Raw genomic sequence first — 228,877 nt, 5'->3', positions numbered from 1 at the left:
GGGTTCAGCCGTGGCCGCCCGCCCGGACCAGACCGGTCTCATAGGCGAGGACGACGACCTGGACCCGGTCGCGCAGCCCGAGCTTGGTGAGGATGCGGCCCACGTGCGTCTTGACGGTCGCCTCGGACAGCACCAGCCGGGCCGCGATCTCACCGTTGGACAGACCCTGCGCGACGAGCACCATGACCTCGCGCTCACGGTCGGTGAGCCGCTCCAGCTCCTTGTGCTGGGGCCCCTTGCCGGCCGAGGGCAGCATGGGAGCGAACCGGTCGAGCAGCCGCCGGGTCGTCGACGGCGCCACGACGGCGTCGCCGCTGTGCACGGACCGGATCGCGGCCAGGAGCTCCCCGGGCGGCACGTCCTTCAGCATGAAGCCGGAGGCGCCCGCCTTCAGCCCCGAGAAGGCGTACTCGTCGAGGTCGAAGGTGGTCAGGATCAGCACCTTCGGCGGGTCGTCCTCCGAGCAGATGCGGCGGGTGGTCTCCACGCCGTCGAGCTTCGGCATGCGTACGTCCATCAGCACCACGTCGACATCGGTCGAGCGCAGCACCTCAAGCGCCTCAACGCCGTCCCCCGCCTCCGCGACGACCTCCATGTCCGGCTGGGCCGCCAGCACCATCCGGAACCCGGTGCGCAGCAGCACCTGGTCGTCGACGAGCATCACGCGGATCGTCATCGGGGCCTCTTCCGTTTCTCAGGTGTCGTGACAGGTGTCAACAGGGGGCGTGTGTCGACGTCAGTGTGCGGGTTTGAGTGGGAGCAGGACGCTGATCCGGAATCCCCCGCCGGGGCGCGGGCCCGCGTCCAGGGTGCCGCCGACCATGCCGACCCGCTCCCGCATACCGATCAGGCCGTGCCCCTGGCCGTCGGCGCCGCCCTCCTCGTACAGCTCGTGCGGGGCGCCCTTGCCGTCGTCCTCGACGAGCAGGCCGAGACCGTCGTCGAAGTAGACCAGGCGCACGCTGGCACCCGTGTTCGGCCCGCCGTGCTTGCGGGTGTTGGTGAGCGCCTCCTGCACGATCCGGTACGCGGTGAGCTCGACGCCGCTGGGCAGCGGGCGCGGGGTGCCCTCGACCTTGAAGTCGACGGGCAGCCCTGAGGTGCGGCACTGCTCGATCAGCTCGTCGATCTGCTCGACGTCGGGCTGCGGAACGTACTCCCCGACCTCCTTGTGCTCGCCGGTGCGCAGTACGCCCAGCAGGCGGCGCATCTCGGCGAGGGCCTGGCGGCCGGTGGAGGAGATGGTCTCCAGGGCCTTCTTGGCCTGGTCGGGCGCGGAGTCGAGGACGTAGGCGGCGCCGTCGGCCTGCACCACCATCACCGACACGTTGTGCGCGACCACGTCGTGCAGTTCGCGGGCGATCCGGGCGCGCTCGGCGGCGACCGCGACCTTGGACTGCGCCTCGCGCTCCTTCTCCAGCCGGGCGGCGCGCTCCTCCAGCTGCGCGAAGTAGGCGCGCCGGGTGCGGATCGAGTCGCCGAGCACCCAGGCGAGCGCGAACGGCACCGTCTGGAAGATCGCCAGCGCGATCAGCCCGAGGGAACTGGTGTGCTCCTGGGGCCAGCGGATCTGCGCCAGGGTCGCCGCGCACAGGCCGGCGGCCAGGGCGAAGCGGGAGGCCCAGCGGGCGCCGACTGCGGCGACCGTGTAGACGATCACCAGCATGGCGAAGTCGGCCACCACGGGCTCGATGTCGAGGACCAGCTGTGCGAGGCCCGTCGCCCCGGCCAGGACGAGCATCTTCTCCGGCCAGCGGCGGCGCAGCGCGATCGCCACACACATCACGACGGACACCGCGAACCCCGCCGCGGACGATGGGCGCTGGCCCGACGCCCCGTCGGCGCTCAGGATGCCCACGCCGCTCAGCCCGAGCAGGACGACGGCCCAGAAGCTGTCGACCCATGTCGGGTGTCTGCGGAGAAAGTCATAGAGGCGCTGCACGTAACCCAGAGTAGGGAAGCGGGATGCGTGCAGGGGTCAACCGGAGGACCGATCCCGAGCCGACGCGCGTACTCCCCAAGGTGGAGGCCCTGTTCACCTGTGCGCCTAGTCTGGCGAAGTGACGGACGCGACAGTGGGCGGGGCGGCAGGCGGGTGGCGGGGGTGGCGGGCGGCGACCCGGGCCGCCCTCTACGGGCCCGGCGGCTTCTATCGCAGGCCCGAGGGCCCGGCCGGGCACTTCCGTACATCCGTGCACGCCTCGCCGCTCTTCGCGCACGCCGTGGCCCGGCTGCTGTGCGGGGTCGACGAGGCACTGGGCCGACCCGAGTCGCTCGACTTCGTCGACATGGCGGCCGGGCGCGGCGAGCTCGTCACCGGGGTGCTCGGGGCGCTGCCCGCCGACGTGGCCGCCCGCGCGCGCGGGTACGCCGTCGAGCTCGCCGACCGCCCCGCGGGCCTCGACGACCGGATCGAGTGGCTGACCGAGCCCCCGAAGGGCGTCACCGGGCTGCTGTTCGCCAACGAGTGGCTGGACAACGTGCCGGTGGAGGTCGCGGAGGTGGACTCCGCGGGCGTACCCCGGCGGGTGCTCGTCCGGGAGGACGGGACAGAGCGGCTCGGGGAACCGGTGGCCGGCGCGGAGGCGGAGTGGCTGGCGCGGTGGTGGCCGCTCGCGCCGGAGGAGGGGCTGCGCGCCGAGATCGGTCTGCCCAGGGATGAAGCCTGGGCTTCCGCCGTCTCCACGCTCGACAGGGGGCTCGCGGTGGCCGCGGACTACGCGCACGCGGCGGGCGCGCGCCCCCCGTTCGGCACGCTCATCGGCTTCCGGGAGGGGCGCGAGACGACGCCCGTGCCCGACGGGGCGTGCGACATCACGGCGCACGTCGCACTGGACGCGTGCGCGCTCCCCGGCGCACGCCTGCTCCCCCAACGCGCCGCGCTGCGCGCCCTGGGCATCGCGGGCGCACGCCCCCCGCTCGCGCTCGCGTCGACGAACCCCTCGGCCTACGTGCGGGCCCTCGCGAGCGCCGGCGAGGCCGCCGAGCTCATCGCGCCGGGCGGACTGGGCGACTTCGGCTGGCTCCTGCAGCCGGTCGGAATTCTGGACGCACCTCTGGCCGGCCCGCTCGCCGCCCTACTTGTCGATGTCCCCGACCACGAAGAACAGTGACCCCAGGATCGCCACCATGTCCGCGACCAGCGTCCCCGGCAGCAGCACGGCCAGCGCCTGGATGTTGTTGAACGAGGCCGAGCGCAGCTTCAGCCGGTACGGCGTCTTCTCGCCCTTGCTGACGAGGTAGTAGCCGTTGATTCCGAGCGGGTTCTCGGTCCACGCGTAGGTGTGGCCCTCGGGCGCCTTGAGGACCTTCGGGAGCCGTTGGTTGATCGGCCCGGGCGGCAGTTCGGCGAGCCGGTCGAGACAGGCGTCGGCGAGGTCGAGGGAGTTGTGGGTCTGCTCCAGGAGGCACTCGAAGCGGGCGAGGCAGTCGCCCTCCCGCCGGGTGACGACCTTGAGGGTGTCCTGGAGTTCCCCGTAGGCGAGGTACGGCTCGTCGCGGCGCAGGTCGAAGTCGACACCCGAGGCGCGCGCGATCGGCCCGCTCACTCCGTAGGCGTGCACGGCCTCCGGCGCGAGGGCGCCCACGCCCCGCGTGCGCCCCCGGAAGATCTCGTTGCCGAGCACCAGGTCGTCGAAGCGGTCCATGCGGGAGCGCAGGCTCGCGACGGAGGCACGCGCGCGCGTGGTCCATCCGGCCGGGAGGTCCTCCTTGAGGCCGCCGACGCGGTTGAACATGTAGTGCATGCGCCCGCCGGAGACCTCCTCCATGACGTGCTGGAGTTCCTCGCGCTCGGTGAAGGCGTAGAAGATCGGGGTGATGCCACCGAGCTCCAGCGGGTACGAACCCAGGAACATCAGGTGGTTGAGGACCCGGTTCAGCTCGGCGAGCAGCGTGCGCGTCCACACCGCGCGCTGAGGGACCTCCATGCCGAGCATGCGCTCCACGGCGAGGACCACGCCCAGCTCGTTGGAGAACGCCGACAGCCAGTCGTGGCGGTTGGCGAGCATGATGATCTGGCGGTAGTCGCGCGCCTCGAAGAGCTTCTCCGCGCCGCGGTGCATATAGCCGATCACCGGCTCCGCGCGCGTGATGCGCTCGCCGTCCAGCACCAGCCGCAGCCGCAGCACACCGTGCGTGGAGGGGTGCTGGGGGCCGATGTTGAGCACCATGTCGGTGCTCTCCGCGGCGCCGCCGATCCCGACCATGGTCTCCGTCGTAGGAGTCATGGACACAGTCTGTCCTACGTACGCTGGCCGTATGGAGACGGGGAGCCAGGAGAACGCGGGAACCGTGGGGGCCGAGCCGGTGTGGACCGGGCTGCCGCCGGGGCTGCTGCGCATGCGTCGGCTGTTGCTCGTGGTGTGGCTGGGGCTGCTCACCCTCGGCACGACCCTGCTGCTGGACCTGCTGGCCGGTCCGGCCTGGGCCGCACTCGCGCTGCTGCCGCTGGCGCTGATGCTCTGGGGCTGGGTGATGCTGGGCCGCAACTGGCGCTCCTGGCGGTACGCCGAGCGCGCCGACGACCTGCTGATCAGCCGGGGTGTGCTGTGGCGCGAGGAGACCGTCGTGCCGTACGGGCGGATGCAGCTCGTCGAGGTCACCTCCGGGCCCGTGGAGCGGCACTTCGGGCTGGCGAGCGTGCAGCTGCACACGGCGGCCGCGGCGACCGACGCGACGATTCCGGGGCTCGACCCGGCTGAGGCGGAACGGCTGCGCGACCGGCTCACGGAGCTCGGCGAGGCCCGATCGGCGGGACTGTGACGACGCCGGGCGCCGACAAGGCCATACCGGAAGCCGACAAGGACGTACGGGGCGATGAGCCGGCCCGGGAACAGCGGCCGGTCGTCGAGCGGCGGCTGCACCCCGTGACGCCCTTGCGGCGGGCGTGGGCGCCGGTCGCCGTGCTCATCGGGTGGGCGCTGCACGACCCCGACCAGGCGCAGCGGCAGCTGACGCGGCTGACCGCGACCACGTTGCTGGCGGGGCTCGCCGTGTGCGTCCTGGGTGGCGCTCTCTACGGCTTTCTGACCTGGTGGTTCACGCACTTCGCGGTGACCGACACCGAACTGCGCATCCGTACCGGCCTGTTGTTCCGGCGCGCCGCGCACATCCGGCTGGAACGGATCCAGGCGATCGACGTGACGCAGCCGCTCCTCGCACGCGTGGCGGGCGTCGCCAAGCTGAAGCTCGACGTCATAGGCACGGACAAGAAGGACGAACTCGCCTTCCTCGGGGAGCGCGAGGCACGTGCGCTCCGCGCGGAACTCCTCGCGCGCGCCGCCGGGTTCGCGCCCGAGACGGCGCACGAGGTCGGCGAGGCTCCGGCGCGCGAGCTGCTGCGCGTACCCCCCGGCGGCCTCGCGCTCTCCCTGGTGCTGACGGGCGCCACCTGGGGCTCCCTGGCCGCCGCACTCGTCGTACCGCCGCTGCTGTGGTTCGCCACCCACAGCGTGTGGACGGTCCTGGCGACCGGCGTGCCGCTGCTCGGTGCGGCGGGCGCGAGCAGCGTGGGGCGGTTCGTGGCCGAGTACGACTGGACGGTGGGCGAGTCCCCGGACGGGCTGCGGATCGACCACGGACTCCTGGACCGCACCCACGAGACGGTGCCGCCGGGGCGGGTGCAGACCGTGCGGATCGTGGAGCCGCTGCTGTGGCGGCGGCGCGGCTGGGTGCGGGTGGAGCTGGACGTGGCCGGGTCGTCGAACTCCGTGCTCGTGCCGGTCGCTCCGCGCGCGGTCGCCGAATCCGTCATCGCGCGCGTGCTGCCCGGGGTGACGGTCCCGCCGTCGCTGTCCCGCCCGCCGCGCCGGGCCGGGTGGTGCATGCCGCTGTGGTGGCGGGGCTACGGCATCGCCGTCACCGACACCGTGTTCGCGGCGCGGCACGGGCTGCTGCGCCGGAGCCTGTCGCTGGTGCCGCACGCGAAGGTGCAGAGCGTGCGGTTGACGCAGGGGCCGTGGGAGCGGGCCAGGCGGGTCGCGGACGTCCATGTGGACACCGGGGCGAACAAGACGGTCACCGCGCGCCTGCGGGACGCCGAGGAGGCCGCGGAACTGCTGCGGTCGCAGGCGGAAAGGTCACGGACGGGCCGCAGGGACGCGCGACCGGACAGGTGGATGTCCTGAGCGCCTCTCACCCGGCAAGGGCGTCTGAGCGCCCCTCAGACGCCCACGCGCCCCTTCAGGACGCCGCGCTCCGCAGGCCCTGCATGTCGATCTGCTCGGTCTCGTCGTGCGCCGTCAGGTCGATCACCTGACCGACGGCGCGCGCCGCCTCGTCCGCCTGCTTGAACTGCGCCTCGGCCTCGGCCTTGTGCAGCGCGAGCGCCTCCTGGCCGACGACATCGGCGAGGTCCTCGTTCTGCACGGCGTCCATCGCCTCGGACGACGACTCCTTCTGCGTACCGAAGAAGTCGAACCCGCCCTCGACCGACGGGCGCCGCGCGGGAGCGGCCGGTACGACGGCCACGGCGGTCGGCACGGCGAAGTGCCCGGAGGGCTGCCGCACGGGCTGTGCGGACTGCGTGTGCTTCGCCGGGGCCTGGGCGGACGCGTCGGTCTCGGCGACCGTGGTGACGGCGGCCGCGCGCGAATGCCCGTCGACCGCCTCGGGCTTCCCCTGTGCTTCGTCCTCCTGCGCGGCCTCCGCCTCGGTGCCGCCGGTGTCCTCGGCTGCCGGGGAGCCGGACTCCACGGGCTCGTCCAGGGGCTCGTCCGTCACGGAAGCGTCGTTCTTCGCGGGACCGTCACTGTCCTCGTCGAACCGATTCAGCGCCGCCTTCGCCCGCAGGAACAGCTGGGAACCCTCGGGCGAGAAGATCGCCGGAGTCTCCGGCTCCTCCTCGACGCCCTCGGTGTCCGCGTCCGCGTCGGCATCAGCGTCGACGTCCGTATCGGCTTCCGCGTCGGTCCCGGCCGGGGCAGCCACAGCCTCGTCCGTCACGTCGGCGTCGGTCACGTCGGCATCCACCGCGTCCTGGGGCTCGGCCTCGGCGAGGTCGGTCCCGGCCGCCGGCACGGGCGGCAGCGCCCGCGTCGGAGACGCCTCGAGTTCCAGCAGCCGACGGCCCTCCAAGGCGGTCGCGCGCTCGGTCTCCGCCGTGGCGTACCGCCGCAGCAGCGCGGCGTGCTCGTTGCGCAGGCCCGCCAGCTCCGTACGCTTCGCCCGGAGTTTGTGCTCCAGCTTGACGCGCAGTTCGCGCGACTCGTCGAGGTCGGTCTCCAGCTCGGCGACCCGCTCCTCGTAGCGCCACTCGTCGCTCGCACGCGCGCGCGTGAGGTCCGCGACCTGTTTGCCCGCCTGGGTGTCCCAGCGGCGCATGACGGCGGCCCCGACGAGCGCGGTCGCGGCGGCGACCGCGGCGACGACTCGGAGCACGGCCGTATCCGCGAAGATCCAGGGGCCGAAGGCGCAGACGAGCGACACGCCTGCTATCGCCGAAGGCGGCAACAGCCGATGCAACGGCGGGGAATGGCGGTGACGTCCACGTGGCATGGCCAGAAACTTACCGCGCGTAGGCGAATCTTGGAGCCCCGCCCCGTAAAAACACAGCTATACCGCAGCCTTCCTACAGCCCGAGGAGTTTCGGGACTGTTTCTCGGACCAGTTTCCGGGCTAGGGCCTGTCCGGCGGATCCTGTCGCAGACGCGGATCCGCCGGACAGGCCCTAGCGGTCGTCGAGCCGCCCGCTCACCCACTGCAGCGTCGCCGGGATCTCGCGGCGCCAGGTGTTGAAGTTGTGCCCGCCGCTGTCGAGGATGATCGACGAGATCCGGGTCAGGTTCGTGGCCTTCACGCGCGCGATGAACCTCAGTGTGTCCCGGTAGTTGGATTCGCCGATCTTGCTGCTGCTGACGAGCAGTGAGGTGTCGGCGGCGGGCCGGTGCTTGAGACACCACCACAGATCGGCACGATGACGCAGTTCCCGGTCGCCGTGGAAGAGATCGCCCGTCGTCGGGTCGGTGGGCGCCGCGTAGTACGCCGAGAGGCCGGCCCCCGCCGCGTACACCTCGGGGTGGTGCAGGGCGAGCTTCAGCGCACAGTAGCCGCCCGTCGAGTCGCCGATGACGCCCCAGCTGCCGGGCTTCTCGCCGACCCTGTAGTGGTCCGTCACGGCCTCGGGCAGGTCCTTCGCGAAGAACGACTCGGTCTGCGGGCCGCCCGGGACGTCCACGCACTCCGTGTCGCGCGGCGGCGCCACCGTCGGCCGCAGCATCACCAGGATCATCGGCTGCATAAGGCCGTCCTTGGCGAGCTGTTGGGCGGTGCGCGGGTAGTGCAGCTTGTCGATGAGCGCCTTGGCGGTGCCGGGGTAGCCGGTGAGGACGACGGCCGCGGGGAAGGTACGCGCGCGGTAGCGGGACTGGAAGTACTCCGGCGGCAGGTAGACGTACGCGGGCGTGGCGATGTGCGTCGTACGGCCGACGATGTCGACCTTCTGGATCTGTCCGGCCGTCATCGGCCGCGCGGACCCCGACTCGTTCACCCGGCTCGTGTCGACCACCTGGAGCGGTCCGCCGGAGCCGGCGCTCGCCGTGTGGTCCACGACGACGCCCTGGTCGGTCTCCTGGCCGAACAGGTCCGCCCAGCTGGCGTAGAACCCGAAGGCCTGGTTGGCGGCGAGGCCCAGGGAGACGAAGAGCGCCAACTGGGTTGCGAGGAGCAGGCCTACGCGCCCGCTGACGGCCCGCCAGGTGCGCCGGGCCAGCCGGGGCCACAGCCAGACCGTGCCGACGAACAGCAGCACGGCGGACGAGATTGCCAGCAGCAGAGCGTTGTTGCTCGTGAGACCCATGGGCTGATCCGCCTGCGCTTTCCGCCCGGGCCCGCCGCACCTTCGCGAGGGCTTGTCCCGGACTTTCCTTGGCCTTTGAAGGGGCTTTGGGGAGGTGAGTGAACCTCACTCCCCGAGACACCGTCCTAGAGGGCGCAATGTCGCCGGATGCCCGAATCGGCACCGGATTCAAGGTCTCTCGCAGAACTACGGGATGCGATGTCTGTCAGGACAGATGTGGAAATGTCGGTCGGGGTTCCGAGCCGATCAAGTCGTGCACGGCGCGTACTCCGCGGTCCGCGCCCCGAGGCCGTCCCCACGCTGGTCGCCAGAGCATGTGCCCTCGTGGGCCTGGTGGACATCGCCGCGGGTGTCTTCCCGCGCTTCCGTCACAGCCGTATGCACACCATCGCGGAGGTGCTGCCCGGCGCGCTCGGACCGTTCGCGGCGGCGCTCGCGCTCAGCACCGGCGTGCTGTTGCTGCTGCTCGCGCACGGGCTCAGGCGGCGCAAGCGCCGGGCGTGGCGTGCCGCGGTCGCGCTGCTGCCTGCGGGCGCGGTGGCGCAGTTCGCGTACCGGCACTCCCTCATCGGGGTGGTCCTCTCGCTCGCGCTGCTCGCGCCCCTGGTGCGCCACCGCGCCGAGTTCACGGCCCTGCCCGACCCGCGCAGCCGCTGGCGCGCGCTCGCCAACTTCGTCCTCATGGGCGCCGGTTCCCTCGTCCTCGGACTGGTCATCGTCAGCGTCCACCCGAAACGCATGGTCGGCGACCCGAGCCTGGCCGATCGCATTACGCACGTCCTGTACGGCCTGTTCGGCTTCGAGGGCCCGGTCGACTACCAGGGCACCACGTCGTGGACGGTCGCCTTCTCGCTGGGCGCCCTCGGCCTGCTCACCGCGGTGACCACGATCTACCTCGCCCTGCGCCCCGAACACCCCGCCGCGCACCTCACCCACGAGGACGAGGAACACCTGCGGGCCCTGCTGGACAAGCACGGGCGCCGCGACTCGCTCGGCCACTTCGCGCTGCGCCGCGACAAGGCGGTCGTCTTCTCGCCCAGCGGCAAGGCGGCGGTGACGTACCGCGTGGTCTCCGGCGTGATGCTCGCCAGTGGTGACCCGATCGGTGACGTCGAGGCCTGGCCGGGCGCCATCGAGCGCTTCATGGACGAGGCCAAGGCCCACTCCTGGACCCCGGCCGTCATGGGCTGCTCCGAGACGGGCGGCGAGGTGTGGACCCGCGAGACCGGTCTGGACGCCCTCGAACTGGGTGACGAGGCGGTGGTGGACGTCGCGGATTTCTCCCTCGCCGGCCGCGCGATGCGCAACGTGCGGCAAATGGTGAAACGCATCGAGCGCGCCGGTTACGAGACCCGGGTCCGGCGCATCCGTGACCTCGGCGAGGGCGAACTGGAGCGGATCCGGCGGGCCGCGGAGGACTGGCGCGGCACCGACACCGAGCGCGGCTTCTCCATGGCGCTGGGCCGCATCGGCGACCCTTCCGACGGCGACTGCCTCATCGCCACCGCGCACAGAATTGAAGGGGCGGCGCCAAGCGCCTCAGGTAGGGCGGTGGTGGGAGACGGGCGGGCGGACGCCGAGCCGGGCCCGTACGGCGACCTGAAGGCGGTCCTCCACTTCGTGCCGTGGGGCACCGACGGGGTCTCCCTGGACCTGATGCGGCGCGACCGCTCGGCCGACCCCGGCATGAACGAACTGCTCATCGTCGCGGCGCTGGAAGCGGCCCCCCGGCTCGGCATCGCGCGCGTGTCGCTGAACTTCGCCATGTTCCGCTCGGCGCTGGCGCGCGGCGAGAAGATCGGCGCGGGCCCGGTGCTGCGCGCCTGGCGCGGGCTGCTGGTGTTCCTGTCCCGCTGGTTCCAGATCGAGTCCCTGTACAAGTTCAACGCGAAGTTCCGCCCCCGCTGGGAGCCGCGCTTCGTCGTCTACCGGGCCTCCGGCGACCTGCCCCGCATCGGCATCGCCGCCATGCAGGCCGAGGGCTTCGTCAACCTCGCCCTCCCCCTCCCGCGCTTCCTGCGCCGCCGCCCAGCCGCTCCCCGCCCGTGCGCCCACGCCATGGCGGAACGGGACGTCCGCGCGGCGTGACCGGAGCAGGCCCGGGCGGAAGCCCCGCCCCAGCCCTGGGGCTTCCGCCCGGGCCGCACACCTACCGCTCGGACCACCGGGTCTGCGGGCCTGCTCCTAGGCCTAGGCTGAACGTATGAGCAAGCAGAGCGGACGCGGTCAGGTGGCCGGGCTTCCGGCATGGGACCGCTGCGCGGTCATGGGAGTCGTGAACGTGACCCCCGATTCCTTCTCCGACGGCGGCCGCTGGTTCGACACGACGGCCGCGGTCAAACACGGCCTCGAACTCGTCGCCGAAGGCGCCGACCTGGTCGACGTCGGCGGCGAGTCCACCCGCCCCGGCGCCACCCGCGTCGACGAGGCCGAGGAACTCAAGCGCGTCATCCCCGTCGTCCGCGGCCTGGCCTCCGAGGGCGTCACGGTCTCCGTCGACACCATGCGCGCCTCCGTCGCCGAGCAGGCCCTCGCGGCCGGCGCCGCCCTCGTCAACGACGTCAGCGGCGGCCTCGCCGACCCCGCGATGATCCCGGTCGTCGCGGCCTCCGGCGCACCCTTCGTCGTCATGCACTGGCGCGGCTTCCTGGAGGGCGGCAACGTCAAGGGCGTGTACGCCGACGTCGTCACCGAAGTCGTCGACGAACTGCACGCACGCGTGGAGGCCGTCCTGGCCGGCGGCATCGCCCCCGAACGCATCGTCGTCGACCCCGGCCTCGGCTTCTCCAAGGAGGCCGAGCACGACCTCGTCCTCCTCGCCCACCTCGACCGCCTGCACGCCCTCGGCCACCCGCTGCTCGTCGCCGCCTCCCGCAAGCGGTTCCTGGGGCGCGTCCTGGCCGGCCCGCAGGGCGCGCCGCCACCCGCACGCGAGCGCGACGCCGCCACGGCCGCCGTCTCCGCGCTCGCGGCGCACGCCGGCGCGTGGGCGGTGCGCGTGCACGAGGTGCGCGCCACCGCGGACGCGGTGCGGGTCGCGCGCGCGGTAGAGGGGGCGCGCGAATCAGAGCGCACGCCAGGCGCGAGCGCCGACGACACCCGCCCGGCGCGGACAGAGGGAGCCAGCGGCGCAGAAGGAGCCCGGTGAGCGCCCCCCACACCGACGTCGAGCAGGTCGAACTCGCCAACACCGCGTTCTACGAGACGCTGGAGCGGGGCGACTTCGAAGAGCTGTCCTCGCTCTGGCTGACCCCGGCCGACCTGGGCGTCGACGAGCAGTTCCACGACCCGGCGGACGTCGGCGTGATCTCCTGCGTGCACCCCGGCTGGCCCGTGCTCACCGGCCGCGGCGAGGTCCTCAGGTCGTACGCGCTGATCATGGCGAACACCGACTACATCCAGTTCTTCCTCACCGACGTGCACGTCTCGGTCACCGGCGACACCGCCCTGGTGACCTGCACCGAGAACATCCTCAGCGGCGGCCCCGCCCCCGCGGACAGCGACGAACTCGGACCGCTCGTCGGCCAGCTCGTCGTCGCCACGAACGTGTTCCGGCGCACCTCCGAGGGCTGGAAGCTCTGGTCGCACCACGCCTCCCCCGTTCTGGCCGAAACCGAAGAGGACGAAAGCGACGACACACCCTCCTGAGTGGGTAGGCGCACTCCTGCGGGGCCAGCGGGACCAAGAAGTGGTTGGAATCACGGACTCGCGGGTAGGGACGGCTACCAGCCCGTGAGCCGCCGGGTTCCCCAGGGGAAACACGCGATGAAACCTCCTGGCCCCGGCCCGCCCAGCGCCTGTGCGGCCCGGCTCTGTCAGTGCTCGCAGGTAGATTCGTTCGAGGCCGGTGTGCCGCCCGCACACGGCAGTAACCGGCCGCTACCGACGATTGCAGGAGTGATTCGCGTGGATCGTGTCGCGCTGAGCGGCCTGAGGGCTCGCGGGCATCACGGTGTGTTCCCCAAGGAGCGCGAGGAGGGCCAGACCTTCATCGTGGACCTCGTCCTTGGCCTGGACACCCGGCCGGCCGCCGCCGACGACGACCTGGCGAAGACCGTGCACTACGGCATCGTGGCGGAGGAAGTCGTGGCCGTCGTCGAGGGCGAGCCCGTCAACCTCATCGAGACGCTCGCCGAGCGCATCGCACAGGCCTGTCTGAAGCACGAAGGGGTAGAGGAGGTCGAGGTCCGCGTCCACAAACCCGACGCACCGATCACGGTCCCCTTCGACGACGTCACCGTCACCATCACCCGGAGCCGAGTATGACTGCCTCGTTCACCGACGGTCACAGCGACCCGACCGTACAGCCGGTGCCCGCCTCCGTCGTCGAGCGGGTCGACGCCGCCGACACGACGCTGCAGAACCCGAAGCGGGCCGTGCTCTCCCTCGGCTCGAACCTCGGCAACCGCCTGGAGACCATCCAGGGCGCCATCGACGCGCTGGAGGACACGCCCGGCGTGCGCGTCAAGCTGGTCTCCCCGGTCTACGAGACGGAGCCGTGGGGCGTGGCGCCCGGCAGCCAGCCGTCGTACTTCAACGCGGTCGTCGTCCTCAGGACCACCCTGCCGCCGTCCTCCCTGCTTGAGCGGGCGCACGCGGTCGAGGAGGCCTTCAACCGGGTACGGGACGAGCGCTGGGGCCCGCGCACGATCGACGTCGACATCGTCGCGTACGCCGATGTGGTCTCCGACGACCCGGTCCTCACCCTCCCTCACCCGCGCGCCCACGAGCGGGCCTTCGTCCTGGCCCCGTGGCACGACGTGGAGCCCGACGCCCAGCTCCCCGGCCGCGGTCCGGTCGCCGGTCTCCTGGACTCCCTCACCCGGGAGGGTGTCGCGCCGCGCAAGGACCTGGAACTCCGGCTGCCCGAGTAGTCGTTAAGGTGCTGGACAGGTCAACACGACCACCGTCCGTCCGGGGGAGCTGAAGGGGCACCGTGAGAGAGCTGCGCATCAGGATGCTGGTCGGCGTGTTCGTCGTCGCCGGAGTGCTGTCCTGGGCGGGCGCCCGCTTGTGGAACGCGGTGGGGACACTCCCCCGCGTCCCCCTGGCCGCCCCCATCGTCCTGGCCCTGATCGCCGTCGTCCTGCTGGCCACGGCGCTCTCGCTGCGCGCCCGCCTCAAGGCCCAGCGCGAGCGCCGCCCCGGCGCCAAGGGCGTCGACCCCCTGATGGCGGCCCGCGCGGTCGTCTTCGGCCAGGCCAGCGCCCTGGTGGCCGCCCTCGTCGCCGGTATGTACGGCGGCACGGGCGCCTTCCTCCTGGAGTCCCTGGACAACCCGGCCCGCCGGGACCAGGCCTGGTACGCGGGCTTCTCCGTCCTGGCCGGCATCGCCGTCATAGCGGCGGCGTTCTTCCTGGAGCGCGTCTGCAAGCTCCCGGAGGACGACGACGACCACAACACCGGGGCCGCATCGGCGGCGTGACGCCGGTCAGCGCGCCATGATCAGGCTCATCGCCTCATTGCGGGTGGCGGAGTCACGCAGTTGGCCGCGCACCGCAGAGGTGATGGTCTTGGCCCCGGGCTTGCGCACTCCGCGCATCGACATGCACATGTGCTCGCACTCGACCACGACGATCACACCGCGCGGCTCCAGGATCTCCATCAGGGAGTCGGCGATCTGCGTGGTGAGTCGTTCCTGCACCTGAGGCCGGCGGGCATACACGTCGACGAGCCTGGCCAGCTTCGACAGGCCGGTGATCTTGCCGTCTACGGACGGGATGTAGCCGACATGGGCGACTCCGACGAACGGCACCAAGTGGTGTTCGCAGGAGCTCAGGACCTCGATGTCCTTCACCAGCACCATCTCGTCGTGCCCCAGGTCGAACGTCGTCGTCAGCACGTCCTCGGGCTTCTGCCACAGCCCCGCGAATATCTCCCGGTACGCCCGCGCCACCCGCGCCGGCGTCTCCCTCAGCCCCTCACGGTCCGGGTCCTCGCCAACGGCGATCAGCAGCTCACGTACGGCGTTCTCGGCGCGCTTCTCGTCGAAATCGCCGATCGATCCCTCGCCGTCAAGCGTCACGGGGTCGGTCATCTGGCTGCCTCGTTCCTGTGCGGGTCGCGCGTGTGGGCCACGCGTGTCATCTGCGGGCATAACAACGCGCCGCGCCCCCCAGGCTAAAACCAGGGGGGCGCGGCATTCATTCCAGGCCCGGTGAGGTCACCGGGGCTCAGGAGCGGTTCAGCTCTCCGGGCGGTCCTCCGGCACCGCTTCCGTCGCCGGGGATGACTCCACGGCGGCGTTGGCGGTGATCGCCGGGGCGGCGCCGTTCGCACCGTTCGTCAGCTGCAGCTCCTTGGGGGAGAGCACCGGCGGACGGGTGGACGGCGTACGCCGGGAGGATCCGGTCCACGCGGGGCGGGCCGGGCGCTTGACGATGGGAGCGAAGACCTCGGCGATCTGCTCCTTGTTCAGCGTCTCCTTCTCCAGCAGCTGGAGCACCAGCGCGTCGAGCACGTCGCGGTTCTCGACCAGGATCTCCCAGGCCTCGTTGTGCGCGTTCTCGATGAGCTTCTTGACCTCTTCGTCGACGAGCGCGGCGACCTCTTCCGAGTAGTCACGCGGGTGCGACATCTCCCGGCCCAGGAAGGGCTCGGTGTTGTCGCCGCCGAACTTGATCGCGCCGAGACGCTCGGTCATGCCGTACTGCGTGACCATCGCGCGGGCCGTTGCGGTGGCCTTCTCGATGTCGTTCGCAGCGCCCGTGGTCGGGTCGTGGAAGACGAGCTCCTCGGCCGCGCGGCCGCCCAGCATGTAGGCCAGCTGGTCCAGCATCTCGTTGCGCGTCGTGGAGTACTTGTCCTCGTCCGGCAGGACCATCGTGTAGCCGAGGGCACGGCCACGCGACAGGATCGTGATCTTGTGGACCGGGTCGGAGTTGGGGGAAGCCGCCGCGACCAGGGCGTGGCCGCCCTCGTGGTACGCGGTGATCTTCTTCTCCTTGTCCGACATGATCCGGGTCCGCTTCTGCGGGCCCGCGACCACGCGGTCGATCGCCTCGTCCAGCATGGAGTTGTCGATCAGCTTCTTGTCGCTGCGGGCGGTGAGCAGTGCGGCCTCGTTGAGGACGTTGCTCAGGTCCGCGCCGGTGAAGCCCGGCGTGCGGCGGGCGACGGCCGACAGGTCGACGTCCGGAGCGACCGGCTTGCCCTTCTGGTGAACCTTGAGGATCTCCAGACGGCCCTGCATGTCCGGGCGGTCGACCGCGATCTGGCGGTCGAAGCGGCCGGGGCGCAGAAGGGCCGGGTCGAGGATGTCGGGCCGGTTCGTGGCGGCGATCAGGATGACGCCGCCCTTCACGTCGAAGCCGTCCATCTCGACGAGCAGCTGGTTGAGGGTCTGCTCGCGCTCGTCGTGACCACCGCCGAGGCCGGCGCCGCGATGGCGGCCGACCGCGTCGATCTCGTCGACGAAGACGATCGCCGGGGCGTTCGCCTTGGCCTGCTCGAAGAGGTCACGGACTCGGGAGGCACCGACACCGACGAACATCTCGACGAAGTCGGAACCGGAGATCGAGTAGAACGGCACGCCCGCCTCGCCCGCGACAGCTCGCGCGAGCAGGGTCTTGCCGGTGCCGGGAGGGCCGTACAGCAGTACGCCCTTGGGGATCTTCGCCCCGACGGCCTGGAACTTCGCCGGTTCCTGGAGGAACTCCTTGATCTCCTGGAGCTCCTCGACGGCCTCGTCCGAGCCGGCGACGTCCGAGAACGTCGTCTTCGGGGTGTCCTTGGTGATGAGCTTCGCCTTGGACTTCCCGAAGTTCATGACCCGGGAGCCGCCGCCCTGCATCTGATTCATCAGGAACAGGAAGACGACCACGATGAGGACGAAGGGGAGCAGGGAGAGCAGGATGCTCAGGAAGGGGTTCTGCTTGGACGGCGCGACGGTATAGCCGTCCGGGATCTGCTTGTCCTGGAATTTCGTCTGCAGCGTGCCGGCGATGGTCACGCCCTGGTCGCCGATGTAGCTCGCCTGGATCTTCGAGCTGCCCTCGACCTTTTCGCCGTCCTTGAGCTGGACCTTGATGATCTGCTCGTCGCCGGTGGTCAGCTTGGCCGACTCGACCTTGTTCTCATTGATCGCCTGGACGACCTGGCCGGTGTCCACCGTCTTGTAGCCGCCGGACGAGCCGACGACCTGCATCAACACGACCACGGCAAGGACGGCCAGCACGATCCACATGACCGGCCCACGGAAGTATCGCTTCACGTCCATCCATACGGAGCGGAACCCGCTCCGTCCCTCCTGCCATAGTGAGTTTGATAAAGACAGTTCTTCTGACGGTACCCCAGCATTGTCGCCCGAAGTCGCACGGGACTGCTGGCGTTCCCGTCTCTGCATGCTCCAACGGCGCGAAACCCGCTGGGGTTCCCGATCGTCTTACGAGCCTTGGGCCCTTTGGGGTTCAGTCCCCGCGGGGCAGGGGTTCAGCCGCCGTAGACGTGAGGCGCGAGCGTACCGACGAACGGGAGGTTGCGGTACTTCTCGGCGTAATCGAGGCCGTAGCCCACGACGAACTCGTTGGGAATGTCGAAGCCGACCCACTCCACGTCGATCGCGACCTTGGCCGCCTCCGGCTTGCGCAGCAGGGTGCAGATCTTCAGCGTCTCGGGCTCGCGGGAGCCGAGGTTGGAGATCAGCCAGGACAGGGTCAGCCCGGAGTCGATGATGTCCTCGACGATGAGGACGTGCTTGCCCTTGATGTCGGTGTCGAGGTCCTTGAGGATCCGCACGACGCCGGACGACTGGGTGCCCGCGCCGTACGAGGACACCGCCATCCAGTCCATCGTGACGGGGGTGGACAGCGCACGCGCCAGGTCCGCCATGACCATCACCGCGCCCTTGAGGACGCCGACGATCAGCAGGTCCTTGCCCGCGTACTCCGCGTCGATCTTCGCGGCCAGCTCAGCCAGCTTCGCGTCGATCTCTTCCTTGGTGATGAGTACCGACTTGAGGTCGGCACCCATGTCTTTCGCGTCCACCCGCATCACTTTCGGTCGTCCACCGGCTACCTGGTCCCACCCCCGGAGGTCCGGAGGGGGGTATCGATTCAGCCTTGCCGAATCACCAGTCTGCCACCCTGCCGCTGGGCGACGACCTTGCCCGGGAGATTGATGGCTCCCTGGCCGCGCCAGCCGGTGATCAGCCGGTCGACTTCCTCGATGTGGCGGGCGAACAGCGAACCGGCCGGGGCGCCCGCCTCGATGGCGGCGCGGCGCAGGATACGGCGGCGTACGGCGGGCGGCAGGGCGTAGAGCTTGGCGCACTCCAGAAGGCCGGCCGCGTCGCGTACGGAGGCCTCGGCCTGGCCGGCCCAGGCGTCGAGGGCGTCGGCGTCGTCGCGCGAGAGCTGGGCCGTACGGGCGAGCGCCTCGACGACGCCTTTGCCGAGCGCCTTCTCCAGGGCGGGCAGGCCTTCGTGCCGGAGGCGGGAGCGGGTGTAGGCCGGGTCGGCGTTGTGCGGGTCGTCCCAGACAGGCAGGGACTGGACCATGCAGGCCTTGCGGGCGGTCTGGCGGTCGACCTGGAGGAAGGGGCGGCGGTAGCGGCCGGGGGCCCCAGGTCCTCCGGAGACAGCCGCCATGCCGGACAGGGAGCGGATGCCGGAGCCGCGGGCGAGGCCGAGCAGGACGGTTTCGGCCTGGTCGTCGCGGGTGTGGCCGAGCAGGATCGCGGTGGCGCCGTGGCGGGCCGCGGCGGCGTCGAGGGCGGCGTAGCGGGCGTCCCGGGCGGCGGCCTCGGGGCCGCCGTCGCGGCCGACGGTCACGGCGATGGACTCGACCGGATCCAGGCCGAGTTCGGTGAGGCGCAGGACGACCTCGTCGGCGCGCAGGTCGGAGCCGGGCTGGAGTCCGTGGTCGACGGTGACGCCGCCCGCGCGGATGCCGAGCTTGGGGGCCTCGAAGGCGAGGGCCGAGGCGAGGGCCATGGAGTCGGCGCCGCCGGAGCACGCCACGAGCACGAGCGGCGAGGCCGGGCGCTCGTGCGGGGTGTCATGTGCGGTGTCAGCGGAGCCGGTGATGCGGGTGTGCTCGCTGAGAATGTCGTGGAGGGCGCGGCGAACCGCCAGGCGTATCGCCGCGACCGCAGGATGGGGACCCATGTCCGGTTCCCTTCATGAAGTTTTCGGGGGTGAGCCCGAGGTTCGGTCACTCAGAGTGTGTAGATGGTGACAGAACCGGGCCGTTCCCCGAGCATTGCACGCCTACCCATGGCTCACGGTCCCTCGGACGGGTGATTGAAGGGGCGTTCGCCTGCCGTCGGCCGGATTCGTTTCACGACGCGCTCAGGGCTTTCACGACTCGGTCTTGCGGTGCACCCGCGCGACCCAGTCCGCCGGTTTGGCGATCTCCGCCTTGGTCGGGAGGGTGTTCGGGGACGTCCACACACGGTTGAAGCCGTCCATGCCCACCTCGCCGACGACGGCCCGCACGAACCGCTCGCCGTCCCGGTACTGCCTGAGTTTGGCGTCCAGACCGAGCAGCTTGCGCAGCGCCGTGTCCAGCCGGGAGGCGCCCTTGGCGCGACGCTGCTGGAACTTCTCGCGGATCTCCGCGACGGACGGCACCACGGCCGGGCCGACGCCGTCCATCACGAAGTCGGCGTGTCCCTCCAGGAGGGACATCACGGCGGTGAGACGGCCGAGGATCTCCCGCTGGGCGGGCGTCTGCACGATCTCCACGAGGGAGCGGCCGCCGTCGTCCTCCTCGCCCTCGGGACGCCCGCCCGCGAGGGACTGGGCGGCCTCCCTGATGCGCTCCAGGACGGTCATGGGGTCGACCTCGGTCTCCCCCAGGAACGACTGGATTTCGCCCTCCAGGTGGTCCCGCAGCCAGGGCACCGCCGTGAACTGCGTGCGGTGCGTCTCCTCGTGCAGGCACACCCACAGGCGGAAGTCGTGGGGCTGTACGTCGAGTTCGCGCTCCACGTGGACGATGTTCGGCGCGACGAGCAGCAGCCGCCCGCCGCCGTTGGCTCCGGCCGGGAGCTCCCGGGTCGCCGGGGCGAACGTCTCGTACTGGCCGAGGACGCGCGAGGCCAGGAACGACAGCAGCATCCCCAGTTCGACGCCGGTGACCTTGCCGCCGACGGCGCCCAGGACCGCCCCGCCGGGTGTGCTGCCGCGCCGCTCCTGCATCTTGTCGAGCAGCGGCTTGAGGACCTCGCGGAACCCGGCGACGTTCGCCCGGACCCAGCCCGCGCGGTCGACCACCAGGACGGGGGTGTCGTGGGTGTCCTCGGTGCCCATACGGGTGAAGCCCCGGACGTGTTCCTCCGAGGCCTTGGCATGCCGGCGCAGCTCGGCGACGACGGCCCTGGCCTCGTCGCGGCTCACCTCGGGGCCCGGCCGCACGAGCCGGGTCGCGGTCGCCACCGCGAGATTCCAGTCGACCATCTCTGCACCACCGATGCTCGTCATGCGTCAACGGTACGTGAGCGTTCCCACTTGGGGCAGGCCGCGGAGCTCCGCGGAGGCGGCGGCCGTCAGCGGCAGCCGCAGGCCGCCAGTGCCGTCGCCGTCCGGTCCAGCGCCGACTGCGCCGTCAGCGCGTTCGTCGTGTTCGACGCCAGGAACGCGAACGCCAGCAGCCGCCCGTCCTGGTCGACCACTGTTCCCGCCAACGTGTTCACGCCCGTCAGGGTTCCCGTCTTCGCCCGTACGACCCCTGCCGCGCCGTCCGTGTAACGGCTGGTCAGGGTGCCGGTGAAGCCGGCCACCGGGAGGCCCGTGAGGACCGGACGGAGTTCGGGGTGGGCGGGGTCGCCGGCCTTGACCAGCAGGGCCGTGAGGAGGTCGGCGGTGAGTCTGTCGTCGCGGTTCAGGCCGCTGCCGTCGTGGAAGTCGGCCCCGCCGAGCGGGAGTTCGAGCTTCTTCAGCTGGGCGGCGATCGCGGCCGCGCCGCCGTCGAAGCTCGCCTGCTTGCCCATCGCGACGGCGGTCTGGCGGGCCAGGGCCTCCGCGATGTCGTTGTCGCTGTTGGTCAACATACGTTCGACCAGGGCCGACATGGGGGGCGACTGCACGCTCGCCAGCGTGTCGGCGCGGCTCGTCGCCTTGGAGGGGCCGGGGACCGTGGTCTTGATGCCGTCCTCCTGGAGGAACCCGGCGAACTTGCGGGCCGCGTCCCCCGCCGGATCCGCCACGCGCGTGACGGGACCGCTGGCCGAGTCGTCCGTACGGGCCTCGTCGACCATCAGGGCACTGACGGGGGCGAGGTTGCCGTTGACCCCGATGGGGTGGACCTCGGAACCGGCGTACAGCGTGGTGTCGTACGAGAGCGTCACCGCGCGCGTGCCGGCCTTCTTCAGGGCGGTGGCCGTCTCCTCGGCCAGCTCCCGCAGGCTCGCCCACCCTCCCCCACTCTCGGCTTCGCTCGAGCGGGAGGTGCCCCCACCGTCCTTGTGTGCCGTCAGGGTCGGGTCGCCGCCGCCGACGAGGACCAGTTCCTTCGTGTCGGGCTCCAGGGCCGCGCTGGTGGTGAGGCGGTGGTCGGCGCCCATCGCGGACAGGACGGCGACCCCGGTGGCGATCTTGGTGGTGGAGGCGGGGGTCAGGGAGTCGTCGGCGCCGGAGCCGTAGAGGCGCTTGCCGGTGGCCACGTCGACGACGGCGGCCGCGTGCTCGGTGCCGAGGGCCGCCAGGAGGGGGTTGAGGACGTCCGCGAGGGCCGGGCCGACCGGGGCCGACTTCACGGTGTTCGCGGCGCCTGAGAGGCCGGTCAGGACGGATGCGGCGCTCGGCGCAGGAGCGGGCGCGTTCGCCGACGTACCGGAGGTATCGGACGTACCGGAATTACGCCCGTGATCTGTGCCACCCGCGAGCTCCTGGGCGGCGGCGCGGTCCCGCTCGGCCGTACGCTGACCGGAGGAGTCCCAGGGACCGGCGGCGGTCGCCACACCGGCGGCCAGTGCCAGCCCGGCCGTGGCGGCGCCCGCGGTGTACTGCCAGGTCTTGACGGTCTTGGGACGCACGATCCGCGCGACCTGCGGTGCCATGGCCTGCCCGACCCGCACGACCTGCGGTTTCACGGCGTCCCTGGCACGCTCGAGACGCGGTCGTACGGCCTTGACGACCCGCACCACGTGCGGTCTCGCGGCCCGCCAAGCCTTCAGCTCTGGCACGACCACCAGCCCCTTTCGCGATCACACACCTGCGTGAGGGACACTTAACCACCAGAACTATGTGCTGATCATGGAGGAGCCACCGGTGGAGTTCGACGTCACGATCGAGATCCCGAAGGGTTCGCGGAACAAGTACGAGGTGGACCACGAGACCGGCCGGATCCGCCTGGACCGTCGACTCTTCACCTCGACCAGTTACCCGGCCGACTACGGCTTTGTCGAGAACACCCTCGGCGAGGACGGCGACCCGCTGGACGCGCTGGTCATCCTGGAGGAGCCGACCTTCCCCGGCTGCCTCATCAAGTGCCGCGCGATCGGCATGTTCCGGATGACCGACGAGGCCGGTGGCGACGACAAGCTGCTGTGCGTCCCGGCGTCCGACCCGCGCGTGGAGCACCTGCGCGACATCCACCACGTGTCGGAGTTCGACCGCCTGGAGATCCAGCACTTCTTCGAGGTCTACAAGGACCTGGAGCCCGGCAAGTCCGTCGAGGGCGCCAACTGGGTGGGCCGCGTCGAGGCCGAGGCCGAGATCGAGCGGTCGTACAAGCGCCTCAAGGAGCAGGGCGGCCACTGAGCTCTCCCCCGCGCAATCGGGCCGCACGCGTGCGCGTGCGGCCCGTTCGTGTGCCTGTGCTCATACTGAGGCGTACTGAAGACGCGTACGTTCAGGGAGCGATACGACAGTGACGGACGCGGAGGACCGCAAGCCGCAGTCGGACGAGGCGAGGAGCGCGTTCACTCAGCCCGTGGGGGTCACCGCCGGCGAGGACGAGTCGTCCACGACGTCCGAGTTCGCCGTTCCCAAGGGGCTCGACGTCGGGCAGTCGGCCGACGACGAAGGGTCGGCGTTCACTCCGCCGCGCACCTACAGCGCCAGGAACGCCCCTCCCGCGTTCACCCCGGCGACCGGGATTCCCATGGTCAGTCTGACCAAGGACGTCCCCTGGCAGGACCGGATGCGCACGATGCTGCGTATGCCGGTGGCCGAGCGGCCCGCGCCGGAGCCCCCGCAGAAGGCCGTCGACGAGTCGGGGCCGGCCGTCCCGCGCGTGCTGGACCTGACGCTGCGTATCGGCGAGTTGCTGCTGGCGGGCGGGGAGGGCGCCGAGGACGTCGAGGCCGCGATGTTCGCGGTCTGCCGCTCCTACGGCCTCGACCGCTGCGAGCCGAACGTCACCTTCACCCTGCTGTCGATCTCGTACCAGCCGTCCCTGGTGGACGATCCGGTGACCGCGTCACGGACCGTACGCCGCCGGGGAACGGACTACACGCGCCTCGCGGCCGTCTTCCGGCTCGTCGACGACCTCAGCGACCCGGAGACCACGATCTCCCTGGAGGAGGCCTACGGGCGCCTCGCCGAGATGCGCCGCAACCGGCACCCGTACCCCACCTGGGTGCTGACCTCCGCGAGCGGGCTGCTGGCGGGCGCGGCCTCCGTGCTCGTCGGCGGTGACGTGATCGTGTTCTTCGCCGCCGCGCTCGGCGCGATGCTCGGTGACCGGCTGGCGTGGCTGTGTGCCGGGCGCGGGCTGCCGGAGTTCTACCAGTTCCTGATTGCCGCGATGCCGCCGGCCGCGATAGGGGTCGCGCTCAACGTCGCCGACGTCGACGTGAAGGCGTCCGCCGTCATCACCGGTGGGCTGTTCGCGCTGTTGCCCGGGCGGGCGCTGGTGGCGGGCGTGCAGGACGGGCTGACCGGGTTCTACATCACCGCTGCCGCGCGGCTGTTGGAGGTCATGTACTTCTTCGTCGGCATCGTCGTCGGGGTGCTCGTCGTCCTGTACTTCGGCGTGAAGCTGGGTGCCGAGCTCAACCCCGACGCCGCCCTCAGCATCGCCGAACGGCCCCTGTGGCAGATCGGCGCCTCGATGCTGGTGTCCCTGACCTTCGCCGTGCTGCTCCAGCAGGAACGGTCCACCGTGTTCGCCGTGACCCTCAACGGGGGTGTCGCATGGTCGGTGTACGGCGCGATGCACTATGCCGGCGGCCTCTCGCCGGTTGCTTCTACGGCCGTGGCGGCGGGCTTGGTTGGACTGTTCGGGCAGTTGCTGTCCCGGTACCGGTTCGCGTCTGCGCTGCCGTACACGACCGCGGCGATCGGGCCCCTGTTGCCGGGGTCGGCCACGTATTTCGGGCTGTTGTCGATTGCCCAGAACGACATCGACGGGGGGCTTGTGTCGTTGGCCAAGGCTGCGTCGCTGGCCATGGCCATTGCTATTGGGGTCAATCTGGGGTCGGAGATCTCTCGGCTGTTTCTGCGTGTGCCGGGTGGCTCCGCCGGGGGGCGCCGGGCGGCTAAGCGGACTCGGGGGTTCTGAGTCAGTTCTGCGGATACCCCTGGTTGTGGGGGTACTGGCCGTTCTGCTCGTAGCCCTGCTGACCGCCTGCGTACGGCTGCTGCTGGTAGGTCTGCTGGGGGTACTGCTGCTGGCCGTAGTACTCGTTCTGGCCCGGGTGGTTGTTGCCGTACGGCTGCTCCGGCGGGATGCGGCGGAGTTGGGTCGTCGCGTCGTCCATTGCCTGGGGGGCCGCCGGGGGCTGGGGCGGGGTCTTCTTGGACTTGGAGCGGGCCCTGAGGAACTCGATGAGGATCGGGATCACCGAGATGAAGACGATCAGGATGAGGATCGCTTCGATGTTCTTGTGGACGAACTCGATGTTGCCGAGCCAGGAGCCCAGCAGGGTGACGCCCGCGCCCCAGAGCACGCCGCCGATGATGTTGTACGTGATGAACGAGCGGTACCGCATGCCGCTGACGCCCGCGATGATCGGCGTGAACGTGCGCACGATGGGCACGAAGCGGGCAAGCACCAGGGACTTGGGGCCGTACTTCTCGAAGAACTCGTGCGCCTTGACCACGTTCTCCTGCTTGAAGAGGCGGGAGTCGGGGCGCGTGAAGAGGGACGGGCCGACCTTCTTGCCGAACAGGTAGCCCGCCTGGTCGCCGGCGATCGCGGCGACGCAGATCAGGGCGATGGCCGCCCACAGCGGGAAGTCCAGGGTGCCCGCGGTGATCAGCAGGCCGGCCGTGAACAGCAGGGAGTCACCCGGCAGGAAGAAACCGATCAGCAGGCCCGACTCCGCGAACACGATGAGGAGCAGGCCCCAGATGCTGTAGGTGTCGAGCAGGTAGTTCGGATCCAGCCAGCTCGGTCCGAGGGCAAGCGTCATCACGGTTCCGGGCTCCTGAGGGTGTGGGAGGTACGGCGTCCAGCTCGGCCGGACAAAGCTATCAACGCAATGTGTCCGCCCCAGGTTCCACCGGTGTCTCCAGGATGCACTGTGGACCGACTGGGACAAAGCTGTGAGCCATGGGAATCGAGGAGTACGGCGGAGGCCAGTGGCCTCAGGCGGATGTGTTGGTCGTCACCACGAACGACGTACCCGGGTACCGCGTCGAGCAGGTCATCGGCGAGGTGTTCGGGCTGACCGTGCGGTCCCGGCATCTCGGCAGTCAGATCGGCGCGGGGCTCAAGTCGATGATCGGCGGTGAGCTCAAGGGGCTCACCAAGACGCTGGTGGAGACCCGTAACCAGGCCATGGAGCGGCTGATCGAGCAGGCACGCGCGCGTGGGGCGAACGCGGTGCTGGCGTTCCGCTTCGACGTGACGGAGGCGGCGGACGTGGGCACCGAGGTGTGCGCGTACGGGACGGCCGTCGTGCTGGTCAAGGAGTAGCGCACGTCGGTAAGGGGCGCCTGCCCTTGCGCGGCGCCCCTTACCGTCAAACTCCCGGGGAGTGCCGGGCGGCGTTCGCTCCGATCGCGTCCCTCAAGTGCTCGGCGAGCCCTGGGCGCATGGAGTCGTAGAACTCCTTGAAGCGCTCGTCGGTGACGTACATCTCGGCCAGGCCCTGGTGGATCTCGTACGTGCACTCGTAGAACCACTTGGTGATGTGCCGCCGGTGTTCCTCGGCCAGGTCCATGGCCGCCTCGCCGGCCGGTGGCTCACCGGCGGCCATGAGGGCGTCGTAGCGCTCGCTCCAGGAGGCCACCTCGGCCTGCATGCGTTTCCAGTCGTCCTTGGTGTAGCGGGCGGCGCGGCGCTGTGACTCGGCGTATGTCTCGGTGCCGCCCCAGCGCTGTTCCGCCTCCTCGGCGTACTGCTCGGGGTCCTTGTCGCCGAAGACCTCGAACTTCTCCTCGGGCGTGAGGTTGATGCCCATTCTGCGTGCCTCCATGGCGTGTTCCACGGCCTCTGCCATCTTCTGCAGCTTCTCGATCCGGGCGGTCAGCAGGTCGTGCTGCCGGCGCAGGTGTGCGCGCGGGTCCGTGTCCGGGTCGTCGAGCAGGGCCGCGACCTCGTCGAGGGGGAAGCCGAGTTCCCGGTAGAACAGGATCCGCTGCAGCCGGTCGAGGTCGGCGTCGCTGTAGCGCCGGTGGCCCGCGTGGCTGCGCTCGCTCGGGACGAGCAGGCCGATGTCGTCGTAGTGGTGCAGGGTGCGCACCGTGACCGACGCGAAGCCGGCGACCTGTCCTACGGAGTAGCTCACTTCTCCCGCTCCCTTCTCGGTACGTCCTCCACGCTGAGGCCTCACGCGACGTGAGGTGCAAGCCCGCATCCGACCTGATCCTCGGGATGTCCTGTCCGTTTCGCCCCCTTATCGTGAGCACGTGGCCCAGGACACCGCGCAACCGGCACCCGCCGCTCCGGCGACTCCCGCGCGCGCGTTGCTGCCGCTGATCCTCCCCGCTCTCGTCGTAGGCGTGGGCGCGAGCCTGCTCTTCCTCGCGGTGAGCGGGCTGGCCGAGAGACTCCAGGACGTGTTGTGGCAGGACCTGCCGGATGCCTTGGGGGTCGGGCGGTATTCCGTGCTGTGGATGCTCGTCATGCTCACCGGTACGGGCGTTCTGGTGGGGCTCGTGGTGTGGAAGGTGCCTGGGCATGCCGGGCCCGACCCGGCCACCACCGGCCTTGACGCCCCCGTGCTGCCGCCCGCCGTGCTGCCGGGGCTGCTGCTGGCTACCGCGCTGATGCTCGCGGGCGGGCCGAGTCTGGGGCCGGAGAACCCGATCATCGCCGTGAACGTCGGGCTGGCCTTCTGGCTGGGGCGCCGGCTGCTCCCCCGTATGCCGGGCGGACTGTGGGCGGTGCTGGCGGAAGCCGCGACGATCGGGGCGCTGTTCGGTACGCCGGTGGCGGCGGCGCTGCTCATCTCCGAGGCGCTGGCCGGGCGGCAGCTCAAGGGGGCCCTGTGGGACAACGTCTTCGCGCCGCTCGTCGCGGCCGCGGTCGGCGCCCTGACGGCCACTCTGGTGGCCCATCCGACGTTCGACCTGGATCTGCCCCCGTTCGGCCGACCCGGCTGGGGCGATCTGTTGGCCGCGCTGGTGGTCGCTTCCGTGGCCGCGCTGCTCGGCATGTGCGCCGTTTACGTCTTCCCGTACGTCCATGGCGCCTTCGCCCGCCTCAAGCACCCGATGGTGGCGCTTCCGGTCGGTGGGCTCGTCCTGGGGCTCCTGGGGGCCCTGGGCGGCCATCTGACGCTCTTCAAGGGGCTGGACGAGGCCGAGGAGCTGGCGGGCGATCCCGACGGCTGGACGGCGGGCGAGTTCGCGACGATGACGGTGGTGAAACTGGCCGCGCTGCTCGTCGCCACCTCCTGCGGCTTCCGGGGCGGGCGGATCTTCCCGGCCGTCTTCGTCGGTACGGCGCTCGGTCTGTGCGCCCACGCGCTCGTGCCGGACGTCCATCCGGCGGTCGGTGTCGCCACGGGAGTGCTGGGCATGCTCCTCGCCATCACCCGGCACGGCTGGGTGAGCCTGTTCACCGCGGCCGTGCTGGTGGCCTCCCCCTCGATACTCGCCCTGCTCTGCATCGCGTCGCTGCCCGCCTGGCTGCTGGTGACGGGACGGCCGCAGATGCAGTTGCGCGCGGACGGAACCCCGGTCCGCTGAACTTCCCGATCAGGTAGGAGACTTCGATGCCGCTCCACAAAGGTCCCGACAAGCGCGACGAGCGCCCCGTGTCCGTCAACCCGTTCTTCGGGGAGGCCAATCCGGTCGGCGGGATGACCGAGGCCCCGCCCAAACACCGGCTGCCGGACGCGCCGCTCCCGCCGATGACGGCGTACCAGGTCGTCCACGACGAACTGATGCTGGACGGGAACTCGCGGCTGAACCTGGCCACGTTCGTCACCACGTGGATGGAGCCGCAGGCCGGCGTCCTGATGGCGGAGTGCCGGGACAAGAACATGATCGACAAGGACGAGTACCCGCGCACCGCCGAGCTGGAGCGGCGCTGTGTGGCGATGCTCGCCGATCTGTGGAACGCGCCCGATCCGGCGGCGGCCGTGGGCTGTTCGACGACCGGGTCGAGCGAGGCCTGCATGCTCGCCGGGATGGCGCTGAAACGCCGCTGGAGCAAGCGGAACACCACTCCCGGCGCCCGCCCGAACCTCGTCATGGGCGTCAACGTCCAGGTCTGCTGGGACAAGTTCTGCAACTTCTGGGAGGTGGAGGCCCGCCAAGTGCCCATGGAGGGCGACCGGTTCCACCTCGATCCGCAGGCCGCCGCCGAGCTGTGCGACGAGAACACCATCGGGGTCGTCGGCATCCTCGGCTCCACCTTCGACGGCTCCTACGAGCCCATCGCCGACCTGTGCGCGGCCCTGGACGCCCTCCAGGAGCGGACCGGCCTCGACATCCCGGTGCACGTGGACGGCGCGTCCGGCGCCATGGTCGCGCCCTTCCTCGACGAGGACCTGGTGTGGGACTTCCGCCTCGCGCGCGTGGCCTCGATCAACACCTCGGGGCACAAGTACGGGCTGGTCTACCCGGGCGTCGGCTGGGCGTTGTGGCGCGACAAGGAGGCGCTGCCCGAGGAGCTCGTCTTCCGCGTCAACTACCTGGGCGGCGACATGCCGACCTTCGCCCTCAACTTCTCGCGCCCCGGCGCCCAGGTCGTCGCGCAGTACTACACGTTCCTGCGGCTGGGCCGCGAGGGCTACCGGGCCGTGCAGCAGACCACCCGGGACGTGGCCGGCCGGCTCGCCAAGGGCGTGGAGGCGCTCGGCGACTTCCGGCTGCTGACCCGGGGCGACGAGCTGCCCGTCTTCGCCTTCACGACCGGGCCGGACGTGAGCGCGTACGACGTGTTCGACGTCTCCCGGCGGATGCGCGAGCGGGGCTGGCTGCTGCCCGCGTACACCTTCCCGCCGAACCGCGAGGACCTGTCCGTCCTGCGCGTCGTCTGCCGCAACGGCTTCTCGACCGACCTCGCCGAACTCTTCGTGGAGGACCTGGGCCGCCTGCTGCCCGAGCTGCGCAGGCAGCCGCATCCGATGACCCGGGACAAGGGGGCGGCCACGGGGTTCCATCACTAGGTCCGCCGCCCAGACGTCTCCCGGTTCGCCGCCCGGTTACGTCGTGGCCGGTGCGCTGGGGCAGGGGTCGAGCTATTCAAACTTGACTACTGCTCCAAAGCGACGCCCCTCGATGATTGGCCAAACTTGATTAGTCCGCGTCTCCCGGATGCCGCTCCCCCGTCGCGTACGGGTTCTCCTCGCCCTCGGCCAGGACGCCGACGAACGGCTCGCCCTCGCCGGCGAAGGTGTAGGCGCCGCCCTCGACCCGGCTGATCAGGCCCCGGGTCCACTCGGCCTCGGCGTCGGCGGTGTGGATCCAGAGGTTCATGATCTCGCCGATGTGGCCGAGCTGTTCGGGGCCGTCCTCGGGCACGTAGTGCTCGGTGACGGCCCCGCGCCACTCCTCGATCCGCCGGGTGCGCTCCTTGAGGAGGGCCACCGCCTCGGCCCTCGGCAGGTCCACGATGAAGCCGATGGCCGCCGACTTCACGTCCATCTTCTGGTCGTAGGAGGTCAGCGCCTCGCGCAGCAGCCGGAGGAACTCCTCGGTGCCCCAGTCGGTGATCTCGTACTCCGTGCGCGGCGGGCCGCCGGCCGTGGACGGGGCGATCTCGTGCGCGTGCAGCAGGCCCTGCTTCGCCATCTGCTTGAGCGCGTGATAGATCGAGCCGGGCTTGGCGTTGGACCACTCGTGCGCGCCCCAGTACTCCAGGTCGTTGCGCACCTGGTAGCCATGGGCCCGCCCGTGCTGGCGGACCGCGCCGAGCACGAGGAGACGGATCGCTGACATGGGGCCAGCGTAGGACCCTTGACGTCACCCCCAGCTCGTGCCCTGCTCCTTGGCGACCAGCTCGAAGGCGGTGGCGCCGTCCAGGGACTCCCGGATGATGTCGGCGTGACCGGCGTGCCGGGCGGTCTCGCGGATCAGGTGCAGACAGACCCAGCGCACGGACACGCGGCCCTCCGGCGGGAACCAGGGCTGGTCCGGGAGCGGGAAGGTGTCGTCCAGGCTCGGCACCGAGCGGACGTACGCCTCCGTCTCGGCGGCGACCTTCTCCCAGTACGCGAGCTGGGACTCGACACTCTCGCCCTCGACGAGCTGGAACGTCTCGTGCCAGTTGGTCTGGTCCCGCTGGATCGCCGGCGGCTCCTGCTTGGCCCGCGCGATCCAGCCCTGCTCGACCTCGGCGACATGCTTGAGCAGCCCCGACAGGGACAACTCGCTGGCGCTCGGCTTGCTCGCGGCCTGCTCGTCCGTGAGCCCGAGCAGGGCCCGGCGGATGCCGCCGCGCTGCTCCTCGATGAAGGAGAGCAGTGCTCCGCGCTCGTCGCCCTGGGCCTCTGCGGGAACGTGAGTGACCATGACCGGCCGCCTTTCGTCGGGTTCTTGCGGGGGTTTCCCCCTGACACCGACGAAGCTACGGGCCATTGAGGTCAGGTTCTGTCCTCAATGGCCCGCAGGAAAAACGTAGGGAAAAACTCCGTCCGGACCGTCTAGAACGGGAAGCCGCTGCGGCCGTGCTGCACCGAGATCCACTTCATCGTGGTGAAGGCGTCCAGCATCGTGTCGCCGTTCAGGCGGCCGATCCCCGAGCTCTTCTCGCCGCCGAAGGGGACGATCGGCTCGTCGTGGACGGTGCCGTCGTTGACGTGGAACATGCCGGTGTCGGCCTTCTTGGCGAAGTTCACGCCGCGCTCGATGTCACCGGTGTGGACGGCGCCGCTCAGGCCGTACGAGGTGTCGTTGACGATGCGGACCGCCTCCTCCTCGCCGTCGAAGGGGATGAGGAAGGCGACCGGGCCGAAGACCTCCTGCCGGAGCAGGGCCGAGCCGGCGGGGACGTCCGTGAGGACCGAGGGTGCCACCAGGTTGTCCGTCGTCGTGCCGTGCACCAGGGCCGTCGCGCCCTCGGCGATCGCCTGCTCGACGACGCCCGAAATGGCGTCCGCCTGCGAGGAGTTGATCACCGGGCCGATGACGGTCTGCGGGTCGCGCGGGTCGCCCACCTTGAGGGTCTTGACCTTGGCGACGAACTTCTCGGTGAACTCGTCCGCGATCGAGCGGTCCACCAGGACGCGGTTGGCGGCCATGCAGACCTGGCCCTGATGGACGTACCGGCTGAAGACCGCCGCGTCGACCGCGTAGTCGATGTCGGCGTCGTCGAGGACCACCAGGGCGCTGTTGCCGCCCAGTTCGAGGATCGAGCGCTTGAAGTTGGAGGCGCAGACGGTGGCGACGTGGCGGCCGACCTTGTCGGAGCCGGTGAAGGAGATGACCTTCGGGATCGGGTGCTCGATGAAGGCGTCGCCGATCTCCGCGATGTCGGTGATGACGACGTTGAGGAGACCGGCGGGCAGGCCCGCGTCCTCGAAGATCTTCGCGACCAGGGAACCGCCGACGATCGGGGTGTTCTGGTGCGGCTTCAGTACGACGGCGTTGCCGAGCGCCAGCGCCGGGGCGACCGACTTGATCGACAGGAGGAGGGGGAAGTTGAAGGGGCTGATCACGCCGACGACGCCGACCGGGACGCGGTAGACGCGGTTCTCCTTGCCGTCGATCGGCGAGGGGATGATCTTGCCCTCGGGGCGCAGCGCCAGGTTGATCGCCTCGCGCAGGAACTCCTTGACGAGGTGGAGTTCGAAGCCCGCCTTGAGGCGCGTGCCGCCGAGCTCGGCGATGATCACCTCGGAGATCTCCTGCTCGCGGTCCTCTATGAGGCGCAGGGCCCTCTCGAAGACGCCGCGGCGGGCGTACGGGTTGGTCGCGGCCCATTCCTTCTGGGCGCGGGCGGCGGCCTTGTAGGCGTCGTCCACCTCGTCGATCGTGGCGATGGTGATCGACGCGAGCTTCTCACCGTCGTACGGGTTGAAGTCGATGATGTCCCAGGAGCCTGTGCCCGGGCGCCACTCACCGTCGATGTACTGCTGGGCAAGGTCGGTGAAGTAGGACGTCATGTGATCCCTCAATCCCTTACTGCCGAAACAGACGAAGCAGACACCTGATCGACTTCACGGTCTGATCACAAGTCATCGTACTTGTGTTTCAAGGGAGTTGAAGGCGCACCCCGGTCACGCGAGGGATTTCCCTAAGGCAGTTGGATCTAGGAGAGCTGGAGCAGTCCGCGGAGCAGGTCACGGCTCTCGGCCGGCCCGGGGCTGTCCTGTTGCAGCTCCTTCAGCGCCTTCTCGTACTGGGCCACGTCCTCGGCCTTGTCCAGATACAGCGCACTGGTCAGCTGCTCCAGGTAGACCACGTCCGAAAGATCGGACTCGGGGAAGCTGAGGATGGTGAAGGCGCCGCTCTCGCCGGAGTGGCCGCCGAAGCTGAACGGCATGATCTGCAGCCGTACGTTGGGCCGCTCGGAGATCTCGATCAGGTGCTGGAGCTGACCGCGCATCACCTCGCGGTCGCCGTAGGGGCGGCGCAGGGACGCCTCGTCGAGGACGATGTGGAAGTCGGGGGCGTTCGCGGCCAGGAGGTACTTCTGCCGCTCCAGGCGCAGCGCGATCCGCCGTTCGATGTCGGCCGGGCTCGCGCCCTTCATGCCACGGCGTACGACCGCGCGCGCGTACGCCTCGGTCTGCAACAGGCCGTGCACGAACTGCACTTCGTACGCGCGGATCAGGGCGGCCGCGCCCTCCAGGCCCACATAGGTGGGGAACCAGCTGGGCAGAACATCCGAGTAACTGTGCCACCAGCCCGCGACGTTGGCTTCCTTAGCGAGGGAGAGGAGTGAGGTGCGCTCCGCCTCGTCCGTGATGCCGTACAACGTCAGCAGATCCTCGACATCCCTCGTCTTGAAGCTCACCCGTCCCAGCTCCATACGGCTGATCTTCGACTCCGAGGCGCGGATGGAGTACCCCGCCGCCTCTCGTGTGACCCCGCGTGCTTCACGCAGTCGCCTGAGTTGCGAGCCGAGCAGCATGCGCCGCACCACCGATCCTGGCTCTCCCGCGCTCACGTTCGCCAGCCTCCCCAACGTCTTCAGGGGCCGAAGTCTGCCACTAAAACACTCCGAGCAGTACTCGTCCGATTACAGAGATGGAAAGACGCCAAAGTTTTCTCACAGGACCGGGTGCCAGAAGGCAAGTACTGGGCGAGAAGATGGCGGAAAAAATGACCAAGAAGCGGTACGGGAGGGTCCAATTCGGTCGCGTGCACGTGCATCTGCCCTTGCATCTGCCGTGGTCATCGGAAACCATGGTCTCGCGCCACCGCTGCATCGCAACCTCTGCTGCATCGCATCGACCGCGAATTCCCGGGAGTGCCTCGCATGGGGACGAATGGATCGACCATGCTCGAGCCGTTACGGCAGGGCCTTCCGCCGCTGGATCCCGCGGCCGTGTCCAACGCCGCCTCCTGCGCTCTGCCCGCCCGCCTCGAAGCGGTGCGCGAGGCACGGCAGTTCACCCGTAGAACGCTCGACCAGTGGGACATAGGCGACCGCTTCGACGACGTCGGTCTGGTCGTCTCCGAACTGGTCACCAACGCTCTGCGGCACGCCCTGCCGGGCAACGCGCCATGCAACGGCCAGCAGAACCCGCCCGTGCGGCTGCATCTGATGCGGTGGACCGAGCGGCTGGTGTGCGCGGTGCGCGACCCCAGTCACGACAGTCCCGTCGCGCGCGAATCGGACGAGGACTTCTCGGCGGAGTCGGGCCGCGGCCTGTTCCTCGTCGACTCCTTCAGCGACGGCTGGGGCTGGCACCCGCTGGCCGGCACGCTCAACGGCAAGGTGGTCTGGGCGCTGTTCAGGCTCCAGCCCGGCGAATGAGGAACCGCGGCGTCCTTTGGCGCCGCGGTTCTACGCGCGTTACGGCGAGTTAGGTGCCGATTGCCCCGAGTTGCCCCGGGCTCAGGTGGGCGTCAACCCACTATCAGGTGATCGAACTCGCCGTCCTTGATGCCCAGCAGCATCGCCTCGATCTCCGCGCGCGTGTAGACGAGCGCGGGACCGTCGGGGAAGCGGGAGTTGCGCACCGCCACCTCCCCGCCCGGCAGCCGGGCGAACTCCACGCAGGATCCCTGCGAGTTACTGTGCCTGCTCTTCTGCCACGCCACTCCGTTCAGCCGCGTGGCAGTCATGCCGTTATGCACGTCGGCGTGCCCCACGTACACGCCGTCAACGTCGTGGTCCACAGGTCGCTCCCCGGTGGTGCACTGGCTGGTGTGGCCATTGGTGCATTGGTCAACTGATCCGGATCATAACCCTGTTCATGTGCAGATGCATGGGCAGATGCACGTGCACGCGGGGTGGTCCTGCGGTTACAGCTTTGACGACCGATTCACCGAAGTCGTTCCAGCGTGTGCCCCAGAGCTCGCAGAACATGCGACCTCCAGCCCCCGTCCATGATCTTCCGCGCCATCAGCTGCGCCGGGTCGTCCGGATCGAATCCCTCATGCACTAGGAAGAGACGCGTTCCACGGCCCTCATGTTCCAACGTCCACGTGATGGTCCAGTCCGTGGGATTGGCCGGATCCTTGTCGGTCCACTGGACACGCAGCATCCGCTCGACGTCATAGGCGAGAACCCGCACGTCAACGGTGCCGGAGAAGTTCGCGTTGGGGCGCGGTACGGCGGTCACGGTATAGCGGTACCCCACTTCGAGCCGGAAGTGCTCGGACCCCTGCATCTGCCACTGCACGAGCAGATTGGGGTCGGTGAGGGCGCGCCAGACCTTCGCGGGCGGGTGCGGGAAGAACTGGTCGACGCGGATGGTGGTGAGGTCGTCGTCGGGCTCGGGTGCGGGTGCGGTGCTCATGTCTCTTCATCGCGCGGGGCGCGGTCTTCGTCACGGTCGGGCATGCGGTCGAGGAGTTCACCGAGGCCCTTGAGCCGCTCGCGCCAGAACCGCTCGTAGGGATGCAGCCAGTCCTGTACGTCGGCGAGCGGTGCCGCTTCGAGGCGGTAGATGCGCTGCCGGCCCGACCGCTGCTCGGAGACCAGGCCGGCGTCACGGAGCACCTTGAGGTGCTCGGAGAGACTGGGGCGGCGCATGTCGAAGTGGTCGGCCAGGACCTGGACCGGCTGGGGCCCCTCGTCGCGCAGCAGCCGGAGCACCTCACGCCGGGTGGCGTTGGCGAGCGCGGCGAAGAGGCGGTCCTCCCGAGCCCCGTCAGCTTCGGCCCGGGTCGCGCCCGTCTCGGTCGTGGCCATACCCGCCCTTCCCAGTGCCCTAGTGCTGAGCCTCCGTGAGCAGCATCAGACCGTTGCCGTCGGGGTCCCGGAATGCGGCCATCCGGCCCCAGGGGAGGTCGTCGGGACCGTCGACGGGAACTCCCGCCTCGGCCAGCCGCGCACAGTCGGCGTCGACATCGGTCGTGAGCAACATGATCCCCCGGGTCGAGCCGGGCACGAAATCTCCCATCCCCGGCCCGGAGAGCGTGAAGACGGTCTGCGCCCCCTTGGGTGCGACCTGGAGCCAGCGCCCCGGCGGCATGTCCAGGTGGGCGGTGACCTCGAAGCCCAGCACCTCCGTGTAGAAGCGCAGGGCCCGGTCCTGGTCGGTGACGGGGAGGGTGACGAAGGAGGCGTGAGTGATGTCCATGGAGGCGATGATAGGTAGGGGATTTCCTACGCGTCAACCGTAGGGAATCCCCTACCCATCAAGCCCTGTCAAGCGGGCGCGCTCAGCGGCTGGAGTACGGCAGCAGCGCCATCTCCCGCGCGTTCTTGATCGCGCGGGCCAGCTGCCGCTGCTGCTGGGCCGTCACGCGAGTGACCCGGCGGCTGCGGATCTTGCCGCGGTCGGAGATGAATTTCCGCAGCAGGTCGGTGTCCTTGTAGTCGACGTACGTGATCTTGGCCTGGTCCAGCGGGTTGGGGCGGGACTTGGCAGGCTTGCGTTCGGGCTTGCGGGCCATGCGGGTCAGACCTCCAGGAGGGTGTCGAAGGCGGGCGGCAGCCGCTTCCAGGCGGCGCGGCCGGCGGCGTACTCGGCGTCGGTCAACAGGCAGGACTCCAGGAGCCGTTCGAGCCCGTCGCGGTCGAGGCCGGGGGAAGTGAAGACGAGGTGCTGGCAGCAGTCGCCGTGCTCCGGGTGCCAGTCGAGGGCGGCGGCGGCCCGGCGTATCGGCGGAACCATCTCCCAGGCCGCGTCCGGCAACGAGGCCATCCACGGACCCGCGCTCTCCACGCACAACGCCCCACCCGCCGCGTCCCAGTGGAGCAACGTGTCCGGCTTGTCGGCGAGCCAGAAACGGCCCCGGCTACGAGCGGCGGCGCAGGTGAGGTCTTCGAGAGCCTCGTAGAGCCGCTCCGGATGGAAGGGCCGGCACCGGTGCCAGACGAACGTGGCCACCCCGTGCGCGTCCGCCTCGGCGGGCAGCAACGCGCACGCCGGGTGCTGGGCAGCGGCGGCCGCCTCGACGTCGAAACCGGCGAGGGCGGCCTCGGCGAGGGCGGAGGGCCTCCGGCCGGGACGCGGGTGACCGGGCCGGCCTCCCGCCCACTGCCACGGGTCGAAGCCGTCGGGCGCCTGCCCCGGGCGGGCACCGTCGGCCCCCAACTCCGGGCCGGGGCTGCCGGTCGCCCGCCAGGGGCCGAAGGCATCGGGCACCTGCCCCAAGCCAGCACCGCCGCCTGCCGACTCCGGGTTTGGGCTGTCGGTCGCCCGCCAGGGCTCGAAGGCCTGGGGCGCCTGCCCCAAGCCAGCACCGCCGCCCGCCAACTCCCGGTCGGGGCTGCCGGTCGCCCGCCAGGGGCCGAAGGCATCGGGCACCTGCCCCGAGCCAGCACCGCCGCCTGCCGACTCCGGGACGAGGCCGTTGGACGCCCACTCTGATCCCACACCGTCGTCTGCCGACCCAGGGGCCGAGCCGCCAGTCGCCCGCCCCAAGTCAGCGCCCTCGCCCGACGCCCCCAGGTCGAGGCCATTGGGCGCCCGCTCTGATCCGGCGCCTTCACCGGCCGCCCCCGCGTCGGGGCCGCCGATCGTCCGCCGCGCGTCGAAGCCGTCCGCCGCCGGGCCAGGCATGCCGGATGCGCCCGCCAAGTCTCCCAGGTGGCCGTCCTCGATAGGGACTTGACGGGCCGTCGGATGCAGTTGGGCAAGCAGCTCGCGGTCCTCGTCATCGGCCTCCGGGGACGAAGCGACGGCCAGCACAGGGGCGTACTCCAGTTGGCGGGCGAACGTGTCCGCGACCGTGCGCTGGTCGGTGGCCGCGGCGGCGAGGCCGCGTTCCGCGAGGTCGTCGCCGTTGCCGAGGTAGGGCAGGAGGAGTGCCGGGTCTACGGCCGTGATCACGCCGGTGACCGTCAAGCCGCCGGCCGTGATCACCTCGGCCATCGCCTTTGGTTCGACAGAGTCCCATAGTTCGACGATCGCCAGCCGGGTCAGGGCCGCGTCCGCGAGGCGTCGTAGTTCCGGCACCAGGTCTTCACGCAGCGCGCAGCACGCGCAGTCGTTGACCAGGGGTGTTTCGCCGGCGGAAAGGATTCCCGTCGCGTCGCGGACCGTTCGTACGACCGTGCCCGCCGCGGCCGTCGACAGGTCGTGGTGGAGTACGACGCTGCCGGGCACGTCGGCGAGCAGGCGTGCGACGGTCGCCTTGCGGGCGTCGGCGTGCAGGCCGGCGACGATCACGACGGGGAGTCCAGAAGACTCAGCCACAGAACTAGGCCTTTCCGTACCGGCGTTCGAAGCGCTCGACGCGTCCGGCGGTGTCCAGGACTCGGGCGGTGCCCGTGTAGAAGGGGTGGCTGACGTCCGAGATCTCGACGTCCACGACCGGGTACGTGTTGCCGTCCTCCCACTCGATCGTCTTCGTGCTCGTCATCGTCGAGCGGGTGAGGAAGGCGTAGTCGGCGGCGCGGTCCCGGAAGACGACGGGGCCGTAGGACGGGTGGATTCCCTTGCGCATGGTGGTGGTCAGCGCTCCTCTCGGAAGTCGACGTGGCGGCCGGCGACCGGGTCGTACTTGCGGAGGGTCATACGGTCCGGGTCGTTGCGGCGGTTCTTGCGGGTGACGTAGGTGAAGCCGGTCCCCGCCGTGGACCGGAGCTTGATGACCGGGCGGAGTTCGTTGCGTGCCATGCTGGTATCTTACTGAAAATGACTTCCATTTGCATCACCCCATCGAGAGAGGTGCGTCACCCTTGTCCGCCCACTGCATGCTGACCGGGGCCCAACCCCGCTTCGGCAACAACATCTCCCACTCGCACCGGCGCACGTCCCGCCGTTTCGACCCCAACATCCAGTCCAAGCGCTTCTGGCTGCCGAGCGAGGGCCGGTACGTACGGCTGCGGCTGAGCGCCAGAGGGATCAAGACCGTCGACGTGATCGGCGTAGAAGCGGCTGTGGCGCGGATCCGCGCCCGGGTGGTGCGGGTCTGATGGCGAAGAAGAGCAAGATCGTGAAGAACGAGCAGCGGCAGGAGATCGTCGCCCGATACGCCGCACGGCGGGCCGAGCTGAAGGAGATCCTCCGGCGGCCCTCCTCGACGGAGGCCGAACGGCTCGCCGCCCAGCGGGAGTTGCGCAGTCAGCCGCGGGACGCGAGCGCCACGCGCGTGCGCAACCGCGACCAGGTGGACGGGCGGCCCCGTGGCTACTTCAGGGCGTTCGGGCTGTCCCGGGTGGGGCTGCGTGAGCAGGCGCATGCCGGGTACTTGCCGGGAGTTCGTAAGTCGTCCTGGTAGTCGTCTGGGAAGGCTCCTGGGAAGTGCTGGTAGCTTGCCGAGGTCCTTCACGACGGGGCCGACGACCGGCTACAGCTTGGGAGCTTGCAGTGACTACGGTGACGTACTCGCGTCCGTTGCGGATCGCGGCGGCGGCCGCGGGGCTCGTGGGCGCGCTCGTGCTGACCGCATGCAGCGGTGACGGCGATTCCAGCTCCGATTCCACGGGCAGTTCCTCGTCCGGTGGGAGTGCGTCGGCGAGCGCGAGCGCCTCCGCGAGCGCTTCCGCCGACACGGGCGGTGGCAGCGGTGGCGTGACCGCCGCGTCCGACGAGCTGGTGGGGAGCTGGCTCGCCACGACCGACGGCAAGGCCGTGGCGCTGGTGATCACCGGCAAGGACGCCGGGCTCTTCTCGACGGGCGGGACCGTGTGCAGCGGTACGGCGGGCAAGGAGGCGGGCATGCGGATGATCCACCTCACGTGCACGGACGGCAGCAAGGACCGCAAGACCGGGATGGTCTCCTCCGTCGACAAGACGTCGCTGAAGGTGAGTTGGTCGGGCGGCGACATCGGCGAGGAGACGTACACCAAGGCGGAGGGCGGGAAGCTGCCGTCCGGGCTGCCCACGGCGACTCTGGGTTCGTAACCGTCGTAGCCCTCGGAACCTCGGAGCTGTGGAGGGTCGGGCAACCGGGTCACAGTTCCGTGCGTGATGATCCATGAGCATCGTCACGATCCCAGGGGACCCACTCATGCGCGCCATTCCGATCACCGTCACCGCCCTCGCCGCGGCCCTCCTCCTGACCAGCTGCAGTGATGGCGGTGACGGTGGTGACCAGAGCAGCGACAGCACAGCCGGCTCGGGCGGCACCGTCTGCTCGATCGACCAGTTCGACACGCAGGTCGCCGCCGGCGCCGCCCCGGCCGCCGGAGACACGGGCAACGTCACCGTCACCCTCACCAACAGCGGCTCCGAGTGCACGATCGAGGGCTTCCCCGGCATCGATCTGAACGCCGCGGACACGTCGACCTCCGTCTCGCCGGAGGAGGGCGCCAAGTCCCGGAAGCTGACCCTGACCAAGGACGCCATCGCCACCTTCACCATCACGTACGTGCGGGGCGAGGCCGGTGGCGAGGCGAGCCTTGACGTGAAGTCGTTCAACGTCGCCCTGCCGGGTGGCGGTGAGGACAAGAATTTCAAGTGGTCCTACGGGCCGGTCCAGACGGAGGACGGCAACCAGGGTGCCGCGAACGCCTCGGTCAGCGCCTTCGCCCAGGCCGGGGACTGACGCCCCTGCGGCCGGCGACCTGCGCGCGTTCCGCGGCCTCCCATCCCTCCGTCCAGCCCGCCTCGTCGTTCACGCCGCGCAGGCGGGTCGTGGTGGTGTCCGGGAACATGGTGTCCAGGCGGTCGGTGACCGCGACGTCGCGGGTGGCGAGGACCGGGAGCAGGTCCGCGGTCACCTGGGTCTCGGCGGCCGTCGTGAGGCGGGTGCCGATGCGGTGGGCGTAGGCCGCGAGGAAGGACTGCCGGAACGACTTGGTCCGCTTGCGTCCGCCCGCGCGCTGGGCCGCCTCCGCCTTCGTCATCGCGGTCGTGGCCTGCACGAGGAGCGAGGTGTAGAGAAGTTCGACCGACTCCAGGTCGGGTTCGAAGCCGACGACGGTGGAGAAGGCGAGGGGTTCGTTCCACACGGCGCGGCAGTGGTTGGCGGTGGCGACGGCGTCCAGCAGCACCGCCTTGGCCTGCTCGTACGGCGGCTCGACCCCGATACGGCAGGCGCCGGGCGCGTCCTTCGACGGTGAACCGGCGGCCAGCAGCGCCTCGTCGACGCTGTGCCGTGCCATCAGCTCCTGCGCCTTGGCGCTCAGCGCCTCCGCCTCCTCCGGGAACCCGGTCGCCTCCGCCTTCGCGAGCAGCGCGCGGATCCGGGTGAGCATGCGGGACTCCGGCCGCCGGTCCTGCCGTACCGGCTCGTCCAGCGGCTCCAGCGCGGGCAGGCGCAGCAGCAGGCGGTACAGCTCCAGGACCGTGGTGGCGTGCGAGAAGCGGTCGGTGGCGGGCGGGGCCTCGGCGGGCAGTTCGTCGAGCTGGGCGCTCCAGCGGGGGCCGCGCGGGCGGTCCTGCGGCACCTGCGCGCGGATCAGGGCCGCTACGAGGCGTACGTGTACGTCGTCCAGGTCGCGCCGCACGATGCGTACGACGTCCGCCGGCTGCCAGCCACGGCGCCACGCGGCCGCCACGAACTCCTCGCCCCGCCGCGCGAGTTCGGCGTCGGCCGAGGGGTCGGCCGCGAGGAGGGAGGCTCCCGTGTCGAGGGCGTCGTGGGTGTCGTCGTAGAGGGTGGCCTGGAAGGCTCGTTCGACGGTGCTGGTCGTGCTGCTCACGCGTCGATCGTGTCATGGGGCGTCTCACTCCCCGAAAATCGGTCGCTCCCCGGCCGGGGTGGCTTCGAGCATGGCCCGCATGGTGGACATGTCTCTGTACGCGGCGTTCCTCGTCGCCGCCTTCGCGCTCTGTGTCACTCCCGGTCCCGACATGATGTTCATCGTGGCGATGGGCGGACGGGGCGGACCCGCCACGGGGGTGATGGCGGCGTTCGGGGTGGCCTGCGCGATGTTCGTGCACACGGTCGCCGCGGCGCTCGGGCTGTCGGCGCTGTTCCTGGCCCTGCCGACGCTGTATCACGTGCTGCGCTGGGTTGGCGCGGCGTATCTGCTGTACCTCGCGGTGAAGGCGTTCCGGGACCGTTCGCCGGTGGGCGAGGGGACGGTGTCGGGGTCGGGGATGCGGCGGGCCTTCTGGCAGGGGGCCGTGACCAATCTGCTCAATCCCAAGGTGATCCTCTTCAACGTCGCCTTCCTGCCGCAGTTCGTGGATCCCGGCCTTGGGCATGTGCCGGGGCAGTTCCTGGTGCTCGGGGTCACGATCGTGGTGATGGGCTTCGCAGTCGACGGTTCGATCGGGCTGCTGTCCGGGAAGCTCGCCGCCCTGCTGCGGCGCAGCCGGCGGGTGGCTCGGGGACTCAACATCTTCAGCGGGACGGTGTTCACGGGGCTGGCGGTGCGGCTGGCGGTGACGCCGAAGTAGGCACGTGCGCGTGGAGGGCTTTTGGTGTCAACCAAGGGTTGACGGCTAACGGGTGTCAACCTACGGTTGACGCATGACGACGAACCCCAACATCACGTCATCCGTACGCCTCGACGACCTCATCGCGGCCATCAAGACGGTTCACCCCGAGCCACTCGACCAGCTCCAGGACGCGGTGATCGCGGCGGACCACCTCGGCGAGGTGGCCGACCATCTGATCGGCCACTTCGTGGACCAGGCCCGCCGCTCGGGGGCCTCCTGGACCGACATCGGCAAGAGCATGGGCGTCACCCGGCAGGCCGCGCAGAAGCGCTTCGTGCCGAAGGAGTCCGCCGACCTCGACCCCAGCCAGGGCTTCGGCCGCTACACCACGCGCGCCCGCAACGTGGTGATGGCCGCCCACAACGAGGCCATCGCCGCCCGCAACACCGAGGGCCGCCCCGAGCACCTCGTCCTCGGCCTGCTCGCCGAACCGGAGGGCCTGGCCGCCAAGGCGATCACCGCGCAGGGCGTCCTCCTCGACACCGTGCGACAGGCCGCCACCGCCGCCCTGCCGCCGGCCGCCGAGGAGACACCGGAGCTCGTCCCCTACGGCTCCGACGCCAAGAAGGTCCTCGAACTCACCTTCCGCGAGGCCCTGCGCCTCGGCCACAACTACATCGGCACCGAGCACATCCTGCTGGCCCTGCTGGAGTTCGAGAACGGCGAGGGGGTGCTCTCGGGCCTGGGCGTCACCAAGCCGGCGGTGGAGGAGAACATCACGGCGGTGCTCGCCAAGATCTCGGTGAAGTTCGACGGGCAGAGCTGAGCCGAGGCCGTTGTCAGACCCTCCTGCCACACTCGCAGACATGGCCGACCGCTGGGCTCTCGCTCCGGCCGAGGACGGTGGCGTGGAGATCGCCCCCCTCGGTGCCGACGGGCTGCCCTCGGGGCCGGTGGTGCGGGAGGCGGACCTCGCGGAGGCGGTGCGCGGCCGGCCCGACGTCGCGCGGTGGGTCTGGCGGTCCACCCCCGAGGTCTATCCGCGGCTGCTCGCCACGGGGGTGCGAGTGGAGCGGTGCTACGACATCGAGGACGCGGAGACGCTCCTGCTCGGCCATGAGGGGCGGTCCGGCGAACCCCGCTCGGCGGCCGCCGCCCTGGCCCGGCTGCGGGGCGGCCCCGTACCACCCGACCCGCCCCAGCGGTCCGCCGAACCCGGCTCGCAGTCCTCGCTCTTCGAGCCCCAGGGCGTCCACCTGCCCCTCACCGACCTCGTCGCGGTCTACGCCGAGCAGCAGCGCCGGCACGAGGCGACCGCACACCCCGACCGAATGCGGCTGCTCACGGCGGTCGAGTCGGCGGGGATGCTGGTGGCCGCCGAGATGAACCGCTCTGGCCTGCCGTGGAGCGCTGACGTCCACCGCGAGGTGCTGCACGAACTGCTCGGCGACCGGTACGCGGGCGGTGGCGAGCCCCGCCGCCTGGCCGAGCTCGCCGACGAGGTGTCCGCCGCGTTCGGGCGCCGGGTGCGGCCCGATCTGCCCGCCGACGTCATCAAGGCCTTCGCCCAGGCCGGGATCAAGGTCACCTCGACCCGCCGCTGGGAGATCGAGTCCCTCGACCACCCGGCCGTGAAGCCGCTGGTCGAGTACAAGAAGCTGTACCGGATCTGGGTCGCGCACGGCTGGTCCTGGCTCCAGGACTGGGTGCGGGACGGGCGGTTCCGGCCGGAGTTCCAGGCGGGCGGGACGGTCACCGGCCGCTGGGTCACCAACGGCGGGGGCGCCCTGCAGATCCCCAAGGTGATCCGGCGTGCCGTGGTCGCCGACCCCGGCTGGCGACTCGTCGTCGCCGACGCCGACCAGATGGAGCCGCGCGTACTGGCGGCCATCTCACGCGACCCCGGGCTCATGGAGGTCGCCGGGCGGGAGAGCGACCTGTACCAGTCGGTCTCAGACCGCGCCTTCTCCGGCGACCGCGCCCAGGCCAAGCTCGCGGTGCTGGGCGCGGTCTACGGCCAGACGTCCGGCGACGGGCTCAAGAACCTCGCCGCGCTCAGACGCCGTTTCCCCAAGGCCGTCGCGTACGTCGACGACGCGGCCCGGGCCGGTGAGGAGGGGCGGCTCGTGCGGACATGGCTGGGGCGGACCTGCCCTCCGGCGGCGGGGCAGACCGGCGACGCGACCGAGGAGGCCGGCATTCCGCAGGACGACCCGGTGGAGGCGTCCGGCGGAGACGGGTGGGTGCCGGGGTACGCCTCCACCAACTCCCGGGCCCGCGGCCGCTTCGCCCGTAACTTCGTCGTCCAGGGCAGCGCCGCCGACTGGGCGCTGCTGCTGCTCGCGGCGCTGCGGCAGAGCTGTGCGGACCTGGCGGCCGAGCTGGTGTTCTTCCAGCACGACGAGGTGATCGTGCACTGTCCCGAGGAGGAGGCCGAGACGGTCGTGGCGGCGATCCGGGAGGCGTCGGAGCTGGCGGGGCGGCTGACGTTCGGTAAGACGCCGGTGCGGTTCCCGTTCAGTACGGCGGTGGTGGAGTGCTACGCGGACGCGAAGTGAGGGGGAGACATGGGGGCGGGGGTCAACGCGCGTCGACCTCGGCGAGCAGGGTGCGGAGCTCCTCGACGACCGCCTTCTCGTCCGTCCCGTCCAGTGCGGCGAGGGCCGAGCGCCATTCCGCGTACGCCGACTCCGGGCGCCCCTGCTCACGCAGCAGAAGTCCGTGCTGGTGGCGGGCGAGGCCGCCCATGTAGTGGTCAGCGCGGGCGTCCGCGCGGCGGAGCAGCTCCGCGCATTCGAGGCCGGCCCGTTCGGCGCGACCGAGGAGGCGCAGGGCCCGGACGAGGCCGAGGCGGGTCTGGGACTCGCCGTGCCAGTCGCCGAGGCTGCCGAGGATGCGCAGGCTCTCCTCGAAGTGCGGGAGCGCGGCGGCCGGTTCGCCGAGGGTGAGGTGGGCGTAGCCGATGTTGCAGTGCGCGGAGAGCTGCACGATGACGGCGCCGAGCGCGTCCCCGATCGCCAGCGAGCGCCGGTGCTGCTCGATGGCGGCGCGGGGGTCGGTGTGCTCGTAGAGGTTGCCGAGGTGGCTGTGGGTGACGGCCTCGCCGTGCGGGTCGTTCAACTCCCGTGAGTACTCCAGGCTCTGGCGCAGCGCCTGGCCCGACTCGGCGTAGCGGCCCAGGCCTTCGAGGAGCAGCCCGCGGTTGTTGAGGCAGCGGCGCGCCCAGGAGAGGGCGCCGAGGCGTCGCCAGATGGCCAGGGCCTGGTCGTTGAGGGTGAGGGCGTCGTTCTGCCGGCCGGTCAGGAAGTGCAGGGCGGCGAGGTCGCCCAGCGCGTACGCCTCCGCCGCCTCGTCGCCGAGCCGTCGCGCCACGCCGAGGCCGGCCCGGCCCAGGAGCTCCATCTCGGCGAAGCGGCCGCTGCGTTGGACATACGGGAAGAGGAGGCGGACGAGGGTGGAGACGTGGGCGGCCTTGCGGCGGTCGACGGCCGGGTCGGCGTAGCGGCCGACCAGCGCGACGACGTTCTCCAGCTCCAGATCGCCCCAGGCGAAGGCGTGTTCGGGGCTGTCAAAGGGGTCGGTGGCGTCGACGTGGGCCGCGTGCTCGGGGGGTTGCGCGGCCGTGGGGCGGCAGCGGTCGTCCTGGTCGTAACCCGGCTCGATGATCGCGGTGAGGGCGCGTTCGGCTACGGCCGCGTACCAGGTCAGGGCAGCTTCGGCAGGGTCGACGCCGTCCCTGTCCCCCTGCCCTCTCCCTTCTCCCCCTCCCCCTCCCCCGCCCGCGAGTTCGCGGGCGAAGTCGCGGACCAGATCGTGGGGAGCGTAGCGGCCGTACGCCGTCTCCTCCAGGAGGGCCACGTCGACGAGGCGGTCGAGGGCGGCCTCGGCGCGGCGTTCGTCGGTGCCGGTGAGGCGGGCGAGGAGGGGGGCGCCGTAGGCCGGGAGGTCGAGGGCGCCGATGCGGCGCAGGGCGAGGGCGGCGTTCCGGTCGGCCTCGCGGTCGGACGCGGCTAGGGCGTCATGGGCGACGGCGAGGGAGCGGCGGACGCTCAGGTCGTCGTATTCCAGATGGTGCAACCGGCCTTCGGTTGCGGCGAGTTGACCGGCGAGCGCGTCCGGGGTGAGTGCGCGGCGGGCGGCGAGGCGGGCCGCGACGACGCGCAGGGCGAGCGGGAGGCGGCCGGTGAGTTCGACGAGGGGGTGGGCGGCGTCGATGCCCTCACGGCCGTCGGAGCCGTCGCGGCCGGAGACGGTGCGCAGCAGCTCCGCGCTGTCCTCGTCGGTCAGCGGCGCGAGCGGGAAGCGGCTTGCCCCGTCGAGGGCGGTCAGCGGCGAACGGCTGGTGACGAGCACCGCGCAGCCGACGCCGGCCGGCAGCAACGGCCGTACCTGGGCGGCGCTTTCGGCGTCGTCCAGGAGCATCAGCGTGCGGGTCGGGGAAAGCAGGGAGCGGAGCAACGCGGCTGCCGCGTCCGGGTGTTCGGGGATGGCGCGGGGCTCGGCGCCCAGGTCCCGCAGGAGCGCGCGGAGTGCCTGGGCGGGCGTGAGCGGGGGCATGCCCGGGGTGGCGCTGCGCAGGTTGACGTACAGCTGGCCGTCGGGGAAGTGGTCCCGCAGGCCGTGGGCGACGTGCAGCGCGAGGGCGCTCTTGCCGACGCCGGCCATGCCGCTGATGACGGCGACGGCGGGGCCGGGGGCGGTCGAGGCGAGGGCCAGTGTGCGGTGGAGGGCGTGGAGTTCGGGTGAGCGGCCGGTGAAGTGGGCCGGGGGTGGGGGGAGTTGGGCGGGGCGGGGGGACTGGGGGGACCGGGGAGTGTCGGTCGGGGTGGCGTAGGAGGGAGGGGCTGCGTCCCGGGAGGACGGGGACTCGGTGGAGGACGCGGGCTCGGTGGTGCCACGGTCGTCCGGGGTCTCACCCCAGGGGTCGCTTGAGGCGTCGTATGCGGCGTCGTCCTCATGAGTGATCCCCCGCAGCACCTCCACATGCGCCTCCCGCACCGCCGGGCCCGGTTCCACGCCGAGTTCCTCGACAAGGCGGGTGCGCAGGTCGCGGTGGACGGCGAGGGCCTCGGCGCGACGGTCGGTGCGGTGGAGGGCGAGCATCAGCTGGCGGTGGTAGGCCTCGCGCAGCGGGTGCTCGGCGACCAGTTCCGCCAACTCCGGTACGAGAGCGGCGAGTCGGGCTCCCCCGACGGCGAGCTCGGCGTCGTAGCGCCACTCCAGGAGGAGCAGTCGGGCCTCCTCCAGGCGCTGGACGAAGGCGTACCCGCCGAGTTCGGACGGGAGCCCGCTCAGCGGTGTGCCGCGCCACAGGGCGAGGGCGGCCGTGCAGGCGTGTACAACCTGCACCCAGTCTCGGACGGCGTGCGCACCGCGGGCGGCGGCGACGTGGCCCTCGAACACGTGGACGTCCAACTCGCCCTCGTCGACCCGCAGTAGATACCCGGGCGGCACGGCCCGCAGCCGCTCGGGGTCGTCGAGGAGCCGACGCAGGCGGGTCACCTGGTTGTGCAGCGAGGCATGCGCGGAGGCGGGCGGCGCGCCGCCCCACAGCACGTCCTTGAGCGACTCGACCGGGACGACATGGCCGGCTTCGAGCAGCAGGGCGGCGAGCAGGGCCCGCACCTTGGGGCTGCCGATGGCGCGGACGCCGTACGCCTCCGGGACGCCTCGGCCCTGGACGTCGTACGCCTGCCCCTCGCAACCGTCGTAGCCCCCGGCCTCGTACAGGACCGTCGGCCCCAGCAGCCCGAACCGCAGCTCGTACCGCGTCACGCCGTCCCACCGCTCTTGGCGGATTTCCGCCCTCGTGAAGGCGGTTTCCCGCCACCTGTGTCTGCCCGGCTTCCGCCGGAATCCGCTACCGTTCCGGCCGTCCGCCATGATTCGCCCGCCGCTGACCGGCGACTTCACGCCAATCAGAGCCCATCAACGGATGGTCCAACGAAGAGCCGTTGGCGACATGTTAGCGATCCGTTGGTGCGACCTGATGTGATCACTTCATCGGATCTGGCCCGACGGTGCGCGCGTACGACGCGTAACTCGGGGGAGTGTCGCCGCCGCGGCTGGATCCGGGACGCGGGAGGGCCCTGGTCGGCGGAGGTGACCGACCGGGGCCCCCGTCCGTCCCGGCGGTCAGATGACGGGTGGCCGTCCCAGCCTGCTGAGTTGCCACACCGTCCGCCAGCGCATGGCCCGCCGCTCACCGCACGGCTCACGCAGCCCTTCCGCGAACCCGCCGAACCACGCCCGCAATCCGGCGGAGGACCGGGTGCGTACGAGGGTGAGCGCCACCCAGATCCCCAGGTGAACGGGGATGAGCGCGAGCGGCAGCCTGCGCCGGACGAGCCAGACCCGGTTGCGGGCGGTGACGCGGTAGTAGATGGCGTGCCGGGCGGGCGAGGTCTTCGGGTGCTGGAGGAGCAGTTCGGGCGCGTACAGGATCCGCCAGCCGGCGTCTACGGCCCGCCAAGCCAGGTCGATCTCCTCGTGTGCGAAGAAGAACTCGGCGGGCCAGTCTCCGGTCTCGTCGAGCATCGCCATGCGCAGGGCGTGCCCGCCGCCGAGGAACCCGGTGACATAGCCGCCCCGCAGCGGATCGGCCGCACCGACCCGGGGCACATGGCGCCGCTGGGTCTCGCCGTGCTCGTCGGCGATGCGGAAGCCGACGATGCCGAGGCGGGGGTCGGCGGCGTACAAGTCCCGTACGCGGCGCAGCATATCGGCGTCGACGAGCAGCCCGTCGTCGTCGAGCTCGACCACGACGTCCACGTCGCCGAAGCGGCGGAGCCGGTCGATGGCCACGTTCCGCCCGCCGGGGCAGCCGAGGTTCTCCTCGACTTCCACGACGGTGACCTCACCGGGGAGGGACAGCCGGTCCGTGAACCGAGGCAGCCGGCAGCCGTTGCCGACGATCACGATGCGGGCCGGGGCGAGGTCCTGCTTGGCCACGGACTCCAGCAGGGCGTCGATCCTGTCGGGCCGGTTGCCCATGGTCACCACGGCAACGGCGATCTTCGGCTCCACCACGTCCCTCACCCCATCCGGCCGACGACGGCACCCGCGACCCTGCCATGGCTACCTGTCGTTCACCAAGATGTTGCCCCGAGTGCGGTGGTTGGTCCTAAGTGGCCTTACTTTGCTGCTTTTTTGCCCCGGTTTTCCCTCCGCCGGACAAACTTCAGCCCCGACCAGTCATCCCCGAGCGCGGCGACCTTCACGTCGACGACACCGAGAGGGAGGAAGAGATCCCGCAGGTCGTTCTCGGTGATGTCACTGACATGTCCGGCGGCCTTGCGGGGCCAGGCGATCCAGAGCATGGCGTCGTCGGCGAGATCCGCGGTCAGGATGGGGGCTTCGGCGGCCAGATCGGCGTGGGCGCGGTAGAAGGCGACGGTGACGTCCGCTCCTCGGGGGCCGCCGGCGGTGACTTCGCAGCCTTCGGGGAGGTCGGGGATGGTCCAGGGGGTGGGGGCGTGGGTGAGGTGGAGTCGGTGGGTGGGTTTGATGCCGAGCTTTTTGGCGAGGGGGGTGGACGAATATCCCCCGGTGGCGGCAGTGGGTTCGTTCATGTTTGCCTCGTGCTTTCTGACTAGGTCATGAGCTGCCGTCGCCGTCGATCGGCCGCAGCAACCGCAGAACCATCTCCACCGTGCGCTCCATCGGCCGGGGGCGCGCTATGGCCGTTGAGAGGAGGGTGCGGGTCAGGACCGCGCCCAGGAGCATGTCGAAGACGTCGTCCGGGTCCACCGTGGGGTCGACGGTGCCGGGTGGGGCGGCGCGGAGGATGTCCTGGAACTGGGGGCGTGCCGACACCCGGAGGTACATCTCCGGGGGACGGGGGTGGGCCGACGACTGGCGGTGTGCGAGGAGACCCGCCGCGGCGGCGCGTGCCGCGGGGGCGGCGAAGGCCGCGAGGTAGGCGCGGACGAACCGACGGAGGTCGCGCCGGAGGTCTCCCGTCGGCCGGACGCCGAGGGGGCTGAGCCCGGCGAACGTGGCCTCCTCGATCAGCTCGATCCGTGACGGCCAGCGCCGGTAGATGGCGGACGCGTGTACGCCGGAGTGCTCGGCGACGGCCTGGATCGTCGTCGCGTCGAAGCCGCGCCGGACGAGCAGTTCGCGCGTCGCCGCGAGGGCCCGCTCGTCGATGCTCGTGTCGCGCGGGCGACCCGGGCGCCGGGCGGACTCGGTCATGCCGGCCATCGTAGGACCGTGGTGCCCGTAGTGACCGGGTACGCATAGCTCTTTTCAGGAGACGGTCTTCTATAACTCGTACGGCGTCACTACAGTCCCATGACAGGATGAGAACCATCTTCTCGGTGAGGAGAATCCGATGCGCGCTGCGGTGCTGCGAGGCGGGACGGTCGAGACGCGAGTCGTCGGCGATCCGGTTCCCGGACCGGGCCAGCTCCTCGTGCGGTCGCTCGCGTGTGGGATCTGCGCCTCGGACCTCCACTTCATGGACCATCCGGAGGCGGGCGCCGACGACGACAGCGGGATGTCGACGTACGACCAGGATGTCGACATCGTCATGGGGCACGAGTACTGCGCCGAGGTCGTGGACCACGGGCCTGGCACCGAGCGCCGGATACCGGTCGGCGCACGGGTGAGCTCGCTGCCCGTGCTGGCCACCGCCGCCGGGCGCAGGATCATCGGGCAGAACCCCGAGTCGCCCGGCGGATTCGGCGAGTATCTCCTGCTCACCGAGGCCATGACCCGGGTCGTGGCCTCCGACCTGCCAAGCGAGGTCGTCTGCGTCGCCGACGCGATCTCGGTGGGCTGGTCGACCGCGTCGCGGGCCCAACTTGCGGCCGGAGAGGTGCCGTTGGTCATCGGCTGCGGCGCGGTCGCCCTGTCGGTGATCGCCCGGCTCAGGCGCCTTGGGGTGGGACCGGTCGTGGCGGTCGACTTCGTGGCCTCGCGTCGCGAGACCGCGCTGGCGATGGGGGCCGACGTGATCGTCGACCCCGCCGCGATCTCGCCGTACCAGGCGTGGCGTGAGGTGGCGTACGGCCCTACCGAGTCGACGAAGGAGCTCATGGCGATGACCACGGCCGGCCTGCCGGGGTGCGTCGTGTTCGAGTGTGTCGGAGTCCCCGGCGTCCTCGACTCGATCATCAAGGGGTGCGAGCGCGGCACCCGGATCTTCTCCGTCGGTGGTCCCCCGGAGGGCGACCAGCTGCACACCCTGACCGCCAAGCGGAAGGGCCTCAACATCCAGTTCGGCGGCGGCCCTTCGATGGCCCACTGGGACGAGGCGTTCGAGGCGGTCTGCTCGGGGAGCCTCGATGTAGGCCCGATGCTCGGCGGAACGGTGGGCCTCCACGAGGTACCCGCCGCGTTGAACGCCGCCCGCGACGCGGACGGCCCGGCCCGCATTGTCGTAGTGCCCTGAAGGGACGCCTGGACGGACACCTGGACAGATCCTGAACAGCCCTCGGAAAGGGCCCACATGAGCCACATGAGCCACACGAGTACGAGCGAGATCGACGAACTGCGCGCCACCGTCGAGCAGTTGGCGGCACAGGTCCGCACCCTTCAGGACCAGGTCGACATCATGCAGCTCGTCGCACAGTACGGGCCCGACGTCGACAGCGGCTCCGGGGAGGCCACGGCGGAGCTCTGGACCGAGGACGGCCTCTTCGACGCGATCCCCCACCGGAGGATGCGCGGCCGGGACGAGATCCTCGGCATGGTCCACGGCACGGGCCACCAGAGCGTGATCCAGAACGGCTGCGGCCACGTCCTGACAACCCCTCACATCGTCGTCGACGGCGACCGGGCCACCGGCCGCAGCCACGCCCTCCACCTCCGCTGGGACGCCGACGCCGGCCGCTTCTGGGTCTTCCAGGTCTCCGCCAACACCTGGCGCTGGGTGCGCACCGCACAGGGCTGGCGCATCGCCGAACGCGTCAACGCCAACCTCGACGGCACGCCCGGCCCCCGCGCGATGCTCGTCCCGGAGGAGAAATGAAGCTCGGTTTCATCGGGGCGGGCCGCATGGGCCGCCCGATACTCGACCGTCTGACGGCCGCGGGTCACGAGGTCACTGTTCTCGTACGACGTCCAGCGGCCCGCGCGGCTGCCGAGGCGGACGGTCTGACCTGGGCCGGGACGGTGGCGGAGACGGTGCGGGGCGCCGACGCGGTGTTCGTCGTCGTACTGACGGACGAGCAGGTGCGGTCGGTGTGCCTGGGCCCGGACGGTGCCCTGGCCGCCATGAAACCGGGGGCGACACTCATCCAGCACACCACCTCCGACCCCACGACCGCCCAACTCCTCGTGGAGGCAGGGGCGGTGGGCGGCATCAGGGTCCTCGACGCCGCCCTCTCAGGCAGCCCGCACGACATCGCCGCCGGCGCGCTCACGCTGTGGGTCGGCGCGGACGAGGGCCATCTCGAAGAGGTACGTCCACTGCTGGCGACGTACGCCTCACCGATCATGTGGGTCGGCCCGCCCGGCAACGGCCAGCGCATCAAGCTCGTGAACAACGCCCTGTTCGTCGCGCAGGTGGGGCTCGCTATCGACGCGGTACGGCTGGCGGGCTCGCTGGGCATCGACGAGGAGACGATCCTCAGCGCCGTACAACAGGGCTCCGGCGCCAGCCGTGCCCTGGGCATCGTCGCCCGGGGCGGTTCGGTCGAGGCGGTGGCGGAACGGTTGGCGGACCTGATGCGCAAGGACGTCGCGGTGGTACGGGAGGTCGCCCGGGTCACTGGAGCGGACCTCGGGGTCATCGGGGCGGTTTTGTCGTCGGACGCGGTGGAGAGGAAGGTACTGGGGTCACTGTGAAGGCCGGGTTCGTCTTGGCGGAACCGCCTCTCGTGCACGGAGCGTCCCAACTCACTGGCGAGCAACTGAAAGCAACCGTCACACCACGGCAGCAGAGGGGCAGTGCGTGGGAGACAACGGGCGCTCACAGCACACACCCGGTCCGGGGATGTCCGGCCGGGTCCGATTACGCCTGCGCGTTCTGCCTCTGGTCATGGCCCCGCTGGTCGCCCTGGCCCTCACGGCGTCCACGGCGGACGCACGTCCCCCGGCCCACCAACTGCCCATCGACACACGGGAGTCCGCCGACACCGCGTCCACGGTCACGCGAGCAGAGGCCGAGGACTGTGACCCCCTGCGGTCCCTGAAGCCGCCGGAGCCGATGCCGGAGCCGGGCGGCCGGATGCCGAGCGGTACGGCGATGGAGCGGATCGTCGAACGCGGACGCCTGATCGTGGGCGTGGACCAGAACACGTACCTCTTCGGCTACCGCGACCCCACCACCGGGCAACTGGACGGCCTCGACATCGACTTGGTGCGGGAGATCTCCAAGGCGCTGTTCGGACGGCCGGACCGGGTGCAGTTCAAGACCGTGCCGTCCCGGCGGCGTATCGAGGTGCTGGAACGCGGTGAAGTCGACCTGGTCGCCCACTCGATGACCATCACCTGCGAGCGCATGGAGCGGGTGCTGTTCAGCAGCGACTACCTCGACTCCGGCCAACGCGTCCTCGTCCCCGACACGTCCCCGGCGGAGAGCCTGGCCGACCTCGCCGGACAGGACGTGTGCACGGCCCAGGGCACCACCTCACTGACCGAGCTGCGCCGGGCCCGTCCGACGGTTCGGCCGGTTGTCGTCGCCGACTGGACCGACTGCCTGGTCCTTCTCCAACTGGGCGACGTGGCCGCCGTGTCGACCACCGACAACGTCCTCGCCGGGCTCAGTGCCCAGGACCCCGCGACCCGCATCATCGGCCCCCGGTTCACCTACGAGCCACACGGCATCGCCGTCGCGAAGGACTCACCGGAACTCGTCCGCTTCGTCAACGGCGTCCTGGCCCGCCTGCACACCTCGGGTGGACTCCGCGCCCTGCACGAACGGTGGTTGGGCGAATACGGCGACTTCTACCCGCCCGCGCCTCGGTACGTGGACTGACAGCGGCTCGGCGGGTCAGGTCGCTGTCCCGTCGTAGCCCTCCCGGCGCAGGGGCCAGCGTTGATCTTGTGGCGGATCCATCAGCCGGATCCGCCAACCGGCCCCGTTGTCGGGAGCGTCGACCCTCACCAGCATTCCGGGGAGCAGATCCAGGCCGTTGTGCCTGAAGCGGGCGAGCGGACCACCCCGGGCGACGACCGAGCCCTTCCGCGAGAACTCGGCCGTGAGAGTGCCGAATTCGGCGTTGCCGACCCACCCTTGCCACGACCGGGTGCTGACCCGTGCGGCGGCGGGAGGCCCTGTGTAGCGGACCACCTCCCCGAGCGTGCCGCTGATCTCCCGGTCGAAGGTGCGCAGTTCGTCGAGCGGGGTGAGGCGCAGTTCCCAGCCGCCCCCGCCGGTGGTCTGGAGGAGCGTCGGCTCCGGGTCGATCCCGATGACACTCGCTCGGGACGGGCACAGGGGTGTGGTCGACAGGCTGATGCGGCCCTGGCCGGACTCGATGTCGTCGCCCATCACTTCGACGGGCGACCAGCTCTTCACCTGCCGCAGGGTGAGGACGGCCGGTGGCCCCGAGTAGACGAGGACATCCTCGCCGGTGCCGGTCGCGGTGGTCTCCAAGGGGCGGGCGGCGGACAGCGGCAGGACCCGCAGCCGCCATTCGCAGTTGTGGGCGCTGACGATCTCGACCCGGCCGGTGACCGGGCGGGCGGGCCCGACGGGGTGATCGATCAGGAACCTTGTGCGGTCGGTGCCGTCCGCGATCCTGTGGCTCAACAGGTCCAGCCGGTAACCGGAGTCCGTGATCCGGTACAGGGCCGGTTCCGTGAAGGGGTCGCCGACGACCTTGGTGAACTCTAGAATCGCCGCTCTCTCCGGGTCGGGCTTGACGATCTCGACCGTCTGGTTCCCGATCCCCGTGCGGGACCAGACCCCGCTGTCCTCGACCTCGTCCGCCTCCAGCGGGGTGACGGAGATCGACCACTGCTCGGCCGCCTCGACGCGCAGCCGCTGCGGCCCCGACAGACCCACCTTGTACTCCCGGGTGCGCGGCTCCCCGGTGCGCGGCTCCCCCGGATCGAACATCCTGACCAGCCAGGTGCCATCGCCTCCGGTCAGGGTGAAGGATCCCTGGTGGGCGCGGTGAACCACCGTGGCCCAGCCCTGCGGGCCCCGGTAGTCGAGTTCCGCCGGCCCTGTGCCCTCGGCGGCCTCGGTGAACGGGCGCGGGTCGGCTGTCATCGCGTCGTGATCCCCCCGGAGCTTCGGCACCTCGAAATTGACGGAAATTCAGACTCGTCATTGACGGAAATTCAGAAATTATCCGGCGGCGGATCGCCGAATCGGCCCATGCGGAAGTGTTACCCGGCCACAGTATGATCGGCCCCCTTCGACTGACAGGAACTCCTCAAAAAGCAGTGAATGAGGGGTAGTTGGGGACCGGAGGGGTCGGCCGGACGTGTTGCATGGCGCCGCCAGCCGGATCGGTCCTGCAACAGCTGAAAGGAAACCACGGTGTCCGACAAAGGACGGCTGATCGCCGGCCGTTACCGCATCCTCGACCGTCTCGGCCGAGGCGGTATGGCCACCGTATGGCGCGCTCACGACGATCTCCTCGGCCGCGAGGTCGCCGTCAAGAAGCTCCATCCCCAGCCGCATCTCGACGACACCGAACTCACCACCCTCTACGAGCGCACCCGCCGCGAGGCCCGCAGCACCGCCCGGATCAGGCACCCCAATGTCGTCGTCGTTCACGATGTCGTGGACGACGAGGGCGTGCCCGTCATCGTCATGGAGTACGTGCCCTCGATAAACCTCGCTGAACTGATCGCGGATCATGGCCCGGTCCCGCCCGCGGAGGCCGCCAGGATCGGCCGTGGCGTGATCGCCGCGTTGCGGGCGGCGCATCGGGCGGGGGTCCTGCACCGGGACGTGAAGCCGGCGAACGTACTCCTCGGCGAGGGCGGGCGGGTGGTCCTCACCGACTTCGGTATCGCCCAGGCCGCCGAGAGCTCGGCCCTCACCCGCACCGGCCAGTTGGTGGGATCGATCGACTTCATGGCCCCCGAGCGCCTCATGGGCGCCAAGCCGGGCCCGGAGGCCGACCTGTGGGCGCTGGGCGCGACGCTGTTCCAGGCGGTGGACGGGCGCTCACCGTTCCTCCGGGGCAGCGTGACGGAGACGATCTACGCCATCGCCATGGGCCCGGCCCCCGAGGTCCGGAGCGCCGGGCCGCTTGCCCCGCTGATCCAGGCTCTGCTCGCCTCCGACCCGGCCGAACGAATATCGGCCGAGGACGCCGAGCGCTTGCTGCGGACACCGGGCGCCGATCCGCGACAAATACGCAGGATGGGCTCCTCCTCCACCCCGGCCGCCATCGCCCCACCCCCCGCTACGGCGGCCATCGACGCTCCGGCTGCGGCGGCGAAGCCGGAGCCGGAACCCGAGCCGAACTCGGGGCGCGGGACAAACAAGACATCCGCCGCCGACCTGGCCTCAGAACCCCCGCAAAACGCAACGACCGACGTGCAGGCCCCGCGACCCCCGGGCTATTCGGACCACTCGGTTCGAAAGAGCCCTTCGAAGAAGCTGATCGCGCTTGCCGCAGCGTCCCTTTCGGCGGTACTGATCACAACCGCGTTACTGGTCAACATGACGGCGGACAAGAACACCGACAAAGCCACGGAGTCGACCGCCTCCCTCCCAGCCGGCGACCCCTCGATCTCGCGGTCCGCGAACACGCCGACGGCATCCTCCGCCTCCTCCTCACCGTCGAGCTCTCCGAGTGCCGGCGTCACGTCGCCGACGACGAACACCCCCTCGCGGAATTCGACGCCCCAGGCCGGACAAGGGGGTTCCGACACGGAACCCGAGGAAGAGACCCCGTCCACGAACAGCGGTGCCGACTCCTCGGTCGCCCCGGCCGGCTACACCCTGGTGGTCGCCGCCTCGGCGAAGTGCCTGAGCAGAGGCGCCGGCACCGAGGGGATCCAGCTGTTCCAGGCCACGTGCGACGGCTCCGCGGCACAGCAATGGCAGACCGGGTCGGGCGGGACCCTCCGATCGTCGGGGAAGTGCATGACCGTGGCCGGAGGATCGACCGAAGACCGAACCGAGATCCAGCTGAGCGGCTGCGACGGCGACTCCAGCCAGCTGTTCCACCTCTCCGGTACGCAATTGCTGGCCGACCAGTCACAGAAGTGCGTCGACATCTTCGGGGGCGCGAGCGGAACGGGCGCGGTCCTCTGGGAATGCAACGGCAGGGACAACCAGACCTGGACGAAGCACTGACCCACGCTCTCAGTAGCCGGGCGGCCTCGGAGTACGAAAGTCTTTCGTAACCGAGGAATTTCCCATGCTTGTCCTGGGTGTGAATTCCGTGTCAGTGTCCCCGCCAGCAGGCAGGCCACCCGCGGTGGGGCATCCGAAAGCCTTTCGGACCGGTTTCGTTTCCGAGCTGCCTCGCTCACCTACGGCATGCCGAAGAAGAGAGGCACACCATGCGCGGAAGCCCGAGAATTCGACGCGTCGTCGCGTCCGCCGTCACCCTGGCGGCGGCCACGAGCCTTACCGCCTGCGGGAGTTCGGGCCCGTCCGCGACCTCGTCGGAGAAGGGCCTGACGATGTGGGCGCTGAACGACCAGACGATCCTCAAGGAGTCCGTCGACGCCTACAACAAGGACCACCCGGACGCGAAGATAACCCTGCGCCTGTTCGCCAATGACGACTACAAGCAGAAGCTGCGCGTGGCCTTCGGCGCGGACCAGGCCCCGGACCTCTTCTTCAACTGGGGCGGCGGCGCCCTGAACGACTACGTCAAGGCGGGCAAGGTCGACGCGCTCACCGCGTCGGACGTGAACACGGACCGGTACACCCCGAGCGTGATGCAGAGCGCCACCTTCGACGGCAAGGTCTACGGCGTACCCGCCAACGGCCTCGCCCCGGTCGTCCTCTACTACAACAAGAAGGTGCTGGCCGACGCGGGCGTCGAGCCGCCGAAGACGTACGACGATCTGCTGGCGGCGGTGAAGAAGCTCAAGGCCAAGGACGTCGTGCCGCTGTCCCTCGCCGCCAACTCCAAGTGGCCGACGCTGATGTACCTGGAGTACCTGCTCGACCGTACGGGCGGCGCCGAGGTGTTCTCGAAGATCGCCGCCGGTGACTCCGCCGCCTGGAAGGACCCGTCGGTCACCGAGGCCAACCAGAAGCTCCAGGACCTGGCGAAGGCGGGCGCCTTCGGGGACAACGCCTCCTCCGTCAACTACGACCAGGGCTCCTCCACCGCCCTCCTCTACACGGGCAAGGCGGCGATGGAGGTGATGGGCACCTGGGAGTACGCCAACATCGCCAAGGCCGCGCCCGACTTCCTGAAGAGCGACCTGGGCTACACCGCGTTCCCGGCGCTCACCGGCGGCTCCGGCGACCCGAAGAGCATCGTCGGCAACCCGTCGAACTTCCTGTCGCTGAACTCGTCGACCAGCCACAAGGCGGAGGCGCTGAAGTACCTGAAGGACTACGTCCTCAACGACTCCCAGGTCGACGCCTACCTCGCGGCCGGCAGCGTGCCGCCGGTCAAGGGCCTGGAGTCGAAGCTGGCGGCGGTGCAGACCGACCAGGAGTGGCTCACGTTCGTCTACAACCTCGTGGACCAGGCACCGGGCTTCCAGCTCTCCTGGGACCAGGCCCTGCCGTCCGACCAGGCCGATCCGCTGCTGACGAACACCGACAAGTCGTTCCTGCGGCAGATCGCGCCCGCCGAGTTCGGTACGAACATGAGCAAGGCGGGCTCGTGACGGTCACCACCACACCCGTACGCCGAAGGGGAGGCAGCGGCCTCCTCATGGCCGCCCCCGCGCTGCTCCTCTTCGGCCTGTTCGGTCTCGTCCCCCTGGTGGGCGTGGCGGTGCTCAGCCTCGCCCGCTGGGACGGCCTGGGCTCCGTCGGCTGGGCCGGCGGCGGCAACTGGAGCGGTGTCCTGACCGACGGCGCCACCTGGCAGTCGCTGTGGCTCACCGTCAAGGTGATGCTGGTCAGCTGGCTGATCCAGACGCCCATCGCCCTGGCGCTCGGTGTCTTCCAGGCGCCCAGGGGACGGCTGCGCGCGCTGCTCGCCGTGCTGTTCTTCCTCCCGCTGCTGCTCTCGGCGGTGGCGATCGGCCTGACCTGGCAGGCGCTGCTCGACCCGTCCTTCGGCATCGGCGCGACTCCCGGCCTGCACTGGCTGGCGAAGCCGCTGCTCGGCTCGCCCGAACTGGCCCTGTACACAGTTATCTTCGTGATCGCGTGGCAGTTCGTGCCGTTCCACGCCCTGCTCTACCAAGCGGGCATACGACAGATCCCGACCGCCCTCTACGAGGCCGCCGCCCTCGACGGCGCCGGGCCCATGACCCGCTTCCTGCACATCACCCTGCCGCAGCTGAAGTACACGATGGTCACGTCCAGCACGCTGATGCTCGTCGGCTCGCTGACCTACTTCGACCTGATCTTCGTCCTGTCCGGCGGCACCGGCGGCCCCGGCACCGCCACCCGCGTCCTCCCCCTCTCCATGTACATCACCGGATTCCAGGCCCACGACATGGGCCGGGCCAGCGCCGTCGCCACCCTCCTGGTGGTCTTCGGCCTCGGCCTGTCGCTGCTGACCACCCGACTGTCCGGCTTCACCCGGATGGACAGCCGGCAGGAGGGCATGTGAGCACCACCGTGACCAAGACCCGCGTCGCCACCACCGGACGGGTGGAGGTCCCTGTCCCCAGACCGGTCACGCCAGGACGGAACCCCGTGCCAGGGTTCGTCCGCCGCGCCCTCACCGGCAGCGCCACCCTCCTCTGGACGGCGATCGTCGTCGTACCCGTCTACTGGCTGGTCGTCACCAGCCTGCGCACCCGAGCCGACTTCACGACCGACAGCCCGCTCGCCCTGCCCGGCCACCCCACCCTCGACAACTACCGAACCGTCCTGGACGGCGACTTCACGACCTACCTGCTCAACAGCGTGGTGGTCACCGCGGGGACGGTCGTCCTGGCCGTCGCCATCGCCCTCATGGCCGCTTTCGCGATCGTCCGCAACGCGGGCAGCCGCTTCTCCCGGCTGTCCTTCCGACTGTTCCTGCTGGGCCTGGCGATCCCGCTGCAGGCGGTGATCATCCCCGTGTACCTGCTGATCATCAGGATGCAGTTGTACGACAGCCTGCTCGCGATCGTCCTGCCCTCGGCGGCGTTCGCGCTGCCGATCACCGTGATGATCCTGGTGAGCTTCTTGCGGGATGTGCCCAGGTCGTTGTTCGAGGCGATGATCGTCGACGGCGCCGGAGACTGGCGGATGCTCTGGTCCCTGGCGGCACCGCTGGCCCGCCCGGCGCTGATGACGGTCGCCGTCTACGACGGACTGCAGGTCTGGAACGGCTTCCTCTTCCCGCTCATCCTCACCCAGAGCGGCGACAAGGCGGTGCTGCCACTGGCACTGACCCTCTACCGGGGCCAGTTCGGCATCGACGTACCGGCCACGATGGCCGCGGTGGTGCTCTCCACCCTTCCGATGCTGGCGCTGTTCATCCTCGCCCGCCGTCAGCTCGTCGCCGGCCTCACCGCCGGATTCTCCAAGTAGCCCCCACCACCGGGCAGTTCACCCCGTACGACGGCCGGGCCGACCGCCCGGTCTCGTCGGCGTGCCCGCGCACATCCCCGAGGAGTCGTGAATGACGACCACCATGCCCGACCACGGCGGCCTCCCCCAGAGGGGCCTTCCCCAGGAGGGCCTTCCCCAGAGGGAAGACGACCGCCCCTGGACCGACCCCGCCCTCTCCTCCGCCGAACGCGTCGAGGCGCTGCTCGCCCGGCTCACCCTGCCCGAGAAGGTCGCCCAACTCAGCAGCACCTGGGAGGACATCGAGGCCGACGGCCCTGAAGTGGCCCCTGGCAGCAACCACTTCGGCCGAGTCGGCGACCTCGACGAAACCGCCCGCCACGGCCTCGGCCAACTCACCCGCCCCTACGGCACCTTGCCCCGACCCGCGCTCGAACACGCCCGCCTCCTCGCCGACCACCAGCGGCAGGTCATGGCGCAGAGCAGATTCGCCATCCCGGCCATGGCCCACGACGAGTGCCTGACCGGCTTCACCGCCTACGGCGCCACCATCTATCCCACCTCACTGGGCATGGCGGCCACCTTCGACCCCGACCTGATCCGCAGAGTGGGCGAGGCCATCGGGTCCGACATGGCCGAGGCAGGGGTCCACCAGGGACTCTCCCCCGTCGTCGACGTCATCCGCGACTACCGCTGGGGCCGCTGCGAGGAAACCTTCGGCGAAGACCCGTACCTGGTCGGCGAGTTGGCGGAGGCGTACGTCACCGGACTGCAGAGCGCCGGGGTGTTCGCCACCCTCAAGCACTTCGCCGGGTACTCCGCCTCGATGGGCGGCCGCAACCACGCCCCGGCGCGACTCGGCCGTCGCGAACTCTTCGACGTCATCCTCCCGCCCTTCGAACGGCTCGTCGCCGCGGGCGTGCGGTCCGTCATGAACTCGTACGCCGATATCGACGGCGAGGCTCCCGCCGCGAGCCGGTGGCTGCTGACCGAAGTGCTGCGCGAGCAGTGGGGTTTCGAGGGCACCGTCGTCTCCGACTACTGGTCCCTGCCGTTCCTGGTGAACGCCCACCGGGTGGCCGCCGACCTGCCCGACGCGGGCGCGCTCGCGCTTCGGGCCGGGATGGACGTCGAACTGCCCGACCAGCGGGGCTTCGGCGACGCGCTCGTCCACGCTGTGGAGGAGGGGTTGGCGGAGGAGGAGTTGGTCGACCGGGCGGTGCGTCGGGTGCTGCGGCAGAAGGTCGAGCTCGGGCTGCTCGACGCCGACTGGGATCCGCGCCCGCCTGCCCTGCGTGCGGGCGAGCTGGACCTGGACAAGCCGGAGAGTCGTCAACTGGCCCACGCTGTGGCCCAGTCGAGCGTCGTCCTGCTGTCTAACGACGGGATCCTGCCCCTCCAGGCCGCCACCGGCCGGATCGCACTGATCGGCCCGTGCGCCGACGACGTACGCACCATGTTCGGCTGCTACAGCTTCCCCAACCACGTCCTCGCCGAACGCGACGATCTCGGCAACGGTGTCGAAGCGGTGTCCCTGCGTACCGCGCTGGCCGAGGAACTCCCAGCTGTGGATTGGGAGTTCGCAGAAGGCTGCCCGATCCGGGACGAGGACCGCTCCCGGATCCCGGCCGCGGTGGCAGCCTGTGTCGCGGCCGACCTCACCGTCCTTGTCGTCGGTGACAAGCCGGGCATGTTCGGCATCGGCACCTCGGGCGAGGGCTGTGACGTGGAGGATCTGCGGCTGCCGGGCAGGCAGGAGGAGCTGGTCGAGGCGGTGCTGGCGACGGGTCGGCCGGTCGTCCTGGTCGTCAGCAGCGGCCGGCCGTACGCGGTGGGCCGGTTCGCGTCCGCCGCCGCGGCCATGGTGCAGGTATTCCTGCCCGGCGAGGAGGGCGGCCGCGCGGTGGCCCAACTCCTTTCCGGGAAGGCGAACTTCAGCGGCAAGCTGCCCGTGCAGATCCCGACGACGCCCGGCGGACAGCCGTACACCTACCTCCACCCGCCGCTCGGCGACCGGCAGAGCTGGCTGTCCAACCTCGATCCGACGCCCGCGTTCCCCTTCGGCCACGGGCTGTCGTACACGACGTTCGAGATCGACCTGCTGGCCGTCGACCGCGAACTGGTGCCGACGGACGGGGAGTTCACGGTCTCGGCGCGCGTGCGGAACACCGGGGAGGTCGCGGGCGCCGAAACCGTCCAGCTGTACGCCGTCGATCCGGTCGCCCAGGTGACCCGGCCGGTGCGTTCCCTGTTGGGCTTCGCCAAGGTCAGCCTCGCCCCCGGCGAGCAGGCGATCGTCCGCTTCCACGTCCACACCGATCGCTTGGCCTTCACCGGTCTGAACGGCCGGCGCATCGTCGAGCCCGGCGAGATCCTGCTCCAGGCGGGTTCCTCCAGCGTGGACACACCGGTGCGGGAAGCCGTCCGGCTCGTCGGTGAGGAACGGGACGCGACGGTCGTACGGCATCACGCGGTGGCTGTGACGGTCGAGCGGGAGTGACTCACATCGGCGGGCGGCGCCACCGGTTGGTCCGGTGGCGCCGCCTACTGCCGTTCCCTGTCGCCTATGCGCGGCTCCACCGCTGGGTGGCGTTGCCGAGGGCCGTCCACAGTTGGACCGGCGATCCGTTGGCCGTGGCCCAGTTGTTGACGTCGATGGCGAGGCCGTTGGAGCGGTTGACGACGGATCCGTCCAGGCGGAACCACCACTTCTGGCTGGACTTGCCGTTGCAGGCCCAGAGGATGAGCTTGGTGCCCGCGGTGGTGCCGTCGGCGTTGGCGGCAAGGCAGTTGCCGGCGACGCGGAGTTCGCCCGCGGCGGTCTGCGTGATGAGCTGGTTTGTGTTCCCGGAGCAGTCCCAGATCTGTACCTGGACACCCGTCTGGGCGTTCGGCACGTCAAGGCAGCGACCGGAGTTGGCGCCCTTCAGTGTGAAGGACGCGTCGGTCGGCAGGGGGTCCTGGACGAGTTGCCAGTCCTGGGAGCCGTCGGTGGTCGACGCGGCCACGGTGACGGAGCCGCCCGCCGTCGCGCCCGTCATGAACAGGCTCGTGTTACGGACCGAGCGGAGCTTGTAGTAGCCGTCGGTCGAGGCGACGAGGGTCCACTGCTTGTCGGTGGCTCCGTCGTCGACCCACTGGGCCAGCTTCTGCCCGGCTGTCGCGCTGCCGGTCCAGATGGCGACCGAGCGGCCGCCGGTCTTGTTGAGCAGGGTGACGTCGGCGCCCTTGGCCGTCAGATGCCAGCGCTGCGAATCGTCCGTGGCGGCCCGGGACTTGAGGACGAGGTCGGGGACGTCGCCGGTGAGGTTCGCGTCCTGCGTCTTTCCGGCGTCGGGACTGAGGACCTGTCCGGTCAGGCGGTTGACGAGGGTGGTGTAGGCGCCGTCGGACCGGCCGAGGTCGACCTCGCCGTACTTCACGGGCCCGACGCTCCCGCCGCTCCACGCGGCCTGGAGGATGAGGACGCGTCCCGTGCCCTGGACGTACTGGAGATTGCGGCTGTAACCGCTCGGCATCGTCGTCTGGTACTCCTTCCAGGTCCCGGTGCTCAGACCGGACTCGTTCACCCAGACGTTGCCGCTGCCGGACGCGTTGTAGACGATCCGCCCGTCCGGCATCGGGAGGAGGACGGGGCTGCCGCCCGTGGACAGCGTGCGGCCACCCGAGGGCACGGGCAGTGCGGTGATCGCGGCGTCACCGGCCGCGTGGAACTTCAGCGGGTCGTCCGCGATGCGGTAGCGGACGTTCGTACCGCCGCCCCAGTACTCGTATGTGAGAAGCCACTTGCCGTCGGTGGTCGGGGCGATCGTCGTCATGCCCGGGCGGCCGCCGCCGATCTCCGACTTGCCGCCGTTGTTCACGGTGCTGCCCGGGATGTCGACGACGGGCTGGCTCCAGGACGTGCCGCTGCCGCCGTCCCAGGTCTTGTGCACGAGGATCTGGCCGCCCGAGTCCGGCGCCGTGTCGTTGGCCGGGTCGAGGGTGGGAACTCCGGTGGTGGCGTCGTAGCCGAGGTAGTCGTTCTCGTCGGAGTAGTAGGCGACGAGTTGGCCGCCCCGGGCGACCAGGTGCGGTTCCCAGAGGGGGTCGACCTGGGCGGAGGTGTTGGCGTTCGAGACGCGTCCGATGGCGCCCGCGCTGCCGCCCTGCCATCCGCCGGTGGCGATGATGTTCTGGATGCTCCAGGTCGCGCCCTGGTCGGTGCTGGAGTACAGCGCGAGCGCCACGTCCTTGCGGTCGCCGTCACCGGTCGGCGTCCAGCTGGAGTTGGCGGCTTTCTGCTCCTGGTAGTAGGCGTCGTCCCCGGAGACGATGCTCGCGAGGAGCAGCGTGCCGGCGCTCAGGTTCCCGACGTTCTGCGGGAGCACGTAGAGGTAGGGGTTCGTCCAATTGCTCGTGTACTTCGCGTACTTGGCGTCGCTGGACAGGTAGGCGGGGGCTTTGACATCGGCCAGCTTCTGCCACGTCGTACCGTCGTCGTCGCTCTTGTGGATGGGCATCGTCTGCCCCACCGGAGCGGTCTGACTGTTCTCGAAGGCCGCCACGAGCCGACCGCCCGGGAGTTGGGCCGACTTCGGGTAGAGAACGCAGGGATTCTTGTTGCACGCGGTGGGATTTTCCGCCACATACAAATTCGCCGGGCTCGGCTGATATGCCGCCGCACTCGTCGCGGAGGCGAGGGAAATGGCGACGGCGAATGCCAGGCTGACGCCGAAGGCTGACGCTGCCGCAACAGCCTTTCCTATGAAGGGTCTTACGAGCACGGCGTTCCTTTCACCCGGGGGAGCGCGCGCCTCGTTTCATAAGGGGGGTTGAGGGCGCGGGGTAGGACGCCCAGTATTCGGAGCCGACACCGCTATGTCATCGGCGCGTTTCGAAAGTGTTTCGCACAGTCGGGGGCTACGCGGTATTGACGCGTCGGCGAACAGAGGTCGAGGTCCGCAGCACGAGCTCCGTGGCCAGCTCGATACGAGGGGACGCGGGCGCTCGTCCCTGGGCGAGCTCCAGGAGCACCCTGGTCGCCTCGCGCCCCAGTTCCTCGAAGGGCTGGCGTACGGCGCTGAGCGGCGGGCAGGCCATGGCGGCGACCAGCGTGTCGTCGAAGGACATCACCGCGAGGTCGTCCGGCACGGCGAGCCCCTGCTGACGGGCCGCCTCCAGCACGCCGAGCGCCTGCGCGTCGCTGGCCGCGAAGACGGCCGTGGGCGGGTCGACCGCCCGCAGGATCTGGATGCTGGCGGCGAGCGCCTCGACGTAGTCGAAGTCGGTCGAGCGGACGATCGCCGGGTCGTAGGCCAGCCCGGCCTCCTCAAGCGCGGCCCGGTAACCGTGCACCCGCGCCGCCCCGGCCAGGGAGTGCGAGCGGCCCGCGACCATGCCGATACGGGTGTGCCCGAGGTCCAGCAGATGCTTCACGGCGTCCCGGGCACCGCTCCAGTTGGTCACCCCGATGCTGGGTATGTCCTCCGAGGGCGCGCTGAGCGGATCGATCAGGACCACCGGAAGCCGCTGCTCGACGATGCGGCGCTGGTCCTCCTCGGACAGCATCGAGATCACGATGACGATCCCCGCCGCACCGAGCGCCACACACTCCTGCAGCCACCCGGAGATCGACCGTCGACTGGTCGTCCCGGTGACCACGTCGATCCCGAGCCCGCCGGCCGCGTCCACGATCCCGCGGACCACCTCCAGCGTGTACGGGCCCGACAGATCCCGGAACACCGCGACGATCTGCCGGGGCGTCGCGGGATCCCGCTCCCACGGCCGCACGAACCCGTGCAGCGCCAACAGTTCCTCGACCCGCTCACGCGTAGCCGCGCCGACATCCCGACGCCGGTGCACCACCTTCGACACCGTACTGAGCGAGACCCCCGCCTCACCGGCGATGCTCGTCAGGAGACCGTACTGCGCCTCCAACTGCCCCTTGCCGCGACCTGTCACCCGATGCCCGTTCCACTCGCCGAACACCGATACGCCGGACCGCACCGCGTATCAGGCCACAACTTCGCCGCAAGGTAACGGGGCACGGCATACGGGGGCAAGACCAATGCACACGCCCAAAGCAAAAGCCCCAGGTCACGGCGAGTGAGTCCTGAGGCTTCCACAGAGCCGCCTTCGGGATTCGAACCCGAGACCTACGCATTACGAGAGCGACAGAGTTCATACCGCCCGGCGCCATCCCATGACGCTCAGTGCAGTTTCGCCTGATCAGAGCACGTGTGCAGTGTTGCCCTATCCAGCTCCGTCCACCCTGTTCAAAAGCGTCCGCGCTCCCCTTGCGCTCCCCTGGTCGCCTTCAGCTACGGCGTAAGGCCCGCATGCTACGCGTGGGCCCGCCACCCCAGGCCCTTGTGGGCTCACGACAGCCTCGGGCCCGGTTTCCTGGCCAGCAGAGCCTGCTGATCGTGTTGCCTTCCTTGTGCTCGGCGGCCGACGCACATGACCACACGGCGCTGCTCAACGCCATGATCGCGGGGTGGCCCCACACCTCTGCTCTCTCAATCCTGGATGTACCGGACGACGACGCGTATGTCGGTACCCCGCTCCGTCTGCCGGCTCACCTCGTCCCCGACCTCGCGCCACATCAGCGCCTTCCCCAGTGGGGTGTCGGGGCTCAACCGCTCCGCCTCGTCACCCGCGAGCATCGCGATCTCGTACGTCGTGATGCCGGGCTCGTCCGGGTCCTCAACTCCGACGAGGCATCCAGGGACGACCATCGCCCCGCCCTTCATGGAAGAGTCAGGGACCACCTGGTCGAGCACGGCACGCAGGTGGCTGCGCCGCTCCTGCAGTGCCCGGCGCCGCCGGTCGTGGTCGGCCAACTGGGCCTTCCTGGAGGACGAGTCCACGGCCACGATCTCCGGAAGCGGCTGGTCCAGCGCGTCCTGCACGCGCTGGAGCTCGCGCTGCACCCGTCGATGGGCGTTGACGCTGAGCCGGTCGACCGGGAGACGGAGAGAGGACCTGGCTCCGCCGGGCACCGCTGATCCCGTCACGGAGGCGGGTTCGTCGCCGCGGGCCGGCTGCCGCGGCACAGCCGGAAGACTCTTCGCCGGAGCCCGGTCAGCCGCCGGTCGTGCACGCAGCAGTTCCGTCGTACGGCCGTCGGAAGCGCCGGAGGATCCGGGGGCGTGGTGCCGTGCCAGCCCCACCTGACCGTCGTCTCCCAGTACGGGTACGTCGGCATGGGCGATCGCGGCGCGGATCATGCCATGTACCTCGGGGTGGGCGACCCGCACGACGGCGCGCCCCTCGCGCAGGATGTCCACGGCGTCGGCCCCCGGGAAGCCCGGCGCACCCGCTCCCCCGAGAAACCGTGCCGCCCCGGGCACGGTCGCCCGCAGGCTGAACGCGTGCTGGGCCGCATTGACCTCATCGCGGTGCAGCCGTGCCACGGTAACGAATCGGAGCTGTGCCTCGTCCGTGCCATGCGTGGGCTCGGGTCGGATGTCGTCTCGCCCGGTGGATGGGACACCAAAAGTGGCGGGCTCTACGTCGCCGGTGGGTACGACGTCGCCGTCGTCTGTCGGATCCGTGCCGCCGTCGCCGGCCGGGTCGATGCGGCTGTCCTCGGCGGCTCGGTGTGCGGGTGGTTGCGCTGCCGACTCGATGCCGAGTCGGTCGAGTTCCGCCCACAGCGGTTCGAGTGCCCGCTCCGGATCGAGGAAGAAGCGGCTGCCCCGGATGCGGACGAACGTCCATCCCACGCGCTCGAGTTCGCGCTGGCGTGCCGCGTCCGCGTCCGCGTTCTCCTCCGTGTGGAACGCGTCGCCGTCGCACTCCACGGCAAGGCGTCTGGTGCCGCCCTCGACGACGAGGTCGATGCGGTAGCGGCCGGCCGGATACTGCGGCCGCACCTGGTGGCCCCGGGCCCGCAGGGCCAGGTAGACACGCTGCTCGAAGAGGCTGTCGAAGGCCTCGTGCGGAACGTCCGGCCGGACCTCACCGAGTCCGAGGCCGTCCTGCTCCTCGGCCGGGCGGGAGAACCAGTCCAGATAGGCCCGCCGGAGATCGGTCTCGCCGAGTTCGGTGAGGGTGAAGCTGTGGAACAACCACACCTGGTCGCGGGCGCGGGATGCAGCGACGTTGAGGTGCTGCCGGTTCAGGGAACTGCTGAAGTGGCCGGTGCGGCGCGGCCCGTCGGGGCCGGTGAGCGACACGACCGTACTGATGAAGACGATGTCGCGCTCGTCGCCTTGGAACTCCTCGGCATTACCCACGCGCAGGCGTCGGCGCTGCCTCTGATCCAGCGGGATCCGGTCGGCCAGCAGGTCTTCTATGAGGTACTTCTGTCCCGCGCCGAGCAGGGTGATCACACCCATGGTGCGCCCCGCGTAGGCGGGGTCGGCGATGCACCGGGCGACCTCCTCCACCAGCCGCACTGCCTCGGACCGGTTGACCTGCTTCTGTCCGCTGCCTTCGACGTAGCCATCGGGTATGTGCACCGGGCGCAGGGGCGGCAGCCGGTCGGCGCCGTACTGTCGTAGCGGCTGGAGTCGGCCGCCGTAGCAGAGCTCGTTGGAGAATCCGATGATCTCCGGCATGCACCGGAAGTGTTCCTGGAGCATCAGCCTGCCGCGACCTCCAGCCAGACCGGACGCGATGTCGAAGAGGCTGGCGGTCGGTGTGAACAGGTTGCGACGGGCGGCGGGCACCTGGGCGAGGAGCCGTCGCTGGAGCGCGAACTGCTCGTCGTGGTCCACGCCCACCTGGGCGGGGCTGACCTGCTGGTCATCGCCGACGACGATCACCTTCGCGCCCAGCCAGGCAAGCAGCAGCGTCTCGGGGCCGGACTGGCTGGCCTCGTCGACGATCACGACGTCGAATCGCCCGGCTCGGTCCATCGGCACGGTTTCGGTCACCTGATGCAGCGGCATGATCCAGGCGGGCACGGCCGCCTGGCTGGCCTGCAGGCTCTCCCGGGCCTGTCTGCGGTACGTGGCCGCGTACTTGCCGGTGCCCTTGCCCAGCTTGCGGACGTTCTGCTGGTACGAGGTGAGGGCTACGGCCTGGTCGTCCGTGAGCCGGGACAGACAGCTGAACCAGGCCTTGTCGGCCGCCAGCCGTTCCAGGCCGATGCGGATCTCTACATCCGCCTCGGCGAGCAGCCGCAGCTGCCGGGCCTCGGCCTCCGGGTCCGTCAGCTCCGTCATGCGGTCGTACCAGACCGACCATGCCCACGCAGCGTCGAAGTCTGTGAGCCGGGTGTCCCAGTCGTCGTCCTCAGGTGTGGATTCCAGCCTGTCTGCGAGGTCCGGGAGTTCGGCCGCGACCAGCCGGTAGGCGTCGTCGCATGCCTTCTTGCGCGCCAGCGCCTCCCGCAGGTCGTCCACGTCGTTCACCGCCGCGCGGTAGGCCGCCAGGTCGCGGGACTCAACCGCGACGCAGGCCCGTTCGAGGGCCACCGAGGCTCCCCTGCGGTTCGCTGCGGCGCGCAGTACGCGCAAGGCGTCGTCGATCAGAGCGCGGGCGGGGTCTGCGGCCCGGCGTGCCGCTCCGGCCCGCAGGACGCTCCAGACGGTGTCGACCTGGCCCCGGTCGCCCCAGTTGATGCCTGCCAGCCCGGGCGCGGTCGTGGCCGCGTGGACCACGGCGTGGCGCAGGTCGGCGAGGGTGGTCAGGGTGGTGAGGGTGGCGAGGTCCTGGCGCAGGCGGGCGGCCCGTCGAGCGGTGGCCTGCCATGCGTCGGGGCCGTCGCCCCACTCCCGCTCGATGTCCTGGAGATGTCGTTCCAGCGTGACGCGGTGCAGCACGGCGGACGCGGCGGTCGCTGTTTCCACGGCGCGGCCGTCGACTCGCACGGTCTCAGGGAAGGTACCGACCGCTTTGCGCAGCCGGGTCTTCAGACCCATGGCCCCGCGCAGTTTCTCGCCGGACGCGAGCCCGTCCCGGAGGGCGGCGGCCAGCCCGAGCGCCGTCGGCACGTCGTAGGCCTCCAGCCCAGTGACCAGCGTGGAGCCGAGGGCACGCTCTGCCTCCTCGATCGCGGTCAGGGCCGCGGTGGTGCGCTCGTGGCGGCTGCGCGCGCCGAGGTCCTGCCCGGCGAGGATTCCGTCGCGCAGTTCGGCCCAGGCCGCCGGCATCGAGGTGGCCGCCTGGGCTGCGGCGGTGAAGTGGTCGAGCGCGGTGGCCAGTTGGTCCTGTTGGGCCGGGCTGAGGGCGGACACGGCGTCGTCGAGGCGAGAGACAGAGCCGTCCTGCCGGAGTGCGGCCAGGTCGGCATCCGCCGTCTTGACCGTCTCGACCGCCTCGGCGAAGGTGGGCGCCGTGGGCAGCTGCCCGGGCTCGGGCAGCGCGGCACTCACCGATGCGGCGAGAGCTCGGTGTCGGTCGGTGAAGGCGAGCGCCGCACGGCGCAAGCGCTTGAGAACCTCGCCGTCCAGCGTCGGGGCGGCGGCAGGGACGTCACCGATCCAGCCGAACCGCGGGTGTTCCTCGGCGAGCCGCTGAGCGATCCGGGCCAGGGTTCCCTCGTAGTCGCCGATCTCGGCCGGATGGTGATACGTCTCCTGCTCCCGCAGCGCACGCAATGCCTTCAGGGCGAGCGCCTGCGCGGACCGGGCGGATCTGAGGCGCTCCTCGTGCTCCTGGATGCGTCGCCGGTACGCCCGCGAGGAGAACTCTCCCTGCCGGTCGAGGATGGCCTTGACGGACTGCTCCAGTTCCAGTTGCCCGGCTCCGTCGTCGGTACGGCTCACGCACAGTTCGCGGATGCCGACGGGGAGTTTGTCCTTCAGGACCTTCAGGGCCCGTGCCGTATGGCTGGTGATCAGTACGCGGTTGCCATGCGCGAGAAGGTCGGTGACCAGGTTGGCGATGGTGTGAGTCTTGCCGGTGCCCGGCGGCCCCTGGACCACGACGAGATCCCGGTCCCGCAGCCGCTCGGCGATTGTGCGCTGTTCGTCGTTGGAGGGCAACGCGAAGTAGAGCTCCGGCCGCGGTCCCACGGCGTCACCGCTGTCTGGTTCCCCCAGCGGCCGGTCACCGCCCGCGCCGGCGATCGCCCGCAGCAGGGCGGTGGGCTCGGCGCCCTGCTCGATGGACAGGGCGACACCGCGCAGCGCTTCGAGCATGCTGCGCCGGGTGCGCTCTCTGAGCAGCAGCACCGGCGCGAGGCTGACGACCGGTACGGCAGGGTCTCCCGCTGCCCGGTGCCGATTCGGTGTGCGATCGTAACGTCCTGCTTCGTGGGCCGCGATGGTCCAGGTGGTGAGGGCCCGGTGCAGATGGTCGGCGAGCTGCGGATCCGTGGTGTCGCCGGCTGCTTCCAGCTCCAGCCGTACGAGGGCGCGGGTGTCCGCCCGCGCCTTCTGCCCGGCGTCGAGCATGGACTCCTCCAGCACCGGGCTGCCGTGCTCGGGGTCGGGTCCGACGGTGATGGCTCCGGTGTCGGTGTCAATGGTGATGACGGCCCGGCAGGTGACGAGATGGCGGCGGACCGGCTCGCTCTGCGCCGACCAGGTGAGGTAGCCGAATCCGACGACCAGTTCGAAGGTTTCGCCGAGTTCGGAGGCGTCCACGCACAAGCGGTAGAGGCGGTCGTAAGCACGAACGACGGGCTTCATGGCACGGTCGCGACGTGCCCACCCGTCCCATTCACGGGACCAGGCACGATACTGGGCGTACACGGTGTCCCGCTGAGGGGAGTTGGCCAGGGACACGGTGATGTGCCGGGTGCGTGCGCTTCCCTCGGCGGAGATCTCGTCCGCCGGTATGTCCGTCTCGGCCCGCGGCTCGGGAGGCGCTTCCCTCGCCGAATCGTGGATCTCCCGGTCGTCCAGCCAGTGGGCGAGGGGCAGCGGCGGAACCGGCGGTTCGTGCCGTACAGGGCGGTCGGCCCGCAGCCACAACGGCGTGTCGCCGGGGACAGCGTCGATGAGGAAGGAGCCGAACTGCCCGGGCAGGTCGGCGAACCACACCTGGTGCCTGGCGTCGTCGTACGTCCGCACCGGCTTGGCGCGACTCTCACCCACCTCCGCGAGGTAACGGAAGACGTGGCGGACCACATCGTCGGGCGTCACGGCGGATACGGGCACGAGTCACCTCGCTGAACTGATGGAACGAAAGCATGAAGAGTGTGCGCATCCTATGTGTGTGGCGCTTCTTGGAGGACGGGTATCGCCCTGATGAGCTGCTATGCGCATGATGGTCCGAATGTCGTCTTCGAGTAGATGCGCCTGCATGCCCACGGCTGGGGCGGCCCCGACGGTGACGGCGACAACATCGATGAAGAGACACCGGACGCACGTCCAAGCTTGCGCGTGCTGTTCGAGGGCTCGCACGTCAGGGTTGCTGATACCGGTCTCCTGCGAGTAGAGACACCCTGCTCGGATTCGCTGTCCGAGGATAGGACGTCCCCGGCCGCAGTCTCGCCGGACGGCCCCCACATCCCGGCCGCCTTTGCCGAGTGCAAGAATGCGGCGCTTGGGCGGAGTAGTGCATCAGCTCGGTGCGGGCACGAGCACTGTTGGAACGGGGGTAGCCATGGCGTTGGCCATGTGTCCACTGTGCAGCGACGACGAGGACATCGAGGTGATCCGCACGCTCGACAGCGGACGTCGGCTCGTGAAGCACCGTTGCGGTTATGAATGGGAGCACAAGGAGGAGCCCACCATCCCGCAGAGGAACCCGCTCCGCTCCTTCGACGACCTCAAGGCCCGTTTCCCGAAACCCGAGGACGTCGATCCCGAGCAGTTGGAGCGCATGACCCGGCTGAAGGAGCGGTACCTCGCCGTCAAACCGGACTTCGACCCCGACGTGGCGGCCTACTGGTCGAAGTACCAGCAGATCTTCTCCCCCGACGGGCTGTGGACGTGCGGCCCCAGAGTCCTCAAGGACTTCGCCAACTCCGAGGTTGGAGCCCGACCCGGCAACCAGGCCACCTTCAACTCCGCGTGGAACGACATGGGCGATGCCGCAGCCGGGGAGGCGACCCGCAAGACGATCGAGTACCTGCTGCACGGCCCTGAAGAGGTGCCGCTCGAAGACCGGCTCCAGCATCTGTTGGACGGCACCAAGCCGTTCGCCATGACGGGTTTCAAGGAGGCCCTCCTTACGAGGGTTCTCTGCGTGATGTACCCCGACCGGTTCCTGACGATCCTCAAGTACACGACGGAAGCCGGCGGTAAGCGCGAGATCGCGCGGATGGTCTACGGACTGGAGCTGCCGGCACCCGAGTCGGTGAACTGGACCCTCGGCCGGCTCATCCTCTGGGGCAACGACCTCCTGAATGACCTCGTCGGCCAGGGCTTCGCCAACCAGCAGCACGCCGCCGCGTTCCTGTGGTGGGCCAAGGGGCAGGTCGGGGGACTTCAGTAGGGTGCGGCCCCTCCGCGGGGAAGGTGCAGATCAGGCGGTGAGGCGCGGGGAGGGGCCGAGGACGGGAGTCCCACCGGCCGTCCGCGGACGGTGAGTACACGGTTCGCCCTCATCTGAGCAGCGGCAACACGATCATCGCTTGCATCGTCACGTTGCGTTTGGTGATCGCAGAGGACCTGCTACCCCGCGAGGCAATCGGCCACCGGCCTTGCCCAAGCCGCACATCCGCAGGATCGGCCCGCCGTGTGATGCCGGGTCAGCGGCGATCTCCGGCTCGCTGCCGCTCAGCACAGCCTTGTCCAACCAACCGGGCGCCCATTGTCAGTGCACCGAAGTACGCTGTCTTTCCGCACAGCCCGGACCGCCGGTAGCACCGGGGGCACCAGCGGCAACCTCCTCTCTCGCATGCGTATCCGCAAGGTTGCGCACCCAACGCGTCCCCGGAGTCTCCCGCATGGCCACCACCGAGCCCGAACTCACTCCAGTCGTCGACTTCCTGTGCGAACACAGCCTCAGCAAGAGCCGCGTCATGGCCCTGATCGGTCCACACAACGGCGCTCGTTCCCTCACCGGAGTGCTGACCTGCAAGAACAAGCAGCACGCATACCAAGCGGTCCAGTTGCTGCGCCGCGCGCTGGCCGCCCGCGACACCGCCGTCGTCACTGAAGACCTGTACGCCCTGGCAGCGGCGCTGCCCGACGCCCCCGCCAGTTCCTTGCGCACGGCTACGGCCCACGCAGCCTCAGGAACATGGCCCGCCCCCGCAGGCACGACGTTCTGCCCACCTGACGAAGACCTCAGGGAGGACGAGGACACGCAAGTCGACGAGGCCCCACCGCACCGGGGTCAGAAACGCCTGACGGCGTGCGTCTGAAAGACCTGCCGGGCAAGGTCGTACGCACCACTCATCTGCGCGAGTTCCACATCACCGATGAGGACGCACTCATACGCGCGGCGATCGACGACGGCTGGGAGCCGCTGCCCGCGTCCGAGTTGGGCGAGGGCGATCCTCGCGACCTGATCGGCGCCGTGATGACCCTGACCGAGAGCGGCAGTTGGATTACCGGTGCCGACACCCTGGAAGACCAGAGCGAGGCAGGACTGCTGCGCGCCGAATATGGCGACGAGCTCACCGACTGGAGCCCCGTCCCGGTAACAGCCCACTTCCACCACGGGTGGCGACTGCGCCAGGCAGTCCCCGATACACCGACCCGGAGCGGCCCAACCTGGGTCGCGCTCTTCCCGGTCGAGGAGTGTTCCTGCGAAGACGAGGACTGCGAGAACTGCGGCTGGCAACTCACCCCGCGCACCGCCGACCTGCTCCTGACCGCGCTGAGGGTTCTGGCCGACCAGGCCTATGACGACGCCGACGACCTGCGTGATCAGCCCGTGACCAAGCAACAGCCCGGCGACTGGGAGCTGTTCACCCGCCTCCCCTCTCTCACCTGGTCCGCCGACCGGAACTGGCGCCGACGCATGGCACGAGCCTTCGACGACCTGACCGGCGACCTGGAACACGGGCAATGGCCCCAACCCTCGTGCACAGCCGAGGAGATGGCCTTGCACCTGGCGATCGAGGACGCGCCCGGCTACCTGGACGACATCGACACCCGCGACACCGCACACGGCACCTTGCCCGAACACCGCGACGATTACGACTGGGACGCCTGCTCCGACCTGTTCTTCCAGGACCATGACGTACTCATGCTGTTCCACGCCCGCCTCGACGGCATCGAGGACCCGGACGGCGACGTGAACCAACACCTCGGCATGGGAGACCTGCGCGCTGCAGCCTGGTTCGAGCCATTCGGATACCCGGACGCCCGGGACCCCAAGCGCGGCTTTCGACGCTGACCACAGCTCTCGTGGCCGCTGCTTCGCAGCTCTTCGGCAGAGCAGCGGCCACCACACTTCTGCGGCGCGCGCTCGGCCCCTCGGCGGCATGGTAGGAGCATCCTCAACCAGGCGCTCAGAGGACCGCACGGGCTGGTGAACCGTCGGCGCACGGCGTCGGGCCACCCCGCCCCTCCTGGCCCGCGGTCGGGGCCGCCCCTATCCGTCGCCGCGGAACAGAAGCCTTGGACGACAGCCCTCTTCGGCCAGCCAGGCGCAGGCCCGGCCGAGCTGTCGCTCATCGCTGAGTCGGTGGAACCGGCGCCAGGCGCGCTCGTCACGGGCGAGGACATCCTTGAAGCGCCGGAAAGCGCCTCGGCCACGGATGGCGGTCCGCAGCCGATCGGCGAGGGCGGCGTCACCGAGCGTTTCGATGAACAGCTCCATGTCCTGGTAACCGTCCCGGGAACCCAGAGCCGGCACGGACAGCCATCGCTCGGGATCGTCCGCCTTCTCGAACCCGGTCTCCAGCTCATCGGCGATGGTCGGCCGGCACTCCCCGGTGGACAGATCGATCCGACCACCGGACCCGATCGGGTCGCCCTCCAGCAGCATGGCGAGCATCTCCAGATCGACTGCGAGCGGACGAAGGGCGAGGTTCACCGCGTGCCCCACGGACACGCGCAACACGTCCGCCAGTGCCTCATCGCCCCGGAAACCGCGCTCCCGCAATGCTCCGAGGAACGTGGCAGCCATCTGCGCGGCCCCGGGCAGCCCCAGAGCAGCGGCACCGGCCACACCGTCGCCGGCCAGCTGCAGCACCTCGCTCACGGGTCCGCGGCGCAGTGCGGCAAGCATAGCCGTCCCGTCCGACCCGTTCAGCGCGCCGCGCACGGCCCGCAGCCCGTCCTCGTCCCATCCCTCAGCCATGGCCTCGACGCTAACGCGCGTCACCGAGTGGTAGAGCCCCGAGCACCGCCGGGTTCCCGCTCCGTCCCCGCCTGCCTCGTCCCCGCGCCCGCAGAAGCGATCGGTCTCCCCCTGTCACCGGCGCCGCTTGCGCCCGCCCGTGGAACGCCCACGCCCGCGGACGCCGCCGTGACGAACGGCGGACGTACGCCAGGTCCTGGCCGCGAGGTGCCGGAGTTCCTCCAGCCCGGCCCGGTCCGGGTGCGCGGAGTCCAGAGCGCCGGCGACCGCGTCCCTGGTCTCGGCCCCCTGGGCGCGCAGTACCTCCTCGGCTCCGCCCGAGCCGCCCGCCAGCTCCACAAGCTGGAGCAGGCTCTCGGCGAGGACCAGCACATGCTCGGCGTCAGTCATGTCCTCGGGGGACAACAGTTCACGGTGCGCCAGAGCGCTCAGAACGAGCGGAGCCAGTACGGCGTCACCGCGCAGCGCATGCAGCAGCCGCTCGCCCTCACCGTCGGGCCACGCCACCACCAGCACGTCCAGCATCGCCTGGGCACGCGTTCGGAACGCCGTACCCGCCATGGTCCGTACGGCGTCGGTCAGTTGCCGCAGTGCGGCATCCCGCTCCCCGTGGGCCGACATCCATCCGGCCAGTTCCGTACGGGCGGCATCCGGGTCGTAGTCCTCGGCCAGCACCCCCAGCAGGCCAGCCGCCGGTGCCTGGATCAGCTCACCGACCAGCGGTGCGTCCCGGCCGGCCGCCAGCAGCCGCTGCCGTACGGCCCGGGTGCCCAGCTCTGTGACACGGATGAGTTCGACGGGCCCGGCGATCAGCTCCTCACGCAGGCGGCGGTCACGCTCCCGCGCCGCCGCCGGATCCGCTGCCGTCCCCATGACTCCCAGCAACTCCCCGAGCTCGTGCGGCATGCCCGCGGGCAGTTCAGGTCCGGAATCTTCGAGATCGGAGAGATCGGCCTCCAGGAACACCGGATCGGCCATCCCCTGCTCACGCTCGACCGCTCCCAGGTCCACCAGCGCGTCGAGTACCGAGCGCAGGTCCCGGTCGGCGTGCTCGAACCACATTCGGTGCTGGAGGTCCGGGCCGGCGTCCAGTTGGAAGCGGGCCCGGTAGCCCAGGTGCACGGAGTCACGCAGCCGCGACCAGGGCATCGGGTACGGCAGGCTGTAGAGCGTGTTCAGCACGTCCTCCAACATCTCGTCGTAGATGTCGAAGAGCATCGACTCGCCATGCCAGCCGCTGCGCGCCCGATCAGGGCCTGCCGCAGTTCGAAGAGAGCGTCGAAGGCGCGCGACCAGAGCTGAAGCGGGTCGGCCAGCACCGGCCGGGCCTTGGCCACCGCGTACAACCGGCCCTTGGCCACCCGGACCAGCCGCGCCTTCTTCGCCCACTCCACCAGCAGTCCCAGCCGCGGCAGGTCGTTCGAGGAGCGCACCCCCTCGGTCCTGTCACCAGTGCCCAGCACGTCCACCAACTCGCGGGCGTCGGCCATCCGCAGCCGCCCCGTGGCTGTCACCACCCGCCCCTCGCGCCCCACCCACTCCGCAAGACCCCGCAACTGCGCCACAATCGTCGACGCCTCGGCCCGTCGTCGCAGTTCACCGTCCGAAGGCAGTACCACAGGCAGCTGCGGCTCGGCCCGGGCCCCGTCGGCCAACAGGCGGCCGTTCAACCGCCGATCCATGATCGCGTCAAGGGCCCGCTGGTCGTAGGCGACGTCCCCGCGCTGAGCGCGCTCCGCGAACCGCTGAAGCGCCGCCCCGTCCATAACGTCCACGCCCTGCTCGGCAGCGGTCACCGCCCAGAACTTCGCCAAGCCCCAGCGGGTACGGTCCGCCATCGCCGCCGGATACCGCTCCATGGCCGCGTCCACCGCGCCGAGGGAGTCATCGAGCGCGGGCCCGCGTGGGTCCGCCAACCGCACGGCGTGCAGAAAGCGCAGGAGGGTGCGCAATGTGCCCGGACCGTCGCCGCGTTCCTCCCCGGGAAGCTCGGTGACCTGCTGGGGAAGCCAGGACAGCAGCAACTCCTCCACATGCCGCGGCTCCCACAACCCCAGCCGGCCGTCGGCGGTCGCCCGGTGGCGGTAGTCCAACGCCGCCTCCACCAGGAACCCGTCCACCGGTAGACCCTGCTCCCCGGCCCACCGGACCAACCGGTCGATCAACAGCTCGCACGCCGCCTCGAACTCCTCCTCGGCCTCGGCTTCGCACCGCATCCGCATGAAATCCGCCCCGCCTGTCCGCAGCTTTGCTCGCCTCGCCACGCTACTGCCGAACCGCGGCGCACCGCTCGCGGCCGAGGCTCAGTGGCCTGCCGCCGACAGGTCCCGGTGGCTGCCCGCGCTCACCCTGACCGTCCGGCGACGGATCGCTCATCGTCGTACGAGCCCGCGGCACGGGACCGCATGAGAACAGCAGGCCGTCCCGGCCGAGTTGGATCGGCGCCGGTCCTGCGTGCTCCCCCTGTGCGGCAGCCTCGGCGAACTCCTCATGCGGGTCCGTCAGCCGGTGGGGCAACCCGGTCCTCCAAGAGTCACTCTCCGTGGTAAAGGCGGGGCAGGTCGATCAGTTGAATCATGGGGTCGTTCTGTGCAAGGTGTTTCAGTTCATCAGTGAAGCCGGTGCCGCTGAAGCAGTACAGCCTCGTTGCCTCGGTAGCCGTGCCGCTCCTGGTCAGGAGCGAACGGATGTGCCGGAGGCGTTCCAGGTGGCCGGCTCCCATCACGTCACTCCATTTCGCTTCGCCGATGGCGAGCAGCACTTGGCGACCCTCGTGGCTCTCGCCGTGGACTGCGACGTCGACCTCATGGCTGGTCCTGGCAGCCGGGTCGTTGACGGTTCCACCGGCGACGCGTGTGACATGTCCGCCGTGGGTGTCGGGTGCCGCGTGCCAGCGGGCCCATTCCCTGCAGACCTGCTCGAAGTGCGGGCCGACTACTTTGCTGCGGAAGGTGGACTGGGCGCGGCGCCATACGGCCGGTGCCCGCCCAGGGCGTTCCAGGTCGCCCCAGGCCGGGCGCATGACCGCGTGGTAGAAGGTGACGAGCGGCTCGGCGATGCGGTAGGCGGAGCGGTTGCGGCGAAAAGCATCCGCCTCGTGGGTGATCATGCCGACGTCCTGGAGCACGCTCAGCGGGTGGGCGAGGTCGGTGGACTTGCGCCCCAGGTAGTCGGCGATTCCACCACGAGCGGCGTTGCCGGCGGCGATGGCTGCCAGTACGGAGTGGTAGAGCGCGGTGTCGTGGAGTTCGGGTTCCTCGGCGAGCAGGTAGCGGGCCTCACGGAACAGCGGACGGGCCGGGTTGAGGACGGCTCGGGTGACCCAGGCATCGAAGTCGTCCGGCCCCGCGGGGGTGTCGCCCTGGGTGAACTCACGGCGGTAGGCAGGCGTGCCGCCGACGACGGCGTTGGTCATCAGCGCGGTGCGCGGGTCGTCGATCTGCCAGAACTCGGCCGCGAGCCGGAAGTCCAAGGTCGAGACCACGAGTTCGAGGCCGGCTCGACCACGCAGCGGAGCATTGCCGGACAGCAACCGGCCCATGAACGACAGCGCGGAGCCGCACAACAGCAGACGCACGGGAGTGTTGGTGTGCTGGGCAGCAGGGTCCAGAGCGCGCTGGATGATCGAAGGCAGGGAGGGAGACGCCTTGGCGAGGAACGGGAACTCGTCGATGACCGCCACAGTGGGGGCGCCCGAGTCAGCAATGCGCATGAGTTCCGTGACCGCCTCGTCCCAGTGCGCGAAACGGAACGGAGTGGGCTGCCCGCGATAACGGGCCAGTGCCTCACCGAACTGACGCAGGGCGTCAGCCTCGGTGGTCTCGGTGGCGGTGAACATGAAGCCGCCACTGGCACGAGTGACGGCGTCGAGCAGGAAGGTCTTGCCCTGTCGGCGGCGACCGGAGACCACGCCCAGCGTGGCCCGATGGCCCGGCAAGTTGGCGAACCGGGTCAGCTCGGCCCATTCGAAGACACGGTCGAACATCTCGGCGGGCTTGTCCACAGCACCAGCTCCAATATATAGATGCAGTTATTATAGCTGCACTTATTCGCCGCACGGATCGACCAGACCGACTCCGGCGCTCGCGAGACGAACACCGGTGCCGCTCTTTGCAGCCGATATGCCCGTTGAGGATTCCGGCTCGTTCCACGGTCCTTCCGCAGAACGAGCCGCTGGGCCGCCCTGCGGCTCTTCCGGCCAGGTGGTGTTCGGGCAGGGGCGGACCACGTCAACGGAAGCGGCGGATCGCGCGCCGAGGCGACGGACTCCCGGAGGGCTCGGCGGGAGTGAGCCGACAGGCCGCTCCAGGGGGTGGCAGACCTTCGATGAGGAAGCGGGCAGGACCGAGCCGAGCGGTGGGGCACGCCGTGGCCGGAGTTCGCGGCCGCGAGGATCTCCGCATCGTCGGCCTCCAACTCGTGCCGACCGGGCGGCTCCGGGAGGAGTGGAGTACTACGGTTCACCTCGCGCGCGTACGGCTTTCACACCTCTGCCCTCGCCCCGGACGGCATCACCGGGCCGACGGAACCGACCGAGCCGACCCTCCTACGCAGGGTTGTGCGACATCGACAACCTGGCCACAGTCGGCGCTTCCCGCTCAGACGCCCGCCATCAATGCCAGCTGCTGCACTACAGATGCGCCGATGCGCTCCCCTCCCGCACTCCGTTGCCAACCAGAACCGATCGTGCAGATGCGAAACCTCGAAACCACAAGGCCAGAGGGCCACTCGCACGCACGCCCCCGAGAACCACACCACCACAAACCTCCGACCTACGCATTGCGCCTGCGCAGGTGAACAGCCGCGGTCCGGCCCGGACGTCGCAGTATGAATGACAGAAAACCCCAAGTCAGATACCCGACCTGGGGTTTGAAGAGAGCCGCCTTCGGGATTCGAACCCGAGACCTACGCATTACGAGGCCGTCAGAGGTCGTGCTGGGCTGTGCCATGCTGTCGTGCCAGATCCCGTTTTCCCAGATCAGAGCACATGCAGCGGTCCGACTGTCCGCATCCCGTGTTGCACGGTCCAAAGGCGTCCGCGCTCCCCTTGCGCTCCCCGTTCCTCGGCGAAGCAATGCGAGCGCGTGGACAGCCCCTTGCCGACACCATGCCGTCACAGGCTGTCGAGACCGCACAGGCGAGGCGGCGCTCAGGACTCGCGAGCTCCTCGACACCTGGCGGGCCGCGCTGGACTTGCGCTCCGGGCCGGGGACGCAATTGCCGGGCTGCGGCTGGTGAGGTATCCGGCGGCGCCGACGGTGAGCAGGATGCTGTGGCGGTCGAGGACCTCGCGTACTCGCGGCCAGTAGTCGGCCGGAGGCACGAGTACGCCAATGAGGAAGTTGGTCGGGTCCTGGCCGTCGTACAGCTCGGCGCGGTACGGCCACGGCGGCATCAGGGACGCGCCACCACCCGGACCGGATCGCCCATGTCCGCCACACCCGATTGACCTCAAGCACCCCTCAGCCTGACCCGACGTGACGTACAGCTGCCACCGATTACGGACAGAGCCAGCGATACAGTGTATGTAGGCCAATTGGGGAAATCTCCAATCCACGACAGCAGTGCCGCACGGGTGCCCGATGGTGGGGCATTCCACGGCGGTTCACACGCAACCTTTCAGGAGATGCGGTGACGGCTGGGAACGCGAGGCCCATGAGCCGCATCGAGCAGCCGGAGGCGATGCGGCTACGGTTGCTGGCGGCCAGCGACCACGGGCTGTCGATGGCCGAGACACTGAACGTGGCCCTTCAGCAGGTGACCGCCGACCTGGGTGGCCTCGGCGGCTTGGCCCACTGGCGCGACCCCGGTTCTGATCGGTTGCGCTTGGTGGCGGCCAGCGGGCTTGCGCCGGAACTCGCCGCGGCATGGGCGAATCTCCGCGCGGACGAGGACGTGCCCCCTGCACGCGCCTTGCGCAGCGGTGCCTTCGTCTGGGTGGCCGAGGACAGCCTGGGGGTCGGGGCCTCCGGCACTGCGGCAGTGCCGCTACTCGGTACCAGCGGGCGAGTCGGTGCGCTTTCCGTGCTCACGGCAGGGCCCGACGAGCCGGATCCCGCACAGCGGTCCTTTCTCGGCTCCGTAGCGGTGTGGGCGGCCAGACGCCTGGAACAGCGTCCCGACACGCCGCCGGGTGTCGTCTCGGCGCCCAGGGAGCCACCCGCGATCAATTGGCCCGGTGGGGAGATGCCCCGCGCGGTTGCGATCAGGCATTGGGAATACGACGCCGCGGCCGGTTCCGTAACGCTCACCCAACCGGTCATCGACATGTCCGGCGAGTCGCTGCAAGCGTTCGACGAGAGCGCGGACATCTGTGGGTATCTTCCGGGCATTGAGGATCTGCCGACGTTCACGGCCGACATCCGTGAGGCGTACGCCAGCGGGGCGGCGCACGACACCGAATACCGAGTGCAGCTCAGCGACGACGGCACATTCGGGTGGGTGCGAGCGCGCGGCCACCTTGTGCCTGGTGAGGACGGCGCCTCTGCCCGTATGGTCGGCACGCTGTGGGGCCCGCCTCACGCACAAACCGCGTGCGATCCGGCCGTCGCCGCCCTCCGTGACATGGACGAAGGATTCCTGGCGGTCGACGGGGACTGGCGGATCACCTCCGTCAACGAGGAGGCCGAGCGTCTTCTCGGCCCCGGCCGGACGATGCTGGGCAGCGCTCTCTGGGATATTCCCGTAGGCCGCGCACCCGGTCTCGAAGCCCAGTGCCGGCGCGCGTCCGCCGAGAGGAAGCCGATCGGTTTCGATCTCCACGGGCCGACCGATCAGCGTGTCCGCCGTGTCCGGCTGGTCCCCTTGCAGGGCGGCGGGCTGACGATCTACTTCGCCGGCGTCACCGACGAGCGACCAGAGGGAGCCGAGCGATCGGTCGGCGAGCGAAGCGAGATGGGGGTCCCCCCGGCCGGAGACTGGGGGAGGATCGCGGCCGGGCGAACCGCCCGGATGAGTGAGCTGACGGCGGCACTGGCCGAAGCCGTCACATCCAGCGACGTGGTAAAGGCCGTCGCGGAGCGTGTCCTGCCGCCCATTGGCGCCGACGGGCTGGTGGTGAACGCGCTTGAGGGCGGCCGACTGCACGTGGTCGGATCCGACGGATACACACCGGAATTCCTGCGTCAGCTCGACGGGATCTCGCTCACGAGCCACATGGCGATCGCCGAAACGCTCCGCTCCCGCACTCCCGGATTCGTCGAGTCGCCTGCCGAGTACGTCCGGCTCTATCCGCAGTTCGAGGGTTTTGTGGCCGCGTCGGCCAAGAGCGCATGGGCGTTCCTGCCTCTCATCGCCTCTGGGCATGCGATCGGTTGCTGTGTTGTCTCCTTCTCCCGGCCGCGGTCCTTCAGCGAGGAGGAACGCACCCTGCTGATAGCCCTGAGCGGGCTGATCGCGCAGGCACTGGAGCGGGCCCGGCTGTACGACGTGGAGCACACCCGCGCCCAGGAACTCCAGCGCGGTCTGCTCCCCAGGACACTGCCCTCCCTGCCGGCCGCCTGCGCCGCCGCTCGCTACATGCCCGCGGGGAAAGGCGAAGAGGTGGGCGGTGACTGGTACGACCTGATCCCGCTGTCCGGCGATCGGGTCGCCATCGTGATCGGCGACGTCATGGGGCACGGCATCGCCGAAGCCGCCGTCATGGGGCAACTACGCACGGCGGTCCGCGTCCTCGCCGACCTCGAACTGGGTCCGGACGAATTGCTCAGCCACCTCAACGAACTCGTCTCCGACCTCGGCGACGACAAGTACGCCACCTGCTCCTACGCCGTGTTCGACCCCGTCACCCGTATCTGCTCGATCTCCTTGGCCGGTCATCTCCCGCCTGTCATCGTCCATCCCGATGGGACGGTCCACTGCCCGGAGCTGGCCAGCAACCCGCCGCTGGGCGCCGCCGAACCTCCCTTCGAGACGCACGAGCTGCACCTGCCGGACGAGAGCCTTCTCGTGTTCTGCACGGACGGCCTCGTCGAATCCGCCACCCGGGACATCGACCAGGGATTGGCTCAGCTCAGGCAGACGCTGGCGAGGGCCGTGGCCCGGCCCTCGTACTTCATGACCGGCACTCAGCACGGTGACACCAGGCGTCTCAATGACCTTTGCGACGTCGTCGTCTCGGCTCTGCTGCCCGACCGTGAGCAGACCAACGACGACGCAGTCTTCCTCGTGGCCCACACCCGAGGCACACCTGTCGACAGCGTCGCCTCGTGCAGCCTTCCGGACGACCCGCGGGCAGCCGGCCAGGCCCGGGAATACGTCCGCAGCCAGCTGGCCGTCTGGGGGCTGGACGATCTCGCCATGACCACCGAGCTCCTGGTGAGCGAATTGGTCGGCAACGTGATCCGGCATGCCAGCGGCCCCATTCGCGTGCGCCTGCTGCGCAGCCGCTCGCTGATCTGTGAGGTCTATGACGGCAGCCTCACCAGCCCGCGCATCCGGCGCGCCGCATACACCGACGAAGGCGGCCGGGGCCTGCACCTGGTGGCCGCTCTCTCTCAGCGGTGGGGCACTCGCCATCTCGACGAGGGCAAATGCATCTGGACCGAGCAGGACCTTCCGCTCGCCCATTGATCTGTCGGCGAACGCACAGTCGTACGCGGTAGTGGTTGGTGGTGTCGGTGGCGGAAATGATCGTCAGCAGTGTGGCCTGCCGACGGGCCGACGGACTCCTCGTGAGGTTGCCGGCGGGACCGCCCGGCGGCGGTGGCGGACATCAGCCCGCCTCGGCCCGGACGGTGCCGGCCTGTACCGCTGCCACGATGTCCGAGGGCTTGACCGGCAGCTGCCGAACCCGCATCCCGTACTCCCGCAGGGCGTCGTCGATGGCCGCCGACACGGCCGCCGGGGCCACCATGCGGCCGCCCTCGCCGCCGCCCTTGATGCCGTACTCGGTGAACGGCGAAGGCGTCTCGACGTGCCCGATGCGGAACGGCGGGACCTCGCCCGCGGTGGGGATCAGGTAGTCCCAGAAGGTCGGGGACATGAACTGCCCGTCCTCGCCGTAGACCAGCTCCTCGTAGAGTGCGGTCCCGATGCCCTGCGTGGCGCCGCCGGTGACGTGGCCGTCCAGGCTCCTGGGGTTCACGATCGTCCCGGCGTCGTGCACGGCCACGTAGTCGAGGAAGGAGGGGATCCCGGTGTCGGGGTCGATTTCCAGGGCCGCGATGTGGCAGGCATGGCCCATGATCGGGTAGAAGACGCCGAAGTCCGAGCCGTCCGGTGCCGGCAGCGTCGTGTACGGATGGTCGTAGGTGTAGGACTCCTCCAGTCCGCTTGTCATGCCCTCGGGCAGGCTGAGCGCGAAGAAGTAGGCGGTGCCCGCGAGCTCCGCGAGGGTCAGCCCGGTCTCCGGGGCGCCTCTCACCTGCACGCGCGCGTCGACGAGTTCGAGGTCCTCCGCGGCCACTTCGAGGGTGTGCGCGGCGATGCGGATGAGCTTCTTCCGCAGCTTGCGTGACGCGCCCCGAATCGCACCGGCCACCATGACGGTGTAGCGGCTGCCGCCCGGGCCCGTGCTGGGAAGCGCGTGGGCGGAGTCGGCATACCGGACGTTGACACTCTCCGGCGGGATCCCGAACTCCTCGGCGAGGACGGTGGCGCCCACCGTCTCGGGGCTGTTGCCCCACATCGACTGGCAGTGCAGCAGGAGTTGGAACTGCCCGGTGGGGTCGATCGTCACCGTCGCGCTCTCGGGGCTGGAGGTGACGGGCAGGACGGGCTTTTCCACCAGGGACCAGAACTCGGTGGAGCTGAAGACGCTGCGCTCCTGGGTGGTGGCCAGGCCGATGCCGATGCAGCGGCCCTCCTCCGCCCGCAGCCGCTTCTGTTCGGCGCGCCACCTGTCCAGGTCGATCATCGACAGTGCCTTGTCCAGTACGGCCGGGTAGTCACCGCTGTCGTAGACGTTGCCGCCGGGGATCGTGTACGGGAACTGGTCGGGCTGGATGAAGTTGCGGCGGCGGATCTCCTCCGGAGCGAGCCCGAGCCGGGCCGCCCCGGAGTCGACCAGCCGCTCCAGCACCCAGTTGTGCACCTCGGAGCCGAAGCCGCGGTAGGCGCCCTGCTGGCACTTGTTGGTGAGCACTGCCCGCAGGCGGTACCTCACGTCCCGGAACCGGTACGGGCCGACCACCTGGGAGAAGGCGTTGCCGTGGTGGCCGACGCCGAACTGCATGTAGGCGCCGTAGTCGTCGACGACGTCGATGTCGAGACCGACGATCGTGCCGTCGGCGCGAAAGCCCATGCGGGCTTCGTAGAAGCGGTCGCACCCGTGGTGGTCCGAGTTCACCAGGTGGTCGATCCGGTCCTCGATGTACGACACCGGGCGACCCACCCGCAGCGCCAGGAAACCGGCGAGGGTGGGCACCTTGTGCGCGGCGAGCTTGCTGCCGAAGCTGCCGCCCGCCGGGACCGGCTTCATGGTCAGCTTGTTCGACGGAACCCTCAGCGCGCCCGCGATCAGGAAGGCGAAGTAGCTGAAGTTGAGCGAGTTGCAGTAGATCTCCAGTACGCCGTTGAAGCCGGGCTGGGCCACCGCGCCCGTGGTCTCCATCGGCATTCCGGCGGAGCGGCCCCAGTGCAGGGTGTCCTCGACGACGAGGTCGGCCCCGGCGAACGCGGCGTTCACATCGCCGAACTCGAAGGTCCGCTCGCAGCCGATGTTGCTGCCGTGCTCCTCGTGCAGCACGGCGGACTCGGGCTCCATGGCCGCCATGGGATCGGTGACCGGCGGGAGGTCCTCATAGTCGACCTCCAGCAGGTCCACGCCGTCCTCGGCGAGGTACCTGCTCTCCGCGACGACGGCCGCCACGGCCTCGCCGACGTAGCGGACCTTGTCCACGGCCAGCGGGTACTGCGCGATGGTGGCCGGGCCGAAGTTCATGCAGGGGTTCATCTTCGCCTTGCAGTCCTCGCCGGTGAACACGGCGACGACTCCCGGCAACTTCAGTGCCGCGGTGGCGTCGACGGACCTGATCCGCGCGTGCGGTACGGGGCTGCGCAGGATCGCGGCGTGCAGCATGCCCGGCAGTCTGAGGTCGGCGATGTACCCGCCGCGGCCGATCAGCAGCCGAGGGTCCTCGACCCGCTTGCGGTCCTTGCCGATGTACTTGTAGCCGGACTTCTGGGCGGTGTCCGTGTGCTCGGTGGTCATCAGGAACGACCTCCCGCGGCGCCGTCGGCCGTCGCCTCGCCGCGGAGCCTGGCGTCGGCGGACCGGACCGCGTTGACGATGTTCTGGTAGCCGGTGCAGCGGCACAGGATCCCGGAGATCTCGTGACGCACCTCGGCATCGGTCAGCTCATGACCGGTCTCGATGATCTCCTTGGTACGCAGCACCATCGCGGGTGTGCAGAAGCCGCACTGCAGCCCCTGCTCCTCGGCGAAGGACTCCTGGATGGGGTGCAGCTCCGTCGGGTCGACGGAGAGGCTTTCGACAGTCTCGACCGTGTGCCCGTCCCCCTGGACGGCCAGCATCAGGCAGGAGCGCACGGAGTGGCCGTCGAAGAGGACGTTGCAGCATCCGCATACGCCGTGCTCGCATCCGAGATGCACGCTGACCAGGTCGAGTTCGTCGCGCAGGAAGTCGGCGAGCGTGGTGCGCGTCGACACCTCGCGGGTCACGTCCCGCCCGTTGACGCGCATGGTCACGGTCCGGCGGGCGGTGCCGTACTTGGCGGCGGTCGAGGTCGTCACTTCCCGTTGCTCCTCTCGTGGGCGCGCGCCACGGCCGCGGTGATCGCGCGCGACACCACGACGGAGGCGAGGTGCCGGCGGTAGGCGCGCGTGGCGTGCAGGTCGTCCCCCGAGGTCACCGAGGGCACGATCTCCTTGGCGGCCCTGGCGATGTTCTCCTCGGTAGGGGCCTCACCGATCAGTGCGCTCTCCACCGCGGAGGCGCGGACCGTCGTGTCGGAGATACCCAGGACGCCGACGGAGACGGAGGTGAAGCGGCCGTCCTCGTCAAGGTTCACCACCGCGGCGGCGCCGGCGAGCGCGAGGTCGCCCACGCGCCGGGCCACCTCCACGAAGCCATGGCCCGCGGTCCACGGCGTCACCGGATAGCGGACGGCGACGAGGACCTCCGCCGGCTCCAGGGCCGTGGTCATCCAGCCCTGGAAGAAGTCCTGGGCCGCGATGGTGCGGGTGCCCGAGGGCCCCTGTACGACCACCGTCGCGTCGAGCGCGACCGCCGTGCACGGCAGTTCGGCAGCGGAGTCGGCGTCCGCCAGGCTGCCGCCGACCGTGCCGCGGCGGCGGTTCTCGATGTGGCCGATGTAGCCGGTGGCCTCCGGCAGCAGCGGAACCAGTTCGCCGACCAGCGGGTGGTCCTCCAGCTCGTACTGCCGAACCCCGGCGCCGACTTCCAGCCCGTCGCCGCGGCGCTCGATCTTCTGCAGGTCACCGATCTTGTTGATATCGATCAGTGCCTCCGGCCTGGTAAGCCGCATGTTGAGCAGGGGGAGAAGGCTCTGTCCTCCCGCGAGGACGAGGGAGTCGTTGCCGTACTCGCTCTTGAGCGCGACGGCCTCATCGACGGATTCGGGATCGCAGTACGTGAATGGAGGCGGCTTCATCGCCCGTCCTTGGTTGCGGCTCCTGGGAAGAAGCAGGTGACCGGGCCCGGAGCCGAAGTCGGCTGCGGACGGTTACCCCGAGATCGCGTCGCGCGATTCGTCAGATGATTGTGGGTGCTCCACAGGCTCCGAGGCGGTTCATACGCGGATGCCCATGGGCCCTCCGGCTCTGGGCGGGGTCCGTGCCATGCGCGGGTGCGTAGGGGCAGTCATCGAGGTTCACGACGATGGCCTCCTGTGTGCTGCGTACGACGCACATCCGCACCGGCTCAGTGTCACTGCCGTTCTCCTTCTAGTGCACCACACCTGGCGCAACGACGACGAAGTGTCCCGGAACGCTCGCGGGCCTGGTCCCAGCCGGTCGCCGACCCGCCGACGGCCGACGCCGCCGAGCACGTACAGGGTCGTTTCGGGCTGGCCGTGATGGTGACACCTCTTCATACCCGCCGAGAGCACGAAGGACAGTCCCTGGATCCCCGTCTTGCGCCTGCTCACAGCGCCAGAAGTCGAGTGTGGCCTTGGCGCGGGAACAGCGACGCGCGATCGCCGCCATGGCTGCCGCTTTGGCCACAAAAGCCCAGGTCACAGACCTTGGCCATCGATCCTGAATGCGCTCCCCTTGCGCTCCCCTCCACTCATGGGCATCCCACGAGCTGACCAACCATCAGGAGCGCAAGACAAAAGACCAGGCCAGAGGGCATCTGACCTGGTCTCAAGTGGAGCCGCCTTCGGGATTCGAACCCGAGACCTACGCATTACGAGCTCGCAAGATCATTGCCCCAGGGTTCACTGGCCGTCCCTATTTTCGCCGTCTATGCAGGTCAACGGGCGTGGATACATCCGGGGCGTGTTGATCGTTCACGGGGTTTCACTGTTCTTCCGGCCCCATCCTGGCCCCAGGGATGGCCTGCCGGCGGGCTGGCCGCACCCCAGCCGGGTGGGCCTCCAGTTCAGGGCCGGGCAGCAAGAGGGGCGTCCAGCGCACCGGCATTGCGACGCGAAGAGAGGCTCCGCCCCGCTATGGACGGCATCCTGGACGTTGCAGATGTCCTGCAGGGCCGTCTTCGCGCGGGGCCCCTCGCCCACTTTCGTCGAAGCGACGATAGCCGGGCTAGCCATGCCAAGCTGGCGGAGAGCCGAAGAGGGCCTCCTCCCCTATGCCAGGGCGGAGACGACGACTGTTCTCGCAGGTCAGCGGCGTGGCGGCAATGTAGCGCATCAGCGTTGACCGGACTCGGTGTCACGAACCGGTCTCCCCTCTGGGCACCACAGTCCTGGCGTATCGGCCCGATTCAACGGGCCAGGTTCTTCGCGCCGCCAGAAGCAGGGTTCTGGGGCCCTCGCTCCACTTCCTGTAGCGTCCTCAGGCGCGGAGCTGGGATGCTGGCGGGTAGAGGAAGTTACGAAGGCCGGAGGGGGTGGACCATGGCGTACTCGACTCGTATGGCTGCGGCTCTCTCTGGGGCCACGACCGGGCAGCTGCGATCTTGGCGGCAGGATCGTGGCAACGGTCCCGTTCTTTGTCCTGAGCTTGCGGCCAAGCCTGCTCTGTACTCCTTCCGTGACGTGCTGGCGCTACGCGCGTTCGCGATCCTGCGTCAGGACGTGTCGCTGCAGAAGATCCGCAAGGCCCTGGTGACGCTGAAGCAGTTCGGCGAGTTCGAGCACCTGTCCAGCTACTCCCTGGTGGCCGAAGGCGACTCCATCGTCCTGGTGGGCGACAGGAACGACGATCATGCGACCGATCTTGTCAAGCATCCCGGGCAGCGGGTGATCGCCACGATGGCTGACATCCTTCAGGAGTTCGCGCCTCGCGCCGGCGTGGTCGTTCCGCACCTTCTACGGCCCAAGCAGCATGTCAGCGTCGATCCTGAGACGCAGGGCGGGCAGCCTGTCATTACCGGCACCCGTGTCCCCTTCGATGCTGTGGCCGAGCTCGTGGAGGACGGCATCCCTCCCGAGAAGATCGCTGACTATTACCCTGGCGTGACAGCGGATGCCGCCCGTGACGCTGTGTCCTTCGCTCTCTACGTGGACAGTTACAGCCCGGGACCGCGCGCTGCCTGATGCGGATCCTCATTGACGAGAACGTTCCGGTGCAGATGCTGGAGATGCTCAGGCGGCTGCTGCCTGGGCATGAGGTGCGCCACGTCAGCGAGCTCAAGTGGTCCGGGAAGAAGGATCTCGCCCTCCTTCCTGACGCCGCGAAGCGAGGCTTCGACGCCTTCCTGACGAAGGACGGGCGTCAGCTGGAGGACCCGTCGGAGACGGCTGCCATCAAGAAGTCGGGCATGCACCACATCCGGTTCAGTCATGGCCACAAGGGCATGGCGGGACTGGGCCTGGCGATGGGGGCAGTGATCGCCTCGATGCCGCTTCTCATCCGCGAACTTGAGACAGCGGAGGGCCAGCAGCTTGTTCACATCAAAGGGCTGAATCCCGGTAGCAAGCAGCGGTTCGATCTGGTTGACCCTGCTAAAGAACCGCCCCGCTACTGGCCGCGATAGTCGGGCGGGAATCGTCCGCTGGTCCCTTCAGTCGGCCTGGTTAGCCGTTAAAGTGGCGGCCTTACCCGTGTGCTCTGTGGTCCGCCCGGGCATCGGCGTGTCCAGTGGCAATGTCGCGACAGCGGCGAGGGCGCCGACCGCGGAGACGAGTGCGAGCAATGCGAACAGAGCGGGATAGCCGCCGAGTGGTTCAGCCAGCGCGGCTCCCGCGAACGGAGCCAGGGCGGATGCAATGGTGGCGGGGGCTGCCAGGAGCCCGGAGAGGCGCCCGTAGTGGGTGGTCCCCCATCGGTCGGTAACGGCGGTGGCCTGGAGCAGGGTGAGGTTGCCGCGCACCATGCCGGCCGCGATCGCGATGCCTACGAGCAGGGGGAAGGGGCCGGAGACCATCGCGAGCGCAGCGGTCGTGGCCCCGCCGAGCGCGATCAGGGCGACGGTGCGGGTGGTGACGCTGGTGCGGCTTGCGAGCGTTGCGTACAGGGTGCGGCCGAGGGTCTGTCCGGCGCCGCCCAGGCCGAGGGCCCAGGCAGCGGCCGTGGGGCTGGCGCCGCGTGCGATCAACAGGGGCACGAGGGCGATGACGACGGCGTACATGGCGAAGCTGTTCAGCGTGAGTGCGGTGGCGAGCATCAGGAACGGTCGGCTGCGGACCACCGAGCCGTTGTGGGCGTCCTGTTGGGAGGGCTGCGTCGGCGCGGGCGGCCAGGGTGCTCGTAGTGCGAGGGCGTGGGCGGGGATGGTCACGAGGGCCAGGATCAGCGCGAGCACGGCGTAGGTGCTGCGCCAGCTCAGGTGCTCGGCGAGCGTGGCGGTCAGTGGTGCGAAGGCGGTGGAGGCCAGGCCGCCGGCGAGGGTGACGATGGTGAGCGCGCGGATGCGGTCGTTTCCCCACCAGCGGGTGAGGGCGGCGAAGGCGGGCTGGTAGAAGGTGGCGGCCATGGCCATGCCGGCCAGCAGCCAGGCGGCGGTGAAGGCCGCGAGGTTGGGCGCGTAGGCGATGGCCAGCACGGCCAAGACGCCCAGGACGGAGCCGGTGGTCATGACGGCACGCGGGCCCCGGCGGTCGAGGATGCGGCCGACAGGTATGCCGGTGGCGGCGGAGACGAGGAGGGCTGCCGAGAAGGCGGCGGTGGTGGCGGTCGGTGACCAGCCGGTGGCAGCGGTGATCTGCGGATTGAGGACGGGGAAGGCGTAGTAGACGATTCCCCAGCTGGTGATCTGGGCGGCGCACAGGGCGGGCAGGGCGGCGCGGGGCCGTGACCGGTCTCCCGTGCCGGTCACGGCCGCGCTGGTGTGAAGGTTGGTCATCGGCGGATCAGCAGCAACCGGCCGCGACGGCCGGTTCCTTCGCGCCGGTTTCGGCCTCGGCCGAGCCGGTGCAGCAGGTGCTGCCCTGCTGCTTGGCGAGGGAGTCGGCGTCGGCCTTGACGACGTACACCTCCCAGGGTTCCTGGCCGGGGCCGTGGACCCAGACCTTGTCCTGGACGGCGTAGCAGCAGGTGGTGTCGTCCTCGACGTCGGTGACCAGGCCGGTCTCGCCCAGGCGGGCGGTGGCGGCGTGGACCGCCTCGGTGGACTCGACCTCGACGCCGAGGTGATCCATGCAGGTCGCCTCGCCCGTGGTGCCCTCGATGAGGACGAGCTTGAGCGGGGGCTCGGCGATGGCGAAGTTGGCGTAGCCGTCGCGGAGTTTGGCGGGCTCGGTACCGAAGAGCTTCGTGTAGAAGGCGATGGATGCGGCGAGGTCGGGGACACGGAGGGCGAGCTGTACGCGGGACATGGCGAACCTCCTGGGAAGGGTGAGGAGTTCAGCAGCCGCCGGACGCGGTTGCGGGGGTGCCGATGCCGATCTGCAGGGTGGCCGGGGCGGCGCAGCATCCGCTGCCCTCGCTGCTCTGGGCAGCGTCGGGGTCGTCGAACAGGCCCGCGCCACCGCAGACTCCGGTCTCGGGGAGGGTGAGTTCGACGCGCTCGGCGGCCTCCTGATCGCCTGCGATCGCGGCGGTGATGGAGCGGACCTGCTCGTAGCCGGTCATGGCGAGGAACGTGGGGGCGCGGCCATAGGACTTCATGCCGACCAGGTAGACGCCCTGTTCCGGGTGGGAGAGCTCGCTGACGCCGTGCGGGTAGACGGTGCCGCAGGAGTGGACGTTGGGGTCGATGAGGGGGGCGAGGGCGGTCGGGGCCTGGAGGCGCTCGTCGAGGCCGAGGCGGAGCTCGGAGAGGAAGGACAGGTCGGGGCGGAAGCCGGTGAGGACGATGACCTCGTCGACCGGGTCGAGGCGGCGGCCGTCCTCGGCGACGAGGACCAGCTGGTCGCCGTTGCGTTCCACGGCCTGTGTGCGGAATCCGGTGACCGCGCTCGCATGGCCGGCCTCGACGGCGGCCTTGGCGCGCAGACCGAGGGCGCCGCGGGCGGGGAGCTGATCGGCCTCGCCACCGCCATATGTGTTCGAGCTGATGCCCCGCCGCAGGATCCACACCGCGTGCGTCCCGCTCCCTTCCTCCTCGGCCAGGTCGGCGAGGAGAGCGAGGGCGGTGAAGGCGGAGGCGCCGGAGCCGACGACGGCGGTGCGCCTGCCCGCGTAGCGGGCGCGTACGGACGGGTCCTTCAGGTCGGGGACGCGGTAGGAGATTCGGCTGGCGGCTGGCTTCTCGCCGAGGGCGGGTAGGCCGTCCGCGCCCATCGGGCTCGGGACGGACCAGGTGCCGGAGGCGTCGATGACGGCGCGGGCGGTGATCCGCTCCTCGTGGCCGTCGGCGGCCTGGAAGTGCACGGTGAAGGGCTGCTCGTCGCGGCCCGCGTCGACGATGCGGTCGCGGCCGGCGCGGGCGACGCCGGTGACCGTGGTGCTGTAGCGGACCTTGTCGCCGAGGGCGTCGGCGAGGGGCTGCAGGTACTGCTCGGCCCAGTCGCCGCCGGTCGGGTAGGTCGTGCTGTCGGGGCGGACCCAGCCGGTCGGGGCGAGGAGCTTCTCGGCGGCCGGGTCGATGACCTCGCCCCAGGTGGAGAACAGGCGGACGTGGGACCAGTCGCGTACGGCGCTCCCCGCGGCCGGGCCGGTCTCCAGGACCAGGGGCTCGATGCCGCGCTCGACGAGATGGGCGGCGGCGGCCAGGCCGATGGGGCCGGCTCCGATGACCACGACGGGCAGCTGGTCGATGGTGAGCGCGTTCACAAGGTTCCCCTTTACTTCGACGTTTGTCGATGACTTGCGCGGCCAGCATGGCACCTGAATCGATAGACGTCAACATAGACACTCATCGAATCTGGAGCGGGTGACCATATCGGCCCACGACTCCCGGCCGAGCCAAACTGCCCCTCGCCGCCTGGTTCGATGTATGTCAACATAGACGCATGTCGAATACGAAGGTGCTGCCGCTGCTGGAGCCCGAGGTCTCCGAGGCCGTGGTGCCGTGCTGCCCGCCGCTCACCGAGCGTCCGCTGACAGCCGACGAGGCGGAGAAGACCGCCCGGATGTTCAAGGCGCTCGGCGATCCGGTGCGGTTGAGGCTGTTCTCGCTGGTCGCTTCGCACGAGGGTGGCGAGGCGTGCGTGTGCGACATCTCCGACGTCGGCGTGTCCCAGCCGACTGTCTCCCATCACCTGAAGAAGCTGAAGGAGGCCGGGCTGCTCACTTCCGAGCGGCGTGGAACCTGGGTGTACTACCGGGTGGAGCCGTCGGTGGTCGCCGGGATGGGGCAGATGCTCGGCAGCCTGGGGTGAGCCGACTGGACGGACCGCGGGGAGCGGGTGAGTCCGATGAGCGATGCGTCGGTGGATCGTCAGGCGATCCACGAGGAGTTTGAGCGGGCCCGGACGACGTTCCACCGGCTCCTCGACGACGCGACCGCGGACGACCTGCGCCGGTCCACCGACGGCACCCGGTGGACCAATGAACAGCTGCTGTTCCACATGCTCTTCGGCTACATCCTGATCCGACCGCTGCTCCTCTTGCTGCGGATCTTCGGACGGCTGCCGAGTGGCGTCAGCCGGGCTTTCGCCGTACTGCTCAACTCTGGGACCAGGCCCTTCGACGTCGTCAACTACCTGGGTCCGCTCGGCGGGGCGAGGGTCTTCGGGCGCCGCCGCATGGAGATCGTTTTCGACCGCGTGATCACCTACCTGCACCGCCGCCTCGACACCGAGCGGGAGGCCGACCTCGCGCTCGCCATGCACTACCCCACCCGCTGGGACCCGTTCTTCCGCGAGGTCATGACCATCGCCGACCTCTACCGCTACCCGACCCAGCACTTCGACTTCCACCGCCGGCAGCTCACGCTGACCGACGAGGGGCCGTGACGCGGCACACGCCAAGCCGCAGTTACCGCACCCCGCTTGAAACAAGTGCGCTGATCTCGCGGGCTGCCTCGCGAGCGGGGCGCCCGACGCCGATGAGGGTGGCGGAGGCGGGGCCGGTCCAGTCGCCGTAGCCGAGCAGGTTCAGGCGCGGCTCGCCCACCGCCCGGGTGCCCTCGGTGGCGATGTGGCCGCGTCGACCGCGGAGTTGGAGCGGGGCAAGGTGGGCCAGGGCGGGCCGGAAGCCCGTGCACCAGATGATCGTGTCGGCCTCTGCGCGGGTGCCGTCGGCCCACTCGACGCCGCCGGGGACGAGGCGCGAGAACATCGGGCTCGCCTTCAGGAGGCCGCGGTCTCGCGCCTCGCGTACGGGCGGGACGGCGACGATGTCGCCGAGCGAGGCGACGCCGCCCGTGTCCGTGCGGCCCTGGTCCAGGGCGCGGCGGCGGGCGGTGGCCGCGTCGAACAGGGCGCGCCCGTCGATGTCGTCGGCCAGGAAGCGTGGCGGACGCTGGGTCACCCAGGTCAGGTCCGTGTCGTACGCCAGGTCGGCGGCGATCTGGGCGCCCGAGTTGCCTCCGCCCACCACGATCACTCGTCGGCCTGCGAGGTCGGCGGGGCTGCGGTACTTCACCGTGTGCAGCTGACGGCCCCCGAAGGCCGCGCGACCAGGGACCGCGGGGAGGAACGGCCGCCACCAGGTGCCGGTCGCGCTGATCACCGCGCGGGCGTGCCACGTGCCGGAGTCGGTCTCCACCCGCAGGAGCCCGCCATCCCGGTGGACGCCCAGGGCGCGCACGGGCCGCTCGACGGGCAGCTCGTACCGCTTCTCGTAGTCGGCCAGGTAGTCCACGACATACTACGCATCGGGGTAGGTCTCGCCGACCTGCGGCGGCATCAAGCGTCCCGGCAGCGAGGAGTAGGCGTCCGGGGAGAACAAGTGCAGTGAGTCCCAGGTGTGCTGCCAGGCGCCGCCCGGTGCAGTCTGGGCGTCGAGGATGACGAAGTCGAGGCCGAGGCGGCGCAAGTGGTAGCCGGCGGCCAGCCCGGCCTGGCCGCCGCCGATCACCACCACCTGCGTGCTGTGGCTCATTCGGCCGCTCGTCCGGGCATGAAGATAAGGGCCACCAGGGCCAGTCCGACCACGCCGCCGATGACCTGCATGCCGATGAAGCCCAGGAGCGAGCCGGGCGCGATGCCCGCGAAGGTGTCGGTGAAGGCGCGACCGATCGTCACCGCCGGGTTGGCGAAGGACGTCGACGAGGTGAACCAGTAGGCGGCGCCGATGTAGGAGGCGACTGCCACGGGGGCGAACTGCAGGCGGTTGGCGCGGGCGAGGCCGAAGATCAGCAGGATCAGACCCGCAGTCGCGACGATCTCACCGAGGAGCAAGTGTCCAGCGGAGCGGTCGTGGGTGGACCACTTCACCAGCGGCTCGCCGAACATCGCATCCGCGAGGATCGCACCCGCGATCGCACCCACGATCTGCGCGGGCAGGTACACGGCCACCTCGCGCAGGGTGACCCCGGCGCCGCCGCGGCGGGCGGTCCACCACTCGGCCAGCGTGACGACCGGGTTGAAGTGCGCGCCGGAGACCGGGCCGAGCAGGAGGATCAGGATGCCGAGGCCGAAGACGGTGGCCGTGGAGTTGGCCAGCAGCTGCAGGCCGACGTCCTTGGTCAGTTCGGTGGCCTGGATGCCGGAGCCGACCACGACCGCCACCAGCAGCGCCGTGCCTATGAGTTCGGCGGCCGCCCGGGCGACCAGGGGAGTACGCGGCGGAGTGGCACCCGGCGCGGGCGCGACGGGGACGGGAGCGGGAGCGGCTGTCGCGGACTCCGCGGTCGGGGCGGCTTCGGCGGCGGTCATGGGCAGGCCCTCTTGTTCTCGGCAGCGGTGCGAGCGGACTCGGCCAGGTCAGCGAACTGACGGGCGAGTGAGGCGATGACGTCGGGCTTGAGCCGGTAGTAGATGTACCGGCCGCATGGCTCCGTCTCGACGACCCCGGCTTCGCGCAGCACCTTCATGTGGTTGGAGAGGTTGGTCTGCTTGGCACCGGTCTCCTCCACGAGGTGGGTGGTGCACAGCGTTTCTTTGGCGAGCAAGGTCACGATCTGGAGCCTGAGCGGGTCGGCCAGAACCCGGATCAGATCAGTGTCGACTGACGTCATCATGGGCTGATACTGTCACATCAGTGGTGGCTGACACCACTGGGTACTGAAGTCATTCGTACCTGATGTCGTCGTGAGACAAGAGAGACCTCTGATGTCCGACAAGCCCTCCGTGCTGTTCGTCTGCGTCCACAACGCCGGCCGTTCCCAGATGGCCGCCGCGTGGCTGACCCACCTGGCCGGGGACCGTGTCGAGGTCCGCTCCGCCGGCTCCAACCCGGGCGCAGGCGTCAACCCGGCCGCCGTCGAAGCCATGGCCGAGGTCGGCATCGACATCTCCGCCGAGGTCCCGAAGATGCTCACCGTCGACGCGGTGAAGGAGTCGGACGTCTGCATCACCATGGGCTGCGGCGACACCTGCCCCGTCTTCCCCGGCAAGCGGTACCTGGACTGGCAGCTGGAGGACCCGGCGGGCCAGGGCGTCGAGGCCGTCCGCCCGATCCGGGACGAGATCAAGGTGCTGGTCGAGGGCCTGATCAAGGAGATCGCACCGGAGCCCCAGGCATGAGCACCGCGGCGGACATACGCGACGTCATCATCATCGGCTCGGGCCCCGCGGGCTACACCGCCGCCCTCTACACGGCCCGCGCCGGGCTCAGGCCCCTCGTCTTCGGCGGCGCGATCTTCGTCGGCGGCTCGCTGACGACCACGACCGAGGTGGAGAACTTCCCCGGGTTCCCCGAGGGCATCGACGGCCCGGACCTGATGCTGAACATGCGGGCGCAGGCGGAGAGGTTCGGCGCCGAGATCGTCGAGGACGACGTGGTCGCCGTTGACCTGACAGGCGACGTCAAGACCGTGACGGACACCGCAGGGACGGTCCACCGAGCGAAGACCGTGATCGTCGCGACCGGGTCCGGCTACCGCAAGCTCGGCCTCCCGAAGGAGGACGAGCTGTCCGGGCGGGGCGTGTCCTGGTGCGCCACCTGCGACGGCTTCTTCTTCCGCGACCGCGACATCGTGGTGGTCGGCGGCGGCGACACGGCGATGGAGGAAGCCACTTTCCTCACCCGTTTCGCCAAGTCGGTGACGATCGTCCACCGGCGTTCGACCCTGCGCGCCTCCCAGGTGATGCAGAACCGGGCCTTCGCCGACGGCAAGATCTCCTTCGCCTTCGACAGCGAGGTCGCCGAACTCCACGAGAACAACGGCATGCTGTCCGGCCTGACCCTGCGCGACACCCGCACCGGCGCGACGCGTGACCTCGCCGCGACCGGCCTGTTCATCGCGATCGGCCACGACCCGCGCTCCGAACTCTCCACGGGCCAGCTGGAGTTGGACTCCGAGGGCTACCTGAAGGCCGCCTCCCCGTCAACGCGCACGAACATCCCGGGCGTCTTCGGCGCGGGCGACGTCGTCGACCACACCTACCGCCAGGCGATCACCGCAGCCGGCTCCGGCTGCGCCGCCGCCCTCGACGCCGAGCGGTACCTCGCCGCCCTGAGCGACACCACCGCGGGCGAACCGGCCGTAGCCGCCGCCTGACGCCCCGGAGAAACCACATGGCTCTCAAGAACGTCACCGACGACTCCTTCGCGCAGGACGTCCTGGCCAGCGACAAGCCGGTTCTGATCGACTTCTGGGCCGCCTGGTGCGGCCCCTGCCGCCAGCTCGCCCCCTCGCTGGAGGCGATCGCCGCCGAGCACGGCGACAAGATCGAGATCGACGAGAACCCGGCCATCGCCGCCCAGTACGGCGTGATGTCCATCCCGACGCTGCACCTCTACCAGGGCGGCGAGGTCGTGCAGAGCATCGTGGGCGCCAAGCCCAGGGCCGCCCTCGAACGCGAACTCGCCGACCACCTCGCCTGACACGCGACGCCGGTGGTGGCGCCCACAGCGCCGCCACCGAGCTCCCTTTCACCGATCTCCGACGGAGGTACCCGGTGGCCAGCAAACGCATCGTCGCCATCGGCGGCAGCGACGCCGGCATCAGTGCGGCCCTGCGCGCCCGCGAGCTGGATCCCGACAGCGAGGTCACCGTGGTGGTGGCCGACGCCCACCCGAACTTCTCCATCTGCGGCATCCCGTACTACGTCTCCGGCGAGGTAGGCCACTGGAGCGATCTGGCCCACCGCACCCTGGCGGACCTGAAGGCCACCGGTATGCATGTGCGCACCGACACCCTCGCCACCGGCATCGACGTGCCCGGCAAGCGGCTGGCCGTGCGCGGCGCCGAGGGGCGCACCGAGGAACTGCGGTACAACGCGCTGATCGTGGGCACCGGCGCGGTCAGCGTCCGCCCGCCCATCGAGGGACTGAGCGGACCGGACGCGCTCGGCCCCCAGGACGGCGTCCACCTCGTGCACAGCATGGGCGACACCTTCGGAATCATGCAGACCCTCGCCGCGCGCCGCCCGACGTCGGCCGTCGTCATCGGCGCCGGCTACATCGGCCTGGAGATGGCCGAGGCCCTCACCACCCGCGGCATCCACGTCACTCAGCTCGAGGCCCTGCCCGAGGTCCTGCCGACCGTGGATCCCGAGCTAGGCGCACTCGTCCACGCCGAGCTCGGCGCCCACGGCGTGGAGGTGATCACCGGCACCCAGGTCTCCGCGATCACCCGCGATCCCTCGGGCGACCTGCTATACGTATGGGCCACCGGACCGGACGGCCGGACGTTCACCCGCGGCGCGGACCTCGTCCTGGTCGTCGTCGGAGTGCGCCCCGACACCGCGCTCGCCGCCGCCGGGGGAGCCCGGCTCGGCGTGAAGGGCGCGATCGACGTCGACGAGTACATGCGTACCTCGCTGCCCGACGTGTACGCGGCCGGAGACTGCGCCGTCACCCACCACCGCCTCCTCGGGAAGACCTGGCTGCCGCTCGGGACGACCGCCCACAAGCAGGGCCGGATCGCGGGCGAGAACGCACTCGGCGGCAGCCGCTGGTTCGCGGGCAGTCTCGGCATTCAGGTGGTCAAGGTCTTCGACCTCGTCGCCGCCCGCACCGGCCTGCGCGACCACGAAGCCGCCGACGCCGGGCGGGGCTGGGTGCCGGCGACCACCGCGAGCCGCCCCGAGGACCACAAGGCGTACTACCCGGGCGCCACCCCGATCTCCATCCGCGAGTGAGGGCGACAGCGACATCGCCTACGCCCTCTTCTCCTTTCCCAGCCTGGCCGCGTACGAGCAGTACCGCACCGACAGCAAGTCCGACCCGGAGTGCCAGGAAGCGTTCGAACTGGCTCGCAGTACCCGCTGCATCAAGCGGTACGAGCGCCGCTTCCTCCGGCCGCTCGACGACCTGGCCTAACCTGCCGGGACGTGCGCCCGCGCCGCCGTGCGCAGCGCCGCGACAACGGCTGTGGTCGTCGGGTTCGCGGTCTCCGTGTGACGCGTCGCGGCGAACAGCAGGCGCAGGATCGGATGGTCCTCGATGGGCGCCGTGCGGATTCCGGGTGTGGCCGGGTCGATGGCCGTCCGGGGGACGAGCGCGGTGGCGAGGCCGGTCCGTGCGAGGGCGACCTGGGCGGCAATGTCGGCGGTGACGTAGCGCGTCATGGGTGTGAAGCCGGCCTGGTGGCAGGCGTGCACAATGGCCTGCCCACACTCCGTGGTCGGCGGCGGCACGACGAGGCTGTGCGTGGCCAGTTCCCGCAGGGCGACAGGCCGCTCGTCGGCCTGGTCGGCCGCGGTGACGACGAGCAGCGGATCGTCGAGCAGCGGCGAGACCTCGATGCCCCGGAGTGCGGTATCGGGCAGGTGGTGATACCGCTGCCCCAGCACCACATCGACGGCGCCGAGCGTGAGTTCCCGCAGTTGCGCCTGGTCGGTGATAAGACAGGTCACGGTGAGCTGCGGGTGGTCCGATCCCAGCGCGGTCAGCGCGGGGGCCACGATCCGGGCGACGGTCGACGGCAACGCGGCGAGGGTGGCGGTGGCGCCGACCGTGCCCTTGACCGCCGCGACGGCGCTCTCTGCCTCCTGCACGGCAGCGAGGATCCGGTCGGCGTGTTCGAGGAGCACCCGGCCCGCCTCCGTCAGTGTCACGGTTCGCCCGTCGGGGCGCAGCAGATCGACTCCCACGTCGCGCCGCAGCGCGGACAGTTGCTGGGACACGGCACCGGCGGACAACGCCAGTGACTGGGCGGCCGCGGCGATGGAACCGCGGGCGGCGACGGTCTTGAGCATGTGCAGACGGCGGATATCCAGCATGACTCGATAGATTACCTAAAGGCTCTCGTCAGAAATCATCCCCTTGACCTGTTGAGTCGTGGTGAGCGACCTTCAACGCATGGAAATCTTCGACTGCATCGCCGCGGTTGCCCGGCCCATCCACGATTTCGGTGACGAGTTCATGTCCGACGAGGCGACCGCTGCCGTCGGTCTGCGTGCCGGGTTTCCCCCAGGGCGCGGCTTCTACTGCCGCGGACGGTTCGGGGTGCTCGGCGAGGCACCGGTCCCGGTGGTCCAAGCGGTACAGGGCTTCCTCGGCCCCCACCTGGTCACCGCGGGCTGGCTGGTGGGACGGTCCGTGATGCCGGCGGAGGAAGCCGCCGCCTGCTACGCACAGGCCGTCCGGACGTGGGGGCACGCCAACATCCCCGCCGACGCCGACGTCGAGCACTTCAACCGCTTGGCACAACAGCTGATCGACGCCGCCGACGCCGACGCACTGCCCATGTTCGCCGGTTGGCGCGCGCAGCCCTGCCCCGGCAACGACCCGGTCGGTGCGGCCATGCAGCGCATACACGTACTGCGGGAACACCGTGGCGCCTGCCATCTGGCGGCGGTGCGCCTGTGCGGGCTGAGCGCCCGAGCGGCAATGGTCATCAACCTCGGCGTCGAGCAGGCAACCCGCTACGGCTGGCAAGAGCCACATCCCGTTGCCACAACCCTGATCCCCCGATGGCAGCGTGCCGAGCAGCTCACCGACGAGCTGCAGGCGCCGCTCTACGCCACACTGACCGACCGGCAACGTACCGAATTCGCCCAACTCGTCAACGCGTTGACCGGCTCCCTGACCCCGAGACCGGACGTCGAGAACACCAACAGGAGCACGAAGCCCAGCTATTCGTGCCTCCCGTCCGGTCCCGACCGGCCTGGTGCCTCTCGAACCGCTGTCGAAGTGCTGTCTGTTCTCGTGAACCGAGCCACCCCCGAATAAGCCAGCAGGATCGTCAGCAGCCGCAAACGAGGGGTGTCACATCCGGCGACGGGCGGCGGGGTCGCGCTCCGCGACGTGCCGGGCGACTGCGTCGACGCCGGGGCGGGCGTATCGCTCCAGGGAGCGGACGGAGGCGTGCCGGGAGCGGGCCAGCAGCATCGGGGTGGAGGTTCCGCCTTCGGCGTCGTGTGTCAGGGCAATGTGGCGAAGCCGGTGGAGTGTCCAGCCGTCCAGGTCCTCGACGTCGTCGGGTGAGGCGAGCGGGTTGGCCAGCAGCCGCGTGTTCTCCTCGAAGATCTCCTCGGCCCGGCGGTAGGAGAGCCGGGCCCGGCCGGTCTCCGGGCACACGTCGAGCGTTGGCGTTCCGGCCGGGCCTTACGGTCGGTGAGGAACAGCGGGCCACGGGTGCGACGGGATCAAGCGGGGCAGCAGCTGGGCGGTGCCGGACTGCCAGTGAATCCACTCGGTCGCCCCGCCCTTGGCGGTGATCCTGCCGAGCTTGTCCGCCGGGTACAGGTCTTCCACGTTCAGGCACAGCACCTCATCGGCCCGTGCGGCGGACTCGTAGAGCATCTTCCACTGCGTCTTCTCCCGGAGGGCGACGTCCAGGCGCCACACGGCGGCGATCTGGTTCTCGGCCAGGGCCTTGGTGCGGTCCGGCGGTGCAGGCCGCCGCTCGATGCCGATCGTCGGATCGCCTTTGACCCAGCCCTGGCGCTGCCACCAGCCGATCGCCTTGCGCGCGATGGACAGCTCCCGGTTGACAGCGTCGGCGTCATCTCGTCCGCCCGCGCCGCCGCCGTGCATGATTCCCTGGTCGCTTTTGCGCATGTAGTGATGCGGAACCCTGTCGGACGAGATCAAGTTCGTTTCGCTGCGCCGGGGCGTTGTGACGATCGCTGGAACGGAAGGCCGCGGTGGACCGAGTGTTCGCCGTAGCCGGGACGTTGGTGACTCACTGGTCCGTCTCCCGCCCGGATCGCCCGGTGCCGGAGGGATCGGGGTTCGCGGGCGCCGTGGTGACCGCAGTCTCGACGTACGCGCTGGTCACGGATGGTAAGGGGGCCACGCGGCCGGCGTGGCGGGAGGGGTTGTCGTGGGCTGCCGGTCCGCGGCGCACTGGTCCGGACCCGACGGCGGGAGCAGCCTGTACCCGCCGATCCGGTCGGTGCCGAACTCCATGTCCGTGGTCGCGGCGGAAGTCAGGTGGCCGATGTCCTCGGGTAGTTCGTTCTCGGTCAGACGCGCACCCGCGTACGCCGCCATGAGGACGCCGGTGCAGGCGCCGCGTTCCCCGGCGGAAAGGCCGGGAGGGAGACCGATGCCACGGTCCTCGGTTCCGTCGGTGGCCAGCCGGTAGCGCAGCATGGACGTCATGTCCGTCCCCGTTGTCGTGGCGGTGACCTTCCAGAACTCGACCTGTACGGTGACCGGTTCGCACAGCGGCCCGCCGTCGTCCGTGTCGCGCGGGCGGATCACGACGGCCGCGTCCTCATCGGCCGCTCTCCCGTCGGCCGTGGCCTCGGGGAACGACACACTGGGGCGCAGCCACCGCGCCTGCTCCCTCACCGACCAGCCGCCGTTCTCGCGGCAGCCACCGGCCTCCGCGCCGTCGGCCGTTCCCGAACAGCCGGCCGTCAGCAGGGCGAGAGCCGCCGCCAGTGAGGTCGACGACCCGTGTGCGACGTGGGTCCTGGACATGGTCTCCCTCGATCGGAGCGGGCGAGGCGTGGGCACCTCGCGGAAGGGGCGGGGAGCAGTCATCGCGGACCGTGCCGGCAGCGGGGGTCCGGGAGCCCCGTGTGTCCGACCTGTGACCAACGGAAGCCGCCGGTGTCCGACGGCCTCCGAGCCGTCCGTCTCGTGGCGGGGACCCGGAGGGGCCGGGCATGAGACTGGTTGCCGAGCTTCCGAGGAGATTCCGGCGATTCGTCGCCTAATTCCCCAGACCGTTGAGCATTTGTCGTTCGCTCTTCACTCTTTCCCTGTCAAGTGCCCCGAGGCACGGCCTCGGGACCTCACCGCTTCAGAAGCGAGTCGAGCATGGTGCGTGTCCGTTCGTCCTTGGCGCAGTTGCCCCCCTACGTCCCGGGCCGCAAGCTGCCCGGTGCGGTCGTGCTGGCCAGCAACGAATCGCCTTACGGGCTGCTGCCCGGCGTTGCCGCAACGCTCACGGAGCTGGCCGCGGGCGTGTCGCGGTACCCCGACATGAGCGCCACCTCACTCGTCCAGGTCATAGCCGGGCACCACGGTGTCGAGCCGGAGCGGATCGCGGTGGGCGCCGGCTCCTCCGAGGTCTGCGGACAGCTGCTGCACTCGGTCGTCGGCCCCGGGGACGAGGTCGTCTTCGGCTGGCGGTCCTTCGAGGCGTACCCGATCCTCACGGCGGTGGCGGGAGGTACGGCGGTGCGGGTTCCGCTGCGTGACCACGCGCTGGACCTCGATGCCATGGCCGCGGCGATCAGCGGCCGGACCCGGCTGGTCTTCGTCTGCAATCCAAACAACCCCACCTCCACCGCGGTCGGCGAGCGGGCGTTGCGCGACTTCGCGGACCGCGTTCCGCAGGATGTGCTGATCGTCGTCGACGAGGCCTACCGGGAGTACGCCGATCCGGCCCTGGTCCCCGACGCCCTCGGCCTGCTCGGCGACCGGCCGAACGTGGTGGTGCTGCGGACCTTCTCCAAGGCGTACGGCCTGGCGGGACTGCGCGCCGGCTACTGCGTGGCGCCGCCGGAGCTCGCCGCCCATGTACGCAAGACCCAAGTGCCGTTCAGCGTCAGCGCCCTCGCCCAGGAGGCCGCCGTCGTCGCCCTCGGGGAGCGCGCGGAGGTCGCCCGCCGTGCGGCGCTCACGGTCGCCGAACGGGAACGCGTCACCCTGCGGTTGCGCGCGCTCGGCTTCGAAGTCCCGGACTCCCAGGCCAACTTCGTCTGGCTGCCGCTCGGCGACGGCAGCGGGGACTTCGCCGTGCACTGCCTCGACGGGAAAGTCGTGGTCCGCCCGTTCCTCGGCGAAGGCGTCCGGGTGACGATCGGTCTGCCGGAGGAGAACGACACCCTGCTGGCGCTCGCGGCGACCTGGAGAGGCTGAAGGCGATGCGCCCCAGTCCCTATGAGCGGCATCGCGAGCTGCTCCAGGAAGTCGTACGGGCCCTCGCGGCCGGTGAATGCCGTCGGCCCTTCACGGAGGCGACCGGACAGGATGCCGCCGACGCGGGCATGAGATCGACGCGAACGGCGGGGAAGATCTTCGGCTCCCTGCTCGGACGGCCCTTCGACCTCGACCAGCCCGGAGAACTCGGCCGGGTGGCCACCGAGTCCTCCCCCTACGGCACAGGCACCCATGGCACAGGCACAGGCATGGGCATCGGCTACCCGCGCTGCGACCCCGCGGCGCTGGTCGGGGCGGCCGCGGGGGCGACGGCCGGATGGCGCGCCGCCGGGCCGCACCAGCGCGCCGGGCTGGCCGTGGAGATCCTGCGCCGGCTGAACACCCGCAGCCATGAGCTGGCGCTCGCCGTGCACCACACCACCGGCCAGCCTCCTCAGGCGGCGTTCCTGGCCGCAGGGCCGCGCGCACAGGACCGCGCACTGGAGGTCGTGGCCCATGCCTTCGCCGAGTCGGCGCGCGTGCCCGCGGACCTGTGCTGGGAGAGCACCGGCCGCAGGAGCCGGCCACTTGCGATGCGGGGCACCTGCACCCTGGTGCCCCGCGGAGTGTCGCTGCTCATCGGCTGCCCCGACTATCCGCTCTGGAACGGGTATCCGGGCCTGTTCGCCAGCTTGGTGACCGGCAACCCCGTGATCGTGGCCCCGCATCCGCGTTCCGTGCTGCCCCTGGCGATCACCGTGCGCGTCGCACGGCAGGTGCTGGCGGAGGCCGGTCATGCCCCGGACATCGTGACCCTGGCTGTGGCGGAACCGGAGGAACGGCTGCATCGGCGGCTGGCCACGGACCCGGCGGTGCGCATCGTCGACTTCACCGGCTCGGCGCGGTTCGCCGACTGGCTGGAGCAACACGCCCGCCAGGCCGCCGTGTTCGCCAACCGGACGGGCCTGAACACCGTGATCGTCGACTCCACCGAGGACTATCGGGGTCTGGTGCGCGGCCTCGCCCACTCCCTGTGCCTGTGCAGCGGCACGCTCCGCACCACACCGCAGAACATCCTGGTGCCGAAGACGGGCATCGTCACCGACGAGGGGCGCAAGAGCCTCAGGGATTTCGGCGCCGACCTCGGCGAGGCCGTGGACCGGCTGCTCGGACATCCGGCGCGTGTGACGAGGCTGCTGGGCGCGATCACCGGCGACGAGGTGCGGGCGGCACTGGCGCAGGCCGCCCAGTACGGCGCGGTGCTGTCCGCGTCCCGGCCGCTGCGCCATCCGGACCGTCCCGGCGCCGATCTGCGCAGCCCGCTGCTCGTCCGGCTGGGGGCGCGGGACGAGCGGATCTACGCCCGGGAGTGGCCGGGGCCGGTCTCGTTCCTGGTGGGCACCGACTCGACCTCGCACAGCCTGGCGCTGTTCCGTTCCACCGTGGGCCGCCACGGCGCACTGTACGCAGCGGTGCACTCGACCGACCCGCTGGTACTGGCGGTCGCCGAGTCGGCGGCGCTGGACGCCGGAGTGCATCTGGTGCAGAACCTCGCGGACGACTTCCCCGCCGACCCCTCCTCGGCCGGCGCGGACCTTCCCGCAGCGGGCGCCCACTTCGTCACGGGACGGTTCCGGGTGGTGCGGTCCCGGCGTCATGCGGTCCCGGTGGTCCCGGCTGCGGTCCCGGCCCCGATGGCGGACGTCGGCTCCGCCACCGAACTGCTCGACGTCTGAGGGGCGCGACCCGGGCCCCGTCCAGGCGGTGGGCGGTCAGGCGGTCCAGTCGGCCCCGCGGCCCCGCACCTCGTCGAAGACCAGCCAGGTGCGGGTCGAACGCACCCCCGGCACCGCCTGGATGCTTTCCAGTACGACCCGGCGCAGCGCCAGGTTGTCCGGCGCACGGACCAGCACCAGGACGTCGAAGTCGCCCGTGACGAGGGCGACATGCTCGACGTACGGCATGTCGCGCAGCTCGCGCGAGATGTCACGCCAGGCGTTCTGCTCGATGGTCAACGTCACGTAGGCGCTCGTGCCGAGGCCCGCCCGCTGCGGATTGAGCTGCGCGGTGAAGCCGGTGATGACCTCCTCGGCCACCAGCCGGCCGATGCGCGTGTACGCGTTGGCGCGCGAGATGTGCACGTCCTCCGCGAGTGCCCGGACCGAGACCCGGCCGTCCCTGAGCAGCCGGGCCAGGATCTGCCGGTCGATGTCGTCGAGCGGAACGGCAGTTCGTACGGGCACCGACCCCGGTGGTGAGGTTTCCTCGGACACATTGCCCTCCACGTGCACTCGATTCGGCAGTTCATCGCCGATTAATCCGAAGTATTGAACACATAGTGCGTTATGGCGACCATTCTCCTGTCAAGTGTCCAGAGAAGGTGAGTGCCCTCCATGTCCGTGAAGAGCCTCCGACAAGCGGTCCAGGGCCTCCTGCCGTCCCTCACGCCGGTGCGGTTCGTGGCCGAGGACGGCACTCCGGTGGCGAAGTCGCCGGCCGGATACGCCGAGCCTCCGGTCGAGACCCTCCGCGATGCCTACCGGCGGATGGTCCTGGGCCGCCGCTTCGACACCCAGGCGACCGCGCTCACCAAGCAGGGACGGCTCGCGGTCTACCCGTCCAGCCGGGGCCAGGAGGCCTGCCAGATCGGTGCCGTGCTCGCGCTGCGCCCCGACGACTGGCTCTTCCCGACCTACCGGGACTCCATGGCCCTGGTCACCCGCGGCATCGACCCCCTCGAGGTGCTGACGCTGCTGCGCGGCGACTGGCACTGCGGCTACGACCCGGCCGCCACCCGCGTCGCTCCCCAGTGCACCCCGCTGGCCACCCAGGTGCTGCATGCCACCGGCATGGCGGAGTCACTGCGCCGCAAGGGCGGGGACGGCGTGGCGATGGCCCTCGTCGGGGACGGCGCGACCAGCGAGGGCGACTTCCACGAGGCGCTGAACTTCGCGGCCGTCTTCCGCGCGCCGGTCGTCTTCTTCGTCCAGAACAACAAGTACGCGATCTCCGTGCCGCTGGCCCGGCAGACCGCGGCGCCCGCCCTCGCGTACAAGGGGATCGGCTACGGGGTGCGCTGCGAGCAGGTCGACGGCAACGACCTGGTCGCCGTGCTGGCGGTGCTGACCGCGGCCGTCGAACACGCCCGCGCCGGGCACGGCCCCTTCCTGGTCGAGGCGCACACCTACCGCATGGACGCGCACACCAACGCCGACGACGCCACCCGCTACCGGGACGACGAGGAGGTCGAGCGGTGGAGCGCCGCCGACCCGCTCAGCCGGCTGGAGGCACATCTGCGGGCCCGCGGCGTGCTCACCGACGAGGACGTGGCGGCGGTGCGGGAGGAGGCGGAGGCCCTGGCCGCCGACCTGCGCGCGGGCATGAACGCGGAAACCGTCCCCGACCCGCTGGAGCTCTTCGACCACGTCTACGCCGAGCCGACCCCGCAACTGCGCGAACAGCGCGCCTTGCTGGCGGCCGAGCTCGCCGAAGCCGACGAACCCACCACGCTTCAGACTCAGGAGGACTGACGGCCATGGCCAAGGTCACGATGGCGCAGGCGCTGAACACCGCTCTGCGCGACGCACTGCGCGAGGACGAGCGCGTACTCGTCTTCGGTGAGGACGTCGGCCCCCTCGGCGGCGTCTTCCGGATCACCGACGGACTGACCCGCGACTTCGGCGAGCAGCGGTGCTTCGACACCCCGCTGGCCGAGGCCGGCATCGTCGGACTGGCCGTCGGCATGGCGATGGGCGGCTTCCGGCCCGTGGTGGAGATGCAGTTCGACGCCTTCGCATACCCCGCCTTCGAGCAGATCGCCTCGCACGTCGCCAAGCTGCGCAACCGTACCCGGGGCCGCCTCACGCTGCCGATGGTGATCCGCATCCCCTACGCGGGCGGCATCGGCGGAGTCGAGCACCACTGCGACTCCAGCGAGGCGTACTACGCGCACACGCCGGGACTCAAGGTCGTCACCCCGGCGACGGCCGAGGACGCGTACTGGCTGCTGCGGGACGCCGTCGCCGACCCCGACCCGGTGGTCTTCCTGGAGCCGAAGAAGCTGTACTGGTCGAGGGAGGACACCGACCTGGAGCGGCGCGGCGCGCTGCCGTTCGGGCGGGCGGCGATCCGGCGGGAGGGCCGTGACGCCACGGTCGTCGCGTACGGGCCGTCGGTTCCGGTGGCCCTGGCCGCCGCGGAAGCCGCCGCGGCCGAGGGCATCGAACTGGAGGTCGTGGACCTGCGGACCCTGGTGCCCTTCGACGACGAGACGGTCACGGCATCGGTACGCCGGACCGGGCGCTGCCTGGTCGTCCAGGAGGCCCAGGGCTTCGCCGGGGTCGGAGCGGAGATCGCCGCCCGCGTCCAGGAACGCTGTTTCCACTCGCTGGCAGCGCCCGTCCTGAGGGTCACCGGCTTCGACATCCCGTATCCGCCGCCGAAGTTGGAGCACGCGCACCTGCCCGGCGTCGACCGGATCCTCGACGCCGTCGACCGCCTGCAGTTCGCCGACGAGCCGGACACCCGGCACCTGCTGAGGGGAGCGGTCGCATGACCACCTCAACGCTCCAGGAGCAGTTGTTCCGGCTGCCCGACCTCGGCGAAGGACTGGCCGAGGCCGAGATCGTCGAGTGGAAGGTCGCGGTCGGCGACACGGTGGCGATCGACCAGATCGTCGTCGAGGTCGAGACCGCCAAGGCCGCGGTCGAGGTACCGGTCCCGTACGCGGGCACGGTGCTGCGACTGCACACGGAGGCGGGTACGGCGCTGGCGGTGGGGGAGCCGCTGATCACCGTGGGCGCGGACGCCTCCGGCGGTGTCGGGTCCTCCGGTACGACGTCGGGCGGGCCGGTGTCGGTCGACGCGGCCGCGGAGCGTTACCGGGAGGAGGAACAGGCCGGTTCCGGCAACGTCCTGATCGGCTACGGCACCGGGCACGGCCCGGCGACTTCGCGCCGCCGCCGTCGGCGCGCCGCCGTGGTGGCCACGGGCGAGGTGTCCGGGGGCGCGAGCGCATCGCGCGCCGGTGCCGCGTCTGCTGACGCCGAGGCTCCGACCGGCGTCGGAACACCGGCGCACGACGGCCACCCCTCTCCGGCCGTGGCAGGGCCGCCGCACGCACCCCGGGCGATCTCCCCCCTCGTACGGAGGATGGCCCGGGACCACGGTGTCGACCTCGCCGGTCTGGCGCCGTCCGGTCCCGCCGGTGTCGTCCTGAGACGGGACGTGGAGCAGGCCATCGTCCGGGCCACCACGCAGGTGCCGACGGAACCCGCCCCCGCACCGAACACCCCGGCGCAGCGGGCATCGGCACCCGCCCTCGAGGGACGCGGGGAACCCGACGGTCCCGAGCGGATCCCGCTGCGCGGAGTACGGGGTGCCATCGCGAACAAGCTCTCCCGCAGCCGTACCGAGATCCCCGACGCCACCACCTGGGTCGACGTGGACGCGACCGGGCTGCTCCAGGCCAAGAAGGCGCTGGAGGCCGCCGAACCCGGCCGCCGCATCGGGCTGTTGGCCCTGCTGGCCCGTATCTGCGTGGCCGGCCTCGGCCGCTACCCGGAGCTGAACTCCACGGTGGACACCGAGCGGCGGGAGATCGTCCGCTTCGGTGAGGTGCACCTCGGCTTCGCCGCCCAGACCGAACGCGGCCTGGTCGTCCCCGTCGTCCGTGACGCCCACCGCATGACGACCGTACAACTGGCCGCCGAACTCAGCCGGTTGACCGAGCTCGCCCGCAACGGGAGCCTCCCGCCCGACCGTCTGACCGGCGGGACATTCACCCTCAACAACTACGGCGTGTTCGGCGTGGACGGTTCCACGCCCATCATCAACCACCCGGAGGCCGCCCTGCTCGGCGCGGGCCGCATCGTCGACAAGCCCTGGGTGGTGGACGGCGCGCTCGCCGTCCGAAAGGTCATGCAGCTCTCCCTCAGCTTCGACCACCGGGTCTGCGACGGTGGCGTGGCCGGCGGCTTCCTGCGCTATGTGGCCGACTGCGTGGAGAGCCCGGCGATCCTGCTCGCCGACGCCTGATCCGGCCCCTTCTCCATTCCGCTCCATTCCGCCCGCCTGGGTGCTCCGCACCCACTCACCTACCGAACGTTCGGCCAGGAGCCCCTCGTGTCCGCTGACCCACACCCCGACTTCTTCGCACGCCATACGGATCTGCTCCACCAGGCGGCGGAACGTGCGACCGCCCGCGACCACTGGTCGCCCTACCCGGAAACCCCCGGCACCTCCGCGTACGGAGCCGGGGCACCCGAGCTGGGCGAGGCCGCTTTCCGTGGTCTCCTCGGCCGCCCCTTCCCCCTCGAAGGGCACCCCACGACCGGCACCGTCCCCGCCGCCGAGGTCTCCCCCTACGGCTTCCCCCTCGGCATCAGCTACCCCTGCCTGGTGCCCGAGGTGGCCGTCGCGACGGCCAGGTCCGCGGCCGTGGCGTGGCGTGCCGCGAGCCCCGACACCCGGGCTGGCGTCGCGGCCGAGATCCTCGCCCGGCTGAACGCGGCGAGCTTCGAGATCGCGCACGCCGTCCAGCACACCACCGGCCAGCCCTTCGTCATGGCCTTCCAGGCGGGCGGCCCGCACGCCCAGGACCGCGGCCTCGAAGCGGTCGCGTACGCCTGGCAGGAGCAGCGGCGCCATCCGGCCACCGCCCGCTGGAGCAAGCCGCAGCGCAGGGGCGGCCCGCTCGTCATGGACAAGACCTTCACCCCCGTCGGACGCGGGGTGGCGGTGCTGATCGCCTGCAACACCTTCCCCACCTGGAACGGCTATCCGGGGCTCTTCGCGAGCCTGGTCACCGGCAACCCGGTGGTGGTCAAGCCGCACCGGCGGGCCGTACTGCCGCTGGCGATCACCGTGCGCATCGCCCGCGAGGTCCTGGCGGAGGCAGGATTCGACCCGGACGTGGTGCTGCTCGCCGCCGAGCGCGACGATGAGCGCACCGCGCCCGCCCTGGCCACCCATCCCGACGTACGCATCGTGGACTTCACCGGCTCCAGCGAGTTCGGCGACTGGCTGGAGGTCAATGCCCGCCAGGCCGTCGTACACACGGAGAAGTCCGGGCTCAACACGGTCGTCGTCGACTCCACGGACGACTACACGGGGCTCCTGCGCAACCTGGCGTTCTCGCTCTCCCTCTACAGCGGCCAGATGTGCACCACCCCGCAGAACATCCTCGTCCCCCGCGACGGCTTCCCGACCGATCAAGGGCCGCGTACGGCAGACGAGTTCGCGGCCGACCTGGGCGCCGCTCTGGACAAGCTGCTCGGCGATCCCGGCCGCGCCGCGGCCACCCTCGGCGCGATCGTGAACGACGGGGTACTGGGACGTCTGGCGGAGGCGGCGGACCTGGGCCGTACCGCCCACCCCTCCCGCGAACCGGCCCACCCCGACCACCCGGACGCGGTCGTCCGCACACCGCTGGTGGCCCGGCTCGACGCCGAGGCCGACGAGAAGACGTACACCAGTGAGTGGTTCGGGCCGGTCTCCTTCGTCATCGGCACCGACTCCACCGCACACGGTCTGCGGCTGCTGCACGACACCGTGCGGCGGCACGGCGCCCTGACCGCCTCCGTGTACACGACGGACGACACCGTGCTGGACGTGGCGCGGGCCACGGCCCTGGAAGCGGGCGTCCACCTGTCCGAGAACCTGACCGGCGGCGTCTTCGTCAACCAGTCCGCCGCCTTCAGCGACTTCCACGGCACCGCGGCCAACCCCGCCGCCAACGCCGCCCTCACCGACCCGGCGTTCGTCACCGGCCGCTTCTCGGTCGTCCAGTCCCGCCGCCACGCGCCCGCACTCGCCGAGGAGAACGCCGATGCCTGACGAGGTCTATCTGATCGACGGGGCCCGCACCCCGCAGGGCCGTTACGGCGGCGCCCTGGCGTCCGTACGCCCGGACGACCTGGCCGCCCTCGTGGTCGGGGAGGCGGTACGGCGCTCCGGGATCCCGGCGGAGGCCGTGGACGAGGTGATCCTCGGCGCCGCGAACCAGGCCGGTGAGGACAACCGGGACGTGGCCCGGATGGCCGTACTGCTGGCCGGACTGCCGCACACCGTGCCCGGATACACCGTCAACCGGCTGTGCGCCTCCGGGCTGACGGCCGTCGCCTCGGCCGCCCAGGCCATACGGGCAGGGGAAGCCGACCTGGTCGTGGCGGGAGGAGTGGAGTCGATGACCCGCGCCCCCTGGGTGATGGCCAAACCCGGCACGCCCTGGGCCCGGCCCGGCGAGGTCCACGACACCTCCATCGGCTGGCGCTTCACCAACCCACGCTTCCCCGCCACGACCACCCTGTCGATGGGCGAGACGGCGGAGGAGGTCGCCGCCCTGGACGGCATCACCCGCCTCGACGCGGACGCCTTCGCGCTGCGCAGCCACCGGCGGGCGCTCGCCGCCCAGCAGGCCGGCCGCTTCGCGCAGGAGATCGTCCCGGTGCCGGTGAAGGACGGCGAGGTGACCCAGGACGAGGGGCCCCGGCCCTCCACCTCGCTGGAGAAGCTAGGCGGACTGCGCGCCGTCTTCCGCGCCGACGGAATCGTGACCGCGGGCAACTCCTCGCCGCTGTCCGACGGGGCCGCGGCCCTGCTGGTGGCGAGCGGGGCGGCGGTCGAACGGTACGGGCTCACTCCCCGGGCCCGTGTCGTCACCGCCGCCTCGGCCGGGACCGAGCCCCACCTGATGGGGCTCGGTCCCGTGCCGGCCACCGCCAAGGCGCTGGACCGGGCCGGCTGGACGGCCGGTGACCTGGACGCGGTCGAGCTGAACGAGGCCTTCGCCGCCCAGGCGTTGGCGGTCGTCCGCAGGCTGAAGCTCGACGAGGACCGGGTCAACGCCGACGGCGGCGCCATCGCCCTCGGCCACCCGCTGGGGTGCTCCGGCGCCCGCATCCTGCTCACCCTCCTCGGCCGCATGGAACGCGAGGACGTCCGCCGGGGCCTGGCGACCCTGTGCGTCGGGGTCGGGCAGGGCGTGGCGATGCTGGTGGAGCGGCCATGAGTACGTCCACGAGTACGTCCACGAGCACGTCGTACGACACCTTGCTGGTCGAGGAGCGCGTGGACCGGGTCGTCGTCACCCTGCACCGGCCCGAGGCCCGCAACGCCATCAGCGGCCGCATGATCGCCGAACTGCACCGCGTCTGCGAGGACTTGGAGCGCGCTCCCAGGCTGTTGCTGCTCACCGGCCATGGCGGAGTCTTCGCCGGGGGCGCCGACATCGCCGAACTGCTCGGGCGCGGTCGCGACGAGGCGCTTCAGGGCATCAACAGCCGCCTGTTCGAACGGGTACGGAGGCTGCCCATGCCCACCGTGGCCGCCGTGGACGGCTGGGCGCTCGGCGGCGGCGCCGAACTGGCGTACGCCTGCGACATCCGGATCGCCGGACCGGACGCCGTCTTCGGCAACCCCGAACCGGGCCTGGGCATCCTCGCCGCCGCCGGGGCGTGCTGGCGGCTGAGGGAGCTGGTCGGCGAGTCGGTGGCCAAGCAGGTCCTGCTCGCCGGGCGGAACCTCGACGCGCCTGCCGCGCTCGCCTGCGGGTTGGTCATGGACGTCGTACCGGCCGACCGGCTGACCGCCGAAGCGCACGCCCTGCTCGACCGCATGGCCCGCTCCTCCGCACTCGCCCTGCGCCTGACCAAGCTCGTCACGGACGCTCCCGATGCCCATCCGGTGGCCGACGACCTCGCCCAGGCCGTGCTGTTCGAGGGCCGCGACAAGGAGGAGCGCATGACGCGCTTCCTGGCGAAGAACGAGAAGAACCAGAAGAACGGAGGCCGGGCATGATCTCGGCATCAGCACCGCCCGCCGTCGTGGGGGTGATCGGCGGAGGCCGGATGGGCGCCGGTATCGCCCAGTCCTTCGCGGCCGCCGGATCGTCGGTGGTCGTCGTGGAGCACGACGGCGCGGCCGCGGCCGCCGCCCTGCACCGGATCGCCGCCGAGCGCAGGGGGCCCGGCGGCCGGGGGGCCGACGGCGATACGGCCCAGGTCACCGCCGTGACCTCGATCGCCGAACTGCCGCACGATGCCGATCTGGTCGTCGAAGCGGTACCGGAGGACGCCGCGCTCAAGGCCCGCCTGCTCGCCGCCGCCGAACAGGCCGTGGGGGAGCGGTGCGTGCTCGCCACCAACACCAGCTCCCTGCCGGTCACCGAACTCGCGGCGGCCCTGAAGCACCCCGGACGCTTCCTGGGCATGCACTTCTTCAATCCCGTGCCGGTCTCCGCGCTGGTCGAACTGGTCCTGGCGCCCGACACCACCGGGCAGACCCTCACAGCGGCGGTCGGCTGGACGCACGCCCTCGGCAAACAGGAGGTCGTGGTCCAGGACTCGCCCGGATTCGCCAGCAGCCGCCTCGGCCTCGCCCTCGGTCTGGAAGCGATCCGCATGGTCGAGGAGGGGGTCGCCGACCCGGAGGCCATCGACACGGCCATGCGTCTGGGCTACCGGCACCCGATGGGGCCGCTGCGCCTCACCGACGTGGTGGGTCTCGACGTACGGCTGGCCATCGCCGAACACCTGCACGCGACGCTCGGGGAACGGTTCACGCCGCCCGGGCTGCTGCGGGAGAAGGTCGCCCGAGGCGAACTGGGCCGCAAGACCGGTCAGGGGTTCTACTCGTGGCAGTGACCGAAGGGACGACCACCACCGAGACCCGGGCGGGCGGGTACTCCGCCTCGTACGGGGTGGCGTACGACGTCACCGACACCGTGGCCGTCATCGAACTGCGCGGACCCGCGAGCGGCAACACCCTCGACACGCATCTGCGCAGCGCACTCCTCATGGCGGCACGGCGCCTGACCACGGACACCGCACGCGGCGTGCGAGCGGCCCTGATCACCGCCCGCGGCAAGCACTTCTGCGTCGGCCAGGACCTCAGGGAACACGCCCGGCTGCTGAAAACCGCGCCCGCCGCAGCCTTCGCGAACATCCCCAACGAGTACAACCCGCTGGTCAAGGAGCTGCACGCGCTGCCGGTCCCGCTCGTCGTGGCCGTCGAGGGAGCATGCGTCGGGGCCGGACTCGGCATCGCCCTCTGCGCCGACGTGCGGGTCGCCGGTGACGGTGCTCGCTTCGCGACCGCCTTCAACGGCATCGGGCTGGCCTCCGACTCCGGCGTCGCCCGCGCCCTCGCCCGCCAGCTGGGCCCCTCGCGGACCGCGGGACTCATGCTCCTGGGCGACCAGTTCTCCGCGCGGGACGCCGAGCACTGGGGCCTGGTCCACCGCGTCGTACCGGACGGCTCGGCCGCGGCAGAAGGGCTGGCCCTCGCCCGCTCCCTGGCCGACGGACCCACCGCCGCCCACCGGGAGACCAAGGCACTGTTGCGGGCCGCCGCCACCACGCCCCTGCCGGCGGCGCTGGAGCGCGAGGCCGTGATCCAGCGACGGCTCGGCGCCACCGACGACCACCACGAGGCCGTCGCGGCCTTCCTCGAACGCCGCAACCCCGCCTTCCGCGGCCACTGACCCACCCGCACAGCGAGCACGAAAGGACACGGACACCATGAACGCACCCGCCGCCACCGGCGCACCCCCGGAACCCCAGAGCCTCGAGTCGGCCTTCGAGGACGCCCTTGCCCGCGACCAGCGCGTCGAGCCCCGCGACTGGATGCCCGAGGGCTACCGCAAGACGCTGGTCCGGCAGATCGCCCAGCACGCGCACTCGGAGATCATCGGCATGCAGCCGGAGGGCGAGTGGATCACCCGCGCGCCCTCCCTGCGCCGCAAGGCCATCCTCTTCGCCAAGGTCCAGGACGAGGCCGGCCACGGGCTGTACCTGTACTCGGCCGCCGAGACACTCGGCGCCGACCGCGCGGACCTCACCGAGCGCCTCATCGAGGGCCGCCAGAAGTACTCGTCGATCTTCAACTACCCGACCCGCACCTTCGCCGACGTCGGCGTGATCGGCTGGTTCGTCGACGGGGCGGCGATCTGCAACCAGGTTCCCCTGTGCCGGAGTTCGTACGGGCCGTACGGACGCGCCATGGTGCGCGTCTGCAAGGAGGAGTCCTTCCACCAGCGGCAGGGCTACGAACTGCTGCTGACCATGATGCGCGGCACCGACGAACAGCGGGCCATGGTCCAGGACGCCGTCGACCGCTGGTGGTGGCCGTCGCTGATGATGTTCGGCCCGCCCGACGACAACTCGCCCAACTCCGCGCAGTCCATGGCCTGGAAGATCAAACGGCACACCAACGACGAACTGCGCCAACGCTTCGTCGACATGACCGTCCCCCAGGCCGACAAGCTGGGCGTCACCCTGCCCGACCCCGAGCTGTGCTGGAACGAGGAGCGCGGCCACCACGACTTCGGCACCCCCGACTGGGCGGAGCTGAAACGGGTGATCTCCGGTGACGGGCCGTGCAACGCCGAACGGATCGCACGGCGCCGGGCGGCCCACGAGGAAGGCGCCTGGGTGCGTGAGGCGGCCACCGCCCACGCGGCCAAGCAGGCGGCACGCGCGCAAGAAGGTAGGGCGGCATGAGCGGGACGACCAAGGGTGACTGGCCCCTGTACGAGGTGTTCGTCCGCGGCAAGCGTGGCCTCAACCACGTCCACGTCGGCTCCCTGCGCGCGGCCGACGACCGGATGGCCCTCACCCATGCCCGGGACCTGTACACCCGGCGCAACGAGGGCGTCAGCATCTGGGCCGTGCGCTCGGACACCATCGCCGCCTCCGCTCCCGGCGAGAAGGACCCTTTCTTCGCCCCCAGCGCCGACAAGGTCTACCGGCACCCCACCTTCTACGACATCCCCGACGACGTCCCCCACATCTAGGAACCCAGGAGCAGCGCATGAGCGACGAGGACCTGTACGTCGACCACGACGACACGCGGTGGGCGTTCGGCACCGGCTTCACCGACCCTCTGCACGGCGTGGACCAGACCGTCCCGGACGGCGTCGACGCCGGCGAGCTGGCCGCCTGCTGTCTGGCGCTGGGCGACGACGCCCTGGTGACGGCCCAGCGGCTCGCCGAGTGGTGCACCCGCGCGCCCGAGCTGGAGGAGGAGCTGGCGCTCGCCAACATCGGCCTCGACCTGCTCGGCCAGGCCCGTCTGCTGTATGCCAGGACCGGCCGGGCCGACGGCACGGGCCGCGGCGAGGACGCGTACGCCTACTTCCGTGATCCGGCCGACTTCCGCAACGTACGGCTCGCCGAACTGCCGGGCGGCGACTTCGCGTTCACCGTCGCCCGGCTGCTGGTGACGTCCACCTGGCGACTCGCCCAGTTCGAGGCGCTGACCGGCGCACCGGACCCGGTGCTGGCCGCCATCGCCGCGAAGAGCGTCAAGGAGCTGGCCTATCACCGTCACTACGCCGCCGAATGGACCGTGCGGCTCGGTGACGGGACCGCCGAGTCCCGGTGCCGCATGGAAACAGCTCTGCACGAGATCGCGCCCTGGCTGGGCGAACTGCTGGCCGACCGCACCGCGGTACACCTCGGCGCCGACCCCGCCACCGTCACCGTCACCGACCGGACCCTGCTCCTGCTCGCCGAGGTGCTCGTGAAGGCCGGGCTGAACCCGTCCGAGGCTCTGCCGCTCGGACCCGCGTCCGTCTCCTCCGTCCCTGGCGCCGGACGGAGCGGCGACCACACGAATCATCTGGCGCCGCTCCTCGCCGAACTGCAGAGCGTCGCCCGCGCACACCCGGAAGCGGCATGGTGACCGTGACGGACCCTGTCGAGCGACGCAGGGAAGCGCAGGAACACGCCCGCCACATCGCCGCCGAGGTCCCCGACCCCGAGCTGCCCATGCTGACCGTCGCGGATCTCGGCGTGCTCCGCGGCATCGAGGTGGAGCAGGACGGAACGGTCGTCGCGCGACTCACCCCCACCTACGCGGGCTGCCCAGCGATGGCGGAGATGCGCGCCGAGGTCGCCACCCGGCTGCGCGCGGCCGGCTTTCGCGCCGTCCGCGTGGTTACAGTGCTCGACCCGCCGTGGACCACCGAATGGATCACCGCCGAAGGCCGCCGCAAGCTGACGGAGCACGGCGTCGCGCCACCCGGGGCACGCCGGAACCCGGACTCCGCGCCGGGGCCGGTCCGGCTGACTCTGGCCCCGGCCGTCGTGCCCTGTCCCCGCTGCGCCTCGCCGGACACCCAGGAGATATCGCGGTTCGCCGCCACCGCCTGCACGGCACTCAGACGCTGCCGCGCCTGCCTGGAGCCCTTCCCACACGTCAAGGACATCTGATGCCCCATCCCCGTACACCGGTCGCGGCACGGTCCCGGCGCCGTCCGGCCTTCCACGCCCTGCGCGTCGCCGCCGTCGAGCTGCTGTGCCCCGACGCCGCCGCCCTCACCTTCGACATCCCCGAACGCCTGGCCGAGGAGTTCGCCTTCCTCCCCGGCCAGTGCCTCACCCTGCGTCGCGAGATCGACGGCCGCGACGAGCGCCGTTCGTACTCCATCTGCTCACCGGCCGGAGCACCGCCCCGCATCGGCGTCCGCGTCGTACCGGGCGGGCTGTTCTCCTCCTGGCTCGTCCACGGCGTACGCCCCGGGGACGTCCTGGACGTCATGGGCCCGGCCGGCGCCTTCACCCCCGACCTCACCGATGCCGGACACCCCGGTCGACCCAGTCACCATGTGCTCGTCGCCGCCGGATCCGGCATCACGCCGATGCTGTCCATCGCCGCGTCGGTCCTCGGCGCGGACGGCGCCTCACGCGTCACCCTCCTGTACGGCAACCGGCGCACCGGCACCGTGATGTTCGCGGACGAACTCGCCGACCTGAAGGACGAGTACCCGGCCCGCTTCCAGCTCGCCCACGTCCTGTCCCGCGAGCCGCGCGAAGCGGAACTGCTCTCCGGCCGCCTCGACACCGGACGGCTCACCGCACTGCTCGATGCCCTCGTCGACATCCAGGGGGTCGGCCACTGGTGGCTGTGCGGCCCGCACGGCATGGTTCGCGACGCCCGGGCGATCCTCTCCGGCCTCGGCGTCCCGGCCGACCGCGTCCACCAGGAGCTGTTCCACGCCGACGATGAGCCACCCGCGCAGCCTGCCCCGCCGATTGCCGATCGGGACGACGCCATGGCCGACGTCCCGACGAGCGAGGTCACCGTGGTCCTCGACGGCCGGGCCACCACGTACTCCGCCCCGCGCCACCGCAGCGTTCTCGACGGCGCCCAACAGGCCCGCCCCGACCTGCCGTTCGCGTGCAAGGGCGGCGTCTGCGGCACCTGCCGCGCCCTCGTCACCCACGGCCGGGCCGACATGCGCCGCAACTACGCCCTGGAACCCGCAGAGGTCTCCGCCGGCTACGTCCTCACCTGCCAGACCTTCGCCGCCTCCGACACGCTCACCGTCGACTTCGACAGTTGAGGAGCGAGACTGCGCTGACCGGGAGCCACGCCTCATCGGTGATGGAGCAGACATTCACGTATGAGGCCGGATCCTCCGGCCCGGACTGCGAAGGAAGTACGCCGGTGCGGTATGCCGAGGGCCCGAGCGTGTGCTGTGACGTCCACGTCGAAGCGGCTCCGGCGCGGGTGCGGGGACTGGTGACTGATATCGGTCTGCCGGCCTGCCTGAGCCCCGAACTGCAGCGTGCGGAATGGCTCGACGGCGCGGAGGGGCCCGCGGTGGGGGCGGGTTTCGCCGGGTATAACCGCCATCGGATGATCGGCGAGTGGCGGACCGTCTCACACGTCGTCGAGTGGGGGGAGCAGCGGGTGTTCGGCCGGGCGGTCGTCGATCCGGACGGCCTGTTCGGTGACCCGGTCCTCGACCCCTCGAGACCCCTGGCCACGTGGCGCTTCGAGGTCGAACTGGAGGGGACCGGCAGCAGGCTGCGGCGGGTCGCGCGGATCGGACCGGGGCGTTCCGGGGCAGCCTGGCGATCGAGCGTGCGCCGGAGCGGGAAGAGGAGATCCTGGCCTTCCGGCTTGCCGAGCTCCGCACCAACATTGAGGTCACCTTGAGCGGCCTCAAGGCGCTCGCCGAGGAAGCTGGCCGGCGCGCATGCCGAAGCAGTCTCCGAGACCCGGCCCGAGCCACTTGCCGCCCGGGACATCACGGCGGGGTTGTGAGGGGTGGCCGGGGGGACGGGGCGGGCAGGCCGAGGAGGCATCCCCGGACGGCGGCGGCGAGCAGCGCCGGGTGGAGCAGGCCTGCCGGCGAGCCGACGAGATGGTAGAGCCGGTCCAGGGTGCGCTGGGCCCGCAGGTTGCCGTGTGCGGCGAGCCGGTCCACCTCTCCCGACCAGCGGCCGAACAGCGCGTCGATGCCCGAGGCGGGGTTGTCGCCGGTGTGGCGGAGGTCCTCGCCGGTGGCGATGGCCCACGGGAGAGCCGCGGCCCGGTGGAGGCGGTGCATCAGCCTCCGCTCCCATCCCGGCCGGGCGCCCGCGGCCAGCGTCTGCCGCAGGAGCAGTGCCTGGGTCGCGGCGACGGTGATGCCCTGGCCGTAGACCGGGTTGAAGGCGCACAGAGCGTCACCCACGGCCAGGAGGTCGTCCGGCCTGTGCGGCAGACGGTCGTAGTGGCGGCGCACGTTGTGGGTGCGGCGGTGGACCGTGGTGTCGCCGAGTGCGCGGGCGCTGCGGGCGAAGTCGGCCAGCGCCGGGTCCCGCAGCCGGTTGAGGAAGGCGTCGAAACCGGCCGGGTCGCGGGGCGGCCGGTGGTCTCCGGCGCCCACCGCCGCCACCAGCCAGCGCCCGCCCTCGACGGGCAGCGCCACCCCGCCGGTCGGTGCGCCGGGAACCGGCAGCATGACGATGCCCGCCACCCGGCCGAGGTGATCGGGCGGTGCGGCATAGACCCGTCCCGCGTAGCTGAATCCGGCGTCGACGACGGTGGTCGCAGGCTCCTCGATTCCCCACCGCGTCAGCCAGTCGGACAGCCGGGAGCTGCGCCCGGAGGCGTCGACGACGAGGCCGGCTCTTACGGGCGGGGCGTCGAAGCACTCGACGAGCCAGCCGCCGCCGGGTGCGGTGGCGGTACGGCTCAGGCCGCGCACCCGCGCGCTGCCGCGCAGCTCCACTCCGGGCAACTCCGCCACCCGCCGCCTGACCAGGTGCTCGACCAACGGGCGGGTGGCGGAGACCACTTCGAACGCGGGTGTGCCGAACGGCGCCCATCCGCGTTCGCCCAGCCACGCCAGATCGCCCGTGTCCAGCGGCACCCCGCCGGCGGCGACCAACTGCGCGCGCAGTCCAGGAAGCAGCTCTTCGATCACGCACAGCCCGCGATGCAGCAGCACATGCGGCTGACGGCCCTGAGGGACACCGCCGCGTGGGACGGGACCCCCGCGGTTCCGGTCCTGTTCGAGGACGATGACCGGGCGGCCGGTCGCCCCGATCACCGCTGCCGTCAGCAGCCCGGCCATGCCCGCTCCGATGACGACGGTGTGTTCGCTGCTCATGCCGGTCACACCAGCCGGAAAAGGAGTTGCCGCATCTGCTTCAACCACGACAGCGGCACAAAACGCCAGAGCGGGGCACCGGCGGACCACGGTATGTGCCCGCGGAGAACGGCTCCGTGATCGAGTGACGCGGCGTGCGGAAAATATCCGGGTCTGCAGGAAACGACATCCTTGAATCCCTTGCCGTGGTAATACCGCAGCTGTGGGTCCCGGGGGAGGCCGTGACGTATTTCACGCATATACACATCCGCCGGCGTGTCCGGGTTGGCGCGTTTCCAGGTCCGCAGACCGGGCATCGGGGATCCGAGATAGATGTCCCGCCAACCGTGCTTGAGAGCGTGCGGCCAGAAGAACTCGAATATGGCGGTCACCGCAGCCGCGTCGACACTGCTCAGGCTGATTCCGAAAAGAGATCTGGTGGCCTCCGCTACAGGTGTCTCTGCCCGGGCGCAGTCGGCCCAGGTGGCTGCCGAGCGCAACTGCGCGGTCGTGATCGGTTTCATGAACAGCGAGGCCAGTGCCGCTCCGCCCGCCGGCCCGAACGCCCCTATGCTCAAGCGCGGATACGCCTGGATGCGGGCGGCCAGCTCCGCGCGACCGGCTGCCTGGTCCTGTTCCCACTTCGCCTGCTCCAGCGTGATGAGCGCCTCGACATCACCCTGCCGCAGGAAGCGGACCCCGACGGAACCTGCGACGGAATCCGATTCCCCTCCGACACGGCTCTGCGCCATTCGGTGCGGGCTGGACATGGGCATCCCCTGCTCTCTTGAGAAACCGAATCTGGGTGCAGCGAAATACTCCCGACCGATCGTCCGTTCGGGCAAGTTCATCGGCGTTCTCGACGGAAAGTGCACACCTGGTGTTCATCTCGGGTACGGATTCGAAATCTCGTATTCACTCGGGGTGCGGATCGCGTGTGATCCCGGTTACCTTCTCCGGCCGCAATGGAATTTCCCGGTATTCTGCGGGCGGCGTTCATGCCCCCGGATTCGTCGCCGTCGGGTCCCCCTTCGCCGCCCGCGCAGAAGCGGGAAGGCATTCCGCGAGCTCGCGACGAACGCCCGCAGAATCGGCTCGCGCGTTCCCCTCACCGTCTCAGGGAAGCCGTATGACCACTGTCCCTACCGCCGACATCCGACTGTCGCAGGACCTCGAACCGGTCGTGGAGGCCGGCCTCAACGGCGTGCTGGGCGGAGAAGCCTGGGAACCCGGGATGCCCGGGCACCTGTCGTTCCACGAACGCGCCACCCGGGTCGCACACCGCGACACCGGTCGCTGCTCCGGCGACTCCGTCTGCGAACAGACACCCACCCGCGTCGCCCAGGACGAGAGCCTGCACATGCTCTTCCACCGCGAGCACCACGACGAGGTGCTGATGCCCGTACTGGGCCGCTTGGGGGTCTTCGAGCGCTCCGGCCCCGGACCGGACGGCGAGCGCGCCCGCGATGCCGACGGCGGCGACAGCGGGGCGTGGACGACCGGGAGGACCTGGAAGAAGTGACAGAGACCTCCGACTTCCGACCCCTACCGGTGGCCATGGGTGCTCTCGCAGTCCACCTGCGCTGTGGGGCTCCGGCAGTCTTCCGCGGGACGGCCTCGGACTGGCCGGCCGTCAGCACCTGGACGTTCCCCTACCTCGCCTCCCTCGCCCCGTCGCTGCCGGTGCAACTCGTCGCGGGCAACAGGGAGAAGGACCGTACGGCATTCACCCGGTCCACACTGGGTGAGTACCTTGAATCCCTGACGAGGGACTCCCCTGCCGGTGACGACCAGACCTACTTGAAGGAGTTCGACCTGCTCAAGCAGTTTCCTCGGCTTCGGGGCGATCTGAGGCATGAGTGGATGTTCCCGCGCGGCTCCGTCGCCTCCTGCAGCACATGGATCGGGCCTGCCCGGGCACGCACGGGCCTGCACCACGACCTGCTGGACAACCTCGCCGTCCAGATCGCGGGAACGAAGCGCTTCTACCTGGCGCGCCCCGGCACCGTCGAACGAGCCGGAGCGCTCTCCACCAAGTACGACGCCTGGGCACGGCTGTCACGTGTGGGCATCGCCGAGCTGGCTGCTACCGACGGCGCCTCGGCCGCCAGTGACGACTTCTTCGCAGTGGATCTCGAACCGGGGGACGTGCTCTACGTCCCGGCGCGCTGGTGGCACGAAGTCGTCAACCTCCGCGCAGGCATCCTCCTCAGCGGATTCTTCGGCTCCAGAACGCGGGTGGGGTCGCTCTGGGCGGGCGTCCTCCTGCGCGACACCCTGCATCGTGCGGGGCTGCTCAGCCCGGAAGACTGCACGTGCCACGCGGATCGCCGCAGTACCCGACACCAGTGAGGGGAACCTGGCGCGGTACACCGGGACTCCACCCGAGGGAGCCATAACGGAAGAGCAGCCGGGTACTCGCCAGGGCGACACCGGACGGCCATGCCCTGTGTCCTCACCGGCGCACCGAGTGACCGAGGCCGGCTCCTGAGCCAGCCTGCGGATGCGTCCATGGCGCCCCGTCCGGCGCCAGTGGGCACCGGATCTTCGTGGACGCGGAAGCACAGGCATGTCAGGCAACAGCGAAGTGCTGCTTCAGTTCCTCGGCGACGGCGCGGACGGCTGGCGACAGCCAGCGTCTGCTCAGACGCACCAGATGCACCGGGACATCCGGGATGTGGGGGCCTGCCACCTCTGTCAGGCGCCCTTCACGCAGAGCGGTCTTGACGGTGACACGCGGCATCACGGTCAGGCCCAGCCCGGCCGCCACACAGGAGCGGGCGGCCTCGATGCTGCCGAACCTGGTCATCCGGGGCCGTGCACCGGGCACTGCGAGTAGCTCCCGGGCGAGGTGGTCGCTGTAGGAACAGCCCTGTTCGTGCAGGAAGAAGTGCTCCTGGGCCAGTTCCTCCCAGCCGGCCGGAGCACTGTCCCGACCGGCCAGCGGGTGGTCGTGGGCGGCGACGAGGACCAGGGGTTCGGCGGCGATACGTTCGGCGGCAAGGTCGGCGTAGTCGGCCTGCTCCTCCAGCAGCAGCACGAGATCCAGCCGCCCGGAGCGCAGCCCGTCGACGGCCTCGGCGGTGCCCGTGGGATGGAGGTGGACGTCGATCCCGGGGTGAGAGCGGAGCAGCGCGGCGACCACTCCGGGCAACCGGGCCGAGCAGAGCGTCTCGCCCGCACCGACCACCACCCGGCCGGAGACCGGCCCGCCCTCGCTTCCGCTTCCGGTGGCGGTGGCGCGCAGCCGCGCCTCCGCGTCCAGTACCGCTTCGGCGTCGGTGATCAGGTGCCGCCCGGCGTCGGTGAGCTTCGCGCCGCGAGGGAGCCGGTCGAAGAGCCGTGCTCCCAGGTCCTTCTCCAGCGTCCGGATGTGCACGGTGACGGTGGACTGCGCGAGATGCAGTTCGGCCGCGGTGGCGGTGAAGTTCCCGGTACGGGCGAGAGTGGTGAAGGTACGCAGGAGCCGGGTGTCCATGGCCCGACCCTACCCGGCCACAGGCTGAGCGATCGGGAATCACGATGACGTTCTTCTGAAATCATCAATTCTCTGCATAGGTGTCACGTGAGAGCGTAGCCACATGAGCCTTTCAACCAGCCTGGACGTTCTGCGTTACTCCGCTTTCACGCCGGAGGTCCCCTGCCCGGAAGGCGGCAACCCGGCCGGCATCGTCCTGGACGCTGCGGCGCTCGACGACGCGGGGATGCTGGCCGTCGCCGCCGGCGTCGGATACTCCGAGACGGCGTTCGTCACCGTCCGCGACGATGCGCGGAGTCGATTCCGGGTGCGCTACTTCAGCCCGCTCGCCGAGGTCCCGTTCTGCGGGCACGCCACTGTGGCCACCGCGGTGGCGCTCGCCGAGCGGATCGGGCCGGGCGCCTTCGTCTTCGACACGCCGGCGGGGGAGATCCCGGTGGCGACGTCCGCCGATGCCGACGGGACGGTGCGGGCCACGCTCACCAGCGTGCCCACCCGCACCCGCCCGGCCACCCTGGACGAGCTGGACGCCTCGCTCGCCGCACTGGGCTGGGAAGGAGGCGACCTGGACCCGCAACTGCCGCCGCATGTCGCCTTCGGCGGTGTGGAGCACCTCGTCCTGGCCGCCGCCACGCGTGGCCGGCTGGCGGATCTCGCCTACGACTTCGACGCTCTCGCCGAGGTGATGCAGCGGCACGGCTGGACGACGCTGCAGTTGGTGTGGCGTGAGGCCGCCGACCGGTTCCACGCCCGGGACCCGTTCCCGGTCGGCGGTGTGGTGGAGGACCCGGCAACAGGCGCGGCCGCGGCGGCCTTCGGCGGCTACCTGCGGTCCCTGGGCCTGGTACGAGAGCCAACGAAGGTCATCCTGCGGCAGGGCGAGGACATGGGCCGCCCCAGCGAGCTGGTGGTCGACATCGACCCGGCGGATGCCCGGGTACGGGTCACCGGGCGGGCGCGGCCGATCAACGGTCCGCGGTGAGAGGGCCGGCGGGGACTCTGGGTCATCAGCAGCCTCCTACAGGCCCGCCGATCACGACCACGGGCAGGCCCCAGAGGAACCGTCTCCTCGATCCAGCACAGCTGCCGCGCCCCACACGGCGTCCACGCACACCCCGCGTGCCCCTTCGGGCCGTTTCCTGTACGGGCCGTTTCTCCCGCACCCCGGTCGGGCGGCAGCCCCTTGATCCAAGGGCTGCGCACCACCCTGATCGCCTGTCGCCATCGCAGGGCATGCGCGCCCAATTAACCCGAATTCCATGGTCACTCAAAGGAGGAGGCCTCCGTTCGCAGGCCCGACCCGGGATTCACCTTGGAGACGCGTTCGGGTTTCGAACTGGAGACCTACGCATTGCAATGCGTAAGACCATCTTTGCCAATTCGGGCCCCAGATGGGCCCCAATTGGGCCTCTTGCACGCCTCATGGAGCAGTGGTTTAGACCACATATTGGTAAAGGGAAAGGAAAAACCCCAGGTCACGGCGAGTGAGTCCTAGGGTTTCCCAGAGCCGCCTTCGGGATTCGAACCCGAGACCTACGCATTACGAGTGCGTTGCTCTGGCCATCTGAGCTAAGGCGGCGCGCTGCCCACACCTATGGTGCGATCAGCAACGTCGGTAAGTCTACACAGTTTCCGGGGGTGCTCCGAACCGGCCCCGGAGCCCGCGTCCCGAGGCCGGCGGCAGAGCTATGAGCAGTGCTTTCGCTCCGTCGGAGGCGTGCCGCGGAGCAGGTAGGCGTTGATCGTGGAGTCGATGCAGTCGCTGCCGCGGCCGTACGCGGTGTGGCCGTCGCCCTCGTAGGTGAGGAGACGGGCCGAGGAGAGCTGGGCGGCCAGGGAACGGGCCCAGGGGTACGGCGTCGCCGGGTCGCGGGTCGTGCCGACCACGACGATCGGGGCGGCGCCCTCGGCCTCGATGCGGTGGGGTTCGCCCGTGTTCTTGACCGGCCAGTACGCGCAGTTCAGGGCAGACCAGGCCATGCCCTCGCCGAAGACCGGGGACGCCTTCTCGAAGGCGGGAAGCGCGTCCCGCACCTGGTCGGGTGTGGAGAAAGCGGCGGGCAGGTCGAGGCAGTTGACGGCGGTGTTGGCGTACATCAGGTTCGCGTACTTGCCGTCGGCGTCACGCTCGTAATAACTGTCGGAGAGGAAGAGGAGCCCCGCGCCGTCGTTCTCCCGCATCGCCGAGGTCAGCGCCTCGCGCAGCTGCGCCCACGATCCCTCGTCGTACATGGCCGCGAGCGCGCCGTTGGTCGCGAGGGACTCGGTGAGCTTGCGGCCGTCCGCGTCGCCCGTGGGGATGGGCCGGCCGTCCAGCTTGCCGAAGAACGCCTTGAGGTTGTCGCCGACCTTGGCAGGCGTCGTGCCCTTGCCGCCGAGCGGACAGTCCGTCTGCTGCACGCAGTCCTTCGCGAACGACTGGAACGCCGTCTCGAAGCCCGCCGTCTGGTCGAGGCTCATCCGGCGGGCGGGCAGCGACGGGTCCATCGCCCCGTCCAGGACGAGCCGGCCGGCCCGATCGGGGAACAGCCCCGCGTACGTCGCCCCGAGGAAGGTGCCGTACGAGGCCCCCACATAGTTCAGCTTCCGGTCGCCCAGCGCCGCCCGCAGGATGTCCATGTCCCGCGCCGCCTCCACGGTGGAGACATGGCGGAGCAGATCGGGCGAGTCCGCGCCGCAACCCTCCGCGAACTTCTTGTACGCGTCGACGAGTTCGGTGGCCTCCCCCTCGTCGTCGGGCGTGACGTCCGTCTGCGTGTACGTGTCCATCTCCCGCCCGTCGAGGCATTCGACGGGCTCGCTGCGGGCGACACCACGCGGGTCGACCGCGACCATGTCGTAGCCCGCGCGGACCTCCGCCGGGTAGCCGATCCCCGCGTACGCCTGGAGGTAGCCGACCGCCGAAGCGCCCGGCCCGCCCGGGTTCACGAGCAGCGAGCCGATGCGCTTGCCCGGTCCCGTGGCCTTCTTACGGGCGACCGCGAGCCGGACGTCTCCGGAGGCGGGCTCCTCGTAGTCGAGGGGCGCCTTCATCGTGGTGCACTCGAACCCTGGGACACCGCAACTGCGCCAGTGCAGCTTCTGCCCGTAGTACGAGGAGAGCGCGGACGGCGTGGCCTTCGGCAGCGCGACCAGCGCCGCCTCAGCCGCCGCGCTCGCGGAACTCGCCGAACTCCCGGCGGAGCAGGCGGAGACGAGCAGCGCGCCGACGGCTGCGAAGACGGTGCCACCGGTACGGATCGCATGCCTCTTACGGTTCGTGCGCCTCATGTGCATCCAGCGAGCGTAACCGTGTGCGACGTATCGATCGCTCTCTGTGTGGAGTTGAGTGCCTCGTACGAGTTACGCCGTCAACCCGCTCTCAGCGCCATCGTCATCGCCTCCACCGCCAGCAACGGGGCCACATTCCGGTCGAGGGCCTCGCGGCAGGCGGCGATCGCCTCAATGCGGCGGAGTGTGGACTCCGGGGAGCCGGCGCGCGCGAGCCGTTCCAGGGTGTCCTCGGCGTCCGCGTTGGCGATGGCCACGCGGGAGCCGAACTGGAGGGCGAGGACGTCGCGGTAGAAGCCGGTGAGGTCGGTCAGGGCGAGGTCGAGGCTGTCGCGCTGCGTCCGAGTTCTTCGGCGCTTCTGCTTGTCCTCCAGGTCCTTCATCACCCCCGCCGTGCCGCGCGGCATCCGGCCGCCCTGGACCGCGCCCATCGCCGCCTTCAGCTCCTCGGTCTCCTTGTCGTCCATCTCCGCGGCGAGCTGCTTGGCGTCCTCGGCGGCCGCGTCGACCAGCTCCTGCGCCGCTCGGAGGCAGCCGCCGACGTCGTCGACGCGGAGCGGCAGCTTCAGCACCGCGGCTCTGCGCTCCCGGGCCGCCGGGTCGGTGGCCAGGCGGCGCGCGTGGTCGACATGGCCCTGGGTGGCGCGGGCGGCGGCCGCGGCGACGGCGGGTTCGATGGCCTCGCGGCGTACGAGCATGTCGGCGACCGCGTCCACCGAGGGTGTCAGCAGGTTCAGGTGACGGCAGCGGGAGCGGATGGTGGGCAGGACGTCTTCGAGCGAGGGGGCGCAAAGCAGCCAGACCGTGCGGGGGGCGGGCTCTTCGACCGCCTTGAGGACGGCGTTGGCGGACTTCTCGTTCAGCCGCTCCGCGTCCTCGACGAGGATGATCTGCCAGCGGCCGGTCGCCGGCGAGGTGAACGACTTGCGGACCGTGTCCCGCATGTCGTCGGCGAGGATCTGCGAGCCGACGGCGGCGACCGTGGAGACGTCCGCGTGCGTGCCGATGAGGGCAGTGTGACATCCGTCGCAGAAGCCGCAGCCGGGGGCGCCGCCGAGCGCCCGGTCGGGACTCACGCACTGGAGCGCGGCGGCGAAGGCGTGCGCGGCCTGGGTGACACCTGCGCCGGGCGGGCCGGTGAAGAGCCAGGCGTGCGTCATCTTGGACGCCTCGGGCGGCGGCGTGCCCATGGTGGCGGCGGTGACGAGGGCGTCGGCATCGCGGGCGGCGGCCGCGAGCGTCTCGCTCAGCTTCTCCTGCCCCACCAGGTCGTCCCATACGGTCATGGGTCACCCCGCCCTTTCGTCACGGTTCGTGCTGCGGGTTTCCATTGTGGGGGTGCCCACTGACAACGCGGTCCGGCCGCCCGGCCAACGGCCCTTCCACGAGAGCTGACGAGCCTGCCGCGGGCCCGGGTTCAGCCCCGACGGCCGCGGCCCCGGCCCCGCCCCCGGTCGTCGTCGAACCCGTCGTCGTCCCGCCGCGGACCGAGCAACTCGTCGGCCAGCGTGGGCAGATCGTCCAGCGGAGTCTCCTCGGCCCAGTCGGACCGGGCCCGTCGCCGCGGCGCCCCTTGCTCGTCGACCTGCGGCAACTCCCGCGTCCGGTCCTCGCCCTCGTCACGGAAGAACCCCTGCGGCACCCGGTCCACGGGAGCCTCACCCCGTACGGGAGGCAGTACGGCCGTCTCGTCGGCGGCACCGGGAACGACCGGCGGGAGCACGGCTGTCTCGTCCGCCGCGCCCGGAGGCACCGGCGGAAGTACCGCCGTCTCATCGGCCGCCCCGGGAACGACCGGCGGCAGCACCGCAGTCTCGTCCGCCGCCCCGGCAGGCGGCTTCGGCAGTTCGGCGGTCACCTCGGAGTCGGCCACGCCGGAGGACCGGTTCTCGGTCTCCTCCCGGTCCCGCACCAGCCGCAACACCGTCGTCTCGTCCGCCGACCCACCGGTCGCCTTGGGCGGCTTCACCACGGGGGTGGGCACAGTCGCCGCGTCCACAGGAGCGGCCGGAGTCGCGGAAGGCGCATCAGCCGCCGGCCCCGCCTCCGCGGCAGCCGCGGCCTGCTCGGCCAGTCGCCGTGCCTCCTCGGCCCGGACCAGCGCCTCTTCGGCCTTGCGCTGCTTCTCCAGGCGCCGCGCCTCGGCCTCGGCACGCAGTCGGGCCTCGTCCTCGGCCTGCTTGCGCCGCCGGTCCTCGTCGGCCTTGCGGCGCGCTTCCTCGGCGGCCCGCGCCTCTTCCTCCGCGAGGAGCCGGGCCCGCTCCTCCTCGGCACGCCGACGCGCTTCCTCGGCCCGCTGCCGGGCCTCCTCCGCCTGCCGCTCGGCCTCGCGCCGCTGCGCCTCCTCCAGCTCGCGGCGCTTGCGCTCCTCCTCCTCGGCGCGCAGTCGCTCCAGCTCCGCGAGGCGCTCGCGCTCCAGGCGCTCCTCCTCGGCCTTGCGCGCGGCCTCTTCCTCGGCCTTGCGGCGGGCCTCCTCCTCGGCGGCCTTGCGAGCCTCCTCCTGGGCCTTCACCTCGGCCTCGGACAGGGGCAGCACCATGTCGAGGCGGGCCCGGATGACGGTCGTGACGGCCTCGGGCTCCTGGCCCGCGTCCACGACCAGGTAGCGCCCGGGGTCGGCGGCGGCCAGCGTCAGGAATCCGGACCGCACGCGCGCGTGGAACTCCGCCGGCTCCGACTCCAGCCGGTCCGGTGCCTCCGTGAACCGCTCCCGGGCGGTCTCCGGCGCGACGTCCAGCAGCACCGTCAGATGCGGCACAAGACCGTTCGTCGCCCAGCGGTTGATGCGGGCGATCTCGGTCGGGGACAGATCACGGCCCGCCCCCTGGTAGGCCACCGACGAGTCGATGTACCGGTCGGAGACGACGACTGCACCCCGCTCCAGCGCCGGCCGCACCACCGTGTCGACGTGTTCCGCGCGGTCGGCCGCGTACAGCAGCGCCTCCGCGCGGTGGGACAGCCCCGCCGACGACACGTCCAGCAGGATCGACCGCAGCCGCTTGCCGACGGGCGTGGCCCCCGGCTCGCGCGTCACCACGACCTCGTGGCCCTTGGCCCTTATCCACTCCGCGAGCGCCTCGGCCTGCGTCGACTTCCCGGCCCCGTCGCCGCCCTCCAGGGCGATGAAGAAGCCGCCGGCCGCCGGGGTCGTGACGGGGTCGTCGCCGCCGAGCAGCGCGTCCCGCAGGTCCTGCCGCAGGGGCACACCGGAGCGGTCGTCGACCTTGGCCAGCACCAGCGCCGCCACCGGCAGCAGCAGCGCGCCGACCAGCATCAGCGTGAACGCGGCCCCGCCGTGCGCGAACACGAACTTGCCGTTCTCCAGCCGGTGCGGCCCGATCCCCGCCGCCACCACAGGCGCCAGCAGGGCACCCAGGGCCACGCAGACCCGCACGACCGCGTGCAGGTGCTCCGTCGTGCGGGCGCGCCGGTAGTCCTCGGTCTCCTGGTCGAGCAGGGTGTGCCCGGTGTTGGCGGCCACGCCCGCGCCAACGCCGGCCAGGGCGACGATCAGCAGCACGGTCGTGACGTCCGGGACGAGCCCGGCGGCGAGCAGCGCGACCCCGGTGAAGGCGATCGCCAGCGCGAGCAGCCGGCGCCGCGACAGGGCGGGCAGCACCGAAGGAGCCGTACGGATCCCGACGACGACACCGCCGGTCAGCGCCAGCACCAGCAGCCCGTACGTCACCGGGCCGCCGCCCAGGTCCTTGGCGTGCAGCACGGACACGGCGACGGCCGCCGCCACCGCTCCGGCGACGGCGGCGCAGGCGAGCACCAGCAGGGGCAGCGCGCCCGTCCGGCCGTTGTCGACGCCCGAGCCCGTGCGGGGGCGGCGCAGTCCCTCGAGCGGCGACCGCGCGCGCGGGGTGCGCGTGGCGGGCAGCTCCAGGAAGGTCAGCACGGACAGCGACGCGGCGAACAGACCGGCCGCGACATATGAGCCGAGGGCCGCCTGGTGCTGGGCGAACCAGTCGATCCCGGTGCCCAGCAGGTTGTTGAGCAGCCCCGCCACCACGAGCGCGGCGGCCGCGAGGGGGATCGCCACGAAGGTCGTACGCAGTGTCAGGCGCCGCAGGGCGTCCATGTGGTCCGGCAACGGCCGTACCGTCGCGCCCTCAAGGGGCGGGGCCGGCAGCAGGGCGGGGGCCGCGCTCTCGCGGCACACCGTCCAGAAGCGCTCGGCGACTCCGGTCACGAAGACCGTGACCAGGATCACGGCCAGCGCGTCGTCCGGCGTCCAGTCGATCCACAGCGGGGCGACGATCAGCAGCGCGGCCCGCACACCGTCCGCACCGACCATGGTCCAGCGCCGGTCGAGCAGGCCTTCCTGTGCGGTGAGGGAGGTGAGCGGCCCGAGCAGTACGGCTCCGAAGAGCAGCGTCGCCAGGATGCGCGCCCCGAAGACGGTCGCCACTGCGAACGCCACGCCCCGGTAGCCGCCGCCGAAGGAGCCCTCGGCGATCGCCGCCTGGAGGGCCAGGACGATCAGCACCAACAGGGCGAGGGTGTCACCGACTCCGCCCACGAGCTGTGCGCTCCACAGCCGTTTCAGCTGCGGGCCGCGCAGCAGGGCGCGGACGGCGCGCTCGCGGGAGTCCGCGACAAGGGCGTCGTCGGGGGCCGGGTTGTGGGCCGTTGGCTGCTCGGCGGGCGTCATGCTTTCAGCCTATCGGCAGCCACTGACAGCCCGGGGCGCCCGTCCGAACGTGCGCACGCCCCGACACCAAGTTGATGCCGGGACGTTCTTTTCGCGAAGCCGAAGTGAAGAAGGAAGTGAAGAACCGAGCCCCCGCTCGAACACCGACGGGGCTCGGTCGCTTCAGTCGCTGTCGCTTCAGTCGTCGGCCGCCGCCTTGGAAGCGGCCGCCTTCTTCGCGGTCGTCTTCTTCGCCGTTGTGGTCTTCTTGGCGGTCGTCGTCTTCGCCGCGGTCTTCTTGGCAGCCGTCTTCTTCGCCGGGGCGGCCTTCTTGGCGGGCGCCTTCTTCGCGGTCTTCTTGGCGGGCGTCTTCGCTCGCTTCTCGGCGAGCAGCTCGTAGCCGCGCTCCGGGGTGATCTCCTCGACGCTGTCGCCGGAGCGCAGGGTCGCGTTGGTCTCCCCGTCGGTGACGTACGGCCCGAAGCGACCGTCCTTGACGACGACCGGCTTCCCGCTGACCGGGTCCTCGCCCAGCTCCTTCAGCGGCGGCTTGGCGGCGGCCCGGCCGCGCTGCTTGGGCTGGGAGTAGATCTCCAGCGCCTCTTGGAGCGTGATCGTGAAGAGCTGGTCCTCGGTCTGGAGCGAACGCGAGTCCGTGCCCTTCTTCAGGTACGGCCCGTAGCGCCCGTTCTGCGCGGTGATCGCCTGGCCCTCGGCGTCGGCGCCGACGACTCGCGGCAGCGACATCAGCTTGAGCGCGTCCTGGAGCGTCACCGTGTCGAGGGACATCGACTTGAACAGCGAGGCCGTACGCGGCTTGACGGCGTTCTTGCCGGTCTTCGGGGTGCCCTCGGGGAGCACCTCGGTGACGTAGGGCCCGTAACGGCCGTCGCGGGCGATGATCTGGTGGCCCGACTCCGGGTCGGCGCCCAGCTCGAAGTCACCGCTCGGCTTGGCGAGCAGTTCCTCCGCGAACTCCACGGAGAGCTCGTCCGGGGCCAGGTCCTCGGGGACGTCCGCGCGCTGGTGGTTCTCGGAGTCCTTCTCGCCGCGCTCGATGTACGGGCCGTAGCGCCCGACCCGCAGCACGATGCCGTCGCCCACGGGGAACGACGACACCTCGCGCGCGTCGATGGCGCCCAGGTCGGTCACCAGCTCCTTGAGGCCGCCGAGGTGGTCCCCGTCGCCGTTGCCGGCGTCGGCCGCGCGGCTCTCGGCCGTGCCCTCGCCGAAGTAGAAGCGCTTGAGCCACGGCACGGACTGCGCCTCACCGCGGGCGATGCGGTCGAGGTCGTCCTCCATCCTGGCGGTGAAGTCGTAGTCGACGAGCCGGCCGAAGTGCTTCTCCAGGAGGTTGACCACGGCGAAGGACAGGAAGGACGGGACGAGTGCCGTGCCCTTCTTGAACACGTATCCGCGGTCGAGGATCGTGCCGATGATCGACGCGTACGTCGACGGGCGGCCGATCTCGCGCTCTTCGAGCTCCTTGACCAGGCTGGCCTCGGTGTAGCGGGCCGGGGGCTTGGTGGCGTGCCCGTCGACCGTGATCTCCTCGGCGGACAGCGCGTCGCCCTCGCTGACCTGGGGCAGGCGGCGCTCGCGGTCGTCGAGTTCGGCGTTCGGGTCGTCGGCGCCTTCGACGTACGCCTTGAGGAAGCCGTGGAAGGTGATCGTCTTGCCGGACGCGCTGAACTCGACGTCCCGGCCGTCGGCGGCGGTGCCGGCGATCTTCACGGTCACGCTGTTGCCGGTCGCGTCCTTCATCTGGGAGGCGACGGTCCGCTTCCAGATCAGCTCGTAGAGCCTGAACTGGTCGCCGGTCAGGCCCGTCTCGGCAGGAGTGCGGAAACGATCACCCGAGGGTCGGATCGCCTCGTGGGCCTCCTGCGCGTTCTTGACCTTCCCGGCGTACACGCGCGGCTGGGCCGGCAGGTAGTCGGCGCCGTACAGCTGCGTGACCTGGGCGCGGGCGGCGGAGATCGCCGTGTCGCTCAGCGTCGTGGAGTCCGTACGCATGTAGGTGATGAAGCCGTTCTCGTACAGCTTCTGGGCGACCTGCATGGTGGCCTTGGCGCCGAAGCCGAGCTTGCGGCTGGCCTCCTGCTGGAGCGTCGTCGTACGGAACGGGGCGTACGGCGAGCGGCGGTACGGCTTCGACTCGACGGACCGGACGGAGAAGTCGGTGTTCTCCAGGGCGGCGGCCAGCGCGCGGACGTTGGCCTCGTCGAGGTGAAGGGTGTTCGCGCTCTTGAGTTGTCCCAGGGAGTCGAAGTCGCGGCCCTGCGCGACCCGCCTGCCGTCGACGGCCTGAAGACGGGCGACCAGCGACGACGGGTCCGACGAGTCTCCCGCGCGGCCGGTCGCGAAAGTGCCCGTCAGGTCCCAGTACTCAGCAGAACGAAACGCGATGCGCTCGCGTTCCCGCTCCACGACGAGCCGGGTCGCGACGGACTGCACGCGGCCCGCCGACAGGCGCGGCATGACCTTCTTCCACAGGACCGGCGAGACCTCGTAGCCGTAGAGACGGTCGAGGATGCGGCGGGTCTCCTGGGCGTCGACCATGCGCTGGTTGAGGTCGCGCGGGTTGGCGACGGCCGCGCGGATCGCGTCCTTGGTGATCTCGTGGAAGACCATCCGCTTGACCGGGACCTTGGGCTTCAGCACCTCCAGGAGGTGCCACGCGATGGCCTCGCCCTCGCGGTCCTCATCGGTGGCGAGGAAGAGCTCGTCGGAGTCCTTGAGCAGGTCCTTGAGCTTCTTGACCTGGGCCTTCTTGTCGGCGTTGACGACGTAGATCGGCTGGAAGTCGTGCTCGACGTCGACGCCGAGCCGGCGGACCTCGCCGGTGTACTGGTCCGGCACCTCGGCGGCGCCGTTGGGAAGGTCGCGGATGTGCCCGACGCTCGCCTCGACGATATAGCCGGGGCCGAGGTAGCCCTTGATCGTCTTCGCCTTGGCAGGCGACTCGACGATGACGAGTCGGCGGCCGCCGCTTGCGGTCTCGCTGGTCGGGGACAACTTCGCTCTTCTCTCCGGTCGACGCTGGGGCCTCCCCAGGCGTTCATCCCGGGGTCGGGTCATGGTGACGCTGCGGAGTGTGACGGTACATCCCGCCCCCGTGTCAAACGGGAAAAGCCCGCAACGGCCACTCGAACGGTAACCCGACTACCGCCATTCCTGCCGCCCGGAGTCCTCACCGGCCTTTTCGCGGCTGTCCGGAGGGTGACCTCCCACTTACCGGCTTCGCGGTCCCGCCAGGGTCTGGGACGCGGATTCAGACGCGGGTGAGGCACCATGCGGCGAGCGCGAGCGCGACCATCGCGGCGACGGTCGCGAGGGCCGCGGATGCGACGGGGTTCACACCGTGCGCGACGGGTTCGCGGCGCTGCACGCGCACCACCGTCCACACCAGCAGCGCGCCTCCGAACAGGGCGAACACTCCACCCGCGAAGACCGCCGGTCCGCTCTCCATGGCTCCCGTGCCCCTTCGTCTCGGTCCGCACAAGCCCAGCCCTCGGAGGCTGTCACGCGCGGGCGGCGGCCGGGCGAACCCGAGGTGAACGCAGAGCCGACGCGGCTGTGGACTCCCGGTCCCGGCCGGCCTCAGACCGAGCCGGGCACGGGTATCTTTCCGGTCGTCTTCTCGTTGTCGGTCCGGCTCACCGTGCACACGACCTTGTTGAACCCTTCGTCCCAGTCGTCCTGGTCGGCCACCCAGCCGTACACGGTCCGCTCCGGCCCGGGCGCCCAGGTCGACTCGAACCTGTTGCCGCACAGCTTGGTCGAGTTGTCGGTGCCCTTCTTGTAGCTCATCCCGTTCGGGGCCTGCACCACCCCGATCACCTGGTCGGTGTGCGGCTTGGCACAGTCGGTGAGAGGCGCCTTGTACCCGTCGTCCAGCTCCTCGTAGATCCAGCAGTCGCCGACGCTCATCTGACCGACCCACAAGTCCGTGCCCGCGTCGCGGAAGGTGCCCACTTCGCCGCCTATCGCGGCATGGCGGCCGAGTACGAGACATGCCGTACCGCCGTTGGCCGCGGTGAAGCCCTCCTTCGTCGGCAGCACGGCGTAGCCGCCCGCGTCGGGCAGCGCGGAGACGACCGCCCGGCTCTGGCTCTCGCAGCGTTTCGCGCCCTGCACGCGCGCGTCCTCGTAGTCGGTGGCCGTGTCGACCGCCACGACCTGGCCGTCCGGCCAGTCGTCGGTGCAGTCCACGACACCGAGGTTCGGCGCCGACTCGAAGGGCGTCCCCGACCAGACCGCCTTCACACAGTCGCCGGTCTCCAACGGCTCGGAGAGACCGACCACATCGCCGTACGGACTCACGGGCCCGGTCGGCGACGGCGATGCCTTCGACGCGCTCGGCGAGGCCGACTTCTTCGTCGCGGAGTTGTTCTTGCCGTCGCCGTCCCCGCCGGTCAGCTGAACGACCCCCCAGGCGCCGCCCGCGATGACGAGCACGACACCCACGACGAGGGCGACAAGGGCGATGCGCCTCCTTGAAGAGGGCTTCCCCGAATAGGGGGACGGAGGTGGCGCTCCGGCGCCGGGCCCGCCCATACCCCCGTAACCGCCCGGGAAGCCGCCGTACGGCTGCGGGGTGCCGCCGGTCGTGTAGGACGCGGGAGGACCGCCCGCGTACGGCGGAGGGGCGCTGCCGCCCCCGTACGGCGGCTGCGCGCCGCTGCTCGCGTACGGCGACCCGGATTCCTGCGCGTAGGGATTGCCCGGGCTGTACGGGCCCTGCGGGGCGGGCTGGCGCCAGACGTCGTACGGCGCCGCACCGGGCGTATGGCCGGGCGTGGCCGGACCGCCACCACCGGCTCCGCCCGCACCCGGAGTCGCGGGTCCACCCGGCGGAGTGTGCGGTGTCTGCGGGGTGTTGGGGGTCGGAGGCGCGCCCGGCGTCCCCGGAGTGCCCGCAGGCGGACTGCCGCTCCAGCCGCCGCCCGGTCCCTGCGGCGCGCTCGCCACGTACCCCGGTGGCGGCCCCTCGGTCGCCGGAGTCCCGGGCGTCGCGGCATACCCCTCGGGCGCCGGGCCAAAGCCCTCCGGTGGCGGCCCGAACGCGCCCGCCCCAGGCGCCGCACCCCACCCCGGCGGCAGTGGCAGCCCCGCACCCGCAGCCCCCTGCACGACCCGCTCCAGCCCGCGCGCGACCGCCTCCGGTGCCGACCTGCGCACCGGGTCCTTGGCGAGCAACCCCTGCAGCACCGGCGCCAGTTCGCCCGCGCGGACCGGCGGTGTGGGTTCCTCGCCGAGCAGGGCCGTCAGGGTCGCGTAGTCGCCGTGCCGGTCGAAGGGGCCGCGTCCCTCGACGGTGGCGTACAGCGTGGCGCCCAGGGAGAACAGGTCGGCGGCCGGGGTGGGCGGCTCGCCGCGGGCCCGCTCGGGGGCGAGATAGCCGGGCGTGCCGAGGATGCCGGCCGTGGCGGTGAGCCGGGGTTCGCGGGACTCGGGCTGGAGTGCGATGCCGTAGTCGGTGAGCAGCACGCGTGCGTAGGGGTCGCCCGAAGCGTCCGACGCGAGAAGGATGTTGGCCGGTTTCACATCCCTGTGGAGGATGCCGATGCGGTGTCCGGCGGTGAGGGCGTCGAGGACGGCGAGGCCGATCCGGGCCACCTGTGCGGGCGGCAACGGACCCGAACTCCGTACGACCGCCTGGAGGTCGACCGCGTCCGGCACGTACTCCATGACGATCCACGGCAGGCCCTCGTGCACCACCACGTCGTGCACGGTGGCCACATGGGGATGACCACGCAGCCGCGCCGCGTGCCGGGCCTCGCTGCGGGCGCGCGCGATGCGCTGTGCGGGCTCGCCCGCGTCCATCGGCACGTCCGGAAGCGCGATCTCCTTCATCGCGACTTCGCAGGCCAACTCCTCGTCGTACGCGAGCCAGACGCGGCCCATGCCGCCCGCGCCGAGTGTGCGCAGCAGCCGGTACCGGCCGTTGATGATCCTGCCTTCGCCCTGATCCGGCGTCTCCCCCGCCATCACGCCTCCCCCGAGACACCGCGCCTCCCCCGAGAACGCGTGGAGTCTGTCTCTCGAAGGTAGCTTCGCATGCGCCACTGACAGGAGACCTTTTCCGGAGCAATCCCGCCAGACCCGGCACACGCGCACCAGGGGTGCCGGCCCGCCTCAGGCGTGACGCGCGGGGCGGCGCCCCGGGCTCACGGAAGCGCTCAGCCGGCGGGCTCCAGGAAGCCCTGCTCCACCAGCAGCCGGATCTGCGCGGGCGTACGGTCGCGCAGCAACACCGGATCTTCGCCGACCAGTTGGGCGATGGCGTCCAGGATGCGTCCCGCGCTCAGCGAGCCGTCGCAGACGCCCGCGAACCCGGCGCCGACCGTGTCCACCTTGGTGGCCCGGCGCATGCCGCGGTGCTGGCGCAGCACGACGTGCTCGGGGTCCTCGGCGCCGGGCAGCCCGACCTGCTCCTGGATGACCTCGGCGGCGAGCCTGAAGTGCCCGGCGAGGAGGGCCGCGTCGTCATGGCCGCGAAGGAAGTCGACGCGGTCGAAGTGCGCCCGGACCGCGTCACCCAGGGGCTGCTCGACCGGATGCGGCCACTCCTCCACGGTGACCGAGGGCACGGCGGCCCCGGTCCTGCGCAGGGTGATCCAGCCGAAGCCCACGCCCTTCACCTTGCGTGCCTCGAACTCGTCCAGCCACGCGTCGTAGAGCGCCTGGTACTCGGCCGGGTCGGCCCGGTGGTCGCCCGCGTCCCGCAGCCACAGCTCGGCGTACTGCATGACGTCCTGCACCTCGCGCTGCACGATCCACGCGTCGCACCCGCGCGGCACCCATGACCTCAGCCTGTCCTGCCAGTCCTCCCCCTCCACGTACTGCCAGTTGGCGAGGAACTGCGCGAACCCGCCCTCCCGCAGCCGTTCCCCCGACTGCTGAACGAGCGTGCGGCACAGATCGTCCCCGCCCATCCCGCCGTCGCGGTAGGTGAGTCGCGCGCCCGGCGAGATCACGAACGGCGGGTTGGACACGATCAGGTCGTACGTCTCGTCGTCGCGGACCGGCTCGAACAGCGAGCCCTCGCGCAGGTCCGCGGCCGGGGCGCCGGACAGCGCGAGCGTGAGCGCGGTGATGTGCAGCGCGCGCGGGTTGAGGTCGGTCGCCGTCACGCGCGTGGCGTGCTGGGCGGCGTGCAGCGCCTGGATCCCGGAGCCGGTGCCGAGGTCGAGCGCGGCGGAGACGGGCGTACGGACGGTGATGCCGGCGAGCGTCGTGGACGCGCCGCCCACCCCCAGCACGACGCCTTCGTCTCGGCTGCCGATGCCACCGGCGCCGCCGACCGCGCACCCCAGGTCGGACACGATGAACCAGTCCTCACCACCAGGCCCGCCGTAGGGCCGTACATCCACGGTCGCGGCCACGTCGCCCTCGGGGTCTCCGCCGACGCGCACCAGCCACCCGCTCTCCACGCACTCGGCGACGGGCAGAACGCCCTCCACGCGCGCGTGCGGCACGGGCTGCTGCAACAGGAACAGCCGTACGAGGGTCTCCAGCGGCGTGTCCCCGCGGGTCGCCCGGAGTGCCGGCACGGTCTCGCTGCGGGCCAGCGCCGCGTACGCGGGGGCGCCGAGCAGTTCGAGCAGCCCGTCGGCGGTGAAGGCGGCGCCCAGGAGGGCGCCGCGGAGCCGGGCGGCGATGTCGGGACGGTCGGAGGAGGGAAGGCTGGGAGTACTCACGCCCTCCATTGTGGCCCGAAAACCGCCGCCACCGGCTGCGCAGAGCCGGACGTCGGCCTTCCTCGCGCGGCCGTCAGCCTTGCGTGGCCGACGCCGAGGCGGACTCGTTCTTGCAGCTCGCCTGCTTGGCCATCGCCTCGCCGACGTCACCCTCCTCCAGGGTCTTCAGCGCGTCGCTCCCGCTCTGGCTGAGCTTGTTCAGCGCGGTGGCGATGTCCTTGAGGCCTTCGGCGAACTTCGCCTGGTCCTTCGTGTCGAGGTCGTCGACCTGCTTCTGGAGGCTCGCGTAGGACGCCGAGATGTCGTCGAGCTCCGCGACGGCGTCCTTCTGCTTCTTCGCTCCGTTGTCGACATTCGGCGCACCGGCCTTCTGGACGGCCACCCCGATCGCCTTGTAGGCGTCGGACATGTCCTGGAACGCCTGCGCGTCCGTCTTCTGGACGTCGGCCGGCGCGCTGTCGTCCGAGGTCTGCTTCTGGATCGCGGCGTTGGCGGCTTCGACCTTCTTCGCCTGCGGCTGCACCGCGTCGCAGACCGTCTTGGCCCAGGCATCCAGCTCTTCGTTGCTGTCGCTGCCGCATCCCGACAGTGCCAGTACCAGTACCGCACCGCCGGACAGTGCGGCCGCGAGCTTCTTGTTCACCGGATTGGTCCCTTCCATGGCTCTCGGCCCCGGAACATACACGCCAGATGGGGGACAATCACATATTGAACGTCCGCTTAGTAATGTATTGCGGCTATTTGCACCAAGGGAGAGAAGGCTCACGGCACGAGAGTGAACAAGCACAGGGTGGGCGGGCGGCGCGTCCGTACGCGCCGCCCGCCCACCCTGTGAGCTGGGACCCAGTAAGACCGCCTACGAAACCACCGCAGGATCAGCGGACTTGGCCACCTGCTCGGTGTTTCCCTCCTCGCCCACGGCGATGCCGCGCCGTTTGGAGACGTACACCGCGGCCACGATCACGAGGATCGAGAGCACGGCGATCACGATCCGCACGCCGACGCTCTTGTCCTCGCCGTAGCTGAACTTGACGACCGCGGGCGCGATGAGCAGCGCGACCAGGTTCATCACCTTCAGCAGCGGGTTGATCGCGGGACCGGCGGTGTCCTTGAAGGGGTCGCCGACAGTGTCGCCGATCACGGTCGCGGCGTGGGCCTCGCTGCCCTTGCCGCCGTGGTGGCCGTCCTCGACGAGCTTCTTCGCGTTGTCCCAGGCGCCGCCCGAGTTCGCGAGGAAGACCGCCATCAGCGTGCCGGTGCCGATCGCACCGGCGAGGAACGAGCCGAGCGCGCCGACCCCGAGCGTGAACCCGATCGCGATCGGCGTCAGTACGGCGAGCAGGCCGGGCGTGGCCAGTTCGCGCAGCGCGTCCTTGGTGCAGATGTCGACGACGCGCCCGTACTCGGGCTTCTCGCTGTAGTCCATGATCCCGGGGTGCTCGCGGAACTGCCGCCGCACCTCGTAGACCACGGCTCCGGCCGACCGCGAGACGGCGTTGATCGCGAGCCCCGAGAAGAGGAAGACGACCGCGGCGCCCGCGATGAGACCGACCAGGTTGTTGGGCTGCGAGATGTCCATCATCAGGTTCATCGGAGCACCCGCGCCGGACACCTTCTCGCCCACCTCGTTCGCGGCCGTGAGGATCGCGTCCCGGTACGAGCCGAAGAGCGCCGAGGCCGCGAGTACCGCCGTGGCGATGGCGATGCCCTTGGTGATGGCCTTGGTGGTGTTGCCGACGGCGTCCAGGTCGGTGAGCACCTGCGCGCCCGCCCCCTCGACGTCGCCGGACATCTCGGCGATGCCCTGCGCGTTGTCGGAGACCGGCCCGAAGGTGTCCATCGCCACGATCACACCGACCGTGGTGAGCAGGCCGGTGCCGGCCAGGGCCACCGCGAACAGCGCCAGCATGATGGACGTACCACCGAGCAGGAACGCCCCGTACACGCCGAGGCCGATCAACAGGGCGGTGTAGACGGCCGATTCGAGGCCGATGGAGATGCCGGCGAGTACGACCGTGGCCGCGCCGGTGAGCGAGCTCTTGCCGATGTCCTTGACGGGACGCCGGGTCGTCTCGGTGAAGTAGCCGGTCAGTTGCTGGATCAGGGCCGCCAGCACGATGCCGATGGCCACCGCGAGGAGCGCGAGGATCCGCGGGTCGCCGTCCTTGGCGGCGATCGCGGTGTCGGTGACCCCGTCCAGATCGGCGTACGACGAGGGCAGGTAGACGAAGACGGCGATCGCGACGAGTACGAGCGAGATCACCGCGGAGATGAAGAAGCCGCGGTTGATGGCGCTCATGCCGCTGCGGTCGGAACGCCTCGGTGCCACCGCGAAGATGCCGATCATCGCGGTCAGTACGCCGATCGCGGGCACGATCAGCGGGAAGGCGAGCCCCGCGTCGCCGAAGGCGGCCTTCCCGAGGATCAGCGCGGCGACCAGGGTCACGGCGTACGACTCGAAGAGGTCGGCCGCCATGCCGGCACAGTCGCCGACGTTGTCGCCCACGTTGTCGGCGATGGTCGCGGCATTGCGCGGATCGTCCTCCGGAATGCCCTGCTCGACCTTGCCGACCAGGTCGGCGCCGACGTCGGCGGCCTTGGTGAAGATTCCGCCGCCGACGCGCATGAACATGGCGATCAGAGCGGCCCCGAGGCCGAAGCCTTCGAGCACCTTCGGCGCGTCGGCCGCGTACACGAGCACCACACAGGAGGCGCCGAGCAGACCGAGCCCCACCGTGAACATGCCGACGACGCCGCCCGTGCGGAAAGCGATCTTCATGGCTTTGTGCGAGACGGCGGTGAGATCCTTTTCCGGCTCACCCTCCGCCGGGGTCGCTTCCCGTGCGGCGGCGGCCACGCGGACATTGCTGCGTACGGCGAGCCACATGCCGATATAGCCGGTGGCCGCCGAGAACGCCGCGCCGATCAAGAAGAAGAGAGATCGTCCGGCGCGCTGATTCCAGTCGTCCGCGGGCAGCAACATGAGCAGGAAGAACACCAGCACGGCGAAAACGCCGAGCGTACGCATCTGCCGACCCAGGTAGGCATTCGCGCCCTCCTGGATCGCCGTCGCGATCTTCTTCATGCTGTCGGTGCCCTCGCCGGCCGCGAGCACCTGGCGCACCAGGATCCCGGCGACCACGAGCGCGGCCAGGGCGACGATCCCGATGACCATGACGATGAGCCGATTGTCATCGGTCAGAACTGCGGCTGCGAAGGTTGTGGGTTGGTCAAACTGCTGAGGGGTAGAAAGCCCCGCCATTCGTCCTCCTTGACGCCTGTGCTGAGCTCAAGATGTGGACGGATTGTAGGTACCGGAACCTGATCAAAACAGTGCGCGGTAAACGGAATTAGCCTTCACCTGCTCTTCAGCAAATGATCGACGTCACGCCACAGAACCCGAAAGCGGTAATGCCCCAAAAGCGTTGACGCTTGATCGAATTATCGCGCGAATGATCGTGAATTCCTTCACTAAATCCCGTGCGTGATCACTCTATGGGCGTGCGGCGAGGCCGGGACATGCTGAAGGGCCCTACTCAGTAGGGCCCTTCGGGCAAGAAAGGTGGACCCCTTCGGGGAACCGTTCAGGGAAGCGTCGTGACCGCGGGCGTGGTCGGCCAGGTCATGCGGATCGATCCGCCGTGCTCCCCGGCGGTGACCTCCACGTCGTCGACGAGGCCGCTGATGACCGCGAGGCCCATCTCGTCCTCCTCGGTCTCCGCGTCCGGGTCCTCGGCCGCCGCGCCGGGCGCCCGGTGCCCGGGATGCGAGCGGGGCGCCTCGTCGCCGACCTCGATGGAGAACTGCTTCTCCTCCTCGACCAGCAGCACCTTCACCGGTGCCGTGATGCCACTGCTCTGATGCAGTCCGACGGCACGGGAGCAGGCCTCGCCGACGGCGAGCCGCACCTCGTCGAGTACGGCCTCGTCCACTCCGGCCCTGCGCGCCACCGCTGCCGCCACCAGTCGGGCGGTCCTGACGTGCTCGGGCAACGCGCTGAAGCGGAGTTCAACGGTGGCCATGCATCCCCCTCGGAATACGGGCGTGCTGTCGAGGGGCCGGGCCGCCGAAAGCCCGGACCCCCCACATGAACTTCTTCCGTCCCGGGCACGACTTCACGCGCCCGGGGTCTGCGGTCAGTCGGTGGCCGCGACCGCTTCCTCGACCGAGGTGTGGATCGGGAACACCTTGGTGAGGCCGGTGATGCGGAAGATCTTCAAAATGCGCTCCTGGTTGCAGACCAGGCGCAGCGAGCCCTCATGGGCACGCACCCGCTTCAGGCCGCCGACCAGCACGCCGAGCCCGGTGGAGTCGAGGAAGTCCACGCCCTCCATGTCTACGACGAGGTGAAAACTCCCGTCGTTCACCAGCTCGACCAGCTGCTCGCGCAGCTTGGGCGCGGTATATACGTCGATTTCTCCACCGACCTCGACGACCGTACGATCGCCGACGGTACGGGTCGACAGGGACAGGTCCACGGATCCTCCAGCACCTTGCTATCGAGCGGTAGCCCTCGGGACACCTCGGCAGATCCCCCAGGACGGTTCGCCAGCCGCGATGGCATTCAATCACTTACCGGCAGGCGTGCACGACGCCTTGGTCCCATTGTCCGTCACGCCAGTGACAGACTCGGTGCCGATGGCCAAGAATCACCGATCCGATCGAACCTCGACGGACACCGAATCCCGCCTGACACCGGGCACGATCCTGGACCGGCTCGCCTCTGGGCCGAGCCGGGCTTCGCGCATCACTCATACGGAGCACTTGCCCCCGCGCGAGGGTCGCCATGCCGTCTGGCCTGACCGGATTCGTTCGGAGGTCATCGCCGCAGTCCAGGCGGCGGGCATCGAACACCCCTGGGCCCACCAGGCACTGGCCGCCGAGCACGCCCTCGACGGCGACTCTGTGATCGTCGCCACAGGCACCGCGTCGGGCAAGTCGCTGGCTTATCTCGTACCGGTCCTCTCGACGCTCCTGGACGGCGCGGAGGCCCCCAACGGCCGTGGCGCCACGGCCCTCTACCTGGCACCGACGAAGGCCCTGGCCGCAGATCAGCGCCGATCTGTGAAGGAACTTTCACAACCTCTGGGCAATGCCGTTCGACCGGCGGTGTACGACGGCGACACTCCGTTCGAGGAACGCGAGTGGGTACGCCAGTACGCCAACTACGTCCTGACCAACCCCGACATGCTGCACCGCGGCATATTGCCCTCACACGCCCGCTGGTCCTCCTTCCTGAAATCGCTGAAATATGTCGTCATCGACGAGTGCCACACCTACCGCGGCGTCTTCGGCTCCCACGTCGCCCAGGTCCTGCGCCGCCTGCGCCGCCTCTGTGCCCGCTACGGGGCCTCCCCCGTCTTCCTGCTGGCCTCCGCGACCGCCGCCGAGCCCGCGGTCGCCGCCCGCCGCCTCACCGGCCTCCCGGTCGTGGAGATCGCCGACGACGCCTCCCCCCGGGGTGAACTGGTGTTCGCCCTCTGGGAGCCCCCGCTCACCGAGCTGCACGGCGAGAAGGGCGCACCGGTCCGCCGTACCGCCACCGCCGAGACGGCCGACCTCCTCACGGACCTGACCGTCCAGGGCGTGCGCTCGGTGGCCTTCGTACGATCCCGGCGCGGCGCCGAGCTGATCTCGGTGATCGCCCAGGAACGCCTGGCGGAGGTCGACCGCTCCCTCGCCCGACGCGTGGCCGCCTACCGGGGCGGCTACCTCCCCGAGGAACGCCGCGCCCTCGAACAGGCCCTCCACTCCGGCGAACTCCTCGGCCTCGCCGCGACCACCGCCCTCGAACTCGGCATCGACGTCTCCGGGTTGGACGCCGTACTCATCGCCGGCTACCCGGGCACACGCGCGTCCCTGTGGCAGCAGGCCGGCCGCGCAGGCCGGGCCGGGCAGGGCGCGCTGGCGATCCTGGTCGCCCGCGACGACCCCCTGGACACCTTCCTCGTCCACCACCCGGAGGCCCTGTTCGACCAGCCCGTGGAGTCCACGGTCCTCGACCCGGACAACCCGTACGTCCTGGCCCCGCACCTGTGCGCGGCGGCGGCGGAACTACCGCTGACGGACGACGACCTGGAGCTGTTCGGCCCCGAGACCGAGGCCCTGCTGCCGCAGCTGGAGGCCGCGAAACTGCTGCGCCGCCGGACGAAGGCCTGGCACTGGACGCGCCGGGAACGGGCCGCCGACCTCACCGACATCCGCGGCGCAGGCGGCACCCCGGTCCAGATCGTCGAGGAGGGCACGGGACGGCTGCTGGGCACGGTCGACGCGGGCGCCTCGCACACCACGGTCCACGAGGGCGCGGTCCACCTGCACCAGGGCCGCACGTTCCTGGTCCGCTCCCTCGACCTGGACGACTCGGTCGCCTTGGTCGAGGAGGCCAACCCGCCCTATTCGACGGTCGCCCGCGACACGACGTCGATCTCCGTCCTGGAGACGGATGTCGAACTCCCCTGGGGCGCGGGCAGGTTGTGCTACGGCTCGGTCGAAGTCACCAACCAGGTCGTCTCCTTCCTCCGCAGACGTGTCATCACCGGTGAAGTACTGGGCGAGACGAAACTCGACCTCCCTCCTCGTACGCTGCGCACCCGCGCCGTCTGGTGGACGGTCACCGAGGACCAGCTGGACGCCGCCCGCATCAACCCGGAGATCCTCGGCGGCGCCCTGCACGCCGCCGAACACGCCTCGATCGGCATGCTGCCCCTCTTCGCGACCTGCGACCGCTGGGACATCGGCGGCGTCTCCGTCCCCCTCCACCCCGACACCCTCCTCCCCACGGTCTTCGTCTACGACGGCCACCCGGGCGGCGCCGGCTTCGCGGAACGCGCCTTCCACACGGCCCGCTCCTGGCTCACCGCCACCCGCCAGGCCATCGCCTCCTGCGAGTGCGACGCCGGCTGCCCGTCCTGCATCCAGTCCCCCAAGTGCGGCAACGGCAACGATCCGCTGCACAAGAGGGGGGCCGTCAGGCTGCTCACGGAGCTGCTGCGGGGGGCGCCGGAGGAGAAGGCGGAGCAGGGTACGGAGGAGGAGCCGACGGGGGTTTAGCCGCCGGGTCTCTCCGGCACCGGAGGCGGCCGCTCGGGCAAGGACGGCGCAACCGGTCCCGCCGGTCCCGCCCTCGCCCTCACCTCCGCCGCGAACGGTCCCGCCCCCGACGTCGCCGTCACATCCGACGTCTCGCCGACGATCGCGCACCGCACAAGCCGTGAACCCTGGGCCCGCGCCACCCGCCCGGCCCGTTCACAGGCCGCCGGGCCGCCCTCCGTCCAGTGGTCGGCCGCAGCGAGAGCCGCGAGGTCGGCGCCCCCGGCCGCACGGTGCCGGGCCAGGACGGCCTGCCCCATGGCGAGTACGACACCGAAGACGACACACAGCAGGGCGATGACGCCGAGGCTCAGGACGGTGGCGGAGCCACGATCCGAGCCTCGCACCGCCGCGGCCCCCGGACCCGCCCGCCTCATGGCCCGGCCCCCACCGTCTCCTCCACGGCCGCCACGGCCTCCTCTCGCATCTCGAAGGGCAGACCGTGCAACCCCGGAGGCTTCGCCACGACCACCACGCGGACGTGCTCCCCCTCCCGGCCGACCGTGACCGTCGCGCCCTTGGGAGCAGCCCCTCGCGTCACCTCCACGACCTCGTCGGCCGGGTCCTGGCGGGCCGCCGCGCGGGCACCTGTCCGCGCCGCGTCCACGCACTGAATCTGCGCGGCCACCAGGAACAGCCCCCACACCAGCGCGCTCGCGAACAGCACCAGCACGGGCAGCACCACGGCCGTCTCCGCCGTCACGAACCCCTTGTCCGCCCCTCGCTCACATCCGCGCATCGAGCGCCTGCTTCACGATGTTCTGCAGCTCCGTGGTGACCTGCCCACTGGTCACCACCTTGTAGAGGATCGCCGCGAACGCCACCGCCGCGACGATCCCCATCGCATACTCCGAGGTGACCATCCCCGCGTCCCTGCGCATGAGGGCACGCATCCGCGCCCAAACCATCTTGTACATCTCAACCCCCGTAAGGAATCGGTTGTGTTGACGACTCGCTACTGACTACTGATCACTGCGACCGACCCGTCCAGCGCCCCCTCATCGATCACCCCCTCCCAACACCCCGCCGGCGAGCCCGATCACCACGGGCAGTACGCCGACCGTGATGAACGCGGGCAGGAAGCACAGCCCCACGGGCGCGGTGACCATGACGGCCGCCCGCCGCGCCCGCTCCGTGGCGGTGCGCGTCCAGCCGGCGCGGGCCTCCGCTGCAAGCCGCGCGACCGGTTCGGCCGCGGGAAGCCCGGACACGTCCGCCCGCTCCAGCAGCCGCGCCAGCGCCCCGGCACCCGGCATCGAGGCCAACTTCCGCCACGCCTCCCCCGGTTCACCCCCGAGCCGCACCTCAGCCGCACCCCGCGCCAGCCCTTCCCCGATGGGGCCGCCCAGCGCCTCGCCCACGGCCTGGGCCGCGACCACCGGACCGGCGCCCGCCGCGATGCAGGCCGCCAACAGATCTGCAGCGAGAGGAAGTTGGCGAGAAGCCTCCGCGGCATCGAACTCCGCCGCACCTTCGACAGCCGCCTGCCGAACCCGCCACCGCCACAGCCCGACCCCCGCGATCAGCCCTACGACGACACCGCCGACCCCACCGACCAGCACCCACCCGGCACACACCACCCCGCCCACGGGCACCCACCGCCGGACAACGCCCCACGCCTCGAAGCGCGATCCGGAGCCCGCCACCTCCAGAGCCGACAACTCACCCAACCGCCGCCGAACCCGCCGCTCCCGCCGCACCCCACGCAGCCACCGCACCAGCCACCCGAGAACCAGCAAGACCCCCACAACTACCCCCAGCCTGTGGACAACTTCCGCACTCACACCGCCACCTCCTTCGCTCGACTCCAGCCGCCCGACGCAGCCACCACGACCACCTGCTCTCCGCCACATTCGACTCCCGCCCTCACACCGCCTCAGCCCCGCGCACAATCCGCAGCGCCCACCACATCCCCACGCCCTCCAACAGGCCGCCGATCAGCAGACAGGCCAGTCCCGCACCGGTGTGCAGCAGCACGTGCAGCGGGTCGGCGCCCAGGGCGGTGCCGAGGAGGAGGCCCAGGGCCGGCAGTCCGGCGAGCATCACCGCCGTGGAGCGGGCGCCCGCCAACTGGGCGTGAAGGTCGGCACGTTGGTCCCGCTCGGCCCGCAGTGCCCCTTCGAGCCGGTCGAGTCCGGCCGCGAGGCCCGCGCCCTGGTCCACGGCCACCCGCCAGCACGCCGCGAGGCCGAGCAACCCATCGGCCCCCGGCCGCCGTGCCGCCGCCGCGAGCGCCCCCGGGACGTCCCCGCCGAACCGCGCCGCCGCCAGCACCGCCGCCCGCGCCTCACCGAGCCCTCCGGAGTCACGGGCGGCACGCAGCAGCGCCTCGCCCGGCTGCCGTCCTGCCCGCACCTCCCCGGCGAGCGCCGCGCAGAGCGCGATCACCGCGTCCCCTCGGCCGTCCCGGGCGCGGCGCGCCTCTCCAGCCAGGCGCACCCGCCGCAGCAGGGGTACGCCGGCCGCCCCCGCGACGACCGGCAGCACCGAGGTACCCAGCACCGCCAGCACCAGCCCGGCGACCAGCGACCACCACTCGGCCCGCAACCGCCCCCGGATCCGCCGCAGTTCACCCGCAGCCCGCTCCCACGAAGGCGGCCCGGCCCCCACCATCCCCCCGCCCGCGAGCAACAGTTGCGCCCGCCGCGCCCCGGAGTGCCGCCCGCCCATCAGCCACGCCGCCGCCCCGACACACACGACAGCCGCACCCCACGACAACTCACCCATCGCGCTCACCCCTCGCACTCCCGACACCGCCCCCATCCCGGACGCCCTCCCGCCCCGAACCCGCCTCGCACCCACCCCGAAGCAGCTCCAACAGCCGCTCCCACCCCCGCTCATACACGAAGGCCTCCTCCCCCCACCGCAACGCCGGCACCGTCCTGACCAGCCCCGACGGATCCCGCTCCAGCACATGCACCTCCGCGATCCGCCGCCGCCCGGCCCGGTCACGTACGAGATGCAGGACCACCGAGAGCGCGGCCGCCAACTGACTGTGCAGGGCGGCCCGGTCGAGCCCTGCCGCCGTACCTAGCGCCTCCAGCCGGGCCGGTACGTCCGCGGCCGCGTTGGCGTGCACCGTTCCGCAGCCGCCCTCATGGCCGGTATTCAAAGCGGCGAGGAGGTGCACCACTTCGGGCCCCCGAACCTCACCGACCACAAGCCGGTCGGGCCGCATGCGCAGCGCCTGTCGCACCAGGTCCTGAAGGGTGACGAGCCCCGCGCCCTCCTGGTTGGCGGGTCTGGTCTCAAGGCGTACGACGTGCGGGTGGTCCGGCCGCAGCTCCGCCGAGTCCTCGGCGAGCACGATCCGCTCGCCCGGTCCGACCAGCCCGAGCAACGCGGACAGCAGCGTCGTCTTGCCGGTGCCCGTCCCGCCGCTGATCAGAAAGGACAGCCGCGCCTCCAGCAGTGCCCGCAGCACCCGGTCCCCGCCGGGCGGCACCGTGCCCGCGACCATGAGTTCGTCGAGCGTGAACGCGCGTGGCCGTACGACCCGCAGCGCCAGGCAGGTGCAGCCGACGGCGACCGGGGGCAGCACCGCATGCAGCCGGGTCCCGTCGGGCAGCCGCGCGTCGACCCAGGGCCGGGCGTCGTCGAGCCGCCGTCCGGCCACCGCGGCCAGCCGCTGCGCGAGGCGTCGTACGGCCGCCGCGTCCGGGAAGGACACGCCGGTCAGCTCCAGTCCGCCGCCCCGGTCGACCCACACCCGGTCCGGCGCCGACACCAGTACGTCGGTCACCGACGGGTCGGCGAGCAGTCGCTCCAGCGGCCCGCTGCCGACGAGCTCGGACCGCAACTGTTCGGCCGCGCCGAGGACTTCGGCGTCCCCCAGCACCCGCCCCTGTTCCCGCAGCGCCTGCGCCACGCGCGCGGGTGTCGGCTCGGCCCCGCTCGCGGCGAGCCGGCGCCGTACGCCGTCCAGCAGCTCCGAGGGCATCCCGGGACCCTGAGAGCGCCCCAGTGGTTCAAGTGCCATGGCGGTCGTGCTCATACGCCACCCGCCTCGATCAGCGCCCGCTCCCAGAACCCCTTGCAGAAGCGCGCCAGTGGGCTGCGGCCGGCCGCGCCCGGTGGTGCCTTGCCCTCGTGCGGGCGCAGCAGCCCGGACTCCACGGGCACCTCACCGGCCAGGGGCAGTCCGAGCAGCCGGGCCACCTCGCGGTCGTCGAGCCCGGGCGCGTACGGCCCTCGTACGGCCACGCGCAGATCGCGCAGGACCATGCCGACGGCGGACGCCACCCGGCCGGCCGCGGCCACGGCGCGCAGCTCGGCGGGGACCACCAGGAGCCCGAGGTCCAGCTGGGCGAGCGTCTCCGCCACGCCTTCGTCGACGCGCCGCGGCAGATCGACGACAACCGTGCCGCCCCGGCGTCGGGCCGCGGCGAGCACCGCGCGTACCGCCTGGGGCGGGACGGCGATGCGGTCGCCGCGGTCCCAGCTGAGGACGCGCAGCGAGTGCAGCCGGGGCAGCGACTCCTCCAGGGCGCCGCCGCCGACCCTGCCGCGCGAGGCGGCGAACGCGGGCCAGCGCAGCCCGTCGGCACTCTCGCCGCCCAGGAGTACGTCGAGTCCGCCGCCCAGCGGATCCGCGTCCACGAGCAGCGTGCGCAGGCCCTCGCGCGCGGAGGTGACGGCGAGCGCGCAGGCCAGCGTGGACGCTCCGGCCCCGCCGCGGCCGCCGATGACGCCCACGGTGAGGGCGGGCCGGCCGACGCCCTCGGCGACGTCGGCGATGCGGTCGACAAGCCACTGTTCACCGTCGGGCAGCATCAGGACGTGGTCGGCGCCGATCTCCACGGCCCGCCGCCAGACCCCGGAGTCGTCCTGGTCCCGGCCGACCAGCACCACTCCGCGTCGGCGTGCGGCCCCGCGCACGCGCCGCGCTGCGTCGTCGCCGACGAGGACGAGCGGCGCGGCCTCCCAGCTCCCTCTCTGTTCCGGAACCCCGTGGTGGACCTCGGGTGTGGCGCCCGCTGCCGCGCACAGGCGGAGCAGGTCGTCGAGGAGTCCGGCGTCCTCGGTGACGATCAACGGCCCGCCCTGTCGCCCTCCGGCGGCGGGCGGCGGTTCGTGTGTGACGGCTCCGGTCACGGTTTCCATCCCCCTTCGCTGCATCTCGCGCAGCCCCTGCGGCCCCGCGATTCCCAGAAATGTGAAGAACCGGCAACCGGCCTCCACATGAACGGCCGACAGAAACCGGCCATTGGCGCCCCGCAATCGGATCCGGCCATGAACTGGCCGCGAGCGGAGCGCGCTGGAATCACGGTGCAGCGAGCCGGGAAATCGTGTGGATCTTGGTCGAAATCTGTGGACAACTCGATGCCTGTGAATATCGCCGTCACCCATACCGGTGACCCGTGTGCGGCCCTCCGTACGACTTCCACAGGCAGCCCGGAGAGCAGCCTTCCGACTACACACGGTGACGACTCAGGGGCATACGAAAGAGGCGGCCATCGCCGCGTCAGCGCGGTTCGACAGCCGCCTACAGAGAAATCAGAGGGGGAAAACGCATCCGGACGTGCGACGACCCCCACCGGGGGGGAGAGTGGGGGTCGTCTCCACGGCACGACTCGGGGGGGGAGGAGCCGGGCCGGGTTAGCACGGTCGCGAACGATCCGTGACTTCCATGGTGTACCCGAAGGCCCTCTCAGGCAAACCCACGCGCCACACCTTACGCCGAATGGGCTGCACCTATGCTCGGGGTTGTGGAAAACCACTCCTTGCCCCGCACAGCGGCCTTCTTTGACCTGGACAAGACGGTCATCGCAAAGTCGAGCACGCTCACCTTCAGCAAGTCGTTCTACCAAGGCGGTCTGATCAACCGCAGGGCCGCCCTGCGAACGGCGTACTCCCAGTTCGTCTTCCTCGCCGGCGGCGCCGACCACGACCAGATGGAGCGGATGCGCAAGTACCTGTCCGCGATGTGCCGCGGCTGGAACGTCCAGCAGGTGAAGGAGATCGTCGCCGAGACCCTGCACGACCTGATCGACCCGATCATCTACGACGAGGCCGCCTCCCTCATCGAGGAGCACCACACCGCCGGGCGGGACGTCGTCATCGTGTCCACGTCGGGTGCCGAGGTGGTCGAGCCGATCGGTGAACTGCTCGGCGCGGACCGCGTGGTGGCCACCCGTATGGTCGTGGGCGAGGACGGCTGCTTCACGGGCGAGGTGGAGTACTACGCGTACGGCCCGACGAAGGCCGAGGCGGTCAGGGAGCTGGCCGAGTCGGAGGGCTACGACCTGGACCGCTGCTACGCCTACAGCGACTCGGCGACCGATGTGCCGATGCTGGAGGCCGTCGGCCATCCGCACGCGGTGAATCCGGACCGCACCTTGCGACGTGAGGCACTCGCGCGCGGGTGGCCAATTCTCGATTTCCATCGCCCGGTGCGGCTCAAGCAGCGCATTCCCACGCTCTCCGTTCCGCCCCGTCCGGCGCTTGTCGCGGCGGCCGCGATAGGCGCCGCGGCGGCCACCGCGGGCCTCGTCTGGTACGCGAGTCGGCGGCGGGCGACGGTCGTCTGAACTGCGACTTTGTGGGCGACCAGGCACTATTCACCTTAGCGGCGCCCGTTTAACACCTATTTGAGACTAAAAGTAAAGAAGTGCAGCCAGGGCTTCCGCTTGCCCCAGGTCTGGAGTACAAAGGAGTCAACGGCCCGCGAGACCAAGGACATCCGAGAGGATCACCTTTAAAACGCAGTTGGCCCCACGGACCGAGCATGATCACCGGGCACCCACGCGACGTCGACCCGTCGATTACGGGCCAGCCGCACCAGGTACGGGCCAAGTTCCCGGCTTGATGGGCAATATTCGAGGACGCTTGGTACCCCGGTGAGCATGCCAGCGGCGGTACGAGACTCGTACCGCCGCAACCCTGTAAAGGCCCCCTCAATGGGGGCCTTTTCCCGTACGTCCGCCACGCGAGCGTGCGCGAGAGTTACGCCGCCCCGCGCTGCAGCGCCTCGCACACCGCTGTCGACTCGCGGGCCCCCAGCTCAATCGCCTTGCCGCAGTGGGCGATCCAGGCTGCCACGCCCGCCGGAGTTCCGGAGACATAGCCGTCGAGGGCCGCCAGACAGGCCGCTCGCCCCAGCTCGGCGTGGCCCACCTCGGCCGGGCAGATGGACTTCGGGTCGAGGCCGCTGCCGACCAGGACGATCCGTTCGGCCGCGCGCGCGACGAGGCCGTTGTGGGAGGTGAAGGGGCGCAGCGCGAGCAGTTCGCCGTGCACGACGGCGGCCGTCACCAGCGCGGGTGCCGAACCTCCGGCGATGATCAGCTCGGACAGCCCCTCCAGGCGGCCGGAGACCTCGGCCGCGCTCGGCAGCGGCAGCTCGATCAGCGGTTCGTCGACCACTTCGCCCGCCAGCCGGGGCCGCCCGACCTCGTCGGCGTTGTTCGCCGCGGCCACCAGATGCAGCCGGGCCAGCACCCTGAGGGGCGACTGCCGCCAGATGGACAGGAGTTGCCCCGCCTCGGCGGTCAGCCGGAGGGACGCGCCCACCACGCGCGCCTCGTCATCGCCACTGAAGTCGGTGCGCCGGCGCACCTCTTCGAGGGCCCAGTCGGCACCGGACAGCGCCGCCGAACCGCGGGCTCCGCGCAGCGCCGCCTCGGAGGTGATCTCATTGCTGCGGCGCCGCATGACCCGGTGCCCGTAGACCCGGTCCACGGCCTTGCGCACGGACTCCACGGACTCGGCCACGCCGGGCAGCGAGCCCAGGGCCGCGAGCGGATCGGCGGTCGCGCCTGTCGTACTCATGAGTACGACATTACGCACACCGCGGGCGTGCCCCACGAAGGAGTGGTCTTCTTCACGTACGCCTGCCACCTACAGCTAGCCCGCCACTACCCTTTGTGAACATGAAAATTGCTTTCGTCGGGAAGGGCAGCAGCGGCAAGACCACGCTGTCCTCCCTGTTCATCCGCCACCTCGCCGCCTCCGGAGCGCCGCTGGTGGCCTTCGACGCCGACATCAACCAGCACCTGGGCGCCGCACTCGGCCTCGACGAGGCGGAGGCCGCCCGGCTGCCCGCGATGGGCGAGCGGCTGCCGCTGATCAAGGACTACCTGCGCGGCAGCAACCCACGCATCACCTCCGCCGAGACGATGATCAAGACGACCCCGCCCGGCGAGGGCTCACGGCTGCTGCGGGTGCGCGAGACCAATCCGGTGTACGACGCCTGCGCCCGGCCGGTGGAACTCGACGGCGGCGCCGTCCGTTTGATGGTCACGGGACCGTTCACGTATGCCGACCTGGGGGTCTCCTGCTACCACTCCAAGACGGGAGCGGTGGAGCTGTGCCTGAACCACCTGGTGGACGGCCCCGACGAGTATGTCGTGGTCGACATGACCGCCGGCTCTGACTCCTTCGCCTCCGGCCTGTTCACCCGCTTCGACATGACGTTCCTCGTCGCCGAGCCGACCCGGAAGGGGGTCTCCGTCTATCGCCAGTACAAGGAGTACGCCCGCGACTTCGGCGTCGTTCTGAGGGTCGTCGGCAACAAGGTGCAGGGTCAGGACGACCTCGACTTCCTCCGCGCCGAGGTCGGGGACGACCTCCTGGTCACCGTCGGGCACTCGGACTGGGTGCGCTCCATGGAGAAGGGCCGGCCGCCCCGGTTCGAGCTCCTGGAGGACACCAACCGCCGCGCCCTGCGCCGACTGCGGACGGCCGCCGACGCCACGTACGAACTGCGCGACCGGGAGCGCTACACGCAGCAGATGGTGCACTTCCATCTGAAGAACGCCCAGTCCTGGGCCAACGAGCGCGCCGGGGCCGACCTGACGGCGCAGGTCGACCCCGGGTTCGTACTCGGCGAGGGCGTGACCGCGGCCGTCTGACCCGGCCCCCGCATGACGACGGCTGCGGCGACGGCTACCGCTTGGCCGCCGGCGCCCCGGGTACGCCCTTCGGGGCCGGGGCGGGGTGGCCCGACAGGAAGGTCGCCCAACCCTCCTTCGGGGTCTCACCGACCTTCAGGCCGGCCAGCTTGTTCAGGACCTTCGGGTCCTGGGCGTCCAGCCAGTCGGCCAGTTGACGGAAGGAGACGCAGCGCACCTCGGACTTGGTGCACACCCGCTCGACGACCTCCTCGACGGCACGCATGTAGGTGCCGCCGTTCCAGGACTCGAAGTGGTTGCCGATGATCAGGGGTGCGCGGTTGCCGTCGTAGGCTCGGTCGAAGCCCTTGAGCAGACCGTCCCGCATCTGGTCGCCCCAGAACTCGTACTTGTCGGGGTCGCCCTGGGTCGTGGTGCCCGACTGGTTGACCATGAAGTTGTAGTCCATGGTGAGTTGCTCGTAGGAGTGCCCGGGGAAGGGCACGAGCTGCATCGACAGGTCCCACAGGCCCTGCTTCTTCTTGGGCCAGAGCTGGTCGTTGACGCCGCTGGTGTCGTAGCGGAAGCCCAGCTCGCGGGCGGCCGACATGAAGTTCTTCTGGCCCTCCAGGCATGGCGTGCGGGCGCCGATGAGCTCCTTGTCGTAGTCGAAGGGGAGCGGGGAGGACTTCTTCATGCCGGTGTTGGTCTTCCAGGACTTCACGAACTTCTTCGCCTGGGCGATCTCGTCCTTCCAGTCCTCGACCGACCACTCGCCCACTCCGCCGCCCTTGCCGCAGAAGTGGCCGTTGAAGTGGGTGCCGATCTCGTTGCCCTCCAGCCACGCCAGGCGCAGCTGCTTCACGGTCTCGGCGATGCCCTGCTCGTCGTTGAAGCCGATGTCGGAGCGGCCCGGTGAGTGCTGCGGGGGCCGGTAGAGGTCGCGCTTGTCCTCGGGCAGCATGTACACGCCGCTGAGGAAGTACGTCATCGTCGCGCGGTTGTCCTTGGAGACCTTGCGGAAGTGGGAGAAGAGCTTCTGGCTGTCCTCGCCCGCGCCGTCCCAGGAGAAGACGACGAACTGGGGGGGCCGCTGACCCGGCTTGAGGCGTTCGGGCCTGGGCAGGTGCGGCTGGGCTCCGGTGTAGGAGGTGGAGCCGTCGCCGATCAGGCGGACCATGCTCTTCGGCGCCTGAGCCGGCTTCGCCTTCTGGGGGCCGGGGGCCCCTTCCTTCGCACCGTTGGTGCCGATCGCGCAACCGGCGAGCGCTGCGGCGCAGGCCGCGGCGATCACGGCGCCCGCGGCGCCCGCGGCGATCCTCTGGGTGGCGGCCATGTTCCGCCCACCTTCTTCCTTCTCTCAGGCCAACGCCGATGAGGGCGCTTTCTGGTGATGTGCCGGGAATGCCGACAGCGCCGCCAAGTTCGCACGGGACCGAGAAGGAATTAGTACGACAAGCCGATCAAATGGCCGCTTCACTCATTGGAGTGGCTGCTTGCCCTATTTGCCCGTAAAATTCATGCTTGACCTTTACTCTGCATTACGATTCGTTTACCGAGCGTTGATTCATCCCGCCGCTGCACGCCGTGACCCACGGCCGCGACCCGCCCCCCGTCCACCACGGGGGACCACCTGTTCCGCGACCGCGCTGCCCCGGAGGAGACGGGAAAAATGGCCGCCTGCGTACCCACCCCCATCGCCGACTCGAGTCGGACCAAGCGCATCCACCAGCCCCACAGCCCGCCACCACCTCCGCCCCGCCGATTCCGCATCGCGGGCGCCGACGTGTCGGCCGCGATCGCCGTCTTCCTGATCGCCCTGCCCCTGTCCCTCGGCATCGCCCTCGCCACCGGCGCACCGCTCCAGGCCGGCCTTGTGGCCGCCGCCGTGGGCGGGCTCGTCGCCGGCCGGCTCGGCGGCTCCCCGCTCCAGGTCAGCGGCCCCGCCGCCGGTCTGACCGTGGTCACCGCCGACCTCATCCACCGCTACGGATGGCGTACGACCTGCGCGATCACCGTGCTCGCCGGTGTCGTCCAACTCGGCCTGGGCTGCCTGCGCGTGGCACGCACCGCGCTCGCGGTCAGCCCCGCCGTCGTCCACGGCATGCTCGCCGGCATCGGCGTGACCATCGCCGTCGCCCAGCTGCACATCGTCCTCGGCGGCACTCCGCAGAGCTCCGTCCTCGACAACCTCCGTGCCCTGCCCGCCCAGTTGGCGCAGCTGCACCCCGCCGCCGTCGCGACGAGCGTGCTGACCCTGACCCTGCTGCTGCTCTGGCCGCGGGTTCCGGGCCGGGTGGGCCGACTGCTGCGCAGGATCCCGGCCGCGCTCGTCGCCGTCGCCGGGGCCACCGCGACCGCCTCGCTCGCCGGGCTGAGCCTGCCCAAGGTCGACCTGCCGTCCTGGAGCAGCCATGCCCTGGCCGGACTGCCCGAGGGCCCGGTGCTCGGCATCGCCGCCGCCGTCCTGACCACCACGCTGGTGTGCAGCGTGCAGTCGCTGCTCGGCGCCGTCGCCGTCGACAAGCTGACGGCCGGGCGAGCGGGCATGGTCCGCTCCGATCTCAACCGCGAACTGCTCGGACAGGGTGCCGCCAACATCGCCTCCGGCGCCCTCGGCGGACTCCCCGTCGCCGGGGTCGCCGTCCGGAGTTCCGCGAATGTGCAAGCGGGTGCCGTGAGCCGGAACTCCACAATGCTGCACGGCGTTTTCGTAGTAGTCGCCGCGCTGCTGATGGTCCCGATCCTGGAGCTCATCCCGCTCGCCTCACTCGCCGCCCTGGTGATGGCCGTCGGCATCCAGATGGTGTCCCTGCACCACATCCGCACGGTGACCCGCCACCGAGAAGTGCTGGTGTACGCCGTCACCACACTCGGCGTGGTGTTCCTCGGCGTCCTGGAAGGCGTGACCCTGGGGGTCGCCGTGGCAGTCGCCGTCGCCCTGCACCGCGTCGCCCGCACCCGGATCACGCACGAAGAGAAGGAAGGAGTCCATCACGTACATGTACGAGGACAGTTGACGTTCCTCGCGGTGCCGAGGCTCAGCCGAGCCCTGCATCTCGTACCCCAGGGGTCCGATGTCGTCGTGGAGTTGGACGGCTCGTTCATGGACCACGCGGCGTACGAGTCGCTCCACGACTGGCAGAGCACGCACACCGCACAGGGCGGCTCCGTCGAACTGACCGGCCGCCGCGCCGGAGTCAGCACCGAGCCCGCCGGCTCCATCAGAGCTGCCGAAGCTCCCGGAGTCATCGGATCCGCCGACTGCCGCTGCAGCCCCTGGACGCCCTGGCGCAACCACCATTGCGAGCTCCCCCAGTCCAACCCGCTCGACGGACACCCTGACGAGCCGAACGAGCCGAATCACCCCTCCGGACCGAATGACCTCTCCGGACGGGACGAGCCGAACGGGCCGACCAGAGCCAACAGGCCGACGGGACCGAGCGGGCTGAACGGGGCGAGCAGGACCAGCAGTACGAGCGGATCAGGCGGGTCAGGCGGGCCAAGTGGGCATCAACTGGCGCGTGGGATCAGCGCGTTCCAGCGCAACACCGCACCGCTGGTGCGGGGTGAGCTGGCCAGGCTGGCGCGCGAGGGGCAGCGGCCCGTGCAGCTGTTCCTGACATGCGCCGACTCGCGCCTGGTCACGTCGATGATCACCTCCAGTGGTCCCGGCGATCTCTTCGTGGTGCGCAACGTGGGCAACCTCGTGCCGCTGCCCGGCGAGGAGAGCGGGGACGACTCGGTGGCGGCCGCGATCGAGTACGCGGTGGACGTGCTGAAGGTGCGGTCCATCACGGTGTGCGGGCACTCCGGGTGCGGGGCCATGCAGGCGCTGCTCAACTCCGAGCCCGGGGGCGTGCAGACGCCGCTCAAGCGGTGGCTGCGACACGGGCTGCCGAGCCTGGAGCGGATGGCCGACGAGCGCCGGCGCTGGGCACGACTGGCCGGGAGGGCACCCGCCGACGCGGTGGAGCAGCTGTGTCTGACCAATGTGGTCCAGCAGTTGGAGCATCTGCGGTCGCACGGGTCCGTGGCGCGGGCGTTGGAGGAAGGGGTGCTGGAACTGCAGGGGATGTACTTCCACGTGGGTGAGGCACAGGCGTATCTGCTCACCGACGCGGGCGACGACGAGGTGTTCGACCATGTGCGGGCGGCGGACCTGTCCGCCTGACCCGGACGCGGGTGCGCGGCCCCGGTCGGCGGGGCCGCGCACGCTGGGGTCAGTCCTTCGACGAGTGAGTGGTCACCCCTTCCAGGGGGTTGGGGCGCTCCACCTGCACGCAGGGCTCGATGGCGCCCTTGACCGCGTAGGCGATCAGGGCGTACACGTGCTCGCTGCCGAGCGCGTAGTTCTCGAAGGCCAGGGTGTCGTCGCGGTGAAGGGTGACCTTCCAGGAGTCCAGGCGGGAGGCGAACTCGGAGCCACCGGCCCGCGTGGACTCCCTGTCGAAGTTGCCCGGGATGGACTCGCCCCGCGGCTGGCTGCACTTGTGGACGCCGTCGAGGTTCTGGATGTCCACGTGAATTCCGTCGGCGCGCAGCCGCTCGGCGAGTTCCTGCTGGGCGTCGCGGCTGATCATCATGTCATCCAGGGTGAGCGTGACGCTGCCGTCGCTGTGGTGTTCCACCGCATATGCCTTGGACTCGGCCGGTGAGCCCGGTACCAACACCACCGCGAGCCCCGCGACCGCGCAGGCCCCGGCGGCGAGGGCGAGCCGACGCGGCGTGAACACGCGGCGCCTCGCGGCGGGGTCCGTTGCGGCCGCTGTCGCCGCCGCCTCGCGCAGGGCGATCTCGTGCTGAAGCTCGCTCAGCAGCCGGTCCTCGAACGTCGTCTTCGTGGTCATGCCTCTCCCCCGAACGCCTCGGTTACCTCGGTTACGTACTTCAGTGGTGCCGTGGGTGTGTCCGCGGCCGTGGAATCGGCCTCCGCGCGGAGCGTCTTGCGCGCCCGGTGCAGGCGGACCCGGGCCGTGACCTGGCGGATGCCGAGTGCGGCGGCCGCCTCCGTGACCGTGAGCTGGTCGACCGTGATCAGCTCCAGTACGGCCCGCTCGCCCTCCGGAAGCCGGTCGAGTGCGGCGAGTGCGCGCCGCCCCGGGCTCTCGGCGTCGAGCTTGTCCTCAAGGCGGGCGATGTCGTCGGCCTCCAGCAACCGCCGCCCCGAGATGCGCAGATCGCGGTCCATCTCGCGGGCCACGCGCCGGCGTTCGGCGGAGACGACGTTGCGGGCGATGCCGTACAGCCAGGCCGTCTCGCTGCCCAGGCCCGGGCGGTAGGTGTGGGCGGAGTCCAGGACGGCGAGGAAGACCTCGGCCGTCAGGTCCGCCACCGTGTGGGCATCGTCGACACGCCGGGCCACGAAACGCGTCACCGCGTCCACATGGCGCCGGTAGAACTCTTCGAAGAGCTGTGGGTCACGTGCCGCCGCTGCAGGCCCGCCCCGTATCCCTTGCACTCGGTGTCCCCTCTCGTCGGTGGCGCTTCACCCGTACTTGGGCCGGAGTGTGAAAGGCGTTACAGGGACTGAACTTCGCCTGGTGGACGTACGTGGGTACGGATGACCCCGGCCGTCGAACTCGACGTACAGATAGGTCTAAACCAATTTTCGGTCGACCCTTGTCATCGCACCCCCGGTCTGATGAGCTGTGGCCTGGGACACAACGGACACCCTGGGAAAGGCAGATGTCGTGAGCAACGAAAGCCTGGCCAACCTGCTCAAGGAAGAGCGCAGGTTCGCACCCCCCGCCGACCTGGCCGCGAACGCCAATGTCACGGCGGAGGCGTATGAGCAGGCCAAGGCTGACAGGCTCGGCTTCTGGGCCGAGCAGGCCCGTCGGCTGACCTGGGCCAAGGAACCGACCGAGACCCTGGACTGGTCGAACCCGCCGTTCGCCAAGTGGTTCAAGGACGGCGAGCTGAACATCGCGTACAACTGCGTCGACCGGCATGTCGAGGCGGGCAACGGCGATCGGGTCGCCATCCACTTCGAGGGGGAGCCCGGCGACAGCCGCGCCATCACCTACGCCGAGCTCAAGGACGAGGTCTCCAAGGCCGCGAACGCCTTGCTGGAGCTGGGAGTTCGGAAGGGCGACCGGGTCGCCGTCTACATGCCGATGATCCCCGAGACGGCGGTCGCGATGCTCGCGTGCGCCCGTATCGGCGCCGCGCACTCCGTCGTCTTCGGCGGCTTCTCGGCGGACGCGCTCGCCACCCGGATCCAGGACGCCGACGCCAAGGTCGTCATCACCACCGACGGAGGCTGGCGGCGCGGCAAGCCCGCCGCGCTCAAGCCGGCCGTCGACGAGGCCATCGGCAAGGTGGACAACGTCGAGCACGTGCTCGTCGTACGGCGTACCGGGCAGGACGTCGCCTGGGACGACAGCCGCGACGTGTGGTGGCACGAGATCGTCGAGCGGCAGTCCGCCGAGCACACGCCGGAGGCGTTCGACGCCGAGCACCCCCTCTTCATCCTCTACACGTCCGGTACGACGGGTAAGCCGAAGGGCATCCTGCACACCTCGGGCGGCTACCTCACGCAGGCCGCCTACACCCACAACGCCGTCTTCGACCTCAAGCCGGAGACCGACGTGTTCTGGTGCACGGCCGACGTCGGCTGGGTCACCGGGCACTCGTACATCGTCTACGGGCCGCTCGCGAACGGCGCCACTCAGGTCATGTACGAGGGCACGCCGGACACCCCGCACCAGGGCCGCTGGTGGGAGATCGTGCAGAAGTACGGGGTGACGATCCTGTACACGGCGCCGACCGCGATCCGTACGTTCATGAAGTGGGGCGACGACATCCCCGCGAAGTTCGATCTCAGCAGCTTGCGTCTCCTCGGCTCCGTGGGCGAGCCCATCAACCCCGAGGCGTGGATCTGGTACCGCAAGCACATCGGCGCCGACGCGACGCCGATCGTCGACACCTGGTGGCAGACCGAGACCGGCGCGATGATGATCTCCCCGCTGCCGGGCGTCACCGAGACCAAGCCCGGCTCCGCGCAGACGCCGCTGCCCGGCATCTCCGCGACCGTCGTCGACGACGAGGCCAACGAGGTTCCCAACGGCGGTGGCGGCTATCTCGTCCTCACCGAGCCGTGGCCCTCCATGCTGCGCACCATCTGGGGCGACGACCAGCGCTTCCTCGACACCTACTGGTCGCGCTTCGAGGGCAAGTACTTCGCCGGCGACGGTGCCAAGAAGGACGACGACGGCGACATCTGGCTCCTCGGTCGCGTGGATGACGTCATGCTCGTGTCCGGGCACAACATCTCCACCACCGAGGTCGAGTCGGCCCTCGTCTCCCACCCGTCCGTCGCCGAGGCGGCCGTCGTCGGTGCCGCCGACGAGACGACCGGGCAGGCCATCGTCGCCTTCGTCATCCTGCGCGGCACGGCCAACGCCGAGGACGACCACCTCGTCGCCGATCTGCGCGACCACGTCGGCAAGACGCTCGGCCCGATCGCCAAGCCCAAGCGGATCCTGCCGGTGGCCGAGCTGCCCAAGACCCGCTCCGGCAAGATCATGCGGCGCCTGCTGCGGGACGTCGCCGAGAACCGCGAGCTGGGGGACGTCACCACGCTGACCGACTCCACGGTCATGGACCTGATCCAGACCAAGCTGCCCGCCGCGGCCAGCGAGGACTGAGGAGTACGTCCCTGAAGGGCGCCCGGCAGCGAACGCGCCGGGCGCCCTTTTTGCCCGTACCGTGAAGATCACCGGACAAATCAGCCCCGCACCTTAGGTAAACTAAGCAAAGCAACAACGAAGATCCAGGTGCGCCGGGAAGTCTGGTCGGCATGTGCTCTGTGCTGCCCACCGACCGGAGGTCTCCCCCGTGACCGCGCCCCGCACCACCACCCACTCCCGCAAGGTTCTGGGACGTCTGTCCCTGCCCGAGCGGAACTTCGTGGCGGACGCGCTGCGCGCCGAGACCGTGGGCGGTGTGCTGCTGCTGGTCGCCGCGGTCACCGCGCTGATCTGGGCGAACGTCCCCGCACTGCACGACAGCTACGAGAGCGTCAGCCACTTCCACCTCGGCCCCGAGGCCCTCGGCCTGAACCTGTCCATCGAGCACTGGGCCGCCGACGGGCTCCTCGCGGTCTTCTTCTTCGTCGCCGGAATCGAGCTCAAGCGCGAACTCGTCGCCGGTGACCTGCGCGACCCGAGGGCCGCCGCCCTGCCGGTCGTGGCCGCGCTGTGCGGCATGGCCGTGCCGGCGCTCGTCTACACCCTCACCAATCTCACCGGCGGCGGCTCGCTCGACGGCTGGGCCGTCCCCACCGCCACCGACATCGCCTTCGCGCTCGCCGTCCTCGCGGTCATCGGCACATCCCTGCCGAGCGCCCTGCGCGCCTTCCTGCTCACCCTCGCCGTCGTCGACGACCTGTTCGCGATCCTGATCATCGCGGTCTTCTTCACCGCCGACATCGACTTCGCCGCGCTCGGCGGCGCGCTCGTCGGCCTGGTCGTCTTCTGGCTGCTGCTCAGGAAGGGCGTACGCGGCTGGTACGTGTACGTCCCGCTCGCCCTCGTCGTCTGGGCGCTGATGTACAACAGCGGCATCCACGCCACCATCGCGGGCGTCGCCATGGGCCTGATGCTGCGCTGCACCACCCACAAGGGCGAGGAGCACTCCCCGGGCGAGCACATCGAACATCTCGTACGTCCCCTGTCGGCGGGCCTCGCCGTGCCGCTGTTCGCGCTGTTCAGTGCCGGTGTCTCCCTCTCCGGCGGCGCGCTCGGGGACGTATTCACCAAGCCGGAGACGCTCGGCGTCGTCCTCGGTCTCGTCGTCGGCAAGTCGCTCGGCATCTTCGGCGGGACCTGGCTGACCGCCCGCTTCACCCGGGCCTCGCTCAGCGACGACCTGGCCTGGCCGGACGTGTTCGCCGTCGCCTCGCTCGCCGGCATCGGCTTCACCGTGTCGCTGCTCATCGGGGAACTCGCGTTCGACGGCGACGCCGCGCTGACCGACGAGGTCAAGGCGGCCGTCCTGATGGGCTCCCTCATCGCGGCCCTGGGCGCGACCGTCCTGCTGAAGATCCGCAACGCCAGGTACCGCGCGCTGTGCGCCGACGAGGAGCGCGACGACGACCTCGACGGCGTGCCGGACATCTACGAGCAGGACGACCCGGCCTACCACCTGCGCATGGCCGACATCTACGACCGCAAGGCCGCCGAGCACCGCCGCATCGCCGAACTGAAGGCCGCCGAAGGACACCGGCTTGCCGAAGTGCCGGGCGGGGCGGGCAAGGAGAACGACGGTCCGGCATGATCTGACCAGACGGTACAAACCACATGCGGAAGAGGGAGAACGTGATGAGTGCACCCGACGGCAGCCCGGTCGGCTCCGAACGCAGCATCGGCCAGCTGTTCGCGTCGGCGACGACCGAGATGTCGGCGCTGGTGCACGACGAGATCGCGCTGGCGAAGGCGCAGCTCAAGCAGGACGTCAAGCGGGGTGTGGCGAGCGGCGGCGCGTTCTCGGTCGCCGCGGTGGTCCTGCTGTTCTCCCTGCCGATGCTCAACTTCGCCCTGGCGTACGGCATCCGGACCTGGAGCCACTGGAACCTCGCGATCTGCTTCCTGCTGTCCTTCGCGGCCAACGTACTGGTCGCGGTGGTCCTCGCGCTGATCGGCATCGTCTTCGCGAAGAAGGCCAAGAAGGGCAAGGGCCCGCAGAAGGTGGCCGCCTCGGTGAAGGAGACGGCGGGCGTCCTGCAGAAGGCCAAGCCGCACCCGCGCGAGCTCGCCGCCGAGGACCGGGTGCCCGAGGCCCTCGAAGCTGTGGCACGCTCGTCCTCATGACCGACCCCGCCAGTCCCTGGGCCCAGCCCGCTTCCGCCGTACGACTCGATGTGCCCGGCGGGAAGGTGCTGCACCGGGACGTCGCCGCCAACGGCGCCCGCTTCCACATGGCGGAACTGGGCGACGGACCGCTGGTGCTGCTCCTGCACGGCTTCCCGCAGTTCTGGTGGACGTGGCGGCACCAGATGGTCGCCCTCGCCGACGCCGGGTTCCGGGCCGTCGCGATGGACCTGCGGGGCGTCGGCGGCAGCGACCGCACCCCGCGCGGCTACGACCCGGCCAACCTCGCCCTCGACATCACCGGCGTGATCCGCTCCCTGGGCGAGCCGGACGCCGCCCTGGTCGGCCATGACCTGGGCGGTTATCTGGCATGGACGGCGGCCGTGATGCGCCCCAAGCTCGTACGGCGGCTCGTGGTCACCTCAATGCCGCATCCCCGGCGCTGGCGCAACGCGATGCTCTCGGACGTCAAGCAGACGGCCGCGAGTTCATACATCTGGGGGTTCCAGCGCCCCTGGATTCCGGAGCGGCAGCTCCTAGCAGACGACGCCGCGCTGGTCGGCCGGCTGATCCGGGACTGGTCGGGCCCGAGCCTGCCGGACGACGAGGTGGTGGAGACGTATCGCCGCGCCATGAGCATCCCCTCGACGGCGCACTGCTCGATCGAGCCCTACCGCTGGATGGTCCGCTCCCTGGCCCGCCCGGACGGCATCCAGTTCAACCGCCGGATGAAGCGCCCGGTGCGCGTGCCGACCCTCCATCTGCACGGCTCCCTGGATCCGGTGATGCGGACGAGGAGCTCGGCCGGTTCGGGCGAGTACGTCGAAGCCCCGTACCGCTGGCGTCTGTTCGACGGACTCGGGCATTTTCCGCACGAGGAGGACCCGGTCGCCTTCTCCGCGGAACTGGTGAATTGGCTGAAGGATCCCGAACCCGATCGGTGACCGCGCGGACGCGTTCGGCATCCGAAGCGGAACACCTGTTCTACGAACAGCCAATTGCCCGGCGCATAGGCCAACTGGGGGGTCTGGGGACGGTTATCGACCTTGGGGCAGGGGCAGACGTCGGGGTATGGGCTGGACGCACGACTACAGTGACGCAGCACGCAATCGCCGCTCGACCAATGGTCTGAGCTCTCACCAGCGAGGTGCCCCCCACATGCAAGAGGGCACGGACCTCCGGGTGGGGATCCCACGCATCCTGCGCCGTCGGGCCCGCTGGGTCTCGGTGCGGCTGCGTCATCCCCGAGGCTGACGCTCCCCCTCTTACACTCCGCTTCTCGGCACCGGCTCACAGCGCGCAGCTGTCGCTGTCCACCTGCCGGTTGGCGGTGCGCCCGGCGGTGATGTCCGCCTGGATCTCGTCCGCGGTGAGCGCGTACCCCGTGTTGGCGTCGTCGAGCGACTTCGCGAAGACCACGCCGTACACCTTGCCGTCGGTGGTGAGCAGCGGACCGCCGGAGTTGCCCTGGCGGACGGTCGCGTAGAGCGAGTAGACGTCCCGGCGGACGGTGCCCCGGTGGTAGATGTCCGGGCCGTTGGCCGTGATGCGGGCACGCACGCGTGCGGCACGGACGTCGTAGGAGCCGTTCTCCGGGAAGCCCGCGACGATGGCGCCGTCGCCGCTCGACGCGTCCCCGGACGTGAACTTCAGCGAGGGCGCGCTCAGATCGGGTACGTCGAGTACGGCGATGTCGCGCTCCCAGTCGTAGAGGACGATCGTCGCGTCGTACTTCCTGCCCTCGCCGCCTATCTGGACGGTGGGCTCGTCGACGCCGCCGACGACATGCGCGTTGGTCATGACGCGGCGCTCGCCGAAGACGAATCCGGTGCCTTCGAGGACCTTGCCGCAGCTCTCGGCGGTGCCCATGACCTTGACGATGGAGCGCTGGGCGCGGGTGGCGACGGCGCTGTTGGCGAGGGCCGGGTCCGGGGGCTGGACGTCGTTGATCGGCTCGTTGGAGAAGGGGCTGAAGACCTGCGGGAAACCGTTCTGCGCGAGGACCGAGGAGAAGTCCGCGAACCAGGTGTCGGCCGCCTCGGGCAGGGCCCTGGCCACCCCGAGGAGCACCTTGGAGTTACGGACCTCCTTGCCGAGGGTCGGCAGGGTGGTGCCCGCGAGGGCCGAGCCGATCAGCCAGGCGACCAGGAGCATCGCGACGACATTGACCAGGGCGCCGCCGATCGCGTCCAGCGCGCGGGCCGGGGACCAGCTGATGTGCCGGCGCAGCTTGTTGCCGAGGTGGGTGGTCAGGGCCTGGCCGACGGAGGCACAGACGATGACGACGACCACGGCGACGACGGCCGCGGTGGTACTCACCTCCGCGTTGTCGGTCAACGCGTCCCAGATGACCGGCAGTACGTAGACGGCGACGAGACCGCCGCCGAGGAAACCGATCACCGACAGGATGCCGACGACGAAGCCTTGGCGATAACCGACGACGGCGAACCATACGGCGGCGACCAGGAGCAGGATGTCCAGCACGTTCACCGCTTCAAGCCTCGCCTCATGATCTTCCGCTCACCATAGGTCCGCCGGGGGTCTGGGGGTTGTCCCCCAGATAGACACAGCACGGGGGCCACCCTGTCATGCGCGCCAGTCGAGCGGGACCGTGTTGTCACGGTCCCAGGGACGCTCCCAACCCGAGTAGTGCAGCAGCCTGTCGATGATTCCGGCCGTGAAGCCCCACACCAGGGCCGATTCGACCAGGAATGCCGGACCTCTGTGGCCGCTGGGGTGGACGGTGGTGGCGCGCTTGGCGGGGTCCGTGAGATCCGCCACGGGGACCGTGAAGACGCGTGCCGTCTCGTTCGGATCGACGGCGTCCACCGGGCTCGGCTCGCGCCACCAGCCGAGGACAGGTGTCACGACGAAGCCGCTGACCGGGATGTACAGCTTGGGCAGCACGCCGAAGAGCTGGACCCCGGCGGGGTCGAGCCCGGTCTCCTCCTCGGCCTCGCGGAGAGCGGCCCGCAGCGGCCCGTCGGCCTGCGGGTCGCCGTCCTCGGGGTCGAGGGCGCCACCGGGGAACGAGGGCTGCCCGGCATGGGAGCGCAGCGAGCTGGCCCGCTCCATGAGCAGCAGCTCGGGGCCGCGCTCGCCCTCACCGAAGAGGATGAGCACCGCGGACTGGCGCCCCGCACCGTCCTTGGGTGGCAGGAACCGGCTCAGCTGGCTCCCCTCGACCGTCTCGACGGCGCTCACCACCGGATCCAGCCAGCCCGGCAGGCCCTCCTTGCTGAGCACCACCGGACCGCCCTGCGTATCGCTCGCTCGCCCTGTCATCGCCACCCCCGTCGTTCTGAACTGCCCAACGCCCGGCGCCCCCGAGATCGTTCCGCCCCGCGCACGGCTTCCGTCATCCCGCCCCCAGCGGCGGCGCCGGCTTACCTCCCGCGTCCAGATACGACTGCGGGGGGTTGAGTCGCTGGCCGGGGAAGCCGCCCTTCTCGTACTTGAGCAGCTTCTTCGCCTTCTCCGGGTCCGTCTCGCCCTCGCCGAACGCCGGGCAGAGCGGGGCGATCGGACAGGCGCCGCAAGCCGGTTTGCGGGCGTGGCAGATGCGGCGGCCGTGGAAGATCACGTGGTGGGAGAGCATCGTCCACTCGCTCTTCGGGAAGAGCCCGCCGATCGCCGCCTCGATCTTGTCGGCGTCGGTCTCCGCGGTCCACTGCCAGCGCCGCACCAGCCGCTGGAAGTGCGTGTCCACGGTGATGCCGGGCCGCCCGAAGGCGTTGCCCAGGACCACGAAGGCGGTCTTGCGGCCTACGCCGGGCAGCTTGACGAGGTCTTCGAGTCGCCCGGGGACCTCGCCGCCGAATCCCTCGACCAGGCCCTTGGACAGCCCTATGACCGACTTGGTCTTGGCCCGGAAGAAGCCGGTCGGGCGGAGGATCTCCTCGACCTCCTCGGGGTTGGCGACGGCCAGGTCCTCCGGGGTCGGGTACTTGGCGAACAGCGCGGGCGTCGTCTGGTTGACCCTCAGGTCGGTCGTCTGGGCCGACAGGACGGTGGCGACCAGCAGCTGGAACGGGTTCTCGAAGTCCAGCTCGGGGTGGGCGTACGGGTACACCTCGGCGAGCTCGCGGTTGATGCGGCGGGCGCGACGGACGAGGGCGGTGTGCGACTCATTGCGCGGAGGCGTCGGTGGGGTCGGGGGCTTCTTCACCGCAGCCTTCTTTGTCGCTTTTGCCGTTTCCTTTCCGCCGTCAGGGCCCTGTTCGCCCACAGCGGAATCACGACGTACAACCATCCGCCCAGCCCCCTTGGCCTGTGCTCTCACCGGCGATTTGGACACCCGGCCAGCCTAGAGCCCAGCACTGACATCCGCCCCGGCCCCTGAAGATCGGCCCCCAATTGGACCCCTGCCGCTCACCTCGGGACACGTGTGCGGCATCCTTGTGACAGATCACACTGTTTGGACCGTCCGGCAAAATGGGGAGCACGGTCCCCTGGTACGCAGGGGAGCAAGATCCCCTGAGCAGGTCGACAAGGAGAGAACTCGTGGACGACGTTCTGCGGCGCAATCCGCTCTTCGCGGCGCTCGATGACGAGCAGGCCGCGGAGCTCCGCGCCTCCATGAGTGAGGTGACGCTCGCGCGTGGCGACTCCCTCTTCCACGAGGGCGACCCGGGTGACCGGCTGTACGTCGTCACCGAGGGCAAGGTGAAGCTGCACCGCACCTCGCCCGACGGCCGCGAGAACATGCTGGCCGTCGTCGGTCCCGGTGAGCTCATCGGTGAACTGTCGCTGTTCGACCCGGGTCCGCGTACGGCGACCGCCACCGCGCTGACCGAGGTCAAGCTGCTGGGGCTGGGCCACGGTGACCTTCAGCCCTGGCTGAACGCGCGGCCCGAGGTGGCCGGCGCCCTGCTGCGTGCCGTTGCCCGGCGGCTGCGGAAGACCAACGACGCGATGTCCGACCTGGTCTTCTCCGACGTTCCCGGACGGGTGGCCCGTGCGCTGCTGGATCTCTCGCGGCGCTTCGGTGTGCAGTCCGAGGAAGGCATTCATGTCGTCCACGACCTGACGCAGGAAGAGCTGGCGCAGCTGGTCGGTGCGTCTCGGGAGACCGTCAACAAGGCGTTGGCTGACTTCGCGGGGCGTGGGTGGCTGCGGCTGGAGGCGCGTGCGGTGATTCTGCTGGACGTGGAGCGGCTGGCGAAGCGGTCGCGCTGACGCCTCGGTTCGGGTTGCGGCCGGATCCGGGGGCTGCCGCCCCCAGACCCCCGCTTCGGGCCCTTAAGGGGCCTTGTCCTCAAACGCCGGACGGGCTGAGATTGCCTGGACCGGCGTCGAGAAGTGCACCACCGGGCAGTCCCTAAATGACCTGCTCGACGGCGCCCCTCACGGCACAGTAGTCCCATGGCCGGAACCGTTCCCCGTAAAGGGCTCGATGCCCAGGGCTACATCGAACGTGAGGGCTCTCTCGGGGGCATTGCGCACGTCTTTCGTCCCGTCGTGGTCGCCGCGCGGGATCGGCTGCTCGATGTCTTCGGGGCTCGGCTGAACAGCGCGTACCTCTATGGGTCGATTCCGCGTGGCACCGCGCGCGTGGGGCGCTCCGATCTCGATCTGCTGCTCGTGCTGCGCGAGGAGCCCACCGAGGCGGACCGGGTGGCCGCGCGGGCGATCGACGAGGCGGTCGACAAGGAGTTCGCGCAGATCGACGGCGGCGGGACACTGGTGGTCGGCCGGGCGCGGGTGCTGAGCGATCTGGAGACGTACGACCTCGGGTGGTTCGTCGCCTGTCTGTGCACTCCGTTGCTCGGTGAGGACCTCGCCGAGTACCTGCCGCGCTACCGGCCCGACGCCCTCCTCGCCCGGGAGACCAACGGCGACCTGGACCTCTTCCTGGCCCGCTGGCGCGAGCGCATCGCCGCCGCCGAGGACTCGGACGAGGCCCGGCGGCCCCTCGTACGCGCCATGTCCCGGCACATCGTCCGCACCGGCTTCACGCTCGTCATGCCCCGTTGGAACGGCTGGACCAGCGACCTGCGGGAGATGGCCGACGCCTTCGCCGCGTACTACCCCGAGCGCGCCACGCAGATGCGCGCGGCGGCCGTCGTCGGGTACGAGCCGCGCGGGGACGCGGACGTACTGTTGTCGTACGTCGATGATCTCGGGCCCTGGCTTGCCGAGGAGTACGCGCGCGTGCACGGCGTCAAAGCGCCGCGGCCCGACCAGGTCAGCTAGATCAGGCCGTGTTCCCGCAGGTACTCCAGCTGAGCCCGTACCGACAGCTCCGCCGCCGGCCACAGTGAGCGGTCCACGTCCCCGTACACGTGGGCGACGACCTCGGGCGGTGTCTTGTAGCCGTTCTCCACGGCCGTCTCGATCTGGGCCAGCCGGTGGGCTCGGTGGGCGAGGTAGAACTCGACGGCGCCCTGGGCGTCCTCCAGGACCGGGCCGTGGCCCGGCAGCACCGTGTGGACGCCGTCGTCGACCGTCAGCGACCTGAGCCTGCGCAGCGAGTCCAGGTAGTCGCCGAGGCGGCCGTCGGGGTGTGCCACGACCGTCGTGCCGCGGCCCAGGATCGTGTCGCCGGTCACGACCGCCCGGTCGGCCGGAAGGTGGAAGCACAGGGAGTCCGCGGTGTGCCCGGGCGTCGGTACGACCCTCAGCTCCAGGCCGCCGACCTCGACCACGTCCCCGGCGGCCAGCCCCTCGTCCCCCAGCCGCAGCGCCGGATCCAGTGCCCGTACCTTCGTGTCCGTCAGCTCGGCGAAGCGTGCGGCGCCCTCCGCGTGGTCCGGGTGGCCGTGGGTCAGCAGGGTCAGGGCCACCCGCTTGCCGGCCTTCTCCGCCACGTCCACGACGGTGCGCAGATGGGCCTCGTCCAGCGGGCCCGGGTCGATGACGACCGCCAACGTGGAATCCGGCTCGGAGACGATCCACGTGTTGGTGCCGTCCAGGGTCATCGCGGAGGCATTGGGCGCGAGAACGTTGACGGCACGCGCGGTAGCGGGCCCGGAGAGGACTCCACCTCTGGGCTGGCCGGGAAGGGCTGCTGCGTCCGTCATGCGGGGGCTCCACCGGTCGGGATGTGCTTGGTGAACTCGTCGTGTCCCGGCCAGGCGAGGACGATCTCGCCCTCCTCCAGGCGGGCCTTGGCCAGGACTGGGGTCATGTCGCGGTCGGGGGCCGATGTCAGCGCCTCGGCCGCCGTGGCGCACTCGGCGAGCTGGCGCAGCGTCGCGACTGTCGGCGGCATCATCAGCAGCTCGCCCTTGTCGTACGAGGCTGCCGCGTCCGCCGGGCGGATCCATACCGTGCGGTCCGCCTCCGTGGAGGCGTTGCGGGTGCGCTGGCCCTCGGGGAGGGCGGCCACGAAGAACCACGTGTCGTAGCGGCGGGACTCGAACTCGGGGGTGATCCAGCGCGTCCAGGCGCCCAGCAGGTCCGAGCGGAGGACCAGGCCGCGGCGGTCCAGGAACTCGGCGAAGGACAGGTCACGGGCGACCAGGGCCGCGCGGTCCGCCTCCCAGTCCGGGCCCGTGGTGTCGCCGACCACGGAGTCGGGGGTGGGGCCCGCGAGAAGGACGCCTGCCTCCTCGTACGTCTCCCGTACGGCCGCGCAGACGATCGCCTGGGCCGCCGTCTCGTCGACGCCGAGGCGGGTGGCCCACCACGCGCGCGTGGGGCCCGCCCAGCGGATCTGGTGGTCGTCGTCGCGCGGGTCGACGCCGCCGCCCGGATACGCGTACGCGCCTCCGGCGAAGGCCATGGAGGCGCGTCTGCGCAGCATGTGGACGGCGGGGCCGGCGTCGGCGTCCTTGAGGAGCATGACGGTGGCCGCGCGCTTCGGGGTGACCGGGGTGAGGGTGCCGTCCGCGAGCCCGCGGATGAGGTCCGGCCACTCCGGTGGGTACCACTGCCCGTTTGCCATGGGCGGAGGCTATCCGTTGGTGAGCGGATGTTCGAGAGGTGCCCGCAGCCAGGGCCTGCCCTAGGGCAGCAGCTCCACCTGGAACTCGACCTCCACCGGTGCGTCCAGCGGGAGCACCGCCACGCCGACCGCGCTCCGCGCGTGGACGCCCTTTTCGCCCAGTACCTCGGCGAGGAGCTCGCTGGCCCCGTTGATGACACCGGGCTGACCCGTGAAGTCGGTGGCCGAGGCGACGAAGCCCACGACCTTCACCACGCGCGCGATGCGGTCCAGGTCGCCGGCGACCGACTTGATGGCCGCGAGCCCGTTGAGCGCGCAGGTGCGGGCCAGTTCCTTGGCCTCCTCCGCGGTGACCTCCGCGCCCACCTTGCCGGTGACCGGAAGCTTGCCCTCCACCATCGGGAGCTGGCCGGCGGTGTAGACGTACACGCCACTGAGCACGGCGGGCTGATACGCGGCGAGCGGCGGGACGACCTCGGGGAGGGTCAGGCCGAGTTCGGCCAGCCGCGACTCGACGGCGCTCATGCCTGCTTCTCGCGCTTCAGGTAGGCCACCAACTGCTCGGGGTTGTTCGGCCCGGGCACGACCTGGACGAGCTCCCAGCCGTCCTCGCCCCAGGTGTCCAGAATCTGCTTCGTGGCATGGACGAGCAGCGGCACGGTTGCGTATTCCCACTTGGTCATGCGGCCGACTTTAGCCGCTGGCGTCGACGGCCTCGCGCACACGTTGTCCACAGCCTCCTGCGTACTACGGGAGCCGACTGGTTAGGCTCGAAGACGTGAGCAGGCTCCAGGTCGTCAGCGGTAAGGGCGGGACCGGAAAGACGACGGTCGCCGCGGCCCTCGCGTTGGCCCTCGCGACCGAGGGGAAGCGGACGCTTCTCGTCGAGGTCGAGGGCAGGCAGGGCATCGCGCAGCTCTTCGAGACGGAGACGCTGCCTTATGAGGAGCGGAAGATCGCCGTCGCTCCCGGGGGCGGGGAGGTGTTCGCCCTCGCCATCGACCCCGAACTGGCCCTTCTGGACTACCTCCAGATGTTCTACAAGCTGGGGGGCGCCGGGCGGGCTCTGAAGAAGCTCGGCGCCATCGACTTCGCCACCACGGTCGCGCCCGGCCTCAGGGACGTACTCCTGACCGGCAAGGCGTGCGAGGCGGTGCGGCGCAAGGAGAAGAGCGGGCGGTTCGTGTACGACTACGTCGTCATGGACGCGCCGCCGACCGGGCGCATCACGCGGTTCCTCAACGTCAACGACGAGGTCGCCGGGCTCGCGAAGATCGGGCCGATACACAATCAGGCGCAGGCCGTGATGCGGGTGCTCAAGTCGAAGGAGACGGCTGTCCACCTGGTGACGCTGCTGGAGGAGATGCCGGTCCAGGAGACCGCGGACGGCATCGCCGAACTGCGGGCCGCGCGGCTGCCGGTGGGGCGGATCATCGTGAACATGGTGCGACCCGAGGTGCTGGACGCGGCCGACCTGGATCTCGTACGAGCGGCTGCGCGTACCGATGTCGCCAAGTCGCTGTCCGCCGCCGGGCTGGGTGGGGCGCGGCGCGGCGGGAACGCGGAGAAGCTGGTGGATCCGCTGCTGCGGCAGGCCGAGGAGTACGCCGAGCGGTATGAGCTGGAGCACGAGCAGCGGTCGGTGCTGGGCGAGTTGGGGCTGCCGTTGCACGAACTGCCGTTGATCACCGAGGGCATGGATCTGGCGGGTCTGTACGAACTGGCCACCGAGCTGCGGAAGCAGGGGATGTCATGAGTTCGGGCTCCGCATCTGGCGGGCATTCGGCGCACTCGCACGACTCCGGGCGGCATCATCGGCTCTCCCCCGCGCGCGTGCTCGATCTCGATCCGCTGCTCGACGATCCGGAGACCCGCATCGTGGTGTGCTGTGGCTCGGGCGGGGTCGGCAAGACGACCACGGCGGCGGCGCTGGGGCTGCGGGCGGCCGAGCGCGGGCGCAAGGTGGTCGTGCTCACCATCGACCCGGCCCGCCGGCTCGCCCAGTCCATGGGCATCGACTCGCTCGACAACACCCCGCGCCGGGTGAAGGGCGTCGAAGGCCCGGGTGAGCTGCACGCGATGATGCTCGACATGAAGCGCACCTTCGACGAGATCGTCGAGGCGCACGCGGACGGCGAGCGGGCGGCGGCGATCCTCAACAACCCCTTCTACCAGTCGCTTTCGGCGGGCTTCGCGGGCACGCAGGAGTACATGGCGATGGAGAAGCTGGGGCAGCTGCGGGCCCGGGAGGAGTGGGACCTGATCGTCGTCGATACGCCGCCGTCCCGTTCCGCGCTCGACTTCCTGGACGCGCCCAAGCGGCTCGGGTCCTTCCTCGACGGCAAGCTGATCCGGGTGCTGCTGGCGCCGGCGAAGGTCGGCGGGCGGGCCGGGATGAAGTTCCTGAACGTCGGGATGTCGATGATGACGGGCGCCCTGGGCAAGCTGCTCGGGGGGCAACTGCTTAAGGACGTACAGACGTTCGTGGCCGCGATGGACTCGATGTTCGGCGGGTTCCGCACGCGCGCGGACGCGACGTACAAGCTGCTTCAGGCGCCCGGGACGGCGTTCCTGGTGGTCGCGGCGCCGGAGCGGGACGCGCTGCGGGAGGCCGCGTACTTCGTGGAGCGGCTGGCGGCCGAGACAATGCCGCTCGCCGGTCTGGTGCTCAACCGGGTCCATGGCAGCGGCGCCGCCCGGCTGTCGGCCGAGCGGGCGCTCGCCGCCGCGGAAAATCTTGAAGAGCCCCGCATTGTGGATCAGGAGGGCGGGAAAGCTGGTCTTCGTAACTCTCCCGACACGTACGGCAGTTCAGAATCTCCCGCTTCCGAAACATCAGCTCCCGCCGACCGTCCCGAGGAACACCCCGCGGAAGGCTCCCCCGCCGCCACGGACACAGGCCTCGCATCGGATACGGAGCGATCCGTCGACCAACTCACCGCAGGCCTGCTGAGGTTGCACGCCGAGCGTATGCAGCTGCTCTCCCGCGAACAGCGCACGCGTGACCGCTTCACCGCACTCCACCCGGAGGTGGCGGTGGCCGAAGTGGCCGCGCTGCCCGGCGATGTGCACGACCTCGCGGGGCTGCGGGACATCGGGAACCGGCTCGCGGCCAACCGGCCGGAGCTGCCCGAGGCGAGTGCCTGAAGCGCCCTGGAAAGGACGACTCCCCGAGGGGTGGAGACCCCTCAGCTCACCGCCAGGTACTTCTCGTACACCTCTTCCTCGTCGAGAGGCAGGATGCCCACCCCTCGCTCGTACTCCGTACGCGCGGTTTCGAGCAGCCGGCGCCACGAGGTGACGGTCGGACGCCTGCGCAGCAGTGCGCGGCGCTCCCGCTCCGTCATTCCTCCCCACACGCCGAACTCGACACGGTTGTCGAGCGCGTCAGCCAGGCATTCCGTGCGTACCGGACATCCGGTGCACACCGCCTTGGCCCTGTTCTGCGCTGCTCCTTGAACGAACAGTTCATCCGGATCGGTAGTGCGGCAGGCCGCCTGCGCACTCCAGTCGGTTACCCAGCCCATACCGGCGCCGTCCTCTCCCGAATCGAGGCTCCCCCACGGCGGCAGCGGCATATTCACCGCCGCCAGTTGAGGACGTTACGGAAGGTGGGCACAGCGCAACACCCCCTTCGGGCCCAATCTTGAATGGCCCGAACGGACTATGGGTAAGCGGCAGATCACCCGGGGGAGTGAGCTGGCGACATACGTGACCATCCCGGCAAAGCCGGACAGTTGTGTTGCGTCACAACGGGCGCCAGATGACACACGAGGCGGATTCGGACACATGGCCCGCAAAAAAATGGGCTACATCCGGAACGCTTCGGCGTCGCCGGACGTATTGATACGTGACCGCGCTGCTGTGACAGTTGAGAGCAGCTTAGGCCAAGGCATATACGCGTGTCCGGCGAATGAGAACGTAGGCTGCCCCCATGCCAAAGAAGCGCTCGGGCGGCGGTCTCTCAGCGACGCAGCAGGCCGCCAAGTTCCTCGGTGTCAGCGTGCTCGCGGGAGCCGTCATGGCGGGCATCGCCCTGCCCGCGGCCGGCGCGCTCGGTCTCGCGGCCAAGGGGTCGGTCGAGGGGTTCGACGAGATCCCGGCCAACCTCAAGACCCCGCCGCTGAGCCAGCGCACCACGATCCTCGACGCCAACGGTGCCCAGATCGCCACGGTCTACTCCCGTGACCGCACGGTGGTGGAGCTCAAGGACGTCTCGCCGTACATGCAGAAGGCGATCGTCGCGATCGAGGACTCGCGCTTCTACGAGCACGGCGCTATCGACCTGAAGGGCGTCCTGCGCGCGCTCAACAAGAACGCGCAGAGCGGCGGAGTGGCCGAGGGCGCCTCCACGCTCACCCAGCAGTACGTGAAGAACGTCTTCGTCGAGGAGGCCGGCGACGACCCGACGAAGGTCGCGCAGGCCACGCAGCAGACCCTGGGCCGCAAGATCAAGGAGCTGAAGTACGCGATCCAGGTCGAGGAGGAGCTCGGCAAGAAGAAGATCCTCGAGAACTACCTGAACATCACGTTCTTCGGCGAGCAGGCCTACGGCGTCGAGGCCGCCGCCCAGCGCTACTTCTCCAGGTCGGCCAAGAAGCTGAACCTCCAGCAGTCGGCCCTCCTCGCCGGCATCGTCCAGTCGCCCAGCCGGTACGACCCGGTCAACGACGAGGCGGAGGCCACCAAGCGCCGCAACACCGTGCTCCAGCGCATGGTCGAGACAGGCGACGTCTCCCAGGCGGAGGCCGACAAGGCCATGAAGGCGCCGCTGGGCCTGAAGGTCAGCCAGCCCAAGAACGGCTGCATCACCGCGGTCAAGGGCGCCAGCTTCTTCTGCAAGTACGTCGAGAAGGTCTTCCTCAGCGACCCGGTCTTCGGCAAGAACAAGGAAGCCCGCGCCAAGATCTGGAACCGCGGCGGTCTGACGATCCGCACGACCCTCGACCCGCAGGCGCAGGCCTCGGTGCAGGAGTCGCTCAAGGAGCACGTCTACAAGTCGGACAAGGTCGCCGCGGCGGCCACCCTCGTCGAGCCCGGCACCGGCAAGATCGTCGCGATGGGCCAGTCGAAGCCGTACGGCTATGGCAAGAACGAGACGGAGTACAACTACTCGGTCGACGCGTCCTACGGCGGCTCCAACTACGGCTTCCCGACCGGTTCGACGTTCAAGCCGTTCGTGGCGGCGGCCGCGCTGGAGGAGGGCCTCCCGGCGACCCAGGAGTACGCGTCGCCGTACGAGATGGACTACCCGAGCCCCGTCCAGACGTGCGGCAGCAGCCCGTGGACCAACCGGAACGGGGAGAAGGTCGAGAACGAGAGCGAGTCGGAGGTCGGCCCGTACCGGATGAAGGAGGCGATGGCCAAGTCGGTCAACACCTACTTCGTGCAGATGATCTCCGACATCGGCCTGTGCCCCGTGGTCAACATGACCGACAAGCTCCAGGTCCGCCAGGGCAACGGCGACAAGCTGCCCGAGCGGCCGGCCATCGCCCTCGGTTCGGTCGGCCTCTCCCCGCTGACGATGGCGACCGCATACGCCGCCTTCGCCTCGCGGGGCATGTACTGCACGCCGGTCGCCATCGAGTCGATCACCCAGAAGGTCGGCAACAAGCAGAAGTCCCTCGAAGTGCCCAAGTCGACGTGCTCGCGGGCGATGAGCGAGACGACCGCCGACACCGTCAACACCCTGCTGCGCGGCGTGGTCGACTCCGGTACGGGCCAGCAGGCCGGCCTCACCGACCGCGAGAGCGCCGGTAAGACGGGTACGACGGACGAGCGCAAGAACGCCTGGTTCGTCGGCTACACGCCGAACCTCTCGGGCGCCGTCTGGGTCGGCAGCGCCACCCAGAAGGTCAAGATGCGGGACATCACCATCGGCGGTGTCTACAACGCGCTCGTCTACGGCGGCCAGGTCCCGGGCCCGATCTGGAAGGACGCCATGACCGGCGCCCTCGACGGCAAGGACGCGCCCTCCTTCAACCTCGTCAACATCCCGGACCCCGACAAGGACCGGGGGAACGGCAATGACGACGGGGACAACGGCGACGACGACACCGGTCTCATCGGCGGCCTGACCGGCGGCGGCACGGACGGCGGCACGTCCACGCCCACGCCGACCTACTCGATTCCCGAGGGCTTCATCCAGGGCAACACCAATGGGAATGGCACGGGTGGGCGGGACTGACGCCACACTGACGTTCAGTTGCTGAGCAGGACATGAGCAACGGCCCGCACCGTTTGGTGCGGGCCGTTGTCGCAACTGGTGCAGCTTGTGGCGGGAGAACTCGGGGAAGCCGACGGAGGCTGGAGGGCCTCAGCCCGCGAGCAGCTTCTTGACCGCCGCCGCGACGCGGCCGCCCTCCGCCAGGCCGGCGACCTTCGGGTTCACGATCTTCATGACCGCACCCATGGCACGCGGCCCCTCGGCGCCGGCCGCCTTCGCCTCCTCGACGGCCTGGGCGACGATCTCGCTCAGCTCCTCGTCGCTGAGCTGCTTGGGCAGATACGCGGCGAGGATCTCGCCCTCCGCCTTCTCCCGCTCGGCCGACTCGGCACGACCGCCCTGGGCGAAGGCCTCCGCGGCCTCGCGGCGCTTCTTCGCCTCGCGGGTGATCACCTTCTGCACCTCGTCGTCGGACAGCTCACGCTTCTCCGTGCCCGCGACCTCCTCCTTGGTGATCGCGGTGAGCGTCAGCCGGAGCGTCGCGGAGCGAAGCTCGTCGCGCGCCTTGATCGCCGTGTTGAGGTCGTTCTGCAGCTTCGACTTGAGGGAGGTCATGGGTTTGATTGTCGCAGGTACGGGAAGCTGAACGCCCGTTGATTTAAGGGGCGGCACAGGGGTGGCATGGGGACGCGGGCACGGTCTGACACGATGGACGTATGCGCGCGCGATACGGAGTACCTCTTGGCATCACGGCGGTCGCGGCTGCCGGACTGGCTTACTCGGTGGGTTTCGAGGCCCGTTCCTTCCGCCTCCGACGGGTGACCGTCCCTGCCCTGCCCGCGGGGATGCGCCCCCTGCGCGTGCTCCAGGTGTCCGACATCCACATGGTGAGCGGACAGCGCAAGAAGCAGCGCTGGCTGCGCTCACTGGCTGGCCTGCGCCCCGACTTCGTGATCAACACCGGGGACAACCTGTCCGACCCGGAGGGCGTACCGGAGGTGCTGGACGCGCTCGGTCCCCTGATGGAGTTCCCGGGCGCGTACGTCTTCGGCTCCAACGACTACTACGGCCCCAAACTCCGCAACCCCGCCCTCTACTTGATCGAGAAGGCCCGGGGCCGCCACGGTCTGAACGGCAACGCACCCGTCGTAGGCGCGATCCACAACCCGTGGACGGACCTGCGCGACGGCTTCGACTCGGCGGGCTGGCTCAACCTCACGAACACGCGCGGGGTATTGAAGGTCGAGGGCGTCTCCGTCGAGCTGACCGGCCTGGACGACCCGCACATCAAGCGGGACCGATACGCGCAGGTGGCCGGCGGCCCGTCGGCGTCCTCCGACTTCTCGATGGGCATAGTGCACGCGCCGTATCTGCGGGTCCTGGACGCGTACACGGCGGACGGCTACCCGCTGATCCTGGCCGGCCACACCCACGGCGGCCAGCTCTGCCTCCCCTTCTACGGCGCCCTCGTCACCAACTGCGACCTGGACACGGACCGCGTGAAGGGCCTGTCCACGCATCGGGCGGAGGGCCGTACGTCGTATCTGCACGTGTCGGCGGGCTGCGGGACGAACAAGTACACACCGGTACGGTTCGCGTGCCCGCCGGAGGTCACGCTGCTGACGTTGGTGGCAAAGGAGTAGCGGGGGCGACGGTAAGGGGGCGGGTGGCGGTAGTGGGGCGGGTCGCGACGCGGGGGTAACCCGCACGGCCCGCCCGTATCGCCCCTTTTGCCGGACCTGCTTAGCGTGAGGGGCATGACCGCCCCGATACCCAGGGACATCCCGGACCTCCCCGCGGTCCCGGGCATGCCCGCGCTGCTGCCCTCGTCCGTCCCCGCCACGGCGGTGGTGACCCCCGTACGCCGCCCCCTCACCGCCGCCTTCCGCCTGCTGGTCGCCCTCGCGGCGGCCGCGGCCGTGACCATCGACGTGCTCCTCGGCAGTCCGCTCCGAGTCCTGAGCTACTTCACGATCCAGAGCAACATCCTCCTGGCCCTGATCCTGGCCTTCTCGGCCCGCCGCGCCTGGAAGGCCCGCCGCCCCCTGCCGGCCGCCCTGACGGGCGCGACACTGCTCTACGTCGTGATCACCGGCCTGGTCTACCACCTGCTCCTGGCCAACGCGTCGAGCCCCTTCTCCATGACCGGCGAAACGGCGCCGCCGACGGGCTGGCACGCGATCACCAACCAGATCCTCCATACGGTGACCCCGATCGCGGCGGTGGTGGACTGGCTGCTGCTGACCGCACCCGGCCGCCTTCACCTGCGCCAGGCGGCGACCTGGCTCCTCTACCCCCTGGCCTACCTGGCCTTCTCCCTCGGCCGCGGAGAACTGCTCCTCCCCGGCACGCCGGACCGCTATCTCTACCCGTTCCTCGACGTCGACCTGCACGGCTACAAGAGCGTCCTCGGCAACGCCCTCCTCCTCGGCCTCGCCGTCTACGCCCTCGCCGCCCTCCTCATCGCCCTCGACCACACCCGCCCGAACCCCATCCGCAACCGCGCGAAAACCGGATTTCGTCTCCAGCCACCGGTGGGCTAAAGTAAACGACGTCGCCGCGACAAGCAGCGACAATCGGGGTGTAGCGCAGCTTGGCAGCGCGCTTCGTTCGGGACGAAGAGGTCGTGGGTTCAAATCCCGCCACCCCGACAGTGAAGTACCAGGTCAGGGGCCTGATCCGCAGAGCGGGTCGGGCCCCTGATTGGTTCCTGGAGATCGCTTGGGAGAAATCTGGGAGAAGATCTTGGTCGGCTTCTCCCAGGAGCAGTCTCCAGTGCCGCAGGAAGAGCGGTGCTCGCGCGCCCTCGGACCTGGGCGTTCGCGAATCCAGGGCTCGTAACTGACCAGGAACACCCGTGCGGGCCACCCCAACGGTCGTTAGGAACACCGCACATGGCAGGTCACCGCTCAGCGCCTCCCCACGACCACGCCCGTGCGCTCGCCCAGCGGGTACGTGCGCTACGGGACGACCGCGGGTGGACGCGGGAACGGCTGGCCAAGGAGGCGGGCGTCGCCGTCGGGACGCTGGCCCGTCTGGAGAGCGGGGGAGCGATCCAGCCAGGTTTCTTCACCGTTGGCGCGGTGGCCGAGGCTCTTGCGGTCTCCCTCAATGATCTGTACCGGACGACCCGGGTCACGCCCGTCACACCCGGTCTTTGGTCAGCCGGATACGAAGGGCGGGACATCGACTCGTTCGTCGCCTCCCTCGTCGACAGCCGCATCAGTGTCGTGGCGGACGTACGGCTCACCCCGATCAGCCGCAAGAAGGGCTTCAGCAAGACCCGCCTCGGGGAGGCTCTGGCCGAAGCCGGCATCGAGTACACGCACCTGCGTGGCCTGGGCAATCCGAAGGACAATCGGGAGCCCTTCTGGGACGGCCGCGTCGAAGTGGGTCGGGCGCGCTTCCGTGGCCTACTGCGGTCCGAGGAGGCCCAGGCCGACCTTGACCGGCTCGCAGAGCACGCCCGGGCGTCGCGGGTCGCGGTGCTGTGCTTCGAGAAGGACGAGAGCCGCTGCCACCGGCAGGTCGTCCTGGAGACGGTCCGCAGCCGGGTCTCAGTGCCGGTGAATCCCTTGGCCTGACTTCGTCCCCGGCTTTCGCACGCGCCCTTGCCAGCGGTGCATGCCTCTCTTCCAATCAGATCGGGGAGATCGATGGAGGGGGCACACCATGGCGTCGTCGGCATTCGGGAAACGGCAGCGCGCACGGATCATGATCACGGTCAAGACGTATCCGGAGCTGTCCAACAAGTACCGCGAGACCAGCTGCGTGGCCGGCATCCGTCTGGATCAGGGGGCGCCCAAGCACGTGCGGTTGTTCCCCGTCCCGTTTCGGCTGCTCGCCGAGGACGCCCAGTTCTCGAAATACTCGATCATCGAGGTCGATGTAGAGCCACACGGCCAGAAGCGGGACTCGCGGCCGGAGAGTCTGCGACCCGACCTTGCCACCCTGGAGATCGTGGGGTCCGTGCCGCCGGACGGTGGTTGGAAGAAGCGGTATCAGTACGTCGAGCCTCTGGTCGCGCCGTCGTTGTGCGCCATCAAGAGGGACCAGGAACAACGAGGGACCTCCCTCGGCGTCTTCCAGCCCGCCGAGGTCACTTTCCGGCTCGCCCCGGCTGAAGCCTGGTCCGCCTCCAAGGCAGCGCTGGCCGATCAGCTCGACCTCTTCGAGCAGGATCTGACTCCCTTGGAGTGGGTACCGCTGGACTTCCGCTACAGCTTCCGCTGCGCGGACGGCGACTGCACCGGTCACGACATGGGACTGAAGGACTGGGAGGCCGGGGCGTCGTACCGCAAGTTCCTGCGCAAGTACGGCGACCAGGGCGTCCGCGAGAAGCTGCTGGAGACTTGGTACGACCGGATCTTCACGCCCAACCGGGCCGTCCACTTCTTCGTCGGCAACATCGCGGCCCATCCCAAGACCTTCATGCTGCTGGGCCTGTTCTACCCACAGCAGCAGGTCGTCCAGTACGTCCAGGACGACCTGTTCCCACTCTGACGCGTAAATAGGTCCAGGTCAGGGGTTGTTTGGGCAGGGCTGGGCGCCCGGTGGCCGGAGGTGCTGCCGGGTGTTTGGTCGTGGGGTGGTCAGGCTGTGGCTTCCCGAGGGTTGAGGGTGACGGTGTAGCCGAGCTGGTTGAGGGCGTTGATCGCGCGGCGGGTGGCGCGTTCGGGGTCGCGCTGGGTGAAGTAGGCGCCGCCGAGCTCGCGGTAGGTGACATGGTCGGTGAGCATGTGCCAGATCGCGGTGGTGATCGAGTGTTCGACGGCGACCAGGGCCCTGAGCGGGCCGCGGCGGGCGGTGAGCCGCTTGTAACGGGCTTGCAGGTAGGTGTCTTTGGTTCTCACCGCGCCGAATGCCGCGAGTCCGAGTGCTCCCTTCAGGTAGGGATTGCCGGGGCGGACCTTGGTGTTTTTGGTGCGGCCGGCGGACTCGTGGTGGCCGGGGCAGACCCCGGCCCAGGAGGCGAGGTGCCGGGCGGAGGCGAACCGGGTCATGTCGCCGCCGGTCTCGGCGATGATCACCTCGGCGACCGCGTGGTTGATCCCGGGGATGGTGTCGAGGAGGTCGAGGGCGCCTCGAAAGGGGGCCATCGCCTCCTCGATGCGTGCATCCAGCTGTCCGACCGCATCCGTGAGCTGGTCGTAGTGGTCCAGGTGCAGCCGGACCAGGAAGGCGTGATGGTCGCGGAAGCGACCGGTCAGGGCCTCGGTGAGTTCGGGGATCTTGTTGCGGAGCTTGCGCCTGGCCAGTTCCGCGAGGGTCTGCGGTTCGCGTTCGCCCGAGACGAGAGCCTCCAGCATGGCCCGGCCGGAGACGCCCATGATGTCGGAGGCGACCGCGGCGAGCTTGATCCCGGTGTCCTCCAGCAGCTTCTCCAGGCGCTGGACGATCTGGCCGCGCTCGCGGGTGAGCTGGGTGCGGGCGCGGGTCAGGTCCCGCAGTTCACGCACGGGCTGGTCGGGTACGAACGACGGCCTGACCAGGCCGTGCGCTCCGAGCTGGGCCAGCCAGGCCGCATCGGAAACGTCGGTCTTGCGGCCGGGCAGGTTCTTGACCTGCCTCGCATTGACCAGGATCACGTCCAAGTCCTCGGCCAGCAGGTAGTAAAACGGCTTCCAGTAGTCGCTGGTGGCCTCGATCACCACCAGCGTGACCTCGGCGGCGAGCAGGTGATCCCGCAGGGCAAGGACCGCGTTCGTCGTCGAACCCCACGTCGTGGTCTCGGTGGTGAACGACCCCCGCCGCTTCGTACTCGGCGTGCGCACGCACACCTTGGCGTCCTTCTTGCTGATGTCCACACCAGCGCAGCGTTCGTGCAGCACGTCCACGGCTCTACTCCCTCCCGGACGGCAACCGGTACGCCGTTCCGGGAAGGCCAGGGTGTAACAGGAATTCTGACGCACGTGCTCACAGCAACACTCCACGGTTCCCGTGGACGGCCCTCAGCGTCACGCTGACCTGCGAGCTCACCGGCATCACAGAGACATCGACTTCGGCCGGAACGAACCCCACCAGCGTCCCGCGGAGGTATCAGCCCACGTCAGAGGCAGACAGAGGCAACCCGGCGCACGCCACAGGATTTACCACGCCCCCGGCGCGCACCGAAGGTGCGCTGGACCGCTGACCAGAGTTCAGGACTCCGACCGACCTGGCCAGTGCTTTGGCGGTGCGACGGCTGGGTCCGTCATCTGGAGACGCTTCTGCCAGGTTGGGTCGATCGATGTCAGAGAGACGAGCCGCTGACCGTCGCCGGCCTCGAGCTCAGAGAGGGCGTGGGGAAGGGCCGCGCACACTGTGGCGAGCGCCGTACTCTGCACCCCTAGCGCTGCGGGTGAGTACCCGTGGCCCGTGACCACGCAGTGAGGACGCAGTGGTGAATTCCTGGCTACTCTCGTGCAATCGCAGGAAATTTGATCTCGACAGGTTCCGGCTTGACGGCCAGGAGTTGACGTCATGGAGTGTCCATCGGTTCCGGAGCGAGCTTGAGGCGGGAGATCGGTTCGTTCTGTGGCTCTCTGGGGCTGATGGCGGCCTTGTCGGGCGTGGTCATCTGACAGGCCCGCCCTCGCTGGAGGCGGCCAATGATGCCTCGTACTGGAGTGAGGACCCGGGCGTTCGCTGGTACGTCCCGTTGGAGATGGAATGCTGGCTGGACACGCCGATCCCTCGCCGGAGATTCCTGGACACGCCGACAGTGGCCGGGGCCAGCATCGCCACCCAGCCGTTCGCGGGCAATCCGCACCGGCTGTCGGGGGAACAGTGGGATGTCGTCCGCTACCTCTTCCAGGAGGCGGAGGAAATCCGCGGCGTTCAACAGCAGACACAGAAGTTGGCTGTCGCATCGGCCGGACCGGCGGACGTTCGTGTCGGCAGTGCCTATCGGACGGTGGGCGAGCGCGCCCAACCGGTCGCTGTCCGGCGAAGTGCTCCCGACCCTGATCTCGTGGGCCGCAACTTCGCTGTGCACATGCGGCTTCAGGACGCTCTCGCGCAGGCGGCCATGGAGCGCGGTCTGGAAGTGCTCTCACCTGGGCCTGCCGACCCGGAGTTCGATCTCGCGTGGCGTGCGCAGGACGGCGAACTCACCGTGTGCGAAGTGAAGTCGCTTACGCCGGTGAACGAGTCGTCACAACTACGCGTCGGCCTCGGGCAGATCCTGGACTACCAGGACCAACTTCTGGCAAGAGCGAGGAGCGTACGCGCAGTTCTGTGGGTCGAGAGCGAGCCGACTGAACGCCGCTGGGTCGGTATTTGCCGTCGTGCCGGCGCCGAGCTTGCCTGGCCCGGCATGGAGCACCAGGTGTGCACGCAGCCTGGGCCGCACAAAAGAAACATGGTTAACATATAACGGCCTGGCGTGGCTGCTTCCCTCTGTCCATGTTGCATAGAACTTGCAGGTCAGATCGATCTCTTGGGTGCGCCGTAAGAGGCGGTCGACTCTGCGGCGCACCCTTGGGACCTTTTGCGCAGTGCTCTGCGCAGTTGTGGAGCTTTCAGCGAGCCGCCTACCGTGACGGCCATGAACACCACCGATCCACTGCTTAGGGGTGCCGACATAGCGCGGCTGGCAGGGGTGAAGCGTCCGGCCGTCAACAACTGGCAGAGGCGCCATCCGGACTTCCCTGCGGCCGTTCACTCGGGCGGCGTGGAGTGCTTTCCACTCAGCCACGTCTTGGCCTTTCTGGACTCTCGTGTCATCCCGCCCAGGTTCCTGGCCCAACATGAGACAACGGGGACCACGTACGGGGACAGGGCGCGTCGCAGTCGGCCTGGCACCGGTTCACAGCAGCGGCACGCCGCCAAGCCCATCGATCACAGCCGGAACGCACCGGATTCCCAGCAGCTCGTCGCCGAACTCATGGGGCCTCTGGCGGAGAGGGTCCGGGGTAGCGGCTTCGTCTCCGACTATGTGAACCTGCTTGCGTCCCTTGCCTTCCTCCGGGCATGTGCACCGGCCCGCTGGACGGGGCTGCTGCGCGCTGCCCCACCCCGTCACAGCCGGGGAGAGGCCCAACGGCTGCTACAGCGCATCGGGGAGGCGGCGGACGACGCTCTGCGCAGTGAGGGAATCCTGCCGGGAATGGGGCGCTCACTGGACCGGCTCAGGCCCAGTTCGTATGCCGACCTCCAGCATGCAATCCGTCTCTCCAGAGATCTCGGCCCCGACGCCTTCCCAATGCTGCTCGAACGGTATGAGGAGCATGCCGGCCTGACGAGCAGTGAGTTCTTCACCCCGCGTGCCATAACGCGGATGATGGCAGAGCTACTGATGCGCGAGGGGAGCGCGCCGCTTGCCGTTTCCGATCCATACCTGCGCGGAGGTGAGCTGCTCACAGCGGCTGTCGAGGTGGCGTGCCAGGCCGGGCACCCTGTCGCGCTGCCGACTGTGTGCGGCGCCGGCCCGCACGAAGACACCCTCCGGCTCGCCGGCATGCATTTGATGCTGCAAGGAGCGCTAGCACGGCTCGAAACCGGCAGTGCCGCACCATGGACCGAGCTTGACCAGCCCTCGGGTACTTCAGACCGGATCTTTCTCAATCCTCCGTTCAACGCGAGTGCCTCCGCGATCCGCGGAAGGAAGCCGGAACAGTGGCCCTACGGCCCGCCTCCCCCGGGCAACGACAACTTCGCTTGGATTCAGTACGTACTCGGCAAGCTCAACCCTGGCGGACGCGCGGCCGTGCTGATGCCTAACAACGCTCTCTCCTCCGCTAACCGGCAGGAGCAGGACATACGCCGGAACTTGGTGGAACGCGGAGCTCTGGAGTGCGTCATCGCGCTTCCCAAACAACTCTTTCGGGAGACGGCCATCCCCGTCTCCGTATGGATCCTGAGGTATGCCCCGGGCCGGGGCAAGCAAGTCCTGTTCGTCGATGCGCAGCACATGGGGGTGATGCAGTCGCGCACCCGGCGGATCCTCACCGAGGACAACACGGCGGCGGTTGTGCAAGCCTTCGCGGCTTGGCAGTCCGACGGGGAACACTCGGTCTCGCAGGTCGGAACCGATGGTCTCAGTATGGCCGTCGAGCCGGACGACATCCGCGACCGGGACTATTCGCTCAACCCGGCCGACTATGTGGTGCGAGAGGTGGCTGCGCCGCGCGACGCCGAGGACCTGGAACAGGAGCTCGCGGAAAGTGCGGAAATGGTCCGCCTTGCGCGGTACTTCATGATCGAGGCAGACGCGCGCATGAAGAAGGTGCAGAGGGAGCTGGACTTTGTTCGCGCCCTGGTCGGTGACAGCGTGCTGGGCCAGTGGGAGGAGCGGCCGCTCGGCGAACTCTGTGAGGTTCAGGCAGGCCCCTCCCCCTCACTCATCAAGAGCGCACGATCGGCAGAAGGTGATGTGCCCGTGTTGCTGCCGACCCATCTGCGGGACCGCCGGATCGTCGCTTCGCCGGATCAGGTACTGGTGCCACGTGTGCACGCCGAGGGTCGGCTGAGAAATTACCAGGTGATAGCGGGCGACATCCTGTGCGTGCGAACGGGGACAACCGGCCCTTCAGCGCTGGTGGACACTCCGCAAGACGGCTGGATCCTGGGCAGCAACCTGCTCCGTATTCGTCCGCTCGTCGACCCGGTTTGGGAGGTTCTGCCGGAATATCTGCTCGCTTTCCTTTCCCTTCCTGCCGTCGTGGAATGGATCCGGATCCGTTCCACGGCCACCACAGCCATCGGATCGATAAGCACCGCATCGTTTCGGCAGCTCCCAGTGCCTCTTCCGTCGTGGGACGAGCAGCGGCGTATCGGAGACCAACTCAGGTCCTACGACGCGCAGATCGTCGCGCACCGCGACTTTGCCCAAGCCGTCGAGCGCTCCCGGGCTGCATTCGCTGAGCAGGTCATGCAGGAGGCGGCGACGGTGGTTCAGCCGAAGAAGACCAGGAAGGAACAGGTCAGTTGAGCACATCACAGTCCCCGGATTCCTCCGGGGCCAACGGTGCCGAGCCCCCAGAATCCTCCGGAGCCAGGTCCCCGTGGCTGCTGGTAGCCATATTCTGCTCACTTACTATCACCCTGGCGACGGGCATCGTCATGAGTTGGGGAGGGGACGAGCCCACCGCCGCCGCCAAGGCCGGGGGCGGGGCGTTTGTCGCTTCCATGACCATGTGGCTGACCATCCTGAAGGAGCGGGGGCGACTGTAGTGCAGCCATGCGCCGAGGCCCTTGACTGAGCTGCCCCGAGTTTCGTAGAGTCCGGTGATCTTGTTTCAGGCGGACTGCGGGACTCGTTCCTGGCTCTGCCAGAAGTCGCGTTCGTACTCGGCTGGTGGCACGTAGTCGAGCGCGGAGTGTAGGCGTTCTTCGTTGTACCAGGTGATCCACTGGAAGATCGCCCGTTCGACCTGGGCGGGGTCCTTCCAGGGTCCCTGCATCTCGATCAGCTCGGCCTTGAAAGTGCCGTTCAGCGCCTCGGCCATGGCATTGTCGTACGAGTCCGCGACGGAACCGACCGACGCGGAGGCGCCGATGTCCGCGAGCCGGTCGGTGTATCGAATCGACACATATTGGGTGGGTTCAATCAGTCGTTGCAACATCGGGTTGTCGGATCGAGCGTAGTTGCTCGGCGAAGACCTCGGCTGGGGTCTTCCAGCCGAGGACCTTGCGGGGGCGGTTGTTGATCGCCAAGGCGACGGCCTCGAGTTCCTCGGCGGACCACCTGGCCAGGTCGGTCCCCTTCGGGAAGTACTGGCGCAGCAGCCCGTTGGTGTTCTCGTTCGTCGGGCGCTGCCAGGGCGAGTGCGGATCGGCGAAGAACACCTTCGTCCCGGTCTCGAGCGCGAACTGGGCATGTCCGGACAGCTCCTTGCCGCGGTCCCAGGTCAGGGTCTTGCGCAGCTGCTCGGGCAGGCGCGTCATCGACGCCGTCAGGGCGGCGTTCATCGCGGCTGCGCCGTAGCCGCCGAGCGACGGGCCGTTCTTCACGGGTGGTCTCTCGCCCCAGCCCTCCAGCCGCGGGAGGTGGACCAAGAGCGTCGAGCGGCTCGAACGCTCGACGAGCGTGCCGATCGCAGACCGGCCGGTGCCGATGATCAGTCGGGTAGCGGGGACGCATTGCTGCGTCCCCGCCCCCTCAGAACCGTGCAAGCAGATGTTCACCGCACACGGCTCAAGCAAGCCCCAAGGGCTCGCGGCCAGGAGAAGGTGCAGGATTCGTCAGCCCGGCGGCTCCAGTCCGCCGTTGACAAAGGGTGTGCAGGAGACGGAGCCGTTGATCATCCGATGAGCCACCGCCCAGGAGTGCGACGTACTGTTTGGAGATCGACTTCCTGATGACGGTCCGCCACGCTTCCCATTCCTGGGGACTTCGCGGCGGGTGATCGGCGTGCAGAAGGAGTCCTCCGCAGATCGGGCAACGACCTTGCTGTGCTCGGAGCAGGCGCACGGTCATGCCGTCGACCGGCGGAGGCGGTCCCTTGCGACGCCGCTCGGCCCAGTACGACTCAAGCGCCGGGTCGTCTGGAGACGCCCTGCCCTTGACCAACTGGTGCCGGACGATCTTCGTCCAGGAGAACTTGAGCAGGTAGGCGCCGCTGTCGCGGTCGCCGAACACCCACCGGTCCTTCCTCGACTTGTTGAACCGGCCGAAGTACTTGTCGGAGATCCAGTGCTTCGACTTGTTCGGGTGGCTGCGCTTGGCCCACTTGTAGGTGAGCTTCCACATGTGGTTGTCCAGTGCGGTGAAGACCTCACTGGACACCACCGTCCGGTAGTAGGCCGACCAGCCCCGCACGATCGGGTTGATCTTCTTGAGCACCGCACCTGCATTGGCCCCTCGCAGGGCCAGCATCTCGGTACTCAGCCGTTCCCGGATCCGTCGTTGAGCCGCCGTGCTCGGCTTGATCAGCAGCTTGCCGTGATAGCGACGGACGTTGAACCCCAGGAAGTCGAACCCGCTCTCCGCGTGGACGATGCGTGTCTTGTCCTCGTGGAAGGCAAGCCCCCTGGGCGTCAGCCATGCGGCCAGCCGTTCCTTGACCTGCTCGGCCTGTTCACGGCTGGTGCACATCGCGACGAAATCGTCTGCGTATCTCACCAGCACGGGGCTCCCGCTCTGCGCACTCCCGGCGTCTCTGCCGGTCGTGAAGTAGCGGACCCCTGCGGCTTCTTCCATCCCGTGCAGGGCCACGTTGAAGAGCAACGGGCTGATCACTCCGCCTTGCGGAGTTCCCGCTTCGGTCGGGGCGAACCGACCTCGATCCACCGCCCCGGCCTTCAGCCACTGCCGGACCAGTCCCCGGGCGGGGAAGGTGCCGAGCGCGGCCGTCAGCCGGTCGTGGTCGATCCGGTCGAACGCCGCCGTCAGGTCCGCGTCGAGCACCCACACACGCTGCGGGTTCTTCCCGTTGAGCGTGGAGTAGATGGCCCCGATCGCGTCATGACAGCCGCGGCCGGGCCGGAAGCCGTACGACTTCGGCTCGAACCGCGCTTCCCACTCGGGTTCCAGCGCACCGAGTGCCACAGCTTGCAGGCACCGGTCAACGATCACGGGAATCCCGAGTCCGCGCTTCTTCGTCGTCCCCGGCTTGGGGATGAACACCCGCTTGACGGGCTTGGGTATCCACGGTCGGGCACGGTGCTGGACCCAGTCGGCCAGGGCGGCCTTGGACCGGGACAGCAGCACCACCTTCCCGTCGACTCCCGCCGTCGCGCGTCCCGCGTTGATCTCCGTGACCCGCCGCACGCTCAAGAGCGTGTTCGACCGGGACCGGAGCATCAGCTTCTGCAAGTTGCGGACCCTCTTCAGGTCCCCCGCCTGCGACGCCGTGAAGATCCTCTGCCGCAGACGCCGTACGTCCTCCTCGACCCGGTGCCAGTTGACCGACGCCCAGTCCAGGTCTTCGCCCTCAGGTCCGTTCACCGTCGCGACGGCGGCCGGAACAGACGAAGCCGCTCCGTCCATATCCGTCAAGGTGTCCAACTTGCCCCTCGGTTAGTCGTCCTTGCCCAGTGAGTCCGCACAGGCTCACCCGGCCCACGTCAGCACCCTTTCGGGTCCGGGCAGTGCACCCGTATCCGGACGGTTATGCGGGGCGACCAGCGGAGAGGCCGGTCATCGTGCCCCGGGTTCCCGTTTCCTTTCGGCTTCCGGCATTGGCTTCTTGGGCCATCCTGTTCCCGCTGGGGAGTTGAGCCTTCCTCGCGGTCGGCCTACCGGGCCACGAAGACCCGGACCCCAACGGGGTTTCCACGTTCCACACGAATGAGATACGACCGGGGTGGGTGCTCCCTTTACCCCGAGGCGGCGGTGTCCACCTGGCCGGAGTGACCTCTGCCGGCCAGCGCCTGCCGCTTCTCAGCGGCCAGCCATGCACCCCGCTGGAACCTTCCATCGACGGGGCTTGGGATCACGAGGCATCAAGGGGAGTTCACTTACGTTCACCCGTCCGGTCTTCCCCTTGCCGGTAGCTCCCGGATGGAACAGGAGCCCTTGGGCTTTCCCCCGAGCTTCGCACCACGCCGTTACCGGCATCGCACGTCAGGGGCGGGGACGGGTCATACGGACACGGACCCGTGACTGCACCTACGGCCTCATCATCAGCCGCCTCTCCAATCGGTCAGTCCACTCAAATTCGCGCGACTTCGTGTCGCACGATCGCCTTCCCAGTGCCCGGGAACGGCCCGGTCTGCGGCTTCGGCGGGCCGCTGCCCGCCTGCTCACGGCCAGGAAACCGAAAAACGCCGCCAAGACACCAGCAGTCACCGCGCTGTTATGAGCCCAGCGGGCAACCATGTGGGCGTGTCGCAGAGTGCCTGCACGATCACATCTAGGCAACATCCCTAGCTCAGCACGGACTTGGGGTTGAGTCTGGGGCCAAGTGCGTGTCTTGTATCCATGACTAGAAGGCCCGGGGGGGCTGGCATGGATATCGACAAGAACGACCGACTCCTGATCGACGGCGAACTGGTGACTGTTGTCGCTGCCTTCCAGGAGCGGACCGGGTTCAACTGCGTGATCAAGTCGCCCACTCGGGGCCTCACCGAAGCGTTCGTGCTCCTCGCCGATGTACCGGTCTGCAAGGTGGCCAGTTCCGATGGGAGCGGAGATAGCGCGCGTGCGATCACTGGGGTGTGGGCGCAATGGATGCGATGGGCCATCCCCCGCATCCGGTCGGCTGTTCTGGCCACCCGGCCGCTAAGGCCGTATGCCCACCAGGACGACGCTGTTTTCAGTGTGATGTTGCCCCAACCCAAGCTGCGATTCCTCTTGGCCGACGAGCCAGGAACCGGAAAAACCCTCATGACCGGAATGTACTTAGCGGAGGGGCGCAGGCAGGGGCTGATCCCAGGGAAGACGGTCATTGTTGTGCCGGCCCACTTGGTAGGCAAGTGGATCGGGGAACTCAAGCGCTTCTTCGGCATCGATGCGCAGCGAATCACCGCCGATGTCGGCCGTGAACCGCTGGACCTGCGTGCGGACGTGGACGTCTGGGTTGTCTCGCTTGACCTGTTCACCTACAACACCGATGTCCGCCGCAAGGTCGTCGGTTCACGGGCCTCCTGGTCTCTGGCCGTCTTCGACGAGGCCCACCGACTCACCCCGACTTCCCAGCATCTCAGCGCGGCTCGCCAGCTCGGTGATGTGGCCCACCACCTCCTTCTGCTGACTGCCACTCCGCACCGTGGCAAGGAGAACTTCTTCCGAGCTCTGCTGAATCTGCTTGATCCAGCTATCTACCGGTGGGACCCGTCCGAGAAGACCTATGACCACCCTATGCACCCTGGGCCCAACAACTTCCTACGGCGGATGAAGGAGGATCTACGGGGCCTGGACGGCGAACTGCTCTTCCGTCCCCGATATGCACAGACTCACGAGGTCTTCCTGACCCCGGCTGAGTCAGATGCCTACGACGCGGTCATGGGCTACGTGGAGACGTGGTATTCCTCGGACTCGGTTCTGGCCCGTTCCATCTACGGCAAGCGGGCTGCCTCCTCGGTGACAGCAGCCCTCGAAACTTTGCGACGCCGACGGGCGGCTCTGTCTGGCTCGCAGGCCGGCCGCGTGCCTCCAGTAGCGCCCGAGGGCTTTGAGAACCAGGACCTGGCCCGCGCTGCCCTCGACTCCGATGACGCCTGGCATGACGCCGAAGCGGCCGTAATCCAGGCCCGCAGCAGCGACCGCAGAGCTGAACTGGATGCCGTCGCCGTGGTCATCGGCCAACTGGAGCGGTCCTTAGCATCGAGGGACGAAGCCGCCAAGTGGCAGGCAGCCCGCGACATCATGCAGCAGCACCAGATCAGCCCTGGTAGCGGGCAGTTGCTGGTTTTCAGCGAGTTCACGGACACTGCTCGATGGCTCGCCGGGGTCTTCCGCGCGGCAGGATTCAGTACCGAGGTCCTGGACGGAAGCGTGGACCAATCGGGTCGCGAGGAGTTGCAAGCCAGGTTCCTCAAGGACCGGTTCCAGGTCCTCGTGTCCACCGACGCAGGCGGCGAGGGCATCGACCTGCAGTCTGCGCACGTCATGATCGACTGGGACATCCCCTGGAGTTTGGTGCGGCTCGAACAGCGCGCTGGCCGACTGCACCGAATTGGTCAGCAGAACGAGGTGTTCGTCTATCACCTGGTGGCCCCCGAGACCCGTGAGGGGCGTGTCCAACAGGTCATCCTGGAGAACCTCACCGCAGCCTCCGCATCACTGCAAGGGCGCCTGTACGACTTGCTCGACGCCACGGTCGACCGGACTGGCTTCAACTTCGGCGCGGCCATGGCCGCAGCACACCGGGACCCGGCTGCGGTCGGCGAGGTGCTCGCTGCCGTACCCGACACTGCGACCCTCGTGGCTCGCGCCAAGGACATCGTTGCCGAGGAAGACCGGTTCAAGACCCCAGTCGACCACGGCGAGGCCATGCAGAGGTTCGCGAGCGACCGCCTCCAGGCGATCAATCCGGTCATCGTGTCCGCTTTCGTCGACCAGGCCGCCAACGTCGAAGGGTGGAGTGTGTCGACGGGACCCACTCCCGGCATACGGGTCCTGCGTTCCGACCTCACTCATCTCCCCGCCTCCTTCGGCGGCTTACAGGAATGCCTGATCGCCGCCGACTCTGCCACGGTCGCCAAAGCCCAGGAGGAACAGTTCCGCCGAGCCGAAGACGTCATAGTCCTGGGTCCCACCGAAGACTCGTTCCAGGAACTGGTCGAGCGGGCCGTTCAACGCTGTGAGGGGGACCTACTCGCAGGAGCCGCAGCCGTGGACGTGTCCTCCCTGACCGGCTACACCCTGTTCGTCTACGCAGCGGAACTTGAGCACCACAACGGCATCCGCCGCATCCGCCGCACCGTGCCCTTCCTCATCCGCTATTCCGGTGCGGGCGCGTTCGCCACTGCTTGGGAATCGGTCATGAATCTCAGCCCCACCGCTGACCCCTCCAAGCCACCCTCACCCGCCGCACGAGTCGAGGCCGACTCCGCCGCCCGCAAAGCAGTCCAGGCGGAAACTTCCGAGATGCAGCGCCTGCAACGGGCGGTCACAGCGAAGAGCCGCGACCAACTCGGTGACGTCGAACGACGCCTCAAACGCCAGGTCAGGACCCTAGACGCCGACGTCAGACGCAGCAGACTCGAACAGTTCGCCGCCGAGAAGGCGGACCGGCTTGCCCACTTCGCGCTGTTCGACAACATCACCCAAACCTCTCCCACCCCGCTGGGATGGGTTCAGGTCAGCGGCGGTGCGCGGGTCAACGAGCTGGGCCACGACCCGGACTCCGAGAGGGTCGCCATCGCCAAGGTCGTCACGGAACTCGAAGGACTCGGCTGGATCGTCGACGACCGACAGACCGCCGGGCTGGGCTACGACCTGCTCGCGCGCCGCCCCGGGACCACCGACCAGCGTCTGATTGAAGTAAAGGGCTTTGTTGCCGGGATCAGGCCAGTCTTCTTCGAACAGCACGAATGGGCTCAGGCACAGCAGCGCGGGCCGGACTACTGGCTGTACGTGGTCCTGCAGTGCGCTACCCGGCCGGCTGTCGTCATCCGTTGTCAGGACCCGGCCGGGACGCTGGCAGGGCCTCGGCGTATCGAGCGTTTCAAGATTCCCGTCTCTCAGCTTCGGCGCCTCATGGAGAACCGTTGACCACCGACTCAGGACGCACCCTCATCGACACCTGGTTTCCGTGCGCGGCTGTCGACGAAGCGTGCAGCAACCGGGCCGGATCCGGCCAGGTGGAGAAGGCGATCTTCACATGGTTCGCCTCGCGCCCCATTGCCCAGGCCCGTGCTGCTGTAGCCACGGCACTGCTGCCGGATAGTACGAGCGTTCGGCAGCTGGTCGACGGCGCAGTGCGCGGCGATCCAGCGGCCTTGGTCGAGACCGCCGCCAGGATCAGCGAGCGCTACCCCGACGGAAGGCCCGTGGTCCTGGACATCTTTTCTGGACGCGGCATCATCGCCCTGGAGGCGGCCCGGCTCGGCGCCCAAGCCGTCGGCTTGGACCTGAGTCCCGTCGCCACGCTCGCCGGCCGGGTCCTGGCGGACTACCCCCTACGGGACTGGTCTGCCGAGCCGGCCCTGCCCTGGCTAGAGACTGATCCGCAGGACGACGCCCTGTTCGGTCAGGGCGCTCCTCCCCGGTTGGTAGCGGATCTCGAAGTCTTCCTGGCGGAGATCGGCAGGCGTACACAGATCGCGGTCGCTCCGCACTACCCCCGCAATTCCGACGGGTCGTTACCCTGGGGCTACTTGTGGGCCATCAGCATTCCCTGCGACGGCTGCACCAACCGCTTCCCGCTCCTGGGAAGCTTCGTCCTGCGCCACCCGTACCACCGGACCAACGATCTCGGCCAGTCTCTGCGGCTGGTTGTCCACGAGGGCACCTGGCATGCCGAAGTGATCGACGGCCCCCCGGACCAGCCACCTACCTACTCCTCGACCGACCTGGGCGACGGAAGGAAGCGCAAGGGCAAGAGCGCCCGCTGCCCGTTCTGCCAGCAGGTTCACAGCTTGGAGACAGTCAAGGCCAAGGGCATCGCAGGCGAGTACCGCGATGAGCTCCTGGTGGCTATAGACACGCATGGTGAGGCCAAACGCCTCTTCCGGACTCCGCGCCCGGACGAACGTGAAGCCGCCACGGCAGTGGACCTCTCCTCCCTCAAGGCTGACGGTCCGCTGAGCGCCGTTCCGGATGAGGTGATCGCGGCCGGCAATGTGCACACCGTGATGGCCAGCGGGTACGGCTACCGCACGTTCGGCGAACTGATGAACGCTCGACAGACCCTGCAGTTCACCGAGTTGGTCCGCGCCATACGTTCCTGCCACCATGATGCGTTGACCGCCGGCGTCTCACCGCAGTACGCCCGGGCCCTGACCGCCTTCGCCGCAGCAACACTCGCTCGACGGCTTCGCAGGGCAACCCGAGGATGCGCTGTCGAAGCAATGGGCAAGAGCGACGGTATCGGGCACAACGGCAACAAGGTCTCCGATCTGTTCTCCAACGAGGCGGTCCTGAAGTTCCAGTTCGACTGGGTGGAGACTGGCCCCGGAACCGGACCGGGAACCTGGACATCCCTGACGAAAACCGGCCTGCGGCCCTATGAGGCCCACATACGCGGCCTGCGTGGCACGCCCGCACGCTTCCGCCAGGCGAATGCGATGCGGCTGCCCTACCGCGACGCGAGCGTCGACGCCGTGGTCACCGACCCTCCGTACTACGACATGATCGAATACGCGGACGCCTCCGACCTCATGTACGTCTGGCTCAAACGCGTCCTGTTCGACATCTCACCGGACCTCTTCGGGCCCAAGGCAATCCGTACGAGTGACGGCCTGCAGAACAAGGACGACGAAATCATCGTCCGCCGGGTTCACGAGCCCGGACGGGTGCGGCACGACAAGGACTTCTACGAAACGTCGCTGTCCGCCGCCTTCATGGAGAGCCGCAGGGTACTGCGCCCCGACGGGCACCTGGTAGTCGTCTTCGGACACTCCGATCCCGACGCGTGGAAGCGCCTGCTCGCGGCGCTCCACGATGCCGGGTTCGTGGTCACCAGCTCATGGCCGAGTCGGACCGAGTCGGCCAACACCAAGGTGGCCTCGGTCAAGGTCACCATCACCATTGGCTGCCGCGTCGCCCCCACCGGCCGGGAGACTGCCACCGCCGCCCAGGTCGACAGGGAGATCGCCGACGCGATACGGCCGCAAGTGCGTAACTGGACACAGGACGGCCTGGCCCTGGCCGACCAGATGATGGCCGCCTACGGACCTGCCATGGAGGTCTACGGTCGGTACTCCACGGTCATCCAGCCAGACGGCGAGTCAGCCCCGCTGGAGCGGTATCTGACCTTGGCCCGCCGCTGCGTCCGCGAGGCAACCGCACTGCGACTGGACCGCATCCCCATCGAGACCTTCGACGCGATCACCCGCTTCGCCGTGTTCTGGATGAGGGTGCACGGGCGCACCGTCGTTGCCAAGGGAGAGGCCATCTTCCTAGCGCAGGTCGATGGGCTGCGACTGGAGAACGTCCGTGGGGACCTTCTCGCGGAGTCCGGCAAGGGTTTTCGCTTGATCCTTGACCCGCCGGCGTCGGTAGGCCCCGGCAGCGCCGAGTTCGACGTTGCCCGCGCTCTCGCTGGCGCCTACATCTCCGGCGGTACCGAAGCGGCCTCCGTGGTGCTCGCCCAGTGGGAGCGCCCCGTCGACGACGAGCATCTTTGGGCAGTCATTGGGGACCTAGCAGCCCAACTGCCCCCCAACGACACCGTCGCGAAGGCGCTAGTAGCCCTGCAGCGCAACGCCGGAACCATCAAGAACATCGCCCGCGGTCTGGCAGGAACACTTGCCCCTCGTGAAACCGACCGAGGTCTGACCTTGTTCGACGCTGAGGACGCCCGATGACCACTGCGTATCCCCACTGGGCCGAAGTACTCACCCTGCGGCCCGAGATCACAGATGCGAACGGACAAATCGCCGACCTTCAGATGTCTCTGTACAGCGCCGTCTACACCGACCGCAACGTGCCATACACCGATCCCGTGTACTACGCGGAGATCACCGAGCCGACTCCCAGGCTTGTCCAGTTCATGAGCACCGTCGCCCGAAGGCTCGGCACCCGAACCCGCGGTGGAAAAGCCCTCTTTCACCTGGACCAGGGGATGGGTGGCGGCAAGAGCCACGCCTTGGTCGGTCTATACCATCTGGCTAACAGCCCCCAGGCATTCCTGGCGACCGAACTGGGCCAGCGAGTACAAGACGAAGCCGAGCAAAACGGGGCACACCTAAACCTGGACGGCGCCCGGGTAGTGGTCCTGTCCGCAGACAACATGACCCCAGGGGCGACGAGCCCGGAATTCGGCCCGGCAACAACCTTGTATGAGCGGTTCCTGTGGGCCCTGTTCCAAGGCGACCGGGACAGATACACGCAGCACCTCGCCGAGGGATCGAACAAGGCGGCGTTGGCCCGAGCCCTGGAGGCAGTTCAGGGACCGGTGCTGATCCTGCTCGACGAGTTGATGCAGTACGCCCTCGACCTCGCGGACAAGAAGCACATCGCCACGATGCCCGGCGAGAAGGTCTTCCTGGACTGCCTGATGGACGCCGTCGACGAGGTCCCTCAGGTGGCCTTCGTCATTGTGATGATCCGCTCCGACCGCGATGATCGCGGCTACCCAGTGGAAGCCGAAAGCCTTCGTACCTTCGTGACAAGTGGCATCGAGCGCAATGGAATTGGTGACTCCGTCACCGAGCCGCAGGACTTCTCGGCGATCATCCGGCGCCGTCTCTTCCAGCCTGTCGACACAACGCCCGTCAGCGCTCTTGCCACTGCCTGGGCAGAGCATGCGGGACGGGCCTGGACAGAGCAGGTCTTCGAGCGGCTCGGCGCACGGCACGGCCTCGGTGGCCTGGCTGAACGCCTCGCTGCCAGCTATCCGTTCTCTCCCGACGTCATGGCATTGGTCCGCGACGACTGGTCGCGCCATGCCGGCTTCCAGCGGGTGCGTTCCACCGTGGAAATATTCTCCGCCACCGCCTACTACTGGGCTCGCGAGCACGAGGCCGGCCGATGGACGCCTGAGCTTATCGGGATAGGCGACCTTCCCCTTCACAACGTCATAGAGAACATCCTCTCCTCCGGCCTCCTACACGGCAACGAACGCGTCATCCAAGGATTTCGGCAGGTAGCCGCAACCGACATCACGACCAAGGACGGCACCCGCGGCCGTGCCCGCGCCCTCGATAACGTCCTGGCCGAGCGGGGCATCGACACCGGACAGCCCTTCACGAGTCTGCGGATGGCCACCGCCCTGTTCTGCTACTCACTGGTGCCGCGAGACCAGGCGAAGCGAGGAGCCGCCAAGCCGGAGCTCCTCGCAAGCGTCTACAGCCCAGGCGTCGAATTCAACTCTGCCGAAGAGGTCTTCAACCTCCTCATCAGCGACGACGAAGGTCTCGGCGCCCTGGAGGTGACCGATACCACCTCCGGACGCGGCACCGCGCGGTTCCACCTGGCCATCGCCCAGACCCTGCGAATGTTCTATAAACAGGCTAAAAGCACCGTTTCCGCATCCGACCGCGACGCCTACCTGTGGGAACGGGCCAAGGCGATCGCCCGCAGCAACCAGGGCCCTTTCGACCAGGTAATCCCCGTCACGAACACTCCCGGTGCCCCCCTGTCCCAAGTCTTCAGCGACGTCGACCAGAACAGCAAGACCCGGCTGGTCGTTCTTGATCCGAGCCGCTGGACCCTGCATAACGGCCGGGACACCCCCACCCGAGCCGAAGTCTCAGCGCTCCTCGGCGTTGGTGACAATTCCCTACCTGTCGACAACGGCGCTTCCTGCGTTGTGGCGTGCGTCAACACTCAGCGGCGCGACACCGTCCGAAAGCGTGTCATCGAAGTACTGGCTTGGCGTTCGGTCATCTCGCAACTCGACCAAGATGATGACAAGCGTCCCGAAGCCCAGGCCGAACTGCGCTCCGCCGCCCAGCGTGTGGACGATGATTTACAGAAGGCATTCCAGCACTTCGCCTATCTCACCCGCACCGACCAGACTGAAGTCGACTGGCAGCGATTCGACGACGACGGCAAGACCGCTCTCAAGGGCGGACACGTCTGGGACGCCTTGGTCAACCACAGCCGCGCCGTGCACCCTGGCCGCCTCTCCGGCGCCTACCTGAAGACCCTGCTGTCCAAAATCGCCCGCGACCTGACGCTGAAAGAGATAGGTCAGCAGTTCTACAAGAACCCGGCGTTCCCCCTCGTCCCCTCCATTGACGACATCCGACGAGCCGTGCACCAGACCCTGACCGGATCTGATTCCTTGCAGGTCATCGACGGCGAGGGGGCACCCCAACACATTGCCTCCCCCGATGAGCTGTCCATCGGCTCCTTGGAACTTCGGCTGCGCCGAGCGCCCGCGCCGACGACGGACAGCTCCCCTCAGCCAGCGCAGGTCACCGCGAGTTCCGGCTCGGCATCGAGTAGCGGCTCGGCTCCCAGCCGCGCCAGCGGCCCTCCGAGCCGCCCTACGAGCCAACCCGCCCATTCGGGACCAGTTGTCAGCACGCCCGCCGACTACCATCGCTACCGGCTCGAAATCCCGAATCGGAGCATGGCATCCACAGATGCGCGCCGCACCGTCGCCAACCTCCTCCAGGAGGTGCTCGACCTGGTCGATCCGGAGATCGGTGGGGACATCCAACTGCTCGACCTCCAGCTGACGCTTACAGCCGCTCCAGCAGCTGTGGATAAGGTCGAAGCGACCGCTGCCGCGGCGAACGCCGACTGGGAAGAGGAGGCCCTGGATTTCTGAGAGGGCGTCCACGGACATGGCTGCGATGTCGATGCTGGGAACCATCTGGGAGCCAACCCGCTCCCCGACCCCCTTCGAGACCACCCGAGACCACAACAGCCCGACGCTGCGACCAGGGCAAACGTCATCGGCGCTGGCAAGATCAGCAACCGAACCTCATTCGGGACGAAGAGGTCGCGGGTTCAAATCCCGCCACCCCGACACTGGTCAGAGGCCCATTCGCTTGATCGCGAATGGACCTCTGTCGTGCTTCGGGGGGCCAACCAGGGAGCCAAAGGAACTTGATCAAGCTATCTCTGAACGTCCACCCTGGCGCTCCTGAAGTTGGGCACCTGCCGGACCAGAGGCGGCTGGGTCTGCGCGGTTGACAGACAAAGACCAGCGACGGAATCAGCATGAGCGATGGCGACGCGAACAGCGACGAGACGCCTACAGCCAACTTGTGAGCCAAGCGTCTAGGCCATCAGGGTAGGCGGCAGGGCGGTGGACGCCTACCAGGAGAACGAGCCGACCTCTACAGATCTTGCTGAGCAATTCCTCCAATGCGCTCGTGAGCTAGTCACAGCGATGAGTCTCGTCGCCCTGGAGGGACCGGCCGAAGCAGATTCGGCGGCCCTGGAACTCGTAGGAACCGTGCGAACGTGGGCGAACTCCTTGATCCTCACCATCGCCATAGATGAGGGTCGCTTCGTGCCTCCAAGAGCCGCGCTCGGCAGACAACTGCTGGACAGTTGACCAGGACCTCACCGCGAGCCGGCGACCCATCCACTGATCACGAACGGGTCGCTGACGTAGCCGCGCCGAACAGATCCGATCAGACTCTCGCGGTCTTCTCCTCTCGATCGTCAGCGAAGATCATGTCCATCGCTTCGGCACCCTTCGTGATCACGAGCCGGAGTTGTTTGCGGGGGGCGATTCTGTGGTGGCCTGACTGCTGTGACCGACCAACAGGGCGATGGTCTCCAGCGGGATGCCGTTGTCCGACAGGATCGACACGAAGCTGTGCCGGAGCTCTCAAGGCGTCCGCTCCAGCTTCAGTCCCGACGCAGCCCGCGGGGGCATGCTTCCCTTTTGCTCAGCGCCGCCTCCCAGTTCACGCAGGGGAGGCGCCCCGACAACACTCCCCTGACCACGCCCAGTCCGAGTGACACGCCGCATGTTCCGTCGGTAGTCGTCCACTTCGAGCGGAAGTCGGCAGGCAGCGGCTGGGAAACGACACCTTACGACCCCCTCGTCATTGCCTGGGCACGGGCGACCCTCCGGCCACTCCCCAGCAGTACGCTGGCCGTACGGCAGCCCGTGCCCCCGGCCCTCTCCGTGCAGTCCCGTTCCGCGCAACAGAGGCCCTGCGCAAGGCGAAAGCCACCCCTCCGACTGAGGAGTTGGGACACATGGGCCCGCTTCCCGAGTTGATCGACGAGTTGCGCGTGGTCCGGGCCGCCGGCGAGCTGGACCTGACGACCGCGGACGCCTTCGCACGCGACCTGGAGGACGCCCGCCACGGAACCGGGCCGCTGTTCCTGATCGTGGACCTGCGCGGCGTGACGTTCATGGACGGCAGCGTTCTGACCCCGCTGTGCGCGGCATGGCGGGAGTGTCATGAGCGGCTCGGCTGGGTCCGCGTGGTCCACACCCGGACGGGTGTGGGTCTCGTGTTCCGGGCCAGTGGTCTGCTGGAGCGTTTCCCGCGGTACGCGAGTACCGAGGACGCCTGGAAGGACGTACGGGCCGACCACGTCTAGGGCCGCTTCGGCGTCGCTGCTCCGGGACCGTGGCCACCACGCGCCTGGTCACCCGCGGGGGCTGTGGGGTGCGCCGGAGTGCAGTGAAAGATCCGGGCCGCTGATCTGCGCCCCGAGCGAGCGAGGTCGCCATGCAGCCAACGGAAACGTCCTCGGACGGACACGCCGAGGTACGCATCGTCGCCGCCTCCCCAGAGGTCGCCCGTCGTGTCGCGGAAGTGCTCCGGCGCTGCTTCGACGCCACCGAGCAGCGCAGCTATCCCGCGGGCGCGGAGGGCGGTACGCGTCTCCAGCTCACCGTGGATACCTCCCGTGCGGCGGAACCGGCGCGGTCCTGGCTGGAGGCCAGCCGGTAGCTCCGCTGGATAGGCGGTTCGTTTGCCGCGGGCCGGTGGGGGCTGGTCGCTCCCCCACTCTCGGCTTCGCTCGAGCGGGGGGACCCCCATCGCGGCGGAGCCGCATATCGACACAGCCCCGCGCCCCTTTCGGGGCGCTGTAGTGCACCGGAGGGATCAGGCGTGACCGCCCGCTGCCGCTGCCATGAGCGGTTCGGCGGCCTCCGCCGTCGTATCTGGAGGCACGACCAGCAGGTCCCAGCGTCCCCGCCCCGGAGCGAGCAGGACGACGGTGTGCGGGGCGTGCGGGGAGGATGCGGTCTGGCTGCCGTTGAGGCGTACGACCTGGTTGGCGACGAGCATCCGCCCGGGCAGCGCGTTCCACACGCCTCCCTTGACCGTGACGCTCGTGATGTGACCCCAGGTGCGGGGCAACCCGGCGAGCAGGCGCGGGAGTTCGGCGAGGAGGTCGTACGAGCGTGGCCACCATGCCCCGTCGATGGCCCGGGGCAGTCCGCCTCGGGGTGCCAGGCGCAGTCGGAGGAGGGGGTGGGAGGGGAGCGGGGGTTCCAGGGCGGTGGCCATGAGGTTCCTGTCAACTGCCTTGCTCGGATGAGTGGTTGACGTCAGGCGCGGCGGGCGGCGACCCGGTCCGGAGTCGGCCAGCGCACGTCGTACACCCAGCCGAGGCGTTCGAGGAGGCGGATGAAGCCGGCCGACGGGTCGATCTGGCCGCGGTCGACGCCGTGGCGGGCGCTGGTGGGGTCGGCGTGGTGGAGGTTGTGCCAGCTCTCGCCGAAGGAGAGCAGGGCCAGGGGCCACAGGTTGGTGGCGCGGTCGTGGCGCCGCGTGCGGAACGGGCGGTCGCCGATCATGTGGCAGAGGGAGTTGACGCTCCAGGTCACGTGGTGGAGCAGCGCTATGCGGACAAGTCCCGCCCACAGCAGGGCGGTTACGCCATACAGCCAGGTGCCGCCGATCGCCCAGCCCAGCCCGAACGGCAGGGCGAGGGTGAGGAGACACAGAAGGGGGAAGGCGCGGTCTACGGCCTTGATGTCGCGGTCGGCGAGCAGGTCGGGGGCGTAACGCTCCGCCTGTGGGCTCTCGTTGCGGAACAGCCAGCCGACGTGCGCGTGCGCCAGCCCGCGCAACTGGCCGCGCAGATGGGTGCCGTAGCGGTACGGGGAGTGCGGGTCGCCGGGCCGGTCGGTGAAGGCGTGATGGCGGCGGTGGGTGGCGACCCAGCCGATGACGTTGCCCTGGAAGCTCAGGGAACCGGCCACCGCGAGTGCGATGCGTACGGGGCGGACGGCCCGGTAGCCGCCATGGGTGAGGCCGCGGTGGAAGCCGACGGTGACACCGAGGCCCGTGACCGCGTACAGGACGAATGCGAGCACGATGTCGACGGGATGGATGAGGCTCCCCCACAGCAGCCAGCCGGCCAGGCCGAGACCTACGAACGGCAGGACGACGATCAGCGCCGTCACCGTCACGTACAGCCGCTCCCCGCCGCCGCGCGCGGGCACCGGGCCGTCGTCCGGGGGGAATGGGGACGTTCCGTCGTAAGCCTGGGGCGGCGGGGCTTGATCCGACGGAATCGGTGTCGTGAACGTGGACGTAGACGTAGAGGAAGTGAGCGACATGCATGGCTCCTCGGCCTTGCTGCGGATGGCGCGGCCGGGGTCAGGGGCTGCCCCTGTGACGGAACGCGAGGACGCGGCCGGTCCGGACACCGGCGTGCAACAAGCCCTCGGTCCCCCCACCGTACTCCGGCATGCCCCGAAACGAGGCGGTCCGGATGGCGTGACCACCGCGTTGACACGGGTCGCCGCCGGACGTTGACTGGCAGCACGGCGTAGGGCCGTGCCGCGCCGGACCACCCGGCCACGCCTTCCGCCTCCCCGCCACAGCCGGGTCACTGGCAACAGGGGAAGACCAAAGACGCCCTCGGGCGGAACGGAAGCGGCACTCGATGATGTACGACCAGACACGCGCCCAGCAGCCCGCCGGCCAGTCCCCCGGTGCCTCCCGACGCCGGACCAGCGGCCCGGAGCCGCTGGTCCCGGCCGACGCACGGGACGAGGTCGCGGGGCGCCTAGGGCGAGCCGTCAACCACTTCGCCGACACCCCGCGCGAGGCGCTGGAAGAGGCCGAGGGCGCCTACGACGACGCCGTCGCCCACCTCGTGAAGGCCCTCGCGGAACGGCGGAGTCTCCTGCGAGCAGGCTGGCAGGACAAGGAACAGGACCCCGAATCACAGTCCGACGAACTCCGGCTCGCACTGAGGCAGTACCGGGAGATCACCCAAAGACTGCTCCAGCTCTAGACACCTCTGGACACTCGCGACGCGGAGTACGCTGGACATTACCGAGGGCATTTCGTACGCCGGCTTCCAGGCCGGGTCGTTCTCGGCGAGCGATGAACCCCGGGCCGCCGCAACAACGACGGCTCGGAGACGGGTCCGCATCATGCCGGCGCCCCTGTACCCGATCCTGCCGCACGCCGAGCCCGTCGCAGCCCCGGCCGCGCGTCTCGCCCTGAAGACCGACGGCGCCTCCCGCGGACTCCTGGACGGTGCCTGGTGGCCCCGCTCCCGGGATCTGCGGAGCGAGCTGCCCGCGTTGACGGAGGCACTGGACCTCCTCTTCGGCCGCATCACCCGGGTCGCCGTCAACCCGAAGTACTGGCCGGATGTCCCCCGTCAGGTGCCCGTGACCGGCCACATCGTCAAGGTCGGCCGCTTCACCGATGAACTCGACCCGCACAAACTCCTGCTGCTCTCCTACCGCACCGGCCGCTGGGATCTTCTGATCATCCCGCCCGAGACCGGGCCGGAGTCGGCGGCCCGCCTGATGGCGGCCGCGTCCGACGACAACGGCCCGCCCCTGACCGCGAGCGCACTCATGGCAGCGGACGAGGCCACGCACGGCCCGTCCGCGGCCGTCCCCGAACAGACCGGTCCGGGCGCCCGGACCGGTCGCCCCGTCGTCGGCGTGTGAGGTGGCCGCCATGAACGCCTTCCTGACGGCCACCGCCTTCGCGATCCTCATCGCGGCAGGGGCCTACCTGATCCACCGCCTCAACACCCAGCACGCCGACAGAATCACCGTCCACCGGTACAGCACGGCCCTGCCCGGCCGCCGAAACCGCGGCACGCCGCCCCCGCCGGTGGAACCGGAGCGCTCCGACTCACCGACCCCCGACGAACGACGGGACCACCGCGACGGAGGCCGCGGCCGCTTCCCACCGCGGCGGCACCGCAGGCGTACCGCTCAGCACGGGTGATCACGGGGTACACCGAGGAGGCCACCCGGGAAGTCCCGGGTGGCCTCTGTCACGTCGTAAAAGCGCGGAAGCGGGTCAGTGCCTGGCGCACCTGTTGAAGTCGATCCGGAGGATCTGCGGGTCGTGGTCGCTCGCCTGGTCGCTGAACTCGGCGTTGATGTGTACGACGTCGTAGTCGAAGGCGCTGATGGCGCGGCTGGTCAGGGTGTGGTCGAGGGTCTGGGAGTTGCCGTCGTAGACGTAGGTGTAGCGCTCGGCGGCCGGCAGGGTGCTGATCAGCGGGGTCAGTACCCCACCGTCCGTGATCGTGGTCACCGTCTCGGAGAACTCGAAGTCGTTCAGGTCGCCGAGGACGACCACCTTGGCGTGCTTGTCGGCGGCCAGCAGGGTCTTGACGAAGGTGTTGACCTCGGCGGCCTGGGCGTGGCGCTGGGTCTCCGAGCTGCGGGCCGGCTCCTGGTAGCGGCCGTGCAGGGACTGGTCGCCGCCCTTGGAGGTGAAGTGGTTGGCGATGACGAAGACGGACTCGCCGCGGAAGGTGAACTCGCCGGCGAGCGGCTTGCGGCTGTTGGCCCAGGCGTCGCTCGTCGGGTTGATCCGGCCCGGCGAGTAGGTGAGGTGGACGCCCTTGCGGGTCTTCACCACACCGGTGGCCGTGGTGGCGTCGCCGCCCGCGCTGTCGTTGAAGGAGACCCGCTTGGCGTTGAAGAGGAAGACCTGGCGGATGTTGCCGCCGGGCTCGCCGCCGTCCTGGTTGTTCTCGGGCGCGATGTAGCGCCAGGAGTACTGCGGGCCGCCCGCCGCGACGATCGCGTCGGTGAACTTGGTGAGCGTCGCCTCGCTGGTGAGGGTCGCGTCGTTCGTGGCGCCGGTGTCGTCCTGGATCTCCTCCAGCGCGACGATGTCAGGGGAGTTGAGGCTCACCGCGACGCCTTCGGCCAGCCGGTCGAACTTCTCCTGCTCGTCGAGCGCGTCCAGGTTCTCCACGTTGTACGTGGCGACCGCCAGTTCATCGCGCTTCTGCTTGCGGGTCGTCTCGTGCGTCAGGGCGTTGTCGGTCAGCGTGCCGAGCTGGGTGGCCTGGAGGATGTAGCCGCCGTAGGTGGAGTAGTCGAGCGGGCCGGCCGTGGTGCCGGCCAGCGCGTCGCCGACGTTCGCCGCGGGGAACGTGGCGGAGTCGTCGAGCGAACCCACCTTGACGCGGCCGGTGTTGGGCTGGTCGTAGGAGGAGTAAAGCGTGCCGCCACGAGCGCTGGCGTTCTCGTCGGGCTTGACCGTCACCCACAGCTCGTCGTAGGCGTCGGTCGCGCCGACCACGCGTGCGTCGGCGAGCTGGGTGCGCATGCCTTCCAGGGACTCGTAGAAGTCCAGGGCGTACGTGGTCGGTTCGAGGGCCAGGGCCTCGATGCTGCCGCCGTCCGCGGTGGGCGTGTAGGCGGCGGGGATGGTGGCCGCGTCCAGGGTGGCGGCGTCGGGCAGCGCGTTGCCGCTGGTGAGGACCGTGGTGGTGGGGCCGGTGATCTCGGTCAGCGACTGGCTGGTGCTGCTCGGGTAGTACTCGGCGACCTTGCCGGTGACCAGGACACTGTCGCCGACCTTCACGGTCGGGGTCGTCGAGCCGGTGTAGACGAACACGCCCTCGCTGGTGCGGGCGTCGGTGTCGGGCGTCGCGTCCTGGATCCAGTAGCCCTTGGAGCCGGACGTACGAACGCCGGTGACGACGCCCGGCACGCGGGTGACCGTCTGGCCGGTGAGCGGGGACAGCCGGGTGGTGCCCTGGATGTCGTGGACGCGGACGGTGCCGGGCTCGGTCGAGCCGCCACCGTCGCCGCCTCCGTCGCCCGAACCCGGCGTCTCACCGGCCGAGTTGACCGGTGCGGGCGTGCCCGAGGTGAGGTCGGTGGCGTTGTCGTCGGTGTCGGCCAGGGTCGCGGCGCGCGCGACGGAGGCGGTGTTGGAGGCGCCGGTGACCGGGCCGCTGCCCTCGCGTACGACGGCGGTGCCGTAGCCCACCAGGTCGACGATCCGGGTGTCGGCCGCGCAGTCCGCGGCCGTCTTGCAGGTCAGCGCGGTGGTGCCGGTGACCAGGGCTATCGTGCCGGTGGTCGCGCTCATGGCCGTGGTGCCGGTCGCGTCGGCCGTGGGCAGGGCCGTCGTACCGCCGGTGCCCTGCGCCTCGGCGATCAGGTAGCTGCCGCCGGGGGCGATCGAGCCGGTGAGCGCGGTAACACCCCACTGGGAGGACGTGGACGGCGAGCCCGGCAGGTACTGCACGCTGTAGCCGGACAGGTCGTACGCCGCCGAACCGGCGTTGCCGAGCTCGATGAAGTCCCTGGTGAGCGTCGCGCCCGAGTTGCCTCCACCGCCGTACACCTCGGCGATGACGGCCGTCGCGGACGGGGTGGCGAAGGCGCCGGGCACCGCGGTCAGAACGAACGCGCAGGCCACGCCCGTAGAGAGAAGCGGGTAGGCGGCGCGACGCCAACCGGGTCTGCCATGCGGGGCTTTCGACATGCTGACTGCCTCCTTGTACGACACCGAGTACGACTCCGACCGCGGTGCTGAGTCGGCTCAAGTTACGCGCGTAGAAGGAGGGGAGCCAAGGGGTCGTACGTTAAATCTGGGGAACAGGTGGGCGACGTACGCGCGTTGGACCTGCTGATCTTCTCCGACCAGCCCTGTTACGTCAGTTGTTCCAGCTCTCGTCGTACGGATCCGCGGGCGCCGGCACCGGAGTCGCGCGGGTGACCTTGATGAAGGGGATCGGGGCGTTGTTGACGGGGTCCTTCGTCTCCTTCGCCGTGTAGGTGCCGGTGATCTCCAGCCAGGCGTCCGGCTGCAGGACCGGCGGCACCTGCCCGGTCAGGCCGATCTTGACCGGCTGGGCGTCCGCGGCACAGCAGTTGAGGGCCATGCGGACCAGGTAGGGGGTGCCCGCGTGGTCAAGGGCGACGAAGCCGGTGATGCGGATCTGGCGGTCGCCGAGGGAGCGGCCATGGTCGTAGGCGGCGCGGCCCGCATAGTCGACGAGGTTGAGTTTCAACGGGCCTTCGCCGGCGGGCAGGTTGGCGTAGCCGAAGGGCTGTTGCAGCGCTGTACCCGTGCGCATCGCGCTGTAGGAGCCGAGGGCCGGCGGGGCGACCAGGATGAGGGCGAAGAGGGGAAGGACGAGGAGCCAGGAGACGCGCGGTTCGCGGTGGACGTGCCCGTGCTCGTGCTGGTCCTGGTCCTGCCGGTTGCGGCGCCGCTCGTACCAGACCGTCGCCAGCGCCGCCGCGACCAGCACCACCCCGGACGCCAGCAACAGCGGGCGCAGGCCTGCCTTGACGTAGCGAAGGTAGAGGTCGGTGAAGCCGGCGTGCAGCAGGGCCGCGCCGGTCAGGAAGAGAAGCGCCGCCTGCGCCTGGCGGTTCACAGGAGCACCGCCCCGACGAGGACCGCGCCCAGCACGGCGAGGGCGAAGGTCGCGGGGGCGAAGCGCAGGGCGAAGCCGCGGCCGAACGTGCCCGCCTGCATCGCGAACAGCTTCAGGTCGATCATCGGCCCGACGACCAGGAACGCCAGCTTCGCCGTCAGCGAGAACTGGGTCAGCGACGCCGCCACGAACGCGTCCGCCTCCGAGCAGATCGACAGCAGTACGGCGAGCACGGCGAGGGCGAGCACCGACACCGCCGGGTTGCCGGCGGCCATGCGCAGCCAGTCCTCCGGGACCACCGCCTTCAGCGTGGCCGCCGCCATCGCGCCCACGACCAGGAACCCCCCGGCATGCATCACGTCGTGCCGGACCGACCCCCAGAACGCCTCGCCCTTGCTCTGCCCGTCATGCGACCCACGGTCCGGCAGGCGCAACCAGTCGGTGCGGCCGAGCCGTTGCCACAGCCAGCCCATCGCACACGCGACGAGCAGACTCGCCACGAAGCGGGCCAGGACCATCTCCGGGTTACGGGGGAAGGCGACCGCCGTGGCCGTCAGCACGATCGGGTTGATGGCGGGCGCCGAGAGCAGGAACGCGAGCGCCGCCGCCGGAGTCACCCCCCTGCGCACCAGCGCGCCCGCCACCGGCACGGACGCGCACTCGCACCCCGGCAGCACCGCCCCCGCCATCCCGGCGACCGGTACGGCCAGCGCGGGCCGCTTAGGCAGCGCGCGGGCGAAGAACGACGGCGGCACGAACACCGCGATCGCCGCCGACAGCAGCACACCGAGCACGAGAAACGGCAGCGCCTGCACGATCACCGCGACGAACACCGTCATCCAGCTCTGCATCACGGGCGCGGAGAGGGAGCGGCGGATGGGGCCCTGGAGGAGGATGGCCAGCAGGAGCAACATCGTGAGGGCGAGGGGGGAGTTGAGGTGCGCCCGGGACTCGTGGGGTTCTTTCGGGGCTGGGGGTGCCTCGGCCCGGTCGTCGGCGCCCGGTGGGGCTGTCCTGGTCATGGCCACGGGCGGGATACCTCCCCGATTGGGTCTTTCCTTCAGTACGGCGGTTCGGGAGCGGACGTTCAACGACGTTCCACCAGGTCCTGGAACCACCCGTCCCGGTAAGGCAGTCTTTCCCCTCGTGGGGAACACCGTTCCGAATCAGGGCCTTCAGGGTCAGCATGGTCATCAGGGTCAGCCGGGTGACACGTCCGCGCACATGGTGGTGTGCGGCGACGACGGGCTCGCGCACCGGCTCGCCGCCGAACTGCGCGGAGTGTACGGCGAACAGGTCACGCTCGTCGTGCCGCCCTCCGAACGCGGTGTACGACCACCGGTGGTCGGCCGGGCTCGTGCGGCATCCGCGGCGCTCCTCGACCGGTGGGTGAACGCGGCCGTCAACCGGGCCGCCGGCACCCCAGCCAGTGGAACCAACGGAACCAACGGAACCAACGGCACCCAACCCGTCGGCAACGACCGCCTGTTGGAGTTCGCCGAGCCCACCGAGGCCGCGTTCGCCGAGGCGGGCGTGGAACGGGCGGCGGCACTGGCGCTCGTGTACGACGACGACGAGACCAACATCCGCGCCGCCCTCACCGCCCGCCGCCTCAACCCCCGACTACGGCTGGTCCTGCGCCTCTACAACCGCCGCCTGGGCCAGCACATCGAGGAACTCCTCGACCAGGCGGCCGCGTTGGCGACCGGCGCCACCCCGGGATCGGACCCGGACTCCGCCCCCGCCTTCGACGACGCCTCTACGACCGTCCTCTCCGACGCCGATACGGCCGCACCCGCGCTGGCCGCCACCGCGCTCGCCGGCACCACCAAGGTCGTCCAGACCGACGGGCTGATGCTGCGCGCGGTGGAGCGGCCGCCGCCGGCTCCGGGAGAGGTCGCCGATCCGGGGCTGGCCACACTGGCGCTGCTCTCCGCCACGAGCAACGACCCGGCGGGCGCGGACGGTTCGGAGATCGACGGGGAGCACGGGCCGCGGCTGCTGCCCGACGCGGCGGCGGTACGGGCGGCCACGGGGCGTGGGACGGTCGTCCTGGAGCAGGTGTCGTACGCCGGCCCTCCCCTCCCACCCGGCCGCGGTGTAGTACCCCCCTTCGCCTCCCTCTTCTCACGCCGCCTGCGTTGGACGCTGGCAGGCATGGTGGGATGCGTCCTGGCGCTGGCGGTGGCACTGACGATCGTGACGGGCGACCACCCCCTGCACGCCACCTACATGACGCTGCTCGACCTCTTCGCCATCAACGACCCCGCCCTGCACGACTCCGCCGGGCGCAAGGTCATGCAACTCCTCACCGGGCTGGTCGGGTTGCTGCTGCTGCCGGTGCTGCTGGCCGCGGCGCTCGAAGCGTTCGGTACGTTCCGCAGCGCGTCGGCCCTGCGGAAGCCGCCGCGTGGACTGGGCGGGCATGTCGTCCTCCTCGGGCTCGGGAAGATCGGCACCCGTGTGCTGACTCGGCTGCGTGAACTCCACATCCCCGTGGTGTGCGTCGAGGCCGACCCCGAGGCCCGCGGGCTCGCCACGGCCCGGCGACTGCGGGTGCCCGTCATCCTCGGGGACGTCACCCAGGAGGGCGTCCTGGAATCCGCCAAGATCCATCGGGCGTCCGCGCTGCTCGCGGTGACCAGCGCCGACACGACCAACCTCGAAGCCGTGCTCTACGCCCGCTCCGTCCGGCCCGACCTACGGGTCGTCCTGCGCCTCTACGACGACGACTTCGCGACCGCCGTGTACCGCACCCTGCGGGCCGCGCATCCCCACGCCCAGACCCGGAGTCGCAGTGTGTCCCATCTGGCCGCGCCCGCGTTTGCCGGGGCGATGATGGGGCGGCAGATTCTGGGGGCGATTCCTGTCGAGCGGCGGGTGTTGTTGTTCGCCGCGGTGGGTGTGGGCGGGCATGCGCAGTTGGAGGGGAAGACGGTGGCGGAGGCGTTTCGGGCGGGGGCGTGGCGGGTGTTGGCGCTGGACACGGCTGATCGTGGGGTGGCGGGGGAGGATGTGCGGGCGTCGGGGCTGGTGTGGGATCTGCCGGATACGTATGTGTTGAAGGGGGAGGACCGGGTGGTGTTGGCGGCTACGCGGCGGGGGCTGGCGGAGTTGTTGGGGAGGCGGCGGCGGGAGTGGGCGGGGACGTAGGGGTGAGCGTGGCGGTTTCTCGCCCCGCCGCCCCTACCCGTCCCATCCCCAGGGGTTGCCGCCCCTTCGACCCCGCCCCCAGGGGGCTCTGCCCCCTGGACCCCCGCTCCTCAAACGCCGGAGGGGCTGAATTTTTGCCGGCCGGGGCTTGATTCTTTTAGCTGGGCAGGTGTCGCTCCGCGAAGTCCAGTTCCAGCCTCACCTGCTTGATCCGCTCGTCCACCACCAGCGACCCATGCCCCGCGTCATACCGGTACACCTCGTGCGTCGCCCCCCGCGTCTCCAACCGCTTGACGTAGTTGTCGACCTGCCGGATCGGGCACCGCGGATCATTGACCCCGGCCGAGATGTAGACAGGAGCCGTGACCTTGTCGACGTACGTCAGAGGCGACGACGCCTCGAAACGTTCCGGGACCTCCTCAGGCGTGCCGCCGAGCAGCGTGCGGTCCATCGCCTTGAGGGCCTCCATCTCGTCGTGGTAGGCCGTGACGTAGTCGGCGACGGGCACCGCCGCGATGCCAAGCGTCCACGCGTCCGGCTGGGTCCCGAGGCCGAGAAGGGTGAGGTAGCCGCCCCAGGAGCCGCCGGTGAGGATCAGCCGGGAGGGGTCGGCCAAGCCTGAACCGATCGCCCACTCCCGCACCGCCGCGATGTCCTCCAGCTCGATCAGACCGACCCGGTGCTTCAGGGCGTCCGTCCATTCGCGGCCGTATCCCGTCGAGCCGCGGTAGTTGACCCGGACGACCGCGTATCCGTGGTCCACCCAGGCCGCCGGCCCCGCCGCGAACGAGTCACTGTCGTGCCAGGTCGGCCCCCCGTGGATGTCGAAGACCGTCGGGAACGGGCCCGACACACCCGCAGGCTTCTGCACCAGCGCGTGGATACGACCTCCCGGCCCCTCCACCCACACATCCTCCACCGCCACCGACCCCGGCGACTTCATCCCCGGCGGGTCCAGGACCACCCCGCCCGTCGTCGAACGCACGGCGGACGGCTCGGCGGCCGAAGACCACAGGTACTCCACGCTCCCGTCCGGCCGGGCCGTCGCTCCCGACACGGAGCCGGGCGGCGTCGGCACCCTCTCCAGCCCACGCGTCGCGAACTCGTAGCGGAACAGCTCACTCCGGGCCTCGAAGCTGTGAGCGATGAGCAGAGCCGAACCGTCCGGATACCACTCCGCGCTCACATCACCGGGAAGGTCAAGGGCAAGGTCCGCCTCCTCACCGCTCACCACGTCCCACACCAACGGCTCCCAACGCCCGCGCCGCTGATGCCCGATGAGCAGCCGCGTATCGCCGTCGACCGGGGCGAAGCCCAGCACCTCAAGCCCCAGCTCGACCGTGCCGCCCTTGGTGTCGTCGAGCTCGGCGACCGTCGAACCGTCCGGCCGCAGGACACGCAACGCCGAGTGCATCGCGTCCCCGTGCTCCGTGTGCTCGACCGCGATCAGCGAACCGTCGTGGGACAGGTCGCCGACGCCCGCCGACTCACGGTGGAGATAGATCACCACCGGCTCCTCGCCGGTCCGCGCGAGGTGGATCGTCGTACCGTCCTCGTCCGTAGAGCGCCCGACGACCGCCGTACGCCCATCCCGGCCGAGCGCCAGCCCCGACGGATAGGAGGGATCGAGCCCGGGCACGGCGGCCACGTCCTCTCCCCCGCCGAACGGCTGCCGGCGCCACACCCCGAACTCGTCGCCGTCCTTGTCGTCGAACCACCAGACGAACTCCCCGTCCGGCGAGAGCACCCCGTCCGTCGTGCCGTTCGGCCGGTCCGTCACCTGGCGCTGCTCACCCGTCGCCCGGTCCCAGGCATACAGCTCATACGTCCCCGTCGCGTTCGACACGAACAGGGAGCGGTCCGGTGCGTCCTCCGCCCAGTCGGGCAGCGACACCCGGGGCGCCCGGAACCGCTTCTCCCAGTCGGGCATGTCCTCGTTCCGCGCCGCAGAGGCGGAGCCGTTGCTCTCAGTCATGGCTCCATACTGCCCGCCCGGGCAGACATCACGTCGAGCGAGCCCCCAGCCTGTGGATAACTCCCCGGCCGATCCGAGATCTTCGCAGGTCAGGGCCGATTGTCAGTGGCGGGGTGCAGACTCGTCCGCATGACCGATCTGCGAAAGACAGTGGAGACCTTCTGGGCAACCGCCGAGGCCCGGGACTGGGACGCGTTCGCGGACACGCTGGCCGAGGACGTGGTGTACACGCTGCCGCAGACGCGGGAGCGGATCAGCGGGCGGGAGCGGTATGTCGAGTTCAACCGGGAGTACCCGGCCGACTGGCATCTGCGGATCGAGCGGATCGTCGCCGAGCCGGGACAGGTGGTCAGCTGGGCCCTGTTCACGGTGGGGCTGGAGGAGATGTACGCGATCTCGTTCTTCACCGGGGACGAGAGCGGCCGTATAACCGCCGTCACAGACTTCTGGCCGGAGCCGTACGAGCCGCCGGCGGGCCGGGAGCACCTGGTCGAGCGGTACTGAAAGGAGACCTGACCCCGCGACCGGGGCCCGCACACCCGCCCCGTACCGTGGACGGCGTGTACCGGTTTCTGCTGACTCCCCGCTGGTGGGGCATCAACGTCTTCGTGCTGCTCGCCATCCCCTTCTGCGTCTTCATGGGGTCGTGGCAGCTGAGCCGGTTCGAGGCGCGGGTGGACAGTTCCCGGAGCGCGACCGAGCAGGCCTCCTCCGACAAGAACGCGGCGGCCCGTCCACTGGCCGAGCTGCTGCCCGTCGACCAGGAGACCTCCGGCGACCGCGCCACGGCGACCGGCCGGTACGGCAAGCAACTGCTCGTCCCTGACCGCGAACTGGACGGCAAGCGCGGCTTCTACGTCCTGACCCTCCTGCGCACCGACGACGGCAAGGCCCTGCCCGTAGTCCGCGGCTGGCTCCCCGGCGACGCGGACCCGGCGAAGGCCCCGTCCCCGCCCACCGGAGAAGTCACCGTCACCGGCGCCCTCCAGGCCTCCGAGACCCCGGGCGAGAACGGCGTCAGCGCCCAGAGCGGCCTGCCGTCCGGCCAGACCTCGGCCATCAGCGCCGCCTCACTGGTCAACCTCGTGCCCTACGATCTCTACGACGCCTGGGTCACCCTCGACAAGGCCGACTCCGGCATGACCGCCGTACCGGCAACGGCCCCGCAGAACACCGGCCTGGACCTCAAGGCCTTCCAGAACCTCGGCTACACCGGCGAGTGGTTCGTCTTCGCCGGCTTCGTGGTCTTCATGTGGTTCCGCCTGCTACGCCGCGAGATCGAGTTCGCAAGGGACGCGGAGCTGGGCTTGGTACCGGACGAACAACCCACGGCCACTGTCTGACGCCGGTCCAGGCATCTTCTGACGCCGGTCCAGGTAACTTCAGCCCGTCTGGGGGTCCCCCCTCTGGGGGAGTTTGAGGACGAGGCCCGTTCAGGGCCGAAGGGGGGTCTGGGGGCGCAGCCCCCAGGGCCGACGGTCACCGACACGCGCAGGGTGCCAAAACCTACGACGCCGCCAACACCCCGGTCCGATAAACCGTGCCCGCACACGCATCCGGCACAGTCACCGAAACCGTAGGAGATCCCGCCTCGGCGGTGTGGGAAACGTCCACGCTTCCATCAACCGTGCCGTCCTCCGTGAGCAGCTGCGTCGACGTACCGGAGTCAGAGCCGCTCGTGCCACTGGACGTGGTGTCCTCCGAGGCCGTAGGCGTCGGCGTCGCGCTGGTCTCGCCGCTGCTGCTGCCGCTCTCCGTGGGGCACGTCTCCGACGGCACCCAGGCGAACTTCACGTCGTAGGCCGAACCCGGCAGCAGGACGAGTGAGGTGACTTCGAGGGAGGGGTCCGGCAGGCCGGTCGCCGCGTCGCCGGCGACATGGTTCACGACGCTGATCTTGGTGGGGTCCGCCGCGCCCTGCGCGACCGTGCTCACACTGCCGACGCCGCCGACGGTGCAGCTGGTGGTGGAGATGTTGGTGACGCGGAAGGTGCCGTAGACGATGTTGGCCGAGTCGGCGGCGTCGGCGGTCGCGGTCGCCGTGCCGAGCTGGTCCGCCGCGCAGATGGGGGCGCCGCTCACCGAACTGGCCGTGGGGTAGACGTCGTCGGCCGACCCGGTGGCCGTACCGGTGCCCGTGCCCTTGCCGTCGCCCGTCTCGGGGCTCAGGCCCGTGGACTCGGTCCTGCCCGAGCCGCCGCCGACGGCGCTGGAGCCGCCGTCGGGTCCCTTGCCGGTGCCGGTGCCGCCCTGGGCCTGGGAGGAGTGGCCGGCGTTGGAGGTGTTGGCGGAGGCGCCGGTGGAGTTGGAGACGTGCACGAGGGCCGGGACGGCCGTACAGATGAAGATCGCGGCGGCCGCCATACCGACCGTTGCCTGCCGCTTGCGGGCCCGCCGTGCCGGTACCGCCCGGCGCAGATGGTCCAGGGTGCCGTCACTCGGCTCGATCTCCTGGACCGCCTGGTGCAGCATCCTGCGCAGTGCCAGCTCGTCCGAGTCGAGCCCGTCGAGGCTCTGGTCGTCGGGGCCGTGGTTCACAGTTCCGTTCCCAGCGTGCGATTGCGTCGGCTCTTGTTCGTGCTGCCCTGTCGGCTCATGCCATTCATACGGCTCGTGTTCGTGAGAGTTACTCGGGTCACCCGAGTCACTCCCCTCAGCCCACTTCGTCATGCCGTCGCCTCCATCGCGATCCGGAGGGCGGCGATGCCGCGCGAGCCGTACGCCTTCACCGAGCCCAGGGATATCCCGAGCGTCTCGGCGACCTGGGCCTCCGTCATGTCCGCGAAGTAGCGCAGGACGAGGACCTCGCGCTGGCGGCGCTGGAGGCCTTTCATCGCCTTGATCAGGGAGTCGCGCTCCAGCTGGTCGTAGGCACCCTCCTCCGCGCTGGCCATGTCGGGCATCGGCTTGGAGAGGAGCTTGAGGCCGAGGATGCGGCGGCGCAGGGCGGAGCGGGAGAGGTTGACGACGGTCTGGCGGAGGTACGCGAGCGTCTTCTCCCGGTCGCGGACGCGTTTGCGCGCCGAGTGGACCCGGATGAAGGCCTCCTGCACGACGTCCTCGCAGGACGCGGTGTCGTCGAGGAGAAGCGCTGCGAGACCCAGCAGCGAGCGGTAGTGGGTGCGGTAGGTCTCGGTGAGGTGGTCGACGGTGGTACCGGCGACCACGTTGTCATCGGCGCCGTCGCGCGGATTCGGTATGCGGGCGGGCCGCGCTGCGGGCATGGGGGCGATCACCGGCATGCCGCCGCCGGGCACACCGGGCATGCGGGGTCGGCGGGGGCGCAGGGCTGTGCCATGCGTCGCCGCTCTGAAATCGAGTACCTCTGCCACGCCAGTTGGACACGGCTACCCCCATGAGGGTTGTACGTGCCGGGCGTCACTTTTTCGTCAGACCGCGCGGCCGACCGCGTTGCCGACCGCGTTGCCGAGTCGGGCAGTACGACCGACGACACAACCGACGGCGTAACAACCGGCGGTGCCTCACCACCACATGCCCTCATGCGTCCCGCTCTTCCCGTATGTCCCATATGAACAGGGCGTCCCCACGCCCGGATCACGGCGTCCCCACGCCGGGATCATGCGTCCCACGCCCCGTAAGGGCGTCCGCAAAGACGCTCCCCGCCCTCCGCTTGGTTGCGGAAGGCGGGGAGCAAAATCTTCGGATGCCGAGGGGGCACGGTTCAAGTGGTCCGGACCATTATCCGCGCCACATCATGCACATGGATCCTACAAACGATTCCGGCCACGACCAGGATTTTTTCGCCGCCGATGACGCAACGCGACAATTGTCGCGTGTAAGTTCGCCCGGACTCACCCGGCCTTACCCGATTCTCACCCGAACTCGGCCGCCACCAGCTCCGCGATCTGAGCGGTGTTGAGCGCGGCACCCTTGCGCAGATTGTCCCCGCAAACAAAGAGTTCGAGCGCCGTGGGGTCGTCGAGCGCCCGTCGCACCCGCCCCACCCAGGTGGGATCGGTGCCCACGACATCGGCGGGCGTGGGGAACTCCCCGGCGGCCGGATCGTCGAAGAGGACGACGCCCGGGGCGGTGGCGAGAATCTCGCGGGCCCCGTCCACCGTCACCTCGCCCTGGAAGCGGGCGTGGACGGTCAGCGAGTGCGTGGTGACCACCGGTACGCGCACACAGGTCACGGCGACGGGCAGCTCGGGCAGTCCGAGGATCTTGCGGGACTCGTCCCGCACCTTCATCTCCTCCGACGACCAGCCGTCCTCGCGCAGCGACCCGGCCCACGGTACGACGTTGAGGGCGACCGGCTCCGGGAACGGCCCGGTGTTGTCCCCCACGGCCCGCCGCACATCACCGGGTTTGGTCCCCAGCTCCGTCCCGGCGACCAGTGACAGCTGCTGCCGAAGCGTCTCGACACCGGCCCGCCCGGCTCCGCTCACGGCCTGGTACGAGGAGACGACCAGCTCACGCAGACCGAACTCGGCGTGCAGCGCGCCCAGGGCGACGATCATCGAGAGGGTCGTGCAGTTGGGGTTGGCGATGATCCCGCGCGGCCGCAGCCGGGTCGCGTGCGGATTGACCTCGGGCACGACCAGCGGCACGTCCGGGTCCATCCGGAAGGCGCCGGAGTTGTCCACCACGACGACGCCCTTGGCCGCGGCGATGGGCGCCCAGTGTTCGGACACCTCGTCGGGTACGTCGAACATGGCGACGTCGGCCCCGTCGAAGGCCTCCTCGGTGAGCGCCACCACCTCGACCTCCTCCCCGCGCAGGGCCAGCTTGCGGCCGGCCGAGCGCGGGGAGGCGACGAGACGGATCTCACCCCAGATGTCCGCGTGCTGGGACAGGATCTCGAGCATGACCGTGCCGACGGCCCCGGTCGCTCCCACGACCGCGAGCGTCGGACGCACGGCTCGCCCGGCCTGTCCGGTACCGGCCATCAGCGGCCGGTGCCTCCGTAGACGACGGCCTCGTCGCTGTCGGAGTCGAGTCCGAAGGCGCTGTGCACGGCGCGGACGGCCTCGTTGACGTCGTCGGCGCGGGTGACTACCGAGATACGGATCTCGGAGGTCGAGATCAGCTCGATGTTGACGCCGGCGTCGGACAGGGCGGTGAAGAAGTCGGCCGTGACCCCGGGGTTCGTCTTCATGCCCGCGCCGACCAGCGAGATCTTCCCGATCTGGTCGTCGTAGCGCAGCGACTCGAAGCCGATGCCGTCCTTGTTCTTCTCCAGGGCGTCGATGGCCTTGCGGCCCTCCGCCTTGGGGAGCGTGAAGGAGATGTCCGTGAGGCCCGTGGAGGCGGCGGACACGTTCTGCACGATCATGTCGATGTTGATCTCGGCGTTGGCGATCGTCCGGAAGATCACGGCGGCCTCGCCCGGCTTGTCCGGCACACCGACGACCGTGATCTTGGCCTCGGAGGTGTCGTGCGCGACACCGGAGATGATGGCCTGCTCCACCTTCTGGTCCCCAATCGGCTCACTGCTGACCCAGGTGCCCTGAAGTCCGCTGAAGCTGGACCGCACATGGATCGGGATGTTGTATCGGCGGGCGTACTCCACACAGCGGTGGAGCAGCACCTTGGAGCCGGAGGCGGCGAGCTCCAGCATGTCCTCGAAGGCGATCCAGTCGATCTTCTGCGCCTTCTTCACCACCCGCGGGTCGGCGGTGAACACACCGTCGACGTCGGTGTAGATCTCGCACACCTCGGCGTCGAGGGCCGCGGCAAGGGCGACGGCGGTCGTGTCGGACCCACCCCGCCCCAGGGTCGTGATGTCCTTCTTGTCCTGGCTGACGCCCTGGAACCCGGCGACGATGGCGATGTTGCCCTCGTCGAGCGCCGTGCGGATCCGTCCCGGCGTGACGTCGATGATCCGGGCTTTGTTGTGGACCGAGTCGGTGATGACGCCTGCCTGGCTGCCGGTGAACGACTGGGCGCTGTGACCCAGGTTTTTGATCGCCATGGCCAGCAGTGCCATGGCGATCCGCTCTCCGGCGGTCAACAGCATGTCGAATTCCCGGCCGCTGGGCATCGGAGACACCTGCTCGGCGAGATCGATCAGCTCGTCCGTCGTGTCGCCCATCGCGGAAACGACGACGACCACCTGGTGGCCGTTCTTCTTCGCTTCCACGATCCGCTTGGCGACGCGCTTGATGCCCTCGGCATCGGCTACGGAGGAGCCTCCGTACTTCTGCACGACAAGGCCCACGTGCGCTCCTCGCTCGGTTTGTCTTAGTCGGCTCAGTCTAACGAGCGTCCGAATTTCCCCTCCGCGCTCCCGCATCGTGAGATATACGGCCCTCGTCCCAGCACGGCACATGCCCACGCGGACCCGACGCCACGCGGAAAAGTGGCTTGAGTCACAAGTGGCATAGGAGTGACGCCTGTGGCTTAAATTTCAAGCACTAAGGTCGGCCTGTGCGCGTACTTCTGGTGGAAGACGATGAACCGGTAGCCGAATCCCTCCGACGTGGCCTGCTCCGCTACGGCTTCGAGGTGGAGTGGGTGACGACGGGCGGCGCCGCCCTCGCCTACGAGGGTGCCTACGACGTCGTACTCCTCGATCTCGGTCTGCCGGACACCGACGGCCTCGACGTGTGCAAGGCGCTGCGGGAGCGCGGCCAGGTGCCGATCATCGTGATCAGCGCCCGCAGCGACGAGACGGACCGGGTGGTCGGCCTGGAACTCGGCGCGGACGACTATGTGTCCAAGCCCTTCGGCGTACGAGAGGTAATCGCGCGCATAAGGGCGGTAATGAGGCGCGTACAACCACGTAGTACCGCCGAGTCCGGCCCCGACCGCTACGGCCCGCGCCTGACGATCGACCGTAAGGCGGCCCGCGTACGGATGGACGGCGAGGAGGTGTCCCTGGCCCCCAAGGAGTACGACCTGCTGGCCTTCCTCACCGAGGAGCCGGGGGCGTTGATGTCGCGGGAACAGATCATGGAGGCGGTCTGGGACGCGAACTGGTTCGGCCCGACGAAGACGCTGGACGTGCATGTGGCGGCGCTGCGGCGGAAGTTGGCGGGCGCGATCACGATCGAGGCGGTCAGGGGGGTCGGCTTCCGCCTGGAGATCACCGAGGAGACCGGCGACCGTACGTCATGATCCGGCAACTGATCGTCAGTTACGTCCTGTTGGTGGCTGTGGCGCTGGCCGCGTTCACCGTGCCGGTGGCGTTCACGCTCACCGCGCAGCTGCGGGGGGACACCGAGCAGACGGTACGGCGTGAGGCGCAGACCATGGCGGTGCTGCTGGCCGACGGTGACCCCTCGGCGCGTGCGCTGCTGACCCGCAACACCCAGGCCTACGAGGAGAAGGGCCTCGGCAGGATCGACGTGCTCCCGGCCGCCGAGGCACCGGCGGAGGACACCGAACACTGGGGCGACGGTTCGCTGAAGGTGACCGTCCCGGCGACGGCGGACAGCGGCGAGGTCGTGGGCGCCGTGCGCATCACGTACCCGACAAAGGAACTGACCGACCGCCTGTGGACGATCTGGGGCTTCCGGGCGATCCTCGCGTTCGGCGTCCTGGCCGTGGCGGCCGGTATCGGCGCGGTGGTCGCCCGCCGGCTGACCCGCCCCCTGCGCCAACTCAACGACATGGCAAGCAAGTTCAGCGACGGCGACCTCACGGCCCGCTCCCCGGTGACCGGCCCGACGGAGACACAGACACTCGCCCGGACCCTCAATCAGGCGGGCGAACGCCTGGACACCCTGATCGCCTCACAGCGCATCTTCGTGGCCGACGCCTCCCACCAACTCCGCACGCCGCTAACGGCGTTGAGGCTCTCGCTGGACAACATCGCGGACGGCGTGGACGACGACTTCGTACGGGAGGACGTGGAACAGGCGACGGCGGAGGTGGTGAGGATGAGCCGTTTGGTGAACGGCCTGCTGGTGCTGGCGCGCGCGGAGGCGAAGGTGACGGCGGCGGAACCGCTGTCCCTGAAGGAGATCGTGGCTGAGCGTCTGTCGGTGTGGCGGCCGGCCGCCGACGAGCGCGGAGTCACGATCGCGCTCAAGGGGGCTGGGGCTGGTGCTGCCGACGGCCGGCTGCTGGTGCTTGCCAGCCCCGGCCACCTGGACCAGGTCCTGGACAACGTGCTCTCCAACGCCCTGGAGGTCTCACCGGACGGCGCGACGATCACCGTACGGATGGAGACCGAGACCCGGGCCGACGAGGTCGTGCTCTCGGTCCTGGACGAGGGCCCAGGTATGTCGGACGCGGAGAAGTCCCGCGCCTTCGACCGCTTCTGGCGGGGCCAGGGCCTCACCGGGCGCTCCGGCTCGGGCCTCGGCCTGGCCGTCGTACGGCAGTTGGTGACGGACGACGGCGGCAGCGTGGCCCTGCGGGACGCGCCCGGGGAGAAGGGCGGGTTGTGCGTGGCGATCACCCTTCGGGCATCGCCGAGGAGTGGTGGTTGACGATCTTCCACTCGCCGTTGCGCTTCTCGTACTCGTAGGTGTAGCGGGCCTCGACGACGCGCTCGGCGCCGGTGTCCGGGTCGGTGAGCGTGAACTCGTAAGTCCCGGTGTCGATCGCGGAGTTCGAGTCGAGGACGTTGACGATGGTCTGGATCTTCTTGCCGACCGGCTTGTTCTCCAGGAAGTGGTCGAAGTAGTCGACGATCCCGGCGCGGTCGGTACGGACCTTGTTGGAGACGGTGGGCAGCAGCACGGCGTCACTCGCGTACCGGTCGGCGACCTTGTCCGAGTCACCGGTCTGCAGGGCTTCATTCCACCCATCAAAGAGGGCGGCGATCTGCTTCTTGGTCGGCTTCGCCTCGGCCTCGGGCCCGGCGACACTGACACCGACGGCGGCGGTGCCGGCGATGAGGAGGCTGGTAGCGGTAACGATGGCTGCGCGCTTGCTTATCGAACTGCCTAGGGAACGACGGGTCATCGCAACTCCAGTACGGGTCAGGGGGGGTTGCTCCCGGTGGTGCGGGAGTGACTCCAGACTCGCGTTGGGGTGGTTAGGGCCCGTGCAGGCGACGTACAGGGGACGTCCAGGACGCCACCAAATCGCTTTGGGTGATCAGTTGATTACGTTGAATCACCGTGCGCCACGCAGCAGACTGACGCCCGCACCGAGCGATACGACGCCCATGCCCACGCTGGTCATGATCCCCTGCGTGCCGTCGACGACGAAGGGTGCTACCGCGGCGACGGTGAGGTTGAAGAGGAACAGGAACCAGAGGACGGGCTTGGAGGCGAGGAGCGACTTCATGGGGATTTTCCTTGTCATCGAGCGGCGGGGATGTGCTTGACCTTGTGTGATCAACGATCCCGTTTTCGAGTCGCCGCGACGATGGAGTGCTCTCCCGAAGGTGTGGTGTAGCGGGCTACACCGGGGCAGGATCTTGCCCCATGACGGGTGGGATGGCGGATGGGGCGACGGGTGCGGTCCTGCTGACGGCCATCGTCCTGCTCGGGCGGCCCGGAGACTGCCCGAGCCGGTGCTGTTGGTGATGCGCGGGGGAGGGGTGGCCGCGCTACGAACGGGGTGCCGCGGTTGGGGGCGGGGGCTCGCCCCGCTCATGCCGGAGGAGCGAGCCCGCCTGCTGGTGTTGCTGCTTGCCCTGATGGGCGGGGTGACGACGGTGGGAAAGGGCCTTTGGGGACTGTGATCAGTCCACGAACTCCTTGAGCGGCTCGGTGTCGAGGGTGATGTTCACGGGCTCGGGGAGCTTGACGGTGGCGCCGAAGGGCCGGTTGACCTGCTGGCGATAGCGGC

Annotated in this window: 195 protein-coding genes, 3 tRNA genes and 5 pseudogenes (1 of these 203 only partly in view); 97 read left to right on the top strand and 106 right to left on the bottom strand. The window is 70.0% G+C overall.

Annotated features, from left to right (window positions below):
* Positions 1-4: 4 nt before the first annotated feature.
* Both AC5DRG_RS30365 and AC5DRG_RS30360 read right to left on the bottom strand, forming a co-directional pair.
* The gene (locus tag AC5DRG_RS30365; protein WP_491802640.1) at positions 5-676 is read right to left on the bottom strand and encodes a response regulator; all 672 of its coding nucleotides are present in this window, start codon (positions 674-676) and stop codon (positions 5-7) included.
* Between the two features lie 60 nt (positions 677-736).
* On the bottom strand, positions 737-1,942 hold the full coding sequence (locus tag AC5DRG_RS30360; protein ID WP_491802639.1) for a sensor histidine kinase: 1,206 nt from the start codon (positions 1,940-1,942) through the stop codon (positions 737-739).
* A gap of 118 nt (positions 1,943-2,060) precedes the next feature.
* Here AC5DRG_RS30360 and AC5DRG_RS30355 point away from each other — a divergent pair, with 118 nt between their 5' ends.
* Positions 2,061-3,113: an SAM-dependent methyltransferase gene (locus AC5DRG_RS30355; protein WP_491802638.1), complete on the top strand. Its 1,053-nt coding sequence runs from the start codon at positions 2,061-2,063 to the stop codon at positions 3,111-3,113.
* Here the strand turns inward: AC5DRG_RS30355 and AC5DRG_RS30350 are convergent.
* Entirely contained in the window at positions 3,078-4,229 is a 1,152-nt protein-coding gene (locus AC5DRG_RS30350) for an NADH-quinone oxidoreductase subunit D (RefSeq protein ID WP_491802637.1), read from the bottom strand. The genes AC5DRG_RS30355 and AC5DRG_RS30350 overlap by 36 nt on opposite strands.
* Positions 4,230-4,260: 31 nt before the next feature.
* Between AC5DRG_RS30350 and AC5DRG_RS30345 the strand changes: the two genes are divergently transcribed.
* Entirely contained in the window at positions 4,261-4,764 is a 504-nt protein-coding gene (locus AC5DRG_RS30345) for a PH domain-containing protein (RefSeq protein ID WP_491802636.1), read from the top strand.
* Entirely contained in the window at positions 4,761-6,128 is a 1,368-nt protein-coding gene (locus tag AC5DRG_RS30340; protein WP_491802635.1) for a PH domain-containing protein, read from the top strand. The genes AC5DRG_RS30345 and AC5DRG_RS30340 overlap by 4 nt, the downstream gene beginning before the upstream one ends.
* Positions 6,129-6,183: 55 nt before the next feature.
* On the opposite strand, the gene AC5DRG_RS30335 is transcribed toward AC5DRG_RS30340, so the two are convergent.
* Entirely contained in the window at positions 6,184-7,497 is a 1,314-nt protein-coding gene (locus AC5DRG_RS30335; RefSeq protein WP_491802634.1) for a hypothetical protein, read from the bottom strand.
* A 172-nt stretch (positions 7,498-7,669) separates the two neighbouring features.
* The gene (locus AC5DRG_RS30330) at positions 7,670-8,797 is read right to left on the bottom strand and encodes an alpha/beta hydrolase (RefSeq protein ID WP_491802633.1); all 1,128 of its coding nucleotides are present in this window, start codon (positions 8,795-8,797) and stop codon (positions 7,670-7,672) included.
* Between the two features lie 222 nt (positions 8,798-9,019).
* On the opposite strand from AC5DRG_RS30330, the gene AC5DRG_RS30325 reads away from it, so the two are divergent.
* The 6 genes from AC5DRG_RS30325 (at position 9,020) to AC5DRG_RS30300 (ending at position 14,222) form a co-directional block, all read left to right on the top strand.
* Positions 9,020-10,885, top strand: a complete 1,866-nt coding sequence (locus AC5DRG_RS30325; protein ID WP_491802632.1) for a phosphatidylglycerol lysyltransferase domain-containing protein — start codon at positions 9,020-9,022, stop codon at positions 10,883-10,885.
* Positions 10,886-11,000: 115 nt separating this feature from the next.
* The gene (gene folP / locus AC5DRG_RS30320; protein WP_491802631.1) at positions 11,001-11,945 is read left to right on the top strand and encodes a dihydropteroate synthase; all 945 of its coding nucleotides are present in this window, start codon (positions 11,001-11,003) and stop codon (positions 11,943-11,945) included.
* Positions 11,942-12,445 (top strand): nuclear transport factor 2 family protein, encoded by a 504-nt coding sequence (locus AC5DRG_RS30315; protein WP_491802630.1) that lies wholly within the window; start codon positions 11,942-11,944, stop codon positions 12,443-12,445. Before folP ends, AC5DRG_RS30315 begins: the two co-directional genes overlap by 4 nt.
* A 258-nt stretch (positions 12,446-12,703) precedes the next feature.
* Complete coding sequence (folB, locus tag AC5DRG_RS30310; protein ID WP_491802629.1) at positions 12,704-13,063, top strand: dihydroneopterin aldolase; 360 nt, start codon at positions 12,704-12,706, stop codon at positions 13,061-13,063.
* Positions 13,060-13,671 carry a 2-amino-4-hydroxy-6-hydroxymethyldihydropteridine diphosphokinase gene (folK, locus tag AC5DRG_RS30305; RefSeq protein WP_491802628.1) on the top strand — a complete coding sequence of 204 codons (612 nt, stop codon included), beginning with the start codon at positions 13,060-13,062 and terminating at the stop codon, positions 13,669-13,671. Before folB ends, folK begins: the two co-directional genes overlap by 4 nt.
* A gap of 62 nt (positions 13,672-13,733) precedes the next feature.
* Positions 13,734-14,222 (top strand): DUF3180 domain-containing protein, encoded by a 489-nt coding sequence (locus AC5DRG_RS30300; protein ID WP_491802627.1) that lies wholly within the window; start codon positions 13,734-13,736, stop codon positions 14,220-14,222.
* Positions 14,223-14,228: 6 nt separating this feature from the next.
* Here the strand turns inward: AC5DRG_RS30300 and folE are convergent, their stop codons facing one another.
* The 6 genes from folE to dacB all read right to left on the bottom strand — a co-directional run bounded on the left by folE (position 14,229) and on the right by dacB (position 21,929).
* Positions 14,229-14,834, bottom strand: coding sequence for a GTP cyclohydrolase I FolE (gene folE, locus AC5DRG_RS30295; protein WP_491802626.1), 606 nt, complete (start codon positions 14,832-14,834; stop codon positions 14,229-14,231).
* Between the two features lie 147 nt (positions 14,835-14,981).
* Positions 14,982-17,015 (bottom strand): ATP-dependent zinc metalloprotease FtsH, encoded by a 2,034-nt coding sequence (ftsH, locus tag AC5DRG_RS30290; RefSeq protein ID WP_491802625.1) that lies wholly within the window; start codon positions 17,013-17,015, stop codon positions 14,982-14,984.
* Positions 17,016-17,227: 212 nt separating this feature from the next.
* Positions 17,228-17,788 (bottom strand): hypoxanthine phosphoribosyltransferase, encoded by a 561-nt coding sequence (hpt, locus tag AC5DRG_RS30285; protein ID WP_491802623.1) that lies wholly within the window; start codon positions 17,786-17,788, stop codon positions 17,228-17,230.
* A 62-nt stretch (positions 17,789-17,850) separates the two neighbouring features.
* The gene (gene tilS / locus AC5DRG_RS30280) at positions 17,851-18,903 is read right to left on the bottom strand and encodes a tRNA lysidine(34) synthetase TilS (protein WP_491802622.1); all 1,053 of its coding nucleotides are present in this window, start codon (positions 18,901-18,903) and stop codon (positions 17,851-17,853) included.
* 192 nt (positions 18,904-19,095) lie between these two features.
* A complete protein-coding gene (locus AC5DRG_RS30275; RefSeq protein WP_491802620.1) occupies positions 19,096-20,220 on the bottom strand; it encodes a zinc-dependent metalloprotease in 1,125 nt (374 codons plus the stop codon).
* Positions 20,221-20,285: 65 nt separating this feature from the next.
* The gene (dacB, locus tag AC5DRG_RS30270) at positions 20,286-21,929 is read right to left on the bottom strand and encodes a D-alanyl-D-alanine carboxypeptidase/D-alanyl-D-alanine endopeptidase (protein WP_491802619.1); all 1,644 of its coding nucleotides are present in this window, start codon (positions 21,927-21,929) and stop codon (positions 20,286-20,288) included.
* Between the two features lie 79 nt (positions 21,930-22,008).
* Between dacB and AC5DRG_RS30265 the strand changes: the two genes are divergently transcribed.
* Both AC5DRG_RS30265 and AC5DRG_RS30260 read left to right on the top strand, forming a co-directional pair.
* Complete coding sequence (locus AC5DRG_RS30265) at positions 22,009-22,500, top strand: inorganic diphosphatase (protein WP_491802618.1); 492 nt, start codon at positions 22,009-22,011, stop codon at positions 22,498-22,500.
* 109 nt (positions 22,501-22,609) lie between these two features.
* Positions 22,610-24,244: a threonine/serine exporter family protein gene (locus tag AC5DRG_RS30260; protein ID WP_491802617.1), complete on the top strand. Its 1,635-nt coding sequence runs from the start codon at positions 22,610-22,612 to the stop codon at positions 24,242-24,244.
* A gap of 1 nt (position 24,245) precedes the next feature.
* On the opposite strand, the gene AC5DRG_RS30255 is transcribed toward AC5DRG_RS30260, so the two are convergent.
* The gene (locus tag AC5DRG_RS30255; RefSeq protein ID WP_491802616.1) at positions 24,246-25,097 is read right to left on the bottom strand and encodes a DedA family protein; all 852 of its coding nucleotides are present in this window, start codon (positions 25,095-25,097) and stop codon (positions 24,246-24,248) included.
* A gap of 140 nt (positions 25,098-25,237) precedes the next feature.
* Between AC5DRG_RS30255 and AC5DRG_RS30250 the strand changes: the two genes are divergently transcribed.
* Positions 25,238-25,603, top strand: coding sequence for a YbjQ family protein (locus AC5DRG_RS30250; protein WP_491802615.1), 366 nt, complete (start codon positions 25,238-25,240; stop codon positions 25,601-25,603).
* A 46-nt stretch (positions 25,604-25,649) separates the two neighbouring features.
* On the opposite strand, the gene AC5DRG_RS30245 is transcribed toward AC5DRG_RS30250, so the two are convergent.
* Complete coding sequence (locus tag AC5DRG_RS30245; RefSeq protein WP_491802614.1) at positions 25,650-26,417, bottom strand: MerR family transcriptional regulator; 768 nt, start codon at positions 26,415-26,417, stop codon at positions 25,650-25,652.
* Between the two features lie 121 nt (positions 26,418-26,538).
* Here AC5DRG_RS30245 and AC5DRG_RS30240 point away from each other — a divergent pair, with 121 nt between their 5' ends.
* Entirely contained in the window at positions 26,539-27,822 is a 1,284-nt protein-coding gene (locus tag AC5DRG_RS30240) for an ion channel protein (RefSeq protein WP_491802613.1), read from the top strand.
* A gap of 26 nt (positions 27,823-27,848) precedes the next feature.
* Positions 27,849-29,249, top strand: a complete 1,401-nt coding sequence (gene gad / locus AC5DRG_RS30235) for a glutamate decarboxylase (protein WP_491802612.1) — start codon at positions 27,849-27,851, stop codon at positions 29,247-29,249.
* A 130-nt stretch (positions 29,250-29,379) separates the two neighbouring features.
* Here gad and AC5DRG_RS30230 read toward each other — a convergent pair whose 3' ends face one another.
* The 4 genes from AC5DRG_RS30230 to AC5DRG_RS30215 form a co-directional block, all read right to left on the bottom strand.
* Positions 29,380-30,021, bottom strand: coding sequence for a PadR family transcriptional regulator (locus AC5DRG_RS30230; protein ID WP_491802611.1), 642 nt, complete (start codon positions 30,019-30,021; stop codon positions 29,380-29,382).
* Between the two features lie 24 nt (positions 30,022-30,045).
* Positions 30,046-30,594: a DinB family protein gene (locus AC5DRG_RS30225; protein ID WP_491802610.1), complete on the bottom strand. Its 549-nt coding sequence runs from the start codon at positions 30,592-30,594 to the stop codon at positions 30,046-30,048.
* Positions 30,595-30,725: 131 nt separating this feature from the next.
* Positions 30,726-32,186, bottom strand: coding sequence for an aldehyde dehydrogenase family protein (locus AC5DRG_RS30220; RefSeq protein WP_491802608.1), 1,461 nt, complete (start codon positions 32,184-32,186; stop codon positions 30,726-30,728).
* Between the two features lie 146 nt (positions 32,187-32,332).
* Positions 32,333-33,169, bottom strand: coding sequence for a Sco1979 family transcriptional regulator (locus AC5DRG_RS30215; protein WP_491813202.1), 837 nt, complete (start codon positions 33,167-33,169; stop codon positions 32,333-32,335).
* 357 nt (positions 33,170-33,526) lie between these two features.
* On the opposite strand from AC5DRG_RS30215, the gene AC5DRG_RS30210 reads away from it, so the two are divergent.
* The gene (locus AC5DRG_RS30210; protein ID WP_491802607.1) at positions 33,527-34,006 is read left to right on the top strand and encodes an ATP-binding protein; all 480 of its coding nucleotides are present in this window, start codon (positions 33,527-33,529) and stop codon (positions 34,004-34,006) included.
* Between the two features lie 92 nt (positions 34,007-34,098).
* Here AC5DRG_RS30210 and AC5DRG_RS30205 read toward each other — a convergent pair whose 3' ends face one another.
* The 9 genes and pseudogenes from AC5DRG_RS30205 to rpmG form a co-directional block, all read right to left on the bottom strand.
* Complete coding sequence (locus AC5DRG_RS30205; protein ID WP_491802606.1) at positions 34,099-34,371, bottom strand: DUF397 domain-containing protein; 273 nt, start codon at positions 34,369-34,371, stop codon at positions 34,099-34,101.
* 146 nt (positions 34,372-34,517) lie between these two features.
* Positions 34,518-34,994: an SRPBCC family protein gene (locus tag AC5DRG_RS30200; RefSeq protein WP_491802604.1), complete on the bottom strand. Its 477-nt coding sequence runs from the start codon at positions 34,992-34,994 to the stop codon at positions 34,518-34,520.
* Entirely contained in the window at positions 34,991-35,389 is a 399-nt protein-coding gene (locus AC5DRG_RS30195; protein WP_491802603.1) for an ArsR/SmtB family transcription factor, read from the bottom strand. Before AC5DRG_RS30195 ends, AC5DRG_RS30200 begins: the two co-directional genes overlap by 4 nt.
* 19 nt (positions 35,390-35,408) lie before the next feature.
* The gene (locus AC5DRG_RS30190) at positions 35,409-35,780 is read right to left on the bottom strand and encodes a VOC family protein (protein WP_491802602.1); all 372 of its coding nucleotides are present in this window, start codon (positions 35,778-35,780) and stop codon (positions 35,409-35,411) included.
* Positions 35,781-35,862: 82 nt separating this feature from the next.
* The gene (gene rpsR / locus AC5DRG_RS30185; protein ID WP_491802601.1) at positions 35,863-36,096 is read right to left on the bottom strand and encodes a 30S ribosomal protein S18; all 234 of its coding nucleotides are present in this window, start codon (positions 36,094-36,096) and stop codon (positions 35,863-35,865) included.
* A gap of 5 nt (positions 36,097-36,101) precedes the next feature.
* A pseudogene (locus AC5DRG_RS30180) lies at positions 36,102-36,638 on the bottom strand (CobW C-terminal domain-containing protein); the annotation flags it as partial.
* Positions 36,639-37,214: 576 nt separating this feature from the next.
* A pseudogene (locus tag AC5DRG_RS30175) lies at positions 37,215-37,844 on the bottom strand (GTP-binding protein); the annotation flags it as partial.
* 4 nt (positions 37,845-37,848) lie between these two features.
* Entirely contained in the window at positions 37,849-38,094 is a 246-nt protein-coding gene (locus AC5DRG_RS30170) for a type B 50S ribosomal protein L31 (RefSeq protein ID WP_491802600.1), read from the bottom strand.
* A gap of 8 nt (positions 38,095-38,102) precedes the next feature.
* Positions 38,103-38,267 carry a 50S ribosomal protein L33 gene (gene rpmG / locus AC5DRG_RS30165; RefSeq protein ID WP_015658813.1) on the bottom strand — a complete coding sequence of 55 codons (165 nt, stop codon included), beginning with the start codon at positions 38,265-38,267 and terminating at the stop codon, positions 38,103-38,105.
* Between the two features lie 62 nt (positions 38,268-38,329).
* Between rpmG and rpmB the strand changes: the two genes are divergently transcribed.
* The 4 genes from rpmB to AC5DRG_RS30145 all read left to right on the top strand — a co-directional run bounded on the left by rpmB (position 38,330) and on the right by AC5DRG_RS30145 (position 40,140).
* Entirely contained in the window at positions 38,330-38,566 is a 237-nt protein-coding gene (gene rpmB / locus AC5DRG_RS30160; protein ID WP_491802599.1) for a 50S ribosomal protein L28, read from the top strand.
* Complete coding sequence (gene rpsN, locus AC5DRG_RS30155) at positions 38,566-38,871, top strand: 30S ribosomal protein S14 (RefSeq protein WP_491802598.1); 306 nt, start codon at positions 38,566-38,568, stop codon at positions 38,869-38,871. Before rpmB ends, rpsN begins: the two co-directional genes overlap by 1 nt.
* Before the next feature lie 89 nt (positions 38,872-38,960).
* Entirely contained in the window at positions 38,961-39,497 is a 537-nt protein-coding gene (locus AC5DRG_RS30150) for a hypothetical protein (RefSeq protein ID WP_491802597.1), read from the top strand.
* A 106-nt stretch (positions 39,498-39,603) separates the two neighbouring features.
* On the top strand, positions 39,604-40,140 hold the full coding sequence (locus AC5DRG_RS30145) for a DUF4232 domain-containing protein (protein ID WP_491802596.1): 537 nt from the start codon (positions 39,604-39,606) through the stop codon (positions 40,138-40,140).
* On the opposite strand, the gene AC5DRG_RS30140 is transcribed toward AC5DRG_RS30145, so the two are convergent.
* Complete coding sequence (locus AC5DRG_RS30140) at positions 40,112-41,239, bottom strand: DUF2786 domain-containing protein (RefSeq protein ID WP_491802595.1); 1,128 nt, start codon at positions 41,237-41,239, stop codon at positions 40,112-40,114. The two genes, AC5DRG_RS30145 and AC5DRG_RS30140, sit on opposite strands and share 29 nt — an antisense overlap.
* A 79-nt stretch (positions 41,240-41,318) precedes the next feature.
* Between AC5DRG_RS30140 and AC5DRG_RS30135 the strand changes: the two genes are divergently transcribed.
* From AC5DRG_RS30135 to AC5DRG_RS30125, 3 genes are all read left to right on the top strand, one after another.
* On the top strand, positions 41,319-41,942 hold the full coding sequence (locus tag AC5DRG_RS30135; protein WP_491802594.1) for a LysE family translocator: 624 nt from the start codon (positions 41,319-41,321) through the stop codon (positions 41,940-41,942).
* A 73-nt stretch (positions 41,943-42,015) separates the two neighbouring features.
* Positions 42,016-42,750, top strand: a complete 735-nt coding sequence (locus AC5DRG_RS30130) for a Clp protease N-terminal domain-containing protein (RefSeq protein WP_491802593.1) — start codon at positions 42,016-42,018, stop codon at positions 42,748-42,750.
* 40 nt (positions 42,751-42,790) lie between these two features.
* Entirely contained in the window at positions 42,791-44,482 is a 1,692-nt protein-coding gene (locus AC5DRG_RS30125; RefSeq protein WP_491802592.1) for a bifunctional 3'-5' exonuclease/DNA polymerase, read from the top strand.
* A gap of 22 nt (positions 44,483-44,504) precedes the next feature.
* Here AC5DRG_RS30125 and AC5DRG_RS30120 read toward each other — a convergent pair whose 3' ends face one another.
* From AC5DRG_RS30120 to AC5DRG_RS30105, 4 genes are all read right to left on the bottom strand, one after another.
* On the bottom strand, positions 44,505-47,699 hold the full coding sequence (locus AC5DRG_RS30120; RefSeq protein WP_491802591.1) for an AfsR/SARP family transcriptional regulator: 3,195 nt from the start codon (positions 47,697-47,699) through the stop codon (positions 44,505-44,507).
* Positions 47,700-48,059: 360 nt separating this feature from the next.
* Complete coding sequence (locus tag AC5DRG_RS30115) at positions 48,060-48,953, bottom strand: glycosyltransferase family 2 protein (protein ID WP_491802590.1); 894 nt, start codon at positions 48,951-48,953, stop codon at positions 48,060-48,062.
* Between the two features lie 104 nt (positions 48,954-49,057).
* Positions 49,058-49,495 (bottom strand): DUF3052 domain-containing protein, encoded by a 438-nt coding sequence (locus tag AC5DRG_RS30110; protein ID WP_491802589.1) that lies wholly within the window; start codon positions 49,493-49,495, stop codon positions 49,058-49,060.
* A gap of 25 nt (positions 49,496-49,520) precedes the next feature.
* Entirely contained in the window at positions 49,521-50,120 is a 600-nt protein-coding gene (locus tag AC5DRG_RS30105; RefSeq protein WP_491802588.1) for a TetR/AcrR family transcriptional regulator, read from the bottom strand.
* 139 nt (positions 50,121-50,259) lie between these two features.
* Here AC5DRG_RS30105 and AC5DRG_RS30100 point away from each other — a divergent pair, with 139 nt between their 5' ends.
* From AC5DRG_RS30100 to AC5DRG_RS30085, 4 genes are all read left to right on the top strand, one after another.
* Positions 50,260-51,321 (top strand): zinc-binding dehydrogenase, encoded by a 1,062-nt coding sequence (locus AC5DRG_RS30100; protein WP_491802587.1) that lies wholly within the window; start codon positions 50,260-50,262, stop codon positions 51,319-51,321.
* Between the two features lie 66 nt (positions 51,322-51,387).
* The gene (locus AC5DRG_RS30095) at positions 51,388-51,900 is read left to right on the top strand and encodes a nuclear transport factor 2 family protein (protein ID WP_491802586.1); all 513 of its coding nucleotides are present in this window, start codon (positions 51,388-51,390) and stop codon (positions 51,898-51,900) included.
* Positions 51,792-52,718: an NAD(P)-dependent oxidoreductase gene (locus AC5DRG_RS30090; protein ID WP_491813201.1), complete on the top strand. Its 927-nt coding sequence runs from the start codon at positions 51,792-51,794 to the stop codon at positions 52,716-52,718. The genes AC5DRG_RS30095 and AC5DRG_RS30090 overlap by 109 nt, the downstream gene beginning before the upstream one ends.
* Positions 52,719-52,866: 148 nt before the next feature.
* Positions 52,867-53,850: a glutamate ABC transporter substrate-binding protein gene (locus AC5DRG_RS30085; RefSeq protein ID WP_491802585.1), complete on the top strand. Its 984-nt coding sequence runs from the start codon at positions 52,867-52,869 to the stop codon at positions 53,848-53,850.
* Positions 53,851-53,865: 15 nt separating this feature from the next.
* On the opposite strand, the gene AC5DRG_RS30080 is transcribed toward AC5DRG_RS30085, so the two are convergent.
* Positions 53,866-55,092 (bottom strand): hypothetical protein, encoded by a 1,227-nt coding sequence (locus tag AC5DRG_RS30080; protein ID WP_491802584.1) that lies wholly within the window; start codon positions 55,090-55,092, stop codon positions 53,866-53,868.
* A 273-nt stretch (positions 55,093-55,365) separates the two neighbouring features.
* Between AC5DRG_RS30080 and AC5DRG_RS30075 the strand changes: the two genes are divergently transcribed.
* The 5 genes from AC5DRG_RS30075 (at position 55,366) to AC5DRG_RS30055 (ending at position 62,932) form a co-directional block, all read left to right on the top strand.
* The gene (locus AC5DRG_RS30075) at positions 55,366-57,141 is read left to right on the top strand and encodes a serine/threonine protein kinase (protein WP_491802583.1); all 1,776 of its coding nucleotides are present in this window, start codon (positions 55,366-55,368) and stop codon (positions 57,139-57,141) included.
* 209 nt (positions 57,142-57,350) lie between these two features.
* Positions 57,351-58,643 (top strand): ABC transporter substrate-binding protein, encoded by a 1,293-nt coding sequence (locus AC5DRG_RS30070; protein ID WP_491802582.1) that lies wholly within the window; start codon positions 57,351-57,353, stop codon positions 58,641-58,643.
* A gap of 47 nt (positions 58,644-58,690) precedes the next feature.
* The gene (locus tag AC5DRG_RS30065) at positions 58,691-59,542 is read left to right on the top strand and encodes a carbohydrate ABC transporter permease (protein WP_491813200.1); all 852 of its coding nucleotides are present in this window, start codon (positions 58,691-58,693) and stop codon (positions 59,540-59,542) included.
* Entirely contained in the window at positions 59,539-60,453 is a 915-nt protein-coding gene (locus tag AC5DRG_RS30060) for a carbohydrate ABC transporter permease (protein ID WP_491802581.1), read from the top strand. Before AC5DRG_RS30065 ends, AC5DRG_RS30060 begins: the two co-directional genes overlap by 4 nt.
* Before the next feature lie 91 nt (positions 60,454-60,544).
* Entirely contained in the window at positions 60,545-62,932 is a 2,388-nt protein-coding gene (locus AC5DRG_RS30055) for a glycoside hydrolase family 3 N-terminal domain-containing protein (protein ID WP_491802580.1), read from the top strand.
* A 64-nt stretch (positions 62,933-62,996) separates the two neighbouring features.
* Here AC5DRG_RS30055 and AC5DRG_RS30050 read toward each other — a convergent pair whose 3' ends face one another.
* From AC5DRG_RS30050 to AC5DRG_RS30035, 4 genes are all read right to left on the bottom strand, one after another.
* Positions 62,997-65,180 carry a ricin-type beta-trefoil lectin domain protein gene (locus tag AC5DRG_RS30050; protein WP_491813199.1) on the bottom strand — a complete coding sequence of 728 codons (2,184 nt, stop codon included), beginning with the start codon at positions 65,178-65,180 and terminating at the stop codon, positions 62,997-62,999.
* Between the two features lie 154 nt (positions 65,181-65,334).
* Positions 65,335-66,420 (bottom strand): LacI family DNA-binding transcriptional regulator, encoded by a 1,086-nt coding sequence (locus tag AC5DRG_RS30045; RefSeq protein WP_491802579.1) that lies wholly within the window; start codon positions 66,418-66,420, stop codon positions 65,335-65,337.
* Positions 66,421-66,541: 121 nt separating this feature from the next.
* Positions 66,542-66,608 (bottom strand) — tRNA-Thr (locus AC5DRG_RS30040).
* A gap of 324 nt (positions 66,609-66,932) precedes the next feature.
* Entirely contained in the window at positions 66,933-72,470 is a 5,538-nt protein-coding gene (locus AC5DRG_RS30035) for an AAA domain-containing protein (RefSeq protein ID WP_491802578.1), read from the bottom strand.
* Positions 72,471-72,918: 448 nt separating this feature from the next.
* Between AC5DRG_RS30035 and AC5DRG_RS30030 the strand changes: the two genes are divergently transcribed.
* The 3 genes from AC5DRG_RS30030 to AC5DRG_RS30020 all read left to right on the top strand — a co-directional run bounded on the left by AC5DRG_RS30030 (position 72,919) and on the right by AC5DRG_RS30020 (position 75,606).
* A complete protein-coding gene (locus AC5DRG_RS30030) occupies positions 72,919-73,752 on the top strand; it encodes a hypothetical protein (protein WP_491802577.1) in 834 nt (277 codons plus the stop codon).
* A gap of 454 nt (positions 73,753-74,206) precedes the next feature.
* On the top strand, positions 74,207-74,626 hold the full coding sequence (locus tag AC5DRG_RS30025) for a hypothetical protein (protein ID WP_491802576.1): 420 nt from the start codon (positions 74,207-74,209) through the stop codon (positions 74,624-74,626).
* A complete protein-coding gene (locus AC5DRG_RS30020; protein WP_491802575.1) occupies positions 74,617-75,606 on the top strand; it encodes a hypothetical protein in 990 nt (329 codons plus the stop codon). Before AC5DRG_RS30025 ends, AC5DRG_RS30020 begins: the two co-directional genes overlap by 10 nt.
* Positions 75,607-75,804: 198 nt before the next feature.
* Here AC5DRG_RS30020 and AC5DRG_RS30015 read toward each other — a convergent pair whose 3' ends face one another.
* From AC5DRG_RS30015 to AC5DRG_RS30000, 4 genes are all read right to left on the bottom strand, one after another.
* Positions 75,805-76,515, bottom strand: a complete 711-nt coding sequence (locus AC5DRG_RS30015) for a UPF0158 family protein (protein WP_491802574.1) — start codon at positions 76,513-76,515, stop codon at positions 75,805-75,807.
* A gap of 114 nt (positions 76,516-76,629) precedes the next feature.
* Positions 76,630-77,733, bottom strand: a complete 1,104-nt coding sequence (locus AC5DRG_RS30010; RefSeq protein ID WP_491802573.1) for a hypothetical protein — start codon at positions 77,731-77,733, stop codon at positions 76,630-76,632.
* Complete coding sequence (locus AC5DRG_RS30005; RefSeq protein ID WP_491802572.1) at positions 77,691-78,779, bottom strand: hypothetical protein; 1,089 nt, start codon at positions 78,777-78,779, stop codon at positions 77,691-77,693. Before AC5DRG_RS30005 ends, AC5DRG_RS30010 begins: the two co-directional genes overlap by 43 nt.
* 269 nt (positions 78,780-79,048) lie before the next feature.
* Positions 79,049-80,500, bottom strand: coding sequence for an AAA family ATPase (locus tag AC5DRG_RS30000; RefSeq protein WP_491813198.1), 1,452 nt, complete (start codon positions 80,498-80,500; stop codon positions 79,049-79,051).
* A 1,670-nt stretch (positions 80,501-82,170) separates the two neighbouring features.
* On the opposite strand from AC5DRG_RS30000, the gene AC5DRG_RS29995 reads away from it, so the two are divergent.
* On the top strand, positions 82,171-85,086 hold the full coding sequence (locus AC5DRG_RS29995; RefSeq protein WP_491802571.1) for a SpoIIE family protein phosphatase: 2,916 nt from the start codon (positions 82,171-82,173) through the stop codon (positions 85,084-85,086).
* Between the two features lie 142 nt (positions 85,087-85,228).
* On the opposite strand, the gene AC5DRG_RS29990 is transcribed toward AC5DRG_RS29995, so the two are convergent.
* Genes AC5DRG_RS29990 through AC5DRG_RS29980 form a run of 3 tightly spaced genes read right to left on the bottom strand, consistent with a single transcriptional unit; the run spans position 85,229 to position 89,090 of the window.
* Positions 85,229-87,667 carry a xanthine dehydrogenase family protein molybdopterin-binding subunit gene (locus AC5DRG_RS29990; RefSeq protein ID WP_491802570.1) on the bottom strand — a complete coding sequence of 813 codons (2,439 nt, stop codon included), beginning with the start codon at positions 87,665-87,667 and terminating at the stop codon, positions 85,229-85,231.
* Entirely contained in the window at positions 87,667-88,209 is a 543-nt protein-coding gene (locus tag AC5DRG_RS29985) for a (2Fe-2S)-binding protein (RefSeq protein WP_491802568.1), read from the bottom strand. Before AC5DRG_RS29985 ends, AC5DRG_RS29990 begins: the two co-directional genes overlap by 1 nt.
* Positions 88,206-89,090 (bottom strand): FAD binding domain-containing protein, encoded by an 885-nt coding sequence (locus tag AC5DRG_RS29980; RefSeq protein WP_491802567.1) that lies wholly within the window; start codon positions 89,088-89,090, stop codon positions 88,206-88,208. Before AC5DRG_RS29980 ends, AC5DRG_RS29985 begins: the two co-directional genes overlap by 4 nt.
* 1,425 nt (positions 89,091-90,515) lie before the next feature.
* Between AC5DRG_RS29980 and AC5DRG_RS29975 the strand changes: the two genes are divergently transcribed.
* Positions 90,516-91,157 (top strand): DUF433 domain-containing protein, encoded by a 642-nt coding sequence (locus tag AC5DRG_RS29975; RefSeq protein WP_491802566.1) that lies wholly within the window; start codon positions 90,516-90,518, stop codon positions 91,155-91,157.
* Positions 91,157-91,597, top strand: a complete 441-nt coding sequence (locus AC5DRG_RS29970; RefSeq protein ID WP_491802564.1) for a DUF5615 family PIN-like protein — start codon at positions 91,157-91,159, stop codon at positions 91,595-91,597. Before AC5DRG_RS29975 ends, AC5DRG_RS29970 begins: the two co-directional genes overlap by 1 nt.
* A 27-nt stretch (positions 91,598-91,624) precedes the next feature.
* On the opposite strand, the gene AC5DRG_RS29965 is transcribed toward AC5DRG_RS29970, so the two are convergent.
* The 3 genes from AC5DRG_RS29965 to AC5DRG_RS29955 are packed head-to-tail and all read right to left on the bottom strand — an operon-like array spanning position 91,625 to position 94,776.
* Positions 91,625-92,905, bottom strand: a complete 1,281-nt coding sequence (locus tag AC5DRG_RS29965) for an MFS transporter (RefSeq protein WP_491802563.1) — start codon at positions 92,903-92,905, stop codon at positions 91,625-91,627.
* 7 nt (positions 92,906-92,912) lie between these two features.
* On the bottom strand, positions 92,913-93,377 hold the full coding sequence (locus AC5DRG_RS29960) for an ArsI/CadI family heavy metal resistance metalloenzyme (protein WP_491802562.1): 465 nt from the start codon (positions 93,375-93,377) through the stop codon (positions 92,913-92,915).
* Between the two features lie 28 nt (positions 93,378-93,405).
* Entirely contained in the window at positions 93,406-94,776 is a 1,371-nt protein-coding gene (locus AC5DRG_RS29955) for an NAD(P)-binding domain-containing protein (protein ID WP_491802561.1), read from the bottom strand.
* Between the two features lie 179 nt (positions 94,777-94,955).
* Here AC5DRG_RS29955 and AC5DRG_RS29950 point away from each other — a divergent pair, with 179 nt between their 5' ends.
* Both AC5DRG_RS29950 and AC5DRG_RS29945 read left to right on the top strand, forming a co-directional pair.
* Positions 94,956-95,324, top strand: a complete 369-nt coding sequence (locus AC5DRG_RS29950) for an ArsR/SmtB family transcription factor (RefSeq protein WP_491802560.1) — start codon at positions 94,956-94,958, stop codon at positions 95,322-95,324.
* A gap of 36 nt (positions 95,325-95,360) precedes the next feature.
* Positions 95,361-95,900, top strand: a complete 540-nt coding sequence (locus AC5DRG_RS29945; protein ID WP_491802559.1) for a DinB family protein — start codon at positions 95,361-95,363, stop codon at positions 95,898-95,900.
* 22 nt (positions 95,901-95,922) lie between these two features.
* On the opposite strand, the pseudogene AC5DRG_RS29940 reads toward AC5DRG_RS29945, so the two are convergent.
* From AC5DRG_RS29940 to AC5DRG_RS29930, 3 genes and pseudogenes are all read right to left on the bottom strand, one after another.
* Positions 95,923-96,990: pseudogene (locus tag AC5DRG_RS29940) on the bottom strand (ArsO family NAD(P)H-dependent flavin-containing monooxygenase).
* Positions 96,987-97,766: an aquaporin gene (locus tag AC5DRG_RS29935; RefSeq protein WP_491802558.1), complete on the bottom strand. Its 780-nt coding sequence runs from the start codon at positions 97,764-97,766 to the stop codon at positions 96,987-96,989. Before AC5DRG_RS29935 ends, AC5DRG_RS29940 begins: the two are co-directional and overlap by 4 nt.
* Positions 97,763-98,071: an ArsR/SmtB family transcription factor gene (locus AC5DRG_RS29930; protein ID WP_491802557.1), complete on the bottom strand. Its 309-nt coding sequence runs from the start codon at positions 98,069-98,071 to the stop codon at positions 97,763-97,765. The genes AC5DRG_RS29935 and AC5DRG_RS29930 overlap by 4 nt, the downstream gene beginning before the upstream one ends.
* 91 nt (positions 98,072-98,162) lie before the next feature.
* Between AC5DRG_RS29930 and AC5DRG_RS29925 the strand changes: the two genes are divergently transcribed.
* From AC5DRG_RS29925 to AC5DRG_RS29905, 5 genes and pseudogenes are all read left to right on the top strand, one after another.
* Positions 98,163-98,576 carry an arsenate reductase ArsC gene (locus AC5DRG_RS29925; RefSeq protein ID WP_060905627.1) on the top strand — a complete coding sequence of 138 codons (414 nt, stop codon included), beginning with the start codon at positions 98,163-98,165 and terminating at the stop codon, positions 98,574-98,576.
* On the top strand, positions 98,573-99,553 hold the full coding sequence (gene trxB, locus AC5DRG_RS29920) for a thioredoxin-disulfide reductase (protein WP_491802556.1): 981 nt from the start codon (positions 98,573-98,575) through the stop codon (positions 99,551-99,553). Before AC5DRG_RS29925 ends, trxB begins: the two co-directional genes overlap by 4 nt.
* 17 nt (positions 99,554-99,570) lie before the next feature.
* A complete protein-coding gene (trxA, locus tag AC5DRG_RS29915) occupies positions 99,571-99,879 on the top strand; it encodes a thioredoxin (protein WP_491802555.1) in 309 nt (102 codons plus the stop codon).
* A 74-nt stretch (positions 99,880-99,953) separates the two neighbouring features.
* On the top strand, positions 99,954-101,138 hold the full coding sequence (locus AC5DRG_RS29910) for an NAD(P)/FAD-dependent oxidoreductase (RefSeq protein WP_491802554.1): 1,185 nt from the start codon (positions 99,954-99,956) through the stop codon (positions 101,136-101,138).
* Positions 101,134-101,319: pseudogene (locus AC5DRG_RS29905) on the top strand (NIPSNAP family protein); the annotation flags it as partial. The gene AC5DRG_RS29910 and the pseudogene AC5DRG_RS29905, both read left to right, overlap by 5 nt.
* Here the strand turns inward: AC5DRG_RS29905 and AC5DRG_RS29900 are convergent.
* Positions 101,316-102,221 carry a LysR substrate-binding domain-containing protein gene (locus AC5DRG_RS29900; RefSeq protein WP_491802553.1) on the bottom strand — a complete coding sequence of 302 codons (906 nt, stop codon included), beginning with the start codon at positions 102,219-102,221 and terminating at the stop codon, positions 101,316-101,318. The pseudogene AC5DRG_RS29905 and the gene AC5DRG_RS29900 sit on opposite strands and share 4 nt — an antisense overlap.
* A gap of 79 nt (positions 102,222-102,300) precedes the next feature.
* Between AC5DRG_RS29900 and AC5DRG_RS29895 the strand changes: the two genes are divergently transcribed.
* Positions 102,301-103,173, top strand: coding sequence for a helix-turn-helix domain-containing protein (locus AC5DRG_RS29895; protein WP_491802552.1), 873 nt, complete (start codon positions 102,301-102,303; stop codon positions 103,171-103,173).
* Between the two features lie 36 nt (positions 103,174-103,209).
* Here the strand turns inward: AC5DRG_RS29895 and AC5DRG_RS29890 are convergent, their stop codons facing one another.
* The 3 genes from AC5DRG_RS29890 to AC5DRG_RS29880 all read right to left on the bottom strand — a co-directional run bounded on the left by AC5DRG_RS29890 (position 103,210) and on the right by AC5DRG_RS29880 (position 104,874).
* Positions 103,210-103,521 (bottom strand): site-specific integrase, encoded by a 312-nt coding sequence (locus AC5DRG_RS29890; RefSeq protein ID WP_491802551.1) that lies wholly within the window; start codon positions 103,519-103,521, stop codon positions 103,210-103,212.
* Between the two features lie 27 nt (positions 103,522-103,548).
* Positions 103,549-104,004 carry a hypothetical protein gene (locus AC5DRG_RS29885; RefSeq protein ID WP_491802550.1) on the bottom strand — a complete coding sequence of 152 codons (456 nt, stop codon included), beginning with the start codon at positions 104,002-104,004 and terminating at the stop codon, positions 103,549-103,551.
* Positions 104,005-104,220: 216 nt separating this feature from the next.
* Positions 104,221-104,874 carry a hypothetical protein gene (locus AC5DRG_RS29880; protein WP_491802549.1) on the bottom strand — a complete coding sequence of 218 codons (654 nt, stop codon included), beginning with the start codon at positions 104,872-104,874 and terminating at the stop codon, positions 104,221-104,223.
* A 342-nt stretch (positions 104,875-105,216) separates the two neighbouring features.
* On the opposite strand from AC5DRG_RS29880, the gene hisC reads away from it, so the two are divergent.
* Together hisC and AC5DRG_RS29870 are read left to right on the top strand one after the other, a co-directional pair.
* Entirely contained in the window at positions 105,217-106,263 is a 1,047-nt protein-coding gene (hisC, locus tag AC5DRG_RS29875) for a histidinol-phosphate transaminase (protein ID WP_491802548.1), read from the top strand.
* A gap of 5 nt (positions 106,264-106,268) precedes the next feature.
* Entirely contained in the window at positions 106,269-107,999 is a 1,731-nt protein-coding gene (locus tag AC5DRG_RS29870; protein ID WP_491802547.1) for an aldehyde dehydrogenase family protein, read from the top strand.
* Between the two features lie 36 nt (positions 108,000-108,035).
* Here AC5DRG_RS29870 and AC5DRG_RS29865 read toward each other — a convergent pair whose 3' ends face one another.
* On the bottom strand, positions 108,036-108,536 hold the full coding sequence (locus tag AC5DRG_RS29865) for an Lrp/AsnC family transcriptional regulator (protein WP_491802546.1): 501 nt from the start codon (positions 108,534-108,536) through the stop codon (positions 108,036-108,038).
* Between the two features lie 120 nt (positions 108,537-108,656).
* Between AC5DRG_RS29865 and pdhA the strand changes: the two genes are divergently transcribed.
* The 13 genes from pdhA to paaE all read left to right on the top strand — a co-directional run bounded on the left by pdhA (position 108,657) and on the right by paaE (position 121,609).
* Positions 108,657-109,793, top strand: a complete 1,137-nt coding sequence (gene pdhA / locus AC5DRG_RS29860) for a pyruvate dehydrogenase (acetyl-transferring) E1 component subunit alpha (RefSeq protein ID WP_491802545.1) — start codon at positions 108,657-108,659, stop codon at positions 109,791-109,793.
* 5 nt (positions 109,794-109,798) lie between these two features.
* On the top strand, positions 109,799-110,818 hold the full coding sequence (locus tag AC5DRG_RS29855; protein ID WP_491802544.1) for an alpha-ketoacid dehydrogenase subunit beta: 1,020 nt from the start codon (positions 109,799-109,801) through the stop codon (positions 110,816-110,818).
* Positions 110,815-112,299, top strand: a complete 1,485-nt coding sequence (locus AC5DRG_RS29850) for a dihydrolipoamide acetyltransferase family protein (protein WP_491802543.1) — start codon at positions 110,815-110,817, stop codon at positions 112,297-112,299. Before AC5DRG_RS29855 ends, AC5DRG_RS29850 begins: the two co-directional genes overlap by 4 nt.
* Before the next feature lie 87 nt (positions 112,300-112,386).
* Entirely contained in the window at positions 112,387-114,099 is a 1,713-nt protein-coding gene (gene paaN / locus AC5DRG_RS29845; protein ID WP_491802542.1) for a phenylacetic acid degradation protein PaaN, read from the top strand.
* Positions 114,092-115,273 carry a thiolase family protein gene (locus AC5DRG_RS29840; protein ID WP_491802541.1) on the top strand — a complete coding sequence of 394 codons (1,182 nt, stop codon included), beginning with the start codon at positions 114,092-114,094 and terminating at the stop codon, positions 115,271-115,273. The genes paaN and AC5DRG_RS29840 overlap by 8 nt, the downstream gene beginning before the upstream one ends.
* Positions 115,270-116,061, top strand: coding sequence for an enoyl-CoA hydratase/isomerase family protein (locus AC5DRG_RS29835; protein WP_491802540.1), 792 nt, complete (start codon positions 115,270-115,272; stop codon positions 116,059-116,061). Before AC5DRG_RS29840 ends, AC5DRG_RS29835 begins: the two co-directional genes overlap by 4 nt.
* Complete coding sequence (locus tag AC5DRG_RS29830; protein WP_491802539.1) at positions 116,058-116,906, top strand: 3-hydroxyacyl-CoA dehydrogenase family protein; 849 nt, start codon at positions 116,058-116,060, stop codon at positions 116,904-116,906. The genes AC5DRG_RS29835 and AC5DRG_RS29830 overlap by 4 nt, the downstream gene beginning before the upstream one ends.
* Positions 116,897-117,745, top strand: a complete 849-nt coding sequence (locus AC5DRG_RS29825; protein ID WP_491802538.1) for an enoyl-CoA hydratase/isomerase family protein — start codon at positions 116,897-116,899, stop codon at positions 117,743-117,745. Before AC5DRG_RS29830 ends, AC5DRG_RS29825 begins: the two co-directional genes overlap by 10 nt.
* Positions 117,746-117,782: 37 nt before the next feature.
* Positions 117,783-118,763, top strand: a complete 981-nt coding sequence (gene paaA, locus AC5DRG_RS29820; RefSeq protein ID WP_491802537.1) for a 1,2-phenylacetyl-CoA epoxidase subunit PaaA — start codon at positions 117,783-117,785, stop codon at positions 118,761-118,763.
* On the top strand, positions 118,760-119,056 hold the full coding sequence (gene paaB, locus AC5DRG_RS29815; RefSeq protein ID WP_491802536.1) for a 1,2-phenylacetyl-CoA epoxidase subunit PaaB: 297 nt from the start codon (positions 118,760-118,762) through the stop codon (positions 119,054-119,056). Before paaA ends, paaB begins: the two co-directional genes overlap by 4 nt.
* 17 nt (positions 119,057-119,073) lie before the next feature.
* Positions 119,074-119,946 carry a 1,2-phenylacetyl-CoA epoxidase subunit PaaC gene (gene paaC / locus AC5DRG_RS29810; RefSeq protein ID WP_491802535.1) on the top strand — a complete coding sequence of 291 codons (873 nt, stop codon included), beginning with the start codon at positions 119,074-119,076 and terminating at the stop codon, positions 119,944-119,946.
* The gene (gene paaD / locus AC5DRG_RS29805) at positions 119,940-120,476 is read left to right on the top strand and encodes a 1,2-phenylacetyl-CoA epoxidase subunit PaaD (RefSeq protein WP_491802534.1); all 537 of its coding nucleotides are present in this window, start codon (positions 119,940-119,942) and stop codon (positions 120,474-120,476) included. Before paaC ends, paaD begins: the two co-directional genes overlap by 7 nt.
* Positions 120,476-121,609, top strand: a complete 1,134-nt coding sequence (paaE, locus tag AC5DRG_RS29800) for a 1,2-phenylacetyl-CoA epoxidase subunit PaaE (protein WP_491802533.1) — start codon at positions 120,476-120,478, stop codon at positions 121,607-121,609. The genes paaD and paaE overlap by 1 nt, the downstream gene beginning before the upstream one ends.
* Before the next feature lie 690 nt (positions 121,610-122,299).
* Here the strand turns inward: paaE and AC5DRG_RS29795 are convergent.
* Positions 122,300-123,649 carry an NAD(P)/FAD-dependent oxidoreductase gene (locus tag AC5DRG_RS29795; protein WP_491802532.1) on the bottom strand — a complete coding sequence of 450 codons (1,350 nt, stop codon included), beginning with the start codon at positions 123,647-123,649 and terminating at the stop codon, positions 122,300-122,302.
* A gap of 5 nt (positions 123,650-123,654) precedes the next feature.
* Positions 123,655-124,398: a hypothetical protein gene (locus tag AC5DRG_RS29790; RefSeq protein ID WP_491802531.1), complete on the bottom strand. Its 744-nt coding sequence runs from the start codon at positions 124,396-124,398 to the stop codon at positions 123,655-123,657.
* Positions 124,399-124,757: 359 nt separating this feature from the next.
* On the opposite strand from AC5DRG_RS29790, the gene AC5DRG_RS29785 reads away from it, so the two are divergent.
* Together AC5DRG_RS29785 and AC5DRG_RS29780 are read left to right on the top strand one after the other, a co-directional pair.
* Positions 124,758-125,150, top strand: coding sequence for an acyl-ACP desaturase (locus AC5DRG_RS29785; RefSeq protein ID WP_491802529.1), 393 nt, complete (start codon positions 124,758-124,760; stop codon positions 125,148-125,150).
* Between the two features lie 35 nt (positions 125,151-125,185).
* A complete protein-coding gene (locus AC5DRG_RS29780; RefSeq protein ID WP_491802528.1) occupies positions 125,186-125,980 on the top strand; it encodes a cupin-like domain-containing protein in 795 nt (264 codons plus the stop codon).
* A gap of 220 nt (positions 125,981-126,200) precedes the next feature.
* On the opposite strand, the gene AC5DRG_RS29775 is transcribed toward AC5DRG_RS29780, so the two are convergent.
* Positions 126,201-127,106: a LysR family transcriptional regulator gene (locus tag AC5DRG_RS29775; protein ID WP_491802526.1), complete on the bottom strand. Its 906-nt coding sequence runs from the start codon at positions 127,104-127,106 to the stop codon at positions 126,201-126,203.
* A gap of 103 nt (positions 127,107-127,209) precedes the next feature.
* Between AC5DRG_RS29775 and AC5DRG_RS29770 the strand changes: the two genes are divergently transcribed.
* The gene (locus AC5DRG_RS29770; protein WP_491802525.1) at positions 127,210-128,088 is read left to right on the top strand and encodes a PhzF family phenazine biosynthesis isomerase; all 879 of its coding nucleotides are present in this window, start codon (positions 127,210-127,212) and stop codon (positions 128,086-128,088) included.
* Between the two features lie 523 nt (positions 128,089-128,611).
* On the opposite strand, the gene AC5DRG_RS29765 is transcribed toward AC5DRG_RS29770, so the two are convergent.
* The 12 genes from AC5DRG_RS29765 to bldG all read right to left on the bottom strand — a co-directional run bounded on the left by AC5DRG_RS29765 (position 128,612) and on the right by bldG (position 147,196).
* Positions 128,612-128,685: transfer RNA gene (locus AC5DRG_RS29765), tRNA-Thr, on the bottom strand.
* Between the two features lie 107 nt (positions 128,686-128,792).
* Positions 128,793-130,382, bottom strand: coding sequence for an alpha/beta hydrolase (locus AC5DRG_RS29760; protein ID WP_491802524.1), 1,590 nt, complete (start codon positions 130,380-130,382; stop codon positions 128,793-128,795).
* A gap of 74 nt (positions 130,383-130,456) precedes the next feature.
* On the bottom strand, positions 130,457-131,662 hold the full coding sequence (locus tag AC5DRG_RS29755; protein ID WP_491802523.1) for a DNA polymerase III subunit delta': 1,206 nt from the start codon (positions 131,660-131,662) through the stop codon (positions 130,457-130,459).
* 131 nt (positions 131,663-131,793) lie between these two features.
* Positions 131,794-135,033, bottom strand: a complete 3,240-nt coding sequence (gene tmk / locus AC5DRG_RS29750) for a dTMP kinase (RefSeq protein ID WP_491802522.1) — start codon at positions 135,031-135,033, stop codon at positions 131,794-131,796.
* A 177-nt stretch (positions 135,034-135,210) separates the two neighbouring features.
* Positions 135,211-138,030 carry a type I DNA topoisomerase gene (topA, locus tag AC5DRG_RS29745; protein WP_491802521.1) on the bottom strand — a complete coding sequence of 940 codons (2,820 nt, stop codon included), beginning with the start codon at positions 138,028-138,030 and terminating at the stop codon, positions 135,211-135,213.
* A 256-nt stretch (positions 138,031-138,286) separates the two neighbouring features.
* Positions 138,287-138,484: a hypothetical protein gene (locus tag AC5DRG_RS29740; protein WP_491802520.1), complete on the bottom strand. Its 198-nt coding sequence runs from the start codon at positions 138,482-138,484 to the stop codon at positions 138,287-138,289.
* A 131-nt stretch (positions 138,485-138,615) separates the two neighbouring features.
* Positions 138,616-141,006 (bottom strand): serine/threonine-protein kinase, encoded by a 2,391-nt coding sequence (locus AC5DRG_RS29735; RefSeq protein WP_491802519.1) that lies wholly within the window; start codon positions 141,004-141,006, stop codon positions 138,616-138,618.
* 191 nt (positions 141,007-141,197) lie between these two features.
* On the bottom strand, positions 141,198-142,727 hold the full coding sequence (locus tag AC5DRG_RS29730) for a DUF7059 domain-containing protein (RefSeq protein WP_491802517.1): 1,530 nt from the start codon (positions 142,725-142,727) through the stop codon (positions 141,198-141,200).
* Positions 142,728-142,791: 64 nt separating this feature from the next.
* On the bottom strand, positions 142,792-143,379 hold the full coding sequence (locus tag AC5DRG_RS29725) for a small secreted protein (protein ID WP_491802516.1): 588 nt from the start codon (positions 143,377-143,379) through the stop codon (positions 142,792-142,794).
* A 195-nt stretch (positions 143,380-143,574) separates the two neighbouring features.
* Positions 143,575-145,980 carry a sodium-translocating pyrophosphatase gene (locus tag AC5DRG_RS29720; protein WP_491802515.1) on the bottom strand — a complete coding sequence of 802 codons (2,406 nt, stop codon included), beginning with the start codon at positions 145,978-145,980 and terminating at the stop codon, positions 143,575-143,577.
* A gap of 322 nt (positions 145,981-146,302) precedes the next feature.
* Complete coding sequence (locus AC5DRG_RS29715; RefSeq protein WP_491802513.1) at positions 146,303-146,740, bottom strand: ATP-binding protein; 438 nt, start codon at positions 146,738-146,740, stop codon at positions 146,303-146,305.
* 114 nt (positions 146,741-146,854) lie between these two features.
* Positions 146,855-147,196 carry an anti-sigma factor antagonist BldG gene (gene bldG / locus AC5DRG_RS29710; RefSeq protein WP_003975386.1) on the bottom strand — a complete coding sequence of 114 codons (342 nt, stop codon included), beginning with the start codon at positions 147,194-147,196 and terminating at the stop codon, positions 146,855-146,857.
* A 79-nt stretch (positions 147,197-147,275) separates the two neighbouring features.
* Here bldG and AC5DRG_RS29705 point away from each other — a divergent pair, with 79 nt between their 5' ends.
* Positions 147,276-149,768, top strand: a complete 2,493-nt coding sequence (locus AC5DRG_RS29705; RefSeq protein ID WP_491802512.1) for a DEAD/DEAH box helicase — start codon at positions 147,276-147,278, stop codon at positions 149,766-149,768.
* Here the strand turns inward: AC5DRG_RS29705 and AC5DRG_RS29700 are convergent.
* The 7 genes from AC5DRG_RS29700 to ssd all read right to left on the bottom strand — a co-directional run bounded on the left by AC5DRG_RS29700 (position 149,765) and on the right by ssd (position 154,910).
* Positions 149,765-150,184, bottom strand: a complete 420-nt coding sequence (locus AC5DRG_RS29700) for an Rv3654c family TadE-like protein (protein WP_491802511.1) — start codon at positions 150,182-150,184, stop codon at positions 149,765-149,767. The two genes, AC5DRG_RS29705 and AC5DRG_RS29700, sit on opposite strands and share 4 nt — an antisense overlap.
* The gene (locus AC5DRG_RS29695; protein WP_491802510.1) at positions 150,181-150,546 is read right to left on the bottom strand and encodes a TadE family type IV pilus minor pilin; all 366 of its coding nucleotides are present in this window, start codon (positions 150,544-150,546) and stop codon (positions 150,181-150,183) included. The genes AC5DRG_RS29700 and AC5DRG_RS29695 overlap by 4 nt, the downstream gene beginning before the upstream one ends.
* A complete protein-coding gene (locus AC5DRG_RS29690; RefSeq protein ID WP_491802509.1) occupies positions 150,533-150,724 on the bottom strand; it encodes a DUF4244 domain-containing protein in 192 nt (63 codons plus the stop codon). The genes AC5DRG_RS29695 and AC5DRG_RS29690 overlap by 14 nt, the downstream gene beginning before the upstream one ends.
* 81 nt (positions 150,725-150,805) lie before the next feature.
* Entirely contained in the window at positions 150,806-151,591 is a 786-nt protein-coding gene (locus tag AC5DRG_RS29685) for a type II secretion system F family protein (RefSeq protein ID WP_491802508.1), read from the bottom strand.
* A gap of 82 nt (positions 151,592-151,673) precedes the next feature.
* A complete protein-coding gene (locus AC5DRG_RS29680; protein ID WP_491813197.1) occupies positions 151,674-152,534 on the bottom strand; it encodes a type II secretion system F family protein in 861 nt (286 codons plus the stop codon).
* A complete protein-coding gene (locus AC5DRG_RS29675; protein ID WP_491802507.1) occupies positions 152,527-153,747 on the bottom strand; it encodes a TadA family conjugal transfer-associated ATPase in 1,221 nt (406 codons plus the stop codon). Before AC5DRG_RS29675 ends, AC5DRG_RS29680 begins: the two co-directional genes overlap by 8 nt.
* A gap of 50 nt (positions 153,748-153,797) precedes the next feature.
* Positions 153,798-154,910 (bottom strand): septum site-determining protein Ssd, encoded by a 1,113-nt coding sequence (gene ssd / locus AC5DRG_RS29670; protein ID WP_491802506.1) that lies wholly within the window; start codon positions 154,908-154,910, stop codon positions 153,798-153,800.
* A gap of 593 nt (positions 154,911-155,503) precedes the next feature.
* Between ssd and AC5DRG_RS29665 the strand changes: the two genes are divergently transcribed.
* Positions 155,504-156,337, top strand: coding sequence for an HAD family hydrolase (locus AC5DRG_RS29665; protein WP_491802505.1), 834 nt, complete (start codon positions 155,504-155,506; stop codon positions 156,335-156,337).
* A gap of 415 nt (positions 156,338-156,752) precedes the next feature.
* On the opposite strand, the gene AC5DRG_RS29660 is transcribed toward AC5DRG_RS29665, so the two are convergent.
* A complete protein-coding gene (locus AC5DRG_RS29660; RefSeq protein ID WP_491802504.1) occupies positions 156,753-157,577 on the bottom strand; it encodes a Fic family protein in 825 nt (274 codons plus the stop codon).
* A 101-nt stretch (positions 157,578-157,678) separates the two neighbouring features.
* Here AC5DRG_RS29660 and AC5DRG_RS29655 point away from each other — a divergent pair, with 101 nt between their 5' ends.
* Positions 157,679-158,659 (top strand): ATP-binding protein, encoded by a 981-nt coding sequence (locus AC5DRG_RS29655; RefSeq protein WP_491802503.1) that lies wholly within the window; start codon positions 157,679-157,681, stop codon positions 158,657-158,659.
* Positions 158,660-158,693: 34 nt separating this feature from the next.
* On the opposite strand, the gene AC5DRG_RS29650 is transcribed toward AC5DRG_RS29655, so the two are convergent.
* On the bottom strand, positions 158,694-159,974 hold the full coding sequence (locus tag AC5DRG_RS29650) for a polysaccharide deacetylase family protein (RefSeq protein ID WP_491802501.1): 1,281 nt from the start codon (positions 159,972-159,974) through the stop codon (positions 158,694-158,696).
* A 336-nt stretch (positions 159,975-160,310) separates the two neighbouring features.
* Here AC5DRG_RS29650 and AC5DRG_RS29645 point away from each other — a divergent pair, with 336 nt between their 5' ends.
* Positions 160,311-162,812 carry a bifunctional SulP family inorganic anion transporter/carbonic anhydrase gene (locus AC5DRG_RS29645; RefSeq protein ID WP_491802500.1) on the top strand — a complete coding sequence of 834 codons (2,502 nt, stop codon included), beginning with the start codon at positions 160,311-160,313 and terminating at the stop codon, positions 162,810-162,812.
* 49 nt (positions 162,813-162,861) lie between these two features.
* Here AC5DRG_RS29645 and AC5DRG_RS29640 read toward each other — a convergent pair whose 3' ends face one another.
* Both AC5DRG_RS29640 and AC5DRG_RS29635 read right to left on the bottom strand, forming a co-directional pair.
* Positions 162,862-163,488: a hypothetical protein gene (locus AC5DRG_RS29640; protein ID WP_491802499.1), complete on the bottom strand. Its 627-nt coding sequence runs from the start codon at positions 163,486-163,488 to the stop codon at positions 162,862-162,864.
* Positions 163,485-164,099, bottom strand: a complete 615-nt coding sequence (locus tag AC5DRG_RS29635; protein ID WP_491802498.1) for an RNA polymerase sigma factor — start codon at positions 164,097-164,099, stop codon at positions 163,485-163,487. The genes AC5DRG_RS29640 and AC5DRG_RS29635 overlap by 4 nt, the downstream gene beginning before the upstream one ends.
* Before the next feature lie 232 nt (positions 164,100-164,331).
* Between AC5DRG_RS29635 and acs the strand changes: the two genes are divergently transcribed.
* From acs to AC5DRG_RS29610, 5 genes are all read left to right on the top strand, one after another.
* The gene (gene acs, locus AC5DRG_RS29630) at positions 164,332-166,290 is read left to right on the top strand and encodes an acetate--CoA ligase (protein WP_491802497.1); all 1,959 of its coding nucleotides are present in this window, start codon (positions 164,332-164,334) and stop codon (positions 166,288-166,290) included.
* A 190-nt stretch (positions 166,291-166,480) separates the two neighbouring features.
* Positions 166,481-167,920 (top strand): Na+/H+ antiporter NhaA, encoded by a 1,440-nt coding sequence (nhaA, locus tag AC5DRG_RS29625; RefSeq protein ID WP_491802495.1) that lies wholly within the window; start codon positions 166,481-166,483, stop codon positions 167,918-167,920.
* Between the two features lie 44 nt (positions 167,921-167,964).
* Positions 167,965-168,453 carry a phage holin family protein gene (locus AC5DRG_RS29620; RefSeq protein WP_491802494.1) on the top strand — a complete coding sequence of 163 codons (489 nt, stop codon included), beginning with the start codon at positions 167,965-167,967 and terminating at the stop codon, positions 168,451-168,453.
* A complete protein-coding gene (locus AC5DRG_RS29615) occupies positions 168,450-169,397 on the top strand; it encodes an alpha/beta fold hydrolase (RefSeq protein WP_491802493.1) in 948 nt (315 codons plus the stop codon). The genes AC5DRG_RS29620 and AC5DRG_RS29615 overlap by 4 nt, the downstream gene beginning before the upstream one ends.
* A 127-nt stretch (positions 169,398-169,524) precedes the next feature.
* The gene (locus AC5DRG_RS29610; protein WP_491802492.1) at positions 169,525-169,707 is read left to right on the top strand and encodes a hypothetical protein; all 183 of its coding nucleotides are present in this window, start codon (positions 169,525-169,527) and stop codon (positions 169,705-169,707) included.
* Positions 169,708-169,743: 36 nt separating this feature from the next.
* Here AC5DRG_RS29610 and AC5DRG_RS29605 read toward each other — a convergent pair whose 3' ends face one another.
* The 3 genes from AC5DRG_RS29605 to nth form a co-directional block, all read right to left on the bottom strand.
* Positions 169,744-170,943, bottom strand: coding sequence for a MarP family serine protease (locus tag AC5DRG_RS29605; RefSeq protein WP_491802491.1), 1,200 nt, complete (start codon positions 170,941-170,943; stop codon positions 169,744-169,746).
* A gap of 96 nt (positions 170,944-171,039) precedes the next feature.
* A complete protein-coding gene (locus AC5DRG_RS29600; protein ID WP_491802490.1) occupies positions 171,040-171,738 on the bottom strand; it encodes an NUDIX hydrolase in 699 nt (232 codons plus the stop codon).
* Between the two features lie 73 nt (positions 171,739-171,811).
* Positions 171,812-172,705, bottom strand: coding sequence for an endonuclease III (gene nth, locus AC5DRG_RS29595; protein WP_491802489.1), 894 nt, complete (start codon positions 172,703-172,705; stop codon positions 171,812-171,814).
* A gap of 251 nt (positions 172,706-172,956) precedes the next feature.
* On the opposite strand from nth, the gene AC5DRG_RS29590 reads away from it, so the two are divergent.
* Both AC5DRG_RS29590 and AC5DRG_RS29585 read left to right on the top strand, forming a co-directional pair.
* Positions 172,957-173,631, top strand: coding sequence for a Crp/Fnr family transcriptional regulator (locus AC5DRG_RS29590; RefSeq protein WP_235457881.1), 675 nt, complete (start codon positions 172,957-172,959; stop codon positions 173,629-173,631).
* A 186-nt stretch (positions 173,632-173,817) separates the two neighbouring features.
* Positions 173,818-174,648 carry a nucleotidyltransferase domain-containing protein gene (locus tag AC5DRG_RS29585; RefSeq protein WP_491802488.1) on the top strand — a complete coding sequence of 277 codons (831 nt, stop codon included), beginning with the start codon at positions 173,818-173,820 and terminating at the stop codon, positions 174,646-174,648.
* Here AC5DRG_RS29585 and AC5DRG_RS29580 read toward each other — a convergent pair.
* From AC5DRG_RS29580 to sp36, 4 genes are read right to left on the bottom strand one after another with little or no spacing between them, the layout of a single operon-like run.
* Positions 174,645-175,475, bottom strand: coding sequence for an MBL fold metallo-hydrolase (locus AC5DRG_RS29580; RefSeq protein WP_491802487.1), 831 nt, complete (start codon positions 175,473-175,475; stop codon positions 174,645-174,647). The genes AC5DRG_RS29585 and AC5DRG_RS29580 overlap by 4 nt on opposite strands.
* Complete coding sequence (locus AC5DRG_RS29575) at positions 175,472-176,341, bottom strand: NUDIX hydrolase (RefSeq protein WP_491802486.1); 870 nt, start codon at positions 176,339-176,341, stop codon at positions 175,472-175,474. The genes AC5DRG_RS29580 and AC5DRG_RS29575 overlap by 4 nt, the downstream gene beginning before the upstream one ends.
* 60 nt (positions 176,342-176,401) lie before the next feature.
* Entirely contained in the window at positions 176,402-176,866 is a 465-nt protein-coding gene (locus AC5DRG_RS29570; RefSeq protein ID WP_491802485.1) for a RidA family protein, read from the bottom strand.
* Complete coding sequence (sp36, locus tag AC5DRG_RS29565) at positions 176,863-177,024, bottom strand: Sp36 family protein (RefSeq protein ID WP_003975360.1); 162 nt, start codon at positions 177,022-177,024, stop codon at positions 176,863-176,865. The genes AC5DRG_RS29570 and sp36 overlap by 4 nt, the downstream gene beginning before the upstream one ends.
* Positions 177,025-177,119: 95 nt before the next feature.
* Between sp36 and bagA the strand changes: the two genes are divergently transcribed.
* On the top strand, positions 177,120-178,097 hold the full coding sequence (gene bagA, locus AC5DRG_RS29560) for an ATPase BagA (RefSeq protein WP_491802484.1): 978 nt from the start codon (positions 177,120-177,122) through the stop codon (positions 178,095-178,097).
* Positions 178,094-179,488, top strand: a complete 1,395-nt coding sequence (gene bagB, locus AC5DRG_RS29555) for an ATPase BagB (RefSeq protein ID WP_491802483.1) — start codon at positions 178,094-178,096, stop codon at positions 179,486-179,488. Before bagA ends, bagB begins: the two co-directional genes overlap by 4 nt.
* A gap of 41 nt (positions 179,489-179,529) precedes the next feature.
* Here the strand turns inward: bagB and wblA are convergent, their stop codons facing one another.
* Positions 179,530-179,868, bottom strand: coding sequence for a transcriptional regulator WblA (wblA, locus tag AC5DRG_RS29550; RefSeq protein WP_491813195.1), 339 nt, complete (start codon positions 179,866-179,868; stop codon positions 179,530-179,532).
* A 407-nt stretch (positions 179,869-180,275) separates the two neighbouring features.
* Between wblA and AC5DRG_RS29545 the strand changes: the two genes are divergently transcribed.
* The gene (locus tag AC5DRG_RS29545; protein WP_491802482.1) at positions 180,276-182,528 is read left to right on the top strand and encodes a transglycosylase domain-containing protein; all 2,253 of its coding nucleotides are present in this window, start codon (positions 180,276-180,278) and stop codon (positions 182,526-182,528) included.
* 129 nt (positions 182,529-182,657) lie between these two features.
* Here AC5DRG_RS29545 and AC5DRG_RS29540 read toward each other — a convergent pair whose 3' ends face one another.
* A complete protein-coding gene (locus tag AC5DRG_RS29540; RefSeq protein ID WP_491802481.1) occupies positions 182,658-183,122 on the bottom strand; it encodes a GatB/YqeY domain-containing protein in 465 nt (154 codons plus the stop codon).
* Between the two features lie 101 nt (positions 183,123-183,223).
* On the opposite strand from AC5DRG_RS29540, the gene AC5DRG_RS29535 reads away from it, so the two are divergent.
* The 5 genes from AC5DRG_RS29535 (at position 183,224) to AC5DRG_RS29515 (ending at position 187,010) form a co-directional block, all read left to right on the top strand.
* Entirely contained in the window at positions 183,224-184,150 is a 927-nt protein-coding gene (locus AC5DRG_RS29535; protein ID WP_491802480.1) for a metallophosphoesterase, read from the top strand.
* A 114-nt stretch (positions 184,151-184,264) separates the two neighbouring features.
* Positions 184,265-185,050 carry a Pr6Pr family membrane protein gene (locus tag AC5DRG_RS29530; RefSeq protein ID WP_491802479.1) on the top strand — a complete coding sequence of 262 codons (786 nt, stop codon included), beginning with the start codon at positions 184,265-184,267 and terminating at the stop codon, positions 185,048-185,050.
* 34 nt (positions 185,051-185,084) lie between these two features.
* Positions 185,085-185,158, top strand: a tRNA-Pro gene (locus tag AC5DRG_RS29525).
* Positions 185,159-185,401: 243 nt separating this feature from the next.
* Complete coding sequence (locus AC5DRG_RS29520) at positions 185,402-186,091, top strand: DUF488 family protein, N3 subclade (RefSeq protein WP_491802478.1); 690 nt, start codon at positions 185,402-185,404, stop codon at positions 186,089-186,091.
* An 88-nt stretch (positions 186,092-186,179) separates the two neighbouring features.
* The gene (locus AC5DRG_RS29515; RefSeq protein ID WP_491802477.1) at positions 186,180-187,010 is read left to right on the top strand and encodes a DUF8757 domain-containing protein; all 831 of its coding nucleotides are present in this window, start codon (positions 186,180-186,182) and stop codon (positions 187,008-187,010) included.
* An 89-nt stretch (positions 187,011-187,099) separates the two neighbouring features.
* On the opposite strand, the gene AC5DRG_RS29510 is transcribed toward AC5DRG_RS29515, so the two are convergent.
* Positions 187,100-188,344 carry an IS110 family RNA-guided transposase gene (locus tag AC5DRG_RS29510; protein ID WP_491802261.1) on the bottom strand — a complete coding sequence of 415 codons (1,245 nt, stop codon included), beginning with the start codon at positions 188,342-188,344 and terminating at the stop codon, positions 187,100-187,102.
* Positions 188,345-188,886: 542 nt separating this feature from the next.
* Between AC5DRG_RS29510 and AC5DRG_RS29505 the strand changes: the two genes are divergently transcribed.
* Positions 188,887-189,864, top strand: coding sequence for a hypothetical protein (locus AC5DRG_RS29505; protein WP_491802476.1), 978 nt, complete (start codon positions 188,887-188,889; stop codon positions 189,862-189,864).
* Between the two features lie 171 nt (positions 189,865-190,035).
* Positions 190,036-192,420 (top strand): type I restriction-modification system subunit M/S, encoded by a 2,385-nt coding sequence (locus tag AC5DRG_RS29500; protein WP_491802475.1) that lies wholly within the window; start codon positions 190,036-190,038, stop codon positions 192,418-192,420.
* 307 nt (positions 192,421-192,727) lie between these two features.
* On the opposite strand, the gene AC5DRG_RS29495 is transcribed toward AC5DRG_RS29500, so the two are convergent.
* The 3 genes and pseudogenes from AC5DRG_RS29495 to ltrA form a co-directional block, all read right to left on the bottom strand.
* The gene (locus tag AC5DRG_RS29495; RefSeq protein ID WP_491802474.1) at positions 192,728-193,021 is read right to left on the bottom strand and encodes a transposase; all 294 of its coding nucleotides are present in this window, start codon (positions 193,019-193,021) and stop codon (positions 192,728-192,730) included.
* Between the two features lie 13 nt (positions 193,022-193,034).
* Positions 193,035-193,553: pseudogene (locus AC5DRG_RS29490) on the bottom strand (IS30 family transposase); the annotation flags it as partial.
* A 73-nt stretch (positions 193,554-193,626) separates the two neighbouring features.
* On the bottom strand, positions 193,627-195,378 hold the full coding sequence (gene ltrA / locus AC5DRG_RS29485) for a group II intron reverse transcriptase/maturase (protein ID WP_491802473.1): 1,752 nt from the start codon (positions 195,376-195,378) through the stop codon (positions 193,627-193,629).
* A gap of 1,002 nt (positions 195,379-196,380) precedes the next feature.
* Between ltrA and AC5DRG_RS29480 the strand changes: the two genes are divergently transcribed.
* From AC5DRG_RS29480 to AC5DRG_RS29460, 5 genes are all read left to right on the top strand, one after another.
* A complete protein-coding gene (locus AC5DRG_RS29480) occupies positions 196,381-199,590 on the top strand; it encodes a helicase-related protein (protein WP_491802472.1) in 3,210 nt (1,069 codons plus the stop codon).
* Positions 199,587-202,346, top strand: coding sequence for a DUF1156 domain-containing protein (locus AC5DRG_RS29475; protein ID WP_491802470.1), 2,760 nt, complete (start codon positions 199,587-199,589; stop codon positions 202,344-202,346). Before AC5DRG_RS29480 ends, AC5DRG_RS29475 begins: the two co-directional genes overlap by 4 nt.
* Positions 202,343-205,261, top strand: coding sequence for a DUF499 family protein (locus tag AC5DRG_RS29470; RefSeq protein ID WP_491802469.1), 2,919 nt, complete (start codon positions 202,343-202,345; stop codon positions 205,259-205,261). The genes AC5DRG_RS29475 and AC5DRG_RS29470 overlap by 4 nt, the downstream gene beginning before the upstream one ends.
* Before the next feature lie 1,391 nt (positions 205,262-206,652).
* Entirely contained in the window at positions 206,653-207,003 is a 351-nt protein-coding gene (locus AC5DRG_RS29465) for an STAS domain-containing protein (protein ID WP_491802468.1), read from the top strand.
* A 131-nt stretch (positions 207,004-207,134) separates the two neighbouring features.
* Positions 207,135-207,359 (top strand): hypothetical protein, encoded by a 225-nt coding sequence (locus AC5DRG_RS29460; protein ID WP_491802467.1) that lies wholly within the window; start codon positions 207,135-207,137, stop codon positions 207,357-207,359.
* 156 nt (positions 207,360-207,515) lie between these two features.
* Here the strand turns inward: AC5DRG_RS29460 and AC5DRG_RS29455 are convergent, their stop codons facing one another.
* Entirely contained in the window at positions 207,516-207,923 is a 408-nt protein-coding gene (locus tag AC5DRG_RS29455; protein ID WP_491802466.1) for a DUF5994 family protein, read from the bottom strand.
* 41 nt (positions 207,924-207,964) lie between these two features.
* Positions 207,965-208,981 (bottom strand): acyl-CoA desaturase, encoded by a 1,017-nt coding sequence (locus AC5DRG_RS29450; protein ID WP_491802465.1) that lies wholly within the window; start codon positions 208,979-208,981, stop codon positions 207,965-207,967.
* A gap of 329 nt (positions 208,982-209,310) precedes the next feature.
* On the opposite strand from AC5DRG_RS29450, the gene AC5DRG_RS29445 reads away from it, so the two are divergent.
* Genes AC5DRG_RS29445 through AC5DRG_RS29435 form a run of 3 tightly spaced genes read left to right on the top strand, consistent with a single transcriptional unit; the run spans position 209,311 to position 210,623 of the window.
* Positions 209,311-209,664, top strand: a complete 354-nt coding sequence (locus tag AC5DRG_RS29445) for a hypothetical protein (RefSeq protein ID WP_491802464.1) — start codon at positions 209,311-209,313, stop codon at positions 209,662-209,664.
* A gap of 31 nt (positions 209,665-209,695) precedes the next feature.
* Positions 209,696-210,337, top strand: a complete 642-nt coding sequence (locus AC5DRG_RS29440; RefSeq protein ID WP_491813194.1) for a DUF5994 family protein — start codon at positions 209,696-209,698, stop codon at positions 210,335-210,337.
* Between the two features lie 10 nt (positions 210,338-210,347).
* A complete protein-coding gene (locus AC5DRG_RS29435; protein WP_491802463.1) occupies positions 210,348-210,623 on the top strand; it encodes a hypothetical protein in 276 nt (91 codons plus the stop codon).
* A 75-nt stretch (positions 210,624-210,698) separates the two neighbouring features.
* Here the strand turns inward: AC5DRG_RS29435 and AC5DRG_RS29430 are convergent, their stop codons facing one another.
* The 3 genes from AC5DRG_RS29430 to AC5DRG_RS29420 all read right to left on the bottom strand — a co-directional run bounded on the left by AC5DRG_RS29430 (position 210,699) and on the right by AC5DRG_RS29420 (position 215,066).
* Positions 210,699-213,137, bottom strand: coding sequence for a DUF8508 domain-containing protein (locus AC5DRG_RS29430; RefSeq protein WP_491802462.1), 2,439 nt, complete (start codon positions 213,135-213,137; stop codon positions 210,699-210,701).
* 172 nt (positions 213,138-213,309) lie between these two features.
* On the bottom strand, positions 213,310-214,038 hold the full coding sequence (locus tag AC5DRG_RS29425) for a TIGR03943 family putative permease subunit (protein WP_491802461.1): 729 nt from the start codon (positions 214,036-214,038) through the stop codon (positions 213,310-213,312).
* Entirely contained in the window at positions 214,035-215,066 is a 1,032-nt protein-coding gene (locus AC5DRG_RS29420) for a permease (RefSeq protein WP_491802460.1), read from the bottom strand. The genes AC5DRG_RS29425 and AC5DRG_RS29420 overlap by 4 nt, the downstream gene beginning before the upstream one ends.
* 196 nt (positions 215,067-215,262) lie before the next feature.
* Between AC5DRG_RS29420 and AC5DRG_RS29415 the strand changes: the two genes are divergently transcribed.
* Complete coding sequence (locus AC5DRG_RS29415) at positions 215,263-217,191, top strand: NAD-binding protein (RefSeq protein WP_491802459.1); 1,929 nt, start codon at positions 215,263-215,265, stop codon at positions 217,189-217,191.
* Between the two features lie 157 nt (positions 217,192-217,348).
* Here AC5DRG_RS29415 and AC5DRG_RS29410 read toward each other — a convergent pair whose 3' ends face one another.
* Entirely contained in the window at positions 217,349-219,166 is a 1,818-nt protein-coding gene (locus AC5DRG_RS29410) for a S9 family peptidase (RefSeq protein ID WP_491802458.1), read from the bottom strand.
* Between the two features lie 129 nt (positions 219,167-219,295).
* Here AC5DRG_RS29410 and AC5DRG_RS29405 point away from each other — a divergent pair, with 129 nt between their 5' ends.
* Positions 219,296-219,670, top strand: a complete 375-nt coding sequence (locus AC5DRG_RS29405) for a nuclear transport factor 2 family protein (RefSeq protein WP_491802457.1) — start codon at positions 219,296-219,298, stop codon at positions 219,668-219,670.
* Between the two features lie 56 nt (positions 219,671-219,726).
* Entirely contained in the window at positions 219,727-220,509 is a 783-nt protein-coding gene (locus tag AC5DRG_RS29400) for an SURF1 family protein (protein WP_491802456.1), read from the top strand.
* Between the two features lie 163 nt (positions 220,510-220,672).
* Here the strand turns inward: AC5DRG_RS29400 and AC5DRG_RS29395 are convergent, their stop codons facing one another.
* The 4 genes from AC5DRG_RS29395 to AC5DRG_RS29380 form a co-directional block, all read right to left on the bottom strand.
* Entirely contained in the window at positions 220,673-221,704 is a 1,032-nt protein-coding gene (locus AC5DRG_RS29395) for a hypothetical protein (RefSeq protein WP_491802455.1), read from the bottom strand.
* Between the two features lie 128 nt (positions 221,705-221,832).
* Positions 221,833-222,408: a SigE family RNA polymerase sigma factor gene (locus tag AC5DRG_RS29390; protein ID WP_491813193.1), complete on the bottom strand. Its 576-nt coding sequence runs from the start codon at positions 222,406-222,408 to the stop codon at positions 221,833-221,835.
* A gap of 591 nt (positions 222,409-222,999) precedes the next feature.
* Complete coding sequence (locus AC5DRG_RS29385) at positions 223,000-224,076, bottom strand: aspartate-semialdehyde dehydrogenase (protein ID WP_491802454.1); 1,077 nt, start codon at positions 224,074-224,076, stop codon at positions 223,000-223,002.
* Positions 224,076-225,347 carry an aspartate kinase gene (locus AC5DRG_RS29380; RefSeq protein ID WP_491802453.1) on the bottom strand — a complete coding sequence of 424 codons (1,272 nt, stop codon included), beginning with the start codon at positions 225,345-225,347 and terminating at the stop codon, positions 224,076-224,078. Before AC5DRG_RS29380 ends, AC5DRG_RS29385 begins: the two co-directional genes overlap by 1 nt.
* 209 nt (positions 225,348-225,556) lie before the next feature.
* On the opposite strand from AC5DRG_RS29380, the gene AC5DRG_RS29375 reads away from it, so the two are divergent.
* A complete protein-coding gene (locus AC5DRG_RS29375; protein ID WP_491802452.1) occupies positions 225,557-226,246 on the top strand; it encodes a response regulator transcription factor in 690 nt (229 codons plus the stop codon).
* Positions 226,243-227,565: a HAMP domain-containing sensor histidine kinase gene (locus tag AC5DRG_RS29370; RefSeq protein WP_491802451.1), complete on the top strand. Its 1,323-nt coding sequence runs from the start codon at positions 226,243-226,245 to the stop codon at positions 227,563-227,565. Before AC5DRG_RS29375 ends, AC5DRG_RS29370 begins: the two co-directional genes overlap by 4 nt.
* Here the strand turns inward: AC5DRG_RS29370 and AC5DRG_RS29365 are convergent.
* The 3 genes from AC5DRG_RS29365 to AC5DRG_RS29355 all read right to left on the bottom strand — a co-directional run.
* Positions 227,531-228,043 carry an SgcJ/EcaC family oxidoreductase gene (locus tag AC5DRG_RS29365; RefSeq protein WP_491802450.1) on the bottom strand — a complete coding sequence of 171 codons (513 nt, stop codon included), beginning with the start codon at positions 228,041-228,043 and terminating at the stop codon, positions 227,531-227,533. The genes AC5DRG_RS29370 and AC5DRG_RS29365 overlap by 35 nt on opposite strands.
* A 153-nt stretch (positions 228,044-228,196) precedes the next feature.
* A complete protein-coding gene (locus AC5DRG_RS29360; protein ID WP_491802449.1) occupies positions 228,197-228,370 on the bottom strand; it encodes a hypothetical protein in 174 nt (57 codons plus the stop codon).
* Positions 228,371-228,770: 400 nt separating this feature from the next.
* Positions 228,771-228,877, bottom strand: partial view of a Uma2 family endonuclease gene (locus AC5DRG_RS29355; protein ID WP_491802448.1) — the final stretch only. The gene runs 472 nt beyond the window's last position; 107 of the gene's 579 nt are visible here — the last part of the coding sequence; the start codon falls outside the window, past its right edge; the stop codon is at positions 228,771-228,773.

It is taken from the genome of Streptomyces sp. JLBG701 (assembly GCF_058544905.1).
The sequence above is the reverse complement of the archived record's forward strand: the minus strand, read 5'-3'. Positions and strand labels throughout refer to the sequence as shown.

Excerpts from the sequence above, each read along its gene's own strand:
- trxA (WP_491802555.1), top strand. The coding sequence starts at position 99,571 with ATGGCTCTCAAGAACGTCACCGACGACTCCTTCGCGCAGGACGTCCTG.
- AC5DRG_RS29725 (WP_491802516.1), bottom strand. The coding sequence starts at position 143,379 with ATGGAAGGGACCAATCCGGTGAACAAGAAGCTCGCGGCCGCACTGTCC.
- trxB (WP_491802556.1), top strand. The coding sequence starts at position 98,573 with ATGAGCACCGCGGCGGACATACGCGACGTCATCATCATCGGCTCGGGC.
- paaC (WP_491802535.1), top strand. The coding sequence starts at position 119,074 with ATGAGCGACGAGGACCTGTACGTCGACCACGACGACACGCGGTGGGCG.
- AC5DRG_RS29850 (WP_491802543.1), top strand. The coding sequence starts at position 110,815 with ATGACCACCTCAACGCTCCAGGAGCAGTTGTTCCGGCTGCCCGACCTC.
- AC5DRG_RS30210 (WP_491802607.1), top strand. The coding sequence starts at position 33,527 with ATGCTCGAGCCGTTACGGCAGGGCCTTCCGCCGCTGGATCCCGCGGCC.
- AC5DRG_RS29885 (WP_491802550.1), bottom strand. The coding sequence starts at position 104,004 with ATGCGCAAAAGCGACCAGGGAATCATGCACGGCGGCGGCGCGGGCGGA.
- AC5DRG_RS29695 (WP_491802510.1), bottom strand. The coding sequence starts at position 150,546 with ATGCGCGGATGTGAGCGAGGGGCGGACAAGGGGTTCGTGACGGCGGAG.
- rpsN (WP_491802598.1), top strand. The coding sequence starts at position 38,566 with ATGGCGAAGAAGAGCAAGATCGTGAAGAACGAGCAGCGGCAGGAGATC.
- AC5DRG_RS29470 (WP_491802469.1), top strand. The coding sequence starts at position 202,343 with ATGACCACTGCGTATCCCCACTGGGCCGAAGTACTCACCCTGCGGCCC.
- AC5DRG_RS29720 (WP_491802515.1), bottom strand. The coding sequence starts at position 145,980 with ATGGCGGGGCTTTCTACCCCTCAGCAGTTTGACCAACCCACAACCTTC.
- AC5DRG_RS29445 (WP_491802464.1), top strand. The coding sequence starts at position 209,311 with ATGATGTACGACCAGACACGCGCCCAGCAGCCCGCCGGCCAGTCCCCC.
- AC5DRG_RS29880 (WP_491802549.1), bottom strand. The coding sequence starts at position 104,874 with ATGTCCAGGACCCACGTCGCACACGGGTCGTCGACCTCACTGGCGGCG.
- AC5DRG_RS29410 (WP_491802458.1), bottom strand. The coding sequence starts at position 219,166 with ATGACTGAGAGCAACGGCTCCGCCTCTGCGGCGCGGAACGAGGACATG.
- AC5DRG_RS29840 (WP_491802541.1), top strand. The coding sequence starts at position 114,092 with ATGCCTGACGAGGTCTATCTGATCGACGGGGCCCGCACCCCGCAGGGC.
- AC5DRG_RS30125 (WP_491802592.1), top strand. The coding sequence starts at position 42,791 with ATGGCCGACCGCTGGGCTCTCGCTCCGGCCGAGGACGGTGGCGTGGAG.
- paaA (WP_491802537.1), top strand. The coding sequence starts at position 117,783 with ATGAACGCACCCGCCGCCACCGGCGCACCCCCGGAACCCCAGAGCCTC.
- AC5DRG_RS29640 (WP_491802499.1), bottom strand. The coding sequence starts at position 163,488 with ATGACCACGAAGACGACGTTCGAGGACCGGCTGCTGAGCGAGCTTCAG.
- AC5DRG_RS29775 (WP_491802526.1), bottom strand. The coding sequence starts at position 127,106 with ATGGACACCCGGCTCCTGCGTACCTTCACCACTCTCGCCCGTACCGGG.
- paaD (WP_491802534.1), top strand. The coding sequence starts at position 119,940 with ATGGTGACCGTGACGGACCCTGTCGAGCGACGCAGGGAAGCGCAGGAA.
- AC5DRG_RS30070 (WP_491802582.1), top strand. The coding sequence starts at position 57,351 with ATGCGCGGAAGCCCGAGAATTCGACGCGTCGTCGCGTCCGCCGTCACC.
- AC5DRG_RS29770 (WP_491802525.1), top strand. The coding sequence starts at position 127,210 with ATGAGCCTTTCAACCAGCCTGGACGTTCTGCGTTACTCCGCTTTCACG.
- AC5DRG_RS29740 (WP_491802520.1), bottom strand. The coding sequence starts at position 138,484 with ATGGAGAGCGGACCGGCGGTCTTCGCGGGTGGAGTGTTCGCCCTGTTC.
- AC5DRG_RS30030 (WP_491802577.1), top strand. The coding sequence starts at position 72,919 with ATGGCGTTGGCCATGTGTCCACTGTGCAGCGACGACGAGGACATCGAG.
- AC5DRG_RS30220 (WP_491802608.1), bottom strand. The coding sequence starts at position 32,186 with ATGACGTCCTACTTCACCGACCTTGCCCAGCAGTACATCGACGGTGAG.
- nth (WP_491802489.1), bottom strand. The coding sequence starts at position 172,705 with ATGGTTGTACGTCGTGATTCCGCTGTGGGCGAACAGGGCCCTGACGGC.
- AC5DRG_RS29655 (WP_491802503.1), top strand. The coding sequence starts at position 157,679 with ATGAAAATTGCTTTCGTCGGGAAGGGCAGCAGCGGCAAGACCACGCTG.
- AC5DRG_RS29385 (WP_491802454.1), bottom strand. The coding sequence starts at position 224,076 with ATGGCCGGTACCGGACAGGCCGGGCGAGCCGTGCGTCCGACGCTCGCG.
- AC5DRG_RS30345 (WP_491802636.1), top strand. The coding sequence starts at position 4,261 with ATGGAGACGGGGAGCCAGGAGAACGCGGGAACCGTGGGGGCCGAGCCG.
- AC5DRG_RS29690 (WP_491802509.1), bottom strand. The coding sequence starts at position 150,724 with ATGTACAAGATGGTTTGGGCGCGGATGCGTGCCCTCATGCGCAGGGAC.
- AC5DRG_RS29465 (WP_491802468.1), top strand. The coding sequence starts at position 206,653 with ATGGGCCCGCTTCCCGAGTTGATCGACGAGTTGCGCGTGGTCCGGGCC.
- AC5DRG_RS29895 (WP_491802552.1), top strand. The coding sequence starts at position 102,301 with ATGGAAATCTTCGACTGCATCGCCGCGGTTGCCCGGCCCATCCACGAT.
- AC5DRG_RS30170 (WP_491802600.1), bottom strand. The coding sequence starts at position 38,094 with ATGCGCAAGGGAATCCACCCGTCCTACGGCCCCGTCGTCTTCCGGGAC.
- AC5DRG_RS29795 (WP_491802532.1), bottom strand. The coding sequence starts at position 123,649 with ATGAGCAGCGAACACACCGTCGTCATCGGAGCGGGCATGGCCGGGCTG.
- AC5DRG_RS30190 (WP_491802602.1), bottom strand. The coding sequence starts at position 35,780 with ATGGACATCACTCACGCCTCCTTCGTCACCCTCCCCGTCACCGACCAG.
- AC5DRG_RS29995 (WP_491802571.1), top strand. The coding sequence starts at position 82,171 with ATGAGCCGCATCGAGCAGCCGGAGGCGATGCGGCTACGGTTGCTGGCG.
- folE (WP_491802626.1), bottom strand. The coding sequence starts at position 14,834 with ATGACCGACCCCGTGACGCTTGACGGCGAGGGATCGATCGGCGATTTC.
- AC5DRG_RS29735 (WP_491802519.1), bottom strand. The coding sequence starts at position 141,006 with ATGGCGGGGGAGACGCCGGATCAGGGCGAAGGCAGGATCATCAACGGC.
- AC5DRG_RS30010 (WP_491802573.1), bottom strand. The coding sequence starts at position 77,733 with ATGCTCTTCGACATCTACGACGAGATGTTGGAGGACGTGCTGAACACG.
- AC5DRG_RS30365 (WP_491802640.1), bottom strand. The coding sequence starts at position 676 with ATGACGATCCGCGTGATGCTCGTCGACGACCAGGTGCTGCTGCGCACC.
- AC5DRG_RS29665 (WP_491802505.1), top strand. The coding sequence starts at position 155,504 with ATGCTCGGGGTTGTGGAAAACCACTCCTTGCCCCGCACAGCGGCCTTC.
- AC5DRG_RS29515 (WP_491802477.1), top strand. The coding sequence starts at position 186,180 with ATGGCGTCGTCGGCATTCGGGAAACGGCAGCGCGCACGGATCATGATC.
- AC5DRG_RS30055 (WP_491802580.1), top strand. The coding sequence starts at position 60,545 with ATGACGACCACCATGCCCGACCACGGCGGCCTCCCCCAGAGGGGCCTT.
- AC5DRG_RS29480 (WP_491802472.1), top strand. The coding sequence starts at position 196,381 with ATGGATATCGACAAGAACGACCGACTCCTGATCGACGGCGAACTGGTG.
- hisC (WP_491802548.1), top strand. The coding sequence starts at position 105,217 with ATGGTGCGTGTCCGTTCGTCCTTGGCGCAGTTGCCCCCCTACGTCCCG.
- AC5DRG_RS30195 (WP_491802603.1), bottom strand. The coding sequence starts at position 35,389 with ATGGCCACGACCGAGACGGGCGCGACCCGGGCCGAAGCTGACGGGGCT.
- AC5DRG_RS29570 (WP_491802485.1), bottom strand. The coding sequence starts at position 176,866 with ATGAGCGCCGTCGAGTCGCGGCTGGCCGAACTCGGCCTGACCCTCCCC.
- AC5DRG_RS29755 (WP_491802523.1), bottom strand. The coding sequence starts at position 131,662 with ATGACCGTATGGGACGACCTGGTGGGGCAGGAGAAGCTGAGCGAGACG.
- AC5DRG_RS29935 (WP_491802558.1), bottom strand. The coding sequence starts at position 97,766 with ATGACCGCCGCCGAAGCCGCCCCGACCGCGGAGTCCGCGACAGCCGCT.
- AC5DRG_RS29545 (WP_491802482.1), top strand. The coding sequence starts at position 180,276 with ATGCCAAAGAAGCGCTCGGGCGGCGGTCTCTCAGCGACGCAGCAGGCC.
- AC5DRG_RS29365 (WP_491802450.1), bottom strand. The coding sequence starts at position 228,043 with ATGACCCGTCGTTCCCTAGGCAGTTCGATAAGCAAGCGCGCAGCCATC.
- AC5DRG_RS29575 (WP_491802486.1), bottom strand. The coding sequence starts at position 176,341 with ATGGCAAACGGGCAGTGGTACCCACCGGAGTGGCCGGACCTCATCCGC.
- AC5DRG_RS30000 (WP_491813198.1), bottom strand. The coding sequence starts at position 80,500 with ATGTTCGACCGTGTCTTCGAATGGGCCGAGCTGACCCGGTTCGCCAAC.
- AC5DRG_RS29650 (WP_491802501.1), bottom strand. The coding sequence starts at position 159,974 with ATGGCCGCCACCCAGAGGATCGCCGCGGGCGCCGCGGGCGCCGTGATC.
- AC5DRG_RS29680 (WP_491813197.1), bottom strand. The coding sequence starts at position 152,534 with ATGGGTGAGTTGTCGTGGGGTGCGGCTGTCGTGTGTGTCGGGGCGGCG.
- AC5DRG_RS29785 (WP_491802529.1), top strand. The coding sequence starts at position 124,758 with ATGACCACTGTCCCTACCGCCGACATCCGACTGTCGCAGGACCTCGAA.
- AC5DRG_RS29705 (WP_491802512.1), top strand. The coding sequence starts at position 147,276 with ATGGCATTCAATCACTTACCGGCAGGCGTGCACGACGCCTTGGTCCCA.
- AC5DRG_RS29390 (WP_491813193.1), bottom strand. The coding sequence starts at position 222,408 with ATGCCGGTGATCGCCCCCATGCCCGCAGCGCGGCCCGCCCGCATACCG.
- AC5DRG_RS29790 (WP_491802531.1), bottom strand. The coding sequence starts at position 124,398 with ATGTCCAGCCCGCACCGAATGGCGCAGAGCCGTGTCGGAGGGGAATCG.
- AC5DRG_RS30080 (WP_491802584.1), bottom strand. The coding sequence starts at position 55,092 with ATGACAGCCGACCCGCGCCCGTTCACCGAGGCCGCCGAGGGCACAGGG.
- AC5DRG_RS29360 (WP_491802449.1), bottom strand. The coding sequence starts at position 228,370 with ATGAAGTCGCTCCTCGCCTCCAAGCCCGTCCTCTGGTTCCTGTTCCTC.
- AC5DRG_RS29645 (WP_491802500.1), top strand. The coding sequence starts at position 160,311 with ATGGCCGCCTGCGTACCCACCCCCATCGCCGACTCGAGTCGGACCAAG.
- AC5DRG_RS30350 (WP_491802637.1), bottom strand. The coding sequence starts at position 4,229 with ATGACTCCTACGACGGAGACCATGGTCGGGATCGGCGGCGCCGCGGAG.
- AC5DRG_RS29435 (WP_491802463.1), top strand. The coding sequence starts at position 210,348 with ATGAACGCCTTCCTGACGGCCACCGCCTTCGCGATCCTCATCGCGGCA.
- AC5DRG_RS30085 (WP_491802585.1), top strand. The coding sequence starts at position 52,867 with ATGTCCGGCCGGGTCCGATTACGCCTGCGCGTTCTGCCTCTGGTCATG.
- AC5DRG_RS30255 (WP_491802616.1), bottom strand. The coding sequence starts at position 25,097 with ATGACGCTTGCCCTCGGACCGAGCTGGCTGGATCCGAACTACCTGCTC.
- wblA (WP_491813195.1), bottom strand. The coding sequence starts at position 179,868 with ATGGGCTGGGTAACCGACTGGAGTGCGCAGGCGGCCTGCCGCACTACC.
- AC5DRG_RS29620 (WP_491802494.1), top strand. The coding sequence starts at position 167,965 with ATGAGTGCACCCGACGGCAGCCCGGTCGGCTCCGAACGCAGCATCGGC.
- AC5DRG_RS29660 (WP_491802504.1), bottom strand. The coding sequence starts at position 157,577 with ATGAGTACGACAGGCGCGACCGCCGATCCGCTCGCGGCCCTGGGCTCG.
- AC5DRG_RS29370 (WP_491802451.1), top strand. The coding sequence starts at position 226,243 with ATGATCCGGCAACTGATCGTCAGTTACGTCCTGTTGGTGGCTGTGGCG.
- AC5DRG_RS29715 (WP_491802513.1), bottom strand. The coding sequence starts at position 146,740 with ATGGCCACCGTTGAACTCCGCTTCAGCGCGTTGCCCGAGCACGTCAGG.
- AC5DRG_RS30065 (WP_491813200.1), top strand. The coding sequence starts at position 58,691 with ATGGCCGCCCCCGCGCTGCTCCTCTTCGGCCTGTTCGGTCTCGTCCCC.
- AC5DRG_RS30145 (WP_491802596.1), top strand. The coding sequence starts at position 39,604 with ATGCGCGCCATTCCGATCACCGTCACCGCCCTCGCCGCGGCCCTCCTC.
- AC5DRG_RS29535 (WP_491802480.1), top strand. The coding sequence starts at position 183,224 with ATGCGCGCGCGATACGGAGTACCTCTTGGCATCACGGCGGTCGCGGCT.
- AC5DRG_RS30335 (WP_491802634.1), bottom strand. The coding sequence starts at position 7,497 with ATGCCACGTGGACGTCACCGCCATTCCCCGCCGTTGCATCGGCTGTTG.
- sp36 (WP_003975360.1), bottom strand. The coding sequence starts at position 177,024 with ATGACCAAGTGGGAATACGCAACCGTGCCGCTGCTCGTCCATGCCACG.
- AC5DRG_RS30025 (WP_491802576.1), top strand. The coding sequence starts at position 74,207 with ATGGCCACCACCGAGCCCGAACTCACTCCAGTCGTCGACTTCCTGTGC.
- ftsH (WP_491802625.1), bottom strand. The coding sequence starts at position 17,015 with ATGGACGTGAAGCGATACTTCCGTGGGCCGGTCATGTGGATCGTGCTG.
- AC5DRG_RS29950 (WP_491802560.1), top strand. The coding sequence starts at position 94,956 with ATGTCGAATACGAAGGTGCTGCCGCTGCTGGAGCCCGAGGTCTCCGAG.
- AC5DRG_RS30225 (WP_491802610.1), bottom strand. The coding sequence starts at position 30,594 with ATGGTCACTCACGTTCCCGCAGAGGCCCAGGGCGACGAGCGCGGAGCA.
- ssd (WP_491802506.1), bottom strand. The coding sequence starts at position 154,910 with ATGGAAACCGTGACCGGAGCCGTCACACACGAACCGCCGCCCGCCGCC.
- AC5DRG_RS30135 (WP_491802594.1), top strand. The coding sequence starts at position 41,319 with ATGGTGGACATGTCTCTGTACGCGGCGTTCCTCGTCGCCGCCTTCGCG.
- AC5DRG_RS29960 (WP_491802562.1), bottom strand. The coding sequence starts at position 93,377 with ATGTCCCGCGTACAGCTCGCCCTCCGTGTCCCCGACCTCGCCGCATCC.
- AC5DRG_RS30015 (WP_491802574.1), bottom strand. The coding sequence starts at position 76,515 with ATGGCTGAGGGATGGGACGAGGACGGGCTGCGGGCCGTGCGCGGCGCG.
- folP (WP_491802631.1), top strand. The coding sequence starts at position 11,001 with ATGAGCAAGCAGAGCGGACGCGGTCAGGTGGCCGGGCTTCCGGCATGG.
- pdhA (WP_491802545.1), top strand. The coding sequence starts at position 108,657 with ATGTCCGTGAAGAGCCTCCGACAAGCGGTCCAGGGCCTCCTGCCGTCC.
- AC5DRG_RS30325 (WP_491802632.1), top strand. The coding sequence starts at position 9,020 with ATGTCGGTCGGGGTTCCGAGCCGATCAAGTCGTGCACGGCGCGTACTC.
- paaE (WP_491802533.1), top strand. The coding sequence starts at position 120,476 with ATGCCCCATCCCCGTACACCGGTCGCGGCACGGTCCCGGCGCCGTCCG.
- AC5DRG_RS29600 (WP_491802490.1), bottom strand. The coding sequence starts at position 171,738 with ATGACAGGGCGAGCGAGCGATACGCAGGGCGGTCCGGTGGTGCTCAGC.
- AC5DRG_RS29965 (WP_491802563.1), bottom strand. The coding sequence starts at position 92,905 with ATGACCAACCTTCACACCAGCGCGGCCGTGACCGGCACGGGAGACCGG.
- tilS (WP_491802622.1), bottom strand. The coding sequence starts at position 18,903 with ATGGGTCCCCATCCTGCGGTCGCGGCGATACGCCTGGCGGTTCGCCGC.
- AC5DRG_RS30100 (WP_491802587.1), top strand. The coding sequence starts at position 50,260 with ATGCGCGCTGCGGTGCTGCGAGGCGGGACGGTCGAGACGCGAGTCGTC.
- gad (WP_491802612.1), top strand. The coding sequence starts at position 27,849 with ATGCCGCTCCACAAAGGTCCCGACAAGCGCGACGAGCGCCCCGTGTCC.
- AC5DRG_RS29450 (WP_491802465.1), bottom strand. The coding sequence starts at position 208,981 with ATGTCGCTCACTTCCTCTACGTCTACGTCCACGTTCACGACACCGATT.
- AC5DRG_RS30275 (WP_491802620.1), bottom strand. The coding sequence starts at position 20,220 with ATGACGAGCATCGGTGGTGCAGAGATGGTCGACTGGAATCTCGCGGTG.
- AC5DRG_RS29610 (WP_491802492.1), top strand. The coding sequence starts at position 169,525 with ATGGGCTGGACGCACGACTACAGTGACGCAGCACGCAATCGCCGCTCG.
- AC5DRG_RS29585 (WP_491802488.1), top strand. The coding sequence starts at position 173,818 with ATGGCCGGAACCGTTCCCCGTAAAGGGCTCGATGCCCAGGGCTACATC.
- AC5DRG_RS29415 (WP_491802459.1), top strand. The coding sequence starts at position 215,263 with ATGGTGGTGTGCGGCGACGACGGGCTCGCGCACCGGCTCGCCGCCGAA.
- paaB (WP_491802536.1), top strand. The coding sequence starts at position 118,760 with ATGAGCGGGACGACCAAGGGTGACTGGCCCCTGTACGAGGTGTTCGTC.
- AC5DRG_RS29700 (WP_491802511.1), bottom strand. The coding sequence starts at position 150,184 with ATGAGGCGGGCGGGTCCGGGGGCCGCGGCGGTGCGAGGCTCGGATCGT.
- rpmG (WP_015658813.1), bottom strand. The coding sequence starts at position 38,267 with ATGGCACGCAACGAACTCCGCCCGGTCATCAAGCTCCGGTCCACGGCG.
- AC5DRG_RS29530 (WP_491802479.1), top strand. The coding sequence starts at position 184,265 with ATGACCGCCCCGATACCCAGGGACATCCCGGACCTCCCCGCGGTCCCG.
- AC5DRG_RS30230 (WP_491802611.1), bottom strand. The coding sequence starts at position 30,021 with ATGTCAGCGATCCGTCTCCTCGTGCTCGGCGCGGTCCGCCAGCACGGG.
- AC5DRG_RS29405 (WP_491802457.1), top strand. The coding sequence starts at position 219,296 with ATGACCGATCTGCGAAAGACAGTGGAGACCTTCTGGGCAACCGCCGAG.
- AC5DRG_RS30130 (WP_491802593.1), top strand. The coding sequence starts at position 42,016 with ATGACGACGAACCCCAACATCACGTCATCCGTACGCCTCGACGACCTC.
- AC5DRG_RS29730 (WP_491802517.1), bottom strand. The coding sequence starts at position 142,727 with ATGGAGGGCGTGAGTACTCCCAGCCTTCCCTCCTCCGACCGTCCCGAC.
- AC5DRG_RS29675 (WP_491802507.1), bottom strand. The coding sequence starts at position 153,747 with ATGCCCTCGGAGCTGCTGGACGGCGTACGGCGCCGGCTCGCCGCGAGC.
- hpt (WP_491802623.1), bottom strand. The coding sequence starts at position 17,788 with ATGCGGGTGGACGCGAAAGACATGGGTGCCGACCTCAAGTCGGTACTC.
- AC5DRG_RS29520 (WP_491802478.1), top strand. The coding sequence starts at position 185,402 with ATGGCAGGTCACCGCTCAGCGCCTCCCCACGACCACGCCCGTGCGCTC.
- AC5DRG_RS30110 (WP_491802589.1), bottom strand. The coding sequence starts at position 49,495 with ATGAACGAACCCACTGCCGCCACCGGGGGATATTCGTCCACCCCCCTC.
- AC5DRG_RS29430 (WP_491802462.1), bottom strand. The coding sequence starts at position 213,137 with ATGTCGAAAGCCCCGCATGGCAGACCCGGTTGGCGTCGCGCCGCCTAC.
- AC5DRG_RS29830 (WP_491802539.1), top strand. The coding sequence starts at position 116,058 with ATGATCTCGGCATCAGCACCGCCCGCCGTCGTGGGGGTGATCGGCGGA.
- AC5DRG_RS29580 (WP_491802487.1), bottom strand. The coding sequence starts at position 175,475 with ATGACGGACGCAGCAGCCCTTCCCGGCCAGCCCAGAGGTGGAGTCCTC.
- AC5DRG_RS29870 (WP_491802547.1), top strand. The coding sequence starts at position 106,269 with ATGCGCCCCAGTCCCTATGAGCGGCATCGCGAGCTGCTCCAGGAAGTC.
- AC5DRG_RS29930 (WP_491802557.1), bottom strand. The coding sequence starts at position 98,071 with ATGATGACGTCAGTCGACACTGATCTGATCCGGGTTCTGGCCGACCCG.
- AC5DRG_RS30250 (WP_491802615.1), top strand. The coding sequence starts at position 25,238 with ATGGGAATCGAGGAGTACGGCGGAGGCCAGTGGCCTCAGGCGGATGTG.
- AC5DRG_RS29540 (WP_491802481.1), bottom strand. The coding sequence starts at position 183,122 with ATGACCTCCCTCAAGTCGAAGCTGCAGAACGACCTCAACACGGCGATC.
- AC5DRG_RS29455 (WP_491802466.1), bottom strand. The coding sequence starts at position 207,923 with ATGGCCACCGCCCTGGAACCCCCGCTCCCCTCCCACCCCCTCCTCCGA.
- AC5DRG_RS29500 (WP_491802475.1), top strand. The coding sequence starts at position 190,036 with ATGAACACCACCGATCCACTGCTTAGGGGTGCCGACATAGCGCGGCTG.
- AC5DRG_RS29900 (WP_491802553.1), bottom strand. The coding sequence starts at position 102,221 with ATGCTGGATATCCGCCGTCTGCACATGCTCAAGACCGTCGCCGCCCGC.
- AC5DRG_RS29460 (WP_491802467.1), top strand. The coding sequence starts at position 207,135 with ATGCAGCCAACGGAAACGTCCTCGGACGGACACGCCGAGGTACGCATC.
- AC5DRG_RS29980 (WP_491802567.1), bottom strand. The coding sequence starts at position 89,090 with ATGAAGCCGCCTCCATTCACGTACTGCGATCCCGAATCCGTCGATGAG.
- AC5DRG_RS29975 (WP_491802566.1), top strand. The coding sequence starts at position 90,516 with ATGGCGTACTCGACTCGTATGGCTGCGGCTCTCTCTGGGGCCACGACC.
- AC5DRG_RS30330 (WP_491802633.1), bottom strand. The coding sequence starts at position 8,797 with ATGGGTCTCACGAGCAACAACGCTCTGCTGCTGGCAATCTCGTCCGCC.
- AC5DRG_RS30095 (WP_491802586.1), top strand. The coding sequence starts at position 51,388 with ATGAGCCACACGAGTACGAGCGAGATCGACGAACTGCGCGCCACCGTC.
- AC5DRG_RS29855 (WP_491802544.1), top strand. The coding sequence starts at position 109,799 with ATGGCCAAGGTCACGATGGCGCAGGCGCTGAACACCGCTCTGCGCGAC.
- tmk (WP_491802522.1), bottom strand. The coding sequence starts at position 135,033 with ATGACGCCCGCCGAGCAGCCAACGGCCCACAACCCGGCCCCCGACGAC.
- AC5DRG_RS29835 (WP_491802540.1), top strand. The coding sequence starts at position 115,270 with ATGAGTACGTCCACGAGTACGTCCACGAGCACGTCGTACGACACCTTG.
- AC5DRG_RS29945 (WP_491802559.1), top strand. The coding sequence starts at position 95,361 with ATGAGCGATGCGTCGGTGGATCGTCAGGCGATCCACGAGGAGTTTGAG.
- AC5DRG_RS29780 (WP_491802528.1), top strand. The coding sequence starts at position 125,186 with ATGGGTGCTCTCGCAGTCCACCTGCGCTGTGGGGCTCCGGCAGTCTTC.
- bagB (WP_491802483.1), top strand. The coding sequence starts at position 178,094 with ATGAGTTCGGGCTCCGCATCTGGCGGGCATTCGGCGCACTCGCACGAC.
- AC5DRG_RS29925 (WP_060905627.1), top strand. The coding sequence starts at position 98,163 with ATGTCCGACAAGCCCTCCGTGCTGTTCGTCTGCGTCCACAACGCCGGC.
- AC5DRG_RS29760 (WP_491802524.1), bottom strand. The coding sequence starts at position 130,382 with ATGCACATGAGGCGCACGAACCGTAAGAGGCATGCGATCCGTACCGGT.
- AC5DRG_RS29990 (WP_491802570.1), bottom strand. The coding sequence starts at position 87,667 with ATGACCACCGAGCACACGGACACCGCCCAGAAGTCCGGCTACAAGTAC.
- AC5DRG_RS29970 (WP_491802564.1), top strand. The coding sequence starts at position 91,157 with ATGCGGATCCTCATTGACGAGAACGTTCCGGTGCAGATGCTGGAGATG.
- folK (WP_491802628.1), top strand. The coding sequence starts at position 13,060 with ATGACTGCCTCGTTCACCGACGGTCACAGCGACCCGACCGTACAGCCG.
- rpsR (WP_491802601.1), bottom strand. The coding sequence starts at position 36,096 with ATGGCCCGCAAGCCCGAACGCAAGCCTGCCAAGTCCCGCCCCAACCCG.
- AC5DRG_RS30200 (WP_491802604.1), bottom strand. The coding sequence starts at position 34,994 with ATGAGCACCGCACCCGCACCCGAGCCCGACGACGACCTCACCACCATC.
- AC5DRG_RS30105 (WP_491802588.1), bottom strand. The coding sequence starts at position 50,120 with ATGACCGAGTCCGCCCGGCGCCCGGGTCGCCCGCGCGACACGAGCATC.
- AC5DRG_RS29615 (WP_491802493.1), top strand. The coding sequence starts at position 168,450 with ATGACCGACCCCGCCAGTCCCTGGGCCCAGCCCGCTTCCGCCGTACGA.